Below are 229484 nucleotides of genomic sequence, written 5' to 3'. Positions count from 1 at the left end.
CCGCTTCCCAGGCGGCGCGCTTGCCGCCCCACAGGTCCAGGTCGTAGTTGAAGCCCAGCGACAGGTACTTCACCGCCGAGTAGCGGCCGCCCATTGGCGCCGGCAGCAGGCTTTCCGGAGCGCGGATGCCGGCGTAGCTGGCGGTACCCTTCACACTCGGCAGGCGGTCGGCATCCTGCGCTTGGGCGGCGGCGATGGCCTGGCGGGCGCGGGCGCTGGCGATATCCAGGTCTGGCGTGCCGCGCAGGGCTTCGTCGATCAGGCTATCCAATTGCGGGTCGCCCAGGCTGGCCCACCAGCGCTGGCTGGGCCAGGCCGCGGGGGACAGCGGAACGCCTGCGAGGGTCGTCCCCGCCTTCAGGCTGGCGGGTTCGGTGGCCTGGCCGCTGGGCAACAGCCCGGACGAGCTGACGCAGCCCGCGAGGCTCAGCACGGCGCCGAGCATGCAGGCCGGCAGACGAGCGATGTGCAAGGGCGTCATGTTCTGCTCTCCGGCGACGGGGCGCCGCCGTGGGCTTGCAGGATCTTGTCGAGCAGGCTGGTCAGGGTGTGCAGCTCCTCGCGGGTCAGGTGGCCGACCAGTTCGTTCATCGCCGCAACGACAATCTGTGGCGCCAGGTCGTTCACGGCGTGGCCGGCCTCGCTCAGGTGCAGGCGCACGCTGCGGCGGTCGTGCTGGCAGGGCTGGCGGACCAGCAGGTCCTTGCGTGCGAGCCGGTCGAGCATCCGCGTCATCGAGCCGCTGTCGATGGACAGCTCACGGCACAACTCGGCTGGGGTATTGGCGCGGTCGTGGCCGATGAAGAACAGCACCTTGAACTGGGCGGCGGTGATGTCCAGGTGCGCCAGGTGCTTGTCCAGCAGCCGATCCTTGAGGAGCGCGCTGGCTCCCAGCAGGTGGCCGATGGAACCCTTGAAGGGAAAATCCGCAACGTCGTAGTGATTCATGACAAGACTAATAGCTGTCTAGGCAGAGAAGTTTTTCGAAATATTACTTCTTAGGCAGCAATTGACAAGGTTTGATTGTCTTTATGAGGGAACAATCAATTCCAATAATCGTGATTGGTTTGCCTGGAGCAACAGGTTCTATCTGGAGTGAGCATGAAAACCGAGGGCTTTATGCACAATGGCCTGCATTGGGTCGTAGGAATCGAATATGCCCGCTGCGGCTCATTGCGACTTCTTCTAACAGGCTGTTTTAAAAGGAATTAATGAGACGCCCGGATAATGCTCAGGGAGCCTTGCCCCTGTCTGGGCTCGGCGTGAGCGCGATTTTTCTCGTGGATTTCAACAGAGTTATCCACAGTGGCTGTGGATGGACTCCTGGAACGCCCGTCTCAGAAGCGTTCCGCAAGCAGAAGCAGATTGCGAGGCGTCATGTTCGGGCTACAGAAGCTGCCGAGCGTGACCTCATAACCACGTTCCTGGAGAAAGAGCGCGCGATCGAGGAGCAGCCACAGTTCCATCGGGCGGCGAAACAGCCCGCGCACCAGCTCCTGGTTGCGCACTACGGCCAGACGCTTCCAGCCTTGTGTCTCCAGGGCCTGCCAATCACGCTCGGCGGGTGCCGGCAGGCCTTTCAGTGCGGCCAGGTCGCGGCAGTAGTCGGCGAACGATTTGTCGAGCCACGTCGGCGAGACCGAGGGTACCGAGAGGTAGTCGTCGATGCCCCGTAGATCCCGTTGCAGCACGTCGAACGCCAGGCGGCGCGCCATCGAGTTGTCGCGCTGCCGGCGTACACGGGCGCCGGCAGTGACGGTTTCGGCCTGCGCCAGGCGCAGGTCGTCTCGCGACAACCGCAGTCCGGAGCCTTGCGCGGCGCTGGAAAGCGCGCGGTAGTCGTCGCGGTCGATGCGGTTGTAACAGCAAGGTGCGATGGCCAGTTGACGGCAGCCGCGTTCGCTGGCCAGGTGCAGCAGCCGCACGTGCAGATCGCCGCAGGCGTGCAGGGCGACGGCGCTGTGCTCGGCTTGCAGGTGCTCGCTGGCATCGGGCGCGAGCACGTCCTGCTGGCGATGCTGGGCACGCAAGCGGAGCCGGTCACTCATGCGTTGGCCGTCGTCCACCAGGGCGGCGTCGAACTCCAGGCTGAGCAGCGGTGTTCCGTTCCGTGCCAGCAGGCGTCCCAGATGCCCCTTGCCGGCGCACCAGTCGAGCCATTGGCGTGGTGGCTGGGCGAAATTCAGGCGGCTGGCGAAGGCTTCGATCTGCTGCCACTTGCGTCCGGGGACGTCGACGGTCAGCGGGTTTGGCAGCTTGCCCAGAGGTGTCGCCGACAGTTCGCCAACGGCTGAAAGCTGGGCGGCCGTGGCGGCCAGTGCCGGGAAGGGGGCCGGGGCGTCGAGGCGTTCGGGCGTGTTGTGTAGCGCGTCGGCGTCTTCGAGGCTGCGCTTGCGCAGCCAGGCTGCCAGCTCGGGGTGGTCGCGCTCCCAGGGCAACTCCCGTTGCGTGAACGGTTTCGGTCGCCACAACGCCCGGTGCTCCAGCAGGAAACCGTCCAGTGCCTGGAAGCGCTGGAGCAGGTCGGGGCCGGTCAGGGGAGTGTCGTTGGCGTGCACGGTGTGAAGCGGGGGGAAGCCACGGGGCGCGCATTATAGCGGCCCCGTGGGCGAGCGGCGCGCCGGTCAGCGGCCCTGCATGGAGTCCACCTTCAGCCAGTGCTCCAGCAGGCGGAAGATGCGGGTCAGCAGCAGGGTGATGACCAGGTAGAACAGGCCGGCGAGGCAGAAGAACAGCATGGCCTCGTAGGTGCGGGCGATGATGGTGCGGGTCATGCCCATGATGTCGAACAGGGTCACGGTGTACACCACGGCGCTGGCCTTGAGCATGAGGATCACCTCGTTGCTGTAGGCCGGCAGGGCGATGCGCGCGGCGCGCGGCAGGATGATGTGGAACAGTGCTTGGCGACGCGACATGCCCAGCGCGCGGGCGGCTTCCACTTCACCCACCGGGATGGCGTGGATGGCGCCGCGCAGGATCTCGGCGATGTAGGCCGCAGTGTGCAGCGTCATGGTCAGCAGCGCGCACCAGTAGGGATCGCGCAGGTACGGCCAGAGCGGCCCCTTGCGTACGCTCTCGAACTGGGCGAGCCCGTAGTAGACGATGAACAGCTGCAGCAGCAGCGGGGTGCCGCGGAAGAAGAAGATGTAGGCATAGGGCATCGCGCGCACGTACCAGTGTCGCGAGGCACGGGCGATGCCCAGTGGCACCGCCAGGCACAGGCCGGCGACCACGGCGATGGCCAGCAGCTCCAGGGTCAGGGTGGCGCCCTGGAGCATCTTCGGCATCCATTTGAGGATCAGCTCGAGATCGGTCATAGCTCGTTCCTCACGAAGCCACGGCCGGCGCGGCGCTCGAGGTAGTGCAGGGCGGCCATGATGAAGACGGTCAGGCCCAGGTAGATGAAGGCCGCGGTCATGTAGAAGGTGAAGGGTTCCTTGGTCGCGTTGGAGGCGACCTGAGCCTTGCGCATGATTTCGTCGAGGGTGATCAGCGAGACCAGTGCGGTGTCCTTCAGCAGGATCAGATAGAGATTGCCCAGGCCCGGCAGTGCCACGCGCCACACCTGTGGCAGCACGATGCGCCAGAAGATGCGCGGGGCGGAAAGGCCCAGCGCCTGGCCGGCCTCACGATGACCCTTGGGGATCGCCAGCAGCGCGCCGCGAAACACCTCGGTGGCGTAGGCGCCGAAGCACAGGCCCAGGGCACAGGTACCGGCGGCGAAAGGCGACAGGGCGAGTTCGGGGTGGCCGAACAGGTCGCCGAGGGCGTTCAGGCCGCTCACGGTGCCGAAATAGATCATCAATACCCAGAGGGTCTCGGGTACGCCGCGCACCACGGTGGTGTAGAAGCCGCCGAGCATGCGCAGGAAGGTGTTCCTGGATGTCTTGGCTATCGCGCCCAGCAGGCCGAGGATCAGTCCGACGCAGACTGCGGCGAGCGAAAGCTTGAGCGTCATCCAGGTGCCGGCGATCAGCTGATCGCCAAAGCCGTGCAGGTCGAAAATCATGGGGAATCACGCCTGGGGGCACGCGCCGCCCGAGTCCGGGCGGCGCGGCACGTGCATCAGTAGATGCTGAAGGGGAAGTACTTGTCGTTGATCTTCTTGTAGGTACCGTCGTCGACGATTTCCTTCAGAGCGGCGTTCAGCTTCTCGCGCAGCGGGTCGCCCTTGCGCACGGCGATGCCGATCTGGTCGTTGTCGAACACCGGCTCGCCCTTGAACTCGAAGTCCTTGCCGGAGTCGCTCTTGAGCCAGTCGTACTGTACGAACTTGTCGGCCAGCACGCCGTCGAGGCGGCCCGAGGAGAGGTCGAGGTAGGCGTTTTCCTGGGTGTCGTACAGCTTGATGGTGACGATGTCGGACATGTTGTCCTCAAGCCAGGTGCCCGCGATGGTCGCGCGCTGGGCGCCGATCACCTTGCCCTTGAGGTACTCCTTGTCGGTCTTGAAGGCGACCGACTTGGGCGCTACGAACTGCAGCTTGTTGGTGTAGTAGGGGTTGGTGAAGTCCACCGCCTGCTTGCGTTCGTCGGTGATCGACATGGACGCGACGATGAAGTCGAACTTCTTCGCGTTCAGGGCGGGGATGATGCCGTCCCAGTCGGAGGTGACGACGTCGCACTCGGTTTTCATCTTGGCGCACAGGGCCTTGGCGATGTCGATGTCGAAGCCGATGACCTGGCCGCTGGCGTCGATGCCGTTGAAGGGCGGGTAGGCGCCTTCGGTGCCGATGCGCAGTTTCTCCGCGGCGATGGCATTGCCCCCAATTGCCAGGGTGGCCGCGACAGCCAGAAGGATCTTCTTATAGTTTTTCATGCAGTGATGCTCCGTTAGCGGTGGCTGGACATGAATTGTTTACAGCGTGCCGATTGCGGGTTGTCAAATACCTGCTGCGGCGGTCCCTGCTCTTCTACCAGGCCCTGGTGGAGGAACACCACCTCACTGGATACCTGGCGGGCAAAGTTCATTTCATGGGTCACCAGCAGCATGGTGCGACCCTCATCGGCGAGCGCGCGGATAACGTTAAGCACTTCCTGGACCATTTCCGGGTCCAGTGCGGACGTTGGCTCGTCGAAGAGGATGACCTTGGGCTGCATCGCCAGGGTGCGGGCGATGGCGGCGCGCTGCTGCTGGCCACCGGAAAGCTGCGCGGGGAAGCTGTGGCGCTTGTCGGAGATGCCGACCTTGGCCAGCAGGGCCTCGGCGATCTCGGTGGCTTCGGCGCGGGTCTTGCCCAGCACACGGCGCGGCGCCTCGATGATGTTGTCGAGGATGCTCATGTGTGGCCAGAGGTTGAAGTTCTGGAAGACGAAGCCCAGTTCGCTGCGCAGGCGATTGATCTGCTTGCCGTCGGCGGCCACCAGCGATCCGTCCTTGATCTTCTTCAGCTTGAGCTCTTCGCCGGCAACCAGGATCTGGCCCTGGTGCGGGTTCTCCAGCAGGTTGATGCAGCGCAGGAAGGTGGATTTACCGGAACCGGAGGAGCCGAGGATGGAAATGACGTCGCCGTCACGGGCAGTCAGGGAAATGCCTTTGAGCACTTCCAGGTCACCGTAACGCTTGTGCAGGTTACGGATTTCCAGTGCGGGTATGGCCTCGGCCATAGGGGGCTCCTCTATTGTTATTAGGACGCTCTCGCAGTGGGGATACTGCAGAATCGGGGCCATCCTGGCGAGGGGCAAGCTAACACGCGTCCCAGGGTGCGCCAAGCGCCCATCTGTCGCTGGTCCCCGGGATAGTGGCAAGTTGTCGCATTGCCACAGTGTGTTGTCGCCTGGGCTGAACTAGCGGCTCAGGTCGGGGGATTGCGTTGCGGGGGGGGCGCGATAGTGCCAGCTTCCGTGGATGGGGGAAAGACCGGCGGCCCGGGCGGCCGCCGGCTTCGCTCACTGCATCAGTTGGCGCAGTTGGGGTGCCGGATCTTCAACGGCATCGGCGGGTACCGCGTCACCCTGGGATTCCGCCGGCTGGCTGGCCATCAGGTTCGGGTGCCCGGAGAGGCGAGGGATCGGCAGCGCCTCGCGGTCGGCCAGGCCGGCAGCCCCCGGCTCGCTGGCGTTGACCGGGGATTTGCGCGGCTCGGTCATGACGTGGAAGTCAGTGATCTCGATGATGCCCTTGCCTTCGGCCAGCAGGTGGAAGGAGAACGCCTTGAGCACTTTCTCGTTGTCGAAGGAGAAGGACACCGCCAGCGGCTGGTTGCGTTTGACCAGTGGGAACTCCGGTATCGGGATCGGCACCGGCTGCTCGAACGAGCGGGTCTTGAGCTGAATGCGCGCGCCCTTGCTGTCCATCTGGACCGCGCGGATCTTCAGGCTCACCGTGGTGTGCGAGTTGGCCGGGAACTCCAGGTACTGCGCACCGATCAGGTTGTCGGTGTACTCGTTGGTGACCTGCGGCTTCAGGCGAATGCGCTCACGGGTGGCGAACTGGTACTCGCGGGACGACTGGGCGTTGACCACCGACTGGTCGAGGATGTCGGCGCGGGCGGTCATCAGGCGGGCGTCGCGGCCACTGAAGCGGCCCTCGAACTTGGCGCTGTTGGCGATGAAACCGTCACTCTTGTAGCGCCGACAGGCCTGTTGGAAATCGCACTCGACGAAGGTGCCCTTGCCATCGTGGTAGCGCTGCATGCCGTTGGTGAAGGAGACCATTTCCCGGCCGGTCTGGTACTCGCGGAACAGCGAGCGGCCGGCGATATCCTGCGGCGCCTTGATGGCGAAGTAGTCGAGGATCGACGACTCCAGGTCCACGTGACCATAGACGCCGGCCTTTACCGGCGGCAGCGCGGCCTGTTCCGGTGCGAGCACCAGGTTCAGGCCCCACGCCGAAGCGAGGCGCACGTTATCGATACCGTGGGACTCGTCGGAGGTGACGATCACCAGGGTGTCCTTCAGCACGCCCTTCTCTTCCAGTCCCTTGAGGAAGGCATCCACGGCGTCGTCCAGGTAGGCAATGGCGGCCTGGCGCGGCGTCGGGTACTTCGCGAGGTATTCCGGCGTGGCCGAGTAGGGCTGGTGGGTGCCGACGGTCAGCAGGGTGAGCATCCACGGCTGCTTCTTCTGGCGCAGTTGGCCGACGTAGTCCAGCGCGCCTTCGAAGAAGGCCTTGTCGTCCATGCCCCAGGCAAACTCCAGGTAGGGCTTCTTCTTGAACCAGTCGCGGCCGAGGGTCTTGTCGAAGCCCATAGCCGGCATCACCTTGTCCTTGGCCATGAAGCGCAGCCCGGCGCCCTGCAGGAAGTGGGTGCTGAAGCCGGCCTGGTGCATCTGCGATGGCAGGCACTCGGCGGCGCGGGTCGGGTTGCCCAGCAGTTCGACGCCCTTGGGCGTGCCGTTGTCCAGCTTGCTGTAGTCGCCACAGAGCATGGCGTAGAGGCCGCGGATGGTCTGGTGGCTGTGCACCACGTAATCCGGGGTGGTCATCGCCCGTTCGGCCCAGGTGCTGAGCTTGGGCATCATCGCTTCTTCGTAGCTGCTGCTCAGGGCGGCGCGGTTGGTGGCGACATAGGCGCCCGGAATCCCTTCCATCGCGATGATCAGCACGTTCTTCGCCTGGCCACGGCCGGACAGCAGCGGGGTGCCGCTCAGATCGTGCTGGGTCAGGCCGGTGACGTTCGGGACGGCCTCCGGCAGATCGCGGTCGCGCCAGTCCTGATAGGCCATCTCGCCGCTGGTGATGGCGCGGGATGCCAATTGGTGCGGCAGGTTGAACTGCTTCCACATTTCCGCGTCGCTGGGCTGGAAGTACTGCACGCCGAAGTGGCCGGCCAGCAGCGCGGCCGGCAGCGCATAGGCGTAGCGCGGCAGCGGCTGCTCGCGGCGGCGCCAGAGCAGGGCGCAAAGCAGGATGCCGGCGCCGATGGCGATGGCCAGGTGCTGGTGATTGAGGCCGCCGCCTTCGGTGGAATTGGCGACGAAGGTCGGGTCGGTGAGGAAGTGCAGGTCTTCCGGTGCGGGCATGCGGCCCACGGCGCTGACCAGTTCGGCGGTGCCGATGACCGACAGGGCCCAGACCAGCATCACCGGAATCGCGATGAACAGGCGGCGGTTGTGCAGCGCCACCACGAGCAGTGTGCCGAGCGCGAGGTCGGACAGGTAGCCCAGCGGGGTGCCCCAGCCAAGGCTGTGGCGGCCGATCAGGGGGACCAGCAGGAAAAGGACTGACAGGGTGACCAGGTTGCCCCGTGAATTCCACCAGCGAATGAATGCGCGCACAGTGACTCCGCTACGAAACGTCGAATCCCGGAGGGTATCTCACTCAAATGGTGAAAATCGCCCGGACGGTCATGATTCTGAAAGATCGGTGTGCTACGTGCCAGTAGACACTGTAGTTAGGCAAACATTCGATACGAATCGCGGGAGCGTGCCGGGGCGGGGGAGTGACTTGTGCGGAAGGAAATGAAAAAGCCCCTGAAATCTCGCGATTTCAGGGGCTTTTCGGAAGGCTTGGTGCCCAGGGACGGAATCGAAGTGTCGGCTACAGACTGCGTAGATGCTGAGACTTTTGTTTTTTGGTTTGTGATCTACTCACAATTCTACTCACATTTGTGTAAGTGACAGCAGGCTTGGCTCGCACCTTTAGCGGATGACGCTAGCGATTCCGTAGTGGCAAAATGAGGTCAAATGACATGGAGGTCGTCATGAAAACCATCATTGGCTTAGCGGTTGCGATCATCGTCGCCATCTGTGTCTACACACAAATCACTATCTTTGTTGTGCTGCCAATCGGCGCCGTTCCTGAGGGGCGAACCGTCATCATCCTTCGGTTGAACAAGACGAACTGAATAGCCCCTAGTTTCGTAGACACCTCCAAGCCTCATAATGAGGCCCGTTAGGAGGTGCCATGAGCAACCAGCGTTACCCCGAAGAATTCAAAATCGAAGCGGTCAAGCAAGTGACCGAGCGCGGCCTCCCCGTGGCCGAGGTGGCAGCGCGGCTGGGCATGTCGGTGCATAGCCTGTATGCCTGGATCAAGCGCTACGGCAAGCCCCAGGAACAACGGCAGCAGGAAGACGATCAGCAGGCCGAACTGCGTCGTCTGCGCGCCGAACTCAAGCGGGTGACCGAAGAGCGAGACATCCTAAAAAAGGCCGCCGCGTACTTTGCCAAGGAGTCCGGCTGAAGTACGCCTTCATCAGCAAGCTGTCGGTGGAGTACCCGGTACGGCGTCTCTGCCAGACCCTCAAGGTGCATCCCAGCGGTTACTACGCCTGGCTGGCCGAGCCGAAATCCGTACGCACCAAGGAAGATCAGCGCCTGCTCGGATTGATCAAGCATGCCTGGCTGGAAAGCGGTGGGGTCTACGGCTACCGCAAGATCCACGACGACCTGCGTGAACTGGGGGAGTCCTGTGGCCGGCACCGCGTGGCTCGCCTGATGCGGGGAGAGGGGCTGCGCTCGCAGACCGGTTATCGTCGGCGTCCCGGCTATTACGGTGGCAGACCGACGGTGGCCTCGCCCAATCGCCTGGAGCGGCAGTTCAACGTCAGTGAACCGAACAAGGTCTGGGTCACCGACATCACCTACATCCGCACCTATGAGGGTTGGTTGTACTTGGCGGTGGTGCTGGATCTGTTTTCACGCCAGGTGATTGGCTGGTCGATGAAACCACGGATGTGCAGCGACCTGGCCATCGATGCGTTGCTGATGGCGGTGTGGCGGCGCAAGCCCAAGCAGGAAGTGATGATCCACTCCGACCAGGGCAGCCAGTTCAGCAGCTCGGACTGGCAGAGTTTCCTCAAGGCCAACAATCTCATCAGCAGCATGAGTCGACGCGGCAACTGTCACGACAACGCGGTGGCAGAAAGCTTTTTCCAGTTGCTGAAGCGCGAACGCATCCGACGGAAAACCTACGGCACTCGCGAAGAAGCTCGCAGTGATGTGTTCGATTACATCGAGATGTTTTATAACCCCAAACGCCGGCACAGCAGCGCTATGCAGCTATCGCCAGTGGAGTTTGAAAAGCGCTATTTCCAGAGCTTGGAGAGTGTCTAGGAAAGCCGGGGCGATTCACAGGCTCCCCCGTTGGCGTACTCAAGAAGCTAGCCAGCAGCAAGTCGTTCATCGCTAGCGTTACCCCATACAACGAGAGCCCGGTAACTGCGATTTTTGACTCCTCAGGTGCTGACGCGGCATTCGCAGACATCAGGAAAGGCTGCAAATGGTAAGCACAGCACCTTATTTCAATCCAAGATGACAAGGAGGTCGCCATGCGCGCGATTCGTTTCACTGCTACTGCACTCGCAATGAGCGCCATGCTGGACGGCTGCACCACCCGCGTCGCAGATCTCACGGTTGCAAGCAGCAAGAACGTGAACATGAACTCAGGGCAATTCAGCGAGGGGCGCCGGGTGTCCGGCAGCGACAGCATCCCCGTGATCATTATTCCGCTTGGACAGCCCAACATCAAAGAAGCTATCGACCGCGCTATCGAGAAGGACCAATGCGCCGTCGGCCTCTCGAACGTCGTGATCGACCAGGAATTTTTCGCCTTCCTGTTTGGCATGGTCCAGTTCACGGCCGAAGGCAACCTGATCATCGACAACGGTAAGCCTGGCTGCGGCGGCTATGTGCAGACACGATCAGCGCCGCCACAAGCATACGCTCAGCCGACCTACGCCCCATCCAAGGAGCAGCAGATTCAGCAGCTCCAGCAGCGTAACCTGCCCTACGACCAGTACCAGCAGGAGTACCGGAGGATCATGGGTAACTGATTCATCACTGGAGATTGGCCTATGTCGACCTTTGCACTGATCGTTGCATCGTTCCTTGATCCGATTGCCTGGGTGATCGGTATCGTGATTGGCCTGATTTTCAAGAAGGCCTGGCTTGCCGCCCTGATCTCAGCGGTGGCGGTATTCGGCGTGTCTCTTTTCCTGCTTCGTAACCCCAGTGACGACGCGCTCATCATGAAGCTCGTCAGTGGAGCGGTCATGGGGTTGGCGGGCTGGAAGCTCCGAAAATTGCTCTCTCCGCTGGCAAAGGCGAAGGGCGATAGTTAAGGAGGATCATGGGGCAGTAGGACCTGGCCCATCGTCTGATAAACGTTGCCTAAGCTACTGCATGGAAAGCAAAATCAACCTAAAGAATCTAGGAATCAAGGAGGGGGCAATGAAGCATTCAGAATCACCAAGCCGCCTCATAGGGGTGGGGATCTACACACCTTACGAAGCGTCGCTTTACACCGGGATACCAGCTAAAGACATTCGCAGATGGATGTTTGGATACAAGTCGGATGGTGTAGAGCTGCCAGGCCTCTGGGCGCCAGAGCTTAGTTTTACTGAGGAGAGACTGCTTGGTTTCCATGACCTGCTGGAAATCCGTTTTGTTCATGCCTTCCGCCGGCATGGCGTAAGCCTTCAGGCGATTAGGGCTGCATCCCGCCAAGCGCGTGAGCTATTCCACCAAGCCTACCCCTTCACCTGTAGGAGATTCCAGACAGACGGGAGGAGCATTTTTGCGACCGTCCTGGATGAGACAGGCGATGAGACGATCCTGGATTTGGCAAAGCGCCAGTTGGTATTCAAGCAGGTGATTGGACCGTCACTTTACGAAGGTATCGACTATGCCGAGGAGGGCAAGGCCCAGCGCTGGTATCCGGTAAAACGGAGCAAGGCTGTGGTGCTTGATCCGCAGATAAACTTTGGAAAGCCGACACTAAACTCAGTAGGAATCGATACGTCGTCCATCTACCAAGCCTATTTGGCGGAAGGCGAGAACATCCGACGCGTCGCGGCACTATACGAGATAAAGCCCGCAGCAGTGGAAGCTGCGGTCGCCTATGAGCATGGACTAGCCGCTTGAATTTCCTTATCGACAACAACCTTCCTCCAGCTCTTGCTAGGGCTCTCAACGAGCTCTGCAAGGCTGATGGTCATGCGGTAGTCCCTTTGCGGGACAAATTCCCCATGAGCACACCAGACGTACACTGGATCGCCGCGCTTGCCGCGGAAGGGGGGTGGGCTGTCATATCGCAGGACAAGTTCACGAAAGGGGATGTCGAGCGGAGAGCTTTCCGTGAAAGCGGCATACCGATTTTCTGCCTTGCGAAACAGTGGGGCCAAGAGGACTACTGGAAGAAAGCACATAATCTGGTTCGTTGGTGGCCAGCAATCCTTAAACAATCATCACTCATTAGTGGTGGCGCGGCCTTCAAGGTCAGCTGGCGATTTACTGAGCCTGGGAAGTTCGAGCAGATCAGAATATGAGCCCCGCACTGCGGGGCTTTTCGTTTCTCAGCTAGAAGGATCGTGGCGCAGCAATGCTAGCCTGGAAATCGTTCAGCCGGCGCTTGAGCTCTTTGCGTAACTCGTCAGACTCGATGTCGTCGAGCCCAGCCGACCCATAGCTTCTGATGCGTGAGCCGACCCATCAGGATTCGGTGATACTCCCGATCAGCAACGGTCGCGAATTTCCCAGCATTCTGATGGCGTAGCAATGCATCACGTCGCCTCTGATCTTCTGCTGCGCGCTCCTCGGGGGATAGGTTGGCTAGATTCCAGGTCATCCTCGCACCTCTCGACCAACTGGTACGATGTTAGGCGTCGTTCAGCCTTTCGATATTGTGTTCCCAACCTTCCTGATCATCAGGATCAAGAGGGTTGTTCAGCTCTTCCTCTTCGGCTGCCGCCTCTTCCTCCAAGCGTGCGGCGAGCTCTTCAGCTTTTTTATCTTCCTCACTCAGAGGGAGAGTCTTTGCGTCGTAAGAGATGGTGGTGCTGGAATCTACTGGCTTGATCATCTTGTCATCCTTGGTCGTTAGATCGAGACAATCTTATAAATCGTTTCCTGGGTGCTCTCAAGGGATGTGGCAGAGGAGGAGAATAGGCTGAAGGGTGCCCGTTGAGCTTTGCTCTAATGGCATTAGTGAAGCGGGGTCGGGTAGCCCTCTTGAGGTAAGCGTCATGAATGAAGCCACTACGGTCGATCGATTAATGCGCCTCGAAGAGGTGCTCCATACAACCGGGCTTGGACGGAACACTGTTTATCGTCGGATGCGTGAAGGGATATTCCCAAGGCAAGTCAGGCTCGGGCCAAATTCAGTCGCTTGGCGCCAATCAGACATCGCCAGGTGGGTAGAAAGTCCGTCCACCTATTCGACTGCGCTAGAAGGGGGCGAGGGCGATGGAAATACATGATGCGGGTGCGATCGCTGACGTGCTTCGTGAGATACACACCCAAATCATCAGGATTGCAGATGGAGTGCAACGACTTGCTGAACTGTTAGACGAGCCAGGCCAGCGCAGATGCATCGCGTCTCGGTTCTTGTCTGAGGAGCAATTCGCCAAATTACTCGGCACCAGCGTCGCTTCACTTCGAACGCGCCGCTTCCGCAAACAGATTCCTGAGAGTATCTGGGTTAAGGACGGTAGGAGGACGCTATACAGCGTCGAGGCCTATGAGCAGTGGGTCCAGACACAGCTGCAAAGCCGGCTAAATTCCGTTCCCAGCCAGCAGCAGAAGACCAGAAGGGGTAAACGATTGGCTAAGCCCAGCTCAGTAAAACGGCCATTCCCCTTGCTGGTTTAACCCCTTTCCGGGAGACAAATTGCACAGCGGATTCGGAATCCGTTGTGCCTCACGGCTGAGACTGTTGGCCTGAGCGAAGTTGAAGCTGTGGCTCTCGCTTCTTCTCAGTTGATTTCCCGCCAAGGCGCGTCTCGACTACCTGGCGCAGCACCTTTGGACGACCATCACCGCCTACCACGAAAGGGAAATTATTCTGCTTCAGCCAGCGGGCTTGGGCGGATGGCTTCTGGTAACCAGACAGGTCCGCGACCTCCTCAGTAGTAAGCAAAAAGCTGCCTTCCATATGCGATTCCTCGGTGTCCGGCTGGTATATCGGTATAGCTAGACCGGCAAGGTTAAGTTAACGAACTCAAATGCCGCTCAAGCCCAGGTGCTGCGCGGTTTTCAGACTGGTCGTCAATCCCATTTGCTGATTAACGAGTCTGAAAGGGAGATTTAATCTGCGGGTGAGAGGGGGCGTGGTTTCCAGTCGAAAGGGGTATGGAATATCCGAATACCCCCCCGGTGCCTGGCTGGTGCTGCGGGAAAATTGTTGCGGTTAGTGGTCGATCGACGGCGCGACGGTTTCCCTACCGAGTGCCTGGAAGTATTGGCCTATCCCCTCACCCGACAGGCTAGCCGTCGACGCCGATCGTACGCTTTCTGGTTTGACCGAGATCGCTGGTGGTCTTCTTCGCATGGCACCCATCAGGGCCTGAGCAAAGCACCTGGCAGTTGTCGTCGGTGTCCGCACCACCCTGGAACAGCGGTAGTTTGTGGTCGAGTTCAAAGCCGTCAGGGAAGGCGCAGAGCCTTCCACAGTGGGCGCAGCATGGATCCTTCGACCACACGCGCAGGTGCCTCTCCTGGAGCTTCCTGCCGGTCATCCTGCGCTCCCTGGGGCTGGGCACCGATTGGAGCTGACGGCCTGTAGCTTCCTGCAGGCGCGGCTTGATAGTTTGCAGTCTGGCCATCACAGGTCCCCCAAGCGGCGCCTGTCCAATTGCTCGCGCATCCATTGGCTAATGCTGTCTTCACCGGGAACTCTTGCCTCGCGATGGAGGAAGTTAACGTCGTCCTTGTCGGCGGCGATGATTCTCATAAAGCCACCTGGCGGAACAACGGAGAAGACTCGAGTCCCGCTTGCGACGCGCACTTCAATTTCGAGCGGGCCAGGGTTGTTGTTGGTATCCCAGCGGCAACCTGTGAGCGTGCAACGTCGCGCAATTCTCGGGCCTTGGCGAGCGTGACGGCGGGGTAGGGCCCCAGGCTGATCATTTTCGGCTTGCCAGCAAAGCGGTAGCGGAAGCGCCAGAGCTTGCTGCTGGTAGTGGTGATTTCGAGGCTCAGGCCCAGGGTGTCGGAGAGGCGGTAGAGCTTCTCGCGGGGCTTGGCTGTGCGGACTGTGGAGTCTGTGAGAGGCACGGCATTCCTCTGGAAGCCACTCCGGGCGCTAATTTAGCGATCCGGTGTGAGTAGAAAGTGAGGACCGAACTGCGTCTACTCACAAAAATTTGGGCTTACAAGGGAACGGTAGGGACCGGTAGAAACAAAAAAACCGGCTCAAGAGCCGGTTTCTCTGTGTTGCCGAGCATCGTAGGGACTGCTTGACACCTATGTTTGGTGCCCAGGGACGGAATCGAACCGCCGACACGGGGATTTTCAATCCCCTGCTCTACCAACTGAGCTACCTGGGCAACGTGGCGCGCATTAAAAGGGTTTTCGGAAGGGGTGTCAAGCGTGCCGCGAAAAAATTTTTCAAATAATACCGAAACTTACGCGCTGGGCGGGACGTAGCCCTCGGCCTGCGCGTATTCCTCGCCGGACAGGAACTTGTCCATCTCGGCGGTGAGGAACTTGCGGTCCTCGGCGTTCATCATGTTCAGGCGGCGCTCGTTGATCAGCATGGTCTGGTGCTTCTGCCATTCGTCCCAGGCTTTCTTCGAGACGTGCTCGTAGATGTCCTGGCCCTTGGCTCCGGGATAGGGCGCGCGATCGAGGCCGGGCAGCTCTTCTTTGTATTTGCGGCACATCACCAGTCGGGTCATGACATTTCTCCTGCGTTCAACACGTCGGCGGCTCGTTTGAGCAGCTTCTTCACCGGAGCGGCAAGGCCGAGTCGCGGTGGGGTGGCGAGGTTATACCAGAGCCAGTCGGCCTCGGCCACGGCGGGGGCTGCGTCCTCGACGCGCACCAGCCAGGGCTCGATGGCCAGCTGGAAGTGGCTGAAGGTGTGGGTCAGGCCGGGCAGTTCGCGGCGCTCGCCCAGGCGCAGGGCGTGGCGCTGGGCCAGGGGGGCGAGGGCGGCCAGGTCGTCCAGTTCGGGGAAGCTCCACAGCCCGCCCCAGAGACCGGTCGACGGACGGCGGTAGAGCAGGATGTCGCCCTCGCGGTTGGCCAGGATCGGCATCAGCGTACGCTTGCGTGGCAGTTCCTTGCGCGGCTTGGGTACCGGAAAGGCGCTCTCGCGGCCCAGCAGGTGCGCACGGCAGCCCTCGCGCAGCGGGCAGAGCAGGCAGCTCGGCTTGCTGCGGGTGCAGAGGGTGGCGCCCAGGTCCATCATCGCCTGGGTGTAGTGGTTGGCCCGTTCGTGCGGTGTGAAGCGCTCGGCGGCGTCCCACAGTTGCTTGGCCACCTTGGGCTCGCCCGGATAGCCGTCGCAGGCCAGGTAGCGCGCCAGCACGCGCTTGACGTTGCCGTCGAGAATCGGCGCGCGCAGGTTCATGGAGATGCTGGCAATGGCGCCGGCGGTGGAGCGGCCGATGCCGGGCAGCTCGGTGAGTTGCTCGACGTCGCGGGGAAATTCGCCGCCGTGCCGTTCCATCACCACCTTGGCGGTCTTGTGCAGGTTGCGCGCACGGGTGTAGTAGCCCAGCCCGGTCCACAGGTGCAGGACTTCGTCTTCCGGCGCGGTGGCGAGGTCCGCCACCGTCGGCAGCGCGGTCATGAAGCGGTCGTAGTAACCCATCACGGTGCTGACCTGGGTCTGCTGCAGCATGATTTCCGAGACCCACACCCGATAGGGGGTGATGTTCTGCTGCCAGGGCAGGTCATGGCGGCCGTGGCGGTCGAACCAGTCGAGCACCGCCGAGTTGAAGCGTTCCGGGGTCATTTCTTCTTGAACAGCCCTTTGAGTGCGTCTTTGAGTTCGGGACTGACCTTGTCGCCGAGCTTTTCTTCGAGTTTCTGGTTCAGCCGGTCCCCGGCCAGTTGCGCGGCGATCTTGCCGAGGCCGTCGCGATCCAGGCGACAGGCCTTGGCGCCCAGTTCCAGCGGGCCGCGGCAGCGCAGCGGCCATTCGATGCCGACGTAGCGCTTGTTCACTTCGCAGGCCGGATCGGGCATGTCGCTCTTGTCGCCCTCGATGATCACGCCGACGCGGTAGTCCATGCCCAGCACGCGCAGGTCGATATCGCCGTTGCCCTTGACGGTGAGGCCGGGAATGCTCGCCTTGAGGTCCGGGTTGCTGGCCACGCCGTTGCGGAAGGTCAGGTTGCCCTGCAGTTCGCGGAACGGTGTGTCCTTGCCGCCGTGCGCCGAGCTGAGGCTCTTGCGGTTGAGGGTGGCGATGCCCTGGCACAGCTGCTGTTCCAGGTTGGCGTTGAGCAGCACGCCCTGGGTCAGGACGAAGCGCGCGGTGCCGTTGAGGTTGTCGATCCAGGCCTTCTGGCTGGCGCCCTGGGTGGTGATGTCGGCGTCCAGGTCCAGCAGGCCCTTGAGCGGCGGCTTCTGGCCCTGGGATTCGAGCAGGAGGTCCACCGGGACATCGCTGATGTGCTTCTGCGCCTTGAGCAGGGGCACGTCCTGGCGCACGTCGAGGCTGGCGCTGGCGTTGAACTTGCCGTCATAGAGTTCGCCGCGCATGTCGTCGAGGTTGAGCAGGCCGCCTTGGCCACGCAGCTTGAGGCTGGCGTTCTCGATGGGCAGCTTGTCGAGGGTTAGCTGGCCGAGCTGGAGGGCGACGTCCAGGTCGAGAGTGCGCAGGCGCGCGACCGGCAGCATGGGCGCGTCGCTCCAGGCCTGCTGGGTCGGCGCGTTGGGTAGCGGGGTGTCGCCCTGGATGGCGTTGCTGGTGGTGGCCTCGACTTCGGCCTTGCGCGCGGCGCTGGTGGCTTCCTGGGCCTTGGCGGCCTTGCCCGGCAGGTAGCGGTCGAGGTCCAGGCGGTCGCCGTTCAATTGGGCGCGGATGGCCTGCTTGCTGAAATCGGCGATGCCGAGAGTGCCGCTGAAGTTGCTGTCGTCGAGTTTCAGCTTGATGTCGCCCAGGCTCAGGCTGTTGCGGGTGCCGGCAACGCGGGTGGCCAGTTCCAGCTTGGTCAGGGTGGTGGCGTCGGCCATCTCCGGCAGGGGCTGGCCGATGCCGCCGAGGAATTCGCGCAGGTTGAACGGGGCCAGCGACAGGCCGCCATCGAACTTGGGTTCCTTGTCCAGCTCGCGGGCCTTGATCTCGCCGAGGGCGCGCAATTGGTTGACGGTGACCTTCAGGCCGTTCCACTCGGCGACCTGGGCGGCCTGGTCGAGCACCAGTTGGCCCTGGGCGCTGTAGTTGGCGGTCTTGCCCTGGAGGGGATCGCCGGAGATTTCGCCGGACAGCTTGGCGTCTTCCAGCTGGTAGCGCTTGAGTGCGCGGTCGAAGCGCAGGTTGCCGGTCAGTTCGGTGCGGGCGCGGATCACCGGCTGGTTGCTGCCCAGGTAGGCGCTGAGCTTGAGCGGGATGTTGCTGCCCTCGCGGATGGCGCCGGTGGTCAGCTCGATGCCTTCGACCGTGTAGTTCTTGCCGCTCTGCGCGTCGGCGTAGTCGATGCGCGCGTTCTTCACCGTCAGGCTGTCGATGTCGAGCTTCATCGGCTGACGCGCTTCGGCGGCGGGCTTGGCCGGTTCGCTGGGCGCGGGGGCTGGTTGCGAGCCGACGGGGGCGCCGTCGGCCGGCTGGATGGGCTTGCCGATGTTTTCCCAGTTGCCGGCGCCGTTCTTGTCGCGGTTCAGGCTCAGGTTGAGGCCTTCGACGCGGATATCGCTCATCTGCAGTTCCTTGCGCAGCAGCGGCAGCACGCGCACGGACATGCCCAGCAGTTGCACGTCGGCGAACGGCTGGTTGGGCGCCTGCAGGGTGGCGACGCTGGTGTCGTGCAACTCCAGGCCCAGCCAGGGGAACAGGCTCCAGCCAATGTCGCCCTTGAGGTTCAGCTCGACGTTGGCCTTGTCGCGGGCCAGTTGGCGGATTTCGTCCTTGTAGTCGTTCGGATCGAAGAAGTGGGTCAGCACGAAGCCTGCGGCGACGAGGAGTAGCAGCAGGACCAGGACAACGATGCCGAGGATTTTGCCGAACGCTTTCATGACGGGTCCTTGTTCAGGCGGCGGGTGGAGTAGCGGGGAAGTATATCAATGACGCACCTGCGGCTCAGGCGGAGGAGAAAGGCGCAGGATCTGCCAGGTTTGAACGGAGCGTTGGCGCGCGGTTCCCCCGCACGTCGGTTCCTGCCGAGCTGCTCGTGGAATGCGCGCCTGGGGCTCAGGCCGGTTGCAGCGTCAGGCCCAGGTGTTCGGCGAAGGCGGCAGCGTCCGGCTGGTCGGCCGGCGCGCTCAGGCGCAGCGCGGCGCCTTGCAGGATGGCCAGGCGCTGGGCTTCCTCCAGCAGCCGCCGGGCCACGCCCCGTCCACGGGTGACGCGGCGTACGCACAGGCGCGACAGGCGCCAGTTGTCCGCATCGCGCTCGACCCAGGCGGCCCCCAGCAGGCGATCGTTGAAGCGTCCGGCCAGCAGTCGGCCCTCGCGCAGGCCCTGCTCCACCAGCGCCTCGGCATTGGCGAAGGGCAGCAGCAGCCAGTCTGGCGCATCGGCGTAGATCTTCAGCAGGTCCTGGCGGTCCTGGTCGCTGGGTTGGGTCAGGTGCTGGACGATGACGGGCATGGGCGATTCCTCGGTGACGGCCCGGCAGTGTAGGGAAAACCTGCGGTGATCGGCCAGCGCCGACCACCGCCCATAGCCGCGCAGCGCCCGGCGCGCCTATAATGCCGGCCCTTCTTATAATTACGTGCAGTGTTAGCTGTGGAGCTGGTGATGGCCGAACGCAAGGCATCCGTCGCGCGCGACACCCTGGAAACCCAGATCAAGGTTTCCATCGACCTGGATGGGACGGGCAAGGCCCGCTTCGATACCGGGGTTCCCTTCCTCGAGCACATGATGGACCAGATCGCCCGCCACGGTCTGATCGACCTGGACATCGAGTGCAAGGGCGACCTGCACATCGACGACCACCATACCGTCGAGGACATCGGCATCACCCTCGGCCAGGCCTTCGCCAAGGCCATCGGCGACAAGAAGGGCATCCGCCGCTACGGTCACGCCTACGTGCCGCTGGACGAGGCGCTGTCGCGCGTGGTCATCGACTTTTCCGGCCGCCCCGGCCTGCAGATGCATGTGCCGTTCACCCGCGCCAGCGTCGGCGGCTTCGATGTCGACCTGTTCATGGAGTTCTTCCAGGGCTTCGTCAACCACGCCAACGTGACCCTGCACATCGACAACCTGCGCGGGCACAACACCCACCACCAGATCGAGACGGTGTTCAAGGCCTTCGGCCGCGCGCTGCGCATGGCCATCGAGCTGGACGAGCGCATGGCCGGGCAGATGCCGTCCACCAAAGGGTGCCTGTAATGCAGACCGTGGCCGTCATCGACTACGGCATGGGCAACCTGCACTCGGTGTCCAAGGCGCTGGAGCGCGTGGGCGCCGGCCGCGTGCTGGTGACCAGCGATGCCAACGTGATCCGCGAGGCGGATCGCGTGGTGTTTCCCGGTGTCGGTGCAATCCGCGACTGCATGGCCGAGATCAAGCGCCTGGGCTTCGACAGCCTGGTGCGCGAAGTCAGCCAGGACCGTCCCTTCCTCGGCATCTGCGTCGGCATGCAGGCGTTGCTGGAGCGCAGCGAGGAGAACGACGGCGTCGACTGCATCGGCCTGTTCCCCGGCCAGGTGCGCTTCTTCGGCAAGGACCTGCACGAAGACGGCGAGCACCTGAAGGTGCCGCACATGGGCTGGAACGAAGTGACGCAGAGCGTCGACCACCCGCTGTGGCACGATATCCCCAACAACGCGCGCTTCTACTTCGTGCACAGCTATTACATCCAGGCCGGTAACCCGCGCCAGGTGGTCGGCCGCGGCCATTACGGCGTCGATTTCGCCGCCGCGCTGGCCGACGGTTCGCGTTTCGCCGTGCAGTTCCACCCGGAGAAGAGCCACACCCACGGCCTGCAACTGCTGCAGAACTTCGCCGCCTGGGACGGGCGCTGGTAAGTCATGGCCCGCCAGAAAGACAAGCCGGCGATCCTCGAACTCGACGGCGCCCAGCGCCAGAGCGCGGCGCGGGCGATCCAGCGCTTCCTCGAGGATCGCTTCGAGCTGGATGTCGGCTCCTTCGAGGCCGAAGAGGCGCTGGATTTCTTCATGCGCGAGTTCGGCCCGCTGTTCTACAACAAGGCGATCTTCGACGTGCAATCTCACCTGAAAGACCGGTTCGAGAGCATCGAAAGCGACTTGTGGGCGCTCGAAAAGAGCTGACCCGACCCCATTCATCTTTGGATTCGAGCAGGTTCAACCCATGCTGATCATCCCCGCAATCGATCTGAAAGACGGCGCCTGCGTGCGCCTGCGCCAAGGCCTGATGGAAGACGCCACCGTGTTCTCCGACGACCCGGTGTCCATGGCCGCCAAGTGGGTGGAGGGTGGCTGCCGTCGCCTGCACCTGGTGGACCTGAACGGCGCCTTCGAAGGCAAGCCGGTCAACGGTGAAGTGGTCACCGCCATCGCCAAGCGCTACCCGAACCTGCCGATCCAGATCGGCGGCGGCATCCGCTCGCTGGAAACCATCGAGCACTATGTTCGCGCCGGCGTCAGCTACGTGATCATCGGCACCAAGGCGGTCAAGCAGCCGGAATTCGTCGCCGAAGCCTGCAAGGCCTTCCCAGGCAAGGTCATCGTCGGCCTGGACGCGAAGGACGGCTTCGTCGCCACCGACGGCTGGGCCGAGGTGAGCGAAGTGCAGGTGATCGACCTGGCCAAGCGCTTCGAAGCCGACGGCGTGTCCGCCATCGTCTACACCGACATCTCCAAGGACGGCATGATGCAGGGCTGCAACGTCGAAGCCACCGCCGCCCTGGCCAACGCCACGCGCATCCCGGTGATCGCTTCGGGCGGCATCCACAACCTGGGTGACATCCAGAAGCTGCTGGACGCCCGCACCCCCGGTATCGTTGGCGCCATCACCGGCCGCGCGATCTACGAAGGCACCCTGGACGTCGCCGAGGCCCAGGCGCTGTGCGACAGCTTCAAGGGCTGATCTGAACGTAGGGTGGGTTAGCCGCGCAGCGGCGTAACCCACCGATGGAGTCATCCGTTGGCGCGACGATGGGTATCGCTGCGCTCAACCCATCCTACGGGTACCTAGTTATGGCTTTGGCAAAACGCATCATCCCCTGCCTCGACGTGGACAACGGCCGCGTGGTGAAGGGCGTCAAGTTCGAGAACATCCGCGACGCCGGCGACCCGGTGGAAATCGCCCGTCGCTACGACGAGCAGGGTGCGGACGAAATCACCTTCCTCGACATCACCGCCAGCGTCGATGGCCGCGACACCACCCTGCATACCGTCGAGCGCATGGCCAGCCAGGTGTTCATCCCGCTGACCGTGGGCGGCGGCGTGAGGACGGTGCAGGACATCCGCAACCTGCTCAACGCCGGTGCGGACAAGGTCTCGATCAACACCGCCGCGGTGTTCACCCCGGAGTTCGTCGGCGAGGCCGCCGCGCGCTTCGGTTCGCAGTGCATCGTCGTCGCCATCGACGCCAAGAAAGTGTCGGCGCCGGGCGAAACCCCGCGCTGGGAAATCTTCACCCACGGCGGCCGCAAGCCCACCGGGCTGGACGCGGTGGAATGGGCGAAGAAGATGGAAGGCCTGGGCGCCGGGGAAATCCTGCTGACCAGCATGGACCAGGATGGCGTGAAGAACGGCTACGACCTGGGCGTGACCCGCGCCATCAGCGAGGCGGTGAACGTGCCGGTGATCGCCTCCGGCGGTGTCGGCAACCTGCAGCACCTGGCCGACGGCATCCTTGAGGGCAAAGCCGACGCGGTGCTGGCCGCCAGCATCTTCCACTTCGGCGAGTACAGCGTGCCGGAAGCCAAGGCCTATCTGGCCAGTCGTGGCATCGTCGTCCGCTGATTCTCCTCCGGGCCGGTTTTCTCCCGGCCCACGATCCCTGCTCGCTGGATGCCGCCGGTCGAGGTGATGGCGTTTAGGTGCGTGATTGCCATCCATGTAGGGTTTATTGGCGTCAATTCTCCGAGTAAGCTCAGCGCCTTCTCAGAATTTTCACACTCAGGAAGACCCAGATGCTGAAGCGCATTCTGCTCGCATGGATTGGCTGCGGCCTGCTGCTGGCCAGCGCGGCAAAGGCGGAAACCGACGGCTCGGGCTACAGCATGGTGCTGCTGACCGAGAACTTCCCGCCCTACAACATGGCCATCAACGGCAAGAACTTCGCCCAGGAAGACAACATCGACGGCATCGCCGTCGACATCGTCAAGGAGATGTTCAAGCGTGCCGGCGTCCAGTACAGCCTGACCCTGCGCTTCCCCTGGGACCGTATCTACAAGCTGGCGCTGGAGAAGCCCGGCTACGGGGTGTTCGTTACCGCGCGGCTGCCCGAGCGCGAGAGCCAGTTCAAGTGGGTCGGCCCCATCGGCCCGGACGACTGGGTGCTGCTGGCCAAGGGCGACAGCCCCATCAGCCTGAACAATCTGGAAGAAGCCAGGAAGTATCGTGTCGGCGCCTACAAGGGCGACGCGATGGCCGAGTACCTGGCCAAGCACGGCTTCGAGCCGGTGCTGGCGCTGCGTGACCAGGAGAACGCCGGCAAGCTGCGGGAAGGCGAGATCGACCTGTGGGCGAGCGGCGACCCGGCGGGCCGCTACCTGGCCAAGCAGGTCGGCGTCACCGGCCTGAAGACCGTATTGCGCTTCAACAGCGACCAGCTGTTCCTCGCGCTGAACCGCGAGACCCCGGATGCCGTGGTGCAGAAGCTGCAGTCGGCGCTGGACAAGATGCGCGCCGAAGGCTTCGTCGACGACGTGCTCAACAGTTACCTGTAAACCCTGAGGCCGGCCATCCGCCGGCCTTCGTGTTTGGCGCCGACATCCCTCGGCGCCGGTTTTGCCACGGAAGGCAGACGAGCGAAGTATTCCGTCCCCCCTGCAGGGATGCCGCAAGCCCAATAACGATAACCAAGCGAGCGGTATGACCATGCTGAAAGTCCTGATCAAGACCCTGACCCTGGGTCTGTTGCTGGGGGCCGCCACGGCCCGCGCCGAGTTGCCCGCCGATTACAAGATGGTGCTGCTCACGGAGAACTTCCCGCCGTTCAACATGGCGGTGGATGACAAGAACTTCGCCCGCGACGACGGCATCGACGGCATCAGTGCCGACATCGTCCGCGAGATGTTCAAGCGCGCCGGCATCCAGTACAGCCTGAGCCTGCGCTTCCCCTGGGACCGCCTGTACAAGCTGACCCTCGACAAGCCCGACTACGGACTGTTCTCCACCACCTACACCCCCGAGCGGGTACCGCTGTTCAAGTGGGTCGGCCCGATTGCCAAGACCAGTTGGGTCCTGCTCGCGCCGCCGGGCAGCTCGATCAAGGTCAAGGACCTCAAGGACGCCGCCAAGTACAAGCTCGGCGCCTACAAGAACGATGCCGTCAGCCAGAACCTGGAGAGCCAGGGCATTCCGGTGCTCAACGCGCTGCGCGACCAGGAGAACGTGAAGAAGCTGAGCACCGGCGAGATCGACCTGTGGGCCACCACCGACCCGGTGGGCCGCTACCTGGCCAAGCAGGAAGGCGTGTCCGGCCTGCAGACCGTGCTGCGCTTCAACGAGGCCCAGCTGTACCTGGCGATCAACAAGGACACCCCGGACGAGGTGGTGGCGAAGCTGCAGAAGGCGCTGGACGACATGCGCGCCGATGGCTTCATCGAGCAGGCGACCAATAACTATCTGTAAGCCTGCAGTCCGGGCGCCCAGGCCTGACTGCTCTTGGTAGGAGCGAGCTTGCTCGCGAACCGCTCTCGGAAACTCTGGTGCCGGGGCTGTTCGCGAGCAGGCTCGCTCCCACGAAATGCCCGCGTCTAGCGGTAAATTCCGTTCTGCCCATGCCCCTGCATGGCGCGGTTGGCGCGCTCGCCGATCAGCAGCGTCGGTTGCACCAGCTCGAAGCCCTGTGCCTTGAGGCCGGGCAGCACCCGCCTGAGCACCGCCAGGGTCGCCGGCTTCGGATGGCCGATCATCACCACCGTACCCTGTCTGCGTGCCAGTTTCAGGCCCCGCTCCATCTGCTCCATCACCGCCGCTTCGCTCGGGTCATCGTCTAGGAATACATCCCGCGACAGGCTCGCCAGGCCGATCTTCTGGGCTTCGGCGGCGGCCACGGTGGCGGCGCTGGTGCGGCTGTCGAGCAGGAACAGATGGCGGCGCTGCAGCTCCCCGGCGAGCCAGGCCATCGCCGGTCGGTCGGCGGTCATGCGGCTGCCTTCGTGGTTGTTCAGGCCCTGGGCGCAGGGCACCTTCGCCAATGCGGCATCGAGACGGCGAGCGCGCTCCTCCTGGCTCAGCTCCGGCCGCCAGGCGAACTCGCCGCCCGCCGGGTCCATTGGCATGTGCAGCATCACGGTGCGGCCGAGCCGGTGCGCTTCGCGGGCCAGTTCGGCGGCGTGGGGCGTGTCGGGGATGATCGCCAGGGCGATGGCGGGGGAGAGGTCGAGCACCTGGCGGTCGCGCGCCAGGTTCTGCCCGAGGTCATCGATGACGATACTGACCAGCGGTTCGACGGCGTCCGGCGGCGGCGTTGCCACCGCCGGTTGGCACAGCAGGGCGCCAAGGCTCAGGCCGAGCAGCCGCCGGGCCCAGCGCATCGGTCAGTTGTTGCCGCGGCTGACGCTGAGTCCTTTCAGCAGGCTGAGGGCTTGGCTGAGCTGGTAGTCGCTGTCCTGCGGGCGATCCACCGGCGCCTTGCCGGCGGCCGTGGGGCGATCCTTGCCGCCGTTGCCGTTGGCCAGGTGGCCCTGCAGGTCGGCTTCCTTGAAGCCGTCGAACTCGTTCTTCTCGCGGGTCACCTTGGCGCGTTCCACCTCGATGTCCGGGGTGATGCCCTGGGCCTGGATCGAGCGGCCGTTGGGGGTGTAGTAGAGCGCGGTGGTGAGCTTCAGGGCGCGATCGTTGTTCAGCGGCAGCACGGTCTGCACCGAGCCTTTGCCGAAGCTGTCGGTGCCCATCAGGATGGCGCGCTTCTGGTCCTGCAGGGCGCCGGCGACGATCTCCGCCGCCGAAGCGCTGCCGCCGTTGATCAGCACCACCAGCGGTACGCCGTCGCTCGGGTCGGACGGATCGGCCGAGAAGCGCAGCTCGGAGTTCGGGATGCGGCCCTTGGTGTAGACGATCAGGCCCTTGGTGAGGAAGGCGTCGGCCACTTCCACCGCCGACTGCAGCACGCCGCCGGGGTTGTTGCGCAGGTCGAGGACCACGCCTTTGAGCCTGCCGTTGTTTTCCTTGCGCAGGCTGGTCAGCGCCTTGACGGTTTCCTCGCCGGTGTTGACCTGGAACTGGGTGATGCGCAGGTAGCCGAAGCCTGGCTCGAGCATCTGGTTGCGCACGCTCTTGACCTTGATGATGGCGCGTTTGAGCTCGACGTCGAACGGCTTGCCGCCGCCGCGCACGATGGTCAGGGTGATCGGCGAGCCGGGCTTGCCGCGCATGCTGTCCACTGCTTCGTTCATCGACTGGCCCTTGGTTGGCTTGCCGTCGATCTTGACGATCAGGTCGCCCGGCTGGATGCCGGCGTTGGCCGCGGGGGTGTCGTCGATCGGCGAGATCACCTTGACGAAGCCGTCTTCGCTGCCGACCTCGATGCCCAGGCCACCGAACTCGCCGCTGGTGCTTTCCTGCAACTCGGCGAATTCTTCCGGGCCCAGGTAGGCAGAGTGCGGGTCGAGGTTGCTGAGCATGCCCTTGATGGCGTTCTCCAGCAGGGTCTTGTCGTCCACCGGCTCGACGTAGGCGGCCTTCACCCGGTCCAGGACCTCGGCGAAGGTGCGCAGCTCATCGAGCGGCAGCGGAGCCTCCTTGCCGTTGGTCGCGGGCGCGGCAGCCGGGGCGTCGGCGGCCTGTGCCGCACCGACGCCGAGCAGCAGGGCCAGGGCCAGGGTGGTGAGACGGAAAGCTTGCGACATGTTTGGGGCTCCTAAGGCGTGCTCGCCGCTTATCCCTGCGTGCGACACCAGGTAGTGGGGTCCGCCGGGCGGCCCTGATGGCGAATGGCAAAGTATACCGCCGGGGTGCTCTGCCCACCGCTGGCCCCTACGGTTGCGATGGGGTCGCCTGCTTTGACGGTGTCGCCGGCGTCCTTCAGAAGGCTTTGATTATGCCCATAAAGGCTGAGGTAGCCACCACCGTGGTCGAGAATGACCAGCAGGCCGGCACCGCGCAGCCAGTCGGCGAACACCACGCGGCCGCCGTGCACGGCGCGTACCGTGCTGCCGGCCTGGGCGCCGATCAGCACGCCGTCCCAGGTGGCGCGGGGATCGTCGCCGCGCGGGCTGCCGAAGCGCGCCAGCACGCGGCCGTTGACCGGCCAGGGCAGTTTGCCGCGCGCGGCGCCAAAGGCACCGCCGAAGCCTGCGCCGCTGGACACCAGCGGGCCGCTGTAGTCGGCGCGGGGCTTGCTCGGGGTGGCGGGTTTTTCGCCGCGTTCGGCCAGCCCGCGTTCGCGTTTTGCGCGCTCACGCTCGGCGGCCAGGGCGCGCTGGCGCGCTTCCTCGGCTTCGCGGGCCTGGCGGGCCAGGGTTTCTTCGATGGTCTTGAGAACCTTGTTCAACTCGGCCTGGCTCTGCTCGCGGTCCTTGAGCTTGCGGTCGCCGCTCCGGTAGTCGCTGTTGAGCTTGGCCAGGGTTTCCTGGCGCGCCTTGCGGGCATCGGCCAGTTCCTGGCGGCGTGATTCCAGCGCGCTCTGCTGTTCGACCTGCTGGTTCTTCTGCGCGGTGATGTCCTGCTCGACGCTGCTGAGCTGGCTCAAGGTTTCGTTGAAGGCGCTGAGCTGCTCCAGGCGGGCCTTGTTGATGTACTCGTAGTAGGTGAGGGTGCGGCTGAATTTCTCGGGGTGTTCCTGGTTCAGCAGCAGCTTGAGGTATTCCTCGCGGCCGCTCTGGTAGGCGGCGCGGGCCTGGATGGCGATCAGTCGCTGCTGTTCAAGGCGCGCGCCCTGGAGTTTTTTTTTCTCCCCATCGAGGCGCTGCAGCTCTTCCTCGTTCTTCTTCAGCTCATCCTGGATCTGCTGGATCTGCTTCTCCAGGTCGCCCATCTGGGTTTCGGTGGACTTGAGCTGCTTCTGCACCCCGGACTTCTCGTCCTGGATGTTCTTCAGGTTCTTTTTCAGCTCGGTGATGTCTTTCTGCGTCTGTTCCAACTGGCGTTGGGTGTCGGCGCGTTCGTCGGCGCCGGCCCCAAGTGGGCTCAGGAGGCAGATCAGCAGCAGCGGGAGGAGGGCACGGGGCATTGGGCGGCGGGCACCTGGATTCTGGACGGGCCTAGTATGCCCGTGGCGGGCGTTAAAAAAAACGCCCCAAGACCGCGTGGTCCGGGGCGTTTCCTCTGACCGGCGGGAGCTGGCTCACGTTCCCGTCAAATCGACACCTTACAGCAGGGTGACGATCGACTTGCCGGTCATCTCCTTGGGCTGTTCCAGACCCATCAGGGTCAGCAGGGTCGGCGCCACGTCGGCCAGCACGCCGCCCTCGCGGATGCTCAGCTTGCGCTTGCCGACATAGACGAACGGCACCGGTTCGCAGGTGTGCGCGGTGTGCGCCTGGCCGGTCATGACGTCTTCCATCTGCTCGACGTTGCCGTGGTCGGCGGTGATCAGGGCTTCGCCGCCGACCTTGTCCAGCGCCTCGACGATCCGACCGACGCAGGTATCCAGGCACTCGACGGCCTTCACCGCGGCTTCGAACACGCCGGTGTGGCCGACCATGTCGCCGTTGGCGTAGTTGACGATGATCACGTCGAAACGCTGGTTCTCGATGGCGTCGACGATCCTGTCGGTGACTTCCGGCGCGCTCATCTCCGGCTGCACGTCATAGGTGGCGACCTTGGGCGAAGGGATGAGGATGCGTTCTTCGCCTTCGAACGGCTCTTCGCGGCCGCCGGAGAAGAAGAAGGTCACGTGGGCGTATTTCTCTGTCTCGGCGATGCGCAGCTGGGTCTTGCCGTTCCTGGCCAGGTACTCGCCCAGGACGTTGTCCAGGGATTCGGGCTTGAACGCGCTGGGCGCCGGGATGCCGGCCGCGTACTGGGTGAGCATCACGTACTCGGCCAGCTTCAGCTCGCGCTGGCGCGGGAACTCCTTGAAGCCCGGCTCGACGAAGGCGCGCGACAGCTCGCGGGCGCGGTCGGCGCGGAAGTTCATGAAGATCACGGCGTCGCCGTCTTCCACGCGCACCTGTGCGCCGATGCGGGTGGCCTTGACGAACTCGTCGCTCTCGCCGCGCTCATAGGCGGCGTTCAGCGCGCCCACGGCGGTGTCGGCGGTGTAGTCGGCGGCGCCTTCGGTGATCAGGTTGTAGGCGGCTTCGACGCGGTCCCAGCGGTTGTCGCGGTCCATTGCGAAGTAGCGGCCGATGATGCTGGCGGTGCGGCCCTTGCCGATGCGGGCGAAGGCGTCGTCGAGCAGCTTCAGCGATGGCTCGGCGCTCCTGGGCGGGGTGTCGCGGCCATCGAGGAAGGCGTGCAGGTAGATGTTCTGCGCGCCGCGCTGGGCGGTCAGTTCGGCCATGGCGACCAGGTGGTCCTGGTGGCTGTGTACGCCGCCGTCGGAGAGCAGGCCGAGGATGTGCACCGCCTTGCCGGCGCCGACGGCCTTGTCGACGGCGCCGGTCAGCACCGGGTTCTGGAAGAACTCGCCGTCGCGGATGGCCTTGGTGACGCGGGTGAAGTCCTGGTAGACGACACGGCCGGCGCCCAGGTTCATGTGGCCTACCTCGGAATTGCCCATCTGGCCGTCGGGCAGGCCGACGTCCATGCCCGAGCCGGAGATCAGGCCGTTCGGCTGGCTGGCCAGCAGGCGGTCCCAGTTGGGCTTCCTGGCGGCGTAGATGGCGTTGTATTCCGGGCTATCGCTATGGCCGAAGCCGTCCAGAATGATCAGGACCAGCGGTTTGGGCGTTGCAGTCATAGGTACGGCTCTTTCCGAGAATAGGGGTCAGAAAAGGACCGACATTTTACCGATTGGTGCCGACAGACGCCATGATCCGCAGGGTTCAGCCGTCAGATACGCGCGTGTATACTGGCCGGCATTTTTACGTCTGGATGTCCTGTGCCATGTCCTCGTTCCTCCCTCGTCTGATCGAATTTGCCACCAACCACTACCTGCTGGTGGGTGCCCTGGTCGTACTGCTGGTGCTGCTGGCCCTGCATGAAATGCGCAAGGGCGGCCGTGCCTTGTCGACCCGCGAGCTGACCGCTCTGGTGAACGCCGAGCAGGCCGTGGTCCTCGATATCCGCCCGACCAAGGAGTTCTCCGCCGGCCACATCGTCGATGCGCTGAATATCCCGGCGGACAAACTGAACGCGCGCCTTTCCGAGCTGGACAAACACAAGGCCAAGACCATCATCGTGGTCGACGGCATGGGCCAGCACGCGGGCACCTGGTGCAGCGTGCTGCAGAAGGCCGGTTTCACCGCTGCCAAGCTGTCCGGCGGCATCGGCAGCTGGCGTGGCGACAACCTGCCCCTGGTGAAGTGAGATGCCGTCGATCTTGATCTACACCAGTGCGTGGTGCCCTTATTGCATCCGCGCCAAGGCCCTGCTGGACCGCAAGGGCGTCGCCTACCAGGAGATCTCGGTGGACGGCAAGCCGGGCGTGCGCGCCGAGATGGCCAGCAAGGCGGGCCGCACCTCGGTGCCACAGATCTGGATCGACGCAACCCACGTCGGCGGCTGCGACGATCTCTACGCGCTGGAACGCGCGGGCAAGCTGGATACGCTGCTCACGGCGTGATCCCCAATCCTGAAACGATGCACAAGAAGGTCTCGAAATGACTGAACAAGCCAACGGCGCCGCCGAGCAAGACAGCAATCCGCAGTTCTCGCTGCAGCGCATCTATATCCGCGACATCTCCTTCGAAGCGCCCAAGGCTCCGGAAATCTTCCGTCAGGAGTGGCAGCCGAGCATTTCGATGGACCTCAACACCCGTCAGAAGCAACTGGACGGCGACTTCTACGAAGTGGTCCTGACCGTTTCGGTGACCGTGAAGAACGGCGAAGAAACCGCCTTCATCGCCGAAGTGCAGCAGGCCGGTATCTTCCTGATCAAGGGCCTGGACGCTTCCAGCATGAGCCACACCCTTGGCGCCTTCTGCCCGAACATCCTCTTCCCCTACGCCCGCGAAACCCTCGACAGCCTGGTGGTGCGCGGCTCCTTCCCGGCGCTGATGCTGTCCCCGGTGAACTTCGATGCGCTGTACGCGCAGGAAATCGCCCGCATGCAGGCTTCCGGCGAGATCCCGGCCCAGTAAGCACTGACGCCGCACGACAAAGGCGCCTACGGGCGCCTTTTTCTTTGTCTGGCGCTTTGTTTGGTCAATTTTTGATCGTTCTCGCGCATGCCATGTGCCCCTTCGGTTCCGCGCATTTATCCACAGACTGTTCCCGCAGTTGCTCAGGAATGCTGTGAGTAAGCCTCATGCTCTTCGTAGGAGCGAGCTTGCTCGCGAACCGCTTTTCCAAGTGCCTGCGGACACCGGCTGTTCGCGAGCAAGCTCGCTCCTACAGGAAAAGCGCAGCCGCGCGGCGTTCAAGTTTGGTGCGTGCGCACTAGAGGGGCGCAGGCGGGTGGCGGTCTGCAGCCTCGGTATTGGCCGCTCCGCTGTGTGCTCACGGGCTCTTGGAAATCCGCCGGAAGCCCCGTCGTTACTGGCTTTCAGGCGGTCAGCCGAGGTGCTGTCCGACACAAGGGGCCATCTTGGCACGCCCTCTGCAATACCCCTGACAACAGCGATTTCAGGGGCCTCGGTACAGGCAGGCTGGGGAACCCCTCTTTTACACCCCGTGAATGCGCCGCTAGAAGCAGCGGCCGTCGCAACCGGTTTGGGGGTCCTGGTACAGGCAGGCCGGGTAAGCCCCCCTTTTATGCCAGCGGCCGTCCCGGTGGAGGGCCTGCATCCCGCTTCGGGGCCCCGGACCAGGCCGGCCGGGGACACCCCGCTTTCATTCCGGGCGTGCCCTGACCTTCAGGTGCCATTGGCCGTCCGCTTCGGCGCTGTCCCAACTGCCTTGCAGGCGCCGGGTCGACAGCAGGGTCAGCAGCACGGTGTTCCCCTGCGCCTCCACTTGCCAGCGCACCGGCGCGTCGCCGATCCGCAGCTGTCCTTGCCGGGGGTTGCCTCGGGCTTCAATCCGCAGCGCCAGGGCGCCTTCCAGATGGCCGGCGTGTACCGTCGGTTGCGCGTTCAGCGTGATGAGCAGGCCATCCGCCGCCGGCGCGATGGCGAGAATCTCCGCAGGCCCTTCGGCTGGCGAATCCACCAGGCGGCCGATCATCAGGCCGACGAGCAGGCCCAGCACGCACAGCGAAAGCATCACCTTCAGCCACGGCCTGGGCCGCATTTGCGCCTGTGCGGGGGTAGAATGCCCGCCGTTCTCAGGCTCGGAGCGCTGCATGTTCCACGTGATCCTTTTTCAACCGGAAATCCCCCCCAACACCGGCAACATTATCAGGCTGTGCGCCAATGCGGGTTGCAGCCTGCACCTGATCGAGCCGCTGGGCTTCGAGCTGGACGACAAGCGCCTGCGCCGCGCCGGGCTGGATTACCACGAGTACGCCAGCGTGCGCCGCTACGCGAGCCTGGAGGAATGCCTGGAGCAACTGGGCCATCCACGTGTGTTCGCCTTCACCACCAAGGGCTCGCAGCCGTTCCACGAGGTGGCGTACGAGCGTGGCGACGCATTCCTGTTCGGCCCGGAGAGCCGCGGCCTGCCGGAAGAGGTGCGCGAAGCGCTGCCGCCGAAACAGCGCGTGCGCCTGCCGATGCGCCCTGGCTGCCGCAGCCTGAACCTGTCCAACACCGTGGCGGTGGCGGTCTATGAGGCCTGGCGTCAGAACGGCTTCGGCATGGACTGAGCGTTTTTCGATCGATCCGCGCAAAGCCGCGCGGGGCGGGGAGTGCAGCGGCTTGCCCCAAGCTTATCCACAAGCGGGCGCACAGCGGATGTGGGCAAGACGAGAATTCCTGCACAGAAACCACGCAAACCCGCAGACCGCGCGTGCTCTGGGCTGTAGCACGTTCCTTCCCCGTTCCGTGCACAGTGTTATCCACAGGTTTTGGGGATGGATGTTGCGGGCGTGTGACTGCACCGACCTGCTTTCTGTAGGAGCGAGCTTGCTCGCGAACGTGCTAGCCGGCAACACCAGTGCTGAGGCGGTTCGCGAGCAAGCTCGCTCCTACAAGGGCGGCACGTACCTGGCCGCCATCACGGCGCATAGCCCGTTGCGGGTTATGCGCCCTAGGGGAGCCTTGAATAGAAAAAGGGGCCTTGCGGCCCCTTTCCCATCGCAGGACCTCAGTCCTCGCCATCCTCGTCCGGGCCGTCGATCTTCATGCCCAGTTCCTTGATCTTGCGGGTCAGGGTATTGCGCCCCCAGCCCAGCAGCACGGCGGCATCGCGGCGGCGGCCGGCGGTGTGCTTGAGGGCGGTCTCGATCATGATCCGCTCGAAGGCCGGCACGGCGATGTCCAGCAGGCTGGATTGGCCGCGCCCCAGTGCCTGGTCGGCCCAATGGCGCAAGGCCTGCTCCCAGTTGGCGGCGGGCGGGCTGTCCTGTGGCTGGGTCAGCAGTTCCGGCGGCAGGTCGTCGATGTGCACCTCACGACCGGACGCCATGACGGTGATCCAGCGGCAGGTGTTCTCCAACTGGCGCACGTTGCCCGGCCAGCCGAGGTTCCTCAGGTATTCCTCGGTTTCCGGCTTGAGCAGCTTGGGCTCCACCGCCAGCTCCTGCGCCGCGCGGGAGAGGAAGTGCCGGGCCAGCGCGGGGATGTCCTCGCGGCGATCGGCCAGGCGCGGGATGTGTACGCGGATGACGTTGAGGCGGTGGAACAGGTCCTCGCGGAACTTGCCCTCGCGCACCAGGTTTTCCAGGTTCTGGTGCGTTGCGGCGATGATCCGCACGTCCACCTTCACCGGGGTGTGGCCACCCACGCGGTAGAACTCGCCGTCGGCCAGCACACGCAGCAGGCGGGTCTGGGTGTCGGCCGGCATGTCGCCGATCTCGTCGAGGAACAGCGAGCCGCCGTCGGCCTGCTCGAAGCGGCCGCGGCGCTGGTTGGCCGCGCCGGTGAAGGCGCCTTTCTCGTGGCCGAACAGCTCGGACTCCATCAGGTCCTTGGGGATCGCCGCCATGTTCAACGCGATGAACGGCGAGGTTGCGCGCGGGCTGTGGCGGTGCAGGGCGTGGGCGACCAGCTCCTTGCCGGTACCCGACTCGCCGTTGATCAGCACGGTGATGTTGGAGTGGGAGAGGCGACCGATGGCGCGGAACACCTCCTGCATGGCCGGCGCCTCGCCGATGATCTCCGGGGTGCGCGCCTGGTTGGCCGGTGCTTCCAGGCCCTGCTGCTCCTGGGCGTGCTGGTTGGCGCGCTTGACCAGGGAGACGGCTTCGTCGACGTCGAAGGGCTTGGGCAGGTACTCGAAGGCGCCGCCCTGGTAGGAGGCCACGGCGCTGTCCAGGTCGGAATGCGCGGTCATGATGATCACCGGCAGGCGCGGGTGCAGTTCGCGGATCTGCGCCAGCAGGTCCAGGCCGCTGGCGCCGGGCATGCGGATGTCGGAGATGATCACGTCCGGGTGCTGGCGGCCGAGGCGGCTCATCACGCTGTCGGCGCTGTCGAAGCTGAGCGTGGTCATGCCTTCCTGTTGCAGGGCCTTTTCCAGTACCCAGCGGATGGAGCGGTCGTCGTCGACGATCCAGACAGTCTCTGATCGGCTCATGGTCAATGGACTCCTTGTTCCAGGGGCAGGAACAGACTGAATACGGTGTGGCCCGGATGGCTGTCGCATTCGATCAAGCCCTGGTGCTGGCTGATGATGTTCTGGGTAATGGCGAGGCCAAGGCCGGTGCCGTCGGCGCGGCCGCTGACCATGGGATAGAAGATGGTGTCCTGCAGTTCGGCCGGGATGCCGGGGCCGTTGTCGATGATCTCCACCTTGCACACCAGGCGATGGCGCGTGTGGCCGATGGTGAACTGACGCAGGGTGCGGGTGCGCAGGGTGATGCGCCCCAGCTTGAGTTCGTTCTGCGCTGAAATCGCCTGCATGGCGTTGCGCACGATGTTGAGCACCGCCTGGATCATCTGCTCACGGTCGATCAGCAGGTCGGGAATGCTCGGGTCGTAGTCGCGCACCAGCGGGATGCTGCCCTGGGTCTCGGCCTCCACCAGGCTGCAGACGCGTTCCAGCACCTCGTGGACGTTGGTCACCGAGAGCTGCGGCAGCTTGTTCGAGCCGAGCATGCGGTCCACCAGGTTCCGCAGGCGGTCGGCCTCTTCGATGATGACGTTGGTGTAGTCCTTGAGCGACTCGTCCGGCAGCTCGCGGGACAGCAACTGCGCTGCGCCGCGAATGCCGCCCAGCGGGTTCTTGATCTCGTGGGCCAGGCCGCGCACCAGCAGCTTGGTGGTTTCCTGCTTGGACAGTTGCGCCTCTTCCTTGGTGATCCGCAGCAGCCGGTCACGCGGGTGGACTTCCAGCAGCAGCAGGGTGTCGCGGCGGTCGAGGATCGGCGTCACCGCGTAGTCCACGGTGATGCTCTGACCGGTCAGCGAGGTCAGGCTCGCTTCGCGCTTGGTGAAGGGGTGCGCCTCTTCCACCGCCTGGCGCAGCGAGTGCAGCGCCTCGGGCGATTCGGTGAACAGTTCGCTGATGAACTGGCCGTGGCTGCGCTGCCCGCTGACCGCCAGGAGCATTTCCGCCGCCGGGTTCATGTACTCCAGGCGCAGCTCGGCGTTGAGCAGGATCACCGCCGTGGTGAGGTTGTCGAGCAACAGGCGGAGCTGGGTTTCTGTAGGCATGGCGTAAGGAATGTCCCAAGACTGTGCGGGAAAATGCAAAAAGCAAACCAGGCCCTCAAAGGTCGCGTATTTCGGCGCCTGGGGCTGATTTGTGGTGCGCAGGCGGGCAATCGGGCCGAAGGAAGTGACCTGAAATGGGGAGAGTATAGAAAGTGGTGCAGGCCAATGCACCGATATGGTGCGTTTGTGCCGGGTCGCACGCCGCCGTCAGCGACTGGCGGCGCTGAGCTGGCGGGTGGTATCCGGGACCGCTGAATCGGCCACCGAGACGCGGAACATGTGGAAGGGCTGATTGGGCGTCTGCTCGATGGTGCGGCCGAGGGTGTCGATGATTTCCACCGACAGCTGGTGGGTGCCGCGATCGATGTTGCTCAGCGGGAACACCGGGCTGCGGCCGGGTTCGCCCACCGGCTTGCCGTCGAGCAGCAGGCGGTACAGGTGGCCGGGCAGCAGGGCCGGGTCGCTGGTGGCGGAGACGATCAGCGCACCGTCATTGGCCCGCACGGTGGCATCGGGCTCCGGCACGAGGATGCGCAGCAACTGGTAGGCGGGCGGCCCCGGCGGCAATGCCGGCGTGGCCGGCGCGTAGAGCGGCGGTGGCATCCGCACGCCGTTGGGCAGGTTCGGCATGGCGTTGGGTGGTGCGAGCTGCAGCTTCTGCGCGTTGCCGCGCGGCGGCTGGTCGGTGAAGACGCGGTTGCCGTCCTTGTCGATGTAGGTGTAGACCTCGGCGCTGGCCGACAGGCAGCAGAGCGCCGACAACAGGAGTATCACCAGATGGCGCATGTTCAGTTGCCCGGCCTGGGGCGGACGTGGGGGCGCGCCGGGCTGTTGGTGCTGATGCGCTGCAGGGTGAAACTCACCGGCGGGCTGCTCTGGATCACCTGGCTGCCCTGCAGGACCTGGACGGCGAGGGTGTGATCGCCGCGGTCGATGCTTTCCAGGCCGATGCTGGTGGAGCGGGTCGGGGCGCCGTAAGGCTGGCCGTCGAGCAGCAGCTGCAACTGGTGATCGGCCGCCAGGGCCGGCTGCACCACGACGTCGACGACGAAGGTGCCGTTGTTGACGCGCAGGGCTTCGTCGGTGGGCAGGTTGCTCAGCGCGAGGATGGCATAGGCGCTCTGCGATTCGGCGGTGCCGCTCTCTTCGCCGGTGTTCACCGGTACCTGCGGGGTGACGGTGTTGGTGGGTGGCAACTGCACCGGCTGCGCGCCGACGTTGCTCGGCGGCTGGTTGGTGAACACCGTCTTGCCGTTGGCGTCGGTGTACTTGTAGATCTGCGCACTGGCTGGCAACGCGGCGGCGAGCAGCAGGGCGGTGAGGATCAGGCGCATGGGCGATCTCCGGATGGTCGTGCAAAGCCTTGCATTGCCGACGACGGCTGGCAAGTTGCCTATTGTGATTCAGCATGGCAGCTCACAGTGTGCGCTGCCGCTCGCCGATGGACCTTTCATGCGGCACCGCAGTCCATTGCCGGTTCGCGTCCTCTGTATGATGCCTGCGAGCGTTCCTATATCTGCCTTGGGGTGTGCCTGTGACCGACCTGCTCCGTTCCTGTTTCCGTCAGTGCCTGCTGCTGTGCTGCCTGAGTGCCGGCCTGCTGCTTGCCGGCCCCGCGCTGGCGGCACTGCCGGGCCCGTTGGCCGGCGTGACGGGAGGCAGCGAGCAGATCAGCGAGGCGCAGTTGCAGCAGTCGCTGGACCAGGTGATCAAGACGCTGGAGAACGACCAGCAGCGGGCCGACCTGCTGAAGAAGCTCAAGCAACTGCGCGATGCGAGCAAGAAAAGCGCGGACGAGCAGGGCGGCGTGCTGGGGTTGATCGGCGACACCCTGGGCAGCCTGGAGAAACAGTTCGAAGGTGCCAACAGCCCTGTGTTGCGCTGGAGCGCCTTGTTCAGCCAGGCCCGCGAGGAGTTGGGGGCGCGCATCCCTTCCTGGCAGGAATGGTCGGGCATGCTCTTCGACTTCGCCCTGGTGATCCTGCTCTGGGCCTGCGTGGCCCTGGGGTTGCGCTGGGTGGCGCGGCGCATGCAGGATCGCTTCGGCCTCGCCGGCGAGCTCCCCCAGCACCCCAAGACCCGCGACCTGTTGCTGTTCGCCCTGCGCAAGCTCGGCCCCTGGCTGGTGGCGTTCCTGATCACCGTCTACCTGTCGGTGGTACTGCCCAGTTCCCTGGGCAAGCTGCTGGCGATGGTGATGGCTTACGTGCTGGTGTGCGGCACACTGTTCTCCGCGTTGTGCGTGATCTCCCTGTCGCTGCTCAGCGGCCCGCATCGCATGCGCGCGCTGGATATCCTGCGGCGCCGCGCCTTCCGCCCGTTGTGGCTGATCGGCAGCCTGGCCTCGCTGGGCGAGGTGATGCACGACCCGCGCGTGATCGAAAGCCTCGGCCAGAGCATCGCCCTCTGCGTCGGCTCGCTGGCGAACATCTTCGCGGCACTGTCCACTGCGCTGTTCGTCCTGCAGTTCCGCCGGCCGGTCGCCCACCTGATCCGCAACCAGCCGCTGGAGCGCCGCATCAAGCGCCGTGGCCTGCATGACCTGGTCGAACTGGTGGGGTCGTTGTGGTTCCTGCCGATACTGGTACTGGTGGGCATCTCCCTGTTCGCCACCGTGGTCACCGCCGGCGACAGCACCTATGCCCTGCGCCGTGCCCTGCTGTGCGCGCTGATCGCGGTGCTGGCGATGACCGTCAACGGCCTGATCCGCCGCGCCCACCTGCGTTCCTCGCGCCACGGCAGCCGCCGCAGTGCGCCCTATGTCGAGCAACTGCAGAACTTCGCCTACACCCTGCTGCACATCGCCAACCTGCTGGTGTTCCTGGAGATCGGCCTGCGCGTCTGGGGCATGTCGCTGATCCGCTTCACCGAGGGCGACGGGGCGGCCATCAGCATGAAGCTGATCAGCTTCGGCACCACCCTGCTGGTGGCCTGGCTGGTGTGGATCCTGGCCGACACGGCGATCCAGCACAGCCTCGGCCTGGGCGGCAAGAACCGCAGCAATACCCGCGCGCTGACCATGCTGCCGTTGATCCGCAACGTGCTGTTCGTGACCATCGCGGTGATCGCGCTGATCGTCGCCCTGGCCAACATGGGCATGAACGTCACCCCGCTGCTGGCGGGCGCGGGCGTGATCGGCCTGGCCATCGGCTTCGGCGCGCAATCGCTGGTGGCGGACCTGATCACCGGCCTGTTCATCATCATCGAGGACTCGCTGTCCATCGACGACTACGTGGATGTCGGCGGCCACCTCGGCACCGTCGAGGGCCTGACCATCCGTACCGTGCGCCTGCGTGACCTGGACGGCGTGGTGCACACCATCCCCTTCAGCGAGATCAAGAGCATCAAGAACTACTCGCGGGAGTTCGGCTACGCGATGTTCCGCTGGCCGGTGCCGGCCAGCATGCCGATCGACGATGCGGTGGCGCTGGTCCATGAGGTCACTCGCGACCTGCGTGGCGACCGCACCATCAGCCGCGCCATGTGGTCGGCCCTAGAAATGCAGGGTGTGGAGAGTTTCGACAACGGCCAGGCGATCCTCCGCTTCCGCCTGAAGACCGCGCCGATCCGCCAGTGGGAAGTGCAGCGCGCCTTCAACCTGCGCCTGCGCCAGAAGCTGGACAAGGCGGGCCTCGAACTGTCGATGCCGCGGCTGAATGTGCAGCTCTCGCGGATGCGCACCTCGCAGCGCGAGGACGACGAGGAGCAGGGCGTGCCAGTAGACGGCGGGATCTGATTCCGCTTCGCGGCGCTGCTCTTCGTAGGAGCGAGCTTGCTCGCGAACGGATTACCCGACGGCACCGGTGCTGGGTCGGTTCGCGAGCAAGCTCGCTCCTACAAAATATCGGGTGCCAGCTTTCCTGAGTCCATAAAAAAGGCCTCCCGAAGGAGGCCTTAATGCTGACGCTATTTATATAGGTATTCGTGGATCAGACGCTGTAGTACAGGTCGTATTCCAGCGGGTGCACGAAGGTGCGCACCTTGATCTCTTCTTCCGACTTCAGCTCGATGTAGGCATCGATGAACTCGTCGGTGAACACGCCGCCCTTGGTCAGGAACGCACGGCCCTTGTCGAGTTCTTCCAGCGCCTCTTTCAGGCTGCCGCAAACCTGCGGGATTTCCTTCGCCTCTTCCGGCGGCAGGTCGTACAGGTTCTTGTCGGCGGCATCGCCGGGGTGAATCTTGTTCTGGATGCCGTCCAGGCCGGCCATCAGCAGCGCGGCGAAGCACAGGTACGGGTTGGCAGCCGGGTCCGGGAAGCGCGCTTCGATGCGGCGGGCTTTCGGGCTGGACACGTACGGAATACGGATCGAGGCGGAACGGTTACGGGCGGAGTAGGCCAGCATGACCGGGGCTTCGAAGCCCGGAACCAGACGCTTGTAGGAGTTGGTGGCCGGGTTGGTGAAGCCGTTCAGGGCCTTGCCGTGCTTGATGATGCCGCCGATGAAGTACAGGGCGGTCTCGGACAGGCCGGCATAACCTTCACCGGCGAAGGTGTTCTTGCCGTCTTTCGAGATGGACATGTGCACGTGCATGCCCGAGCCGTTGTCGCCGTACAGCGGCTTCGGCATGAAGGTCACGGTCTTGCCGTAGGCGTCGGCAACGTTGTGGATGCAGTACTTCAGGGTCTGGACTTCGTCGGCCTTCTTCACCAGGGTGTTGAACTGCACGCCGATTTCGTTCTGGCCGGCAGTCGCCACTTCGTGGTGGTGAACTTCGATGACCAGGCCCATTTCTTCCATGGCATTACACATGGCGGTACGGATTTCGTGGTCGTGGTCGACCGGCGGTACCGGGAAGTAGCCGCCTTTCACGCCCGGACGGTGGCCCTTGTTGCCGCTTTCGATGTCGGCGTCGGTGTTCCAGGAAGCCTGCTCGGAGTAGATCTTGAACATCGAGCCGGAGATGTCGGACTTGAACTTCACTTCGTCGAAGATGAAGAACTCCGGCTCCGGGCCGACGAATACGGTGTCACCGATACCGGTGGACTTCAGGTATTCCTCGGCGCGCTTGGCGATGTTGCGCGGGTCGCGCTCGTAGCCCTGCATGGTGCTCGGCTCAATGATGTCGCAGACCAGGATCAGGGTCGGCTCTTCGGTGAACGGGTCGAGCACGGCGGTGCTGTCGTCCGGCAGCAGGATCATGTCGGAGGCTTCGATGCCCTTCCAGCCTTCGATGGAGGAGCCGTCGAACATCTTGCCGGCTTCGAAGAAGTCATCGTCCAGCGCGTCGCGGGCCGGCATGGTGACGTGTTGCTGCTTGCCTTTGGTATCGGTGAAGCGCAGGTCAACCCACTTCACGTCATGATCTTTGATCAGTTGTTGCGACTTGTACGACATGCTGTCCTCCAGGAGGGATTAGAGCTGGGAACTTCTGTGCCCCAGGATCGGGTGATGCCGGCCGGAATACTCCGTCAGGGCAACCTGCCTCACAAGGGAGCAAGTTGCGTGCCAGTGCCCGTAATCGTGCAGAACCGCTGATTTGCGGGGCTTCGGCGAGTGCGACCAGGAATTACCGGGTAATTGTGCACCGTTTTAGTGCTTCATTGTGGTGCGTCAGTCCATTTTGGTGCGCCCAAAAGAAAGTCTCCGATTTCTGCTCAAGTCTTGAGCAATTTCGGATATAATCTTGCCCCTTTTTTTCCGTCCCATTGCAATCGCCCGGTCCGCATGAAACTCATCGTCAAGGTCTTCCAGGAAATCACCATCAAGAGCCGGCCGGTGCGCAAGCGCTTCATCCGCCAGCTGGCGAAGAACATTCGCACGGTGCTCCGCGACCTCGATCCCGAGCTGCTGGTGGAAGGCGAGTGGGACAACCTGGACGTCGAGACCAAGGTCACCGACCCCAAGGTCCTGCGCGAGATGATCGAGCGCCTGAGCTGCACGCCGGGCATCGGCCACTTCCTGGAAGTGCACGAATACCCGCTGGGCGACTTCGACGACATTCTGGAGAAGTGCAAGCTGCACTTCGCCGACAAGCTGCCGGGCAAGATCTTCTCCATGCGCTGCAAGCGCGCCGGCAAGCACCCGTTCACCTCCATCGACGTCGAGCGTTACGTCGGCGGTGGCCTGCGCCAGCAGTGCGGCGCTGCGGGCGTGTCGCTGAAGAACCCGGAAGTGCAGGTACGGGTGGAAATCCGCTACGACCGCCTGTACGTGATCCATGCCCAGCACGAAGGCCTCGGCGGCTACCCGCTGGGCGCGCTGGAGCAGGTGCTGGTGCTGATGTCCGGCGGCTTCGACTCCACCGTGGCGGCCTACCAGATGATGCGCCGCGGCATGATCAGCCACTTCGTGTTCTTCAACCTCGGCGGCCGCGCCCACGAACTGGGCGTGATGGAAGTCGCGCACTACCTGTGGGAGAAGTACGGCCGTTCCCAGCGCGTGCTGTTCGTCAGCGTGCCCTTCGAGGAAGTGGTCGGCGAGATTCTCACCAAGGTCGACGACAGCTACATGGGCGTGACCCTCAAGCGCATGATGCTGCGCGCCGCCAGCCGCGTGGCCGAGCGCCTGGAGCTGAACGCCCTGGTGACCGGCGAGGCGATCTCCCAGGTGTCCAGCCAGACCCTGCCGAACCTCTCGGTGATCGACCGGGTGACCGATACCCTGGTGCTGCGTCCGCTGATCGTCAGCCACAAGCAGGACATCATCGACACCGCGACCCGGATCGGCACCGCCGAGTTCGCCAAGCACATGCCCGAATACTGCGGCGTGATCTCGGTGAACCCGACCACCCAGGCCAAGCCTTACCGCGTCGACCACGAAGAAACCAAGTTCGACATGGCCGTGCTCGACCGCGCCCTGGAGCGCTCCACCCAGATGACCGTCGACCGCGTGATCGACGAACTGGGCAAGGACCTGCCGGTGGAAATGGTCGACGAAGTGCTGCCGGGCCAGATCGTGGTGGACATCCGTCACCCGGATGCCCAGGAAGATGAACCGCTGGCGCTCGAAGGCATCGAAGTGCTGCCTATGCCGTTCTACGCGATCAACAGCAAGTTCAAGGAACTGGATCCCAACCGCCAGTACCTCCTGTACTGCGACAAGGGCGTGATGAGTCGCCTGCACGCCCACCACCTGGTCAACGAAGGGCACACCAATGTGCGTGTTTACCGTCCGCAATAAAGGCGCGGACCAACGCCGCCAGCCCGGACTGTTCGGCGGCAGTATCCGCCACCGACCTCCCGACACATTCGGTGCGTAGGCTCACGCCCTGACCTTTTGCACCGCCGCGCCAAGGCCCGGCCCCCGCTGCCGAAAACGGCAGCCGAAGATTCACTATCGAGACTGACACTGTGATCGAAAAACTGCGCAACATCGCCATCATCGCCCACGTCGACCATGGCAAGACCACCCTCGTAGACAAGCTCCTGCGCCTGTCCGGCACCCTCGACCGCAAAGAAGCGGAAAACGAGCGCGTGATGGACTCCAACGACCAGGAAAAAGAGCGTGGCATCACCATCCTGGCGAAGAACACCGCGCTGAAGTGGAACGACTACAGCATCAACATCGTCGACACCCCCGGCCACGCCGACTTCGGCGGTGAAGTAGAGCGCGTGATGTCCATGGTGGACTCCGTGCTGCTGGTGGTCGACGCCCAGGACGGCCCCATGCCGCAGACCCGCTTCGTGACCCAGAAGGCCTTCAAGGCCGGCCTGCGTCCGATCGTCGTGGTGAACAAGATCGACCGTCCGGGCGCGCGTCCTGACTGGGTCATCGACCAGATCTTCGACCTGTTCGACAACCTCGGCGCCACCGACGAGCAGCTGGACTTCCCGATCGTCTACGCCAGTGCCCTGAACGGCATCGCCGGCATGGACCACGAGAAGATGGACGACAACATGGACGCGCTGTTCCAGGCGATCATCGACCACGTCCCGGCGCCGAAAGTCGACGTCGACGGCCCGTTCCAGATGCAGATTTCCCAGCTGGACTACAACAGCTTCCTCGGCGTGATCGGCATCGGCCGTATCGCCCGCGGCAAGGTCAAGACCAACACCCCGGTCGTGGCCATCAGCGACGACGGCACCAAGCGCAACGGCCGCATCCTGAAGATCATGGGTCACTCGGGCCTGCAGCGCATCGAAGTCGCCGAAGCCGAAGCCGGTGACATCGTCTGCGTGTCCGGCATGGACGAGCTGTTCATCTCCGACACCCTGTGCGACCCGCAGAACGTCGAAGCCCGCCCGCCGCTGACCGTCGACCAGCCGACCGTGAGCATGACCTTCCAGGTCAACGACTCGCCGTTCGCCGGCAAGGAAGGCAAGTTCGTCACCAGCCGCAACATCAAGGACCGTCTGGACAAGGAACTGCTGCACAACGTGGCCCTGCGCGTCGAGCAAGGCGATTCCCCGGAGAAGTTCAAGGTCTCCGGCCGTGGTGAGCTGCACCTGTCGGTTCTGATCGAAACCATGCGCCGTGAAGGCTTCGAGCTGGCCGTGGGCCGCCCGGAAGTGGTGATCATCGAGAAGGATGGCGAGAAGCAGGAGCCCTACGAGAACGTCACCATCGACATCGAAGAGCAGAACCAGGGCTCGGTGATGGAGCAGATGGGCCTGCGCAAGGGCGATCTGACCAACATGATCCCCGACGGCAAGGGCCGCGTGCGCCTGGAATACACCATTCCGGCGCGTGGCCTGATCGGCTTCCGTAACAACTTCCTGACCCTGACCTCGGGCACCGGCATCCTGACCTCGACCTTCAGCCACTACGGCCCGATCAAGGCCGGCGAAGTGACCAACCGTCAGAACGGCGTACTGGTCTCCATGGCCACCGGCACTGCGCTGACCTACTCGCTGGAAACCCTGCAAAGCCGGGGCAAGCTGTTCCTCGGCCCAGGCGACGAGATCTACGAAGGCCAGCTGGCCGGCATCAACAGCCGCGACAACGACCTGGTGATCAACCCCACCAAAGGCAAGAAGCTCGATAACATGCGCGCTTCGGGCAAGGACGAAGTCATCGCCCTGGTTCCGCCGATCCGCTTCACCCTGGAGCAGGCGCTGGAATTCATCGCCGATGACGAGCTGGTGGAAGTGACGCCGAAGTCGATCCGTCTGCGCAAGAAGCTGCTGAACGAGAACGACCGCAAGCGCTACGAGCGCGCCAAGGTCTGATTCGACCAGAAGTGAGAAAAAGCCGGGCTTATGCCCGGCTTTTTTGTGCCCTGCCGCCAACAACTGGCACCCTGTAGGCGCGAGCTTGCTCGCGAACGGATTGCCCTGCAGCGCCGGCGCCACGCGGTTCGCGAGCAGGCTAGCTCCTGCGAACAGTCGTTTCCCGCCGGGAGGAGTTCCCCTTCGCGTGGCCGCAAGGCGGTGTCGCGACGTCTGATGTCGTGAAGCTGTGAGTTCGTGGACGCAGGCCAGGGAGTCCGGGCCGATATACTCAGCTTTCCGGACGTTGCCGTCCGGCTTGGGATGGATTCGCACAGAACTTCAAGGATTCGAACACATGCAATGGATTTTCATGCTGGTCGGCCTGGTCATCGGCACCGCCGCGGGCGAGTCGGTCACTGGGGCGGTGCTGGGCGCGGTGTTCGGCTTGGCGCTGGGGCAGGCCTTCGCGTTGCAGGGCCTGAAGCGGGAGAACGCCAGCCTTCGCGGTGAGCTGAAGGTCTTCGGCGAACGCTTCGATCACGGCACCCAAGCTCTCTATGAACGGTTGTTGCAGGTAGAGCGCCGCGCCGCCGAGCAGGCGCCGCCGACCGGCGGCGAGTACGTCGCGCCGGAAGTGCCGGTTGCGCCGGCCGAGCCCGAGGTCGAGGCGCCGGTCGGCGAGCCCGTTGCCACCGAACTGGACTGGAGCATCGAACTGCCCGCCGACGAGCTGGCGCCGGCTCCGGCCGCTGCCGCGCGGATGGATGCACCCATCGAGTGGTCGGACCTGGTCCTGGAGCCGCTGGAGAAGCCCACTGCCCAGGCCCGCGTCGAAGAGGCGGCAGCACAATCGGAAGTCCCTCCCGCCGCGCCTCCGGTGCCGCCACCCCCCCCTGTCCCGCCGCTGCTCGACCGCGCCCTCGGCGCCGCCCGCGACTGGCTCCTGGGCGGCAACACCGTGCTGCGCGTCGGCGTGGTGCTGCTGTTCCTCGGCCTGGCCTTCCTGCTGCGTTACGCCACCGAAGGCATGACCCTGCCGCCGCAAGGGCCCTACATCGGCACTGCCGCCGCCGCGCTGGCGTTGCTGGGCCTGGGCTGGTGGCTGCGTCATCGACGCCCGGCCTATGCGCTGGTCCTGCAGGGTACCGGCATTGCCGTGCTCTACCTGACGGTGTTCGCCGGCATCAAGTTGTACCCGGCGATGAACCACGGCGAGGTGCTGATCGATCCGCAGGCCGGCTTCGCGCTGCTGGTGGCGGTCACCCTGTTCTCGGCGATCCTGGCGATCCTCCAGGACGCTCTGGGCCTCGCCGCAGCCGCCGCGCTGGGTGGCTTCGCCGCGCCGATCCTGGCGTCCACCGGCGGCGGCAACCACGTCGCGCTGTTCAGCTACTTTGCGTTGCTCAACGCCGGTATCTTCGCCATCGCCTGGTTCAAGGCCTGGCGGATGCTCAACCTGATCGGTTTCTTCGGCACCTTCGGCATCGGCCTGGCCTGGGGGCTGCGTGCGTACCGGCCTGACCTGTTCGCCACGACCGAGCCGTTCCTGGTCCTGTTCTTCCTCACCTACGTCGCCATCGGCCTGCTGTTCGCCCGCCGCCGCCTGCGCGAGGCTGCCGGCGCGCCGCAGGACGACACCCGCGAAGCGCTGCTGCGCTGGTCGGCGCGACAGACCGACTATGTCGATGGCACCGTGCTGTTCGGCACGCCGCTGGTGGGCTTCGGCCTGCAGTACGGGATCATCCAGCACCTGGAGTTCGGCGCGGCGTTCAGTGCGCTGGCGCTGGGGCTGTTCTACATGGTTCTCGCGCGTTTGCTGGCCGGGCGCACCACCGGTCGCGTGCTGTTGCTGGTAGAGACCTGCCTGGCGCTGGGCGTGGTGTTCGGCACCCTGGCGATCCCGCTGGGCCTGGACGCACGCTGGACCTCCGCCGCCTGGGCCGTGGAAGGCGCCGGCATCTACTGGCTGGGCCTGCGCCAGCAGCGGCCGCTGGCGCGCATCTTCGCGCTGTTGCTGCAGGCCGGTGCGGCGCTGGCGTTCCTCGCCGACCTGCGTTCCGACCCGCTGTCGCTGCACCTGCTGGAAGGCGCGCCGCTGGGCGCGCTGATGCTCGGCGTGGCGCTGCTGTTCAGCTTCTGGAACCTGCGCAATGCCGATCCGCAGACGTTGCGCCACTGGGAACCGAACGTACGTCCGGCGCTGGCGACTCTCGGGCTGGCCTTCCTCTACCTGATCGCGCCGCTGTGCCTGGGGGCCGACGGTACCGCGATGGTCTGGGCCGTTGCGGGGCTGGCCACGTTGTTCGCCGGCCTGCGCCTGCGTTCGCGCACCTTCCTGGCCTGCGCCTTTGCGGTGCAACTGCTGGGTGGGGCGATCTTCCTCCTGCACCTGCGGGGGGCCGAGGCAGGCGGTGGCGTACTGGGTTCCGGTTGGCGCGGCCTGGTGGCCGCCTCGTTGATCGGTCTGGCGCTGATCGCCGGGATGCTGATCGCCGCCCGCGACTCTCTGGTGCGCGATGACCGCCGGCTGATGCTGGGGTTGAGCGTGGTCCTGCTGCTGGGGCTGGCCTTCATCAACCTTGCGGTGCTGTTCGTGCTGCCGTGGCAGACCGCTGCCGCTGTCTGGGCCGGCAGTGGATTGCTGATCCTCTGGCTGAGCCTGCAATTGCAGCAGCGCGCGGCCTTCGTCTTCGGCCTGGGGTTGCAGGTGATCGGCGCCGGCGCCTTCCTGTTCAGCGGTCCGGCTCTGTTCGGCGACCTGCCCGGCGAGGGCCTGAAGCCGTTGGCGCACATGGGCTTCTGGACTCCGGTGGTGCTGGCGCTGGCCGCATTGGTCGGCGCCTGGCGCCTGCACCGGGCCAGCGAGCGCGAGCGTCGTCTGGCGTTGGCTGGATTGGGTCTGGAGCAACTGTCGCAACTGCTGCTGGTCTGGGGCGCCGGCTGGTGGGCGCTGACCGCGCTGTGGGAGATCGCCCGCTTCGTGCCCGCTGAGAGGCGTGAACACGTGGCCCTGCTGGTGGCTGCGATCAGCATCGGCCTCGGTTCGCTGCTGGCGCGCCGCGAGCAATGGCGCGCGCTGGCGCTGCTGTGCCTGTCGCTGGTGCCGCTGTCGCTGGTGGCGCTGGCCAGTGCCTGGAACCTGCAATATCACCCGCTGGCGGCGCTGGGCTGGCTCGGCTGGGTGGCGGTGTTCGCGGTGCACTTCTTCACGCTGCGCCGACTCGATGCATTGCTGCCGCGCCGTGTCGCGCAGGTAGCCCATGTGCTGGGCTGCTGGCTGATCCTTGGCGTGCTGGCGCTGGAGCTGCGCTACCTGTTCTTCGCCCTGGCCGAGCATTACAACGCCTGGCGCTGGCTGGGCTGGGCGCTGGTGCCGAGTCTCTACCTGATCCTCATGGGCGGCGTCGCGCGCCTGCCCTGGCCGGTGGCGGCCTTCGAGCGCGAGTACCGGGCGATTGCCGCCGTGCCGGTGGCCGTGGCGTTGCTCGGCTGGTTCTGGCTGGTCAACCTGTTCAGCGACGGTTCGGCGGAGCCTCTACCCTACCTGCCGCTGCTCAACCCGCTGGAGCTGGGCATGCTGATCGTGCTGGTGGCGGTGCTCCAGTGGACGCGCCTGGGCCTACCGCAGTTGGGCGTGGCCGAATCTACCCTGCGCCTGCCGGTGCAGGCGGTGCTGGGGGCCTCGCTGTTCGCCCTGCTGACTCTGATGGTCTGCCGTGCCGCGCACCACTGGGGCGGCGTACCGTTCGACGCCTTCGCCCTGCGCGAGTCGATGCTGGTGCAGGCGGGGCTGTCCATCGTCTGGGCACTGATCGCGCTGGGCCTGATGATCGCCGGGCACCTGCGTGGCCGCCGTGATTTCTGGCTGGTCGGCGCGGCGCTGCTGGTGGTCGTGGTGGTCAAGCTGTTCCTCGTCGACCGCGCCAGCGGCGGCAGCCTGGAACGCATCATTTCCTTCATCGGCGTCGGCGTGCTGATGCTGATCGTCGGCTACTTCGCGCCGTTGCCGCCGCGCCGGCCGACGCCTGAACCGCAACGGGAGCAACCCTCCGCATGAAGCTGAAAACCTTCCTCCTGCTCGTCGGCGCGTGCCTGGCCGGCACCGCCGTTGGCGCCGTACCGACTCCGGCCGACTTCGCCAACCGGGTGCCGCTGGAGGTGGCCGGCAAAGGGCCCTGGTACCGCCTGCAATTGCCGATCGAGGTGCTGTTCGGCGCCCGCCACGGCGATCTGCGCGACCTGCGCATCTTCAATGCCGAGGGCGAGGCGCTGCCCTACAGCCTGCGCACCGGTGCCGCCAGCGAGAAGCATGTGCGCAGCGAGGTGCAGGCGCGCATCTTCCCTCTGCGCGGTGCTTCCGGCAGCGCGGCCGGCGACAACCTGAAGATCGTCCGCAGCACCACCGGCACCATCCTCGAAATCACCCCGAACGCGCCTGCCCAGGACAAGACCCAGGTACTGCGCGGCTGGCTGCTGGAAACCGGTTCCGGCGATTTGCCGCTGGACCGCCTGCAGCTGGACTGGGCGGCGGACAGCGATGGCTTCCAACGCCTGCGCATCGAGGCCAGCGACGACCTGGAGCACTGGCGTTCCCTGGGTGAAGGGCAACTGGCGCGGCTGGATTTCAACGGCCAGCGCATCGAGCAGAACGACATCGCGCTATCCGGCGAGACGGCGCGCTACCTGCGCCTGTGGTGGGAGTCGCCGCAGCAGGCCGCGCAACTGGCCGGCGCCGTCCTGAGCGGCAGTCGCAACAGCACCGGACCGGTGCCCATGCTGTGGTCCGCGCCGCTGGCCGCCAAGGCCGACGCCGAGGGCGCGTTCAACTGGAGCCTGCCGCTGGCGCTGCCGGTGGAGCGCGTGCGGATTCCGCTGGAGCGGGCCAATACCTTGGCACCGGTGGTGCTCTCCGGTCGCCGCGATGGCGCCGTGCAGTGGGCGCCGCTGGCGCGTGGCGTGCTCTACCGGTTGCCGGGGGAGGGCGGCGAGATCACCCAGGAGGAACTGGAACTGCCCGGCGGAGCGGTCAGCCAACTGCGCCTGCAACTGGATGCCCGTGGTGGCGGCCTGGGCGGCTCGACGGCAAACCTGAGCATCGGTATCCGCGCGACCGAAGTGGTCTTCCTCGCCCGTGGCGGCGAGCCCTATCAACTGGCGGTCGGCAGCGCATCGGCCACCGACGGCAGCCTGCCGCTGGCCACCCTGGTGCCGGGCTTCGATCCCAGGCGTCTGTCCGTCATGGGCGACGCGCACCTGAAGGGCGCTCTGCAGCCCCAGGCGTCCGTGACGCAGAGCGCACCGCCGAACGCTGACGGCCGTTGGAAACGCTATGGCCTGTGGGCCGTGCTGCTGGCCGGGGTCGTCCTGCTCGGGCTGATGGCGCTGAGCCTGTTGCGCAGCAGTCGCCCGCAAAACTGAGCAAGGTTCACGGAGATAGCCGCGAGATAGGGGGCCGCCGGGGAAAACTCTGCTACTGTGATGGCGTTCTGTCCGCCCAATAAAAACAAGCACGGAGTAGCAGGATGATCAGACAGGCGCTCACCCCGTTGGCGGCTGCCTGCGTATTGGCGATTGCCTCGCAGGCCTCGGCAGCCCCTTCCCCCTATTCGACCCTGGTGGTGTTCGGCGACAGCCTCAGCGACGCGGGCCAGTTCCCCGACGCCGGCGGCCCGCCCGGCGCCTCCACGCGCTTCACCAACCGCACCGGTCCGACCTATCTGGAAGGCAGCGGCGAAGCCTTCGGACCGACCGCGCCGATGATCCTCGGCGGCAAGCTGGGCGTCTCTTCCGCCGACCTCAACCCCTCGACCTCGCTGGTCAGCGGCACCCAGGACGGCAACAACTGGGCGGTAGGCGGCTACCGTACCGACCAGATCTACGACTCCATCACCGCGCCGGATGGCTCGGTGGTCAGCGCCGGGGGCGATACCCGTACGCGCGACGGCTATCTGGTCGGGCGCCGGGCCGATCCGAATGCGCTCTACTACCTCACCGGTGGCGGCAACGACTTCCTCCAGGGGCGGATTCTCGACGCCGCGAGCGCCGGCGCCGCAGCCGGGCGCCTGGTGGACAGCGTCGAGGCCCTGCACCAGGCCGGCGCGCGCTACATCATGGTCTGGCTGCTGCCTGACCTGGGGCTGACGCCCGCTACCAACGGCACGTCCCTGCAACCCTTCGGCACCGAGCTCAGCGGTATCTTCAACCAGCAGCTGGCGGCCCAACTGGCGGCGACTTCTGCGAACGTCATCCCGCTGAACATCCCGCTGATGTTCCAGGAAGTGCTCGCCGATCCCGGTGCCTTCGGCCTGGCGACCGGCACGAACCTGGTGGGCACCTGCTTCAGCGGCAACGGCTGCCCGGAAAACCCGCTCTACGGCCGCCACGGCGCGACCCCCGACCCGACCAAGCTGATCTTCAACGACGGCGTGCACCCGACCATCGCCGGCCAGCGCCTGATCGCCGACTACGCCTACTCGGTGCTCTCCGCCCCGTGGGAAGCGACCATGCTGCCGGAGATGGCCCTGGGCACCTACAACGCCTACCAGGACCAGTTGCGCAGCCAATGGCTGGCGGACTGGGAAAACTGGCAGGGCACCGGGCAGTGGCGCGGCTTCGTCACCGGTGGCGCCCAGCACCTGGACTACGACGACCAGGACAGCGCGGCCGACGGCGACGGCTACGGCGCCAACCTGACCCTGGGTACCAGCTACCGTCTCGATGACGCCTGGCGCGTCGGCGGTTCGCTGGGCTTCTACCGGCAGAAGCTGGAACTGGGCTCGGACGACTCCGACTACAAGCTCAACAGTTACCTGGGCAGCCTGTTCGTGCAGTTCCAGCAGAACCGTTGGTGGGCCGACGCTTCGGTGACCGGCGGCAAGCTCGACTTTGATGATGCCAACCGCAAGTTCTCCATCATCGACCACGAGGTCGAGGAGAAGGCCGATACCGACGGCAGCCTGCTGGCCTTCAGCGGCCGACTGGGCTACGACATCGCCCAGGGTGGCGAGAACTGGCACCTGTCGCCCTTCGTCAGCGCCGACTGGGCGCGGGTGAAAGTGGACGGCTACGAAGAGGACAGCGGCCGCTCCACCGCGCTGGCCTATGACGAGCAGAACCGCTACTCCCGTCGCCTCGGCGCCGGCCTGCAGGGCAAGCTGGACCTGTCGCAGGACACCCAGCTGTTCGGCGAGGTCGCGGTGGAGCGCGAGTATGCCGACGACACTCGGAACATCGGCATGAACTTCACCAGTTTGCCGGCGAACGGCTTCACCCTGCAGGGCTACACCCCGCAGAGCCACCTGCAGCGCGCCACCCTCGGCTTCGCCCAGAAGCTGACCCCGGAGCTGTCGCTGCGCGGCGGCTACAGTGCGCACCGCAGCAGCGATGACCTGGCCCAGGGCGTGAGCCTGGCGCTGAGCCTGGACTTCTGATCGCCTGAAGTGAACGGCGCGGGGTGACGGGCGGATTCGGCCGTCACCCCGCTTTCTTTCCAGTGGACCGCTCGCCGCGCGGCCGAAGGTCGCGGGGCTGATCGACTTTGGGGAACTGCCCGTGCGCGGCGGGCTCCAAGCATTCGGCGAGCCTCTGCGCAAGGAGGCATCGCGGTCGTTTCCACGCTAGAATGCGCCCTGATTTTTTCCATCTTCTCCCCTGGAGTCTTCCATGTCCCGCGTTACCCTGAGCCGCTACCTGATCGAGCAGACCCGCAGTCACAATACCCCGGCCGACCTGCGTCACCTCGTGGAAGTGGTGGCCCGCGCGTGCAAGGAGATCAGCCACGCCGTGTCCAAGGGCGCGCTGGGTGGCGTGCTCGGCAGCATGGAAACCGAGAACGTGCAGGGTGAGGTGCAGAAGAAGCTCGACGTGCTGTCCAACGAAATCCTCCTGGAAGCCAACGAGTGGGCCGGTAACCTGGCCGGCATGGCCTCCGAGGAAATGGACCACCCCTACCAGATTCCGGGCAAATACCCGAAAGGCGCCTACCTGCTGGTCTTCGACCCGCTGGACGGCTCCTCCAACATCGACGTCAACGTCTCGGTCGGCACCATCTTCTCCGTGCTGCGCTGCCCGCAGGAATACCTGAGCCAGAACGACAGCCTGCGCGAGGAAGCCTTCCTCCAGCCGGGCACCACCCAGGTCGCCGCCGGCTACGCCATCTACGGCCCGCAGACCATGCTGATCCTGACCCTGGGCAACGGCGTCAAGGGCTTCACCCTGGATCGCGAGCTGGGCAGCTTCGTGATGACCCACGACAACATCACCGTGCCCACCAGCACCGCCGAATTCGCCATCAACATGTCCAACCAGCGCCACTGGGAAGTCCCGGTGCAGCGCTACGTCAGCGAACTGCTGGCCGGCAAGGAAGGCCCGCTGGGCAAGAACTACAACATGCGCTGGATTGCCTCCATGGTGGCCGACGTGCACCGCATCCTGACCCGTGGTGGTGTGTTCATGTACCCGCGCGACTCCCGCGAGCCGGAGAAGCCCGGCAAGCTGCGCCTGATGTACGAAGCCAACCCGATGTCGTTCATCATCGAGCAGGCCGGCGGCGCCGCCACCAACGGCCGCCAGCGCATCCTCGAGATCCAGCCCGACAGCCTGCACCAGCGCGTTGCGGTGTTCCTGGGGTCGAAGGAAGAAGTCGAGCGCGCCACCGCCTACCACAAGGAAGGCTGATGCTCCGGGAGGCCCCCTGGCAGGCGTTGCTGGACTGGTGGTTCGGCAGCGCGCTGGATGCCGTCGAGGTGTCCGCGCAGCGTAACGCCCTGTGGTTTGGCAAGAGCGTCTGTCAGGATGTGGACTCCGACAACCGTTTCGGCGGCCTGGTGCGCCAGGCCCTGGACGGCGGCTTGCAGGAGTGGGAGCGCGAGCCGCAAAGCTGGCTGGCGCTGATCCTGCTGCTCGACCAGTTGCCGCGCATGATCTTCCGCGATACCTCGCGCGCCTACGCCGGCGACGCCCGCGCCCAGCGACTGGTGCGCCAGGGGCTGGAAGCCGGCTTCGACCGCAAGCTGCCGCGCATCGAGCGGGTATTCGCCTATATCGTACTGGAACACGCCGAGGACCTGGCCAGCCAGGACGAGGCGGTGCGCCTGTACGAAGAGTTGCAGGCCGAATCCGGCGCCGGCGAGAAGGTGCTGTTCGCCGGCTTTCTCGCCTATGCGCGCAAGCACCAGGCGGTGATCGCCCGCTTCGGCCGCTTCCCTCACCGCAACGCCATCCTCGGACGCCCGTCCAGCAGCGAAGAAACGCAGTTCCTCACGGAACCCGGCTCACGTTTCTGACTCCAACACGGCGGCCGATCCGGCCGTCCTGTGCCAAGCTTGTTGGCCTGCCCCTACACAATGGAGTTGTCGATGTCCTTCCGCCGCCTCGCGCTCGTCGCGTTCTGTGTCGTCCTGGCTGCTTGCAGCAAGATCAACCAGGAAAACTATTCCAAGATCAAAACCGGCATGACCAAGGCTGAAGTCGAAGGCCTGCTCGGCAAGCCGACCGAGTGTTCCGGCGCGCTGGGTGTGTCCAGCTGCACCTGGGGCGACGACAAGGCCTTCATCAGCATCCAGTATGCCGGCGACAAGGTGCTGCTGTTCTCCGCCCAGGGCCTGAAGTAAGGCGAGTCGGAACGGGCGACAGGGTCGGATGCGACCGTTGCTTCCGTGCACCCTGAAAAAACGCCCCGAGGGGCGTTTTTTCATGGGCGATGCGGGGGGATCGAGGCGCGACTGGTTCGGTGCCGAGCGGTTCGCGAGCAAGCTCGCTCCTACGAAGAGCGCTACGACGTTTCCCTGTAGGAGCGAGCTTGCTCGCGAACCGCATCTGCAGGAGCGTAGGGCGTAAACGTTCGGCGCTTGGTCCCTGGCCCCCGAACTCGGCACCGGGTCCGCCGGCGGGCGAGTTGAAACGGCGTACCACCGCGAACGGTTGTATGCCCTTGCGGTCAGTTCAGCAGCGTGCGCAGCACATCGGCGAACTCGCGGGCGCTCTGCTCTTCGAGCGGGTGCTTGCCGTCACGCACGCGCCACTGGCCGGCGACCATCACGTCGCGTACCTGGCGGTCACCGCCGGCGAACAGCCAGCGATTGAGGATGGCGTCGCCACGGGCGGTCTGCAGGTAGGGATCGCCGCCATCGAGCACCAGCAGGTCGGCGCGCTTGCCGACGGCCAGTTCACCGGTGGGCTGCCCGAGGGCCTGGGCGCCGCCGGCGAGGGCGCCGTCGAACAGGGTGCGGCCGACCATCGGCTGGTTGGCGCCATACAGACGATTGCGGCGCTGGTCGCGCAGGCGCTGGCCGTATTCCAGCCAGCGCAGCTCCTCGACCACGCTCAGGGAGACGTGGCTGTCCGAGCCGATGCCGAAGCGACCGCCCTGGGCGAGGTAGTCCACCGCCGGGAAAATGCCGTCGCCCAGGTTCGCCTCGGTGGTCAGGCACAACCCGGCCACCGAGCCGCTGCGCGCCATCGCCGTCACTTCGTCGGCCTCGGCGTGGGTGGCGTGAACCAGGCACCAGCGCGCGTCCACCGCGACGTTCTCGTACAGCCACTGCAGCGGACGGCGGCCGCTCCAGGCCAGGCAGTCGTCGACTTCCTTCTGCTGCTCGGCGATGTGGATGTGCACCGGGCAATCGCTGGCATCGGCGCCCAGCACCTCGGTGATCTGCTGCGGCGTGACGGCGCGCAGGGAGTGGAAGCACAGACCCAGCCCCTGCTGCGGCTGGTTCGACAGGTGCGCGCGCAGGCCGTCGATCAGTTTCAGGTAGCTGTCGGTGCTGTTGATGAAGCGGCGCTGGCCTTCGCTCGGCGCCTGGCCGCCGAAGCCGGCGTGGGAGTAGAGCACCGGCAGCAGGGTCAGGCCGATGCCGGTGTCGCGCGCCGCCTGGCTGACGCGCAGGGCCAGCTCCGCCGGGTTGGCGTAGGGCGTGCCGTCGGCGTCGTGGTGCACGTAGTGGAATTCGGCGACGCCGGTGTACCCGGCCTTGAGCATTTCGATATAGAGCTGGCGGGCGATCGTCTCGACCTGTTCAGGCGACAGACGGCCGACCAGGCGGTACATCAGGTCGCGCCAGGTCCAGAAGCTGTCGTTGGGGTTGCCGGCGACTTCCGCCAGGCCTGCCATCGCGCGCTGGAAGGCGTGGGAGTGCAGGTTCGGCATGCCGGCGAGCAGCGGCCCGGCCACGCGCTCGGCGCCTTCGGCGCTGGCGTCCGGGGTGATCGCGGTGAACAGGCCGTCGGCATCGATCTCGAAGCGGACATTGCGTGCCCAGCCGGAGGGCAGCAGGGCGGATTCGGCGAACAGGACGGACATGCGCGGGCCTCGCAGGCTTCTTCGAATTTGTATATACATATACAGACGTTTGCCGAGGCCGTAAACTGCAAGGCAACCCGGCGGTCGTCGAAGGACTTGTATGCACCGGTCGAATCCGGTACATGCCGGAGGCAGATCCAGTCCTCGCCCATCGTCGCCACGACAAGGAGTTTCCCGTGCCCGCATCGCCCACGCCTACCCCGCCCGCCGAGGGTTCGTCGCTCGCCGCGCAGATGGGGGAAATTCCCGCGCCGCTGTATGCCCGCGTCAAGCAACTGATCATCCAGCAGATCCAGTCCGGGACCTGGCCGCCGCACCACCGCGTGCCGTCCGAGGCGGAGCTGGTCGACGAGCTGGGCGTCAGCCGCATGACCATCAACCGCGCGCTGCGCGAGCTGACCGCCGACGGCCTGCTGGTGCGCATGCAGGGCGTGGGCACCTTCGTCGCCGAGCCCAAGGGCCAGTCGGCGCTGTTCCAGGTGCAGAACATCGCCGAGGAAATCACCGCCCGCGGGCACAAGCATCATTGCGTGGTGGTCAGCCTGGTCGAGGAACTGGCTACCGCCGAGCGTGCGCTGGCGCTGGACGTGCGCGAGGGGCAACGCATCTTCCACTCGATCATCGTGCACTACGAGAACGACATCCCGGTGCAGATCGAGGACCGCTACGTCAACGCCGCCGTGGCGCCAGACTACATGAAGCAGGATTTCACCGGGCAGACGCCGTTCGCCTACCTCACGCAAGTGGCGCCGCTGAGCGAGGGCGAACACGTGGTCGAAGCGGTGCTGCCCAGCCCCGAGGAATGCAAGCTGCTGTCCGTCGACCGCCACGAGCCGTGCCTGTTGATCCGCCGGCGGACCTGGTCGGGACGCAATACCGTGACCAGCTCGCGTCTGCTCTATCCGGGCTCGCGCTACCGCCTGGAAGGACGTTTCAGTTCATGACCGATGTGAAGCTGCTGCGCGCCGCCGACTACCCGGCGATGCCCTGGAAGAACGGCGCGGGCACCACCCGCGAGATCGTCCGCGATGCCGGCGACGGCCTGGAAGGCTTCGGCTGGCGCGTGTCCATCGCCGACGTCGGCGCGCCGGGGCCATTCTCCGCGTTCACCGGCTATCAGCGCGTCATCAGCGTGCTGGAAGGCGAGGGCATGCGGCTGAAGGTGGATGGCGCCGACTCCCGCGACCTGCGTGCGCTCGATGCCTTCGCCTTCGATGGCGCCAGCGCGGTGGACTGCACGCTGCTGGGCGGCGCGATCCGCGACTTCAACCTGATCTATTCACCGGCTCGCTACCGTGCGCGTCTGCAATGGCTGAAGCTGAATGGCTCCGCCCACTTTTTCAGCAGCGCTTCGACCGTGCTGCTGTTCAGCGCGGGCGAGGGTATCCATGCCAGCTTCAACGGTGTGGCCGGCGGGGTGCTGGGCCTGCATGACACGCTGATAGCCGAGGGCGACGGCACGCTGCAGGAGTGGCGGCTGACGGTGGTGGGGCGTGCGGATATCTGCGTGATCGAACTCGAAGCACGCTGAGCCAAAAGGGCGCCGGGAGGCGCCCTTTGCTTTTGCAGGATGGCGTGGAGCGAAGCGATACCCATCAATCGCTGCGCTCCAACTGTAGGGCGGATAAAGCGGAACGCTTTATCCGCCGTCATCACCGAGCGGCGGATAACGCCATAGGCGTTATGCGCCCTATGTCGTGGTTACGAGTACAACCGCGAATAAGCGATCCACCGGCTCATCACCCCATCCTCCACCCACGCTCGCGCAGCGGCGATATCCGGGGCGAAGTAGCGGTCCTGGTCATAGTGCGGCACCTGGCTGCGGATCAGCGTGCGCACTTCCTGCAACTGCGGCGAGCTTTGCAGCGGCGCGTGGAAGTCCACACCTTGCGCGGCGGCGAGCAGTTCGATGGCGACCACTCCGGCGCTGTTGCCGGCCATGTCCAGCAGACGGCGGGCGGCGAAGGTGGCCATCGACACGTGGTCCTCCTGGTTGGCCGAGGTCGGCAGGCTGTCCACCGAAGCCGGATGCGCGAGGGTCTTGTTCTCCGAGGCCAGGGCCGCCGAGGTGACCTGGGCGATCATGAAGCCGGAGTTCAGTCCGCCTTCCTTGACCAGGAAGGCCGGCAGGCCGGACATGGCCGGGTCCACCAACTGGGCGATGCGCCGTTCGGACAGCGCGCCGATCTCCGCGATCACCAGGGCCAGCACGTCGGAGGCCATCGCTACGGGTTCCGCATGGAAGTTGCCGCCGGAGAGCACGTCGCCATCGGCGCTGAACACCAGCGGGTTGTCGGAGACGGCGTTGGCCTCGCGCAGGAACACCCCGGCGGCGAAGCGCAGGTGATCCAGGCAGGCGCCCATCACCTGCGGCTGGCAGCGCAGGGAGTACGGGTCCTGCACGCGCTTGCAGTCGATGTGCGACTGGTTGATCGGGCTGTCGTGCAGCAGTTCGCGGTATAGCGCGGCGACCGCGATCTGTCCTGGCTGGCCACGCACTGCCTGGATGCGCGCATCGAAGGGTACGAACGAGCCCTTCAGCGCTTCCACCGTCAGGCTGCCGGCGACCACCGCCGAGATGAACAGCTTCTCCGCCGCGAACAACCCGCGCAGGGCCAGCGCGGTGGACACCTGGGTGCCGTTGATCAGCGCCAGGCCTTCCTTGGGCCCCAGTACCAGCGGTTCGGCGCCGGCGATGGCGAGGCCTTCGGTGGCTTCGAGGATGCGCCCTTCATGGCGTACCTGGCCAACGCCCAGCAGGGTCGAGGACAGGTGCGCCAGCGGCGCGAGGTCGCCCGAAGCACCCACCGAGCCCTGCGACGGAATGCACGGATAGACCCGCGCCTGGTAGAGCTTGAGCAGCGTCTCGATCACCGGCATGCCGACGCCGGAGAAGCCGCGCGCCAGGGAGCCGATCTTCAGCGCCATGATCAGCGCCACGCTGGCGTCGTCCAGCAGCGGGCCGGTACCGGTGCAGTGGGAGAGGATCAGGTTGCGCTGCAGGGTGGCGAGCTGGTCTTCGGCGATGGAGGTGCGCGCCAGCAGGCCGAAGCCGGTGTTGATACCGTAGACGGTGCGCTGGTCGGCGATGATCTGGCTGACCGTCTGCGCGCTGCGCAGGATGGTCTCGCGGCACTCGTCGGCAAGCTGCAGGGTGGGCTGGTGCTGATGGATGGCGCGCAGCTGGTCGAGGTCGAACTGGCCGGGCGTCAGGAGCAGGGTGTCGGACATGTCAGCTTCCTGGAGTCGGTGAAGTGTTACTGTGGTCGTATCCTGTATATACAGGTATAGCAATCGCCGTGCCATGCGTTCCGGGCCTGCGTTGGTGTTGGTTGGTGCAGGGTGCGGGCGCTCTCCAGGCAAGTGAATGTCACCGCCGGTGGCATTGCCAGGCCGATGCTCGCGAACTGTCGCGAGTCCGCGGTTGGCTGGGTGCTGAAGGCGGCGACGGGGTTCGAGGCGATTCCGCCATCGCTACCCTTCATTGGGTTGCCGGTGAATCTGACCCCGCATCATCGTGATGGGCTGGCCCCTACTGCCCTGAAACGAACTGCCTGGGAGGTGCGGGTCCGCTGGCGAACCCCATTGCGCGGACTTCCTTCGCTTTCCAGTGCTTGTCTATACAACCTGCGTTCCTTCGTAACGAGCGGTGTTACCGAATGCTACGAAAAGGTGCAGGGCAGCCCGTTTCTGGGGCATGACTCTGAAGGCAGGTAATGGCTGTGCGCTGCTCAATCGTGTGCTTCATTCAAATTAAATTCATATAAATCAGTAGGTTATTAAAATACTCGAAGCTCTCCAGAAGTCCCTGGACCGGGTTGGCCTCTCCTTTGCTTATACTTGTACATACAAGCATAGACATGATGGTGGCGAACCCCTCGGCACCGTCGAACGAACCGCCAGGCCGCCCCCACGGCCTCCGACCCGAGCAAGCGAAGGAGCCTTCCGTGACCAAATTCCGCGACGTCGAAATCCGTGCCCCGCGCGGCACCCAACGCAGCGCCAAGAGCTGGCTGACCGAAGCGCCGCTGCGCATGCTGATGAACAACCTCGACCCGGAAGTCGCCGAGAACCCGAAGGAACTGGTGGTGTACGGCGGCATCGGCCGCGCCGCGCGCAACTGGGAGTGCTACGACAAGATCGTCGAGACCCTCAAGGAACTGAATGACGACGAAACCCTGCTGGTGCAGTCCGGCAAGCCGGTCGGCGTGTTCAAGACCCACACCAACGCCCCGCGCGTGCTGATCGCCAATTCCAACCTGGTGCCGCACTGGGCCAACTGGGAACACTTCAACGAACTGGATGCCAAGGGCCTGGCCATGTACGGCCAGATGACCGCCGGCTCGTGGATCTACATCGGCAGCCAGGGCATCGTCCAGGGCACCTATGAAACCTTCGTCGAGGCCGGCCGCCAGCACTACGACGGCAACCTCAAGGGCCGCTGGGTGCTTACCGCCGGCCTGGGCGGCATGGGCGGCGCCCAGCCGCTGGCCGCGACCCTGGCCGGCGCCTGCTCGCTGAACATCGAGTGCCAGCAGAGCCGCATCGACTTCCGCCTCGCCAGCCGTTACGTCGACGAGCAGGCCAAGGACCTCGACGACGCCCTGGCGCGCATCGCCCGGTACACCGCCGAAGGCAAGGCCATCTCCATCGCGCTGCTGGGCAACGCCGCGGAAATCCTCCCGGAACTGCTCAAGCGCGGCGTGCGCCCGGACATGGTCACCGACCAGACCTCCGCCCACGACCCGCTCAATGGTTACCTGCCGGCCGGCTGGACCTGGGAGCAGTACCGCGACCGCGCGCAGACCGAGCCGGCTGCCGTGGTCAAGGCCGCCAAGCAGTCCATGGCCGTGCACGTCAAAGCCATGCTGGAATTCCAGAAGCAGGGCGTGCCGACCTTCGACTACGGCAACAACATCCGCCAGATGGCCAAGGAAGAGGGCGTGGCCAACGCCTTCGACTTCCCCGGCTTCGTCCCGGCCTACATCCGCCCGCTGTTCTGCCGTGGCGTCGGTCCGTTCCGCTGGGCCGCGCTGTCGGGCGATGCCGAGGACATCTACAGGACAGACGCCAAGGTCAAGGAGCTGATCCCCGACGACGCCCACCTGCACAATTGGCTGGACATGGCCAAGGAGCGCATCAGCTTCCAGGGCCTGCCGGCGCGTATCTGCTGGGTCGGCCTGGGCCAGCGCGCCAAGCTCGGCCTGGCGTTCAACGAGATGGTCCGCAGCGGCGAGCTGAAGGCCCCTATCGTGATCGGCCGCGACCACCTGGACTCCGGCTCGGTGTCCAGCCCGAACCGCGAGACCGAAGCCATGCGCGACGGCTCCGACGCCGTGTCCGACTGGCCGCTGCTCAACGCCCTGCTGAACACCGCCAGCGGCGCGACCTGGGTCTCGCTGCACCACGGCGGCGGGGTGGGCATGGGCTTCTCCCAGCACTCGGGGATGGTGATCGTCTGCGACGGCACCGACGAAGCGGCGGCGCGCATCGCCCGCGTGCTGACCAACGACCCGGGCACCGGCGTGATGCGCCATGCCGACGCCGGCTACCAGATCGCCATCGACTGCGCCAGGGAGCAGGGCCTGAACCTGCCGATGATCACCGGCAAGTAATCTCGCAGTCGCCAGTCAGGACCAGGGAGAGGGCCGCCGCACGGCGTGGTGCGGCGGCCCGGTCCGTAAAGCAGTACATCGACAGACAAGAATTCCCTTCGGGAGAACAATAACGATGTCCCAGGCCAGTGACAGCTCCAAACCCCTGATCGAAGTGCGTTCGATCGACTACATCCCCGAGGCCGAGCGCCACGGCAAGCTCTACAGCCAGTTCACCCTGTGGCTGGGTGCCAACCTGCAGATCACCGCCATCGTCACCGGCGCCCTGGCCGTGGTGCTGGGCGGCGACGTGTTCTGGTCGCTGATCGGCCTGCTGATCGGCCAGTTGCTGGGCGGTGGCGTGATGGCGCTGCACGCCGCGCAGGGGCCGAAGCTCGGCCTGCCGCAGATGATCTCCAGCCGCGTGCAGTTCGGCGTCTACGGCGCGGCCATCCCGATCGTGCTGGTGTGCCTGATGTACCTGGGCTTCACCGCCACCGGCACCGTGCTGTCCGGCCAGGCCCTGGGCCAGCTGTTCGGCGTCAGCGACAGCGTCGGCATCCTGATGTTCGCCAGCGTCATCGTGCTGGTGACCGTGCTCGGCTACCGGGTGATCCACGTGATCGGCCGCATCGCCAGCGTCATCGGGGTGATCGCCTTCATCTACCTGTTCAGCCGTCTGATGAGCCAGACCGACGTCAGCGCGCTGCTGCAGATTCGCCACTTCAGCTGGAGCAGCTTCCTGCTCGCGGTGTCCCTGGCCGCCTCCTGGCAGATCGCCTTCGGCCCCTATGTCGCCGACTACTCGCGCTACCTGCCGAGCAAGACTTCCTCGGTGAAGACCTTCCTCGCCGTGGGCGCAGGTTCGGTGATCGGCGCGCAGGTGGCGATGATCTTCGGCGTGTTCGCCGCGGCCGGCGCCAACGGCCAGTTCGCCGGCCATGAAGTGGCCTACATCGTCGGCCTGAGCGGCAGCGGCGCCGTCGCCGCGCTGCTCTACTTCAGCATCGCCTTCGGCAAGATCACCATCTCGACGCTGAACTCCTACGGCAGCTTCATGTGCATCGCCACGGTGATCAGCGGCTTCCGTGGCCACCTGGAAGTGAGCCGCGTGCAGCGGCTGCTCTTCGTGCTTGTCATTGTCGGCGCCGCGACCCTGATCGCGCTGCTCGGCCAGCATTCGTTCCTCGGCGCGTTCAAGTCCTTCATCCTCTTCCTGCTGGCCTTCTTCACCCCGTGGAGTGCGGTCAACCTGGTCGATTACTACTGCATCACCCGCGAGCACTACGACGTGCCGGCGCTGGCCGATCCCGATGGCCGCTATGGCCGCTGGAACATCCCCGGCATCAGCGTCTACGTGATCGGCGTGTTGGTGCAGCTGCCCTTCATCTCCACCAAGTTCTTCACCGGCCCGCTGGTGGACGCCCTGGGTGGCGTGGATATTTCCTGGATCATCGGCCTCGTGGTTCCGGCCGTTCTCTATTACCTGGTCGCCCGCCGCGTCACGCGGGCAGTACCGGACCGGCTGATCCTGCCGGCCCGCACCTGAACAGACCGGCCCGGCCGTGCGGCCACGAGCACGCGCGGCCCTTGCACTGCCCAACCTCATTCACGTTTAGGAGCATCAGATGAACAACACCAAGAAGACGCTGCTGGGCCTGTTCCTGTCCGCCGGTCTGCTCGGCGGCACCATGACCACGGCCCAGGCCGCCGGCTGGTGCGAGAGCGGCAAGCCGGTGAAATTCGCCGGGCTGAACTGGGAGAGCGGCATGCTGCTCACCGACCTCATGCAGATCATCCTGAAGAACGGCTACGGCTGCGAAACCGACAGCCTGCCGGGCAACTCCATCACCATGGAGCAGGCGCTGGCGAACAACGACATCCAGATCTTCAGCGAGGAATGGATCGGCCGCAGCGACGCCTGGAACAAGGCCGCCGCCGCCAACAAGGTGGTCGGCGTGGGCGCGCCCATCGTCGGCGCCACCGAGGGCTGGTACGTGCCGCGCTTCGTGATCGAGGGCGACAAGGCGCGCAACATCGAAGCCAAGGCGCCGAACCTGAAGGCTGTCACCGACCTTGCGCAATACTCCGAGGTGTTCCGCGATCCGGAAGAGCCGGGCAAGGGCCGCTTCTACAACTGCCCGGCCGGCTGGACCTGCGAGCTGGAAAACTCCGAGATGCTGAAGAAGTACGGCCTCGAGGACAAGTACACCAACTTCCGCCCCGGCACCGGCCCGGCCCTGGATGCCGCCGTGCTGTCGAGCTACAAGCGCAAGGAGCCTATCCTCTTCTACTACTGGTCGCCGACGCCCCTGATGGGCCAGGCCGACCTGGTGAAGCTGGATGAGCCGGGCGTGAACAAGGACGTGAAGATCCAGGTCGGCCTGTCCAAGGCCTTCCACGACCAGGCCCCGGAACTGGTGGCGGTGCTGGAGAAGATCAACCTGCCGATCGACCTGCTGAACCAGAACCTGGCGAAGATGGCCAAGGAGAAACTCAGCTCCGAGCAACTGGCCAAGGCCTTCCTCAAGGAGCACCCGGAAGTGTGGACCTCCTGGGTCAGCGAGGACGCCGCGAAGAAGGTCCAGGCCGCGCTCTGAGCGCCTGTGCCCTGATCGTCGCGAGCGACGGCCAGGCAAGGCGAAAGATGGCGAGGACGCGGAGTTTACACACAGTAAATGAGCAGTCCGAGCCGGCTTTCAACGCCGCCTGGCCGAGCGCAGCAGATCAGGGACAGGTGCTCAAGCCGCCGAATCCGGGGAGGCCCCGCCTCCCCGGTGATGCCCACTCCTGACGAGTACGTGCCATGTTTCCCGAACGCTTCACTTTCTCCATCGCCGACTGGGTCAACGGTTGGGTCGATGCCCTGGTCACCAACTACGGCGACGTGTTCCGCCACATCTCCGACACCCTGCTGTGGGCCATCGTCAACCTGGAGAGCGTGCTGCGCGCCACGCCCTGGTGGCTGATGCTGGCCATCGTCGGCGGCATCGCCTGGCACGCCACCCGGCGCATCCTGCCCACGGCGGTGATCGTCGGCCTGCTGTTCCTGGTGGGGGCGGTCGGGCTGTGGGACAAGCTGATGCAGACCCTCGCGCTGATGATGGTCGCCACCCTCATCTCGGTGCTGATCGGCATTCCGCTGGGCATCGTCGCCGCGCGCAGCGACCGCTTCCGCGCCGTGCTGCTGCCGCTGCTGGACATCATGCAGACCATGCCCAGCTTCGTGTACCTGATCCCGGTGCTGATGCTGTTCGGCCTGGGCAAGGTGCCGGCGATCTTCGCCACCGTGATCTACGCAGCTCCCCCGCTGATCCGCCTCACCGACCTGGGCATCCGCCAGGTCGACCGCGAGGTGATGGAAGCCATCACCGCCTTCGGCGCCAACCGCCGCCAGCAACTGTTCGGCGTGCAACTGCCGCTGGCGCTGCCGAGCATCATGGCCGGCATCAACCAGACCACCATGATGGCCCTGTCGATGGTGGTCATCGCCTCGATGATCGGCGCCCGCGGCCTGGGCGAGGACGTGCTGGTGGGCATCCAGACCCTCAACGTCGGCAAGGGCCTGGAAGCCGGTCTGGCCATCGTCATCCTCGCCGTGGTCATCGACCGCATCACCCAGGCTTACGGCCGCTCGCGCCACACAGAGGCCAGCAAATGAGCAAGATCCAGGTCAAGAACGTCTACAAGATCTTCGGCGCCAAGGCCGACGCCGCGCTGGCGATGATCCGCCAGGGCAAGAGCAAGGCCGAGGTGCTGGCCGCCACCGATTGCGTGGTCGGCGTCAACGATCTTTCGCTGTCCATCGAGGCGGGGGAAATCTTCGTCATCATGGGCCTGTCCGGTTCCGGCAAGTCGACCCTGGTGCGCCACTTCAACCGCCTGATCGACCCCACCAGCGGGCAGATTCTGGTGGATGGCGAGGACGTCCTCGCCTACGACGCCGCCGCGCTGGAGAACTTCCGCCGGCGCAAGATCAGCATGGTGTTCCAGAGCTTCGGCCTGCTGCCGCACAAGAGCGTGCTCGACAACGTCGCCTACGGCCTGAAGATCCGTGGCGAGAGCAAGGCGCTGTGCCAGGAACGCGCGCTGCACTGGATCGCCACCGTGGGCCTTGCGGGCTACGAGAAGTCCTACCCGCACCAGCTCTCCGGCGGCATGCGCCAGCGCGTTGGCCTGGCCCGCGCACTGGCCGCCGACACCGACATCATCCTCATGGACGAAGCCTTCAGCGCCCTCGATCCGCTGATCCGCGCGGACATGCAGGACCAACTGCTGGAGCTGCAGAAGACCCTGCACAAGACCATCGTCTTCATCACCCACGACCTCGATGAAGCCGTGCGCATCGGCAACCGCATCGCCATCCTCAAGGACGGCCAGTTGATCCAGGTGGGCGCGCCCGCCGACATCCTGCACAAGCCCGCCGACGAGTACGTCGACCGCTTCGTCCAGCGCCGCGTCGCCGCGCTGTAACGCCATTCGCCGGCGGGGAAGCAGCTTCCCCGCCTACAGGAGTTCCGCATGTCGTCCTCTTCCACCCTCACCTTCGGCAACGGCCCGCTGCGCTGGCAGGACCTGGTCGCGGTGGCGCGCCACGGCGCGCGCCTGCAACTGTCGACGGCGGCCTGGGCGCGCATCGACAACGCCCACGGTATCGTCGAGCGCATCGTCAGCCGGGGTGAGCGGGCCTATGGCATCAGCACCGGGCTGGGCGCGCTGTGCAACGTGGTGCTGCAGGGCGAGCAACTGGCGCAGCTGTCGCGCAACACCCTGCTCAGCCATGCCTGCGGCGTGGGCGAGCCGCTGAAGGACGAGCAGACCCGCGCCATCATCGCCGCTGCCATCGGCAACTACAGCCACGGCAAGTCCGGCCTGCACCGTCGCGTGGTGGAAGCGCTGCTGGCGCTGCTCAACCACGGTATCACCCCGCGCGTGCCGTCTCAGGGCTCGGTGGGTTACCTGACACACATGGCCCACGTTGGCGTGGCGCTGCTGGGTATCGGTGAGGTGAGCTATCGCGGCGAAGTCGTTCCCGCTGCCCGCGCCCTGGCCGCCGAAGGCCTGGAGCCGGTGCAGCTGGGCGCCAAGGACGGGCTCTGCCTGGTCAACGGTACGCCGTGCATGACCGGGCTGAGCTGTCTCGCCCTCGACGAGGCGACCCGCCTCGCGCAGTGGGCCGACGTGATCGGCGCCATGAGCTTCGAAGCCCTGCGCGGGCAGATCGACGCGTTCGACGCGGAGATCATCGCGCTCAAGCCGCACCCCGGCATGCAGAAGGTCGGCGCCAACCTGCGCGCGCTGCTCGAAGGCAGCGAAGTGATCGCCTCGAACCGCGGCATCCGCACCCAGGACGCCCTGAGCATCCGCTCCATGCCGCAGATCCACGGCGCCTGTCGCGACCAGTTGGAGCACGCTGCGAAGCAGATCGAGACCGAGCTCAACTCCGCCACCGACAACCCGCTGGTGCTGGGCACGCCGGACGACTACCGCGTGGTGTCGCAGGCCAATCCCCACGGCGAATCCGTGGCCATGGCCGCCGACCTGCTGGCGATCGCCGTGGCCGAGCTGGGTGGGGTTTCCGAGCGTCGCCTGGATCGTCTGGTCAACCCATTGCTCAGCGGCCTGCCGGCCTTCCTGGTGAGCCAGCCGGGGGTCAACTCCGGGATGATGATCGCCCAGTACGTCGCCGCTTCCCTGGCCGGCGAGAACCGCCAGTTGGCGCAGCCGGCGGTGGTGGACAACTTCGTCACCTCCGGCCTGCAGGAAGACCACCTGAGCCTGGGCACCAGCGCCGCGCTCAAGCTCGGCCGCGCCCTGGACAACAGCCGGCGTATCCTCGCCATCGAATACCTGCTGGCCGCCCAGGCCTTCGAATTCCTCAAGCCGCAGCGCTTCGGCAGCGGCACCGACTGCGCCTGGAGTCTGCTGCGCGAACAGGTGCCGGCCTATGACAGCGACCGCTGGCTGGCGCCGGACATCGACCGCACCGCCCAGCTGCTGGCCAACCCGACGACGCTGCACCGCGTCGGCGCGAGCATCGGGAGACTGCAATGAAACACCTCTGGCAGCACTGCCACGCGGCGACCATGAAGGACGGCCGCTACGCGATCATCGAGGACGCCGCGATCCTCACCGAAGGCGAGCGCATCACCTGGATCGGCCCGCGCGCCGAGTTGCCCGAGCAGCCTCGGCAAAGTACCGATCTGGGCGGCGCCTGGGTCACCCCCGGCTTCATCGACTGCCATACCCACCTGGTGTTCGGTGGCGACCGCAGCGGCGAGTTCGAGCAGCGCCTGAACGGCGTCAGCTATGCCGAGATCGCCGCGGCCGGCGGCGGTATCGCCAGCACCGTGCGCGCCACCCGCGAGGCCAGCGAGGACGAGTTGCTGGCCAGCGCCATCAAGCGCGCCCGCCCGCTGCTGGCCGATGGCGTGACCGTGCTGGAGGTGAAGTCCGGCTACGGCCTGGACCTGGACAGCGAGCGGCGCATGCTGCGCGTGGCCCGCCGCCTGGAGCAGGAGCTGCCGGTGACGGTGCGCACCACCTGCCTGTCCGCCCACGCCCTGCCGCCGGACTACGCCGGCCGCGCCGACGAGTACATCGAGCAGGTCTGCAATCACATCCTCCCGGCGCTGGCCGAAGAGGGGCTGGTGGACGCGGTGGACGCCTTCTGCGAGCACCTGGCGTTCTCCCCGGCGCAGGTCGAGCGAGTGTTCCAGGCTGCCCAGCGGCTGGGCCTGCCGGTGAAGCTGCATGCCGAGCAACTGTCCTCGCTGCATGGCTCCAGCCTCGCCGCGCGTTACGGCGCGCTGTCCGCCGACCACTTGGAATTCATGGACGAGAGCGACGCCATCGCCATGGCCGAAGCGGGCACGGTTGCCGTGCTGCTGCCGGGCGCCTTCTTCGTCCTGCGCGAAACCCAGTTGCCGCCGATGGACGCCCTGCGCAAGCACGGCGTGGCCATCGCCATCGCCAGCGATCTCAACCCCGGCACCTCGCCGGCGCTGTCCCTGCGCCTGATGCTGAACATGGCCTGCACCGCCTTCCGCCTGACCCCGGAAGAAGCCCTGGCCGGCGTCACCCTCAATGCCGCGCGGGCGCTGGGCATGGCCGACAGCCACGGCAGCCTGGAAGCGGGCAAGGTCGCCGACTTCATCGCCTGGGACATCCAGCGCCCCGCCGAACTCGCCTACTGGCTCGGCGGCGACCTGCCCAAGCGCGTCATTCGTCACGGCCAAGAGCTGTGAAGTCGCTTTTCGTAGGAGCGAGCTTGCTCGCGAACAGCCCGAGAACCAGAGCGTTCGCGAGCAATAACGATGGCGTCCCCCTCGCTCCTACAGGCAATGCATACGTCTCGCCCGTATTGGAGATATCACCCCATGGATAACGTACTGACCTTCAAGCGCGGCCGCGTGCCGCTGCTGATCAGCATGCCGCACCCCGGTACCCGCCTGACCCCGGCCGTGGAAAACGGCCTGGTGGACGAGGCCCGCGAGCTGGCCGACACCGACTGGCACATCCCGCGGCTCTACGCCTTCGCCGAAGAGCTGGGCGCCAGCACCCTGGCCGCCGGCTACTCGCGCTACGTCATCGACCTCAACCGCCCGGCCGACGACAAGCCGCTGTACAGCACCGCCACCACCGGCCTCTACCCGGACACCCTGTTCGACGGCCGCCCGCTGTTCAAGGACGGCCAGACGCCGTCGGCCGAGGAGCGCGCGCGTTACCTCGCCGAAGTCTGGACGCCGTACCACCAGACCCTGGCCGACGAGCTGGCGCGGCTGAAGGCCGAGTTCGGCTACGCGCTGCTGTGGGATGCCCACTCGATCGCCTCGGTGATCCCGCACCTGTTCGACGGCAAGCTGCCGGACTTCAACATCGGTACCAACAGCGGCGCGAGCTGCGATGCGCAGCTGGCCGAGCGCCTGGTCGCGGTGTGCGCCGAGGCCCCGGCCTACCGGCACATCCTCAACGGCCGCTTCAAGGGCGGGCACATCACCCGCCACTACGGCCAGCCGCAGGACAACGTACACGCGGTGCAGCTGGAGCTCGCGCAGTGCAACTACATGGGTGAACGCGCGCCCTTCGGTTATCGCGAAGATCTGGCGGCGCCCACCGCACAGGTACTCCGACGCATGCTGGAAACCTTCATCGCCTGGGGCCGCGAGCGCTACGGCCGCTGAGTTTTACGCAGCTTCCTGTTGCGCCGGGACTGTCGGTGCGGCGCCGTCGGACCACGCATCCCGGCGGCGCTTCCCCGGTGCGGCAGGGAGCTGTCTTTTCATTCGAAACGGTGCTGTGCCAGTTGCTTCTCGGCGTGCCGCACCAGCATCTCCAGCAGCAACGCCTGGGTGTGCGGCGGTGTTTCGTCGTTGCGGGTCAGGGCGTAGAGCGTCACCTTCACCGGTGGCGACAGCGGGCGCCGCGCGGTGAGCTGTTCATCGGCGCCCAGCGCGGTGAAGGGATCGACCAGCGCCAATCCGGTTCCGGCTTCCACCAGCGTGCGCGCCAGCGCATATGTCTGCACCGCGATGCGCACGCGTGGCGGCGGTTCGACGTTCGCCAGATGGCCTTCCAGGCGTGCGGACAGCGGGTCGGAAGTCGAGAGCCCGATCATGGGTTCGCCGGCCAGTTCGTCCAGCGTCAGCGGCTGGCCCAGACGCTCTTCCGGCCAATGTCCGTGCGGCGCCAGGGCTACCAGCGGGCCGCTGGCGATGGGTTGTACGCGCAGGCCGGGATGGTCGGTCTGCTGCAGGGTCAGGGCGAGGTCGAGCTCGCGCATCAGCAGGTTCTGGAGCAGCTCGCGGGAGTGCTGGGTGGCCAGTTCGCAACTGCTCTGCGGGTAGCGGTCGGTCCACTCGCGGATCACCGGCGGCAGCAGCGACAGCGCCATCGCCGGCGTGGCGCCGACGCGCAGGCGGTTCTCCGGCTGGCGGCGCAGGCTTTGCGCCAGGCGCCGCACGCCCTGCAGGCTCTCGGTCACCTTCGCCACTTCGCGCTCCAGTTCCAGCGCCTCGGGCGTTGGCTGCAGCTTGCCGCGCACGCGCAGGAACAGCGGGAAGCCCAGTTGCTGCTCGGCGTGCTGCAGCACCTTGGTCACCGCCGGCTGGGAGACGTGCAGCAATTGTGCGGCTCCGCTGACCGAACCGGTCTCGCGGATGGCCTGGAACACTTCGATATGGCGCAGGCGCATGGGGGGCTCCGGGATCGCGTGTATAACCCAAGGTTATGGATTGCTCATCTTTATTCATTGTCCGCCGCCTGTCATCCGGACCTAAGGTCGAGGCCTGGAATCTCTGGGTGGTGGAGTGGCAATGGCACAGCGGGTTTGCATCATCGGCGCGGGCGTGGTCGGACTGGCGACCGCCCATGCGCTGGTTCAGGAAGGATTCGAGGTGACCCTGCTGGAAGCGCGGGACCAGGCCGGGCTGGAAACCAGCTTCGCCAACGGCGGCCAGTTGTCCTACCGCTATGTGGCGCCGCTGGCCGATGCCGGCGTGCCGCAGCAGGCGCTGGGCTGGTTGCTGCGCGGGGACTCGCCGCTGCGCCTGCGCCCGCGCCTGGACCCGGCGCAATGGCGCTGGCTGATGGCGTTCACGGCGGCCTGCCGGCGCTCGGTCAACCAGGTCAATGCGAAACACCTGCTCCGCCTCGCCCTGTTCAGCCAGGCCACGCTGGCACGATGGCGCGAAGACGGGCTGGACGGCTTCGACTGGCGGCGCAACGGCAAGCTGGTGGCCTTCCGCGCTGAGGGCAGCTTCCGCAGCGCGCGGCAGAACCTTTCCGATCCCGCCGCGCAGTTCGTGCTCTCGGCTCGGCAGTGCCGCGAACTGGACCCGGCGTTGGAGCGCGCGCCCTTCGTCGGCGGCATCCATACGCCGAGCGAGGAGGTCGCCGACTGTTTCCTGTTCTGCCGGCGGCTGGCCGAGCGGCTCCAGGCGTCCGGCCATTGTCGCATCGTCTATGGCCATCCGGCTTCTCGGCTGATCCTGCGTAACGGCGCCGTGGCGGGCGTGAAGGCGGGCGGGGTGGCTGGTGTGGAGAGCTTCGAGGCCGACCACGTCGTGCTCGCCGCGGGCTATCGCAGCGCCGCGCTGCTGCCGGGCGGGCCGCGCCTGCCGCTCTATCCGCTCAAGGGCTACAGCCTGACCGCGCCGATCCGCGCCGGAGACCGTGCGCCGGACGTGAGCCTCACCGACTACGACCGCAAGGTGGTCTATGCGCGCCTCGGTGAACAACTGCGCATTGCCGCGATGGTCGATATCGTCGGCTTCGATCCGCGTCTGGAGCCCAAGCGCCTGGCGCTGATCCGCCAGCAGGCGATGGACACCCTGCCCGATGCTTGCGACTACGGCGCCGCCATCGAATGGGCCGGCATGCGCCCGGCCACGCCCACCGGCGTGCCGCTGGTGGGTGCCTGCGGGCCGCGCGGCCTGTGGCTCAACCTCGGTCACGGCGCTTTGGGGTTCACCCTGGCCAGTGGCAGCGGACAACTGATTGCCGAACAGATCGCCGGACGCCGCCCCGCTATCGATACCCAAGGACTGACACCGGAGCGCCTGGCCGGGTGATTTCTCTCTCGATTTGGAGACACGACATGCAACTGACCCGCATCGCCACCAATGAACGCCTCTCCGGCGCTATGGTCTTCGGCGCGCTGGTGTTCCTCTCCGGGCAGGTGCCCGGCCAGGCCACCGACATCCAGGGCCAGACCCGCGAGGTGCTGGCGAAGATCGACGCGCTGCTGGACGAGGCTGGCACCGACAAGGCGAACATTCTCAGCGCAACCCTCTACCTGAAGGACATCGCCGCCGATTTCGAGGCCATGAACGGCGTCTGGTCGGCCTGGCTGCCCGCAGGCTGCGCGCCGACCCGCACCACCGTGCAGGCGCTGCTCGCGCGGCCGCAGGTGTTGGTGGAAATCACGGTGATCGCCGCGCGGCCCTGAACAGAACCTCGATACGACTCACAACAACAAGAGAGGCACGCAATCCATGAAACGACTTGCACTGGGAATGCTGGCGGCGTCCAGCCTGGTCTGCGCGCTGGCGCAGGCCAACGAGGCGCTGGACGGCACGCTGAAGAAAGTGGCTGATCGCGGCACGATAACCCTGGGTTATCGCGATGCCTCGGTGCCGTTCTCCTATCTCGGCGACAACAGCGGCCAGCCGATGGGGTACTCGGTGGAGCTGGCCGGCAAGGTGGTCGAGCGCGTGAAGCAGAAGCTGAACCAGCCGGACCTGAAGGTGAAGTACAACCTGGTGACCTCGCAGACGCGCATCCCGCTGGTGCAGAACGGCACCGTGGACCTGGAGTGCGGCTCCACCGGCGTCACCGCCGAGCGCCTGAAGCAGGTCGCCTTCTCCTACGGCTTCATCTACGTGAAGGGCCAGTTGCTGACCGCCAAGGACAGCGGCATCCAGGGCTTCGACGACCTCAAGGGCAAGAACGTGGTGACCACCGCCGGCACCACCAACGAGCGCTACCTCAAGGCCTACAACGCCGAGCACAAGCTGGACATGAACGTGGTCAGCGCCAAGGACCACGGCGAAGCCTTCCTCATGCTGCAGTCCGGCCGCGCGGTGGCCTTCTACATGGACGATGCGCTGCTCTACGGCGAGAAGGCCAAGGCGCGCGACCCGCACCATTGGGTGGTGGTGGGCGAGCCGCAGTCGCGGGAAATCTACGCCTGCATGGTGCGCAAGGACGACCCGCAGTTCCTTGCCCTGGTCAACCAGACCCTGGCCGACCTGTACGCCTCGGGCGAGATCAAGGGCATCTATCGGCGCTGGTTCGAGCAGCCGATCCCGCCGAAGAACCTCAACCTGGAGTTTCCGATGACCGCCGAGCTGCAGGCGATCATCGCCAAGCCCACCAGCGAACCGGTGCAGTAGCGCCGTCAGCGTTGCAGGCCGAGGTGGCGGATTACCGGCTGCGCCTCGGCCAGACGTTCCCAGACGTCGTCGAGCAATTCGGCGGGGTAGTAGGAGGGCAGGCGCGGCAGTTCCTGGCGCGGCACCCAGGCGACCTCGCGGATATCGAATTCGTCGCCGCCCAGGCCGCGCAGGTTGTCCAGGCTGACCCGACCATCCCAGGCGTCCACGCGGTAGAACAGCTCCATGTGGAAGCGCCCGGCCAGCGGTTCGGCGAACTCGCGGACATAGACCAGCGGGCCGACGTCCACGGCGAGGCCGGTTTCCTCGAAGCATTCGCGGCGCACCGTGTCGCGGGTGGATTCGTCCTTGTTCGACTCGAAACCGCCGCCCGGCGGGATCCAGTACTCCTCGCCGGCCACCTCGTGGCGCACCAGCAGGATGTGTTCCTCGCGTACCAGCAGGCCGGCGGCGCGAATGCGGTGTTGCAGGGGGGAAGTCATTGCCAGTCGAGCCTCGCCAGTTTCCACTCGGAGCCGTCGCGCCACCATTCCAGTTTCACAGCGTAGTGCGCGGCGCTGTCGGGGATCAGATTCTCGGCGCCGGTGAGGGCGACCTGGGCGGTGGTCTGGCCGCGGCCGGAGTAGGTCGGGTCGAGCTGGCTGTCGCTGGAGAGGACGATCACCTTGATCTGCTGGTGGCGCAGGAACATCAGTGTCATGGTGCGCCGCGCCCAGTCGCGGTCGAACTCGCCGTTGGCGCGGAAGTCGCCATGCAGCTGTTCCATTACCGCCCCGCTATGCTTGGCTTCCAGGTTGTCCTGCAATTGCTTGACGGCGGCATCGAGTTGCGCGCGGGGATCGTCCCGTCCGCAGCCCGTCAACAGGAAGCCCAGCAGCAACAGGGAAAGAAACAACTTCCGTGGCATGGCGCACCAACTCCTTTATGGGTTTTTCTCCGGCCCGAGTATCATGCCCGACACCTTGGAGGGCTGGTGAGTTGAACGGGGTCGCGCGCTGCGGCAACGCGACTACCCGCAAGTCACCAACAGGCCATAGGATGGTTACTGGTCCGGGAGCGACCGTACGCACTGACCCAGGAGCGCGCCATGCAATCTTTGTATCCGGAAATCAAGCCTTACGCTCGCCACGAGCTGGCCGTCGAAGCGCCGCACGTCCTCTATGTGGATGAAAGCGGCACGCCCGACGGCTTGCCGGTGTTGTTCATTCATGGCGGCCCGGGTTCCGGTTGCGATGCCATGTCGCGACGCTTCTTCGATCCCAACCTGTACCGCATCGTCACCTTCGACCAGCGCGGCTGCGGCCGCTCCACGCCTTACGCGAGTCTGGAGAACAATACTACCTGGCACCTGGTGCAGGACATCGAGCGCATCCGCGAGCACCTGGGCATCGACAAGTGGGTGCTGTTCGGCGGCTCCTGGGGCTCGACGCTGTCGCTGGCCTATGCCCAGGCCCATCCCGAGCGCGTGCTGGCGCTGATCGTGCGCGGCATCTTCCTGTGCCGCCCGCAGGAAATCCGCTGGTTCTACCAGGAAGGCGCGAGCCGCCTGTTCCCCGATTACTGGGAGGACTACCTGGCTCCGATCCCGGCGGACGAGCAGGACGACCTGGTGAGCGCCTTCCATCGCCGCCTGACCGGGCCCGACCAGATCGCCCAGATGCACGCCGCCCGCGCCTGGTCCACCTGGGAGGGGCGCACCGCCACGCTGCGGCCGAACCCGGCGGTGGTCGATCGCTTCTCCGACCCGCATCGCGCGCTGTCCATCGCCCGCATCGAGAACCACTACTTCGTCAACGGCGGCTTCCTGGAGACGGATCAACTGCTGCGCGACATGCACAAGATCGCCCATCTGCCGGGTGTCATCGTGCATGGCCGCTACGACGTGGTCTGCCCGCTGGACAACGCCTGGGCGCTGCACAAGGCCTGGCCCAACAGCGAACTGCAGATCGTTCGCGACGCCGGTCATGCGGCCAGCGAGCCGGGCATCACCGACGCGCTGGTGCGTGCGACCAACGAAATCGGCCGCCGTCTGCTGAACCTCCCGCCGGAGGCTGAATGAAGGGGTTGATCCAGCGGGTACGCGGTGCCCGTGTCGAAGTCGAGGGCGAAGTAGTCGGCGCCATCGATCACGGCCTGCTGGTCCTGGTGGGGGTCGAGCCGCAGGACAGCGAGGACTCGGTGAACCGTTTATTGCACAAGCTGCTTAACTATCGAGTGTTTGGCGACGATGAAGGTAAAATGAACCTTTCATTGAGCGATGTCGGTGGCGGCCTGTTGCTGGTTTCGCAGTTCACCCTGGCCGCGGATACCCGCAAGGGGCTGCGGCCGAGCTTTTCCAGCGCGGCGCCTCCCGAAAGGGGCGCCGCGTTGTTCGATCTACTCGTGGAGCAGGCGCGAGCCCGTCATTCCCTGGTTGCCACGGGGCGTTTCGGCGCCAACATGCAGGTTCACCTGGTCAATGACGGGCCGGTGACCTTTCTTCTGGAGGCTTGAACGCGCGGCAGCTTGTCATAACGCCGTGGGATGATGGTTAGGGCATATGCACTTAGAACAATGGGACACCGGGAGCCTTCAGTACCCGTCGAAAAAAACGGGGAATCATTCAGGCTCACCGGGGTCGGAACTCAATCGTCGGCATTTTGGCATCGCTTTTGCCGGCCTTATTAGCTTTATGTTCACGGACGAGGGGGACTCGTGATTTTCCGTTCCGTTCAACAACCTCTTAGCTTCCTGCGCGTACTGGTCGGCTCCGCCCTCATGGCGTTGAGCATCGGCCAGGCATGGGCTTTCAATCTCGATGACGTGGCCGAGAAGGCCAAGGCGCTGGCGGGCGAAAAGTACAGCGCACCCACCAGCAACCTGCCATCGGAATTCAGCGAAATGAAATTCGCCGATTACCAGCAGATCCGCTTCCGCAACGAGAAGGCTTACTGGGCTGGTGAGAAGACGCCCTTCAAGATCAGCTTCTACCATCAGGGCATGCATTTCGACACGCCGGTGAAGATCAACGAAGTCACCACCACCAGCGTCAAGGAGATCAAGTACGATCCCTCGCGTTTCGACTTCGGTTCGCTGAAGTTCGACGCCAATGCCACCAAGGACCTGGGCTACGCCGGCTTCCGCATCCTCTATCCGATCAACAGCCCGGACAAGCAGGACGAGATCGCCACCTTCCTGGGTGCCAGCTACTTCCGCATCATCGGCAAGGACCAGTGGTGGGGGCTCTCCGCCCGTGGCCTGGCGCTGGACACCGCGCTGCCGTCCGGCGAGGAGTTCCCGCGCTTCCGCGAGTTCTGGATCGAGCATCCCAAGCCCGCCGACAAGCACCTGGTGATCTTCGCCCTGCTGGATTCGCCGCGCGCCACCGGCGCCTATCGCTTCATCGTCCGTCCGGGCAATGACACCGTGGTCGACGTGAAGGCCCGCGTATTTCTGCGCGACAAGGTTTCCAAGCTGGGCCTGGCGCCGCTGACCAGCATGTTCCTGTTCGGCTCCAACCAGCCGTCCGGCGAGCACAACTTCCGTCCCGAACTGCACGATTCCACCGGCCTGCAGATCCATGCCGGCAACGACGAGTGGATCTGGCGCCCGCTGAACAACCCGAAACACCTGTCGGTCAGCGCCTACAGCGTCGAGAATCCGCGTGGCTTCGGTCTGCTGCAGCGTGGCCGCGAATTCTCCCGCTACGAAGACCTCGACGACCGCTATGACCTGCGTCCGTCCGCCTGGGTCGAGCCGCAGGGCGATTGGGGCAAGGGCACCATCGAGCTGGTGGAGATCCCGACCCCGGACGAGACCAACGACAACATCGTCGCCTTCTGGAATCCCGAGAAGCGCCCGGAGAACGGCGAGCCGCTGGACTTCGCCTACCGCATGCGCTGGACCAAGGACGAAGACGCCCTGCACGACCCGAAAAACGCCTGGGTCATGCAGACCCTGCGCTCGGTCGGTGACGTGAAGCAGAAGAACCTGATCCGTCAGCCGGACGGCAGCGTCGCCCTGGTCGTCGACTTCGTCGGCCCGACCCTGCGCGCGCTGGCCGGCGATGCGCCGGTGAGCACCCAGGTGAGCACGGATGACAACGCCGAGGTGAAGGAGAACAACCTGCGCTACAACCCGGTGACCCAGGGCTGGCGTCTGACCCTGCGGATCAAGGTCAAGGATCCGAAGAAGCCGACGGAAATGCGTGCCGCGCTGGTGAATGGCGGCCAGAGCATTTCCGAAACCTGGAGCTACCAGCTGCCTGCCGATGAATAACTCCACCGCTACCACCGCGCCGGTGGCCGACTACCTCGCGCACCTGCCGCTTTCGGCGGTGGAGCGTGAGCGTCTGGCCCGGGCCGGTTCCTTCAGCGAGCTGCACGAGCAGCTCGCTGGCGATTCCCAGGGCGAAGATGTCGCGCTGGCCTCGGTCGGCGCGCGCCTGCGCCACGGCTACGGCCAGGAGCTGGACGATGCCCGGATGCTGGGCATGGACGATAATGGCCGCACCTACCTCAAGGCCGCGCCGCCGATCCAGCGTACCAAGGTCATCCCCGAGCCCTGGCGCACCAACCCGATCATGCGCGGCTGGCGCCGCCTGACCGGCCGCAGCAACCCGTCCAGGCCCGCCCGTGACCTGCCCAAGGCGCGCTGGCAGCGGGTCGGCTCGCTGCGCCGGTTCATCCTGGTCCTGCTCATGCTCGGCCAGACCAGCGTGGCCACCTACTACATGAAAGGCATCCTGCCCTACCAGGGCTGGGCCTTCGTCGACCTCGAAGAGATCAATCGCCAGACCTGGCTGCAGACCCTGGAACAGGTGCTGCCCTACCTCATCCAGTTCGGCGTGCTGACGCTGTTCGCCATCCTCTTCTGTTGGGTTTCCGCCGGCTTCTGGACTGCCCTGATGGGCTTCTGGGAGCTGCTCACCGGTCGTGATCGCTATCGCATCTCCGGTAGCAGCGCCGGCAGCGAGCCGATCGCCGCCGATGCGCGCACCGCGATCGTCATGCCGATCTGCAACGAGGACGTGCCGCGGGTCTTCGCCGGCCTGCGCGCGACCTACGAATCGGTGGCCGCCAGCGGCGAGCTGGACCGCTTCGACTTCTTCGTGCTCAGCGACACCAACCAGCCGGACATCGCGGTGGCCGAGGAAAAGGCCTGGATCGAACTGTGCAACGAGGCCAAGGGCTTCGGCCGCATCTTCTACCGCCGCCGCCGGCGCCGGGTGAAGCGCAAGAGCGGCAACATCGACGACTTCTGCCGTCGCTGGGGCGGCCAGTACAAGTACATGGTCGTCATGGACGCCGACAGCGTGATGAGCGGCGACTGCCTGACCAAGCTGGTGCGCCTGATGGAGGCCAACCCCGAGGCTGGCATCATCCAGACCGCGCCCAAGGCGTCGGGCATGGACACCCTCTACGCGCGCATGCAGCAGTTCGCCACCCGCGTCTACGGTCCGCTGTTCACCGCCGGCCTGCACTTCTGGCAGTTGGGCGAATCCCACTACTGGGGCCACAACGCGATCATCCGGGTGAAACCCTTCATCGAGCACTGCGCCCTGGCGCCGCTGCCGGGCAAGGGTTCCTTCGCCGGGGCGATCCTCTCCCACGACTTCGTCGAAGCCGCGCTGATGCGCCGCGCCGGCTGGGGCGTGTGGATCGCCTACGACCTGGAAGGCAGCTACGAGGAATTGCCGCCCAACCTGCTGGACGAGCTCAAGCGCGATCGCCGCTGGTGCCACGGCAACCTGATGAACTTCCGCCTGTTCCTGGTCAAGGGCATGCACCCGGTGCACCGCGCGGTGTTCCTCACCGGCGTGATGTCCTACCTGTCGGCGCCGCTGTGGTTCTTCTTCCTGGTGCTGTCCACCGCGTTGCTGGCGGTGCACCAGCTGATGGAACCGCAGTACTTCCTGGAGCCACGCCAGCTGTTCCCGATCTGGCCGCAGTGGCACCCGGAGAAGGCCATCGCCCTGTTCTCCACCACCCTGACCCTGCTGTTCCTGCCCAAGCTGCTCAGCGTCATGCTGATCTGGGCCAAGGGCGCCAAGGGCTACGGCGGCGTGATCAAGGTGACCCTGAGCATGCTCCTGGAGATGTTCTTCTCGGTGCTGCTCGCCCCGGTGCGCATGCTCTTCCACACCCGCTTCGTGCTGGCCGCGTTCCTCGGCTGGGAAGCCCAGTGGAAGTCGCCGCAACGCGACGACGACGACACCCCGTGGAGCGAGGCGATCCGTCGCCACGGCCTGCAGACCCTGCTGGGCCTGTGCTGGGCGCTGCTGGTGGCCTGGCTGAACCCGCGCTTCCTGTGGTGGCTGTCGCCCATCGTCGGCGCCCTGATGCTGTCGATCCCGGTCTCGGTGATCAGCAGCCGGGTCAGGCTGGGCCTGGCCTCGCGCGACGAGAAGCTGTTCCTCATCCCCGAGGAATACGACACCCCGCGCGAGCTGCGTGCCACCGACGAGTACACCTACCAGAACCGCTGGCAGGCGCTGAAGGACGGCTTCGTCCGTGCCGCCGTGGATCCGGTGCTCAACGCCCTGGCCTGCGCAATGGGCACGGCCCGTCATGGCAAGGCCGGATCCATCGAGGCGATGCGCGCCGAGCGCGTGCAGACGGCGCTGGACTCCAGCCCCGAGCAACTGAATGGCGGCCTGCGCCTGGCGCTGCTGAGCGACCCGGTGGCGCTGTCGCGCCTGCACCTGGCGCTCTGGCAGGGCAACAAGGAGGCGTGGATCGGCCAATGGCAGCAATCGCTGCGGGCCGACAGCCATGCGCCCTCCGTACCGCTGGCGCCGGTGGCCGAACAGGCGCCGATGCCGCTGCCTGCCGCGCAGTCCTGACGCCTGTTCGCCCTCGTCCCGGCGTGGACGAGGGCGACTGGCGAGTTTCCCTGTTTTCCCGGTGCGGCGCTGCTGGTACCCTGCGCCAGCTATCCAGAAAAGATTGAGATATCCGGCGCATGGGGTAGGCTTCGCACCCTTCCGCTGCGCGGCATACCGTCTGGCTTGCCGCGAGGCGGGTGCGACTCGATTTCTGGGAACAACAAGAAGACCTTTCACTTGCTTGGGAGTATGGGGATGAAAAAGTACCTGGCATCGCTGGTCATGGGCGTTTGCGCCCTGGTGGGCGTGGCTTCGGCACAGGCCGGCGCCATCGATGAAGCGGCCAAGCGCGGCACCTTGCGCGTGGGCATGGACCCGACCTACATGCCGTTCGAGATGACCAACAAGCGCGGTCAGATCGTCGGCTTCGAAGTGGACCTGCTCAAGGCGATGGCCAAGGCCATGAACGTCAAGCTGGAGCTGGTTTCCACCGCCTACGACGGCATCATCCCGGCCCTGCTCACCGACAAGTTCGACATGATCGGCTCGGGCATGACCCTGACCCAGGAACGCAACCTGCGCCTGAACTTCTCCGATCCCTTCATCGTGGTCGGCCAGACCCTGCTGATCCGCAAGGAGCTCGAAGGCACCATCAAGTCCTACAAGGACCTGAACGATGCCAAATACCGCATCACCTCCAAGATCGGCACCACCGGCGAGTTCGTCGCCAAGAAGCAGCTGTCCAAGGCCCAGTACCACGGCTTCGACAACGAGCCCGAAGCGGTCATGGACGTGGTCAACGGCAAGGCCGACGCCTTCATCTACGACTCGCCGTACAACGTCGTGGCCGTCAGCAAGTTCGGCGCCGGCAAGCTGGTGTACCTGGACCAGCCGTTCACCTACGAACCGCTGGCCTTCGGCCTGAAGAAGGGTGATTACGACTCGATCAACTTCATCAACAACTTCCTCAAGCAGATCCACGAAGACGGCACCTACGATCGTCTGCACGACAAGTGGTTCAAGAGCACCGACTGGCTCAAGGACATGGAGTAATCCACGTCCGACGCAGGTTTTCCCGACGCGCAGGCCCCGGCCTGCGCGTTCGCATTTTCACGGTAGAGATTCGTGGCTAGAACGAAACGCGCAACCTGGCCCTGGCACGGGCTGACCGGGCTGATCATCCTGCTGATCGGCCTGGCCCTCTGGTATTCCACTTCGCTGATTTCCTACGAGTGGCGCTGGAATCGCGTCCCGCAGTACTTCGCCTACCAGGCCGAAGAGCCGCAGCGCGCGGAGAGCATCTCGCGGGTGGAGAAGATCGAGGACCAGGGCGGCAGCGCCCGCGTCACCCTGGTGGACGAGGACGGCAAGCAGCAGGTGCTGACCGTCGCCGCCGACAGCCTGCAGTTCTCCGAGAACGACGATGTCGCCGAAGGCGATGTGGTCGGCTCGACCCGCCACTGGGCCGCCGGCCCGCTGGCCTGGGGTCTGTGGACCACCTTGTGGATCTCCTTCGTCTCCGGTGCGTTCGGCCTGGTCATCGGCCTGTTCACCGGTCTCTGCCGCCTGTCGAAGAACCCGACCCTGCATGATCTCTCGACCCTCTACGTCGAGCTGGTGCGCGGCACGCCGCTACTGGTGCAGATCTTCATCTTCTACTTCTTCATCGGCACCGTGCTGAACCTGTCCCGCGAGTTCGCTGGTGTGGCGGCGCTGGCGCTGTTCACCGGCGCCTACGTCGCCGAGATCGTCCGCGCCGGCGTGCAATCCATCGCCCGTGGCCAGGACGAAGCCGCGCGCTCCCTGGGCCTGAACGCCGCGCAGTCGATGCGCCACGTGATCCTGCCGCAGGCCTTCAAGCGCGTGCTGCCGCCGCTGGCCGGGCAGTTCATCAGCCTGGTGAAGGACACCTCGCTGGTCTCGGTGATCGCCATCACCGAGCTGACCAAGAGCGGCCGCGAGGCGATCACCACCTCGTTCTCCACCTTCGAGATCTGGTTCTGCGTTGCCGCGCTCTATCTCGTGATCAACCTGCCGCTGTCGCATATTGCGGGGCGCCTGGAGCGGAGGCTCGGCCAAAGTGATTGAAGTCCGTAACCTGACCAAGGTCTTCGACACCCGCGGGCAGGTCGTGCGCGCGGTGGATGACGTCAGCACCGGCGTGGCCAAGGGCGAAGTGGTGGTGGTGATCGGGCCGTCCGGCTCGGGCAAGTCCACCTTCCTGCGCTGCCTTAACGGCCTGGAAGAGTTCGACTCCGGCTCGGTGAGCATCGACGGCGTCGACCTCGCCAATCCGAAGACCGACATCAACGCCTACCGCCGCGAAGTCGGCATGGTGTTCCAGCATTTCAACCTGTTCCCGCACATGACTGTGCTGGAGAACCTGTGCCTGGCGCAGAAAGTCGTGCGCAAGCGCGGCAAGGCCGAGCGCGAGGCCAAGGCCAAGGCGTTGCTGGAGAAGGTCGGCATCGGTCAGAAGGCCAACGAATACCCGTCGCGCCTCTCCGGCGGCCAGCAGCAGCGCGTGGCGATTGCCCGTGCGCTGTGCATGGAGCCGAAGGTGATGCTGTTCGACGAACCCACCTCGGCGCTCGACCCGGAAATGGTCGGCGAAGTGCTGGATGTGATGAAGACCCTGGCCGTGGAAGGCATGACGATGGTCTGCGTGACCCACGAGATGGGCTTCGCCCGTGAAGTGGCGGATCGCGTGCTGTTCTTCGACCACGGCAAGCTGCTGGAAGACGCCGCACCGGCGGAGTTCTTCGCCCAGCCGAAGGATGCGCGCGCGCAGAGCTTTCTGCGGCAGGTGCTGTGAGGCTTCTGTCTCGGTGAAGAAGCCGCCTTCGGGCGGCTTTTTTGTGCCTGCCCGCTGGCGGAGGATCGGCTCTTGTAGGAGCGAGCTTGCTCGCGAACTAGCCCCCGCTGCGAAGTTGTTCGCGAGCAAGAACTAGGCGTCCCCTCGCTCCTACGAAAAGCAATGACGACGCGACGGCGGCGTTGTGTGCCATCGAGCGGGCAAAAAGAAACCGCCCCGGAGGGCGGTTTCTTCTACAGCATCACTCGCGATTGCGGGTCAGCAGCGCCGGACGCTCGGTCTTGCGGCGCGGTTCCAGTTCTTCCAACTGCTCGGCGGTAGGGAAGCGGTCGGTGCGGAGCAGGTCGCGCTTGTTGATCACCACCGGCTGACGGGTCGGCTTGGCGGCGCCGTATTCGCTCGGCTCGCGCAGCGGGGCATCGTTCATGCGCGAGGCCGGTGCCTTGCCGCCGCGCTTGCGCTGGCCCTGCTTGCCCTGGCTGCCACCCTGGCCCTGGCCGCGAGCGCCGCCGGGCTTCTTGGCAGCCTTGCCCTGGCCTTGCCCCTGCCCCTGGCCACGGTTCTGGCTTTGGCCCTGACCCTGACCGCCGCCCTGACCACGGCTGCGCTGCTGTTGGCCTTGCCCCTGGCTCTGTCCTTGGCCTTGGCCTTGGCCGCTACGGCGACGCTGGCCGCGCGGTTGGTCCTTGTCCGGGAACGGGCTGACGTAGTCGGCGCGATTGCCGAAGTTGTCGAAATCGTCGTCGAGGAACTCTTCCGGATCGCGATCCGGATCGACCTTCGGTGCGCGCGCCTGCTGCTTGGGCTGTTGCTGCTGGCGGCCCTGGCTCTGTTGGCGCGGTTGGGCGTTGGCATTGGGCTGGGCATCGCCGCCCTGGCCATCACCTTTCTTCTTGCCCCGGCCGCCACGGCGGCGGCGCTTGCCGGCCGGCTTGTCGCCTTCGGCGGCTTCGACTGCGGCAGGAGCGGCGTTGTGTTGCTCTTCGGCCTGCGGCTGCTGGGGTTTGTCCCTGGTGCGCTCCTTGCGCTCGCCCCGCTTGGCCTTGTCCTTGCGCGGCTGGCGCTGCGGCGCCTCCTTCGGCTCGGGCTGCTGGACTTCCGGCAGCACGGCGTCAGGGTCGAAGCCCTGCATGTCGCCGTCGGGGATGCGCTGCTTGGTCAGGCGTTCGATGGCCTTGAGCAGCTTGTCCTCGTCCGGAGCCACCAGCGAGATGGCTTCACCGCTACGCCCGGCGCGGCCGGTACGACCGATGCGGTGGACGTAGTCTTCCTCGACGTTGGGCAGTTCATAGTTGACCACGTGGGGCAACTGGTCGATGTCCAGGCCGCGGGCGGCGATGTCGGTGGCGACCAGGATGCGCACGTCGTTGGCCTTGAAGTCGGCCAGGGCCTTGGTGCGCGCGTTCTGGCTCTTGTTGCCGTGGATCGCGGCGGCCGGCAGGCCGTGCTTGGAGAGGTACTCGGCGAGGCGGTTGGCGCCGTGCTTGGTGCGGGTGAACACCAGCACCTGTTCCCAGGCGCCCACGGTCACCAGGTGCGCCAGCAGGACGCGCTTCTGTACGGCGGGGATGCGGAACACGCGCTGTTCGATGCGTTCGACGGTGGTGTTCGGCGGGGTGACCTCGATGCGCTCCGGGTTGTGCAGGAGCTTGTTGGTGAGGTCGATGATGTCTTTCGAGAAGGTCGCCGAGAACAGCAGGTTCTGGCGCTTGGCCGGCAGCTTGGCGAGGACCTTCTTGACGTCGTGGATGAAGCCCATGTCGAGCATGCGGTCGGCTTCGTCGAGGACGAGGATTTCCACGCGGGACAGGTCGACGCTGCCCTGACCGATCAGATCGAGCAGGCGGCCGGGGCAGGCGACCAGGACATCGACGCCCTTGGACATGGCCTGGACCTGGGGATTCATGCCGACGCCGCCGAAGATGCAGGCGCTTTTCAGGGGCAGGTCGCGGGCGTAGACCTTGAAGCTGTCATGCACCTGGGCGGCCAGTTCGCGAGTCGGGGTCAGTACCAGCACGCGCGCCTGGCGCGGGCCGTGGCGGTGTTCGCGGTCGGGGTGGCCTTCGGGAAACAGGCGCTCGAGCACCGGGAGGGCGAAGCCGCCGGTCTTGCCGGTGCCGGTCTGGGCGGCAACCATCAGGTCGCGGCCCTGGAGCACGGCGGGGATGGCGCGTTCCTGGACGGGGGTGGGGCGCGCGTAGCCGGCGGCTTCAACGGCGCCAGCCAGGGCCTCGGAGAGACCGAGGGAGGAAAAGGACATGCGGGGTTCCTGTAGGCCGGCGACCTGCCGGCTCAAGGGCGCGTGATTTCAAGCTCGGGGCGAGCGCTCAGCCGGTGGCTGGAAGCACCCCGTCCACGATACGCCGGCGTTGCGCTGGCCGGGATCGCGGACGGTAAGCCCGGAGCAATGATCCTCAGCGGGGGAGCTTGAGGTTGTTCCAGAGCGCCAGGCTGGGTTCAGCCTGGTTCAGGGTGTAGAAATGCAGACCGGGTGCGCCGCCTTCGAGGAGGCGTTCGCACATTTCGGTGATGACCTGCTCACCAAAGGCCTGGATGCTGGCGATGTCGTCGCCGTAGGCTTCCAGCTGCTTGCGAATCCAGCGGGGGATTTCCGCGCCACAGGCGTCGGAGAAGCGGGCCAGTTTGGTGTAGTTGGTGATCGGCATGATACCCGGTACGACCGGAATGCTGACACCGAGTTTCTCCGCACGCTCGACAAAATGGAAGTAGCTGTCGGCGTTGAAGAAGTATTGTGTGATGGCAGAGTCGGCGCCGGCTTTGACCTTGCGCACGAAATTCGCCAGATCATCCTCGAAATTACGCGCCTGCGGGTGAACTTCCGGATAGGCGGCAACTTCGATGTGGAAGTGATCGCCGGTTTCGGCGCGGATGAATTCCACCAGTTCGTTGGCGTAGCGCAGCTCGCCGCTGGCCATGCCCATGCCCGAGGGCAGGTCGCCGCGCAGGGCGACGATGCGGCGGATGCCGGCGTCCTTGTAGTGGGCGAGCAGGGCGCGCAGTTCGGCCTTGGTGTCGCCGACGCAGGACAGGTGCGGGGCGGTGGGTACCTGCACGTCGCCGTCGAGCTGCAGCACGGTGGTCAGGGTGCGGTCGCGGGTCGAGCCGCCGGCTCCGTAGGTGCAGGAGAAAAAGTCGGGCTTGTACGTGGCCAGCTGGCGCGCGGTGGCCAGCAGTTTTTCATGGCCGGCTTCGGTCTTGGCGGGGAAGAACTCGAAGCTGAAACGGCGTTCTTGGGACATAGGAGAAGGTTCTCTTCTCAGCTTCAAGCTGCAAGCTCCAAGCTGCAAGCAGGAGCGACCTGGCTTGCAGCTTGCGGCTTATCGCTTGCAGCTGCTGTTAGTAACGGTAGGTGTCCGGCTTGAACGGGCCTTCCACGGTCACGCCGATGTAATCGGCCTGCTGCTTGGTCAGCTGGGTGACGACGCCACCGAAGCCCTTGACCATCTCCAGGGCGACTTCCTCGTCGAGCTTCTTGGGCAGTACTTCGACGGTCAGGCGCTGGGCTTTCTTCTCGGCGGAGAGGTCGGCGTACTTCTGCTCGAACAGGAAGATCTGCGCCAGCACCTGGTTGGCGAAGGAGCCGTCCATGATGCGGCTTGGGTGGCCGGTGGCGTTGCCCAGGTTCACCAGGCGGCCTTCGGCCAGCAGGATCAGGTAGTCGTCGTTGGCCGGATCGAAGTCGCCGGCGCCGGTGCGGTGGATCTTGTGCACCTGCGGCTTGACCTCTTCCCAGGCCCAGTTCTTGCGCATGAAGGCGGTGTCGATCTCGTTGTCGAAGTGACCGATGTTGCACACCACGGCGCGCTTCTTCAGCGCTTTCAGCATGCCGGCGTCGCAGACGTTGACGTTGCCGGTGGTGGTGACGATCAGGTCGATCCTGCCCAGCAGGGCGGCGTCAACGCTGGCTTCGGTGCCGTCGTTCAGGCCGTTCTTGTACGGGGAGACCAGCTCGAAGCCGTCCATGCAGGCCTGCATGGCGCAGATCGGGTCGACTTCGGAAACCTTCACGATCATGCCTTCCTGGCGCAGGGACTGGGCGGAGCCCTTGCCCACGTCGCCGTAGCCGATCACCAGGGCCTGCTTGCCCGACAGCAGGTGGTCGGTGCCGCGCTTGATGGCGTCGTTCAGGCTGTGACGGCAGCCGTACTTGTTGTCGTTCTTGCTCTTGGTCACGGCGTCGTTGACGTTGATCGCCGGGACTTTCAGGGTGCCGGCCTTGAGCATGTCGAGCAGGCGGTGCACGCCGGTGGTGGTCTCTTCGGTGACGCCGTGGATGCGCTCGAGCATCTGCGGGTATTTCTTGTGCAGGATCTCGGTCAGGTCACCGCCGTCGTCCAGCACCATGTTGGCGTCCCACGGCTGGCCATCTTTCAGGATGGTCTGCTCGATGCACCACTCGTACTCCTGCTCGGTCTCGCCCTTCCAGGCGAAGACCGGGATACCGGCGGCGGCGATGGCGGCGGCGGCCTGGTCCTGGGTGGAGAAGATGTTGCAGGACGACCAGCGCACTTCGGCGCCCAGCGCGGTGAGGGTCTCGATCAGCACGCCGGTCTGGATGGTCATGTGGATGCAGCCGAGGATCTTCGCGCCTTTCAGCGGCTGGCTGGCGGCGTACTTGCAGCGCAGGCCCATCAGAGCCGGCATTTCGGACTCGGCGATGATCAGCTCGCGACGGCCCCAGGCGGCCAGGGAAATGTCGGCGACTTTGAAGTCGGTGAAACCGGCAGGCGTCATGACAGCGCTCATGAAGAGTTCTCCATTCGTTTGTGTGCGAATGGGCGCCGTTGGTGCGTTGACAGGGCGGGGAAACGGCCCTGTGAGCGCGCTCCGTTCGAGCCTGACAGGTGGAGCCTGATTCGGATCTGCTCGGGCGGCGCAGAAAAAACTCTGCGGCCTACAAGATCCGAAACAGGCGCTAGCCTGCTGCAGCGCCCCTCGAACGGAAGGCGGGAGCGGCCGGACGGCCGCTTGAAGGGGCGATTATAGCGGCGTCGGCGGGATCGCCCAAGCCTGGCGTTGGCCATTGATCTGCTAGGAAGGGGAACTGCTCGATCCCACACACCGGCGGACGCTCCTGCGCCCGAGCACAGATCGTACGCGGCCACAAACCTGCAGGAGCCAGATTGCTCGCGAAGCTCCTTTCGCCAGCAAGCTGGCTCCTGCAGGGATCGGCGTCGGGGGAAACAAAAAAATACGCCACGGGGCCGTGACTACCCGTGGCGCAAGAACCGGCCTTGGGAAAGCCGGGCTGATCGTTCGCAAGGGGGCGAACAGTCTGTCAGATCACTTTGCTTTCCCGCAGTTTCACTTGCGCGGCACCGTCGAGCCCGAGCACGCCTTCGAGAATTTCCGCCGTGTGCTGGCCGAGGGTCGGCGGGGCGTTGCGGTATTCAACCGGCGTTTCGGACAGGCGGATCGGGCTGGCCACCTGCGGCACGCTGCCGGCCAGCGGATGCGGCAGGTCCACGCGCAACTGGCGGGCGATCACCTGCGGGTCGGCGAAGACCTGCGACAGGTCGTTGATCGGGCCGCACGGCACGCTGGCGCGCTCGAGGATCTCGATCCATTCGGCGGTGGTGCGCATCACCGTGGACTGGCGGATCAGCGGGATCAGCACGTCGCGGTTGGCGACCCGCGCCTTGTTGGTGGCGAAGCGCTCGTCGTCGGCCCACTCGGGGTGGCCGGCCAGTTCGGCGAACTTGCGGAACTGCCCGTCGTTGCCGACGGTGAGGATGAAGTCGCCATCCGCGGTCGGGAAGTCCTGGTACGGCACGATGTTCGGGTGCGCGTTGCCCAGCCGGCGCGGCGGGATGCCGGTGGTCAGGTAGTTCAGGGTCTGGTTGGCCAGGCAGGCGACCTGTACGTCGAGCAGGGCCATGTCGATGTGCTGGCCGATGCCGCTGACGTCGCGATGGGCGAGGGCGGCGAGCACGGCGGTGGAGGAGTACAGGCCGGTGAGGATGTCGGTCAGCGCCACGCCGACCTTCACCGGACCCGCGCCTTCCTCATGCTCGGAGCGGCCGGTGACGCTCATCAGGCCGCCGAGGGCCTGGATCATGAAGTCGTAGCCCGGGCGCTTGGCGTAGGGCCCGCTCTGGCCGAAGCCGGTGATCGAGCAGTAGATCAGCTTCGGGTTGATCTGCTTCAGCGATTCGTAATCCAGACCATAGGCCTTGAGGCCGCCGACCTTGAAGTTTTCCAGCACCACGTCGGATTTCGCCGCCAGTTCGCGGACGATGCGTTGGCCTTCCGGCTGGGTGAAGTCGACGGTGACGGACTTCTTGTTGCGGTTGGCCGACAGGAAGTAGGCCGCCTCGCTGGTGTCGCGCCCGTCGGCGTCCTTGAGGAACGGCGGGCCCCAGTGGCGGGTGTCGTCGCCGAGTTCCGGGCGCTCGATCTTGATCACCTCGGCGCCGAGGTCGGCGAGGATCTGCCCGGCCCAGGGGCCGGCGAGTACGCGGGAGAGGTCGAGGACGCGGATATGGGAAAGGGCACCGGACATCGCGGGATTCCTTTGCTGGGTGACGAGCACTTTGTAGGAGCGAGCTTGCTCGCGAAGCCGGTGATTCACCGATCGCCAGCAAGCTGGCTCCTACAGGCGGGGCATTGGCTTTAGAAGAACGCCTGGATGCCGGTCTGGGCGCGGCCGAGAATCAGCGCGTGGACGTCGTGAGTACCTTCATAGGTGTTCACCACTTCCAGGTTGACCAGGTGGCGGGCCACGCCGAACTCGTCGGAGATGCCGTTGCCGCCCAGCATGTCGCGGGCCATGCGGGCGATGTCCAGGGCCTTGCCGCAGCTGTTGCGCTTCATGATCGAGGTGATTTCGACGGCGGCGGTGCCTTCGTCCTTCATCCGGCCCAGGCGCAGGCAGCCTTGCAGGGCGAGGGTGATCTCGGTCTGCATGTCGGCCAGCTTCTTCTGGATCAGCTGGTTGGCGGCCAGCGGGCGGCCGAACTGCTTGCGGTCCAGGGTGTACTGGCGAGCGGTGTGCCAGCAGGCTTCGGCGGCACCCAGGGCGCCCCAGGAGATGCCGTAGCGGGCGGAGTTCAGGCAGGTGAACGGGCCACGCAGCCCGCGCACTTCGGGGAAGGCGTTCTCTTCGGGGACGAACACGTTGTCCATCACGATCTCGCCGGTGATGGAGGCGCGCAGGCCGACCTTGCCGTGGATCGCCGGTGCGGACAGGCCTTCCCAGCCCTTCTCGAGGACGAAGCCGCGGATCTGGCCTTCGTCATCCTTGGCCCAGACCACGAAGACGTCGGCGATCGGGCTGTTGGTGATCCACATCTTGTTGCCGGTCAGGCGGTAGCCGCCGTCGACCTTGCGGGCGCGGGTGATCAGCGAGCCCGGATCGGAGCCGTGGTTCGGCTCGGTCAGGCCGAAGCAGCCGATATATTCGCCGCTGGCCAGTTTCGGCAGGTATTTCTGCTTGGTGGCTTCGTTGCCGAACTCGTTGATCGGCACCATCACCAGGGAGGACTGCACGCTCATCATGGAGCGGTAGCCGGAGTCGACACGCTCGACTTCACGGGCGATCAGGCCGTAGCACACATAGTTCAGGCCGCTGCCGCCGTATTCGGTGGGGATGGTCGCGCCGAGCAGGCCGGTCTCGCCCATCTCGCGGAAGATCGCCGGGTCGGTCTGCTCGTGGCGGAAGGCTTCCAGCACGCGGGTGGCCAGCTTGTCCTGGGCGAACTGGTAGGCGCTGTCGCGCACCATGCGCTCTTCTTCGGTGAGTTGCTGATCCAGCAGCAGCGGATCTTCCCAGTTGAAGCTTGCTTTGGTGGCCATTGGAGAACCTCGAACAGACAATGAAGGACCCGACAAGTCTAGGCGGGTGCGGTGTGGGCCATCCTAGTCAGCCGTCGGGAAGCCGGGCAACCGACTAATTCGCACGCTGTTGTGCTATTTTGTCACTCCGTAATTGCATGATTGATGTGCTGCTCCACGCTTATGCCTATGTTTAAGGCATTCGCAGCGAATCCTGTGCATCACGATATTCCGAAGAGGCATTCGATGCGACGCAAGATTCCGACCACCGCGGCGTTGGTCGCCTTCGAATCCGCCGCCCGCCACGAGAGTTTCACCAAGGCTGCCGACGAGCTGTCGCTGACCCAGAGCGCCATTTGCCGGCAGATCGCCGCGCTGGAGGAGTTCCTCGGTGTCGAGCTGTTCCGCCGCTCGCGGCGCGGGGTGAAGCTGACCGAGGCGGGGCTCAACTACAGCCGCCGCGTCGCCCAGCGCCTGGATGCCGTGGAGCGCGACACCCTGGCGGTGATGGGTCAGCAGGGCGGCGGTACGCTGGAACTGGCGGTGGTGCCGACCTTCGCCACCCAGTGGCTGCTGCCGCGGCTGAAGGACTTCAAGCGCCTGCACCCGGAAATCACGGTCAACCTGACCAACCGCACCCGGCCCTTCCTCTTCGCCGACACCGAGTTCGACGCCGCGCTGTATTTCGGCGATGGCGCGTGGTCCGGTACGGTGGCCAACTTCCTCATGCACGAGAACCCGGTGCCGGTGTGCAGCCCGGAGCTGCTGGGTGGGCGCATGGCGCTGTCGGCGGCGCAGATCGCCGAGTTGCCGCTGATGCAGCAGACCACCCGGCCCTACGCCTGGCGCCAGTGGTTCGGGTCGCTGGGCATGAGCGTGGCGCACGACATGAGCGGCACCCGCTACGAGCTGTTCTCCATGCTCGCCCAGGCGGCGATGCATGGCATGGGCGTGGCGCTGATCCCGCCGATGCTGATCCAGCACGAGCTGGCCGATGGAAGACTGATCGTGCCGATGCAACATGCCTATTTGAGCGAAAATGCCTATTACCTGATGATTCCCGAGCGCAAGGTGGAATCGGCGACCCTGGGCGCTTTCCGCGACTGGCTGGTCGACGAGGCGGCCAGGTACCGAGCCGAAGCCGGCCTCGGCTGAACATCTGCTGCGCGTCGGCATAACTGCGTTGGAAACAGTCTCGAGCGCGAGTCCGATGAAAATGCTCATTTACAGAACGTAAACTCCGCTTTTTCAGCCTGTTTGATTCGCTGGCGCTCACCCTTCGGGCCAGCCTTCGGCTGTTACTCCCGCTGGTCGTTGCGCCTTGTTCTGCTCTAGCTCGCAAGATGTTGAAGAGGCTCTGAGTCATGGCAAGGTGCCTGGCGCCGGCCGGGTCCAGACTTGCATAGTCGGCGGGGCTTCCCCGTCATCGCGCCCACAAGGTGCAACCTCCAAGGAGTTCACATGAATTTCCACACCCGCAAATGGGTAAAACCCGAAGACCTCAACCCGAACGGCACCCTGTTCGGCGGTAGCCTTCTGAAGTGGATCGACGAAGAAGCGGCGATCTACGCCATCGTCCAGTTGGGCAACCAGCGCGTGGTCACCAAGTTCATCTCCGAGATCAACTTCGTCAGTTCCGCACGCCAGGGCGACATCATCGAACTGGGCATCACCGCCACCGAGTTCGGCCGCACCTCGATCACCCTGACCTGCGAAGTGCGCAACAAGATCACCCGCAAGAGCATCCTCACGGTGGACAAGATGGTCTTCGTCAACATCGGTCCAGACGGACAGCCGGCGCCCCACGGCCGTACCGAGATCAAGTACATCAAGGACCAGTTCAAGGACGACGCCATTCCGCAGCCCTGAGCGGTTCCGGCATCTTTCCCTGCGGGCCCGGAGCGCGGCGAAAACCTTTGCATTTGCGTCGATACGATGTGAGCCTGTGCCCGCCCACGGCGGGCCCGGGCCGACGCAGCCTCCCCGCCGCTCCAGCAGGACCTGTATCTGCAAAACAATGACCGGGGAGAGACCATGCACACCACCTTCGCCTCCGCGCTGCGCCACCTGGCCGTGGCCACCTGCGCCAGCCTGTTGCTGGCCGGCGCCGCGCACGCCGCGCCGATCAAGGCCGACACCAAGCCCGAGGCCGGCACCTTCAAGATGGGCATGCAGCCCTGGCTGGGCTACGGCCAGTGGTATGTCGCCGAGCAGACCGGCGCCTTCAAGGCCAACGGCCTGGAGCAGGTCGAGCTGGTCAACTTCACCGAAGACAAGGACATGAACGCCGCCCTGGCCAGCGGCCAGATCGACGGTGGCAACCTCGCCACCCATACCGCGATGGCAATGGTCGCCGCCGGCCTGCCGGTGAAGATCGTCCTGCTGCTGGACCAGAGCACCAGCGCCGATGCGCTGATCGTCGATCCGTCGATCAAGACCCTGGCCGACCTCAAGGGCAAGCAGGTCGCCTACGAAGAAGGCACCACCAGCGACATCCTCCTGCACAGCGCCCTGCGCAAGGCCGGCCTGACCATCGCCGACGTGCAGCCGGTGCCGATGCCCGCCGCCAACGCCGGCAGCGCGTTGATTGCAGGGCAAGTCCCGGCCGCCGTGACCTACGAGCCTTACCTGTCCGCCGCCAAGCAGCAGAACCCCAAGGTCAACCTGCTGTACAAGGGCTCGGATGATCCGGGCATCATCAGCGACGTGTTCGTGGTGCGCGATGAGGTCCTGAAGGAGCGTCCCGGCCAGGTGCTGGCGCTGATCAAGAGCTGGGAAGCCGGTCTTGCGCACTACAACGAGAAGGGCGCCGAAGGCCGCGCCGCCATCGCCAAGGGCGTGGGCGCCGACGAGTCCGAGCTGACCAGTGCCTTCGACGGCGTGCACTTCTACTCGGTGAAGGAAAACCAGGCCGAGCTGAAGGGCGCCTTCCAGAAGGGTTCCTTCGAGCACATCCAGAAGGCCGCCAGCGAAGCCGGCATCCTCCAGCAGCCGGTCACCCCGGCGCAGGCCATCGACGCGCGCTTCGTCGAGGCGCTCTGATCCTCTGAAACACCCTGCGCGCCGGCCCTGAGCCGGCGCGCGTCTTTCTCCGTTCGACGAGCCCGACATGAAAGCCCGCAAATCCAACCCGCTGTTCACCATCGGCAAGCCGATCGCGCAGCGCCACTTCCTGCTCATCGGCGGCGCCGTGTTCGTCCTGCTGGCGCTGCTCTGGTGGCTGGCCGGCGCCAGCGGCGCGGTGCCGAAGATCTTCCTGCCGGCGCCCGGCGACGTCTGGGCGCGCATGCTCAAGCTGGCCGCCGACGGCACCCTGTGGTCGGACCTGAAGGTCAGCGTGTACCGCATCGCCGTGGCCTTCCTGGTGTCCTCGGCGATGTCCATCGTGATCGGCGTGTTCGCCGGCTGCTACGGCTTCTGGAAGGCCGCCACCGAGCCGCTGGTGGACTTCGTGCGCTACATGCCGGTGGTCGCCTTCGTCCCGCTGACCATCCTCTGGGCCGGTACCAGTGACTTCCAGAAATTCCTCATCATCTGGATCGGCACCTTCTTCCAGCAGGTGCTGATGGTGATGGACGCCATCAAGCGGGTGCCGGCGGATTTCGTCGGCCTCGGCCGCACCCTCGGCATGCCGGACCGCCGCATCCTCCTGAGGATCGTCCTGCCCAGCGCGCTGCCGGGTATCTGGGACGCCCTGCGGATCAGCCTCGGCTGGGCCTGGACCTGGCTGGTGCTGGCCGAACTGGTGGCCGCCACCTCCGGCCTGGGCTACCGCATCACCGTGTCCCAGCGCTTCTTCCAGACCGACACCATCATCGGCTACATCCTTCTGCTGGGCTTCCTCGGGCTGGTCACCGACCAGGCCATGCGCGCCGGCGAGAAGGTCCTGTTCCGCTACAACCGGAGGCGCAGCTGATGGCGACCCTGGAAATCTCCGGCCTGAACAAGAGCTTCGCGGTCGGCAAGGAGCGCCGCGAGGTGCTGCGCACGATCGACCTGACCCTGGCGGACAACGAGTTCGTCTCCATCGTCGGCACCTCGGGCTGCGGCAAGAGCACGCTGCTGTCCATCGCCGCCGGCCTGGAGGAGTTCGACAGCGGCAGCGTGAAGGTGGACGGCGTGCCGATCGCAGGCCCCGGCCTGGACCGTGGCGTGGTGTTCCAGTCCTACACCCTGCTGCCGTGGCTCACCGCGCGGCAGAACGTCGAGTTCGCCCTGAAGGCGGCCGGCCTGTCCCGCGCGCAGTGCCGCGAGATCGCCGACGAGCACCTGGCGCTGGTGAAGCTGACGAAGTTCGCCGAGGCCTATCCGAACGAGTTGTCCGGCGGCATGAAGCAGCGCGTGGCGATTGCCCGTGCGCTGTCCTACCGGCCGAAGATCCTGCTGATGGACGAGCCCTTCGGTGCGTTGGATGCGATGACCCGCCACCAGATGCAGGAGTTGCTCACGCGCATCTGGGAAACCCACCGGCTGACGGTGATGTTCGTCACCCATGACGTGGAAGAGGCGGTTTATCTGTCCGACCGCATCGTGGTGATGGGCCTGGGCCCTGGGCGGATCAAGACCACCTTCGACGTGAAGCTCGGTCGTCCGCGCCACGAGGACATGGCCGCCAGCGCCGAGTTCATCGACCTGCAGCGCCAGGTGCTGCGTTCGATCCGCGAGGAAGAACAGGGCGTCGCCGCCCTGTAATTCTCAAGCGTGCATGGGCTTACCAGCGGCCGGAGGCACCGCCGCCGCCGCTGGAGCCACCGCCGCCACGGAAGCCACCGCCTCCGCCGCCCCCACGCCCACCGCCGCCACGGCCGATCGAGCTGATGATCATCAGCAGCAGTTGCAGTACGCCCGAGGTCAGCCACATCGGCGGCAGGAAGAAGATGTACAGCACCAGCGGAATCGAGAAGGAACCGATCATCTGTTGCTGCAGGGCTTCGGGGTTGGCTTCGCTGAACAGCAGTACCGCCGAGGCGACGCCGCCGACCAGCGCGCTGCACAGCAGGTAGCGGCCCATGCTGCGCTGGCGCAGCCACTGCACCGGGAACAGCAGGCAGAGCAGCGGCACACCGATCAGCAGGGCGAGCAGGCCGAGCAGGCGCGCGGGCGGGATTTCCCCGGCGGCGCTGGCGTTACGGTTGGAGTAGGCGTCGCTGTAGCCCGTCACCGGGCCCGTCTGCGGCAACTGGTCCGCTGCGCTCTCATCGGGTTCGGCAGGGGCCGCCGCTGGCGGTTCAATCAGCGCGACCAGGCTGTCCACGCCGGCCTGGATGCCGCCGGCGAAGTCGCCGGTCTTGAAGTGCGGGACTATGGTGTCGCGGATGATGCGCCCGGCCTGCACGTCGGTGATGGTGCCTTCCAGGCCGTAGCCGACTTCGATGCGCAGCGTGCGGTCGTTCTTGGCGACCACCAGCAGCACGCCGTCGTCCACGCCCTTGCGGCCCAGCTTCCACTGTTCGAAGGCGCGGACCGCGTAGTCCTCGATGCTGTCCTCGCCGGTGCTGGGGATCAGCAGCACGGCGATTTGCGCGCCCTTGCGTTGCTCCAGGCCGGCGAGCTGGCTCTCCAGCTGTGCGCGCTGGCCCGCGTCGAGGGTCTGGGTGAGGTCGGTGACGCGGGCGCTGAGTGGCGGGATGGCGACCGGCGCCGCCTGCAGCACGGTCGCCCAGCACAGCAGCAGGGCGGCCAGCAGCCAGCGCGGCAGGGTCATTGCGCGGGCTGCGCCGGCGCGTTGCCGAAGTCCACTTTAGGCGCGGTGGAGATGGCGGCTTCGTTCTCCACGCTGAAGTTGGCCTTGGGCTGGTAGCCGAAGATCTTCGCAGTGATCACCTGGGGGAACTGGCGAATCATCACGTTGTACTCCTGCACGGCCTTCACGTAGCGGCCACGGGCGACGGTGATGCGGTTCTCGGTGCCTTCGAGCTGGGTCAGCAGGTCCTTGAACAGGCCGTCGGCCTTGAGCTGCGGGTAGTTCTCGGTGACCACCAGCAGGCGCGAGAGCGCCGAGCTGAGTTCGCCCTGGGCTTGCTGGAAGCGCTTCACGGCGGCCTCGTCGCCGAGCTGGTCGGCGTTGAGCGTGGTGCTGCCAACCTTGGCGCGGGCCTCGGTCACCTGGGTCAGTACGGTGGCTTCATGGGAGGCGTAGCCCTTTACGGTGCTGACCAGGTTGGGAATCAGGTCCGCGCGACGCTGGTACTGGTTGAGCACTTCGGACCAGGCGGCCTTCACCTGTTCGTCGCCGGCCTGCATGGCGTTGTAGCCGCAGCCGGAAAGAAGGGAGACGAGGATGTAAGCAGTCAGGAATTTGAACAGGCGTGGCATGGCAGGTGCTCGTGCTGGCGAAAAGCCCCAGTCTAGGCCAGTTCCGGCTGAAGAGTCAGATGGAAATGTCCGAAACAGCTGGCGCTTGCCGGCCACGGGGTCGCTCGGGGTAGAATCGAGCTGGTCTATACCAGGAGTTCGTTTTCGTGCTCGCCACTACCCTGGTGCTGCTGGCCGCCCTGCTGCACGCCACCTGGAACACCCTCGTCAAATTCAGCAATGACCGCCTGCTGGTGGTGGCCTGCATGGACATGGTCGGCTTGATCGCCGGACTGGCCCTGCTGCCCTGGATCGAGATTCCGCCCGCCGAGGTCTGGCCCTGGCTGCTGGCTGCCGTGTCGCTGCAGTTGGTCTACCGGGTGCTGCTGATCCAGGCCTACAAGGTCGGCGACCTCGGGCTGGTCTATCCGCTGATGCGCGGACTGTCGCCGCTGGTGGTGCTGGCGCTGACCCTGTACTTCGGCGGCGAGCACCTGACCGACAAGCAGATCCTCGGCATCCTGCTGATTCCCGTCGGCATGCTGTTCCTGCTCAAGGGCGGCGGTGGCGCGCGGCTGCCGTGGATTGCCTATCCCGTCGTGCTGCTGATGGGGCTGTGCATCGGCAGCTACACCTGGACCGACGGCAACGCGCTGAAGCTCTGGCCCAAGCCGCTGGACTACCTGGTCTGGCTGTCGCTGCTGTCCGGTCTGCCATTCCCGCTGGTGGCGCTGGTCGGGCGAACGCGGGCCTTCGCCAGGTTCTGGATCAACGACTGGAAGCTCGGCCTGAGCGTCGGCTTCTGCGTGCTGCTCAGCTACGGGCTGGTGCTCTGGGCCATGCAACTGGGTTCCATCGCCGAGGCTGCCGCGTTGCGCGAAACCAGCGTGCTGCTGGTGGTGCTGTTCGGCATGCGCTTCCTCAAGGAGCCCTTTGGCCTGCCGCGCCTGGCGGCGTGCAGTCTGGTGCTGGCGGGCATGCTGGTGATGAAGCTGTGAGGATTGGCCCGCGCTACGGGGCGTATCGCCCAGCCGGTCAAGGACGCGGCGTGGGACGATGACCTAAGCTGCGTGCTTTCTCCCCCGACGAGACATTTGCCATGCCCATTGCCTTCTGGTGCGTCCTGATCGCGATCTTCCTGCCCTACGTCGGTACCAGCCTCGCCAAGTTCACCGGTGGCGGCTTCGGCCCCCGGCAGAACCACGACCCGCGCACCTTCCTCGCCACCCTGGAGGGCTACCGCAAGCGCGCCAACGCCTTCCAGATGAACAGCTTCGAGGTCACCCCGGCCTTCGCCGCGGCGGTGATCATCGCCTACCTGGTGAACAACGCCGAGCCTGCCACCATCGACCGCCTGGCCATTGCCTGGGTCACCAGCCGTCTGCTCTACCTGATCTTCTACGTCGCCGATCTGGCGCTGCTGCGCTCGCTGGTGTGGTTCCTCGGCATGGGCCTGATCATCGCGATCTTCGTCGTTTCGGCCTGACCTGGGTGCGCCTGAACGGCGGCTGAACGAAAGGTACGCGGCTGCGGCGGATGGCCGCAGTCGCTCCGGCGTGGTCTGGATCATTCGGACATCGGGGCGGATAATCCGGCGCTTCCGTGTTTGGCCGTCCTACAAGAGTCCCCCATGAAGTTGAAGACCCTGCTCGTTCTGCTGCTCGCTGGCGCGGCGCTCGCCGGTTGCCATCGCCTGGATCCCAACTCGCCGGAGTACAAGCGTCAGGCGGTGTTCAAGGAGATGCTCAAGACCAGCGAGGACATGGGCGGCATGCTGCGCGGGCGGATTCCCTTCGACGCGGACAAGTTCCGTGCGAATTCGACCAAGCTCGGCGAGCTGGCCGACAAGCCCTGGCAGTATTTCCCCACCACCCAGCCGCCGGCGGACAAGGTGGAAAGCGACGACACCCGCGCCAAGGCCGAAATCTGGCAGCGCCAGCTGGAGTTCCAGGCCGACGCCAAGACCTTCGAGCAGGCCGTCCGTGCCCTCGGCGACAATACCCGCAACGCCGCGCCGACGCCCGAGGGCGTACGCAAGGACTTCGCCGCGGTGGAAGACGCCTGCGAAGCCTGCCACAAGAAATTCCGCGCACTCTGACGCGGCATTTCCCGTAGGAGCAGCTGTCTTCTACCGGGTTAATCCCCGCCTGCGCTTCCCTCACCCCGTCCTCTCCCTCAGGGGTGAGGGACCTTTGACCTTGTAGGAGCGAGCTTGCTCGCGAACCACCTCGCAACGCGAGCAAGCTCGTTCCTACCCGTATTGGTTCACTCCTCCAGTTCGCGCTTGGCCTGCTCCAGCTCCGCGCGTGCTTCGGCCAGCTTGTTCTTGCGCGTGTCGACCTTCTCGGCGTTGCCCTGGTTCAGGGCCTTGCGCAAGTCCTTCTCGCGTTGGGCGACTTCCTTCTCGGCCTCCAGCACGCGCTGCTTGCGTTCCTGCGTCAGGCTGCCATCGGTGCAGTAGGTCTTCACCTTTTCCAGGGCTGTCTGCAGACCGGCGACCCGGTTGCGGTTGCCCTGGGCCTTGGCTTCTTCGAGCTGGCGCTCGATAGCGTCCTGCTTGGCGGCACAGCCGGTCAGCGGCCTGGGCGCCTCGCCGGCGAGCAGTGGCGAGGCACAGCCGAGAGCGAGAAGGGCGGCCATCAGAGCAGAGCTTCGGAACATTTTCGGAATCCTTGGTTACCAAACACTAAGACGTTCGCATGCGACGGCTAGAGTGTGTCATGGAGTGGCGTCGCGAGGGATGTCCTGGAACATGGCCGACGTTCACGAAGCCCGCAAGGCGGGCGAGGAGAGGCGGGATGGGTATGGCGATTCGCGTCGTGCAGGGACTCATCGGGTTGCTTGTGCTGGCACTGCTGGTCGGGGCCTGGTGGTACCTGCCGGGAGAGTTGCGGCAACGCCCCGCGCTGGGGGGAACCAGCGAGGATTCCTCGATCCGCGTAGGCGAACGGCGCCGCAGCTACGTGCTCTATGCGCCGCGCCAGCTCGCCGAGCGCCCGGCATTGCTGGTGGTGCTGCACGGCTCCCGGAGCAACGGCGAGCGGATGCGCCGCGACAGCGGCTATCGCTTCGATGCGCTGGCGGACCGCGACGGTTTCCTGGTGCTCTACCCCGATGGGGTCGAGGGGCACTGGAACGATTGCCGAAAAGCCGCGGCCTACAGCGCGCGGCGCCTGAATATCGATGACGTCGGCTTCCTCTCGATCATGATCGAGCGCCTGCAGCGCGCGCGCGGGGTCGATCCCGCGCGCGTCTTCGTCGTCGGCTACTCCAATGGCGGGCAGATGGCGCTGCGCATGGCGGCCGAGGCCGCCGACAAGGTCGACGGCGTGGCCGCGATTGCCGCCAGCCTGCCGAGTGCGGACAACGATGCCTGTCGGCCCGCGCAGCAGCCCAAGGCGACCTTGCTGATGAATGGCACGCGTGACCCGATCAATCCCTACGCCGGCGGCGTGGTGACGCTGTTCGGCTTCGGCAACCGGGGCAGGGTGCTGTCGGCGGAGGAATCCGCGCTGGCGCTGGCGCGCCGCAATGGCCAGAGCGGTGAGCCCAGCCGGGACCGGTTGACCTCGATCGGGCCGGTCTGGACGGAGCGGCAACGCTGGAACGCCGCCGGCTCGGCGCCGGTGGAGCTGGTGACGGTGCACGGCGGCGGACATCTGCTGTCGCAGTCGGTGTATCGCCCGCCGCGTCTGTTCGGGCGGGCTGACCCGGAGCTGGATGGTCCGGCGGAGATCTGGCGGTTCTTCAGCGAACTGCCGCACTGAGAGTCAGAGGTCGATCACCCAGCAGGGATCGAAGCCGCTGTCCTCCCCCGGATAGGCGCCGGGATTGGCCACGACCCGGGCATTGCCGATGCGGTAGTCCTGGCGCTCGTGGACATGCCCATGCACCCACAGGTCGCAACGCTCCACCAGGGATTCGAGGTTCGAGGCGAAGGCCGGCGACAGGCTGTCGCCGACGTAGGGCTCGGGAATCGAGCGTCCGCAGGGCGCGTGATGGGTGACCACCACGGTGCGGCCGGCAAAGGGCTGCGCCAGTTTCGCCGCCAGCCATTCGCAGGAGGCTTCGCAAAGGTCCCGGCTCATTTCCGGGGTAAAGGGCTGGGTGAAGTAATCCACGCAGCGGAAGTCCGGCATCAGCAGCAGCGCCTGCTCCACGGCAAGCTGCGCCCCACGTTCGCCATAGAGCTGGAAGTCGGTCCACAGGGTGGCGCCGAGCACGCGCACATCGCCGAGGACCACGGCATCGTTTTCCAGGAAATGGATATCCAGCGCGCGCGCCAGGTTGCGCATGGCCTGGGTCAGTTCCGGCAGGTCGGAGTGGTAGAACTCGTGGTTGCCGGCGACGTAGACGATCTCCGTCTCGGGAAATGCCTCGCGGGCCCAGTGCAGCCCCTGCAGGTGCTCATGGATATCGCCGGCGAGGATCACCAGGTCGGCGGCCGCCTCGGGCAGTTCGCGGCCGCCGGGGAAGTGTTCGTGGTGGAGGTCGGAGAGGATACGCAGGCGCATGGTCGGTCACGGGGTATCGGTGAGGTGTTCATTCTGCGCGCGGCGTGTCGCTATTGCCCAGTCCTTGACCTGGGTCATGGCATGGCCGGCCAGGCAGAAATTGTCCTGCCAAATTAAGGGATGATTCAGAGGAATCCTTCAGTTTCCGCCTGGAAAAGCAGTCTGGGAGGACCCCATGAAACTCATCTGGATCATCCTGGCCGCCGTCGCGGCGGCCTTCGGCCTGGCCCTGTTCCTCGACCCTCCGTCCACCCTGGACATCTGGGTCATCCGCAAGCAGGCGATTCTCTTCACAGGCGTCGCGGCATTCGCCCTGATGTCGCTGATCATGCTGCTGGCGGTGCGCCCGGCCTGGCTGGAGCGGCCGCTGGACGGGCTGGACCGCATGTACCAGGCGCACAAGTGGGCGGGTATTCTCGCCATCGTGCTGGGGCTTGCGCACTACCTGATGGAGCTGGGCGGGCCGTTGCTGGCGAAGTTCATCGCCAAGCCGGCCAAGGGGCCACGGGTGGAGACCTTCCTCGACGTCTTCCGCGGTTCGGCCAAGGACCTGGGCGAATGGTCCGCCTGGCTGCTGGCGGTGATGCTGGTGATCACGCTCTGGCAGCGTTTCCCCTACCGCCTGTGGCGCTACGTGCACAAAACCCTCGCGGTGGTCTATCTGGTGCTGGCCTTCCACGGCGTGGTGCTGGCGCCGGCGGGTTACTGGTCGCAGCCGATCGGTTGGCTGGTGGCGCTCTGTGCGCTCGTGGGCAGCGTCTGCGCGGCCTGGTCCCTGAGCGGGCGGATCGGCCGCAAGCACACCCATGAGGGTGTCGTGGTGGCGGTCGAGCGTCCCGGCGAACGCATGCTCGAGGTCACCTGCAAGCTGAAGGGGCGCTGGCGGCATCGCGCCGGGCAGTTCGCCTTCCTGACCTGCGATCGGCTGGAAGGGCAGCATCCCTTCACCCTGTCCTGCGCCGACCGGGGCAATGGCGAGGTGCGCTTCAGCATCAAGGCGCTGGGGGACTACACGCAGCGCCTGCAGGACAGTCTGCGGGTCGGCGACCCGGTGAGCGTGGAGGGGCCCTATGGTCGCTTCGATTTCCGCCGCGACAAGGGCGGGCGCCAGGTGTGGATCGCCGGCGGGATCGGCATCACACCGTTCCTGGCCTGGCTCGAGTCCCTGCAGGAGCGGTGCGACGACTGCCCCGAGGTGACGCTGCTGTACTGTGTGCGTTCCCCTTCCGACGCCATCTACGCGGGGCGTTTGCGCGAGTTGTGCGCGAAGCTGCCACGCATTGACCTGCGCGTGCATTACAGCGAAAGCGAAGGCTATTTGCAGGCCGCCGACCTCGAACTGCAACCCGGACCGCAAGGCCGCTGGCCGAGCGTCTGGTTCTGCGGCCCGCAGGGCTTGGCCGAGCTGCTGCGGCGCGACCTGCGCCGCCAGGGCATGCCGCGCAACCGCTTCCACCAGGAAGCCTTCCAGATGCGCTGAGGCACCTGGTGGCCTGTGTGGCTAATTCGGCACTCGAACTTCAATTGCCGAATTAACCGTACAGGCCACTAGAAACCGGCGATGCCGACGTCGTGCAGTTGCTGTTGCAGCTGCACGACGTCCGTTGTGTGGAAGAACCGCTCCAGTTGTACGCCGCGAACCGTGCCGATCCCAGGGCGGGCCTGCCATTGCTCCGCACTGCGTTGGGCCAGGGCGGCCCAGTCTTCGTCGGGCGGCAGGGCGTCGGCGGAGGGGACGCCGAGGGCGCGCAGCCAGGTCGCGAAGGGCCGCTGGCGCGCCAGTTGGAACTGTCGGTGCAGGTTCGCCGCACTGCGCTCGCCCAGGCCGGGTACCGCGAGCAATTGCCCGGGTGTCAGGAGTAGCCAGTCGAGCAGCCCCGCCAGCAGCCCGGCCTCGTCGAGCTGCCGCCAGGTCCCCGGTCCCACTCCGGAGAGTGCGAGCCCTCCCTTGCCGCTCAGCCACTCCAGCCGGGCAAGGAACTGCTGCCGGCAATCGGGCGTTGCGTGCCAGCAGGTCAGGGCGCTGTACTGCCCGTCCAGCGGTGCGGCAACGTCGGCGCGCGTGGGCGAGCGCCAGACCACGCCGTCCAGGCGCGGGATGGTCAGGCCGGCGAGGGTGACGGCGACCTGGTCGCCGGGACGGACGTCGAGGTTGCGCCAGCGCTTCAGGGAACCGCTGCTGACGCGCTGGATACTGCGTCCGTCCAGTTCCACCGGCGCCAGGTGCAGCACCGGCGTGACCCGACCACTGCGTCCGACCTTGAACTCCACCCGGCGAACTTCGGCCAACGCCTGTTGATACGGGTACTTCCAGGCCACCGCCCAGCCCGGTGCCTGTGCGCTCCAGCTGCGGCCCGGAGGGCGGTGGCCCTGACGAATGACGATGCCGTCGCTGGCGAAGGGCAGCGGCTGCTTGTACCAGCGTTCGCGCCAGGCTTCGATCTCGGCGAATCCGCTGACGGGCTCCGTCCGCTCGGCGCTGTCGGAAAAGCCCAATTGCCGCAGACGCTGCTGGCGCGCCGGCATGTCCAGAGGACCGTCGGGAAGCTCCCAGACGAACAGGCCGATCCGCTCGCCCTCGTTGCCGAGCGACTTGCGCGCCATCAGCCCGGCAACCTTGCCGCGCGCCCCCAGGCCGCCCTGGCGGGCCTGCACGTGGTCCGGCAGGCGCCAGTACAACTCGCCCTGCAGCACCAGCCGGCCGTGTTCACCGGGTAACTGCCGGGGAATCGCGGGCACCTGCCGGGCATTGGCCGTCCAGTCCTGTCCCGTGAGGCCATCGCCACGGCTGATCGCCTGGTGCAGCCGCCCCTCCTGGTAGACCAGGGTGACCGCAACGCCATCGACCTTGGGCTGCACCCAGAGGTCGCTGCGGTTCGTCAGCCAGGCGCGTACGGCGGCGGCATTGGGGAGCTTGTCGAGCCCGGTGTGGGCGACCGGGTGGCGGACGTCGCCGGCGCTGCTGGCCAGGGGCGCATCCGTGGCTGTGGGGATTTGTGGATGACAGGACTGCCACTGCCGCAGCCGCTCGCGGGCCTGGTCGTACAGCTCGTCCGCGACAGGAGAGGTCCCCTGCCGGTGGTAGGCGTCGTCCCACTGCGCCAGTTGGGCTTGCAGGGCATGTATCTCGTCGCGTGTCCGTTCGGTACAGGCGTAGGTGGCAAGCGGCGGGCAAAGCAGTAGGGCGAGGATCAGGCGTGGCATGGCGAGCGTCCGTGCTGCGGGGGAGTCCGTCAGCCTAGAAGCGGCTCGTGGTGGGCGACGCCGAGGTGGGCGCGGATTATTCGGCGTGGTGTGTCGGACGCTGGAAATGAGCTCGCCCGCGGGTGCAGGGCTTTTCAGACGTTGGGGGTTGGCGCCAACCGGCGTCTTGTGTCGTGCCGTGCGCTTCGCGAGCAAGCTCGCTTACAGGAAAACGCCAGATTGCGTTTCGCAGGAGCGGACTCCGTCCGCGATAGGCCTCCCAGCAGAAACGAAAAAGCCCCGCCGAGGCGTAATGCTGTTCACTTAAGCATTTAGTGGACAATCGCGAGCTCCGATAAACCGATACCAGGTGCTCTGGTATCGGTTTTTTGTTCCTTTTTCAGAGCCACAGAGGGAACAACCCATTCAAAATCTCCGCTTGAGGCGACCTGCGGAGCAAAGAAACGCCGCGATCCTGGCAAAGGAGTCGCGGCGTTTTTCTTAAGTGAACAGCATTACCGCCGAGGCGGGACTTTTCCTGCTACCGGACCTTACAGGCCGGCGGCGTCACGCAGGGCGGCGGCCTTGTCGGTGCGCTCCCAGGTGAAGGCGGTGAAGGTGTCCTCGCCGTAGGTCATTTCGAACGGGTTGCGACCGAAGTGGCCGTAGGCCGCGGTCGGCTGGTACATCGGGTGCAGCAGGTCAAGCATCGTGGTGATCGCGTACGGACGCAGGTCGAAGTGCTCGCGGACCAGCTGGACGATCTTCTCGTCGCTGATCTTGCCGGTACCGAAGGTGTTGACCGAGATGGAGGTCGGCTGGGCCACGCCGATGGCGTAGGACACCTGGATCTCGCAACGCTCGGCCAGGCCGGCGGCAACGATGTTCTTGGCCACGTAGCGACCGGCGTAGGCAGCGGAACGGTCGACCTTGGACGGGTCCTTGCCGGAGAACGCGCCGCCGCCGTGACGGGCCATGCCGCCGTAGGAGTCGACGATGATCTTGCGGCCGGTCAGGCCGCAGTCGCCCACCGGGCCGCCGATCACGAAGTTGCCGGTCGGGTTGATGTGGAACTGGGTGTCCTTGTGCAGCAGCTCGGCCGGCAGCACGTGCTTGATGATCAGCTCCATCACGCCTTCGCGCAGGTCCTTGTAGCTGACCTCCGGGTTGTGCTGGGTGGACAGGACGATGGCGTCGATGCCGACGACCTTGCCGCCTTCGTAGCGGCAGGTGACCTGGGATTTCGCATCCGGGCGCAGCCACGGCAGCAGGCCGGACTTGCGGGCTTCGGCCTGGCGCTCCACCAGCCGGTGGGAGAAGCAGATCGGCGCGGGCATCAGCACGTCGGTTTCGTTGCTGGCGTAGCCGAACATCAGGCCCTGGTCGCCGGCGCCCTGGTCTTCCGGCTTGGCGCGGTCGACGCCCTGGTTGATGTCCACCGACTGCTTGCCGATGATGTTCAGCACGCCGCAGGTGGCGCCGTCGAAGCCGACTTCGGAGCTGTTGTAGCCGATGTCGATGATGACCTTGCGCACCAGCTCTTCCAGGTCGACCCAGGCGGAGGTGGTGACTTCGCCGGCGATGATCGCCACACCGGTCTTCACCAGGGTTTCGCAGGCCACGCGGGCGTACTTGTCCTTGGCGATGATGGCGTCGAGCACCGCATCGGAAATCTGGTCCGCGATCTTGTCCGGATGGCCTTCGGAGACGGATTCAGAGGTGAAGATCGAGTATTCGCTCATCTAACGGTTCCTATCATTTACCGGTGGGTGAGGACGCTTCGCGAATCCGGTTTGGCGAAGTGCCGTACCTGGATCTGAAAGCCATTACGTAAACCAATGTACAAACTTTCGCCGGGCGCGAGCCCCGCGGAATCGGCCCAACGGGCCAGGTCGTCCTGTTCGAACCCCAGCCAGAGATCGCCACAGGCCTCCCTGGCCCAACTCTGGTCGTGGCTGCAGAGCTCCGTCACCAGCAGGCTGCCACCGGGTTTCACCAGGTTCGCCAGCTGTTTCAGCGCTTCCGCCGGCGCCGCGAAATGATGCAGCACCATGTTCAGCACCACGCAGTCCGCCGCGTCGTCGGCGTCCTGCAGGGCATCGGCCAGCCGCAGCCGGACGTTGTTCAAACCTTCGCTGGCGCAACGCTGCCGCGCCATGTCGAGCATCGCCTCGCTGTTGTCCAGCGCGGTGACCTCATTGAAGCGCCGGGCCAGCTCGGGGATGAATCCGCCGTCGCCGGGACCGACTTCCAGCGCCGTGGCACCGGGGGCGAAGCTCAGCGCGTCGAGCAGCGCCAGTACGCTTTCGCGGTATTGCGGAAGGCCCGCGATCAGGTCCTGCGTGGCCTGGAACTTCTCCGCGCTGCGGGCGAAGTAGTCGCGGCTCACGGCGGCGCGCTGGGCGTGCACGCTGACAATGCGCTCGCTGACATCCTCCGGCAGCTCCAGGCCGTCGACCTCTTCGAGCAGCGCGCCGTGCAGCGTGCCGCCAAGGCTCTCGGCCTGGGGCAGGGCGCGGCGATAGAAGATCGCGTTGCCTTCGCGGCGGGTGGCCACCAGGCCGGCCTGGGCCAGCACCTTCAAGTGGTGGCTCATGCCCGACTGGCGGGTGCCGAAGATATGCGCCAGTTCCAGCACGCCGAACGAGTCGTTGGTCAGGGCGCGCAGCACGTTCAGCCGCAGCGGATCGCCGCCGGCCTTGCACAGGGCGGCCAGCTGGTCGCAGTCGTCGTGGCGGATTTCGGGCAGGCGCAGGCTCATAGGTCGCGCAGTCTAGTCGTGGCTTGCAGGGTGGGGCAATAGCTGTATCAAAAAGTTTTGATATTGACGGATGAGCGGTTTTTGATCAGTTGCCCGGCCCGCTCGGATGCTCTGCATCAGGCTTCTGCCGATCTGTCATTGCCCCACGGGGCCCGGCTGGGCGAAAATACCGGCCTTTTTTCATTCCCTTCGAAGTTTCGAAGCAGCCCCCGCAGGAGATTCAGCGATGCCCAGCCGTCGTGAGCGAGCCAATGCCATCCGCGCACTGAGCATGGACGCCGTGCAGAAAGCCAACAGCGGCCATCCAGGCGCCCCGATGGGCATGGCGGATATCGCCGAAGTGCTCTGGCGCGACTACCTCAAGCACAACCCGGGCAACCCGCAATGGGCCGATCGCGACCGCTTCGTGCTGTCCAACGGCCACGGCTCGATGCTGATCTACTCGCTGCTGCACCTCACCGGCTACGACGTCACCGTCGATGACCTGAAGAATTTCCGTCAGCTCAACTCGCGCACCCCGGGCCACCCGGAATACGGCTACACCGCTGGCGTCGAGACCACCACCGGCCCGCTGGGCCAGGGCATCGCCAACGCCGTGGGCATGGCGCTGGCCGAGAAGGTGCTGGGCGCGCAGTTCAACCGCGACGGTCATGCCATCGTCGACCACTACACCTACGCCTTCCTGGGCGACGGCTGCATGATGGAGGGCATCTCCCACGAGGTGGCTTCGCTGGCCGGCACCCTGCGCCTGAACAAGCTGGTCGCCTTCTACGACGACAACGGCATCTCCATCGACGGCGAAGTCGAAGGCTGGTTCACCGACGACACCCCCAAGCGCTTCGAAGCCTACGGCTGGCAGGTGATCCGCAATGTCGACGGGCATGACGCCGACGAGATCAAGACCGCCATCGAAACCGCCCGCAAGAGCGACGCCCCGACCCTGATCTGCTGCAAGACCGTGATCGGCTTCGGTTCGCCGAACAAGCAGGGCAAGGAAGAGTGCCACGGCGCTCCGCTGGGCAACGACGAAATCGCCGCCACCCGCGCCGCGCTGGGCTGGAACCACGGTCCCTTCGAAGTCCCGGCCGAGATCTACGCCGAGTGGAGCGCCAAGGAAGCCGGCGCCAGCCACGAGAGCGAATGGAACCAGCGCTTCGCCGCCTACCAGGCCGCGCACCCGGAACTGGCTGCCGAGTTCCTGCGCCGTGTCGCCGGCGAGCTGCCGGCCGACTTCGCCGAGAAGGCCGCGGCCTATGTCGCCGACGTTGCCACCAAGGGTGAGACCATCGCCAGCCGCAAGGCCAGCCAGAACGCGCTGAACGCCTTCGGCCCGCTGCTGCCGGAGTTTCTCGGCGGCTCGGCCGACCTGGCCGGCTCCAACCTGACCCTGTGGAAGGGCTGCAAGGGCGTGAGCGCCGCCGACGCCAGCGGCAACTACATGTTCTACGGTGTGCGCGAGTTCGGCATGAGCGCCATCATGAACGGCGTCGCCCTGCACGGCGGCTTCATTCCCTACGGCGCGACCTTCCTGATCTTCATGGAATACGCCCGCAACGCGGTGCGCATGTCCGCCCTGATGAAGCAGCGCGTGCTGTACGTGTTCACCCACGACTCCATCGGTCTGGGCGAAGACGGCCCGACCCACCAGCCGATCGAGCAACTGGCCAGCCTGCGCCTGACCCCGAACCTGGACACCTGGCGCCCGGCCGATGCCGTGGAATCCGCGGTGGCCTGGAAGTACGCCATCGAGCGCGCCGACGGTCCGTCCGCTCTGGTGTTCTCCCGCCAGAACCTGCCGCACCAGCCCCGCGACGCCGGCCAGCTGGCGGATGTCGCCCGTGGTGGCTACGTGCTCAAGGACTGCGACGGCGAGCCGGAACTGATCCTGATCGCCACCGGCTCCGAAGTCGGCCTGGCCGTGCAGGCCTTCGACAAGCTCAGCGCCGAAGGTCGCAAGGTGCGCGTGGTTTCCATGCCGTCCACCAGCGTCTTCGACCAGCAGGACGCCGGCTACAAGCAGGCCGTACTGCCGGTGCAGGTCGGTGCGCGCATCGCCATCGAAGCCGCCCACGCCGACTACTGGTACAAGTACGTGGGTCTGGAAGGCCGCGTGATCGGCATGACCACCTTCGGCGAATCGGCCCCGGCCGCCGCCCTCTTCGAGCACTTCGGCTTCACCGTCGAAAACCTGCTGGAAGTGGCTGCCGAGCTGCTCGACGCCTGATCCGGCTCTTGTAGGAGCGAGCTTGCTCGCGAAGGGTTTTGCTCGGTTCGCGAGCAAGCTCGCTCCTACGAAGATCGACAAGGGATAACAATGTCCAAGCGCCCTTACCGAGTTGCCCTCAACGGCTACGGCCGCATCGGCCGCTGTGTGTTCCGTGCCCTGCACGAGCGCCGCGCGAAGGCTGATTTCTCCATCGTCGCGCTGAACGACCTGGCCGACCTCGCCAGCCTGGAATACCTGACCCGCTTCGACTCCACCCACGGCCGCTTCCCCGGCGAAGTGAGCGTGGCCGACGGCTGCCTGCACGTCGGCGGCGATTGCGTGAAGGTGTTCCGCGAGGCGACGCCCGAAGCCATCGACTGGCGCGCGCTGGACGTTGACCTGGTGCTGGAGTGCTCCGGCGTCTACCACACCCGTGCCGATGGCGAACGCTTCCTGGCCGCCGGTGCGCCGCGCGTGCTGTTCTCCCAGCCGATGGCCAGCGAGACGGACATCGATGCCACCGTGGTCTTCGGCATCAACCAGCAGGGCCTGGCCGGCGCCGAGAGGCTGGTCTCCAACGCCTCCTGCACCACCAACTGCAGCGTGCCGCTGCTCAAGCTGCTGAACGAGGCCGTGGGCATCGAGTACGTCTCGATCACCACCATCCACTCGGCGATGAACGACCAGCCGGTGATCGACGCCTATCACCACGAAGACCTGCGCCGCACGCGCTCGGCCTTCCAGTCGGTGATCCCGGTGTCCACGGGGCTGGCGCGGGGCATCGAGCGCCTGCTGCCGGAACTCGCCGGGCGAATCCAGGCCAAAGCCATTCGGGTGCCGACGGTGAACGTCTCGGCGCTGGACATCACCCTGCAGGTCTCCCGCGACACGTCCGCCGAGGAGATCAACCGCGTGCTGCGCCAGGCCGCCACCGAAGGCCCGCTGAAAGGTCTGCTGGCGTATACCGAATTGCCCCACGCCAGCTGCGATTTCAACCACGACCCGCACTCGGCCATCGTCGATGGCAGCCAGACCCGCGTTTCCGGCCCCCGGCTGGTGAACGTGCTGGCCTGGTTCGACAACGAGTGGGGGTTCGCCAACCGCATGCTCGACACCGCAGGGCATTTCCTGCGGGTCGCCGCTACCGAACGTTAATCAAACAGCCCCAACAGGACTGACTGTCATGACCGTGTTGAAGATGACCGACCTCGACCTCCAAGGTAAGCGCGTGCTGATCCGCGAAGACCTCAACGTTCCGGTGAAGGACGGTGTGGTCAAGAGCGACGCGCGCATCCTGGCCTCGCTGCCGACCATCAAGCTGGCCCTGGAGAAGGGCGCGGCGGTGATGGTCTGCTCGCACCTGGGCCGCCCGACCGAGGGCGAGTTCTCCGCGGAGAACAGCCTGCAGCCGGTCGCCGACTACCTGTCCAAGGCCCTGGGCCGCACCGTGCCGCTGGTCAAGGACTACCTGGGCGGCGTCGACGTGAAGCCGGGTGAAGTCGTGCTGTTCGAGAACGTGCGCTTCAACAAGGGCGAGAAGAAGAACGCCGACGAACTGGCCCAGCAATACGCCGCCTTGTGCGACGTGTTCGTCATGGACGCCTTCGGCACCGCCCACCGGGCCGAGGGTTCGACCCACGGCGTGGCCAGGTTCGCCAAGGTTGCCGCGGCCGGCCCGCTGCTGGCCGCCGAGCTGGAAGCCCTGGGCAAGGCCCTGGGCAACCCGGCGCGCCCGATGGCCGCCATCGTTGCCGGCTCCAAGGTGTCCACCAAGCTCGACGTGCTCAACAGCCTGGCGCTGATCTGCGACCAACTGATCGTCGGCGGCGGCATCGCCAACACCTTCCTCGCTGCGGCGGGCCACAAGGTCGGCAAGTCGCTGTACGAAGCCGACCTGGTCGATACCGCCAAGGCCATCGCCGCCAAGGTCAGCGTGCCGCTGCCGGTGGATGTCGTGGTTGCCAAGGAATTCGCCGAGACTGCCGTCGCCACCGTCAAGGACATCGCTGACGTGGCCGACGACGACATGATCCTGGACATCGGTCCGAAGACCGCCGCCCAGTTCGCCGAGCTGCTCAAGACCTCCAAGACCATCCTGTGGAACGGCCCGGTCGGCGTGTTCGAGTTCGACCAGTTCGGCGAAGGCACCAAAACCCTGGCCAAGGCCATCGCCGAAGGCTCCGCCTTCAGCATCGCCGGTGGTGGCGACACCCTGGCTGCCATCGACAAGTATGGCATCGGCGAGCAGATCTCCTACATTTCCACCGGTGGCGGCGCCTTCCTCGAGTTCGTCGAGGGCAAGGTCCTGCCGGCCGTCGAAGTGCTGGAGCAGCGCGCCAAGGCCTGAGGCATTCGCCGACGAGAGCGGCGACGCTTCGTCGGTGCGCTCCCATCCGTACAGCGCCGCCCTCGTCTGATCGTGGGCGGCGCTGGCGCTCCAGCACTGGGGCGGGCAAGCTGGCGTATTGGATACTCGGCGGGGATGCCGCCTCAAGGGGGAGTTGCCCGATGCTGCGTTATGTTGTCCCGGCCCTCGCACTGTCACTGCTGGCGGGATGTTCGAGCCATTCGTCCGGTGGCGCCGGCGGCAAGGCGTCCGGCTGGAGTCGCTGGACCTGCGACAGCCAGGCTGAAGTCATCTGGCGTTACGTGGATGCCAGCAGGTCGGTGGTCGACCTTCGCCTGGGTGAGGATGACGTGGTTCATCACCTGGAGGAGGAACCCGGCGGATCCGGCGCTTTCTATAGTGACGGACTGGTCGGATTCAGCATTACCGGCGAGCAGGGATTGATCTACTGGGTCGAGAGCAACGATCTCATCGGCCGAGGTTGCAAGGCGCGCTGACGCGCCGACTGTCCGGCCACGGCCTGGGCACTTGAACACCGCCTGCCCCTGGGGCAGGCTTTTGAACAACTGAACGAGCCCGACTTCTGGGAGAAGCAAAAATCATGGCACTCATCAGCATGCGCCAAATGCTGGATCACGCCGCCGAGTTCGGCTATGGCGTTCCGGCCTTCAACGTCAACAACCTCGAGCAGATGCGCGCCATCATGGAAGCGGCCGACAAGACCGATTCTCCGGTGATCGTGCAGGCCTCCGCCGGTGCTCGCAAATACGCCGGTGCGCCCTTCCTGCGCCACCTGATCCTCGCGGCCATCGAAGAATTCCCGCACATCCCGGTGTGCATGCACCAGGACCACGGCACCAGCCCTGACGTCTGCCAGCGCTCCATCCAGCTGGGCTTCAGCTCGGTGATGATGGACGGCTCGCTGAAGGAAGACGGCAAGACCCCGGCCGACTACGAGTACAACGTCCGCGTGACCCAGCAGACCGTTGCCTTCGCCCACGCCTGCGGCGTGTCCGTGGAAGGTGAGCTGGGCTGCCTGGGCTCCCTGGAAACCGGCATGGCCGGCGAGGAAGACGGCGTTGGCGCGGAAGGCGTGCTGGACCACAGCCAGTTGCTGACCGACCCGGAAGAAGCCGCCGACTTCGTCAAGCAGACCCAGGTCGACGCCCTGGCCATCGCCATCGGCACCAGCCACGGCGCCTACAAGTTCACCAAGCCGCCGACCGGCGACATCCTCGCCATCGACCGCATCAAGGCGATCCATGCGCGCATTCCGGGTACCCACCTGGTGATGCACGGTTCGTCCTCCGTCCCGCAGGACTGGCTGGCGATCATCAACGAGTTCGGCGGCGAGATCCCGGAAACCTACGGCGTGCCGGTCGAGGAAATCGTCGAAGGCATCAAGTACGGCGTGCGCAAGGTCAACATCGACACCGACCTGCGCCTGGCCTCCACTGGCGCCATCCGTCGCTTCCTGGCGAAGAACCCCAGCGAGTTTGACCCGCGCAAATACTTCGCCAAGACCGTCGAAGCCATGCGCGATGTCTGCATCGCCCGCTACGAAGCCTTCGGCACCGCCGGCCACGCCTCCAAGATCAAGCCGATCTCCCTGGAAGGCATGTTCCAGCGTTACGCCAAGGGTGAGCTGGAAGCGAAGATCAACTGATTCCGGCCCGCTTCCGAAGAGCCCCGCCCCGCGGGGCTCTTTCGTATTTGCCAGAAGGAGATTGATGGCATGTCGATGCTGCGTGCCGGGCTTGCCGCTCTGTCGCTGGTGCTGCTGGCCGGTTGTTCGCTGCTTCCCCCCGGGGCCTCGGCGCCACCGCCGAAGCCGCCGGTAAACCTGCCGGTGGATGCGCAGAACTGCCTGACCCATGAAGAGTGCACGCTGAAGACCTCGCGTACCCTGCTGTTCGTCTTCGACTATGCCGAAGCGGGTGCCGCCCTGGTGGAGAACGAGAACCGCGTGCTCAGTACGCCGGACAAGGCGCCGAAGAAGGGCTGGCCGGCGATCCGTATCCAACTGGCCGCCCCGGATGGCGGCCGCTTCGAGTTCACCGGCGAATGCCGGCAGAAGCGCTGCCGTATCAAGGAATCGAGGCTGCTCAGCTGCTACCGTAGTTACCTGGATGGCAAGAGCAAACTCGACGGCAAGGCCTGCCGGTTCCTCTGAGCGCTGGTGCTCGGGTCGGACGGGCTCTGGAGGCACGATGACGGATGTACATGGCAGTGCGCGGGATGGCTATGCCCGTGAAGCGAAAGCCTATGCCCACGGGCGTCCGGACTATCCGGATGAGCTGTTGGGCTGGCTGGGCGAGGCCCTGGAGATCGCTCCCGGCAAGGCGGTGGCCGATCTCGGTGCGGGGACTGGGAAGTTCACCGCCTTGCTGCTGCGCACGGGGGCGCAGGTCACGGCGATCGAGCCGGTGGCGGCGATGCGTGAGCAATTGAGCGCGACCCTGCCGGCGGTGAAGGCGCTCAACGGTACCGCCCAGGCGATCCCCCTGGAGACGGGGAGCCTGGATGCGCTGACCTGCGCCCAGGCTTTCCACTGGTTCGCGGACGAGCGGTCGCTGGCCGAGATCCATCGGGTGCTGCGCCCGGGCGGTCATCTCGGTCTGGTCTGGAACGTCCGTGACGAGCGGGTCGACTGGGTGGCCGAGGTGGCCCGCATCGTCGAACGCTACGAGGGCAGTACGCCGCGCTTCCACACCGGCGAATGGCGACGCGCCTTTGCAGGCGCGCGATTCGCGCCGTTGCGCCTGCGCGAGTTCAACTACCAGCACATCGGCCCGCCGGAACAGGTGATCGTTTCGCGTGTCCTGTCGGTCAGCTTCATCGCCGCGTTGCCGGATGAGCAGAAACAACGGGTGGCCGAGCAACTGCGAGAGCTGATTGCCAGCCATCCGGCATTGAAAGATTGCGCGGAGGTCGCGTTCCCGTACCGCACCGAAGCCTATAGCACCTGCGCGCTGGATTGAGTGGTGAATGAGGTAGACTGGCGGTCGAACGTCCCGTCAGTCGCCTCGCCCATGCAACCGCTCCGTTATCTCCAGGCCTACCCGCAGCAGCTTCAGGACCAGGTGCGCCAGCTCATCGAGCAGGACCGTCTCGCCCAGTACCTGGAGCGTCGCTATCCCGGTCGCCATGACGTGCAGAGTGACAAGGCGCTCTACAGCTATGCGATGGACCTCAAGCAGCAGTTCATGCGCACCGCGCCGGCGGTGGACAAGGTGCTCTACGACAACAAGCTGGACGTGGTGCAGCGCGCCCTCGGCCTGAACACGGCGATCTCGCGGGTGCAGGGCGGCAAGCTCAAGGCGAAGAAGGAAATCCGTGTCGCCTCGCTGTTCAAGGATGCGGCTCCCGAGTTCCTGCAGATGATCGTGGTCCACGAACTCGCGCACCTGAAGGAGCGTGACCACGGCAAGGCCTTCTATCAGCTCTGCGAGCACATGCTGCCGGGCTACCACCAACTGGAGTTCGACCTGCGCGTCTACCTGACCTGGCGCGATCTGCCTCAGTAGTACAGTCGCATCAGGTAGAACAGGCCAAGGCCCCAGGGCAGCAGCAGTAGCAGGCCGAGACAGCGCAAGGCTGTCCGTACTCCGCCTTCCCGCCTGGCGAGCCATCCGATGCCGGCCAGCAGAAGGGCATATCCCGTCAGTCCCGCCAGTACCAGCCGGAATTGCTCCGGTGTGGGGGAGCTGGGCTCGAGCGCGGGATGGGTGAGGCGCCAGATGCAGAGCGCCCCGGCGGGCAGCAGCAGAAGGATTGCGGTGAATGCGCGAGCGGGCAGGCGGAGCAGGCAGGCGATGAGCAGGCCGGAAAGTCCCGCGCAGGCGATCAGCGTGGCGAGCAACTGGTCGAGGTAGACGAGGTCAGGTGCGGGGGCGAGGACGCGGGGTGTGGCCAGCAGGCGCAGTAACGGCGCACCGAGCGACAGTGCGATCAGGCAGAACAGCCAGCCAGACAGTTTGCGTAGCATCCGGGCGTCCTGATGACGTTGCCGCGGGAAGCCCCTGACGCGCCGGATGGGGTCGGTCGTCCGGGGCTGTTCACCGCCGCAAACGGCAGATTAATCAATGATTTGGCGAAATGCCATGATTTATTCGGGAAACATTCCGTTCGATGCAAAAGCCCCTCTTGCGAGGGGCCTGTGCCTGCCTGTCAGAACAGGTCGATCGGGGCTTCTTCTTCCGCCGGCATACCGCTTCCCGGCGCGCTTCCCGGTGCCAGTTCGCTCATCGAAGGCGGCGTATCCTCGTTCTTGAACAGTTCGAAATAGGCGCCCGGCGTGCCTGGCGCCGCTGCGCGGCCAGTCACCGGATCGATGCGCAGGCTGACCATGCCGGCGGGCTCGGGCAGCAGGTGCGAGGGCTTGTCCTTCAGGGCGGCGCCCATGTAGCGCATCCAGATCGGCAGGGCCACGTTACCGCCGTACTCGCTGCGGCCGAGGCTTTCCGGCTGGTCGAAACCGACCCAGACGGTGGTCATGTAGTCGGCGTTGTAGCCGGAGAACCAGGCGTCCTTGGACTCGTTGGTGGTACCGGTCTTGCCGGCCAGGTCGTCGCGCTTGAGCGCCAGGGCGCGACGGCCGGTGCCGCGCTTGATCACGTCCTGCAGCATGCTGGTCATGATGTAGGCGGTGCGCGAGTCGATGATGCGCTCGGCGGCGGCCGGCTCGATGGTGGTCTTGGCCAGGCTCGGGTCGTCGTTGCCCAGTTCGTTGGTGCCGGTGGGCTGTGCCTGTTCGACCTGTGCCTCGTCATTCGTCACGCGGGGCGGGTTGGCCTGGTAGATGATCTGGCCGTCGCGGCTTTCGATGCGCTCGATCACATAGGGCGAAATCTTGAAGCCACCGTTGGCGAAGGTGCTCCAGGCGGTGGCGATCTCCAGCGGCGTCAGGGTCGCGGTGCCGAGGGCCATCGACAGGTTCGGCGGCAGTTCGTCCTTGTTGAAACCGAAGCGGCTGATGTAGTTGCGCGCGCGTTCGACGCCCAGCCCCTGGAGGATGCGGATCGACACCATGTTGCGCGACTTGTACAACGCCTCGCGCATCGGGATCGGGCCGAGGAAGGTGTTGGTGTCGTTCTTCGGTCGCCAGACCTTGTCCAGGTACTCATCGTAGAACACCACGGGGGCGTCGTTGATCAGCGAGGCGGCGGTGAAACCGTTGTCCAGCGCGGCGCTGTAGATGAACGGCTTGAAGCTGGAACCGGGCTGGCGCTTGGCCTGGGTCGCGCGGTTGTAGTTGCTCTGCTCGAAGGAGAAACCACCGACCAGCGCCATGATCGCGCCGTCCTGCGGGTTCAGGGAAACCAGCGCGCTTTGTGCGGCGGGCACCTGGCTCAGGCGCAGCGAGCCGTCGTCGCGGCGTTGCACACGGATCACGTCGCCGGGCTGGACCACGTCGCTTGGCTGGCGAGGCATCGGCCCCATGCTGTTGTTGCTGAGGTAGGGGCGCGCCCATTTCATGCCGTCCCAGGCGAGTGCTTCTTCCTTGCCGTCGCGGGTCATCACCAGGGCGCCGCTCTTCTCCACCTGGATGACGATGGCCGGCTCCAGGCCGCCGAGCGGGCGTTGCTGGGCGATCGCCTGGCGCCAGGCATCGCGGGTCTTGCCGGGCAGGCGGGTCTCCGGGCCACGGTAGCCGTGACGCTGGTCGTAATCCTGCAGGCCGTCGCGCAGTGCGTTGTTGGCGTCCTCCTGCAGATCGCTGCGCACGGTGGTATAGACGCGGTAGCCCTCGGTGTAGGCATCGCCGCCGAAGCGGCCGACCAGCTCGGCGCGCGCCATCTCGGCGATGTAAGGGGCGGTCAGCTCCGGGCTTTGTACGTGATAGGACGCCGCGATGGGTTCCTTGACCGCGGCTTCGTAGCGAGGCTGGTCGATGAAGCCCAGCTTGAGCATGCGCTCGAGGATCCAGTTGCGGCGTTCCAGGCTGCGGGCGGGGTTGGCCAGCGGGTTGTAGCGCGACGGCGCCTTGGGCAGACCGGCGATCATCGCCATCTGGGCCAGGCTCAAGTCTTTGATCGATTTGCCGTAATAGACCTGGGCGGCGGCTTCTACACCGTAAGCGCGGTTGCCCAGATAAATCTTGTTGACGTACAGCTCGAGGATCTCGTCCTTGGTCAGCGAGCGCTCGATCTGAAGTGCCAGCAAGATCTCGTTGATCTTCCGGGAGAAGCTGCGTTCGTTGGTGAGGAAGTAGTTCTTCGCCACCTGCATGGTGATGGTGCTGCCGCCCGTCTGGATATGTCCCGTCTTCAATAATTGCGCGGCAGCACGCATCAGGCTCTTGACGTCCACGCCATAATGATTGGCGAAGTTGTCATCCTCGGCCGATAACAGTGCGTGGGTGAAGTCTTGGGGGATTTCAGCAAAGCGAATCGGCGTACGGCGCATCTCGCCAAACTCTGCTATCAATCTGTTATCACTGCTGTACACGCGCAACGGCATCTGCAAACGCACGTTGCGCAAGGCCTCCACGGACGGGAGGTTTGGGCTGAGGTAGAGGTAGGCGCCGCTGAAACTGAGCAGCAATCCACAGATTATGGTGACGCAGGTCCACCACAGAAACTTCAGCAGGCGCATTGGAAGGTCTTGGATTTCCAGAGAAAAGAAAGAGTTAAGCGGATGGCGCGGTAAAAAGGGAAAAGCTGATCACATTATAAGCAGTTTTTTTCCCGGTGAGCCATTTGCGCGGGTGTCAAGTCTGGTATCTAATGTGAAAAAACATAAATCGTCCGTAAGTCTCGGATGCTGATAGGAAATCAGTCGTGCTAGGGCTCTTCAATAAGAAAGCGAACACGCTGCTGGGGATAGACATCAGTTCGACTTCGGTCAAACTCCTCGAATTGAGCCGCTCTGGAGGCCGCTACAAGGTAGAGGCCTATGCCGTCGAGCCGCTCCCGCCCAATGCAGTGGTAGAAAAGAACATCGCTGAGCTGGAGGGTGTCGGCCAGGCGTTGTCACGCGTGATCGCCAAGGCGCGAACCGGCGTGAAGACGGCTGCTGTCGCTGTTGCCGGCTCTGCGGTCATTACCAAGACCATCGAGATGGATGGCGGTCTCTCGGAAGACGAGCTGGAGAACCAGCTCAAGATCGAGGCCGACCAGTACATCCCCTATCCGCTCGAAGAAGTCGCGATCGACTTCGAAGTGCAGGGAGTTTCCGCACGAAACGCCGAGCGCGTCGATGTACTCCTGGCCGCCTGCCGAAAGGAAAACGTTGAAGTGCGCGAGGCGGCCCTGGCGCTGGCCGGCGTGACGGCCAAGGTCGTCGATGTCGAAGCCTACGCGCTGGAAAGAGCGTTCAGTCTGCTCGGAGATCAGTTGGGCGGCAATGCCGACGAGCTCACAGTTGCGGTCGTCGACATCGGCGCCACCATGACCACGCTGAGCGTGCTGCACCACGGACGCACTATCTATACCCGCGAGCAATTGTTCGGCGGACGCCAGCTCACCGAGGAGATTCAGCGCCGCTACGGTTTGTCCGTGGAGGAAGCTGGTCTTGCCAAGAAGCAGGGTGGTCTTCCGGATGACTACGACAGCGAAGTTTTGCAACCGTTCAAAGATGCCGTCGTTCAGCAGGTATCTCGTTCGCTGCAGTTCTTCTTCGCGGCCGGGCAGTTCAACGACGTGGATTACATCCTGCTGGCGGGCGGAACGGCTTCGATCCCGGACCTGGACCGGCTGATCCAGCAGAAGATCGGTACTCCGACACTCGTGGCCAACCCGTTCACCGACATGGTGCTGAGCGGAAAGGTCAATGCGGGGGCGCTGGCCAGTGACGCGCCGGCGCTGATGATTGCCTGCGGTCTGGCGATGAGGAGTTTCGACTGATGACTCGCATCAACCTACTGCCGTGGCGGGAGCAACTGCGCGAAGAGCGCAGGCAACGGTTCCTGGTGACCCTGGGCGGCGTGCTGTTGCTGTCTGCCGGCCTGGTGTTCCTGGGCGACCAGTACCTGAGTTCGACTATCGAGAACCAGAACGCCCGCAACGATTTCCTGCGCAAGGAAATCGCTGTGCTCGATGCGCGAATCAAGGAAATCAGCGAACTGAAGGCTCGCCGCCAGCAGTTGCTGGAGCGCATGAAGATCATTCAGGACCTTCAGGGCAACCGTCCGATCATTGGTCGTGTGTTCGACCAGTTGGTGCGCACGTTGCCCGATGGCGTCTTTTTCACCGACCTGAAGATGACCGGGAAGTCCATCTCCATCGCGGGGGCGGCCGAGTCGAATAACCGGGTCTCCAACCTGATGCGCAACCTGGATGCCTCCGAGTGGCTGATGGCGCCGAACCTGACGGAAGTGAAGGCGGTGACCCAGGGAGGGCTGGATCAGGCGAACCTCTTCCAGCTGACGGTTCAGCAGACTCAACCCGGGGCGGATGAGGCGGAGCAGAAGAACGTTGCGCAAGGAGCCAAGAAATGAGTCTGGCCAGTTCCCTCGAGAGCTTGCGCAAGATCGACATCAACGATCTTGACCTGAACAACCTCGGCTCCTGGCCGGCGGCCGTCAAGGTCATCGCCTGCATCCTGCTGATGGCCGTGGTGCTCGCGCTTGGCTACAACTTCCATCTGAAGGACATGCAGGACCAGTTGGACCGGCAGCGTGCGGAGGAGGAAACGCTCAAGCAGCAGTTCTCTGCCAAGGCCTTCCAGGCGGCGAACCTGGATGCCTACAAGGTTCAGATGAAGGAAATGGAGGAGTCCTTCGGCGCCTTGCTGCGGCAACTGCCCAGCGATACCGAGGTGCCGGGGCTGCTCGAGGACATCACCCGCACCGGTCTGGGAAGCGGGCTCGAGTTCGAAGAGATCAAGCTGCTGCCGGAAGTGACCCAGCAGTTCTATATCGAGCTGCCCATCCAGATCAGCGTCGTCGGCGGCTATCACGACCTGGCGACCTTCGTCAGCGGCGTGTCCAGTCTTCCGCGGATCGTTACCTTGCACGATTTCGAGATCAAACCTGCCAGCGCCGACAGCACGTCCAGGCTGAGGATGAGCATCCTGGCCAAGACCTATCGTTACAACGACAAGGGCGTGAAGGTCGATGCCCCGAAAAAAACGGGAGCCAAGAAATGAGGGGGCGCCTGATCATTTGCGGTTTTCTGCTCCTGAGTCTGAACGGGTGCGGCGCGGGAGGCGATTTCAGCGATCTGCAAGCCTATATGGATGAGGTGCGTGCGCGTCCCAAGGGGGCTATCGAGCCGCTGCCCAAGTTCCAGCCGTATGAAGCGTTCACTTATAGCGCCTCGGCGCTGCGTAGCCCGTTCCAGCCACCGGTCAAGATCGATCTGGCGGTGAAACAGAAGGGCAACAAGGTGGTCAAGCCGGACGAAACCCGGGTCAAGCAGTTCCTCGAGGGCTTCAATATAGAAACCTTCGAAATGGTGGGGACCTTGTCCAGGGAGAGCCAGATGTTCGCGCTCGTGAAAGGTGCAGGAGGGGTGCACCGGGTACGAATCGGCGACTACCTGGGACGCAACGACGGCAAGATCGTTGCGATCAGCGAAGGCAAGATCGACGTGATTGAAATCGTTCCTGATGGTGAGGGCGGCTGGCTCGAACGTCCGCGCAGTCTGACTCTCAAGGAACGTTCATAAGGGCGGGGATGAACATGGATAACAAACAGCAGTCTGCACGACGGATTCAGACGATGAACAGAACACTTTCCCGCCTGAGCATCTCCTTGCTCGCGGCTGTCTTTGCGCCGGCTTTGCTGGCCGCCAACCTGCAGAGCGTCGATGTGGCGGCGCTGCCGGGTGATCGGGTCGAGCTGAAGCTGGGCTTTGACGGGCCGGTGGCCGCTCCGCGCGGCTACACCATCGAGCAGCCGGCGCGCATCGCGCTGGACCTGCCGGGCGTGCAGAACAAGCTGGGCAGCAAGAACCGGGAGCTGGGTGTGGGCAATGCCCGCAGCCTGACGGTGGTCGAGGCCAAGGATCGCACCCGCCTGATCGTCAACCTGAGCACGCTGGTGCCTTACACCACCCGGTCGGATGGTTCGAACCTGTACGTCGTGGTGGGCGGAAGCGGTGCTTCCAGCACGGTCGCCTCGGCGGCGCCGGTATCTTCGGCGATCGCCAAGCCGGCCCAGCCCAAGCCGTATATTCCCGCAGGCAAGGCGATTCGCAATATCGACTTCCAGCGCGGCGAGCAGGGTGAAGGCAATGTCGTGATCGACCTGTCCGATCCGACGCTCAGCCCGGACATCCAGGAGCAGGGTGGCAAGATTCGCCTGGACTTCCCGCGCACCCAGTTGCCGGACAATCTGCGGGTACGCCTGGATGTGAAGGACTTCGCCACGCCGGTGCAGTTCGTCAATGCTTCGACTTCGGGTGACAAGGCCAGTATTTCCATCGAGCCGACCGGCCTGTACGACTACCTGGTCTATCAGACCGACAATCGGATGACCGTCAGCATCAAGCCGATGACGATGGACGATGCCGAGAAGCGCAAGAAGGATACCTTCGCTTATACCGGCGAGAAGCTGTCGCTGAACTTCCAGGACATCGACGTGCGCTCGGTGCTGCAACTGATCGCTGACTTCACCGACCTGAACCTGGTCGCTTCCGATACGGTTCAGGGCAACATCACCCTGCGCTTGCAGAACGTGCCCTGGGATCAGGCGCTGGACCTGGTGCTCAAGACCAAGGGCCTGGACAAGCGCAAGGTGGGCAACGTCCTGCTGGTTGCCCCGGCGGAGGAGATCGCGGCGCGCGAGCGCCAGGAGCTCGAAGCCCAGAAGCAGATTTCCGAGCTGGCTCCCCTGCGGCGCGAGCTGATCCAGGTGAACTACGCCAAGGCGTCCGACATCGCCAAGCTGTTCCAGTCGGTAACGGGTGTGGGCGGCGCTCCGGGCGCTCCGGCGGCGGGTGCGGATACTCGTGGCTCGATCACCGTCGACGATCGGACCAACGCGATCATCGCCTACCAGACCCAGGATCGCCTGGATGAGCTGCGTCGTATCGTTGCCCAGCTGGATATCCCGGTGCGCCAGGTGATGATCGAGGCGCGTATCGTTGAAGCCGCCGTGGACTACAGCAAGGCCTTGGGCGTTCGCTGGGGTGGCGCGTTCAGAGGGGGGAACTGGGATTTCTACGGCAAGGACGGTGCGCGTGGAATCTCCGATGATGGGGTAGTTGGTTTCCCGACGACTGATACGATTGGAAACTTCAAGCTGGACGAAGGCAGCACTCCTGTTCCATTCGTCGATATGGGGGTTGCCGAGAGCACCTCGGGTATCGGTATCGGCTTCCTGAGCGATCACGCCATGCTTGACCTGCAGCTTTCCGCTATGGAGAAGAGCGGCAACGGTGAAGTGGTTTCCCAGCCGAAGGTCGTCACCTCCGACAAGGAAACCGCGAAGATCCTCAAGGGCTCGGAGATTCCCTACCAGGAAGCCAGTTCCAGCGGCGCGACCTCGGTGTCCTTCAAGGAAGCTGCACTGGCGCTGGAGGTGACGCCGCAGATCACTCCGGACAATCGCATCCTCATGGAAGTGAAGGTCAACAAGGACGAGCCGGACTACGCCAACCGGCTGAACGGTGTGCCGCCGATCAAGAAGAACGAAGTCAATGCCAAGGTGCTGGTCAACGATGGCGAAACCATCGTGATCGGTGGTGTGTTCTCCAACACCCAGACCAAGGCTGTGGACAAGGTTCCGTTCCTGGGTGACGTGCCCTTCATTGGCCGGCTGTTCCGCCGCGACTCGATAACCGACAGCAAGAACGAGCTCTTGGTTTTCATTACTCCGCGGATTATGAATAATCAGGCCTTTGCAGTCGGCCGTTGATCAATGTCGTGTCCAATTTGATTCTGGTAGGCCCGATGGGAGCTGGGAAAAGCACCATCGGGCGTCTTCTCGCCAAAGAGCTTCACCTCGTTTTCAAAGATTCGGATAAAGAGATCGAGCAGCGCTGCGGAGCCAACATCCCCTGGATATTCGATGTCGAGGGCGAGGCGGGTTTCCGTGAGCGTGAGCAGGCGATGCTCGCCGAGCTGTGCGACGAAGGCGGCATGGTCATCGCCACCGGCGGTGGCGCGGTCATGCGCGACGCCAATCGCCTGATCCTCAAGGCCGGCGGCAAGGTGATCTACCTGCATGCCTCGGTCGAGCAGCAGATTTCCCGCACGGCGCGCGACAAGAATCGCCCGCTGCTGCAGAAGCCCAATCCGGAGCAGATCCTCCGTGACCTCATGCAGATGCGCGATCCGCTGTACCGCGAAATCGCCGACGTGATCATCGAAACCGACGAGCGGCCACCGCGCCTCGTGGTTCTGGAGATTCTGGAGCGTTTGCGTGAGTTGGAGCGCCATTAACGGCGCTGCAATCTGCGGTATCCTAGTCCCCTTTCTTGCCTGGGGGTTTCATGCGCACACTCAACGTCGATCTGGCCGATCGCAGCTACCCGATCTACATCGGCGAGGGGCTGCTGGATGATCCGCGCTACTTCGAACCGCACATTCGCGGCCGTCAGGTAGCCATCGTCACCAATGAAACCATCGCGCCGCTGTACCTGGATCGACTGCAGAAGACCCTGGCCGGCTACCAGGTCACCACGGTCGTGCTCCCCGACGGCGAGGCCTACAAGCAGTGGGAAACCCTGCAACTGATCTTCGATGGCCTGCTGACCGCGCGCCATGACCGCAAGACCACCCTGATCGCCCTCGGCGGCGGCGTCATCGGCGACATGACCGGTTTCGCGGCAGCCTGCTACCAGCGTGGCGTCGACTTCATCCAGGTGCCGACCACGCTGCTGTCCCAGGTGGACTCGTCGGTCGGAGGCAAGACCGGCATCAACCACCCGCTGGGCAAGAACATGGTCGGGGCCTTCTATCAGCCCCGGGCGGTGGTCATCGATACCACCACCCTGCGCACCCTGCCGCCGCGCGAGCTGTCCGCCGGGCTGGCGGAAGTCATCAAGTACGGTTTCATCTGCGACGAGCCGTTCCTGACCTGGCTGGAAGCGCATGTGGATGACCTGCTGGCGCTGGAGCCCAGCGCGCTCACCGAGGCGATCGAGCGCTCCTGCGCCGCCAAGGCCCGCGTGGTCGGCGCCGACGAGAAGGAAACCGGTGTCCGCGCGACCCTCAATCTGGGCCACACCTTCGGTCATGCCATCGAGACCCACATGGGCTATGGCGTCTGGCTGCACGGCGAAGCCGTGGGGGCGGGAACCGTGATGGCACTGGAGATGTCGCATCGGCTGGGATGGCTGACAAATGCCGAGCGCGATCGCGGCATTCGCCTGCTCGCCAAGGCGAAGCTGCCGGTCGTCCCGCCGCAGGAAATGAATGCCGAGCATTTTCTTGAGCACATGGCCGTCGACAAGAAAGTGCTCGATGGACGTTTGCGTCTGGTCTTGCTCCAAGGGCTGGGGGCTGCGGTCGTGACCGCCGAATTCCCCCGTGAGATTCTGGAAGAAACGCTGCGCACTGACTACCAGGCACTGGTCGGTCAGGCAGGAGAGCATTGAGGTCCCATGTCCAGTTTGCATGCCGATGAGGCCTTTCTGGCCCACTACCAGTTCAGTCATGACCCGTTCGCACCGCGGGTTCCCGGCTTCAAGTTCTTCCCTGCGCAGCGCAAGCCTGTGCTGGGGCAACTGCACCACCTGGCGCGCTACAGTCACCTGCTGCTGGCCGTAACCGGCCCGCTGGGCAGCGGCAAGACGCTGCTGCGCCAGGCATTGGTGGCCAGCACCAACAAGGATGCGGTGTCCAGCGTGGTGATCTCCGGTCGCACGGTGGCCGACGAGGCGACCCTGTTGCGCCAGTTGGCGCAGGGCCTGGGCATTACCCAGACCAGCCTCGAAGCCATCCTGGCCAAGGTTGCCCAACTGGCGATCACCGGGCAGGACGTCTATCTGCTGGTGGACGATGCCGAGCAACTGCGCGATGACGCCCTGGAAGTGCTGCTGCTCCTGGCTGCCGGCAACACCGAGGCGCGCCTGCATGTCTTCCTGTTCGGCGAGCCGGCGCTGCTGTCGCGCCTGGACGTGCTGTCCGAAGGCGAGGAGCGTTTCCACGCCATCGAGTTGCAGCCCTACAGCGAAGAAGAGACGCGCGAGTACCTGGCGCAGCGCCTGGAAGGCGCCGGGCAGGGCATCGAGCTGATCTCCGCCGACTTGCTGGCCGACATCCACGAACAGTCCGGCGGCTGGCCGGGAGCGATCAACCAGACGGCCCGCGACGCCATGATCGAGGCGATGCTGGCTGACCGTGGCGGCGCCCGCAAGGCCGCTGGCCCCGGCTTCAAGCTGCCGAAGAAGCACCTGGCGATCCTTGGCGTGGTCGCCATCGGCGTGATCGCCGCCTGGTTCATGCAGGGCAAGACCAGCAAGCCGGACGCTCCGAGCACCGCCGCGCAAACCTCCTCGCAATTGCCGCTCAACGGTGCCGCCCCGCAGCCAGACGCCCAGGGCGCCGGTCCCTCGGTCGAATTCGCCGGTTCCAACCAACCGTTGCCGCTGCCACTGGTGGGTGAAAGCCAGCCGGTGATTCGCGAGCCGTTGGCCCAGGCCGGCGGGCAGGAAGATGCCGACGAAGGCGGTCTGCCGTCCGCGGCAATTCCTCCGACCGTGACCAGCACCGCGCCGCCGGTGACGCCGCTGGCCAACAACGGCCCGACGCCACTGAATCCGGTGCCGCCGGCGTCGACCCAGCAGCAGGCCGCCGCGCCGCAACCGGCTCCGACGCCCGCGCCGCGTCCGGAACCGGTCAAGCCCACCGCCTCCGCCAAGCCCGTCCAGGCCGCCAAGCCGGCAGCCAGCAAGCCGGCAACCACCGTCGCCAGCGCCAAGCCGGCCACGGCAAGCAAGCCTGCCGCATCCCGCGGTAGCGCCGGTAGCAGTAGCTGGTACCAGTCCCAGGCCGGATCGCGCTACTCCGTGCAGGTGCTGGGCACCGGCTCGGAAGCCAGCGCCAAGGCCTTCATCAGCCAGCAGGGCGGCGGCGAGTACCGCTACTTCCGCAAGAACCTGCAGGGCAAGCCGTTCTACGTCGTGACCTACGGCAGCTTTGCCGATCGGGCTTCGGCGCAGGCCGCGATCAAGAAGTTGCCGGCGAAGATCCAGGCCTCCAAGCCCTGGTCGCGCACCTTCTCCAGCATCCAGCAGGAGATCGCTGGCGCACGCTGAAAACCCGCGACGTCGCAAAAATGAAAATGCCGAAACCCGCTTCTGCGGGTTTCGGCATTTTTCTTTCAGAAATGCGACATCGGATTTCGATGGTGCGTCACAAAAATTAGTGACGTCGCTTTCGCCATGTGTACAATGACCTCCCTTTGCCTATCGGAAACTTGCCGCTTGAGCGAGTAGACAGGCGAAGTGCTTGAAGATGGGTCTGCTGACGTTGAGTCATGGCCAGGGCGGAACCGCCGCCGCGTAGGGTAAGACGCGGCAAACAACGCGGTTTGCGTCATTCCAGGTGAACCAGGGGCTGAGCGGCACTGCACGAAGAGGCAGCCCGCGCCTTTGGAGTGCGCGGGAAACGGCCAGCCTGAGCGAACAGGGCGCGGCAATGCGGCGCATGGCGAAACGTCAACAGCCCCTGGAAATTTAAAAAGTTTTGCCGGTGAGAGTTCCCTATGAAAGCAGGTCTGTACCATCCTGAGACGTTCAAGGATAACTGCGGATTCGGTCTGATCGCCCATATGACGGGCGAGGCAAGCCACGAACTTCTGCAAACCGCCATCGAAGCACTGACCTGCATGACCCACCGAGGTGGGATCAACGCGGACGGAAAAACCGGGGACGGCTGTGGGCTGCTGATCCAGAAGCCCGACCAGTTCCTGCGTGCCGTGGCCAAGGAGTCCTTTGGCGTCGAGCTGCCCGGCCAATATGCCGTGGGCATGGTGTTCTTCAACCAGGACCCGGTGAAAGCCGAAGCCGCCCGCGCGAACATGAATCGCGAGATCGAGCGCGCCGGCCTTACGCTGGTCGGCTGGCGCAAGGTGCCGATCGATACCAGCGTCCTGGGTCGCCTGGCGCTGGAGCGCCTGCCGCAGATCGAGCAGGTGTTCATCGGCGGTGAAGGCCTGTCCGACCAGGAATTCGCGGTCAAGCTGTTCAGCTCCCGTCGCCGCTCCTCCGTGGCCAACGCCGAGGACGCCGACCACTACATCTGCAGCTTCTCGCACAAGACCATCATCTATAAGGGCCTGATGATGCCGGCGGACCTCGCCGCCTTCTATCCGGACCTCTCCGACGAGCGCCTGAAGACCGCCATCTGCGTCTTCCACCAACGCTTCTCGACCAACACCCTGCCGAAATGGCCGCTGGCCCAGCCGTTCCGCCTGCTGGCGCACAACGGCGAGATCAACACCATCACCGGCAACCGCAACTGGGCCCAGGCCCGTCGCGCCAAGTTCGCCAACGAGTGGATGCCGGACCTGGACGAGCTCGGCCCGCTGGTCAACCGCGTGGGTTCGGACTCCTCCAGCATGGACAACATGCTTGAGCTGATGGTCACTGGCGGCATGGACATGTTCCGTGGCCTGCGCATGATCATTCCGCCGGCCTGGCAGAACGTCGAGACCATGGACGCCGACCTGCGCGCGTTCTACGAATTCAACTCGCTGCACATGGAGCCGTGGGACGGCCCCGCCGGCGTCGTGCTGACCGACGGCCGCTACGCCGTCTGCCTGCTCGACCGCAACGGCCTGCGTCCCTCGCGCTGGGTGACCACCAAGAACGGCTACATCACCCTCGCCTCGGAAATCGGCGTGTGGGACTACAAGCCAGAGGACGTCATCGCCAAGGGCCGCGTCGGTCCGGGCCAGATCCTCGCGGTGGACACCGAGACCGGCCAGTTGCTGCAGACCGAGGACATCGATAACCGTCTGAAGTCGCGCCACCCGTACAAGCAGTGGCTGCGCCAGAGCGCGCTGCGCATCCAGGCCACCCTGGACGACGACCAGGGCGTGGCCAGCTACGACGGCGACCAGCTCAAGCAATACATGAAGATGTTCCAGGTCACCTTCGAGGAGCGTGACCAGGTGCTGCGCCCGCTCGCCGAGCAGGGCCAGGAAGCGGTCGGCTCGATGGGCGACGACACCCCGATGGCGGTGCTGTCCAAGCGCATCCGCTCGCCCTACGACTACTTCCGCCAGGTCTTCGCGCAGGTCACCAACCCGCCGATCGACCCGCTGCGCGAAGCGATCGTGATGTCCCTGGAAACCTGCTTAGGGATAGAGCAGAACATCTTCGAAGAGTCCCCGCACCACGCCAACCAGGCGATCCTGACCACCCCGGTGATCTCCCCGGCCAAGTGGCGGACCCTGATGAACCTGGAGCGTCCGGGCTTCGACCTGCACCACATCGATCTGAACTACGACGAGTCCGTCGGCCTCGAGGCGGCCGTGCGCAACATCGCCGACCAGGCCGAGGAAGCCGTGCGCGCCGGCAAGGTGCTGCTGGTGCTGTCCGACCGTCACATCGCCCCCGGCAAGCTGCCGGTGCATGCGGCCCTGGCCGTCGGCGCCGTGCACCATCGCCTGGTGCAGACCGGTCTGCGCTGCGATTCCAACATCCTGGTGGAAACCGCCACCGCCCGTGACCCGCACCACTTCGCGGTGCTGGTGGGCTTCGGTGCGTCCGCGGTCTACCCGTTCCTCGCCTACGAGGTGCTGGCCGACCTGATCCGCACCGGCGAAGTGCTGGGCGACCTCTACGAGGTCTTCAAGTACTACCGCAAGGGCATCTCCAAGGGGATGCTGAAGATCCTCTCGAAGATGGGCATCTCCACCATCGCCTCCTACCGTGGCGCCCAGCTGTTCGAAGCCATCGGCCTGTCCGACGAAGTCACCGGCCTGTGCTTCCCGGGCACCCCGAGCCGTATCCAGGGCGCGCGCTTCCTCGATATCGAGAACGAGCAGAAGCTGCTGGCCAATGAAGCCTGGAACAACCGCAAGGCGATCCAGCAGGGTGGCCTGCTGAAGTTCGTCTACGGCGGCGAGTACCACGCCTACAACCCGGACGTGGTCAACACCCTGCAGGCCGCCGTGCAGCAGGGCGACTACGCCAGGTTCAAGGAATACACCGCGCTGGTCGACCAGCGTCCGGTCTCGATGCTGCGCGACCTGCTCAAGGTGAAAACCGTCGAGCAGCCGCTGAGCCTGGACGAGATCGAGCCGCTGGAGTCCATCTTCAAACGCTTCGACGCCGCCGGTATCTCCCTCGGCGCGCTGTCGCCGGAGGCCCATGAAGCGCTGGCCGAGGCCATGAACCGCCTGGGCGGCCGCTCCAACTCCGGTGAGGGTGGCGAAGACCCGGCGCGCTACGGCACGCTGAAAAGCTCGAAGATCAAGCAGGTGGCCACCGGCCGCTTCGGTGTGACCCCGGAATACCTGGTCAACGCCGAAGTCCTGCAGATCAAGGTGGCCCAGGGCGCCAAGCCCGGCGAGGGCGGCCAGCTGCCCGGCGGCAAGGTCAACGGCCTGATCGCCCGCCTGCGCTACGCGGTGCCCGGCGTGACCCTGATCTCGCCGCCGCCGCACCACGACATCTACTCCATCGAAGACCTCGCCCAGCTGATCTTCGACCTCAAGCAGGTCAACCCGCAGGCGCTGGTCTCGGTGAAGCTGGTCTCCGAGCCGGGCGTGGGCACCATCGCCGCCGGCGTGGCCAAGGCCTATGCCGACCTGATCACCATCTCCGGCTATGACGGCGGTACCGGCGCCTCGCCGATCACCTCCATCAAGTACGCCGGTTCCCCGTGGGAGCTGGGCCTCGCCGAGGCGCACCAGACCCTGCGCGGCAACGACCTGCGCGGCAAGGTCCGGGTACAGACCGACGGCGGCCTGAAGACCGGCCTGGACGTCATCAAGGCGGCCATCCTCGGCGCCGAGAGCTTCGGCTTCGGCACCGCGCCGATGATCGCCCTGGGCTGCAAGTACCTGCGCATCTGCCACCTGAACAACTGCGCCACCGGCGTCGCCACCCAGAACGACAAGCTGCGCAAGGACCATTTCATCGGCACCGTGGACATGGTGGTGAACTTCTTCACCTTCATCGCCAGCGAAACCCGTGAGTGGCTGGCCAAGCTCGGCGTGCGCAGCCTGGAAGAACTGATCGGCCGCACCGACCTGCTGGAAATCCTGCCGGGCGAGACGCCCAAGCAGGGCAACCTCGACCTCACGCCGCTGCTGGGCAGCGACCTGATCCCGGCCGAGAAGCCGCAGTTCTGCGAAGTCGAGAAGAACCCGCCGTTCGACCAGGGCCTGCTGGCCGAGAAGATGATCGAGCTGTCGCGTGCCGCCATCGAAGGCGCCAAGGGCGGCGAATACGAACTGGATATCTGCAACTGCGACCGTTCCATCGGCGCGCGGATTTCCGGCGAGATCGCCAAGGTCCACGGCAACCAGGGCATGGCCAAGTCGCCGATCACCTTCCGCTTCAAGGGCACCGCGGGGCAGAGCTTCGGCGTGTGGAACGCCGGCGGCCTGCACCTGTACCTGGAAGGCGACGCCAACGACTACGTGGGCAAGGGCATGACCGGCGGCAAGCTGGTCGTCACCCCGCCCAAGGGCAGCCCGTTCAAGTCGCAGGAGTCGGCCATCGTCGGCAACACCTGCCTGTACGGCGCCACCGGCGGCAAGCTGTTCGCCGCCGGCACCGCGGGCGAGCGTTTCGGCGTGCGCAACTCCGGCGCCCACGCCGTGGTGGAAGGCACCGGTGACCACTGCTGCGAATACATGACCGGCGGCTTCATCTGCGTACTGGGCAAGACCGGCTACAACTTCGGCTCCGGCATGACCGGCGGCTTCGCTTATGTCCTCGACATGGACAACACCTTCGTCGACCGCGTGAACCATGAGCTGGTGGAAATCCAGCGGATCAGCGGCGAAGCGATGGAAGCCCAGCGCAACCATCTGCGCAAGGTGCTGGTCGAGTACGTGGCGGAAACGGCGAGCGAGTGGGGCGCACATCTGCTGGAGAACCTCGACGACTACCTGCGTCGGTTCTGGCTGGTGAAACCGAAGGCCGCAAGCCTGGGTTCCCTGCTGACCAGCACTCGTGCCAACCCGCAATAAGCGCCTGAAGTTTGATGAGGTCTGAAAATGTCTGAACGTCTTAACAATGACTTCCAGTTCATCGAAGTCGGGCGCAAGGATCCGAAGAAGAAGCTTCTTCGCCAGCGCAAGCGCGAGTTCGTGGAAATCTACGACCTGTTCAAGCCGCAGCAGGCGGCTGACCAGGCCCACCGTTGCCTGGGCTGCGGTAACCCTTACTGCGAGTGGAAGTGCCCGGTACACAACTTCATCCCCAACTGGTTGAAGCTGGTTTCCGAAGGCAACATCCTCGCCGCCGCCGAGCTGTCCCACCAGACCAACACCCTGCCGGAAGTCTGCGGCCGGGTGTGCCCGCAGGACCGCCTGTGCGAAGGCGCCTGCACCCTCAACGACGGCTTCGGCGCGGTCACCATCGGCTCGGTGGAGAAGTACATCACCGACACCGCCTTCGCCATGGGCTGGCGCCCGGACATGTCCAAGGTCAAACCCACCGGCAAGCGCGTCGCCGTGATCGGTGCGGGCCCGGCGGGCCTTGGCTGCGCCGACGTACTGGTGCGCAACGGCGTGACCCCGGTGGTGTTCGACAGGAACCCGGAAATCGGCGGCCTGCTGACCTTCGGCATCCCCGAGTTCAAGCTGGAGAAGCAGGTGCTCTCGCGCCGTCGCGAAGTCTTCACCGGCATGGGCATCGAGTTCCGCCTGAACACCGAGATCGGCAAGGATGTCACCCTGGAGCAACTGCTCGATGAGTACGATGCCGTGTTCATGGGCATGGGCACCTACACCTACATGAAAGGCGGCTTCCCCGGCGAGGACCTGCCCGGCGTGCACGATGCGCTGGACTTCCTGATCGCCAACGTGAACCGCAACCTGGGCTTCGAGAAGTCGCCGGAAGACTTCGTCGACATGAAGGGCAAGCGCGTCGTGGTACTGGGCGGTGGCGACACCGCGATGGACTGCAACCGCACCTCCATTCGCCAGGGCGCCAAGAGCGTGACCTGCGCCTACCGCCGTGACGAAGAGAACATGCCCGGCTCGCGCAAAGAGGTGAAGAACGCCAAGGAAGAAGGCGTGAAATTCCTCTTCAACCGCCAGCCCATCGCCATCGTCGGCGAGGACAAGGTGGAAGGCGTGAAGGTGGTCGAGACCCGTCTCGGCGAACCGGACGCCCGTGGCCGTCGCAGCCCCGAGCCGATCCCGGGTTCCGAGGAGATCATTCCGGCGGAAGCCGTGCTGATCGCCTTCGGCTTCCGCCCGAGCCCGGCTCCGTGGTTCGACCAGCACCAGGTGGAAATCGACAGCCAGGGCCGCGTCATCGCCCCGGCCGCCGCGCAGTTCAAGCACCAGACCAGCAACCCGAAGATCTTCGCCGGTGGCGACATGGTCCGCGGTTCCGACCTGGTGGTGACCGCGATCTTCGAGGGCCGTACCGCCGCCGAAGGCATCCTCGACTACCTCGGCGTCTAAGCCTGGATATGTAGGAGCGAGCTTGCTCGCGAACCCTGAGCCCACAGCGGGGCCTTGTTCGCGAGCAAGCTCGCTCCTACAAAGAACTAAAACCACTGCGGCAGAATGCCGCGATGGACAAAAGGCACGGCACCCGCCGTGCCTTTTCTTTTGGGCTTTGCGAAAATACCCGCACTTTTTTGCCGGATGCCGTTATGACTGCCTTGAAGAACGATCGCTTCCTCCGCGCCCTGCTCAAGCAGCCCGTCGATGTCACCCCCGTCTGGATGATGCGCCAGGCCGGCCGCTACCTGCCGGAATACCGCGCGACCCGCGCCAAGGCCGGTGACTTCATGAGCCTGTGCATGAACCCGCAGCTGGCCTGCGAGGTGACCCTGCAGCCGCTGGACCGTTACCCGCAGCTGGACGCGGCGATCCTCTTCTCCGACATCCTCACCATCCCCGACGCCATGGGCCAGGGCCTGTTCTTCGAGACCGGCGAAGGCCCGCGTTTCAAGAAGGTCGTGACCACCCAGGCCGACATCGATGCCCTGCCGATCCCCGATCCGGAGAAGGACCTGGGTTACGTGATGGACGCCGTGCGCACCATCCGCCGCGAACTGAACGGTCGCGTGCCGCTGATCGGTTTCTCCGGCAGTCCCTGGACCCTGGCCACCTACATGGTCGAAGGCGGCTCCAGCCGCGACTTCCGCAAGACCAAGGCGATGCTCTACGACAATCCGCAGGCCATGCACGCGCTGCTGGACAAGCTGGCGCAGTCGGTCACCAGCTACCTGAACGGCCAGATCCTGGCGGGCGCCCAGGCGGTGCAGATCTTCGACTCGTGGGGCGGCAGCCTATCGGCGGCGGCGTACCAGGAGTTCTCCCTGGCCTACATGCAGAAGATCGTCGACGGCCTGATCCGCGAACACGAAGGGCGCCGTGTGCCGGTGATCCTCTTCACCAAGGGCGGCGGGCTGTGGCTGGAATCGATGGCCGACACTGGCGCCGAGGCCCTCGGCCTGGACTGGACCTGCGATATCGGCAGCGCCCGTGCCCGCGTCGGCGACAAGGTCGCCCTGCAAGGCAACATGGACCCGTCGGTGCTCTACGCCAAGCCGGAAGCCATCCGTGCCGAGGTGGCACGCATCCTCGGCGCCTTCGGTAATGGCGATGGCCACGTGTTCAACCTCGGTCATGGCATTACCCCTGAAGTCGACCCGGCCCATGCCGGCGCCTTCTTCGAGGCGGTGCACGAACTGTCGGCACGGTATCACTGAGCCTGACGTTTCACTGAAAAGCCCCGCATCCGCGGGGCTTTTTTGTATCCGCCAGCGAGCTCCCTGTAGGAGCGGGCCATGCCCGCGACCGGCCAGCAGGGCCGGTGCTTTCTGTTGCTCTGGTGTTGCAGGTTTGCTGCGTTGGCTTGGGAGTTTCTGCGCCGCTTCGGCGTGCGCGTGGACTCTGAGTTTCGCCCCCTCGGGCGAGTTACTTTGGCAAACGCCCCAAAGTAACCAAAGGTCTTGCCCCGGACATCCGGTTTTTCGCTTGGGGCGAAAAATACCCTCGTTGAAGCGGAGTTTCAGGGGCACGCTGCGAAGGGCCATCCCTGGCCCATCGCAGCTCTCGCGACATCCATGTCGCTCAACCCCTGAAACTCCGCTTCAACGAGGCCTCCTGAACGGGGCATTCGGCGTGCGCGGATATTTCTCTGGCAGACCTTAAGAGCCAGAGCGGAGCATCGGCTCTTCGTAGGACCGAGGGGGACGCCCAGTCCTTGCTCGCGAACCGCACGGCACGGTGCTCCACGACGCAATGAAAAAAGCCCCGCTCTGCAGCGGGGCTCATTCCCTCAAAGAGCCTCAAGCCCCATCAGAGTGCATCACGCAGCGTCGCCCACCAGCCCGGCGGCGCGCTGGGACTTGCGGCGGTTGGACACCAGCAGGCCGGAGCAGACCACCACGACGGTCAGCAGGGTGGTGGCGACCACTTCCATGCGGTGGTCCGGACGGATCAGCATGATCACCAGGGCGCCGACGATGAACAGGATCACCGCCCACGTCAGCCACGGGAACAGCCACATCTTCAGCTTCAACTGGTGGCCCTGGGCGAGCAGCTTCTTGCGCATGCGCAGCTGCGACAGGGCGATCACCAGGTACACCAGCAGAGCGATGGCGCCGGAGCTGGCCAGCAGGAAGTTGAACACTTCGGCCGGGGCCAGGTAGTTGGCGAAGGTGCAGAGGAAGGCCATGGCGGTGGACAGCAGCACGGCGTAGACCGGGGTGCGGCTGGCGCTGGTCACCTGGGCGATCTTCGGTGCGTCGCCACGCTTGCTCAGGGAGTACATCATGCGCGAGGCGGTGTAGAGCGCCGAGTTCAGGCAACTGGTCACCGAGACCAGCACGATGATGTCGACGATCAGCTTGGCATACGGGATGTGCAGGTGTTCCAGCACGGTCTGGTAGGAGCCCATGCTCACCAGGCGCGGGTCGTTCCACGGTACCAGGCAGACCACGATCAGGATCGATAGCAGGTAGAACAGCGCGATACGCCAGATCACCGAGTTGGTGGCGCGGGTGATCTGCTGCTCCGGGTCCTTGGACTCGGTGGCGGCGATGGTGACGATTTCCGAGCCCATGAAGGAGAACATGGTGGTCAGCAGCGCGGCGAGCACGGCGCCCCAGCCCTTGGGCAGGAAGCCTTCGCTGGTCAGGTGGCCGATGCCGGAGACTTCGCTGTTGGGCGAGAAGCCGAAGATGGCGGCGCAGCCCAGCACCAGGAAGGCGATGATCGAGACGACCTTGATCAGCGCCAGCCAGAATTCGAACTCACCGTAGTTCTTCACGCTGAACAGGTTGGTCACGGTCAGCGCGGAGGTGATCACGAAGGCCAGGATCCAGATCGGTGCGCCGGGGAACCAGGCGTGGATGATCGCGGCGGCGGCGTTGGCTTCCAGCGGGATCACCAGGACCCAGAACCACCAGTACAGCCAGCCGATGGTGAAACCGGCCCAGTGGCCGATGGCGCGATCGGCGTAGGTGGAGAAGGAGCCGCTGTCCGGCTGCGCGACGGCCATTTCGGCCAGCATGCGCATCACCAGCACCACCAGCAGGCCGGCGATCAGATAGGAAACCATGACGGCCGGGCCGGCCTCGGCGATGGCGTGGCCGGAACCGACGAACAGGCCCGCGCCAATGGCACCGGCGATCGAAAGCATCGTGACGTGACGATTTTGCAGGCCCTGGGAGAGCCCGGAAGAGGGGGTGCTGCTCATGCTTTACCTACAACTACGGAGGGAATTGCGTACTGCGGGAGTCGAGGTCCGTTTCAGGATTCCAACAAGTCGTTCGACATAATGAACGCAAGGATCGCGCCACATTCTGTTACGACTTAAGTCGTAGGTTGGGAATTTATCCCACAACGCCCGCCTGGCAGGCGCTGTCGGATCTGAGATAAATGTCTTTGTACGACCGTTCCATGTCGTTTTTAGGCATGCAGATTATCTTGTGTGTAGAAACTACCCAGCCTTGTTGAGCGCAGGCAGGTCGCGCGGTAACACTGGCAGGCGCGCCAGGTGCAGGGCCACCAGCAGGCCGATGCCCAGCAGGCTGGCGATGAACAGGCCCACGCCGTTCCAGCCGTACTGGTGCCAGAACAGGCCGCCAGCGGTGCCGGCGACGCTGGAGCCGGTGTAGTAGCAGAACAGGTACAGCGACGACGCCTGGCCCTTGGCCTTCAGGGCACGACGGCCGATCCAGCTGCTGGCCACCGAATGCGCGCCGAAGAAGCCGAAGGTGAACACCAGCAGGCCGACCAGTACCAGGGCCAGCGGTTGCAACAGGGTGACCAGCACGCCGCCGAGCATCAGCGCGATCATCGCCCAGAGCACCTTGCGCCGGCCCAGGCGATCCGCCAGGGAGCCGACCCACGCCGAGCTGTAGATGCCCGACAGGTAGACCACCGACAGCACGCCGACCAGTGCCTGGCTCAAGTGATACGGATCGGCCAGCAGACGGTAGCCGATGTAATTGAACAGGGTGACGAAGGCGCCCATCAGCAGGAAGCCCACGAGGAACAGCCAGGGCAGGCCGGCATCACGGAGATGGCCGCGGAAGCCTTCGGCCAACTGGCGCGGTCTGAGCGGCGCCGGGCGGAAGTTCCTCGACTCGGGGAGGATGCGCCAGAACAGCAACGCTGCGGCCAGGGCGAGCACACCCAGCGTGGCCAGCGCCACATGCCAGTTCACGTAGTCCACCAGCACGCCGCTGATCAGCCGGCCGCTCATGCCACCGATGGCGTTGCCGCCGATGTACAGCCCCATGGACAGGCCGATGTGCTGCGGGTGGATTTCCTCGGCGAGGTAGGTCATCCCCACCGCCGCCAGGCCGCTGAGAGCCAGGCCGAGCAGCGCGCGCATCAGCAGGACGCCGTGCCAGGTCGGCATCACCGCGCTGCCGAGGGTGAACAGGGCGGCGAGGATCAGCGAGGCGACCATGATCGACTTGCGCCCGATGGCGTCGGAGATCGGCCCGGTGACCAACAGGCCGAACGCCATGGTGATGGTCGAGATCGACAGCACCAGGCTGCTCTGCGCGGCGGTCAGGCTGAAGGCTTTGGACAGCACCGGCATCATCGGCTGCACGCAGTAGAGCAGGGCGAAGGTAGCGAAGCCGCCGGAGAACAGCGCAAGCGACGTGCGCATGAATTCCGGGGTGCCTTTCTCGATGTAGGTTTCGATCTCTTCGACGACGCGCGCCATGTCGCCGTTGGCTTCGCGCGCGCCCATCAGTAGACCAGGCGACAGGTCGGCTGGATCGTTCGCGGCCGATGGCTCTTGTACGACAGCCGGCTTGGCCGCAATGGAAGGTTCTTCCCGCAAAGCCCGCAGGGCAGGTTGACTCACGACACACCTCGGATAGGCGACAGCAGAGCGCCTGGAGTGGCGGCAAGGGCCCGCGCGGCCAGGCAAGGAGCAGGTTGGTAGTCGTTATTGGGCTTGTGTGGAAAGGATAAGGAGCGGGCTTTATTATTTCCAATATATTAATCGACACGTTTGATTCGTTTTACGAATCACTGACGGAGTCACGCTGCTTGAACAGGTTCGCGAGCAAGCTCGCTCCTGCAGTTCGGCGGCGGTGCTCCTTGTAGGAGCGAGCCTGCTCGCGAACCGCACGGCACCCAGCCGATCGCGGACAGAGTCCGCTCCTACTGAGTGCCGACACTTCAGCGAGGGCTTCATGGAACTGCGACACCTGCGTTACTTCATCGCCGTGGCCGAAGAGCTGCACTTCGGGCGCGCCGCCGAGCAACTGGGGATTTCCCAGCCGCCGCTGAGCCAGCAGATCCAGGCGCTGGAAGAAGAGATCGGTGCGCGCCTGCTGGAGCGTACCAACCGCCGCGTGGCGCTCACCGAGGCGGGGCAACTGTTCCTCGCCGAGACGCGGCTGGTGCTGCAGCAGGTCGATCGTGCGGTGCTGCTGGCGCGCCGGGCGCACCAGGGCGAACTCGGCGAACTGAAGATCGGCTTCACTGCCTCCGCCCCCTTCACCTCGACCCTTCCGCGCAGCATCCTGGCCTTCCGCCAGGCCTATCCGGATGTCCACCTGGATCTGCAGGAACTGAGCAGCGGCCAGGCCGTCCAGGCGTTGCTGGAGGAGCGTGTACAGGTTGGCCTGATCCGGCCGGTGCCGCTGCCGGAGACCCTGGAGGCGGTGGAGCTGTTCAGCGAGCCGCTGGTGGCGGTGCTGCGCGCCGACCACCCGCTGGCCGAGTCCAGCCAGGACGGCCTGGAGATCGCCGCGCTGGCAGACGAGCCTTTCGTGTTCTTCCCCCGCAACTACGGCACCGGCCTCTACGCCCAGTTGCTCGCCCTGTCGCGGCAGGCCGGCTTCAGCCCGCGCATCGCCCAGGAGGCCGGCGAGGCGATGACCATCATCGGCCTGGTGGCCGCCGGGCTGGGCGTCAGCATGCTGCCGGCCTCGTTCCGCCGTACGCGGGTGGACGGTGTGGTCTACCGCACGCTGCTCGATCCGGGGGCGACCAGCTCGGTCTGGCTGGTGCGCCGGCGCGACGAACGCTCGCCGCTGGCGCAGTCCTTCATCGACCTGCTGACCCGCGAGGTAGCCGCCTTGCGCGCGGATGGCTGAACCGTTCGACGGAGGGCTCGCCGTTGTCATGGGCATTGCATAGAATCCGGAGCACTCGAATGGCTTCCGGAGGCAGGCTCATGCGGCGCGTGGTGTTCAATCAGAAAGGTGGAGTGGGCAAGTCGAGCATCGCTTGCAACCTGGCGGCGGTCAGCGCGGCGGAGGGGTATCGCACGCTGCTGGTGGACCTGGATGCCCAGGCCAACTCGACCCACTACCTCACCGGCCTGACCGGCGAGGACCTGCCGGTGGGAATCGCCGATTTCTTCAAGCAGACCCTCGCGTCCGGCCCCTTCAGCCGCAAGGGCAAGGTCGATATCTACGAAACTCCGTTCGACAACCTGCATATCGTCACCGCGAGCCCGGAACTGGCCGACCTGCAGCCCAAGCTCGAGCAGAAGCACAAGATCAACAAGCTGCGCAAACTGCTGGACGAACTGGCCGACGACTACGATCGGATCTACCTGGATACCCCGCCGGCGCTGAACTTCTACACGGTTTCGGCTCTGATAGCCGCCGATCGCTGCCTGATTCCCTTCGATTGCGACAGTTTTTCCCGCCAGGCGCTGTACGGGCTGCTGCAGGAGATCGAGGAACTGAAGGAAGACCACAACGAAGACCTGGAAGTCGAAGGCATCGTGGTCAACCAGTTCCAGCCGCGTGCCACCCTGCCGCAGCAGTTGCTGGATGAACTGGTCGAGGAGGAACTGCCGGTGCTGCCGGTCTACCTGATGAGCTCGGTGAAGATGCGCGAGTCGCACCAGGCGTGCACTCCGCTGATCTTCCTGGAGCCGCGGCACAAGCTGACCCAGCAGTTCGTCGAGCTGCACAACCTGCTGGAAGCCTGATGTCCTGACGGTCGAGCGGCGCTTCCGGCCCGGGAGCGTGCGCAGTGCCGCCTCATTGCGAAATGAGGATGTCGCACGGTGGTCGGCGCAGGAAATAGCGGGTCGAGCTGCCGAGCATGGCCTGCTCGATGGCGCCCCGGCTGCGGCTGCCGAGGACCAGCAGGTCCGGCATCCATTCCTTCAGGGCGGTTTCCAGCGCCTGCTGGAAGTTTCCCGGTTGCACCGCACAGAGCAACTGCGGCCCTTCGGCCGGCAACTGCGTGCGCTCGTCCTGTAGCGTCTGGCGCAGCAGCGCGCGCTGGGTTTCCAGATGTTCGTCGGCGCGGTCGGTCTTGCCTGGCTGATAGGCGTTGAGCGCCAGCAGCGCGGCGTCGGTCGGCAGCAGCCGGTAACCGGCACGCCAGGCCTGGCAGGCGCACAGGGACAGGTCCAGGCCGGCCAGCGCCCTGGCGTAGGGCACGGCGGACTCGTCCACTGCCAGCAGGATCGGCGTGCGGCAATGGCGGGCGATGCGCTCCAGGGTGGTGCCGTCGAAACGCTCAAGTAGTTGCTGGTGATGCGCACCGATCAGCAGCAGGTCGGTCTTGAGCTCCTGCGCCGCCTGGGTAACGGTGGTCGCGGCGCGGCCCTGGCGGATCAGCAACTGATAGTCGGCGATGGCGTTGGCCACCGCGGCGTCGCGCAGCGCGACCTCGGCAGCCTCACGGACGGTGTCCATCATGCGGTCGGGGAAATACTCCTCGATCACATGCAGCAAGGTGACGTGCGCACCGTGCTGGCGGGCCAGTTGGGCGGCGCGGCGTACCGCGATGTCCGCTTCTACGCTGAGGTCGTGGGCGACGAGCAGGTTCCTGTACATGGTGGCTTCCCTCTGTGGCGCATCCACTGTCGCGCCACGTAGGAAATTTCACCTTGATACAAGGCAACGGCTTGTCGTCAGCGGCTGCGCAACTGATAGATGGCGTGGCTCTCGGCAACGACGGTGCCGTCTTTATCCTTGAGTTGCAGGTCGAGGACGAAGTCGGACTTGCCGTTGTGGGTCGCCTCTTCGGCGATGCGCTGGATTTCTTCCTCGCTGAGCCAGGCGTCGACGGTGATGTCGCTGGCGGCGGGGCGCAGGAAGCGCAGGCCGGCTTCCTTGACGATGGGGTAGTAGTGCCGCGCATCGAAGCTGGTCAGCATCAGGATGCCACCGGGCAGTTCCGCCACGGTGAACAAGGCGCCGGCGTACATGTTGTGGATGTGGTTCTCGTTGCCCTTGAGCGGCATGCGCAGGCGCACGTGGCCCGGCTCCAGCACTTCGGCCTTGAGGCCGGTGCGCTTGACGAAGGCGATGTGTTCTTCGGTGAGCTGACGGATGAACTCTTCGGGATAAGGCATGGGTGCGCTCCGGTTCGCCTGTTTGTCGTCTGCCCAAGGTTAGCTGCGCCGCGCGGCCTGGCAATGACCGCGCGGATTGACCGGAACGCTCAGGGGCGAGGCTTCAGATACCGTTGCGCGATAGCCAGTCCAGCAACTGTGGCAGTGGCATGGCGCCGCTCTGGCGCGCGACTTCCTGGCCGTTGCGCAGCAGGATCAGGCTGGGAATCGAGCGGATGCCCAGGCGTGTGGAGAGGTTCGGGTTGGCGTCGCTGTCCAGCTTGGCCAGGCGCACCTTGCCTGACAGGCGTGCGGCGGCCTGCTCGAACACCGGCGCGAAGGCCTTGCACGGGCCGCACCAGTCGGCCCAGACGTCCACCAGCAGCGGCAGGTCGCCCTTGGCCTGGGCGGCGAAGCTGGCTTCATTCAGCTCGAAGGGATGGTCGACGATGACCGCCGACTGGCAGCGGCCGCAGCGCGGCGCATCGCCCAGGCGCTCGGCGGGGACGCGGTTGAGACCGTTGCAGTTCGGGCAGGGGATGATCAGGGAATCGGACATGCTGGGGCTCCAGAGGCTATGAGGCCAAGGTGGAGGCTTGCTTGTGAATAATCAACTGCGAGGAGCATCCGGTTCTTCGGTCGACTGATCCGCGGGATATGCCACCCGGCATGGTTCTGGCGTCTATGGGGGCTCGCTATTCGAGTTGGATGGCTTTTGTCTCGCCCCTTCGGGCGAGTCTATTTTGGCCAATACCCCAAAAGGTCTTGCCTCATCATCCGGCCCCCGACAGGTTCCTACCCCAATGCCATACAAGCGGAGCTTGTCCGCGAAATCCAGCGCGGCGGAATTTACGCGGACAGGAAAGCACAGGTGTTTGCCGACAACCTGTAGGACCGAGGGGGACGCCCAGTCCTTGCTCGCGAACCGTCCAGAACCGATGCGGCTGGATAATTCTGTTCGCGAGCAAGCTCGCTCCTACGAAAAGCAACCGCTCACAGTCCGTAGGGCGAATAACGCGTAGCGTTATCCGCCGCGATGGGTGTCGCTTCGCTCCACGCCATCCTGCGAAAACATCCACGCTGCCGGCGCGCGCCGCTGGTCATCAGCCCTCGGAGGCCTGCAGCGACTGGGCGAGGTCGGCGAGGATGTCGTCGATGTGCTCGATGCCGATGGACAGGCGCACCATGTCGCGCGGCACGCCGGCCTTCTCCAGTTCCTCGTCGTTGAGCTGGCGGTGGGTGGTGGAGGCCGGGTGGCAGGCCAGGGACTTGGCATCGCCGATGTTGACCAGGCGCACCACCAGCTTCAGCGCGTCGATGAAGCGCGCACCGGCCTCCTGCCCACCCTTGATGCCGAAGGAGAGGATCGATGCCGGCTGGCCGCCCATGTAGCGCTGGGCCAGGGGGTGTTCAGGGTGATCCGGCAGCCCCGCGTACTTCACCCAGCTCACCTGCGGGTGCTGCTTGAGGTACTGCGCGACCTTCAGGGCGTTGTCGCAATGGCGCTCCATGCGCAGCGCCAGGGTTTCCAGGCCCTGCAGGATGAGGAAGGCGTTGAACGGGGAGAGCGCGGCGCCGGTGTTGCGCAGCGGCACCACGCGGCAGCGGCCGATGAAGGCCGCGGGGCCGAAGGCTTCGGTGTAGGTGACGCCGTGGTAGGACGCATCCGGCGTGTTGAGCAGCGGGAAGCGCGCCTTGTTCTCGGCCCAGGGGAATTTGCCGGAGTCCACGACCATGCCGCCGATGCTGGTGCCGTGGCCGCCGATGTATTTGGTCAGGGCATGGACCACGATGTCGGCGCCGTGCTCGAAGGGTCGGCAGAGGATTGGCGTGGCGACGGTATTGTCGACGATCAGCGGCACGCCGTGGCGATGCGCGGCGTCGGCCAGGGCCTGGAGGTCGACGATGTTGCCCGCCGGGTTGCCGATGGATTCGCAGAACACCGCTTTGGTGCGCTCGTCGATCAGGGCTTCGAGGGCGGTGATGTCGTCATGGGGCGCGAAGCGGGTCTGGATGCCGAAGCGCGGCAGGGTATGGGCGAACAGGTTGTAGGTGCCGCCGTAGAGCTTGGCCACCGAGACAATGTTGTCGCCGGCTTCGGCCACGGTCTGGATGGCGTAGGTGATGGCGGCCATGCCCGAGGCCACGGCCAGCGCGCCGACGCCGCCTTCCAGTGCCGCCACGCGCTCCTCCAGCACCGCGTTGGTGGGGTTCATGATGCGCGTGTAGATGTTGCCGGCGACCTTGAGGTCGAACAGGTCGGCGCCGTGCTGGGTGTCGTCGAAGGCGTAGGAGGTGGTCTGGTAGATCGGCACGGCTACGGCCTTGGTGGTCGGGTCGGGGCTGTAGCCGGCGTGGATGGCCAGGGTTTCCAGTTTCATTGTTCGAGCATCCTGTTGGCAGAAAGGCCCGAGGATGCGAGCGGCGGCCGGCTCCGGTCAATGACCGGGAGCAATGCAGGGCGGGCGCCGCTAGATCGCTTTTCGCTGAGCCGCTCAAGACGAGCAGCTGATCTCCAAGTGACGGCCCCAGTCCGGCGGGCGCCGGGTGAAGACCTCGGCGTCGGGCTGCTCTTCGAAGGGTTTGCTGAGCACTTCGTGCAGCCGCCGTACCACGCTGAAATCGCCTTGCTCGGCGGCGCTGATGGCTTCCTGGGCGAGGTAGTTGCGCAGCACGTAGAGCGGGTTGACCGCATGCATGCGGGTGCGGCGGTCTTCCTGGCTGCCGCCTTCGCGCTCGACGCGGGCGCGGTACTCGGCGGCCCAGGCGTCGAAACCGGCGAGGTCGACGAAGTCCGCGCGGACCACGGCCAGCGCCTGCTCCGGTGCCTGTTCGCCGAGGCGGCGGAAGAACAGCGAGTAGTCCACCGCACCCTTCTGCATGGTCTGCAGCAGGCGCTGTACCCGCTCCAGGTCGCCGTCTTCGGCGCGGGTGAGGCCGAGGCGGCGGCGCATCAGGTCCAGGTAGTGCGCCTGGTAGAGCGGCAGGAACAGGTCCAGCGTGGCGCGCAGGTCGTCCACTTCGACGAAGGGCGTCAGCGCCTGGCCGAGCGCGGCGAGGTTCCAGTGGGCGATGGGCACCTGGTTGCTGAAGGCATAGCGGCCGGCGTCGTCGGAGTGGTTGCAGATGTGGTTGGCATCGAAGTCGTCGAGGAAGGCATAGGGGCCGTAGTCGAAGGTGATGCCGAGGATCGACATGTTGTCGGTGTTCATCACGCCGTGGCAGAAGCCATAGGCCTGCCAGAGGGCGATCATCTCGGCGTTGCGCTCGACCACTTCGCGGAAGAACGCGAGGTAGGGTTTTTCGTCGGCCAGGCACTGCGGGTAGTAGGCGTCGAGGACGAACTCGCCGAGGGTGCGCAGGTGTTCTTCCTGCTTGGTGTAGTAGAAGTACTCGAAGTGGCCGAAGCGCACGTGGCTGGGCGCCAGGCGCAGCAGCATGGCGCCGGTTTCCTTGGTCTCGCGCCACACCGTGGTGCTGGAGCCGGTGACGCACAGGGCGCGGCTGCTGGGGATGCCGAGGGCGGCGAGGTATTCGCTGGCGAGAAACTCGCGGATCGACGAACGCAGCACCGCGCGGCCATCGCCCATGCGCGAGTAGGGCGTCTGCCCGGCGCCCTTTAGGTGCAAGTCCCAGTGCTCGCCGGCGTCGTTCACCACTTCGCCCAGCAGCAGGCCGCGGCCATCGCCCAGGCGCGGGTTGTAGGCGCCGAATTGATGGCCGGAGTAGACCATCGCCCGGGGTTCGGCGGCGTCCCACAGTTTGTGGCCGGCGAAGATTTCCGCGAACACCGGGTCGTCCGCTTCGCTCGGGGCGAGGTCGAGCAGCCTCATGGCCGAGGGGCTGGCGATGACCAGGCGCGGGTCGGCGATGGGGTCGGGCAGGACTTCGGTGGAGAAGACATCGCCCAGGCGGGCGAAGCGGTTATCGAAGGTCAGTTGGTCGAGCTTTTTCACAATCTAACTCCGGACAAGTCCGAGCATTGTGCTCGGACTTGTCCGAAGGCGTCCACCCTCAGGCCTTGTCGCTGCTGGGCTTGTCAGTGCCCTGGGGGGCGCTGATCTTCACCGGTGCGGCGGCGGGCTGCTGCTGCCCGACGATGACCTGCGCTTCCTGACCCTGGAAGTTCTTCAGGAACACGTCGACCTGGTTGAAGGCCATGTCGATGTTGTTCTCGCGGAAGGCCAGGGCGATGCGGGTGAGGGTTTCGTCCACCGCCGGGTTGCGGTCGCCCAGTTCGCGGACGTGGAAGCGCAGTTCGTAGTCGAAGGTGCTGGCGCTGATGGTGGTGAAGTACAGCACCGGCTCCGGGTCGCGCAGGACGCGCGAGTTGCTGTGGACGGCGTCGAGCATGATCTTGCGCGCCAGCGGCAGGTCGCTCTCGTAGGCCAGGCCGATCTTGATGGTCACCCGCGTCACCGTATCGCTCAGCGACCAGTTCACCAACTGGCCGGTGATGAATGTCTGGTTGGGGACGATGATTTCCTTGCGGTCGAAGTCGGTGATGGTGGTGGCGCGGATGCGGATGCGGCTGACGGTGCCGGACAGGTTGCCGATGGTCACCACGTCGCCGATCCGCACCGGGCGCTCGAAGAGGATGATCAGGCCGGAGACGAAGTTGGAGAAGATCGCCTGCAGGCCGAAGCCCAGGCCGACCGACAGTGCGGCCACCAGCCATTGCAGCTTGTCCCAGCTCACCCCGAGGGTGGACAGCGCGCTGACGATGCCGACGCCGCTGATGGTGTAGGACAGCAGGGTGGTGATGGCGTAGGCGCTGCCCTGGGCCAGGGTCAGGCGCTGCAGCACCAGCACTTCCAGCAGGCCGGGCAGGTTGCGCGCCAGGGCGACGGTCACGGCGGCGATGACCAGCGCCATGATGAAGTCGCTCAGGCTGATCGGCGTGGTGGAGGCCGCGTCGCCGGTGCCGCTGGTGTACTGGTAGAGGGTCACGTTGTCCAGGTAGGAGACCACGCTGATCAGGTCGGCCCAGACCCAGTAGAGGGTGACCACGAAGCCGATCAGCAGGCCCAGACGGATCAGGCGCATGGACTGGTCGTTGATCTGCTCGATGCCCAGGGTCGGCTCTTCCACCACTTCGGTGCCTTCGATGCCTTCCTTGGGCGTGTTCTGCCGCTTCGACAGCGCGCGCTGGTAGGCCAGGCGGCGGGCGGCGACGCCCATGCCGCGGACGAAGGTGGCTTCCACCACCATCCAGAACATCAGCAGGAACAGGGTGTCGATCAGCCGATCGGTGAGCTTGAGCGCGGTGTAGTAGTAGCCGAAGCCCACGGCCAGGAACAGCGCCACCGGCAGGGCGGTGAAGCCCAGGCCGACGATCATCTTGATCATCGACGGGCGCTCGCTGGACGGGCTGTTGAACAGCAGTTGGGCGAGCAGCCAGGTCATGGCGGCGTAGCCGAACAGCACCACGGCGATACCGATCACGTCATCGGCCAGGGAGGCCGGCGAGTGCTCGGCGACCGTGACCACCGCGACCAGCGACATCACCACCAGGCCCAGGCGGCGCATCAGCTTGCCGAGGAACAGTACCTGCGGCTGGCTCCAGTGGAAGTGCCGTTCGGCGATGCCGCCCGGACGCAGGATGCGGTGCGCGGTGTAGAACACCAGCCAGACCTGCGCCATTTCCAGCAGCGCGCTGCCCAGGGTGGCGTTCTGACCGCGGGCGTCAAGCAGCAGGGCGAGGCCGGCGATGGCCAGCGCCAGGGTGCCGGGCAACGCCAGCAGCACGGCGAGCAGCAGGGCCAGCGGGGTGTGGGCCTGGCTGTCGCGCTTGAAGTGGCCGATGTCGTCGTTCAGCGACTCCAGCTTGTCGTAGAGGAAGCGGCGCTTCCACAGCAGGCCGGCGACCAGCAGGAGCAGCGGGAGGAACAGGAACGGGCGGTCGATCAGGCCTTCGCCCAGCTCCTTCACGCCCGAGCCCCAGGGCACTTCCGACAGTTGGTGGTGCAGCAGCGTGGGCGTCATCTTGAACCAGGACAGGTCCAGCGGGCGGTTGCTGGGGATCCAGAACATCTGCTCGTCGAGGGTGTCGCGCAGGCTGTCGCTGGTTTCCTTGAGCTGTTTCTGGTTCAGCTGCAGGGTGATGGCTTCGTTGAGCAGCGCGTTCAGTTCGTGGTTGAGGCGCTCCATCAGCTCCAGGCGGGTGTCGACCAGCGTTTCCAGGTCATGGCGCAGTTGCCGGGTGACGCTTTCCTGCGGCTGCTGGGCCAGCAGGTTGTCGAGATAGACCTGGGTGTTGTTGATCTCGTCGCGCTTCTGGTTCAGCTCGAACTGGTACAGGCGCAGGTCGGCGATTTCGTCGGCCAGGTCCCGGTCGGTCTTGATCACCGGCAGGGACTGCTTCTGCTGGTAGAGGATCTTCGCCAGCAGCAGGCTGCCGCGCAGTACGTTGATCTGCTCATCGAGCGCCTGCTCGCCCTGGGTCAGGGTGTCGAGCTGCTGCTTGGCTTCCAGGTTGCGCCGGGTCAGGGTGTTGAGGCGGTCGGTGGTGCGCAGCAGATAGTCGGACAGCTTGAGGTTGGCGGCGCTTTCCTTGCTCAACAGGCTGTCGGTGCCGGCGGCCTCGGAGTCCTTGGACAGCTCGGCGACGGTCTTCTCCGACTGCTCGCGGCGCTTGTCGCTGATCATCGCCTGCAGTTCGAGGGTCTCGCGTTCCTCGCGGCCGATGCGCTCGGCGAGCAGGTCACGCTGGCTGGAGGCGAGGTCGAGCAGCAGGTTGTTGCCGGCCAGTTGCTGGCGCAGGAGCAGGTTCTGTGCGGTGAGCGCGGCCTGTTCGGCGAGCAGCTCGTCGCGGTGCTCCTCGCCTAGCGGCTTGCTGCTTTCCTTGCCGGCCTTGAGCACGCCGGCGATCTCCAGCAGGCGGGTCTGGTTCTTGCTCAGGTCGGCCTGGGCGCGTTCCGGGCGGGTCTGCGCGGTCAGGATTTCGCTCTTGGCGTCGATGATTTCCTTTTGCCAGGCGGCCAGTTGGGCAGACTGCTCGTTGAGCACCATTTCCAGCTGGGTGGCGCTGTAGCCGTTGTAGCGCTGGCTGGCGGGCTTCTCGCTGCTGCCCTTGAGGCGATTCAGGGTCTTCTGGTTCTCGCTGATCAGGCGGGACGCGTCGGCGAGCTGGCCCTTGAGTTCGGCCAGCTGCTTCTCGCTGTCGGCCTTGGCCGCCAGCAGCTTGAGAGTGTTCTCGAGGCTGGCCTTGATCGGCTTGGCGTCGGTGTCGGGCAGCTTGCGCTCGGCAAGGCCGTCGAGGCTCTGCTGCACCTGTTCGGCGCTGGGCGGAGCGTTGTCGGCGGCCAGCGCGGGCAGGCCGGTGAGCGGGCCGCCCAGGAGGACGGCGGTCAGCAGGGTACGCAGCAGGAATGACATGGTCGCGGTCAGCGGCTCGTGCGGAAAGTGGATGAGGGTAGTGCTGGCTGACCGGCGCCCGCAAGCGGGCGCCGGTGGGCGGTCAGAGGAACAGGCCCGGGCCGGGACGGCCTTCGGGGAATTTGACCCCGACCTTGCGGATCTTGTTCCCATCCAGGGCGGCGACGGTCCAGGTCAGGCCGTTCCACTCCACCTGGTCGCCGATGATCGCCTGGCCGCCGATCTCGTGGGCGATGAAGCGGCCCAGATGCTGTTCGCCGTCCACGCCTTCGAGTTTCAAGCCATAGAGCGAGGCCACGGCGGAGAGCTGGGCGTCGCCTTCGAGGACGAAGTCGCCGAAGAAGCGCGCGCTCAGACCGCGATCCGGTGCCTGGCTGAACAGCTTGCCCAGCGCGGAGAGGTCATGCTCGTGGCCGATGACGCAGAGGATGTCGTCGGCCTCGAGGATGGTACTGCCCGACGGGTGCAGCAGCTGGGTGCCACGGAACAGCGCGGCGATGCGAGTGCCCTCGGGCATCTTCAGCTCGCGCAGGGCGGCGCCGATGCACCACTTTTCCTTGCTCAGGTGGTAGACGAACAGCTCCCACTCGCTGGTCGGGTGGACTTCCAGGCCGGCGCGGGAGATCGGCGCCGGGTCCGGCGGCACGATCACCCGCAGCAGCTTGGCGGCCCAGGGCAGGCTGGTGCCCTGCACCAGCAGCGACACCAGCACGATGAAGAAGGCGACGTTGAAGAACAGTTGCGCGTTGGGCAGGCCGGCCATCAGCGGGAACACCGCGAGAATGATCGGCACCGCGCCGCGCAGGCCGACCCAGGCGATGAACGCCTTCTCGCGGCCGTGGAAGGCGCGGAACGGAATCAGGCCGACCAGCACCGACAACGGGCGGGCGAAGAGGATCATCCACAGTGCCAGGCCCAGCGCCGGCAGGGCGATGGGCAACAGGTCGTGGGGCGTGACCAGCAGGCCCAGGACCAGGAACATGCCGATCTGCGCCAGCCAGGCCATGCCATCGAGCATGTGCAGGATGCCGTGGCGCGAACGGATCGGCTGGTTGCCCAGCATCAGGCCGCACAGATAGATGGCAAGGATGCCGCTGCCGTGCACCGCATTGGCCACGGCGAAGATCAGCAGGCCGCCGCTGATCACCAGCAGCGGGTAGAGGCCGCTGGCCAGGTGGATGCGGTTGATCACCTGCAGCAGCAGCCAACCGCCGCCCAAGCCGAGCAGCGAGCCGATGCCGAACTCGCGCAGGAAATGCCAGAGGAAGCCCCAGCTCATGCCGCTTTCGCCGTGGACGAGCATGTCGATCAGGGTGACGGTGAGGAACACCGCCATCGGGTCGTTGCTGCCCGATTCGATTTCCAGGGTGGCAGTCACCCGTTCGTTGAGGCCCTTGCCGCCGAGCAGGGAGAACACCGCCGCGGCATCGGTGGAACCGACGATGGCGCCGATCAGCAGGCCTTCCATCCAGCTCAGCTTGAACAGCCAGGCGGCGGCGATGCCGGTCAACCCGGCGGTGATCAGCACCCCGGCGGTGGCCAGCGAGAGCGCGGGCCAGAGCGCCACGCGGAAACTCGCCACCCGCGTGCGCAGGCCGCCGTCGAGCAGGATCACGGCCAGCGCCAGGTTGCCGACCAGGTAGGCGATGGGGTAGTTGGAAAAGCCGATACCGCCGGGGCCATCGGTACCGGCGATCATGCCCACGGCGAGGAAGATGACCAGGATCGGGATGCCCAGTCGCGAGGACAACGAACTGACCAGGATGCTCATGCCGATCAGCACAGCAGCGATCAGGAAATAGCTGTTGATGGCCACGGCATCCAAAGTGTCGACCTCCAGGGAAGTGGGGAGTGGCGACGCTACTTGGGGGATCAGGATGCAGGCCGCATGCCAATTGATTCTAACCTGCGGATTTACAAGGCTGTCAAAGGCTAATTGCGTGGCCAGGGGTGAAGCTTTCAGCAGCCTTTCAGGTGGCTGGCGAGGCGTGCTGCGTTGGCTGCCCCGGAAGTGGGCACGGCGCGTGGCGAGCAGGCATAAAAAAGCCCCGGACGTGACCGGGGCCAGAGGGGCATGCGAGACCTAGAACCAGGAGTCCCGCATGGTTGAACAGGTGTCGTCGCGGGCTTCGAGCAGCGCCAGGTCGTGGTGGCAGGACGGCACTTCCCAGGTCAGGAAGTAGCGCGCGGCCTGCTGTTTGCCGTGATAGAAGTCCTCGTCCGCGGCATTGCCTTCGCCACTGCGGATTCGCACCAGGCCTTCCTCGGCGCGAATGGCCTGCTCCAGCCAGCGCCAGCCGATCACCGCGTGGCCGAAGACCTTCAGGTACAGCGCCGAGTTGGCCAGTCCTTGCGCCACGCGGCCCTGCATCAGGTCGCCGAGCAGGCTCAGGGTAGTCGCCGTCAGGCGCGCCATCAGTTGCTCCAGCGGCTCGCGCAGCTTGTCCAGCGACGGGTGCGCGCTGGCACGCTCGCAGCACTGGTTGATCAGGCGGGTGAGTTGCTTGAGGCCGGCGCCGTTGTTCTGCGCCAGCTTGCGGCCCAGCAGGTCCAGCGACTGGATGCCGTGGGTGCCCTCGTGGATGGGGTTCAGGCGGTTGTCGCGGTAGTACTGCTCCACCGGGTATTCGCGGGTGTAGCCGTGGCCGCCGAGGATCTGGATCGCCAGCTCGTTGGCCTTCAGGCAGAACTCCGAGGGCCAGGACTTGACGATCGGGGTGAGCAGGTCGAGCAGTTCGTGGGCCTGCTTGCGTTCTTCCTCGGTGGGCAGGGTTTCACAGTCGTCCACCAGGCGCGCGGCATACAGGCCGAGGTCGAAGGCGCCTTCGACGTAGGCTTTCTGGGTCAGCAGCATGCGCCGCACGTCGGTGTGCTCGATGATCGACACCGGCGCCGAGGTCGGGTCCTTGGCGTCCACCGGGCGGCCCTGCGGGCGTTCGCGGGCGTACTCCAGGGAATACAGGTAGCCGGCGTAGCCGAGCATGATGGCGCCCATGCCGACGCCGATGCGCGCCTCGTTCATCATCTGGAACATGTAGGCCAGGCCGTGGTGCGGCTTGCCGACCAGATAGCCGACGCACTCGCCCTTGTCACCGAAGTTCAGCGCGGTGGAGGTGGTCCCGCGCCAGCCCATCTTGTGGAACAGGCCGGCCAGGGTCACGTCGTTGCGCGCGCCGAGGGAGCCGTCTTCGTTGACTAGGAACTTGGGCACGATGAACAGGCTGATGCCCTTCACGCCGGGCGGGGCGTCCGGCAGCTTGGCCAGCACCATGTGCACGATATTGTCCGACAGCGGGTGGTCGCCGCCGGAGATGAAGATCTTGTTGCCGCGGATACGGTAGCTGCCGTCGGCGGCCGGTTCCGCGCGGGTGCGGATGTCGGCCAGGGACGAGCCGGCGTGGGGCTCGGTCAGGGCCATCGTGCCGAACCAGCGGCCTTCGATCATCGGTTGCAGGAACAGGCGCTTCTGCTCGTCGCTGCCGAAGGTCTCGATCAGGTGGCTGGCGCCCATGCTCAGCATCGGGTAGGACGAGGTGGCGATGTTGGCCGACTGGAAGTGCGCGAAGCAGGCGCGCGAGAGCAGGTGCGGCAACTGCATGCCGCCCTGTTCGAAGCTGCGCGAGGCATTCTGGAAGCCGGCCTCGTTGAAGGCGTCCACCGCCGGCTTCACCTCCGGGATCAGCACCGCGCCGCCATCGACGTACTGCGGCTCGTTCTCGTCGTTCTTGCGGTTGTGCGGGGCGAACAGCGCTTCGGCGATGCCACGGGCGGTGCCCAGGGCGGCGTCGAAGGTCTCGCGGTTGTGCTCGGCGAAGCGTTCGCGCTGGGTCAGGGCCTGCGCATCGAGCACTTCGTAGAGTTCGAAAGCGAGGTTGCGGGAGCTGAGCAGGGTCTCGGACATGGATCGACCTCCGTGGGAATCGCCGCAGTCTAGTCTGGTGAATGAAGCGCGCACAGAATCATCCACGCGCGTGATAAAGGGCTAAAACACCTCGACTACGGCTACACTGCGCGCCTTGAGGAGTCCGCCATCCATGAACTACCGCCACGCCTACCATGCCGGCAACCACGCCGACGTGCTCAAACACATCGTCCTCGCCCGCCTCTTCGCGCTGATGGCGCGCAAGGACACGCCCTTCGCCTACCTCGACAGCCACTCCGGGATCGGCCTGTACGACCTGCTGGGCGACGAAGCCAGCCGCACCGGCGAGTGGGAGTCGGGCATCGGCCGCCTGTGGGAGCGCGATGACCTGCCGGAGCTGCTGCAGGATTACCTGGAGGTGGTGCGTGCGCTCAATCCCGATGGCGGCCTGGAGTTCTACCCCGGCTCGCCGGAGCTGGCGCGCCGCCTGACCCGCCCGCAGGACCGCGTCCTGCTCAATGAGCTGCACCCGGAAGACGGCCGCCTGCTCAAGGCCAACATGGCCGGCGAGCGCCGCATCTCGGTGCACCAGGGGGACGGCTGGTTGCTGCCGCGAGCCTTCCTACCGGTGGCGGAGAAGCGCGGCGTGCTGCTGATCGATCCGCCCTTCGAGCAGCCGGACGACCTGGAACGCTGCGTGACCGCGCTGGACGAGGCCATCGGCCGCATGCGCCAGACCGTGGTTGCGATCTGGTATCCGATCAAGGACCGCCGCCAGCTCAAGCGCTTCTACCAGCGCCTGGAGAAGAGTTCGGCGCCGAAGATGCTGCGGGTCGAACTGTGCGTGCATCCGGCGGATACGGCCGATCGCCTGAACGGCTCCGGGCTGGTCATCGTCAATCCGCCGTGGCCGCTGGATGAGGAGCTGCGCGGCCTGCTGCCGTGGCTGGCGGAGACGCTGGCGCAGAGCGAAGGCAGCAGCCAGGTGGACTGGCTGATCGCCGAATGAAAAAAGCCCCGGCAGTGCCGGGGCTTTTTGTGGCGCTGGACTGATCGCGACGTCTTTATGTAGGAGCGAGCTTGCTCGCGAACCGCTTCACTGCGAGGCCAGTTCGCGAGCAAGCTCACTCCTGCAAGAGCAGGCTCAAGCCGGCAGGCAGACGCCGGTGCCGCCCAGGCCGCAATAGCCGTTGGGGTTCTTCGCCAGGTATTGCTGGTGATAGGCCTCGGCATAGTAGAACGGCGGCACCTCGCGGATTTCCGTGGTGATCTCGCCATAGCCCTTGGCGCTGAGTTCCTTCTGGAAGGCCGCGCGGCTGGCGTCGATGGCGGCCTTCTGGGCCTGGTCGAACCAGTAGATCGCCGAGCGGTACTGGGTGCCGGTGTCGTTGCCCTGGCGCATGCCCTGGGTCGGGTCGTGGGACTCCCAGAACACCTTGAGCAGCGCCTCGATGCCGGTTTCGCGCGGGTCGTACGCCACCAGCACCACTTCGCTATGGCCGGTCAGGCCGGAGCAGACTTCGTCGTAGGTCGGGTTCGGCGTGAAGCCGCCGGCGTAGCCCACGGCGGTGACCCAGACGCCCGGCTGTTGCCAGAAGCGCCGCTCGGCGCCCCAGAAGCAACCCAGGCCAACAACGATCTGCTGCACACCGGCGGGGAAGGGCGCGGTCAGCGGGCGGCCATTGACGTAATGCGCTTCCGGCACTGGCATTGGGCTTTCCCGGCCCGGCAGGGCTTGGGCGGAGCTGGGCAGTTCCAGCTTGTGGGCAAGTATTTGCGAGCGCAGGGTCATGGCATTCGTCTCCTCTGAATAGGGGCGGCAATAGACTCGGATACTCGCCGAAGATTACAGCGTTTTTTCCGTAAGCGGGGATGGTTGCGGGCCCGCCGCGGCGGAGTGCCTCAGTGCGGGCGGCAGGGGTAGCGCTGCAGGCTGGAGGGGAGGTCGTGGCTGGGAATGGGGCGGTCGAACAGGTAGCCCTGGCCGATGTCGCAGCGGTTGCGCCGCAGGAAGGCCAACTGCGCGGCCGTCTCCACGCCTTCGGCGACCACCTGCAGCTTGAGGTTGTGGGCCATGGCGATCACCGCCGAGGTGATTTCCATGTCGTCCTGGTTGTCGGGGATGTCCTTGATGAAGCTGCGATCGATCTTGATCACGTCGATGGGGAATTTCTTCAGGTAGCTCAGCGAGGAATAGCCGGTACCGAAGTCGTCCATCGCCAGGGTCAGGCCGAGGTTCTTCAGGCGCTCCAGTTGCTGGCGGGTGTCGTCGGTGGCGTCCAGCAGCAGGCTTTCGGTGAGTTCCAGCTCCAGTTGGCAGGCGGGGATGCCTTCCTCGTGGAGGATCGCGGCGATGGAGCCGACCAGGTCGGGGTCGCTGAACTGCTTGGGCGACAGGTTGATGGCGATGTGCAGTTCGCCCAGGCCCTTGGCGGCCAGCTCGCGCACCTGCCGGCAGGCCTGGCGGATCACCCACTTGCCGATGGGGATGATCAGCCCGGTTTCCTCGGCCACGCTGATGAATTGGTCCGGGCGGATCATGCCCTTCTCCGGGTGCTGCCAGCGCAGCAGCGCTTCCAGGCCCAGCAGCACGCCGCTGCGCAGGCACAACTTGGGCTGGTAGTGCACCGCCAGTTCGTCCTGCACCAGCGCGCGGCGCAGGTTGCTTTCGACGAACAGCTTGTAGCTGGCCTCGGCGGTCATCGCCTCGGTGAAGGTCTGCACCTGGTGCTTGCCGTTGGCCTTGGCCTTGTGCAGCGCGAGCCCCGCGTGCTTCATCAGGGTCTGCGGATCGTGGCCGTGTTGCGGCGCGTAGGCGATGCCGATGGAGCCGGTGATGCTGATCAGTTGGTTGTCGACGAACAGCGGCTTGTCGAGCACGTCGAGGATCTGTTCGGCGATCTGCTCGCCACGGCCGGCCACCGACTCTTCGAGCAGCACGGCGAACTCGTTGCTGGCGAAGCGCGCCAGGGTGGTGCTGTCGCTCAGGCTGCTGCGCAGTCGCCGGGCCAGGTTGGCCAGCAGTTTGTCGCCGGTCTGGTGGCCGAGGCTGTCGTTGATCCGCTTGAAGTTGTCGATGTCCACCAGCAGCAGGCCCAGCGAATGCTGGCTGCCGGCTTGCAGGCGTTCTTCCAGGGCGTTGATGAAGAAGTGCCGGTTGGCCAGGCCCGTGAGGTTGTCGCGGTAGGCGAGCTTCTCGATGTGCTGCTGGGCCAGCTTGCTCTGGGTGATGTCTTCGTAGATGCCGATGTAGTGGGTCAGCTCGCCCTTGTCGTCATGGACCTTCGACAACGACAGCTGGCCCCAGTAGGGCTCGAGGTTCTTGCGCCGGCTGCGGAACTCGCCCTGCCAGCTGTTCTGCGTGACCAGGGTGGAGCGTGCGTCGAACAGCAGCTCGCTGAGGTTGGCCAGCGCCGGCAGTTCCGGCAGGCGGCGGCCGCGTACTTCGTCGGCGCCGTACTGGGTGATGGCGGTGAAGCTCGGGTTGACGTACTCCACCAGGCTGTCGCGGTCGATCAGCAGGAAGGCGCTGGCGCTCTGCTCGACGGCGCGCTGGAACAGGTGCAGGGCGCTGGAGACGTTGCGCCGCTCGTGGTTCATCAGCACCTGGGCGTACTGGTCGGCCAGCTCGCCGGCGAAGGCGATTTCGTCGCTCTGCCACATGCGCACTTCGCCGACGTGCTCCAGGCACAGCACGCCGACCACTTCGCCGCCGATGCGGATGGTGGCGTCCAGCAGCGCGGCGACGCCCTGCTGGCGCAGGTAGCTCTTGGCCAATTCCTGCGTGCGCGGGTCCTGCAGGGCATTGTGGGCGTCGATGGCGCGGCCGCTATGGACCGCGTCGAGGTAGTGGGGGAAGCGGCTGGCGTCGATGTCCTGCGGCGTCTCGTACTGGTCGGTGTCGCGACGGTAGACGGTGACGGCTTCCAGGCGGTTGTCCGGGTGCAGGCGCCAGATGCCGGCGCGGGCCACGTCGTAGGCTTCGCAGGCGGCCTGGGCGATCAGTTGCGCGGCTTCGAGCAGCGGGTCGCTGGACAGGTAGCGGTGCCGCGCCAGGCGCACGATCAGGTTCTGCTGGGTGCGCGAGCGCACCAGGTGTTGCAGGTGTTCGTCCTGGGAGCGCTGGTACATCTCCAGGGACATCTTCAGGCGGATGTTCTGGGCTTCCAGGTCCAGCAGGCGCGGGTCCGGTTCGGCGGCCTGGGCATCGCCCTCGTCCTGCAGCAGGTAGCCGTGCAGCAGTTGCCGGCCGTGCTGCTGGAAGGCCTCGCCGACTTCCAGGATGTTCAGCGTACCGCGCGGCGAGTGCAGGCAGTAGCGCACCCGGTAGCGGCCGTCCGCGAGCAGTTGCTGCTGGACCAGTTCATGCAGCCGGTGGCGCGCCTGGGGCTCCATCAGGCTGGCATAGGGGGCGTCGAGGAGGCCGCAGAGGTCCTGGGCGGGCACGCCGATCTGGCGCTCGCAGCCCGGGTCGAGGAACAGCAGGGTCCAGCTGGGTTCGTTCAGGCGCTCGAAGCGCAACATCCCGAGCCGCGAGGGGACGGGAAGCTGCGTGACAACCTCGGCCGCCGAACGGCTGGCGGCATCGGGATGACTCTTCATGCGCGGCGGATTTCCAGGGTGCTGGACGAGGTACATGGCCTCGGCCGAGTTCGATAAGCGTTGGCAAGGTTTGCATGAGGCGCTGGGCGCTGACAAGCCACGTCTGTTATCGGCTGTTCGGTCAGGAAGTTGAGCGCTGTAGGTCCGCGGACAGAGTGCCGGCGGGTGGGCAAAAAGAAGCCCTGCCATCCGGCAGGGCTGGAGAGTACGAGCGTGGCGTGCTCGTCGAGAGGAAGGCCGGCGCGGGGCCGGCCTTTTACAACACTTGCAGCGCTTACAGGAGCAGGGTGCGGATATCACCCAGCAGGTCGGACAGGCGCTTGGTGTAGCGCGCGGCGGCCGCCCCGTTGATCACGCGGTGATCGTAGGACAGCGACAGCGGCAGCATCAGGCGCGGCTGGAAGGCCTTGCCGTCCCAGACCGGCTGCATGGTGGCCTTGCTGACACCGAGGATCGCCACTTCCGGCGCGTTGACGATCGGCGTGAAGCCGGTACCGCCAATGTGACCGAGGCTGGAGATGGTGAAGCAGGCGCCCTGCATGGCGTCGGCGGAGAGCTTCTTGGTGCGCGCTTTCTCGGCCAGTTCGGCGGCTTCGGCGGCGAGCTGCAGGAGGCTCTTCTGGTCGACGTTCTTGATCACCGGCACCAGCAGGCCGTCAGGCGTGTCCACGGCGAAGCCGATGTGCACGTACTTCTTGCGGATCAGCGCCTTGCCGCTGGGGGCCAGCGAGCTGTTGAAGTCCGGCATTTCCTTGAGCAGGTGGGCACAGGCCTTGAGCAGGATCGGCAGCACGGTCAGCTTGACGCCGGCCTTCTCCGCAACGGCTTTCTGGGCCACGCGGAAGGCTTCCATCTCGGTGATGTCGGCCGAGTCGAACTGGGTCACGTGCGGCACGTTCAGCCAGCTGCGATGCAGGTTGGCGGCGCCGACCTGCATCAGGCGGGTCATGGCCACTTCTTCCACTTCGCCGAACTTGCTGAAGTCGACTTCCGGGATCGGCGGAATGCCCGCGCCACCGGTAGCGCCAGCCGGCGCGCCGGATTTGGCGCGTTGCAGTTGTTCCTTGACGAACGCCTGCACGTCTTCCTTGAGGATACGGCCTTTCGGACCGGTGCCTTTCACTTCGGACAGCTCGACACCGAACTCGCGGGCGACCATGCGCACGGCGGGGCCGGCGTGGACCTTGGCGCCGTCGCGGCTGGGCGCGCCCACCGGAGCGGCTTCTGGCGCCTTGGCCGGAGCGGCGGCAGCAGGAGCCGGGGCAGCGGCAGGAGCAGCAGCGGCCGGAGCCGGAGCTGCAGCCGGCGCTTCGGCGGCAGCGGGGGCAGCAGCGCCGACGACCTTGAGCTTGAGAATCAGGTCGCCGGTGCCGACTTCGTCACCGATCTTGATCGACACGCTCTCCACCACGCCGGCAGCCGGCGAGGGGATTTCCATGCTGGCCTTGTCCGATTCCAGGGTGATCAGCGACTGATCGGCCTCGACCGTGTCGCCGGCTTTCACCATGACTTCGATGACGTTGGCCTTGCCGGCCGAGCCGATGTCCGGGACGTGGATGTCCTGGACGCTGGCGGCGGCGGGCGCGGCAGCCGGCGCCGGGGCAGCGGCCGGAGCCTCTGCCTTCGGTGCTTCCGGGGCCTGCGCCGGAGCTTCGGCCTTGGGCGCTTCGGCGGCGGCCGAACCACCCTCGACTTCCAGCTCGAGGATCTCGTCGCCTTCCTTCAGGGTGTCGCCCACCTTGACCTTCAGGCTCTTCACCACGCCGGCTTTCGGCGAGGGGATCTCCATGCTGGCCTTGTCGGACTCCAGGGTCAGCAGGCTCTGGTCGGCCTCGACGGTGTCGCCGACCTTGACCAGCAGTTCGATGACTTCACCCTGACCATTGCCGATGTCGGGTACACGAATCAGTTCGCTCATCGTGCCTCTCCTCAGCAGTCCAGCGGGTTACGTTTTTCGGGGTTGATGCCGAACTTGGCAATGGCTTCCGCCACGACCTTGGGTTCGATATCGCCACGATCGGCCAGGGCTTCCAGCGCGGCCAGCACCACCCAGTGGCGGTCCACTTCGAAGAAGTCGCGCAGCTTGCGGCGGCTGTCGCTGCGGCCGAAGCCGTCGGTGCCCAGCACCTTGTACTCCTTGCTCGGAACCCACTGGCGGATCTGCTCGGCGTAGAGCTTCATGTAGTCGGTGGAGGCGATCACCGGGCCCTTGCGGCCGCCCAGGCACTCTTCGACGTAGCTCTGCTTGGGCTTCTGACCCGGGTGCAGGCGGTTCCAGCGCTCGATGGCCAGGCCGTCGCGGCGCAGCTCGTTGAAGCTCGGGACCGACCAGACGTCGGCGCCGATGCCGAAGTCTTCGCGCAGGATCTTCGCGGCGGCTTCGACTTCGCGCAGGATGGTGCCCGAACCCAGCAGCTGCACGTGGTGCGCGGCGTCCTTCTTGTCTTCGTCGAGCAGGTACATGCCCTTGATGATGCCTTCTTCCGCGCCCTTGGGCATGGCCGGCTGAACGTAGTTCTCGTTCATCACGGTGATGTAATAGAAGACGTCCTGCTGCTCTTCGATCATCTGGCGCGAGCCTTCGCGGATGATCACCGCCAGCTCGTAGGCGTAGGTCGGATCGTAGGTACGGCAGTTCGGGATGGTCGCCGCCAGCAGGTGGCTGTGACCGTCTTCATGCTGCAGGCCTTCACCGTTCAGGGTGGTACGGCCGGCGGTGCCGCCGACCAGGAAGCCGTGCGCGCGGCTGTCGCCAGCGGCCCAGGCCAGGTCGCCGATACGCTGGAAGCCGAACATCGAATAGAAGATGTAGAACGGCAGCATCGGCTGGTTGTGCGTGGAGTACGAGGTACCCGCGGCGATCCAGCTGGACATGGCGCCGGCTTCGTTGATGCCTTCCTCGAGGATCTGGCCCTTCTTGTCCTCGCGGTAGAACATCACCTGGTCTTTATCCACCGGCTCGTACAGCTGGCCGACGGAGGAGTAGATACCCAACTGGCGGAACATGCCTTCCATGCCAAAGGTACGGGCTTCGTCCGGCACGATCGGGACGATGCGCGGGCCGAGCTCCTTGTCCTTGACCAACTGCGAGATGATCCGCACGAAGGCCATGGTGGTGGAGATCTCGCGGTCGCCCGAGCCATCGAGGATGGCCTTGAGGGTGTCCAGCGGGGGAACCGGGACCTGGAAGCTCTTGGCGCGGCGAACCGGCATCACGCCACCCAGCGCGGCGCGGCGCGACGCCAGGTACTTGGCCTCGGCGCTGCCTTCGTCGGGGCGGTAGAACGGCAGGTTTTCCAGGTCGGCATCCTTGATCGGGATGTCGAACTTGTCGCGGAACGACTTCAGGGACTCGACGTCGACCTTCTTGACGTTGTGCGCGATGTTCTTCGCTTCGCCCGAACCGGTGCCGTAGCCCTTGATGGTCTTGGCCAGGATGACGGTCGGCTGGCCCTTGTGGTTGACCGCCTGGTGGTAGGCCGCATAGACCTTGTAGGGGTCGTGGCCGCCACGGTTGAGTTTCCAGACTTCCTCGTCGGAGAGGTCCTTGACCATCTCCAGCAGCTCCGGACGCGCACCGAAGAAGTGCTCGCGCACGTAGGCGCCGTCCTTGGCCTTGTAGTTCTGGTACTCGCCGTCGATGACCTCGTCCATGCGCTGCTGCAGCAGGCCGGCGGTGTCCTTGGCGAACAGCGGGTCCCAGAAGCGGCCCCAGACCACCTTGTTGACGTTCCACTCGGCGCCACGGAACACGCCTTCGAGTTCCTGGATGATCTTGCCGTTGCCGCGAACCGGGCCGTCGAGGCGCTGCAGGTTGCAGTTGATGACGAAGATCAGGTTGTCCAGCTTCTCGCGCCCGGCCAGGGAGATCGCGCCCAGGGATTCGGGCTCGTCGCACTCGCCGTCGCCCATGAAGCACCAGACCTTCTGCTTGCCGGCGGGGATGAAGCCGCGGCTTTCCAGGTACTTCATGAAGCGTGCCTGGTAGATCGCCTGGATCGGGCCCAGACCCATGGAGACGGTCGGGAACTGCCAGAAGTCCGGCATCAGCCAGGGGTGCGGGTAGGAGGACAGGCCGTTGCCGTCTACTTCCTGGCGGAAGTTGTTCAACTGGTCTTCGCTGATGCGGCCTTCAAGGAAGGCGCGGGCGTAGACGCCGGGGGAGGCGTGGCCCTGGAAGAACACCAGGTCGCCGCCGTGTTCGTCGGTCGGGGCCTGGAAGAAGTAGTTGAAGCCAACGTCGTACAGGGTCGCGGAGGATGCGAAGGAGGAGATGTGGCCGCCCAGGTCCGGGTCGTGCTTGTTGGCCTTCATCACCATCGCCAGGGCATTCCAGCGCACCAGCGAGCGGATCCGGCGTTCCATGAACAGGTCGCCAGGCATGCGGGCTTCGTGGGTCACCGGAATGGTGTTGCGGTACGGCGTGGTGATCGCGTAGGGCAGTTGGGTACCGGTACGGGTAGCCAGTTCGCCCATGCGGGTCATCAGGTAATGGGCGCGTTCCTCACCTTCACGGTCCAGGACCGATTCCAGGGCGTCCAGCCATTCCTGGGTTTCGACGGGATCGAGGTCTTGCATGGCTTGCTCCAGGGCGGAAAGGCTTCCAGAATCGGAAGCCAGTAGATCGTTGCCGATAGCTGCGCCGGCCTCGTGGGCGACGCGGCGAATTCTTGGAAGTACTCCGGGGGTACGCCCGGCGGGTTGTAGTTTTACTACAAATCGCTGACAGATACACCCCTCTGCCAGAAAAAGTTAGTAGTAAAACTACAGGGGCGCGAAAAGACAGGAATGCCGGCGCCTCGCCGCCCCCCTCAGGAAAGATCATGAGCCTGCCGTCCCTGGCCGCTGTGCCGGCCACGTTGAAGCCCCTCGCCGAACGGGCGGAGCAGAATCTCCGCGCCGCCGTCTCCCAGCTTTCCCCCGAACAGATCGCCAGCTTCGAGTCCTGGCCCGACGAGCGGCATGCCGATTTCGCCCGCGTGGCGGCCGGCAGCGATTTCGTCGCCGAACAGGTGCAGCGCGATCCTGCCTTTCTATTGTCGCTGGCCGCGACCGGCGAGCTGGAGCGTGCCCTGCAGCCGGGCGAGATGCTCGTCCAGCTGGAAGCGCTGCTGCGCGAATGCGCCGACGAGGACGAGCTGGGCCGCCGCCTGCGCCGCTTCCGCCGGCGCCAGCAGATGCGCATCATCTGGCGCGACCTGACCCGGCGTAGCGACCTGGCCGGTACCTGTCGCGACCTGTCGGATCTCGCCGACGTCTGCATCGACCAGGCCTATCAATGGCTGTACGTGCGCCACTGCCAGCAGTTCGGCACGCCCATCGGCCACCGTTCCGGGCTGCCGCAGCATCTGATCGTGCTGGGCATGGGCAAGCTGGGGGCGGGTGAGTTGAACCTGTCCTCGGACATCGACCTGATCTTCGGCTACCCCGAGGGCGGCGAGACCCAGGGCGTCAAGCGCACGCTGGACAACCAGGAGTTCTTCACCCGACTGGGACAGAAGCTGATCAAGGCGCTGGACGCCATTACCGTCGACGGTTTCGCCTTCCGCGTCGACATGCGCCTGCGTCCCTACGGCTCCAGCGGTCCGCTGGTGCACAGCTTCGCCGCGCTGGAGCAGTACTACCAGGACCAGGGCCGCGACTGGGAACGCTACGCGATGATCAAGGCGCGGGTGGTCGGCGGCGACCAGGACGCCGGCCAGCGCCTGCTGGAGATGCTGCGCCCGTTCGTCTACCGCCGTTACCTGGACTTCTCCGCCATCGAGGCGCTGCGCAGCATGAAGCAGCTGATCCAGCAGGAAGTCCGGCGCAAGGGCATGAGCGAGAACATCAAGCTGGGCGCCGGCGGCATCCGCGAGGTGGAGTTCATCGCCCAGGCCTTCCAGCTGATCCACGGCGGCCGCGACCTTAGCCTGCAGCAGCGGCCGTTGCTGCGCGTGCTGGCGATTCTCGAAGGGCAGGGTTACCTGCCGCCGCAGGTGGTCGCCGAGCTGCGCGAGGGCTACGAATTCCTGCGCTACGCCGAGCACGCCCTGCAGGCCATCGCCGACCGGCAGACGCAGATGCTGCCCGAAGACGAGCTGGAGCGCATCCGCGTCGCCTTCATCATGGGCTACGCCAACTGGTCGGCTTTCCACCAGGCCATCACCCAGTGGCGCGAGCGCATCGACTGGCACTTCCACCAGGTCATCGCCGACCCGGACGAAGACGAGGACGGCAAGGTCGACACCACCATCGGTGGCGAGTGGATCCCGGTCTGGGAGGAGGCGGTGGATGAGGCGTCCGCCTGCCGGCAGTTCGCCGATGCCGGATTCACCCAGCCGGCGGCGGCCTGGAAGCGTCTGACCGACCTGCGCCACGGCGCCCAGGTGCGCGCCATGCAGCGCCTGGGTCGGGAGCGGCTGGATGCCTTCATGCCGCGCCTGTTGAACATGATCGCCGAGCGCGGCCCGGCGGATGTGCTGCTGGAGCGCGTGTTGCCGCTGATCGAGGCGGTGGCGCGGCGTTCGGCCTATCTCGTGCTGCTCACCGAGAACCCCGGCGCGCTGGAGCGCCTGCTGACGCTCTGCGCGGCCAGCCCGATGGTGGCCGAGCAGATCGCCCGCTTCCCGATCCTGCTCGATGAGCTATTGAATGAAGGGCGGCTGTTCCGCCCGCCGCAGGCCGCCGAGCTGGGCGCCGAGTTGCGCGAGCGGCTGATGCGCATCCCCGAGGACGATCTCGAACAGCAGATGGAAACCCTGCGCCACTTCAAGCTGGCCCATGCCCTGCGCGTGGTGGCCTCGGAGATCGCCGGGACCCTGCCGCTGATGAAGGTCAGCGACTACCTGACCTGGCTGGCCGAGGCGATCCTCGAGCAGGTGCTGAGCCTGACCTGGGAACAACTGGTGCAGCGCCACGGCCGTCCGGTCCGCGCCGACGGCACGCCCTGCGACCCGGACTTCATCATCATCGGCTACGGCAAGTCCGGCGGCCTGGAGCTGGGCCACGGTTCGGACCTGGACCTGGTGTTCATCCACGACGGTGATCCGCAGGGCGAGACCGACGGCGCCAAGTCCATCGATGGCGCGCAGTTCTACACGCGCCTGGGGCAGAAGATCATCCACTTCCTCACCACGCAGACGCCGTCCGGCGCGCTGTATGAGGTGGACATGCGCCTGCGCCCGAGCGGTGCCTCCGGCCTGCTGGTCAGCTCGCTGCGCGCGTTCGAGGCGTATCAGCTGGGCGAGGCCTGGACCTGGGAGCACCAGGCGCTGGTGCGCGCCCGCGTGCTGGCGGGCTGCAAGCGGGTAGCCGGGGCTTTCGAGGCGATCCGCGCGAAGGTGCTGGGCCAGCAGCGCGACCTGGCCGAGTTGCGCAGGGAAGTCAGCGAGATGCGCGCCAAGATGCGCGACAACCTCGGCACCTCCAGCACCGCCGCCGGCACCGCGCCGAATGCCTTCGAGGCCGCGTCGCCCTTCGATCTCAAGCAGGACGCCGGTGGTATCGTCGATATCGAATTTATGGTGCAATACGCGGCCCTGGCCTGGTCGTGGCAGCACCCGGAACTGGTGGAGTTCACCGACAACATCCGCATTCTGGAAGCGCTGGAGCGGGTCGGGTTGATGTCCGGCGAGGATGTCCTGCTCTTGCAGGACGCCTACAAGGCCTACCGGGCGGCGGCGCACCGATTGTCCCTGCAGAAGCAGCCGGGCGTGGTGAGCGGTGACCACTTCCATTCAGAACGCCGCATGGTGATGGCGATGTGGAAGGCCTTCGAGCTGACCTGACTCACCCGGCTTCCCCCGTAAACTCCCCTGAAGCCCTGGCGAACATGACGATGGTCGCCAGGTCGGCGGGGTTGGAACCTGAACAGGACTGGCGGGTTCTGGCACTGCGTCAGGTCACAGGGAGTGACGAAATCCGCCCGGCCGGCATGCCGGCTGGGCTAGACTGCGGGCATTCGATGCTCGGCGCCCGAGGGCGCCGCACGGCTGGACAAGATGAATGGAGTACGGGGAGGCGTGAGCCTCCCCGGTCGTTTTTCGGAAAACGCATGAGAATTCTGATCGTAGGCCCCTCCTGGGTGGGCGACATGGTGATGGCGCAGACGCTGTTCCACTGCCTGAAGCAGCGCCATCCCGACTGTGTGATCGACGTGCTGGCGCCCGACTGGAGCCGGCCGATCCTCGAACGCATGCCGCAAGTGCGCCAGGCCCTGAGCTTCCCGCTCGGCCACGGCGTGCTGGATATCGCCGCGCGCCGGCGCATCGGCAAATCCCTCAAGGGGCAATACGACCAGGCCATTCTGCTGCCGAACTCGCTGAAGTCGGCGCTGGTGCCGTACTTCGCCGGTATCCCCACGCGCACCGGCTGGAAAGGCGAGATGCGCTATGGCCTGCTCAACGACATTCGCGTGCTGGATAAAGAGCGCTACCCGCTGATGATCGAGCGTTTCATGGCGCTGGCCTATGAGCCCGGCGCCGAGCTGCCGCAGCCTTATCCACAACCGCGCCTGTCCATCGATCCGCAGAGCCGCGATGCCACGCTGGCCAAGTTCGGCCTGAGCCTGGACCGCCCGGTGCTGGCGCTGTGCCCCGGCGCCGAGTTCGGCGAGGCCAAGCGCTGGCCGGCCGAGTACTATGCCAAGGTCGCCGAGGCCAAGATCCGCGCCGGCTGGCAGGTCTGGATCTTCGGCTCGAAGAACGACCATCCCGGTGGCGAGGACATCCGCTCGCGGCTGATCCCCGGCTTGCGCGAGGAGTCGGTGAATCTGGCCGGCGAAACCGCCCTGGCCGAGGCCATCGACCTGATGTCCTGCGCCGGCGCCGTGGTCACCAACGATTCCGGCCTGATGCACGTGGCCGCCGCGCTGAACCGCCCGTTGGTGGCGGTCTACGGCTCCACATCGCCGCAGTTCACCCCGCCCCTGGCCGAGCACGTGGAAATCGTCCGCCTCGGCCTGGACTGCAGCCCCTGCTTCGACCGCGTGTGCCGCTTCGGCCACTACAACTGCCTGCGCGAGCTGCAGCCGCAGCCGGTGCTGGCCGCACTCGACCGTCTGGTCGCGGATCCGGTCGACGTGGAATGAGGGTCCTGCTGATCAAAACGTCGTCCCTGGGCGACGTCATCCATACCCTGCCGGCACTTACCGACGCCGCCCGCGCCATTCCCGGCATCCAGTTCGACTGGGTGGTCGAGGAGGGCTTCGCCGAGATTCCCGCCTGGCATCCGGCGGTGGCCCAGGTGATCCCGGTGGCGATCCGACGCTGGCGCAAGAATCTCTGGCAGACCCTCAAGAGCGGCGAGTGGAGCCGTTTCAAGCGACGCCTGAAGGAAGTCGACTACGACCTGGTGATCGATGCCCAGGGGCTGCTCAAGAGCGCCTGGCTGACCCGCTACGTACGCCGTCGCACGCCGGTTGCCGGGCTGGACCGCGAGTCCGCCCGCGAGCCGGCCGCCAGCCGCTTCTACCGTCGCACTTACCCGGTCTCCTGGGGCCAGCACGCCGTCGAGCGCGTGCGCCAGCTGTTCGCCCAGGCGCTGGACTACCCGCTGCCCGCCGGTACCGGCGACTACGGCCTGGACCGCAGCCGCCTGCTGGATTCGACGGAGAGCGAGCCCTACCTGGTGTTCCTGCATGGCACCACCTGGGTGACCAAGCACTGGCCCGAGGTCTATTGGCGCGAACTGGCCCAGCGCATGGGCGAGCGCGGCTGGTCGGTGCGCCTGCCCTGGGGCAACGACGCCGAGCGCCAGCGCGCCGAGCGACTGGCCGAGGGCTTGGAAAACGCTTCGGTGCTCCCCAGATTAAGCCTCGCAGGCATGGCCAAGGTACTGGCCGGCGCTTCCGCCTGCGTGGCGGTCGACACCGGACTCGGACACCTGGCCGCCGCCCTGGACGTGCCGACCCTCTCGCTGTTCGGTCCGACCAATCCGGGCCTGACCGGCGCCTACGGGCGTTCGCAGGTGCACCTGGCCAGCGACTGGCCCTCGTGTGCGCCCTGCCTGCAGAAGACCTGCACCTACCAGCCGACGGCCGAAGACAAGCGCCAGTTCGACCTGCGGCATGAACAGCCTCTGTGCTTCACGCGCCTGAACCCCCAGCGCGTGGCGACCCAGCTGGAGGCACTGCTGCTGGCTCCGGAGACGCTGCGATGACCCTGGCTTTCGTCCTGTATAAATATTTCCCGTTCGGCGGGTTGCAGCGCGACTTCATGCGCATCGCCCTGGAGTGCCAGCTGCGCGGCCACGCCATCCGCGTCTACACGCCGATCTGGGAGGGCGAGGTGCCGCCCGGCTTCGACGTGCGCGTGGCGCCGGTGAAGTCGCTGTTCAACCATCGCCGCAACGAGAAATTCAGCGCCTGGCTGGCCGCCGATCTCGCGCGTTCGCCGGTGGATCGGGTGATCGGCTTCAACAAGATGCCGGGCCTGGATCTGTACTACGCCGCCGATGGCTGCTTCGAGGACAAGGCGCAGACCCTGCGCAACGCCTTCTACCGTCGCTGGGGCCGCTACAAGCACTTCGCCGACTACGAGCGCGCGGTGTTCGCGCCGGAGTCCAAGACCGAGATCCTGATGATCTCCGAAGTCCAGCAGCCGCTGTTCATCAAGCACTACCGCACCCCGGAGGCGCGCTTCCACCTGCTGCCGCCGGGCATCGCCCAGGACCGGCGCGCCCCGGCCAACGCGGCCGAAATCCGCGCCGAGTTCCGCCGCGAATTCAAGCTGGCCGACGATGACCTGCTGCTGGTGCAGATCGGCTCCGGCTTCAAGACCAAGGGCCTGGACCGCAGTCTCAAGGCGCTGGCCGCGCTGCCGCGCAGCCTGCGCAAGCGCACCCGCCTGATCGCCATCGGCCAGGACGACCCCAAGCCGTTCCTGCTGCAGGTGAAGGCGCTGGGCCTGTCGGACAATGTGCAGATTCTCAAGGGCCGCAGCGACATTCCGCGCTTCCTGCTCGGCGCCGACCTGCTGATCCACCCGGCCTACAACGAGAACACCGGCACCGTGCTGCTGGAGGCCGTGGTGGCGGGGTTGCCGGTGCTGGTTACCGATGTCTGCGGCTACGCCCATTACATCGCCGAGGCCAGGGCCGGTCGGGTGGTGCCGTCGCCCTTCGAACAGGAGCGTTTCAACGATCTGCTCAAGGACATGCTGGAAGACGACGCCGCGCGCGCCGAATGGTCGCGCAACGGCCTGGCCTTCGCCGATACCGCCGACCTCTACAGCATGCCGCAGCACGCCGCCGACCTGATCCTGCGGGAGCGCGCATGAACGCTTTTGCTCTCGTAGGAGCGAGCTTGCTCGCGAACCGCCCCATGCTCGGTACCAATCCGTTCGCGAGCAATGACGATGGCGTCCCCCTCGCTCCTACAAAAGAGGACGCGCAGTGAAGCTTGATTTGCGTGAACCCTTCAAAAGCCTGTGGGCCGGCAAGGACCCCTTCGTCGAGGTCGAGCGCCTGCAGGGCAAGGTCTACCGCGAGCTGGAAGGCCGCCGTACGCTGCGCACCGAAGTCGAAGGTCGCGGCTATTTCGTCAAGATCCACCGTGGCATCGGCTGGGGCGAGATCGTCAAGAACCTGTGCAGCGCCAAACTCCCCGTGCTCGGCGCCGGCCAGGAGCAGCGCGCCCTGGAGCGCCTGCACCAGGCCGGCGTGGCGACCATGACCGCGGTGGCCTACGGCGAGCGCGGCGGCAATCCGGCCATGCAGCACTCCTTCATCATCACCGAGGAACTGGCGCCGACCACCGACCTCGAAGTCTTTTCTCTCGACTGGCTGAAAGCGCCACCCGAGCCACGCCTCAAGCGCGCGCTGATCGCCGAAGTGGCGAAGATGGTCGGCACCATGCACCGTGCCGGGGTCAACCACCGCGACTGCTATATCTGCCACTTCCTGCTGCACACCGATCGCCCGATCAGCGCCGACGACCTGCGCCTGTCGGTGATCGACCTGCACCGTGCTCAGACCCGCGCCGCCACGCCGCGCCGCTGGCGCAACAAGGATCTGGCGGCGCTGTATTTCTCCGCGCTGGACATCGGTCTGACGCACCGCGACAAGCTGCGCTTCCTGCGTGATTACTTCGGTAAGAATCTGCGTGACATCCTCCGCGACGAGGCCGCGCTGCTGGCGTGGATGGAACGCAAGGCGGCCAAGCTGTACGACCGCAAGCAACGTTATGGAGACCTGCTCTGATGGCCGGCTGGGTACTCGAAGCCGACTACCTGCATCTGGCCGCCGATTTCGGCAGCCTGGATGCCGTGTTCTCGCTGGACGGCGAGCGCATCACCAAGGACGCGATGTCCGATGTGATCCGCGTCGAGCGCGATGGCGTGCGCTATTACGTCAAACGCTACCGCAAGCCGGGCAAGGGCTTTCGCCGCTATCTGCCGCGCCCGCGGGTGAAGGCCGAATGGCAGAACCTCAAGCAGTTCGCCAAGTGGGGCATCCCGACCGCCCAGGTGGTGGCCTACGGCCTGGAGCGCGTCAACGGCGGCTTCTCCCGTGGCGCGATCATCACCCGCGAGCTGGTCGGCACCGAGGACCTGCATGCCCTGGCCAAGCAGGACGATCCGCGCCTGAAGGATCGCGCCTGGGTCGAGCACGTCATGCGCCAGTTGGCCAGCTACACGCGGACCATGCACGACCGGCACTTTACCCACAACGACCTGAAGTGGCGCAACATCCTGGTGGACGGGGAGGGCACGGTGTATTTCATCGATTGCCCGATCGGTGATTTCTGGGTCAGCTTCATGCTGCGCTACCGCATCACCAAGGACCTGGCGACCCTCGACAAGGTCGCCAAATACCACCTTTCCTACACGCAGCGCCTGCAGTTCTACCTGCTGTACCGGCGCCGCGAACGACTGAACGCCTCGGACAAGAAGCGTGTCCGGCAGATCGTCCATTTCTTCGAGGGACGCGAGTGAAGGATTTCATTGCCAGCGATGACCAGGCGCTGCTCGAACGCAACGCCCTGGCCGATTTCGACGCCTTGTGGAACCTGCAACTGGAAGCTGTCGACGAACCCAACACCGAGCGTGGCGGCTGGAGCAGCGTCTACCGCGTCGAGCTGGACGGCACCGCCTACTACCTCAAGCGCCAGAGCAATCACCTGACCCGCAGCCTGACACGGCCGCTGGGCGAGCCGACGTTCAGTCGCGAGTTCCGCAACATCCAGCGCTATCACCAGCTCGGCATTCCGTCGATGCAGGCGGCCTTCTTTGGCGCGCGGCAGGTCGGCGGCGAGCGCCGGGCGATCCTGATGACCCGCGCGCTGGAGGGCTGGCGCGACCTGGACAGCTTCCTGCAAGGCTGGCCGAAGCTGGCGTCGGAGCGGCGCCAGGCTATCCTGCGCGCCTGCGGCATGCTCGCCCGCCGCCTGCACGAAGCCGGGCAGATGCACGGCTGCTTCTACCCCAAGCACATCTTTCTGCGCGAAACCGACGATGCCTTCGAAGCGACCCTGATCGACCTGGAGAAGACCCGCCCGCTGTGGTTCGGCCAGCGCGACCGCGTGCGCGACCTCGAGCCACTGCTGCGCCGCGCGCCGGACTGGAACGAGACCGACGTGCGCAACCTGCTGGCGGCCTATCTGGGCACCTCGGCCAGTGGGCCGGAGGTGGATGACTGGTACCGCCGCCTGGGTGCCCGCCGCAAGAAGAAGGAAGGCCGCGCATGAGGTTGTCCGCCTTGCGTGACGCCGGTCGCACACCCGCGCTGCCGCTGCGTGTCGAGCTGGAGGACGGCGCCGGCAGCGCTGAGCTGCGCCTGGACAGCCTGTTGCGCGTATTGCCCGGCCAGCGCTACGTCGGTGCGGCCAATTGGCGCGGACGTCCGGTGCTGGCCAAGCTGCTGGTCGGCGGCAGGGCCGCGCGGCACTTCCAGCGTGAGCGCGAAGGCGTGCGGCTGCTCGCCGAGCAGGGGCTGACCACGCCGGCGCTGCTGGCCGACGGCCTGAAGGACGGCGAGGGTGGCTGGCTGCTCTTCGAGTTCCTCGACGATGCCCGGAGTCTCTGGGACGCCTGGCGCGCCGTGGAAGGCGAACCGCTGCTGTCCGACGGGCAGGCCGCCGTCATCGCCGAGGCCCTCACCGCCATCGCCCGGATGCACGCCAAGGGCCTGTGGCAGGAGGACCTGCACCTGGACAACCTGCTGCGCCACGCCGGCACGCTGTACCTGATCGACGGCGCCGGCATTCGCGCGGAAACCCCCGGCCAGCCGCTGTCGCGCAAGCACGTGCTGGAAAATCTCGGGGTGTTCTTCGCCCAGTTGCCAGCCAGTCTCGATCCGTATCTGGAAGAGCTGCTGATCCACTATCTACTGGCCAACGGCGAACACGCGCTGCCGCTGGAGGCTTTGCAGAAGGAAATCGCCAGGGTTCGACGCTGGCGCGTCGGCGACCTGATGAAGAAGATCGCCCGCGACTGCAGCCTGTTCAGCGTATTCAAGGGGCCGTTCGGCCTGCGCGCGGTGCGTCGCGAGGAAGAGGAGGGCCTGCAGCCGCTGCTGGACGATCCGGATTCCTACATAGATCGCGGACATGTCTACAAGACCGGCGGCGCCGCGACTGTCGCTCGCGTCGAGCTCAATGGCCGCCCGCTAGTCATCAAGCGCTACAACATCAAGAACCTGCTGCACTGGTTCAAGCGCTTCTGGCGCCCCAGCCGCGCCTGGGCCTCGTGGCGCGAGGGCAATCGCCTGGACTTCCTCGGCATCGCCACACCCAAGCCATTGGCGGTCATCGAGCGCCGCTGGCTGTGGTTGCGCGGCCCGGCCTTCCTGATTACCGATTACCTGGCGGGTCAGGATATAATCGCCCGTTTCAAACCCTACCTGGACCAACCGGAGGGGGGCGGCCTGCCGCCGGAAACAGACCTTGCAGCCCTGGACAGACTGTTCGCGGCGCTGGTGCGCGAACGCATCAGCCACGGCGACCTCAAGGGGCACAACCTGTTCTGGCAGGAGCAGGGCGAAGGCGGGCAGTGGTCCTTGATCGACCTCGATGCCATGCAGCGTCACTCGCGAGAAGCGAGCTTCGCCCGCGCCTATGCCCGTGACCGTGCGCGCTTCCTGCGCAACTGGCCAGAGGGCAGCGCACTGCACCAGCTGCTCGACGAACGTTTACCGCGGGTGCCTGGCACCCGCCCAGATGAAAGAGGCTAGACCCTGTGGCATTGACCATCCTCGGCCTGTCCGGCGCCGTAAGCCATGACCCTTCCGCCGCCCTGTACATCGACGGCAAGCTGGTCGCGGCCGTCGAAGAAGAGCGCTTCGTCCGCGACAAGCACGCGAAGAACCGCATGCCCTACGAGTCGGCCAAGTTCTGCCTGGAGCAGGCCGGGATCAAGCCGTCGGACGTTGACGTGGTGGCCATTCCCTTCGCCCCCATCAGCATCTTCGACAAGGCCCGCTGGCACTACGCCAAGCGCTACGCCTACGCGCCGGACCGCGCGCTGGACGCCATCCTGCTCGGCAACCGCCGTTACCACCGCTACTACAAGCGCATCCAGTGGTGCCTGCAGCAGCTCGGCTTCGACCTGAAGAAGACCAAGATCCAGCCGGTCGAGCACCACCTGGCCCACGCCTCCAGCGCCTACCACTGCTCGGGCTTCAAGGAGAAGACGGCGATCCTCGGGATCGACGGCAAGGGCGAGTACGCCACCACCTTCTTCGGCTACGGCGAGAACGGCAAGATCCACAAGATCAAGGAGTTCTACGATCCGGACTCCCTGGGCGGCCTGTACGGCGCGATCACCGAATACCTCGGCTTCGACATGCTCGATGGCGAGTTCAAGGTCATGGGCATGGCGCCCTACGGTGACGCCAGCAAGTACGATTTCTCCCGTCTCGCCAAGTTCGAGAATGGCGAGCTGATCATCAACACCGACTACGCCAACGTCATCGGCTTCCGTCGCTACAAGGAAAAGGGCAAGGGCTACTACTTCTCGCCCAAGCTGATCGAGTGGCTCGGTCCGAAGCGCGAAGGCGACATCGCCGACGATCCCTACATCCACTATGCCGCCAGCATCCAGGCGCTGTTCGAGAAGCTGGCGCTGGAGATGATGGATTACTACCTGGGCGACATCATCCGCGAGACCGGCAAGGTCGCCTTTGCCGGCGGTTGCGCGCTGAACGTCAAGCTCAACCAGAAGATCATCGCCCGTCCCGAGGTCAAGGAGCTGTACGTGCAGCCCGCGTCCAGCGACGCCGGCACCGCGGTCGGCGCGGCGGCCTATGTATCCTGGGAGCGCGGCGTGCCGGTCGAGAAGATGGAGCACGTCTACCTCGGTCCGGAATACAGCAACGAAGACGTCATCGCCGCCTGCGCCCGCCACGAGGCCAAGCCGGCCTGGCGCAAGATCGACAATGTGCCCGAACTGATCGCCAAGGTGCTGGTGGACGGCAACCCGGTGGCCTGGTTCCAGGGCCGCATGGAGTTCGGCCCGCGCGCCCTCGGCGGCCGCTCGATCATCGGCTGCCCGAGCGTTCCCGGCGTCGCCGACCGCATCAACGCGCAGATCAAGTTCCGCGAGCGCTGGAGGCCCTTCTGCCCGTCGATGCTGGATACCGTCGGCCCGCAGATGTTCAAGATCGACCATCCGGCGCCGTTCATGACCTTCACCTTCGAGGTCAACGAAGAGTGGAAGACCCGCGTGCCGGAAGTCGTGCATGAAGACGGCACCTCCCGCGCCCAGGTGCTCAAGCGCGAGTTCAACCCGCGCTACTACGACATGATGAAGGAGCTGGAGAAGCTCACCGGCAACGGCGTGGCGCTCAACACCTCGCTGAACCGCCGTGGCGAGCCGATGATCTGCTCGCCGACCGACGCCCTGAACATGTTCTACGGCTCGGACCTGCAATACCTGATCATGCAGGACATCCTGGTGGTCAAGGATGGCGCGGCGGCCTATGACTCGCTCGGCTGAACCGCGCGTCCTGCAGTTCTGCCACGGCTATGACGGGCCGTTCCTCGACTGCGCCCGTCAGTACGCCAGCCTGTTCGCCGGCACCGGCTACCGGGTCACCACGGTGTTCCTCACCGGGGCGCCCGATGTCGAAGTAGCTTCCGGCTGCGCCAGCGACGAGGTGCTGTTCCTCGACTACAGCTCGCGGGATATCCGCGGGCTGAAGCTCAAGGCGATCCGCGACCTGCGCGAGATCGCCCGCTCCCGCGACTTCCGCTTCTGCATCGCGCACCGCTTCAAGCCGACCTGGATCGCCATGCTCGGAACGAAACTGCCGATCATTGGCGTGCACCACGGTTTCGGCGATTTCCAGCGCCTGGGGCGCAAGCTGTTCGCGCGCATCTTCGCCGAGCGTCTGAGCCTGCTGGGCGTCTCCAACGCGGTGCGCGACGAAATCCGCGCCTGCCTGCCGGCCTGGCCGCAGGAGCGTATCGAGACGCTGTACAACCGTATCGACGTCGACGCATTGCAGGCCGAGCAGGTCGACCGCTACCCGGCGCGCCAGCACCTGGGGCTGGCGGACAACGCCTGGGTGGTCGGCAACGTCGGCCGCCTGCACCCGGACAAGGACCAGGCCACCCTGCTGCGCGGTTTCGCCCAGGCCCTGCCGCGCTTGCCGCACAACAGCCTGCTGGCGGTCCTCGGCAAGGGCCGCCTGGAGGAAGACCTCAAGGACCTGGCCCGTGAACTGGGCATCGCCGAACGCGTGCTGTTCCTTGGCCAGGTTCCCGATGCCAAGCGCTATTTCAAGGCGTTCGACGTGTTCGCCCTGAGCTCCGATCACGAGCCCTTCGGCATGGTCCTGCTGGAAGCGATGGCCGCCGGTGTGCCGCTGATCGCAACCGCGGGCGGCGGCGCCGGCGAAGTGGTCGAAGGCGTTGGCATCCTGTTCCCGCTGCGCGACGAGAAAGCCCTGGCCGAAGGCCTGGGACACATGGCGGCGCTCGACCGTGGCCAGCGCGAGGCGTGCGCGCAGCAGATGGCGCAGCGCCTGCAGACGCGCTTCTCCGATGACGCCGTGCGCCGGGAGTTCTGGAGCCTGCCGCTGGTGAAGGCGCTCATTGCCGGGCGTTGACCGTCGCCTTATCGCGTTGGAGGGATATGACGTGAGCGATTCGAAAGTCTTCCTGCTGGATTGCACATTGCGGGACGGCGGTTACTACAACAACTGGGACTTCGACGCGGATCTGGTTCGCGAGTACCTGCAGGCTGTTGCCAGCGCGGGTATCGACTATGTCGAGTTGGGCCTGCGAGGGTTTCCCCGTCACGGTTTCCGCGGCGGATACGCCTACAGCAGCGATGCCTTTCTCGCCAGCCTGCCGCTGGTGCCGGGTGTCTGCTATGGCGTGATGGTCAATGCCAGTGAGCTGGTCCAGCATGCCGAAGGGCCGCTTGCCGCTGTGGCGCTTCTGTTTGCCTGTGCGCAGGGGTCCCCGGTCGACCTGGTGCGCATTGCCAGCCATGCCCATGAGTTCGAAGCGGTATTGCCCGCTTGCCGCTGGTTGAAGCAGCAGGGTTACCGGGTCGGCATCAACCTGATGCAGATCGCCGAACAGTCCGACGAAACCATCCTGCGATTGGCGGCATCGGCGCAGCAGTTCGGGCTGGACGTGCTCTATTTCGCCGACAGCATGGGCAGCCTGTCGCCCGTCGACGTACGCGCGATCATCGCCCTGCTGCGTCGTGAATGGGACGGTCCGCTGGGGATCCACGCGCATGATAATCGCGCGCTGGCCCATGCCAACACACTCGAGGCCATCGCCGCTGGCGCGACCTGGGTCGACGGCACCGTGCTGGGCATGGGGCGCGGCCCGGGCAATGCGCGCATCGAATACCTCGCCATGCAGCACGGCAAGCGCAATCTCTCGGCGCTCCTGCAACTGGTTTCGAGGCGCTTCCAGCCGATGCAGCAGCGCTACGGCTGGGGCACCAATCCGTATTACTACCTGGCGGGAATGCATGGCATTCACCCCACCTACGTCCAGGAAATGCTGGCCGACTCGCGTTACAGCGATTCGGACCTGCTGGTCGCGATCCAGGCGTTGCGCACCAGCGGTGGCAAGAAGTACAACCCGGACACCCTTGAGGCATCGCGGCACTTCTACCACGGTGCTCCTCGGGGAGAGTGGGCCCCGCAGGAATGGCTGGCCGACCGGGAGGTACTGCTGCTCGGCAGCGGGACCGGCGTGGTCAGGCATCGCGATGCGATCGAGCATTACATCCGCAAGGCCGACCCCGTGGTGCTGGCGCTCAATACGCAGACCGACATCTCACCGGAGCTGATCCACCTGCGGGCGGCCTGCCATCCGCTACGGTTGATGGCCGATGGCGCCGAACACGTGCAGTTACCGCAGCCGCTGATCACACCGGCGAGCATGTTGCCCGAGGATGTGTTGAATTCCTTGAAGGGCAAAGCGCTTCTGGACTTTGGTTTGTCCATCGACAGGCAGGGCTTTGGTTTCCAGGCCCGGCACTGTACATTGCCGACGTCGCTGGTGGCGGCCTATGCCCTGGCGGTCGCGGCCAGCGGCAGGGCCCGGCGGGTCCTGTTGGCGGGGTTCGACGGCTATCCCGGCGAGGACCCGCGCAATGTCGAGGTCAACGATGTACTGGAGGCTTATCAGGCCCAGCACGCGGTGCCCGAACTACTTGCGGTAACACCGACCCGCTACCAGGTTCCCTGTTCTTCCATTTATGCCCTTTGAGTCATCTATGTCCGTTCAGCCCGATTACGCCGTGATCATTCCTGCTCGCTACCAGTCCAGCCGTTTGCCGGGCAAGCCGCTGGTGGAGCTGGATGGCGTGCCGATGATCGTGCGCACCTATCGACAATGCCTGAAGGCCTGTCCGGCCGAGCGGATCTACGTCGCGACCGACGATGAGCGGATTCGCCAGGTATGCGAGGCGCATTCCATCGCCGTGCTGATGACTTCCGGGGACTGCCTGACCGGTACCGACCGACTCGCCGAATGCGCGCAGCAACTGGCGGCGGACGTGTTCATCAACGTGCAGGGCGACGAGCCGGTCTTCAATCCGGACGATCTGCTGCGCGTGATCGAGGCCTGCGGCCAGTGGCCGGGCGAGGTGCTCAACGGATTCTGCGCCATCGAGCAGGAACCTCAGTTCCGCAGTACGAGCACGCCCAAGGTGGTCATGCGTCCCGATGGCCGTCTGCTCTACATGTCCCGTGCGACCATTCCCGGTACCAAGGCGGACGAGTTCGTCAAGGCCTGGCGCCAGGTCTGCCTGTACGCCTTTCCGCGTGCCGCGCTCGAAGCCTTTGCCGCCTGCACGAGCAAGACGCCGCTGGAAAGTCTGGAGGACATCGAGATCCTGCGTTTCCTGGAACTGGGCTGGGAAGTCCGGATGCTCGAGCTGTCGCAGGACTCCATCGCCGTGGACAACCCCGAAGACGTCGAGACGGCCGAGGCAGCCATTCGGGCGCGGGGGCTGTGATGCTGCGGGATCTCGCCGACTACCGCTGCCTGGTGTTCGATTGCGATGGCGTCGTGCTGGACTCCAATGCGGTGAAGACGCGGGCGTTCCACGAGGTCGCGTTGCCGTTCGGCGCTGACGCGGCGCAGGCCTTTGTCGATTATCACCAGGCCAATGGCGGCATATCCCGTTACCGCAAGTTCGAGTACTTCCTGCGGGACATCGCGGGGGCGGCGGATGCCCAGGCATTGCTTCCCGGACTTCTCGAACGGTATGCCGCCGCCGTGCGCCAGGGGTTGCTGGACTGCGCGGTGGCGCCGGGCCTGCAGGCGTTGCGGGCGCAACTGCCGGAGAGCCGCTGGCTGATCGTTTCGGGGGGTGATGAAGCCGAGCTGCGCGACGTGTTCTCCGTCCGCGGTCTGGACGGCCTGTTCGATGGTGGCATTTTCGGCAGCCCGACACCGAAGGACAGCATCCTCGCCCGCGAACTGGCCAGCGGCAATATCACCGGTCCGTCCCTGTTCCTGGGAGACAGCCGCTTCGATTACCTGTGTGCCCATGAGGCCGGGCTGGATTTCGTCTTCCTTGACGGTTGGAGCGAGTTCCACCACGCGGCCGTTTTCTTCGCCGACAAGCCTGTCGCGGTGCGCCGCGATATCCAGGCATTGCTCGGCAGCGAAGGAACCCCATGACGGCTGTGACCCTGGAGGCAGGGCCTTCCGGCGAGCGTACCTTGCACCTGCCTGGCGGGCAGGCGCGCCGTCTGCCGTCCTGGCCGGGGCTGCGCAGCAGTCGTGGCGGGGCAGTCTTCATCATCGCCTCGGGACCTTCGGTGGCTGAGTTTCCCCTGAAGGATTACGCCCATGTGCCAATGATCGCGATGAATGGCTCCATTGCCCGCTTCGAGCAGGAGGGCGTGCGCCCGTTCTTCTACCTTTGCGACGATGCCGGCGTGGCCGAAAAGAAAAGCACCGCCGTTGCCAGTGGCATTCATCTGTCGCAATGGGCGGCGCTGGGGATGGAGGCCATGAAACGGTTGTACGCAAAGGAGCCGCAGGCGCTGCTGGCGGAGAACCTTCTGCTGATGGAACGGGTCAATCGATGGGTGGATGTGCCCCAGCGTTCCGACCGCGCCTTCGCCTGGTCGGCCCGGAAGGACCCGGATTTCGTCATGAACTGGTCCTTGCTGAGCCAGGCCGCCAACCGGCTGGGTTTCAGCCGGAACTTCGGTCGGGGCTACTTCTCCGCTCGCACCATCGCCTACGTCGCCATCCAGCTGGCGTACTACCTGGGCTTCGACAAGGCGTTCTTGGTGGGCGTGGATATGAATTCGTCACTCGGGCAGTTCTATGATCCTACCGGTACCCAGGTTAAGAGCCGTCTGGACGACGATTTCGACGGGCACATCCTGCCGAATTTCAACCTGCTGGCGCGGCAGGTCATCGACTCCGGCTTCCAGGTGTTCAATCTTTCCCGCGAGAGCCGCCTCCCTGGCGAGTTGATCCCCAAGGTCAGCCTTGCTCAGGTCCATGAACTGATGACCTCGGCGGCATCGCAACCATTGTCTCCAGAGGTGGGCAAGCCGGTATGAAGGTCCTGTTCCTGGTCCAGAAAGAACAACGCGCCATCCTCGATCGCCTGTATGACGGCATCGCCGAGCATTGCGAGTGCGACCTGCGCTGGCTGACCAGCGACGAGCAGGCCAACCTGCGCCGGTATTTCCGTGAGCACGTGGATGTCTCGAAGTACGACCGTATCCTGTTCTTCCTGCGCTTCAAGAAGGAAATGCGCCAGGCCTCCTTCATCCGCAGCGTGCCGAACCTGGTGATTCTCGAGCACGATGCCTACCAGAACTACATCCCCTGCAAGTACACCGGGAAGTTCAGCGCGCATTACCGCCGTCTGCCCTGGGCGCGAGTGATCAGTTCCGGCTTCATGGTCAGCGAACGCCTGCGCCAGGAAGGCTTCGACGCGGTCTTCGTGCCCAAGGGCTACGACCAGAACCTGCTGCATGACCTGGGCCGGGAGCGAGATATCGAGCTGGCCTTCGTCGGCAGTACCGGTAGCGTCGCCTACAGCGGCCGCAAGGCGCTGCTGGATGAGCTGGGCAAGGTAGAGAACCTGTTGGTCACCAAGACCAACTCGGGGGAGGACTACCTGAATACCCTCAACCGCATTCGCTTCTTCGTCAGCGCGGATGTCGGCATGGAGGAGTACATGATCAAGAATTTCGAGGCTATGGCCTGCGGCTGTGTGCTCCTGGCCTACGACCAGGGTGAGGCGGAGACCCGCGCGCTCGGCTTGCAGGATATGCACAACGTGGTGCTGTACCGCGATGTCGCTCAGCTGCGCAGCAAGCTGCAGATGCTTCGAGAAGACCCGCAACAGGTGGCGCGGATCGCCGAAGCGGGGCGGACGCTGGCGCAGGAGGGCTTCGGCTTCGGGCAGATTGGCGCCCGGATCGTCCAGGCCATGACGCCGCCTCTGCGCGAGCGGCCGCAGCCGGGGATGCTGGAACGCCTGCGCCTGGCCCTGGGAGTCTGAACCGTGTCCAGTCCAATGGCCGTTGCCGACGGGGCTGTGGAGTACCCGCTGATTTCCGTGCTGGTGCCTTGTTACAACCGCGAATGCTACATCGAAGAGACACTGCTGAGCATTCTCGAGCAGGACTATCCGAACTTCGAGTTGATCGTGGTGGATGACGGTTCGCAGGACGCCAGCGTCGAGAAAATCCAGGCCCTGCAGCAGCGTCATGGATTCCAGTTCTATCGACAGGCCAACCAGGGTGTCAGTGCCGCGCTCAATACCGCCTTGATTCATGCCCGTGGCGAGCTGGTGGCGACGCCGGACTCCGATGACATCATGATGCCGGGGCGCCTGATGCTGCAGGCGAGCTACATGCGGGAGCATCCCGAGGTCGGTTGCCTGGGGGGGCGGGCTGTCTACATCGATGCCAATGGCAAGGTGCTGAAGGGTAAGCGGGGCCAGATGGTTCGCGGTTACGACTTCGCTGAGCTGCTGGGACATGCCATTGCCGTGGGTGCCACGGTGGCGATGTATCGCCGCGAGGCCATCGAGCGGGTCGGCCGCTATGACCCGCGGATTCGTATCCAGGATTTCCAGATGACCCTGAAGATCGCCTATCTGGGCTATCGGGTCGAAGTGCTGCCGGAGGTGGTCAGCGGTTACCGTCGCCACGAGGGCAACCTGTCGAAGACGGCCTACAAGGGTCAGCTCGAATACGACCGCATGGCCGTTGCCCCCTACCGCGACCATCCGGCCTATGCCGCGGGCATGACCTGCATCGTCAACAAGGCGCTCAAGCAATCCGTGCTCAGTGAAAAGCGCTATGCCTGGTCGCTGCTGCTGCGGCTGCCGCCCTGGCGCTGGAACCGTGTCACCTTACGGCGGATTCGCCATTTGCTGTTCAAGTTCGGCTAGGAAGACGTTTTACCGATGAAGGATGTGATTGCGCACGCATGGGGGGGCTGGTGCCCGCGTCGGACTCCGACCGGAACCAGCCAGCGGCTGGGTAGCAGGATCGCCGAGGCGATGCTCGGGGTCGGGGTGCTGTGGAGCATTGGCGGCGTGATGCTGACGCCGACCATGAAGTTCTATTTCAATATGGTCCTGCTGTTCGTCTACCTGCCCGCCCTGTGGCTGTGCATCTCCCGCCGGCAGGAAATCGGGCATCTGTTCCGGACCCACAAGGAAATGTGGCTGCTGCTGGCGCTGTTTGGCTGGGCGGTCCTGTCGCTGCTCTGGGCCAAGAGCGGCGGGCATCCGCTGGGCGTGCTCAAGCGCGTGGCCCTGTTCATGCTGCTCATTCTGGGCTGGGTGCTCTGGGGGCGCGCGGATGAGCGGCGGCTGCGCCTGGCCATGCTCTCGCTGGCGCTGGTGAGCGGTCTCTACAGCATTGCCGCCCTGATACTGACCCCGGAGTACGGTGGCGGGCGGCTGAACGGTTTTGGCGGGTTCCTCGACAACCCCAATGCGGCGGCCTATTCGATCGCCTTCGTCACCGTGATGTGCGTGCCGCTGTTGCCGCGCCGGGGTTGGCGACAACTACCCTGGATCATCCTGCTGGCTGCCTCGCTGGCCTACGTGGCACTGTGCGGTAGCCGGGGCGCCCTGCTGGCCCTGATGGTCACGGCGATCTTCAGCCTGATCCTGGTGCCCGGTCGGGTCGCCAAGTTGCTGCCACTCTTGCTGCTGCTGGGCGGTGCGACCCTGTTCGTCGTCAAGCCAGAACTGATAGCGCGGGGCGATGCCCATCGCTTTGAACTGCTGCGCAGTGCCTGGCCGTTGATTCAGGAGCACTTCTGGGCGGGGGTTGGTTTGGGGGGTGACTATTCGGTGCTCATTGGCCGCATTAGCTTCCGCAACGGGGCGCATAATTTCCTGGTACATACCGCCCTCCAGTATGGCGTACCGGCGCTGTTGGTCTTCCTGCTGCTGTGGGGGATGATCGGTCTCCACGCCTGGCGATGCCGGGCGCGGGCGCTGGGGGTGTCGGTGATGCTGCTCTGGGTGTTCTCCAGCGTGGCCATGCAGTTCGATGTCTTCAGCCTCTGGGAGCGCACGCGCGCCATGTGGCTGATGCCCTGGGGCGTCATCCTGCTGGGTCTGTGCCTGGAGCGCTGGCCGCAGGTGCGGCCGGCGGTCATGGAGCCGAACTGAGGATCCGCTTGAGTTCCGGCAAGCTCCAGCGTACCTGGCTGCGTGCGAGGTAGGCCTGCGACAGGCTGTCGGTGTTGCCTTCCAGCAGCCAGCGACGATCGTTGGCGTAGCGCAGCATATGGGCGAAGTTGCGCTTGCGCTGCGGACGGGACAGAGCACGGCGCTGTTTCTTCATGTCCGCCACATCGATCAGGCCGAGCGTGCCTTGGGGCGTTTTCACCACATTGCCCAGGTGCAATGAGCGGAAGTACACGCCCTGGTCGTGCAGCTCAGCGATCAGCGTGCCCAACTGGGCCGCCAGTCGCACATCACCCTCGCCGGCGGCGATGACCTGGCGCAGGGTGTCGCCCGGCAGTGGCCGATAGTGCACCGCATCGCGGGCGATTTCGGGAATGCGATAGACCGCGATGATCTTTGGACAGGGGACTGCCAGGCGTTGCAGTGTCTCGGTGTTATCGGCAAAGCGCTGGGCATACGGATAGAACGCCGCCGAGGAAATCAGCCGCTTGCGACGAAACAGTTTCAGGAAGTTGCCATCGGCCAGTCGCAGGACCTTGTCGCCGTGTTTGTCGGCTTCCAGCACCTGGGCGCCAGCGCGCAGCGATTCGTAGGCGGGGAGGGCGAGGTCTTGCATAACGAGGTCCTGTTCGAGAGCCGGCTATAGTAGCCCAGCCGCCGGGTAAACGAGAGCGCTGTGTTATAATCGCCGACCTTTTAAGCGTGCGACTCCTACATGTCCGGTAAAGAACCCCAGGCACCTTCGAGCCTGAAGATCTACCTCCGACTGCTCTCCTATGTGCGCCCGTACATCGGGATGTTCCTGCTCAGCATCATCGGCTTCCTGATCTTCGCGGCGACCCAGCCGATGCTGGCGGGCATCCTCAAGTATTTCGTCGACGGCCTGGCCCATCCGGACGCCAAGCTGTTCCCCAGTGCGCCGTGGCCCTGGCTGCGCGACCTGTCGCTGCTGTATGCCGTGCCGCTGCTGGTGGTGCTGATCGCGGTCTGGCAGGGGATCGGTTCGTTCCTCGGCAACTACTTCATCGCCAAGGTTTCCCTGGGGCTGGTACATGATCTGCGTATTGCGCTGTTCAACAACCTGCTGACCCTGCCCAACCGCTATTTCGACAGTAACAACTCCGGCCACCTGATCTCGCGCATCACCTTCAACGTGACGATGGTCACCGGTGCCGCCACCGATGCGATCAAGGTGGTGATCCGCGAAGGCATGACCGTGGTCTTCCTGTTCATTTCGCTGCTGTACATGAACTGGAAACTCACCCTGGTGATGCTGGCGATCCTGCCGGTCATCGCGCTGATGGTGACCAGCGCCAGCCGCAAGTTCCGCAAGCAGAGCAAGAAGATCCAGGTGGCGATGGGCGATGTCACCCATGTGTCCTCCGAGACCATCCAGGGCTACCGCGTGGTCCGCAGCTTCGGCGGCGAACCCTACGAGCGGGCCCGCTTCCTGCACGTCAGCAGCGAAAACACCAACAAGAACCTGCGCATGAACAAGACCTCGGCGATCTACACGCCGATGCTGCAATTGGTGATCTACAGCGCGATGGCGGTGCTGCTGTACCTGGTGCTGCTGCTGCGCGGCGACGCCACCGTCGGCGACCTGGTGGCGTACATCTCAATGGCCGGCCTGCTGCCCAAGCCGATCCGCCAGCTCTCCGAAGTCAGCTCGACCATCCAGAAGGGCGTGGCGGGCGCTGAAAGCATCTTCGAGCAGCTCGACGAGAAGCCCGAGGTGGACAACGGCACCGTCGAGCGCGAGCGGGTGAACGGCCGGCTGGACGTGAAGAACCTCAGCTTCACCTACCCGGGCACCGGGAAACAGGTGCTCAAGGACCTGAATTTCAGCGTCGAGCCGGGCCAGATGGTGGCGCTGGTCGGCCGCTCCGGCAGCGGCAAGTCGACCCTGGCCAACCTGATCCCGCGCTTCTACGACCACAGCGACGGGCAGATCCTGCTCGATGGCGTGGACGTCGAAGACTACAAGCTGAGCAACCTGCGCAAGCACATCTCGCTGGTGACCCAGCAGGTCAACCTGTTCAACGACAGCGTGCTGAACAACATCGCCTATGGCGATCTCGCCAGCAAACCGCGCGAGGCGGTGGAGAAGGCGGCTGATGATGCCTTCGCCCGCGAATTCATCGATCGTCTGCCCGAAGGCTTCGAGACCGAGGTCGGCGAGAACGGCGTGATGCTCTCCGGCGGCCAGCGCCAGCGCCTGGCGATTGCCCGCGCGCTGCTCAAGGACGCCCCGGTACTGATCCTCGACGAGGCCACCTCGGCGCTGGATACCGAGTCCGAGCGGCACATTCAGGCGGCCCTGGAGAAGGTGATGGAAGGCCGCACCACCCTGGTCATCGCCCACCGCCTGAGCACCATCGAGGCGGCGGACCTGATCCTGGTGATGGACCAGGGCCACATCGTCGAGCGTGGCAGCCACGACGAGCTGATCGCCCAGAACGGCTACTACGCTCGCCTGCACGCACGGCAGTTCGCCGACGACCCGGCCGAGGCCGCATCCCACGCCGAGCAGTCGGTATGAGGCCTGTGCGGAACGTCCCGACATGCTGAACCGCCTGCGCCTTTTCCGCGAACGTGGCTGGACGCCCATCGCGGCGGCTGACTATGCCGCCGCCTGGCAGACCTTCGGCGGCAGCGTCGCCACCCACCCGGACGTGGTCGAACGCCTGGCCGGCCTGGCCGGCATTCCGGTGCGCTACCTCGGCTGGTTCGAGGGCGATGAGCTGCGCGCTGCCATGCCGACCTGGGGACATAACCTGGCGCTGTCCAAGGACGTGCTCAAGCGCGAGGGCAAGAAGGCCCTGTTCGACCTGGGCAACGCCGAGATCATCCTGCCCATCGCCGAGGGCGCCCGCATCGAGCTGCGGCACAAGGTGCGCTACCTCTCCGAACTGAACCGCGAGCAGGTCAGCGACGCCCGCGAGCAGCCCGAGCAACTGGCGATGAACCGCGCGCCGGCCGACTTCTCGAAGAAATTCCGCTACAACCAGCGCCGCGAGCAGCGCCTGCTGGAAGAGGCGGGCGGCGTGCTGCAGCCCATGAGCGAGCTGAGCCCCGAGGAGCAGGCGCGCATCTATGCCGACCTGTTCCAGCGCCGCTGGGAGTTCGAAGTGCCGGGCAAGGCGCGCCTGACGGAAGTCTTCACCCTGATGCGCGAATTCATGCGCGGTTCCCTGGTGCGCCTGGACGGCGAGCCGGTGGCGATCCAGATTCTCTACCGGGCCGAAGCGCCAAAGTGGATCAGCGTCGAATACATCAACGGCGGCGTGGCCCCGGAGAACCGCGAGTTCAGCCCCGGCAGCGTGCTCAGCTTCGTCAATACGCAGGAAGCCTGGGCCGAGGCCGAAGCGCTGGGCAAGCCGCTGCGCTACTCCTTTGGTCGCGCCGACCGTGAATACAAGGATCGCTGGTGCCACCGCGTGCCGGTGTTCCAGGTCTGACTTCAGGCTCTTCGTAGGAGCGAGGGGGACGCCCAGTTCTTGCTCGCGAACCAATCCCGCTGCGGAGGTTGTTCGCGAGCAAGCTCGCTCCTACAGTTCGCGCACGGCGTCTTGGTCTGTGCGCAGGAGCGGACTCCGTCCGCGATTGGCTCTAACGGAGATCGACCATGAGCGCCCGCAAACAGCACCTGCTCAAACAGCACCGCCGCAAGAAGCGCGCGGTCCTGCTCATCGCCTTGCTGGCGCTGGTCCTGCTCGGCATCTTCGTGCCCTGGTGGAGCCTGCCGCTGGCCGTGGTCCTCGGCTGGGTGGCCCACGAGGCCTGGTTCGCCGACCACCTGTTCTACTCGCCACGCGACGACTATCGCTATGACTTCCCCGCGGGTTCCATTGCCCTGCCGGTGTCCCTTGGCGCGCATGGCCTGCACGTCGCCGAAGGCGCGCTGCCGGAGAACGAGGAAACCCTGGTGCTGGAAATCGAGGTCAAGGCCTCGCTGCTGGGACGCTGGCTCGACCCGCAGGTACTGATCGCGGGCGTCGAGGAGGACCGCCAGGACTTCGAGCGCGGTGTCAGCGGCAAGCGCTACATCAACCTGTCCGGCCAGGGTGAAGCCCTGCGTAGCGGTTGCCTGCGCATTCGTAGCCGTCATTGCCGGCTGGCGCGGCAAGGCGTGTTGCACGCCTTCCGCAACCCGGACTACGCGCAGCAGCGCCTGCTGATCGTCGCGCCCCACGCCGATGACGCCGAGCTGGCCGCCTTCGGCCAGTACAGTCGTTGCCGTGATGCCTGGATCGTCACCCTGACTCAGGGCGAGATCGAGGCCGAACACTACCAGCGCCTGGGCCTGGACAAGGCCGCCGCCGCTCGCCTGAAGGGCCGTCTGCGCACCTGGGACAGCCTCGCCGCGCCGCTCTGGGGCGGAGTACCGGCCGAGCGCTGCGTGCAACTGGGCTACTACTGCCTGCAATTGCCGGCGATGGCCGCCGAGCCGAGTCAGGCCTTTGCTTCGCGCGAGTCCGGCGAAAGCGATATCCGCAGCGTACGCGGCTTCAACCCGCTGCCGTTGCCCGGCGATCGCGACGGCGCAGCGACCTGGCTCAACCTGGTGGCTGACCTGACCACCCTGATCGAGCACATCCGTCCGGAGGTGATCCTCACCGCCCACCCGGAACTGGACCCCCACGCCGACCATGTCCACGCCACCCGCGCAACGCTGGAGGCCATCGCACACAGCAGCTGGAAGCCGCAAACCCTGCTGCTCTACGCCAACCACCTGCACGACAACGACCGCTGGCCGATGGGCCCGGCCGATGGCGGCATCGCCCTGCCACCCTGTATCGAGGCATTGCCGGCCGACCCGCTGTGGAGCCCGGTGCTGGATGCCGCGACCCGCATCGACAAGGCCCAGGCCCTGGCCCTGCAGCACGACCTGCAGACCCCGCTGTCCGGCAAGAAACGCCTGCGCCGGCTGATCCAGCGCGTGCTCGCCGGGCGTCAGTGGCCGGTCACCGGCGACGACGAATTCTTCCGCAAGGCAGTGCGTCGCCACGAGCTGTTCTGGGTGCGCAAAGTCCCGTAGAGATTGCCGTGACCGCTCGGTGCCCGGCGCAAGTCGCACTGGGCGGCTATGGTATTATCCGCGGCGATTTCGACCTGCGGAGTTCCCATGAAATTGACCATGCCCCGATTCGATCAGGCCCCCGTGCTGGTGGTAGGCGACGTGATGCTCGACCGCTACTGGCACGGCGCGACCTCGCGCATCTCGCCCGAGGCGCCGGTGCCCGTGGTGCGGGTCGAGCAGCATGAGGATCGCCCCGGTGGCGCCGCCAACGTCGCGCTGAACCTTGCCGCCCTCGGCGCCCCGGCCTTCCTGGTCGGCGTCACCGGTGTCGACGAAGCTGCCGACAGTCTGAGCGACAGCCTGCAGGCCGTCGGGGTGACCACCCGCTTCCAGCGTATCGCCGGCCAGCCGACCATCGTCAAGCTGCGGGTCATGAGCCGCCACCAGCAACTGCTGCGCGTGGACTTCGAGGAAGCCTTCCGCACCGACGCCGTGGCCCTGTCCGCCGACGTCGAGGCACTGCTGGAGCGGGTCCGCGTGCTGGTGCTGTCCGACTACGGCAAGGGCGCGCTGAAGAACCACCAGCAACTGATCCAGGCCGCCCGCCAGCGCGGCATCCCGGTGCTGGCCGATCCCAAGGGCAAGGACTTCGCCATCTACCGTGGCGCCAGCCTGATCACCCCGAACCTCTCCGAATTCGAAGCCATCGTCGGCCGCTGCCTTGATGAGGCCGAACTGGTCGCCAAGGGCCAGCAACTGATGACCGAGCTGGAACTCGGCGCTCTGCTGGTCACCCGTGGCGAGCACGGCATGACCCTGCTGCGTCCCGGCCACAACGCCCTGCACCTGCCGGCCCGCGCCCGCGAAGTGTTCGACGTCACCGGCGCCGGCGACACGGTGATTTCCACCCTGGCCGGGGCGATCGCCGCCGGTGAAGACCTGCCGCAAGCTGTGGCCCTGGCCAACCTCGCCGCCGGCATCGTCGTCGGCAAGCTCGGTACCGCCGCCATCAGCGCCCCGGAACTGCGTCGCGCCGTGCAGCGCGAGCAGGGCTCCGAGCGTGGCGTGCTGAGCCTAGACCAGCTGCTGCTGGCCATCGAGGACGCCCGCGCCCACGGCGAGAAGATCGTCTTCACCAACGGCTGCTTCGACATCCTCCACGCCGGCCACGTGACCTACCTGGAACAGGCGCGCGCCCAGGGCGACCGCCTGATCGTCGGGGTCAACGACGACGGCTCGGTGACCCGCCTGAAAGGCCCGGGCCGCCCGATCAACAGCGTCGACCGCCGCATGGCCGTGCTCGCCGGCCTCGGCGCGGTGGACTGGGTCGTCAGCTTCGCCGAAGACACCCCCGAACGCCTGCTCAGCGAAGTCCGCCCGGACGTGCTGGTGAAGGGCGGTGACTATGGCGTCGAGCAGGTGGTTGGCGCTGACATCGTCAAGGCCTACGGCGGCGAAGTCCGCGTGCTGGGCCTGGTGGAAAACAGCTCCACCACCGCCATCGTCGAGAAGATCCGCCACCAGGGCTGACTCTTCGTTCCTGCGGATTCCCCTCACCCCAGCCCTCTCCCAGGGGGAGAGGGGACCGTTCGGTGCAGGATGAAACCATGACGTCAGCCGGCACAATCTGCCCCCTCTCCCTGAGGGAGAGGGCTGGGGTGAGGGGGAAGCCCAGGCACACTCTCTCCGGTTGCCTCCGCTGCCCTCACTGACCGCTCTGCCAATCACCGGCGGCAAAGCGGTCATGGTCCCTGCAACATTTTGCAGCGCATGATCGGGGCATCCACCCTCCGCGGAGCGAGATGCCATGACCACCGACGTGCAGGGCCGCGCCCTGGCCGTGCTGAACCGTGTCGCCCAGGCCGACTGGCCGGACCGACTCAAGCTGCGCAAACCCTTCGAACGACTGCTCTACAGCGGCAGTCGCACCGGCTTCCGGCTGGCCAGCGAGCGTGCGGCCAAGCAACCCAAGACGCCGCGCAAGGCCGACCCGGACGGGCTGTTCGACCTGTCCCTGTCCGACGAGCAGCAGATGCTGGTGGAGATGCTCGAAGGCTTTGCCGCCGAGGTGCTGCGCCCGGCCGCCCACGAGGCCGATGCCAAGGCCAACCTGAGCCTGGAGCTATTGGCCCAGGCGCAGGAGCTGGGCCTGACCCACTACGGCGTCAGCGAAGTGCACGGCGGCATGGCCGGCGAGCGCACCGTGGTGAGCAACGCGCTGATCGCCGAATCCCTGGCCCGTGGCGACCTGGGCCTCGCGGCCGCGCTGCTGGTGCCGCTGTCGGCGGCCAACTGCATCCGCCGCTGGGCCTCCTCCGAGCAGCAGTCGCGCTGGCTGCCGGCGTTCGTCGGCGAGGACGCGGCACCCGTGATCGCCATCGCCGTGAACGAGCCGCAGCTGTTGGCCGACCCGCAGCGCTTGTCCACCAAAGCCCGCAAGCGCGGTACGGGTTACACGCTGTCCGGCGAGAAGTGCCTCGTGGTGCGGGGCGTGGATGCGCAGAAGCTGATCGTTGCGGCGGATGCCGGCGATGGTCCGGCGTTGTTCCTGGTGGACACCCGTGCCAAGGGCGTCGAAGTCCACGCCGAGCCGGCAATGGGCCTGAAGGCCACGGGCACGGCGCGGATCCGCTTCAAGGGCGTGAAGGTTCCGGCGGAACAGCGGCTGGCGGCGGAACGCTTCGATTATCAGACCTTCCTCGATTACACCGTGCTGGCCTGGTGTGCACTGGCCGTGGGCACCGGACAGGCTGCACTGGACTACGTGATCACCTACTGCAACGAGCGCGAGGCCTTCGGCGAGCCGATCAGCCATCGCCAGGGCGTGGCCTTCATGGTCGCGGACATCGCGGTCGAGCTGGATGCCATGCGCCTGATGGTCTGGCGCGCCTGCGCGCTGGCCGAGCGTGGCCAGGCGTTCCACCGCGAGGCTTATCTGGCGAAGCTGCTCTGCGCCGAGAAGGCGATGAAGATCGGTACCGACGCGGTGCAACTGCTCGGCGGCCACGGTTTCACCCAGGAACACCCGGCCGAGCGCTGGTACCGCGACCTGCGCGCCGTCGGCCTGATGGCTGGCGGGCTGCACCTGTAAGGAGTTTTCCATGTACCTCGAGACGCCGAAGAAATTCCGCACCCTGCAGAACCAGGCCCGCCAGGTGGCGGAGAACTACCTGCGGCCGATTTCGCGTAAGTACGACAAGGCCGAGCACGCCTACCCCAAGGAACTGGACCTGCTTGCCGCGCTGCTGGACGGCATGAACGCCGGCTCGCCGGACGCCGTGGGCGCTACCTCGGCCAGCAAGCGCAAGGCTGGCGCGGAGGAGGGCGTGAAGAACGGCGGCAACCTGTCCGCCTGCCTGGGCGTGATGGAAATGTGCTGGGGCGACACCGGCCTGCTGCTGGCCATGCCGCGCCAGGGGTTGGGCAACGCCGCCATCGCCGCGGTGGCCAACGAGGAGCAACTCAAGCGCTTCTCCGGTACCTGGGCGGCGATGGCCATCACCGAGCCGGGCTGCGGCTCGGACTCGGCGGCGATCCGCACCACCGCCACCCGCGATGGCGATCACTACGTGCTCAACGGCGAGAAGATCTTCGTCACCTCCGGCGCCCGCGCCGACGCGGTGGTGGTCTGGGCGACCCTGGACAAGAGCCTGGGGCGTGCGGCGATCAAGTCCTTCGTGGTGGAGAAAGGCACGCCGGGGATGACCGTCACCCGTCTGGAGAAGAAGCTCGGCATCAAGGCCTCGGACACCGCGTCCATCAGCTTCAGCGACTGCCGTGTGCCGGCCGCCAACCTGCTGGGCAATGCCGAGATCGACGTGCAGAAGGGCTTTGCCGGGGTGATGGAAACCTTCGACAACACCCGCCCGCTGGTGGCCGCAATGGCCATCGGCGTGGCCAGGGCGTCGCTGGATCGTACCCGCGAGCTGTTGAAGAAGGCCGGCTGTCGCTTCGACTATCGCCAGCCGCTGCTCAGCGCCAGCCACGCCGAAGCCACGTTGTATCGCCTGGAGGCCGAATGGGAAGCGGCGCGTCTGCTGACCCTGAAGGCGGCGTGGATGGCCGACAACCGTCTGCCGAACTCCAAGGAGGCCTCCATCGCCAAGGCCAAGGCCGGGCGGATGGCCAACGAGGTAACGCTGAAATGCGTCGAGCTGGCCGGTGCGCTGGGCTACGGGGAAGAGGAGTTGCTGGAGAAGTGGGCGCGGGATTCGAAGATCCTCGACATCTTCGAAGGCACCCAGCAGATCCAGCTGCTGATCGTGGCGCGGCGGCTGCTGGGCAAGAGTTCCAGTCAGCTCAAGTAAGACGGAGCGCTTTTTTGTAGGAGCGAGGGGGACGCCTGGTTATTGCTCGCGAACCGCCCAAGGCCAGCGTGGCCGGTTGATCTGGTTCGCGAGCAAGCTCGCTCCTACAGGGTTGATCCGACCATCAGCGTGGCCGGTTCAGGTCGGCGGAATCAGGCTGTGCGCCGCCCGCTGCCGGCATTGCCGGCGGCGGGCGGCCATTGCTCCATCCAGTCGCGGAAGCGGATGCGTTCCTCACGCACCAGCCAGCCATCCTGTTCGGCAAAACCCTCCGACAGCCACACGCCGCGCGTAGCGGCCTTGCGCAGTTCGCCCTTGCTCAGGGTGTAGAGCTCGCCGCTGGGCTGGCCGTGGTCCAGCGGCAACAGGTAGAGGTCCGGGCGGCGGCGGTCCAGGCGAGCCACCAGCGGGCCGCTTTCGAGTTTTTCGTCGACGTGGAACAGGCTGACGTCACGGGCGTCCTTGGGCAGCTCCATGCGCAGGTCGTAGACCAGTTGCAGCGAGGCCGTCGGCAGGTGCACGTAGGCCTGCGGGCGCTCCAGCAGGCGCAGCGCACCGGCCTGCACCGGGCGCGAGGCGCCGGACAGCGGGGTGAGGGAGAAGTGGCTGCTCTCGCGGTAGCGCAGGCAGCCCTCGTAGGGCGTCGGCAGCCAGGTGTCGCCGAAGCGCCCGCCGAGCCAGCCGTCGGCGGTTTCCACCAGGCACTCCTCGGCGACTTCCTGGATCGCGGTGAGCAGCGGTAGGTTCAGTTCGTGGGCCGGCACGTAGCCGGAGATCAGCTTGAGCACGGTGTCACCGCGGTCCAGGCGGCGTTGGCGCACCAGGATCCAGTGGTCGCGGCCCTGGAAGTTCAGGGTCAGGCGCACCGAGACGCCGAGGTTGGCCAGTTCGGTGACGAAGCGTTCGTTCTCGCCGATCTGGATGGGGCGGCGGCGCTCCAGCACCTGGGCGAAGTTCAGGGGCTTGCCGAGGGTCTGGTAGGCAAGACCTTCCGGGCTGGCTTCCACCAGCAACGGCAGGGTCTTGAAGGCGGTCGGGTCCTTGCGGGCGAGCGTACGGGGCATGGGGGCTTCCTTCTCGTACAGGGCGCCGGGTTGCGCCGGGCGTGCCCATCGGGGCGGCGCCGACGCCAACGCTGACCGTCTGCTGGAGACGGTCCGGCCGATCGATTTCGGGGGTCGCTATAGCCCGGACAGCCTGACACCGATCCTGATGTCATCGAAAATCAAAAGGATTTCCGAATTTTTCCCTGAAAGGCTGGGTGATTCCGAGGTTTTTGCGTGGGAATCACCGGCTGGCGACATTTTCTCTGACCGCGATTTTCACCGCGGAGTCTGAGCATGGCACAGGAACAGGTAATCCACATGACCGCCGATCAGCGGTCGAGGACCTCGGCGGCGATGCTCACGTTGTGCGCGAGGTGCAGCGGATTGATGGTGCCGACGATGGCGCCGGCTACACCCGGATGTCCCAGCACCAGCTCGAAGCTGGCGCGCAGCGGATCGACGCCGGGGGCGAGGGTGGCATGGCCGCTGGCCAGGGCCTTCTTGATCAGGATGCCCCGCCCGTGGGCCTGGGCGTGGTCGATCACGGCCTTTTCCGCCTGCTCCTGGAGGTTGTAGGTGACCATCGCGCAGTCGCCGCGCTCCAGGGCCAGCAGGCCGCCGTCGACGGTCTTGCCGGAGAAGCCGAAGCCGCGGATCAGCCCTTCTTCCTTCAGGCGCTCCAGGGTTGCGTAGACCTCGGTGCCGCGCAGGATGTCCAGGTCGTTGCCGTCGGAGTGCACCAGCACCAGGTCGATGTAGTCGGTCTCCAGGCGCTTGAGGCTGCGCTCCACCGAGCGACGGGTGTGCGCGGCGCTGAAGTCGAAGTGCGACTGGCCGCCGACGAACTCCTCGCCGGTCTTGCTGACGATCACCCACGCATCGCGCTGGCCGCGCAGCAGCGGGCCGAGGCGCTCCTCGCTGTGGCCATAGGCCGGCGCGGTGTCGATCAGGTTGATGCCCAGTTCGCGGGCCAGCGCGATCAGGTCGGCGGCTTCGCGGTCGTTGGGAATGCGGAAGCCTTCGGGGTATTTCACGCCCTGGTCGCGGCCCAGTTTCACGGTGCCCAGGCCCAACGGCGAGATGTTCAGGCCGGTGCTGCCCAGCGGGCGGTGCAAGTGATGCAGGGTCTTCATCCGAGCAGTTCCTCCCAGACCGGGCGGGCCAGGGCCGGGCGCGGCAGTTCGGGCAGGGCGGCGCTCGCTTGTGGGCGGATGCCGTTCTTTTCCAGGGATTCCAGCACGCGATCGGCGAAGTTCGGCGCCAGGGCCAGCTTGGTTGGCCAGCCCGCCAGCAGCGCGCCGTCTTCGGCGAGGAAGGCGCTGTCCGGGCGCAGCAGGTTGCTTTGCGCAGGTTCGGCGCGGTCCACGCGCAGGGTTGCCCAGCGAGCGGCGGAGAGGTCGACCCAGGGCACCAGCTTGTGCAGTTCGCGCTGCGCCTCGGCGATCTGCTCGGCCTCGTCGCGGGCCACGCCGCCGGCCTCGGCGATGTCGCCGCCCAGGTACCAGACCCAGTCGCCGTTGCTCAGCGGGTGGGTGGTGACGGTGACGCGCGGCTTCGGGCCGCCGCCCAGGCAGTGGGCGTACAGCGGTTTCAGGGTCGGCGCGGTGACCAGCACCATGTGCAGGGGACGACGCTGCATTTCCGGGCGCTCCAGCCCCAGTTCGCGCAGCAGCGCCTGGTTGCCGGCGCCGGCGCTGAGCACCACGCGCTGGGCGCGGATTTCGCGGCCGTCCACGCGCAGGCCGACCAACTTATCGCCTTCGCGCAGCGCTTCGATGCGCTCGCCGGCCAGCAGGCTGCCGCCGGCCAGTTCGGCGAGGCGGGCGATCAGGCTGGGTACGTCCAGCACCAGTTCGGTGAGGCGGTAGGCCTTGCCCTTGAAGGCCTTGTCCTGCAAGGCTGGCGGCAGGTCGGCACCTTTCACCTGGGCGACCCGGCTGCGCACCGCCTTGCTGGCGAAGAAGCTGGTGAGGTTGCCGGCCAGACTGCCGGGCGACCACAGGTAGTGCGCGTCGGAGAGCACGCGTACGCCGCGCAGGTCCACTTCGCCGGTGCCGGCCAGGCAGTCGCGCCACAGCGCAGGCATGTCGGCGATGGCTTCCGAGGCGCCGCTCAGCGCACCGTGCAGGGCGTATTTGGTGCCGCCGTGGATGATCCCTTGCGAGCGCATGCTCTGCACGCCGCCCAGCGCGGTGTTTTCCACCAGCACGGTGGAAAAACCGGCCCGCCGCAGGCGGGCATTGAGCCAGAGACCGGCGATGCCGCCGCCGACGATGAGGATGTCGGTGCTCAGGGATTCGGACATGAAAGCGCCTCGAGGGAAAAACGAAGGGCGCAGTATAACGCTTGAGGGCGGCGGCAAACGCCCGTTGGCTCAGGCTGCTTTTGTAGGAGCAAGCTTACTCCTACAGAATGCCGAGGGCGCCGCATCAGTGTCCGGCGGTGCCGGAGAACAGCTGGATCACCACCACCCCGCTGACGATCAGGCCCATGCCCAGCAGGGCGGGGGTGTCGAGCTTCTGCTGGTAGAGCACCAGTGCCGCGACGCTGACCAGCACGATGCCCAGGCCGGCCCAGATGGCGTAGGCGATGCCCACCGGGATGCTGCGCACCACCAGGGTGAGCATCCAGAAGGAGATCGCGTAGCCGACGATCACCAGTCCCAGCGGCAGGGGCGTGGAGAGGCCCTTGACCGACTTCAGCGACGCGGTGGCGATCACTTCGGCGACGATGGCAATGGCGAGGTAGAGATAGCCGGGCATATTCGGTCCTCCCGATAACGACGCGCTGCATGGCGCGGCGAGTGGGTTGCATTCGGTCTGGCGGCCATTCTAATCATCCGGGTGATGGGATAAAGTCATTGCCTATCTGATTTCGAGATAGGTGGCGGAGATAGCTCATGCAGTGGAACCTGGATCAGTTGCGCCTCTTCGTCAGCGTCGCCGATCAAGCGTCCTTCTCGGCGGCGGCGCGCCAGCTCAAGCGCGTGCAGTCGGCGGTGAGTTCGTCCATCGCGCTGCTGGAAAGCGACCTGGGCGTGACCCTGTTCGAGCGCAGCAGCGGCCGCCAGCCGGTGCTGACCGCCGAGGGCAGGGCGCTGCTGGATGAGGCCCGCGAGGTGCTGCGCCAGTGCGAGCGCCTGGAAAGCCGCGCGCTGGCACTGGTGCGCGGCACCGAGCCGTTGCTGCGGCTGGCGCAGGATGAGGCGATGCCCTATCAGCCGGTGCTCTCGGGGTTGCAGGCGCTGGCGCAGGAATTCCCCTCGCTGGAAGTGCAGTTGGCCAGCGGCGCCCAGGGCGACGTGGCGCGCAAGCTGCTGGAGCGCCGGGCCGATCTCGGGCTGCTGTTCCATCACGAGGGCATGCCGGAGCAGTTGGAGCGGCAGCGCCTGGGCACCATCGAGATGGTCACCGTGTGCGGCGCCGGGCATGAGCTGGCGAAGCTCGACTACGCCGATCGCCGCGAGCTGGCGCGGCACCGCCAGTTGCTGATGGCGCCGCAGGACAGCCATTACCCCGGTGGTGAGCAGATCAGCCCGCTGGTGTGGCGCGCCGACAGCTTCTACGCGATGGCGGAGTTGCTGATGCGCGACCTCGGCTGGGCCTGGCTGCCGACCCACGTGGCGCAGTACCCGGCGTATCAGCCGCTGCTGGTGGAACTGGCCAGCGACTGGACGCCGCCGCCCTTGGTGGTGGAGCTGGTCTGGCGCCGCGACGAGCCGCTGGGGCCGGCGGCGCAGTGGCTGGGCGAGTGCTTTGCCAAGCACCTTGCCTCACCGGTTTGATGCGGCCCTCTTGTTGCGGGCGGGAAATGCTCTTCGTAGGAGCGAGCTTGCTCGCGAACCGCATGGCACTGGAGTCGCCGGAAGAAAAAGTTCGCGAGCAAGCTCGCTCCTACAGAACGCTACCCCATCAGGATTGTGCGGCGTCCAGGGGTGCTAATTTGCTACTCTCCGCCGCCATGAACCGGACCCTCTATACCCTGCTGTTCCACCTGGGCCTGCCGCTGGTCGCGCTGCGCCTGTTCCTGCGTTCGCGCAAGGCGCCGGCGTATGCCCGGCGCGTCGGCGAGCGCTTCGCCCTCGACCTGCCGGCGCTCAAGCCCGGCGGCATCTGGGTGCACGCGGTGTCGGTGGGCGAGAGCATCGCCGCCGCGCCGATGATCCGCGCGCTGATGCAGCGCCACCCCGGCCTGCCGATCACCGTCACCTGCATGACGCCCACCGGCTCCGAGCGCATCCGCGCGCTGTTCGGCGACCAGGTGCAACACTGCTACCTGCCCTACGACCTGCCCTGGGCGGCGGCGCGCTTCCTCGACCGCGCGCGGCCGGTGCTGGGCGTGATCATGGAAACCGAGCTATGGCCGAACCATATCCATCAGTGCACCAAACGCGGCATTCCGGTGGCGCTGGCCAATGCGCGGTTGTCCGAACGCTCGGCGCGGGGCTACGCGCGTTTTGCCGGGCTGACCCGGCCGATGCTCGAAGAGATGAGCTGGATCGCCGTGCAGACCGAGGCCGAGGCCGAACGCTTCCGCCAGCTTGGCGCGCGTCCGGATTGCGTGAGCGTGACCGGTTCGATCAAGTTCGACCTGAGCATCGATCCCGAACTGCTGGCGCGCGCCGATGATCTTCGCGGGCAGTGGCAGGCGCAGCGGCGGCCGGTGTGGATCGCCGCCAGCACCCATGCCGGCGAGGACGAGATTGTCCTGACCGCCCATCGCCAGTTGCTGGAGAAGCATCCCGACGCGCTGTTGATCCTGGTGCCGCGCCATCCCGAGCGCTTCAACCCGATGTTCGAGCTGTGCCGCCGCGAAGGCTTCCGCACCCAGCGCCGTTCCACGGGCGAGCGGGTCGTGGCGGAGACCCAGGTGCTGCTCGGCGACACGATGGGCGAGCTGCTGTTCCTCTATGCGCTGGCGGACGTCGCCTTCGTCGGCGGCAGCCTGGTGCCCAACGGCGGGCACAACCTGCTGGAGCCGGCGGCGCTGGGCAAGCCGGTGTTGTCCGGCCCGCACCTGTTCAACTTCCTGGAAATCGCCGCACAACTGCGCGAGGTCGGTGCGTTGCGCGAAGTGGTCGATGCGCCGTCGCTGGCGGTGGCCGTGGCGGCGCTGTGGGATGAGCCGGCTATTGCTGGGCGCATGGCGGAGGCCGGGCTGGGCGTGATGAAGGCCAACCAGGGCGCGCTGGAGCGTTTGCTGGATGGCCTTGGGCGACTGATCAAGGGGTGGGTCTAGCGCCTGGAACTTGCCGGGACCTCGACTGTAGGAGCGAGCTTGCTCGCGAACCCCGCTTGGCGCCGACGTCATCCGAAGAACGTTCGCGAGCAAGCTCGCTCCTACGAAGAGCCCCCTCAGAACGTCGGCGGTGTGATCACCCAGAGCACCACGGCATCCACATCCCCCGGGTTGCCATAGCGGTGCGGCTCCTGGCTGGAGTAGCTGAAGCTGTCGCCCTCGTTGATCAGGAAGTAGCGCTCGCCCACCCACAGCTCGAAGGTGCCGCTGAGCAGGTAGCCGGCTTCCTCGCCGTCGTGGCTGTAGCTCTGCTGGCTGTAGGTGCCCGGTGGGAAGCGCGAGTGGAGGATTTCCAACTGGCGGCTGGGCTGCGGGCTGAGCAGTTCGTCGACGATGCCGTCTTCGTAATGCACGCTGGTGCGGGCGTTGCGGCGGACCACGTAGCCGGCGTCGTCGGGGTCGACCTGCACTTCGCTGGCGAAGAACCACTGGATGGTCACGCCCAGGCTGCGGGCGATGTTGAACAGGGCGGGGATCGACGGGTACGCCAGGTTGCGTTCCAGCTGGCTGATGTAGCCGGCGGTGAGGCTGCTCTGCTCGGCCAGTTCCGCCAGGGTCATGCCGCGCCGCTTGCGCAGGCCACGGATGCGGGTGCCGAGGAACTGCGCTTCGGCGTTGGCGGGGGCTTCCTGCGGGGCTTTCTGGCTCATGCGGTGGCGGTCCTGGCGATTGGCGTCGTGGGGCATTCTAAACAATGCGCCGGGCGTGTGGACCGATTGCTCTTCGTAGGAGCGAGGGGGACGCCCGGCTCTTGCTCGCGAACGTAGTCCCCGGCGACCCAGGCGCTGGGCGGTTCGCGAGCAAGCTCGCTCCTGCAAAAACGGGCTCAGATCGCCCAGCCCGCCTTGAGCCCTTCGTAGATCGCTTCTTCCGCCGTGCGCGGCGCCAGGCAGTCGCCGATGCGGCGCACCTCGGCGAGGTCGGCGATCTCGTCGGTCAGTTCGTCCACCGGCTGATGGCCCTGGCAGAGCACCAGGGTGTCGATGTTTTCCACCAGCATCGGCTCGCCGCTGGCGGTGTGTTGCAGGTAGACGGTGCTGTCGTCGACGCCGTACAGGCGGGCGTAGGTCGTGATGCCGATGCCCAGGCGGTGCAGCTCGCCGGCCATGTGGTCGCGCACGTAGAGCGGCAGGCTTTCTCCAGCGTGGGTGCCGTTCACCGCCAACTGTACCTGGTGGCCGTCGCGCACCAGGCGCTCGGCGATGCCGGGGGCGATCCAGTCGGCGCGCCAGTCGGTGACCAGCACCGAGCGGCCGATCTTCACTTCGCCGCGCAGCACCTGCCAGGCGTCCACCACCTGCAGGTTGCCGGCTTCCTCGTAGGGCGGGCGATAGGGCTTGGCACCGGTGGCGACGATCACCACGTCGGGACGCTCCCGCTCGACCAGTGCGCGGTCGACGCGGGTGTTGCGGCGCACTTCGACGCCGGCCAGCTGCATTTCGCGCTGCAGGTTGGTGGAGGCGCCGCCGAACTCCGCGCGGCGCGGCAGCAGCTGGGCGAGGTTGACCTGGCCGCCGAGCTGGCCGCTGGCTTCGCAGAGGGTGACCTCATGGCCGCGCTGCGCCGCAACGGCGGCAGCCTTCATGCCGGCCGGCCCGCCGCCGACCACCAGCACGCGCTTGCGCTGGGCGGCCATCTTGCGTTCGGCGTAGATCAGCTCGCGGCCGGTTTCCGGGTGCTGGATGCAGGAGATCGGGTAGCCACGGTGGAAGTGGCCGATGCACGCCTGGTTGCAGGCGATACAGGCGCGCACGTCTTCGACGTGGCCGCTTTCGGTCTTGCCCGGCATCTGCGGGTCGCAGATCAGCGCGCGGGTCATGCCGCAGACGTCGGCCTGGCCACGGGCGAGGATCAGCTCGGCTTCCTGCGGTTGGTTGATGCGCCCGGTGACGAACAGCGGAATCTCCAGGTTGCGCTTGAAGGTGCCGGCCTCGTTGGCCAGGTAGGCCGCTTCGATGGCCATCGGCGGGACGATGTGGATGGCGCCGCCCAGCGACGCCGAGGTGCCGGCGACGATGTGCACGTAGTCCAGTTCGTTCTGCAGGGATTTTACCGCTTGCAGCGATTCGTCCTCGGTGAGGCCTTCCGGATCGCGTTCATCGGCGGAGATGCGCAGGCCGATGATGAAGTCTTCATCGGTGGCGGCGCGCACGGCAGCGATCACTTCGCGGGTGAAGCGCAGGCGTGCGTCGAGGTCGCCGTTGTAGGCGTCGCTGCGGCGGTTCACCCGTGGGTTGAGGAACTGCGCCGGCAGGTAGCCGTGGCTGGCGACCACCTCCACCCCGTCGATGCCGGCGGCATGCAGGCGGCGCGCGGCGGCGGCGTAGCCTTCGATGATTTCGTCGATCATCGCCTGGCTCAGCTCGCGGGGCATCACCCGGAAGCGTTCGTTGGGCGAGGCGGAGGGCGCATACGCGACGGCCAGCAGGCCGTCGCTGGATTCCATGATCTCCCGCCCCGGGTGGAACACCTGGGACAGCACCACAGTGCCTTCGGCGTGGCAGGCCTCGGCGATGCGCCGATAGCCGGGGATGCAGGCGTCATCGGTGGCCATCAGTACGTGGGAGGTGTAGCGGGCGCTGTCGTGCACGCCGGCGACCTGCAGCACGATCAGGCCGACGCCGCCCTTGGCGCGGGCGGTGTGGTAGGCCACCAACTGGTCGTTGACCAGGTTGTCGGTGGGCATCGAGGTGTCGTGCCCGGTGGACATGATGCGGTTCTTCAGCGCCTTGCCGCGGATGCGCAGCGGGCTGAACAGGTGGGGAAACTGGCTCATCGGGCAACTCCGGATTCTTGTTGTTTATTCCGCACTGAACATCGACGTGCAGCCGGTCGATCAACTAGGCGTTGCGGGCCTGCCAGTCCACCGGATACAGGGCGTAGAACACCCGGGCCTGCTCGCCTTCGTAAGCCAGTGGGGTGCGTTCGGGGACCCAGATCACGTCGCCCGGCGCCGCGTCGATCACGCGGTCGGCCAGGCGCAGGCGGAAGTGGCCTTCGAGCACCACGATCAGCTCGTCGTAGAGCACCGTCCACTCGATGGAAACGCCATCGAAGCACGCCAGGCCCGCGCCCATCGTCTGGCTGTCGGTCGGGCCGATCAGGCGGCAGATGGCGGCGCGTTCGACCGGTTCGCCAGCGTAGGACTGGAACTGCAGGGCGGACTTTTGGAAGTGACGGACCTCGGACACGGGGTTTCTCCTGGAGTCGGTGAAAGGTCATCTAAGCTGTGTCTATGGAAATTTACCGTCAGTAAAAAATCAACTTGTTTTTTTAAAAGTGACTGGGTAGTTTCATTTCCAGCCCGGTCCTCCGGGCTCAACCGCGACGTGCTCCACAACAACTACAAGAGGAGAGGCGCATGAACCGTTCCGTACGGTCCCACCTCGCTTTGCGGGCTTGCCCGCAGGCCACCGGTCTACCTCTGCCCTGTCTCCCTTGCACCGTGGTTCCGGCGCGCCCGTCCAGCGAGCGCGCAGCTTCGTGCGCTGCGCCCGCGACCTCCTACGACATGGGGTATGCCCGATGACTTTCCGCAAGAACGCTTTCCGTACGAGCACGCTGCCGTCGCTGCTGCTCGCCCTCGGACTCTCCTGTGCCGTCGCCCAGGCCAGCGAGAACATGGTGGTGGTCGGCTACGGTGGCGCCGGCCAGAAGGCCCAGGATGCGGCCTTCTTCCAGCCGTTCAGCAAGCAATCCGGGGTCGGCGTGACCCAGAGCGAGTACAACGGCGAGATGGCCCGCATCAAGGTGATGGCCGACACCGGCCACGCCGACTGGGACGTGGTGCAGATCGAGGGCCCGGACCTGGCCCGTGGCTGCGACGAAGGCCTGTTCGTACCGCTCAACTGGCAGCAGATCGGTGGCAAGGACCAGTTGATCCCCAACGCCGCCAAGGACTGCGGCTCGGCGGCCCTGGTGTGGGGCGTGGCGATTGCCTACGACGCCGACAAGCTCAAGCCGGCGCCGACCTCCTGGGTCGATTTCTGGGACGTGAAGAAATTCCCCGGCAAGCGCGGCCTGCGCAAGCGCGCCATCTACAACCTGGAGTTCGCCCTGATGGCCGACGGTGTGAAGCCCGCCGACGTCTACAAGGAACTGGCCACCAAGGCCGGCGTCGATCGCGCCTTCGCCAAGCTCGACCAGATCAAGCCCTACGTACAGTGGTGGGAAGCCGGCGCGCAACCGGCGCAGTGGCTGGCCGCCGGTGACGTGGTGATGACCACCACCTACACCGGGCGCATCGCCGATGCCTTCAGGAGCGGTCGCAATCTGCAACTGGTCTGGCCGGGCAGCCTGTACGGCATGGACTACTGGGCGATCATCAAGGGCTCGCAGCACGTCGATGCGGCCAAGCGCTTCATCGCCTTCGCCAACCAGCCCGATGCCCAGGTCGACTACGTGAAGCACATTGCCTATGGTCCGACCAACAAGCAGGCCGCCGAGCGCCTGCCGTCCGACCTGGCCGACTGGGTGCCAACCTCCACGCAGAACCTGCCCCAGGGGTTGGCGATGGATGATGAATTCTGGGTCGACCACGGCGAGGAGCTGGAGGAGCGCTTCAACGCCTGGGCCGCCCAATGACCCCGGCGCCGGGGCCTTCGCGCCCCGGCGTCCTTGTCTCTGAGGAGGAAAGCACTATGACGTCGCTGCAAGCGCAGGCGCCCAGCCGCGCCACCTGTCCGGCCGAAGAATGGAAGCTGCGCGAGGAACTGGCGGCCTGCTACCGGCTGATTGCGCATTTCCGCATGAGCGATCTGATCTTCACTCACATCTCGGTGCGCATCCCCGGTCCCGAGCACCATTTCCTGATCAACCCGTACGGGCTGATGTTCGACGAAATCACCGCCTCCAGCCTGGTGAAGATCGACCTTTCCGGCCACGCGGTGGAGCCGTCGCCGTACAAGGTCAACCCGGCCGGCTTCGTCATCCACAGCGCCATTCATGGCGCCCGCGAGGACGCACAGTGCGTGCTGCACACCCATACCCGCGCCGGCTGCGCGGTGGCGGCTCAGGCCTGTGGGTTGCTGCCGCTGAACCAGATGTCGATGGAGTTCTACGGCCGACTTGGCTACCACGACTACGAAGGCATCGCCCTGTCGCTGGACGAGCAGCAGCGCCTGGTCCGCGACCTGGGCGATGAACACATCGGCCTGATGCTGCGCAACCACGGCTTGCTGACCGTGGGGCAGACCGTGCAGCAGGCGTTCCTGCGCATGTACTACCTGGAGAAGGCCTGCGACATCCAGTTGACGGCCCAGGCTGGCGGGGATCTGGTGATTCCGTCGGACGAGGTGTGCCGGCATACCGAGCAGCAGTTCAACGCCCCGGCACGGCCTCTGGGGGAGGGGGAGTTGAGCGACCCGGACGGTTACGACCTGGCCTGGGCGGCGTTGTTGCGCATGCTGGACCGGGTGTCGCCGGGGTATCGCGATTGAGTCAGGGTGAAGTTCCGGCGTTGAGCGATCGCGGATGGAGTCCGCTCCTACCCCCGCCTGGGCGTAGGAGCAACTGTCTTCTTCCGGGGTAACCCCTGCCCGTGCTTTCCCTTCACCCCAGCCCTCGGCTGACACCTTGATTGCTCCCTGCGCCGAACGGTCCCCTCTCCCGCTGGGAGAGGGTTAGGGGGAGGGCCGATCCGAGCCTGGAGCTGTCCGCGATTGGCTTCGCTTTACGCTGGACCCTCGCGCGTGCAGCACACCAGCTCTTTCATGGGGCTCAGTATTGGGAGCTGTTCTTCAGCTGAGCTTCGGCGGCCTTGGCCAGGTCCGGCGGCAGGAAGTCCTTGTCCGGGTTGTAGTCCGGCTTCAGGTAACCGCTCAGGGCCTGCAGGTCGCTCGGCGCCAGGGTGCCGGCGGTCTGCTTCAGGCGCAGGTTGTCGAGGATGTAGTCGTAGCGGGTGTTGTTGTAGTCGCGCACGGCGCTGTACAGCGAACGCTGGGCGTCCAGTACGTCGACGATGTTGCGGGTACCGACCTGGTAGCCGATCTCGGTGGCTTCCAGCGAGCTCTGGTTGGAGATGATCGCCTGGCGCCGCGCCTTGACCTGCTCCACGTCGGTGTTCACCGCGCGGTGCTGGTTGCGGGCGTCCTGCACCACCTGGCGGCGCTGGCTTTCGCGCAGTTGCTCGCTCTGGTTCAGGCGCTGGTAGGCCTCGCGGACCTGGGAACTGGTCAGGCCGCCGCTGTAGATCGGCACGTTCAACTGCAGGCCGATGCTGCTCTGGTCGACCCATTTGCCGTAGTGCGGATCACCGGGGGCGCCGGAGTTGGCGAAGCCCAGGGCGTCGTTGTCGCCTTTCTGGTATTGCGCCACGGCATCGACGGTCGGCAGGTGGCCGGCCTTGCGCTGGCGCAGGGTTTCTTCGGCGGCGTCGACCGCGTAGTTGCTGGCCTGCAACGCCAGGTTCTGCTGTACCGAGGTGTCTACCCAGGCCTTGGCGTCGTTGGGCATCGGCGCGACCACCGGCATGGAGTGCAGGATACCTTCGAGGGAGCTGTACTCGCGGTTGGTCAGGGTGACCAGGGCCTGGAAGGCATCATCCACCTGCTGTTCGGCGACCAGGCGGTTGGCGCGGGCGGTGTCGTAGCTGGCCTGGGATTCGAGCACGTCGGTCTTGTCCGACAGGCCGACGTCGAAACGTTCGTTGGACTGGTCGAGCTGGCGCTTGAAGGCCGCTTCCTCGGCCTTGCTGGCGGCCAGGTTGTCCTGGGCGCGGAGCACGCCGAAATAGGTCACGGCGCTCTGCAGGATCAGCGCCTGTTGGGTCGAGGAGAATTCCAGCTGGGCCTGTTCGCTGATGTTCTCCGCTGCCTTGAGCTGGAACCAGCGGTCGGCACGGAACAGCGGCTGGCTCAGGGTCGCCTGGACCACCTGGTTGTTGCGGTTCAGCGTCGCATTGGGCTCGTCCAGCGAGGTGCGGGTGCTGCCCACGTTGGCGCCGGCGTTGATCTGCGGCAGCAACCCGGAACGCGCCTGCGGCACGGCTTCCTTGCGGGCCAGGTAGTCGGCCTGCGCGGCGGCGAGGTCGGCGTTGTTGTCGACGGCGTCTTTATAGACGCTGATCAGGTCCGTCTTGGTCGGCAGCGAGGAGGCCGCCGGAGCGGGCTGTGCGGCCCAGGCAAAGCCTGTCGAAGCGGCCACGGCGACAGCCAGGGAGAGTCTGCGCAGCATTCGTTCGTCCTAGAAATTGATGCGAGGTGGAGCAAGGCTACGGTTGCCGCCGATGGCGGTCAAGGCGCGTTCGTATGAGCCTTCCGAGGCAGGAGTGTAGCCTCCTGTAGGCAATTGCGCGGTTTTCGGTCAGACGGCATTGGCTAATCGTTGCACACTTGATTAGACTGCGGGCGTTCTTGTCGGGGTGCCCCATGCGAAGGGCTGAGATCGGATAGTTCCGGATCCCGTTGAACCTGATCGGGTTAAGACCCGCGTAGGGAACAAGAAGTCCGCATCCCCGGCGCCTTTCCGCCCCGGCCCCAGCCCTCCAAGGGATGCGTTTCTTCGCCGCTCGGTGCGGCTCCCAGGTCCAGGTTCTCCCCCGGCAATCAACCCCAGGAGAGCCAGGATGAACACCCAGAAAAACAACGTCACCCGCCTTGAACAACTGGATCGCCAGTCGACCCAGCCCTTCCCGAATTCGAAGAAGGTCTACCTGACCGGCTCGCGCCCGGACATCCGCGTCCCCGTGCGGGAAATCTCCCTCGCCGATACCCCCACCGCCTTCGGTGGCGAGAAGAACGCCCCGGTGATGGTCTACGACACCTCCGGCCCCTACACCGACCCGGACGTGCGCATCGACCTGCGCAAGGGTCTGCCGGACGTGCGTTCGCGCTGGATCGACGAGCGCGGCGACACCGAAATCCTTCCCGGCCTGACCTCCGAGTTCGGCCAGTCGCGCCTGGCCGATGCCAGCCTCGACGCCCTGCGCTTCGCCCACGTACGCACCCCGCGCCGCGCCAAGGCCGGCGGCAACGTCACGCAGATGCACTACGCGCGCCGGGGCATCATCACGCCGGAGATGGAATACATCGCCATCCGCGAGAACATGAAACTGCAGGAAGCCCGCGCCGCCGGCCTGCTGGATGCGCAGCATCCGGGGCAGAGCTTCGGCGCCAGCATCCCGAAGGAAATCACCCCCGAGTTCGTCCGCGAGGAAGTAGCCCGCGGCCGCGCGATCATCCCGGCGAACATCAACCACATCGAACTGGAACCGATGATCATCGGCCGCAACTTCCTGGTGAAGATCAACGGCAACATCGGCAACAGCGCGCTGGGGTCCTCCATCGAGGAAGAAGTGGAGAAGCTCACCTGGGGCATCCGCTGGGGCGCCGACACGGTGATGGACCTGTCCACCGGCAAGCACATCCACGAGACCCGCGAGTGGATCCTGCGCAACAGCCCGGTGCCGATCGGCACCGTGCCGATCTACCAGGCGCTGGAGAAGGTCAACGGCGTCGCCGAGGACCTGACCTGGGAAATCTTCCGCGACACCCTGATCGAACAGGCCGAGCAGGGCGTGGACTACTTCACCATCCACGCCGGCGTGCTGCTGCGCTACGTACCGCTGACCGCCAAGCGGGTCACCGGCATCGTCTCGCGTGGCGGCTCGATCATGGCCAAATGGTGCCTGGCGCATCACAAGGAAAACTTCCTCTATACGCATTTCGAAGAGATCTGCGAAATCATGAAGGCCTACGACGTCAGCTTCTCGCTGGGCGATGGCCTGCGTCCGGGCTCGGTGGCCGACGCCAACGACGCCGCGCAGTTCGGCGAACTGGAGACCCTCGGCGAGCTGACCCGGATCGCCTGGAAACATGACGTCCAGGTGTTGATCGAAGGTCCCGGCCACGTGCCGATGCACCTGATCAAGGAGAACATGGACAAGCAGCTGGAGTGCTGCGACGAGGCGCCGTTCTACACCCTCGGCCCGCTGACCACCGATATCGCGCCGGGCTACGACCACATCACCTCCGGCATCGGCGCGGCGATGATCGGCTGGTTCGGCTGCGCCATGCTCTGCTACGTCACGCCCAAGGAGCACCTGGGCCTGCCGAACAAGGATGATGTGAAGACCGGGATCATCACCTACAAGATCGCCGCGCACGCCGCCGACCTCGCCAAGGGCCATCCGGGCGCGCAGATCCGCGACAACGCGCTGTCCAAGGCGCGCTTCGAGTTCCGCTGGGAAGACCAGTTCAACCTCGGCCTGGACCCGGACACCGCCCGCGCCTTCCACGACGAGACGCTGCCCAAGGACTCGGCCAAGGTCGCGCACTTCTGTTCCATGTGCGGGCCGAAGTTCTGCTCCATGAAGATCACCCAGGAAGTCCGCGACTACGCCAAGGAAAACGGCCTGACCGATGAGCAGAAGGCCATCGAGGCCGGCTTCCAGCAGCAGTCCGCGCGCTTCAAGGACGAGGGCTCGGTGATCTACAAGCAGGTCTGATCGCTACACCGTGGCACCCTGTAGGAGCGAGCTTGCTCGCGAATGAACCCCGCTGCGGGGCTGTTCGCGAGCAGGCTCGCTCCTACGAAGAACAAAAAGCTATTCCAACCTTCGAGCCTTGTACTCATCGTGACCACTACTGCCATCGACTATTCACCGACTTCCGCCGTGGGCAGCGCCCAGCGCGTGCTCGGCCTGCGCGACGTGTTTTCCCTGTGGTTCTCCCTCGGCATCGGCCTGATGGTGTTGCAGACCGGCGCGCTGCTGGCGCCGGGCCTGGGCCTGGCCGGCGCGCTGGGCGCGATCCTGCTCGGCACCCTGGTCGGCGTCCTGCTTCTGGCCGGCGCCGGAGTGATCGGCACCGATACCGGACTGTCCGCGATGGCCTCGCTCAAGCTCAGCCTGGGTAGCCACGGCGCGGCGTTGCCGGCCTTGCTCAACCTGCTGCAACTGGTGGGCTGGGGCGCCTTCGAGATCATCGTCATGCGTGACGCCGCCAGCCTGCTGGCGACCCGCGCCTTCGGCGAAGGCAGCGCCGGGACCCAGCCGGCGCTCTGGACCCTGGTGTTCGGCGCGCTGGCGACCCTGCTGGCGGTCAGCGGGCCGCTCGCCTTCGTGCGCCGCGTGCTGCGCCGCTGGGGCATCTGGCTGCTGATCGCCGCCTGTATCTGGCTGACCATCGACCTGTTCCAGCGCGCCGACCTGGCCTCGCTCTGGGCCAAGGCCGGCGACGGCTCGCTGTCCTTCGCCGTGGGCTTCGATATTGCCATCGCCATGCCGCTGTCCTGGCTGCCGCTGATCGCCGACTACTCGCGCTTCGGCAAGCGCGCCGAACACACCTTCGGCGGCGCCGCGCTGGGCTTCTTCATCGGCTGCTTCTGGCTGATGGGCCTGGGCGTGGCCTACACCCTGGCGTTCGCCGAGGGCAGCGACGCCAATGCGCTGCTGCTGGCGCTGGCCGGCGCCGGCATGGGTATCCCGCTGCTGCTGATCCTGCTGGACGAGTCGGAGAAGGCCTTCGCCGACATCCACTCGGCGGCGGTGTCCAGCGGCATCCTGCTGCCGCTCAAGGTCGAGCACCTGGCCCTGGCCATCGGCGTGATCTGCACCCTGATCGCCTGGTTCGCGCCGCTGGCGCAGTACCAGAACTTCCTGCTGCTGATCGGCTCGGTGTTCGCCCCGCTGTTCGGCGTGGTGCTGGTGGATCACTTCGTCCTCCGCCGCCGCGCGCCGGCCGCGATTCCCCACGGGCTGCGCTGGGGCTCGCTGCTGGCCTGGGGCGGCGGCGTGGCGGTCTATCACCTGCTGGCGAACTACCAGCCGGACCTGGGCGCGACCCTGCCGGCGCTGGTGGTGGCGGGTGTGCTGCAGTTGCTGCTGGGGCGGATCGGCGCCAAGGTGCTGGCTTCGGCGTAAGGCTGTTCGCGAGCAAGCTCGCTCCTACAAGGGCGGGCTCGGCACAGAGGCTAACCTGTAGGAGCGAGCTTGCTCGCGAAGCGACTCTTTACTGAGCCCCGCGCCCCGGGAAGTAATACGGCTTGACGATGCCGTTCAGGCGGGGATAGGGAAGCTTCAGCTCCGGATGCCCGACCGAGTGCGGCGCGATGCGGTCGATGTCGTACTTGAGCGTCAAGGCGCCGAAGGTCAGGGCGAAGTGCGGGGTGGTCTGGAACGGCCAGTCCCTGGAGAAATTCGGATCCTGTTCATCCAGCTTGTTCTGCAGGACCCACGCCTGGTGCGCCAGTCGGGCGGTCTTCCAGAATGCCTCCTCCTGGCCGGGCAGAAGAATGTCCTGCAACGTCAGCACCTTGTGCAGACGCCGGTCATAATTGATGAAAGCGCGACCCGGCTGGCCGTACTCGCCGCCGGTGAAGCGATAGCTGGACAGCTCGATGATCACCAGACCGTCATGCTGTTCGCGGATCTTGGCTTGCAGGTAGCTGCTCCAGCCAGGCTGGGCGCTGTCCAGGAAGCGCTTCTCGTAGACCTCCAGGCTGGCCGGCACGGCGCCCTCAGGGCTGCGCGCGAGCGCCAGCAACTGGCTATCGATCGCGGCGTTGAGCGCCGGCTCGTCGTCGAAGCTGAGGGTATCGAGGTTGAACAGCGGGCACTGCTCGCCCTGGCAGCCGGCCTGGAGGTGCTCGAAGGCGGTGTGACGGGCGGGCAGCGGCTCGTCGAGGCCGGGCTTGAACAGGCTCTGACAAGCCCCCAGTAACAGACAGAGGCTGCCGAGGGCAGCGAGTTTCAGAAGACGCATGGGATTCCTTGTCGTCGCGGACTTGGGCGGGTTGGACCGTCATCGCAGCCGCCGGTTCGGCGGGCAGTATGAACCAGTCGGCCGTCTGGCGGCAGAGTTCGGGCGCACGCCCGGTCAGCCCGCCGGGCGGTCCGAGAAAGAGGCTGCGCCGCCTCAAGCGGCGCGATAGGATGGCGCGAAGTTCAATCGATCAGTGAGTGGAACGGGATGTCGGACACGTTCAAACCAGGCCCCCAGGATGTCGAGATCCAGAAGCGCGAGCAGTGCTTCAAGGGCTTCTACAAGCTCGACCGGCTGCACCTGCGGCATCGCCAGTTCGCCGGTGGCATGGGGCCGGTGCTGACCCGCGAGTTGTTCGTGCGTCACGACGCCGTCTGCGTGCTGCCCTACGACCCGCAGCGCGATGAAGTGGTGCTGATCGAGCAGTTCCGCGTCGGCGCGATGGACGCCGGGGTCAATCCCTGGCTGCTGGAACTGGTTGCCGGCCTGATCGACAAGGACGAGGAGCCCGAGGAGGTCGCCCGCCGCGAAGCGGTGGAAGAGGCCGACCTGGTCCTCGGCGCGCTCTGGCCGATCAGCCAGTACCTGCCGTCGCCCGGCGGCAGCAACGAACTGGTGCACCTGTTCGTCGGCCGCTGCGACAGCAGCACGGCGGCGGGCATTCACGGCCTGGCGGAAGAGGGTGAGGATATCCGTGTGCACGTGCTGGCCTTCGAGGAGGCGCTGCAGGCCGTGCGTGACGGACGCATCAACAACGCGGCGAGCATGCTCGCCCTGCAATGGCTGGCGCTGAACCGCGCCGAGGTGCGGGGGTTATGGGTGTGAATCTGTTGCGCGAGCGCTATCGCGTCGACCTGGCGGGATTGCAGGCGACCTGCGAGGCGAATTACTTGCGCCTGATGCGCCTGTTGCCTGAGATGCGCGAGACCCGGGTCTCGCGCCGCGTGGCGCTCAGCGAAGGCGAGCGCCTGCTCGGCGTGCTGGCGCTGGACGTGGTGGAAGCCTGCCCCTATACCACCGTGCTGCAGGTGCGCCAGGAGCTGGGCCTGCCCTGGCTGCCGGCGCCCAGGCTGGAAGTGCGGGTGTACCACGACGCGCGCATGGCCGAAGTGGTCGGCGCCGAGCAAGCGCGCCGCCTGCTGGCGATTTACCCTTATCCGAACCAGGCGATGCACCAGCCGGACGAGAAGAACCAGTTGAACCTGTTCCTCGGCGAGTGGCTGAGCCATTGCCTGTCCTGCGGCCACGAGCTGGAGCCGGTGCTGCAGCGCTGATATCGTAGTGATGGCCTCGTGCCATGTATACTGCCCACTCGTCGTCCGCCGCGTATCCCTGAATGTGATCTGTGACGCTTTCCCGGTTTGCTCGGGAGCGTGGCTGTCACCATACTCATCACTCATTCGTGGACGCCCGCCTCACAGGAGAAGGCGCATTGCCTCCAGTGCCTGCATACCCCTCCGATAGCGCATCGGTCCTGTTGGTCCAGCTGTCCGACAGCCATCTGTTCGCCGAGTCCGATGGCCGTTTGCTGGGCATGGATACGGCCGACAGCCTGAATCAGGTGGTCCGCCTCGTACGTGACGAGCAGCCGGCCATCGACCTGGTGCTGGCCACCGGCGACCTGTCGCAGGATGGCAGCCTGGAGTCCTACCAGCGCTTCCGTGAGCTCACCGCGCCCATCGCTGCGCCGATCCGCTGGTTCCCCGGCAACCACGACGAACTCGACCTGATGCGCGAAGCGACGGCGGGCACCGACCTGCTGGAGCCGGTGATCGACCTGGGCGCCTGGCGTGTCATCCTGCTCGACTCCACCATTCCGGGCGCCGTGCCGGGGCAGATGAACGATGCGCAGCTCGACCTGCTCGAACGGGCCATCCAGGCCGCGCCGGACAAGCACCTGCTGATCAGTTTCCACCACCATCCGGTGCCCATCGGCAGCCAGTGGATGGACCGTATCGGGATCCACAATCCGCAGCGACTGTTCGCCGTGCTCGACCGCTACCCGAACGTTCGCTGCCTGCTCTGGGGCCATGTGCACCAGGAGATCGACCGCCTGCGCGGCGATGTGCGCCTGCTGGCTTCGCCGTCCACCTGCGTGCAGTTCACGCCGGGCAGCGAGGATTTCTGCGTCGACAGCCCCGCACCGGGTTACCGCTGGTTGCGCCTGCATCCCGATGGCTTGCTGGAAACCGGCGTCTCGCGGGTGACCGGCATCGACTTCGAGGTCGATTACAGCGTCAAGGGTTATTGAGGCCGGGCCTCGTACGAGTCGCCATCCTCGGCTCGATGCACTTGCGGCATGCCGCTTGCAGCTTGTAGCCTCCCGGCCCATGACTGCATTCCTCTACATCCACGGTTTCAACAGCTCGCCCGCTTCGCAGAAGGCGCGCCAGTTCGTGGCCGCCCTGCAGCGCCTGGGGCTGGACGCAGAGGTGCGCGTTCCGGCGCTGCACCATCATCCGCGTCAGGCTGTGGCGCAGTTGGAGTCGGTGCTGGCGGAGCTCGGCCAGCCGCTGCTGATCGGCAGCTCCCTGGGCGGCTACTACGCGACCTGCCTGGCCGAGCGTCATGGCCTGAAGGCGGTCCTGGTCAACCCGGCGGTGGCGCCGCACCGGCTGTTCGACGGCCAGCTCGGGCCGCAGACCAACTATTACAGCGGCGAGGCCTGGGAACTGACGCGCGATCACATCCAGGCCCTGGCTGAGCTGGAAGTTCCGGCGCCGACCGATGGCTCGCGCTACCAGGTGTGGCTGCAGACCGCCGACGAAACCCTCGATTACCGCGCTGCCGAGCGCTATTACCGTGCCTGTGCCCTGCGCGTCGAGGCGGGTGGCGATCACAGTTTCCAGCGCTTCGTCAGCCACCTGCCGGCGCTGCTGGCCTTCGCCGGTATACCCTCCGGCCTGTGGCGCGACGTAGACTTCTCGACCTTTGAACGAATTTCCTCTGACTAAGTAGGGACCTATGGCCCAGCAGAACGCCTATACCGCAGAAGCCATCGAAGTCCTGTCCGGCCTCGATCCGGTGCGCAAGCGCCCGGGCATGTACACCGACACCACCCGTCCCAACCACCTGGCCCAGGAAGTCATCGACAACAGCGTCGACGAAGCCCTCGCCGGCCACGCCAAGAGCGTGCAGGTGATCCTCCACGCGGACAACTCGCTGGAAGTGATCGACGACGGTCGCGGCATGCCGGTGGATATCCACCCCGAAGAGGGCGTGCCGGGTGTCGAACTGATCCTCACCAAGCTGCACGCCGGCGGCAAGTTCTCCAACAAGAACTACCAGTTCTCCGGCGGCCTGCACGGCGTGGGCATCTCGGTGGTGAACGCGCTGTCGACCCTGGTGGAAGTGCGGGTCAAGCGCGATGGCAACGAATACCGCATGACCTTCGCCGACGGCTTCAAGTCCAGCGACCTGGAAGTGGTCGGCAGCGTCGGCAAGCGCAACACCGGCACCAGCGTGCACTTCTGGCCGGACGCCAAGTACTTCGATTCGCACAAGTTCTCCGTCAGCCGCCTCAAGCACGTGCTCAAGGCCAAGGCCGTGCTCTGCCCGGGGCTGGAAGTCAGCTTCGAGGACAAGAACACCGGCGAGCGCGTCGAGTGGCACTACGAGGACGGCCTGCGTTCCTACCTGGTCGATTCCGTCGCCGAGCACCTGCGCCTGCCCGACGAGCCGTTCTGCGGCGTGCTGGCCGGCAACAAGGAAGCGGTGGACTGGGCCCTGCTGTGGCTGCCCGAGGGCGGCGAGTCGCTGCAGGAAAGCTACGTCAACCTGATTCCCACCGCCCAGGGCGGCACCCACGTCAACGGCCTGCGCCAGGGCCTGCTGGATGCGATGCGCGAGTTCTGCGAATTCCGCAACCTGCTGCCGCGCGGCGTGAAGCTGGCCCCGGAAGACGTCTGGGAGCGCATCGCCTTCGTCCTCTCGATGAAGATGCAGGAGCCGCAGTTCTCCGGCCAGACCAAGGAGCGCCTGTCCTCCCGCGAGGCCGCCGCGTTCGTCTCCGGCGTGGTCAAGGATGCCTTCAGCCTGTGGCTCAACGCCCACCCCGAACTGGGTCTGCAACTGGCCGAGCTGGCCATCAGCAACGCCGGCCGCCGCCTCAAGGCGGGCAAGAAGGTCGAGCGCAAGAAGATCACCCAGGGCCCGGCGCTGCCCGGCAAGCTGGCCGACTGCGCGGGGCAGGACCCGATGCGCGCCGAGCTGTTCCTGGTGGAGGGCGACTCCGCCGGTGGCTCGGCCAAGCAGGCGCGCGACAAGGAATTCCAGGCGATCATGCCGCTGCGCGGGAAGATCCTGAACACCTGGGAAGTGGACGGCGGCGAAGTGCTCGCCAGTCAGGAAGTGCACGACATCGCCGTGGCCATCGGTGTCGATCCGGGCGCGGCCGACCTGACCCAGCTGCGCTACGGCAAGATTTGCATCCTCGCCGACGCCGACTCCGACGGCCTGCACATCGCCACCCTGCTGTGCGCGCTGTTCGTTCGTCACTTCCGCCCGCTGGTGGAAGCCGGCCACGTCTACGTCGCCATGCCGCCGCTGTTCCGTATCGATCTGGGCAAGGAAGTCTTCTACGCCCTCGACGAGGCCGAGCGCGACGGCATCCTCGACCGCCTGGCCGCCGAAAAGCGCCGTGGCAAGCCGCAGGTCACCCGATTCAAGGGCTTGGGCGAGATGAACCCGCCGCAGCTGCGCGAAACCACCATGGATCCGAACACCCGCCGCCTGGTGCAACTGACCCTGGAAGACGCCGAAAGCACCGTGGAGATCATGGACATGCTGCTGGCCAAGAAACGCGCCGGCGACCGCAAGTCCTGGCTGGAAACCAAGGGCAACCTGGCGGACTTCGCCTGATGCGCTGGCTGCTGGCCGCCCTCGGCCTGTGCGCCGGCGTTGCCCTGGCCGATACCGTGCCCGTGGCGGTGCCGAACACGCTGCAGTTCGTCTCCGAGCACCCGGTGGACGGGATGCCCAGCGGCAATCTGTCGGGGCTGGCGAGTTGCGGCGGTGAGCTGTGGGCGGTGTCCGACCGTGACGACGACCGCATCTACCGTCTGCTGCCCGACGAGCAACCCGGCAAGACCTGGCAGGCCAGCGCCGAGCCGTTCGTGCCGCCCGGCGTGCCGGAGAGCGGGCTGTCCTGGGGCATGCGCGCGCGGGTCAGCGTGGGCAGCCTGATGCGCGGCGGTGCGATGGACTTCGAAGCCATCGGTTGCGATCAGTCGGGCAACCGTTACCTGGTCAGCGAAGGCTACGCGGCTGTCCTGCTGCTGCCGGTCGCCGGCGAGGCGTCCTGGCTGCCGTTGCCGCAGAGCCTGCTGCGCCAGGCGCGGGCCAGCGGCCTGCTGATGAGCTTCAACGCACTGTACGAAGGCCTGGCGATCAGCCCGGACGGCAAGCACCTGTGGTTGGCGGCGGAGCGTCAGCGCCGCGGCTTGCTGCGGGTGCGCAACGACAACGGCACCTGGAAGTGCGACGGCAATTGCGTGCTGCTCAGCGAGGGCGGCGTGATACAGCCGCCGCCGGAGCTGGGTAGCGACCGCCCGCTGCCCATCGATTTCTCCGACCTGGCACTGTACAAGGACAAGCTGTTCACCCTCGAGCGCCTGGCCCATCAGATCTGCCGGCGCAACGCCGATACCGGTGCGCAGGAGCAGTGCTGGTCGTTCGCCGCCGGTGCGCTGGCGCCGGAGCGGCGCTATGACCTGCCGTACGGCGTGGCCGAGGCGCTGCTGATCGACGACAAGGGCGCCTGGATCGGCCTGGACAACGGCGAGCACGCTCGCGCCGACGGTGATTCGCGGCCCTATGTACTGCGCTTCGCCGCGCCGACCGGCGGCTGGCTCGGTGGCAAATGAGCGACGCGGTGCCGGGGCGGCGGATCGGCAAGATCATGATGTTCCTCGCCTGGGGCGCGGGCATCCTGCTCGCCACCCGCTATTTCGGCGCCTGGGAAGATCGCCAGCACAACCCGAACCCGCAACCGCGGTCGGTCAAGGGCAACGGCTACGTGGAGGTGCGCCTGCTCGGCAATCGCGCCGGCCACTATGTGGTGGACGGGAGGATCAACGGTACGCCGGTGACCTTCATGCTCGACACCGGCGCCACCCAGGTCGCCATCCCGCAACCGCTGGCCCGACGCCTGGGGCTGCCGTTGGGGGCGCCGATCGCCCTGAATACCGCCAACGGTCGCAGCGAGGGCTGGCGTACGCGCCTGTCTTCGCTGCAGCTTGGCGACATCCGCTTGAACGACGTGTCCGCGCTGATCGCGCCGGGCATGGAAGGCGACGGGGTGCTGCTCGGCATGAGCGCCCTCAAGCAACTCGATTTCACCCAGCAGGACGGCACCCTGGTGCTGCGCCAGCGATCTACACCGTGAGGCACGCATGAGCGAAACCCTCGATCTGAGTCTGGAGGGCGTGGAGCGCCGGTCACTGGCCGACTTCACCGAACAGGCTTACCTGAACTATTCCATGTACGTGATCATGGACCGCGCCCTGCCGCACATCGGCGACGGCCTGAAGCCCGTGCAGCGGCGCATCGTCTACGCCATGAGCGAACTGGGCCTGGACGCGGACGCCAAGCACAAGAAGTCGGCGCGGACCGTCGGCGACGTGCTGGGCAAGTACCATCCGCATGGCGATTCGGCCTGCTACGAAGCGATGGTGCTGATGGCCCAGCCGTTCTCCTACCGCTACCCGCTGGTGGATGGCCAGGGCAACTGGGGTGCGCCGGACGATCCCAAGTCCTTCGCCGCCATGCGTTACACCGAGGCCCGGCTGTCGCGCTACGCCGAGACCCTGCTGTCCGAACTGGGCCAGGGCACCGCGGACTGGGTGCCGAACTTCGACGGTACGATGAACGAACCGGCGGTGCTGCCGGCGCGGCTGCCGAACCTGCTGCTCAACGGCACCACCGGTATCGCCGTGGGCATGGCCACCGACATTCCGCCGCACAACCTGCGCGAAGTGGCCGCTGCCTGCATCCGCCTGCTGGATGAGCCGCAAGCGACCATCGTCGACCTGATGGAACATGTACAGGGCCCGGACTTCCCCACCGAAGCGGAAATCATCACCCCGCGCGCCGACCTGCAGAAGATCTACGAAACCGGCCGTGGCTCGGTGCGCATGCGCGCCGTATACCGCGTCGAGGACGGCGATATCGTGGTCACCGCGCTGCCGCACCAGGTCTCCGGGGCCAAGGTGCTGGAGCAGATCGCAGGGCAGATGCAGGCCAAGAAGCTGCCGATGGTGGCCGACCTGCGCGACGAGTCGGACCACGAGAACCCGACCCGCATCGTCATCATTCCGCGCTCCAACCGCGTGGACGCCGAAGAGCTGATGACCCACCTGTTCGCCACCACCGACCTGGAAAGCTCGTACCGGGTGAACATGAACGTCATCGGCCTGGACGGCAAACCCCAGGTCAAGGACCTGCGCCAGGTGCTGAGCGAGTGGCTGACCTACCGCACCGACACCGTGCGCCGCCGCCTGCAGTTCCGCCTGGACAAGGTCGAGAAGCGCCTGCACCTGTTGGAAGGCTTGCTGGTCGCCTTCCTCAACCTCGACGAAGTCATCCACATCATCCGTACCGAGGACCAGCCCAAGCCGGTCCTGATGCAGCGCTTCGAGCTCTCCGAACTGCAGGCCGACTACATCCTCGACACTCGCCTGCGTCAGCTGGCGCGCCTGGAAGAGATGAAGATCCGCGGCGAGCAGGACGAACTGGCCAAGGAGCGCGCCAAGCTGCTGGCGATCCTGGGTTCCAATGCCAAGCTGCGCAAACTGGTGCGCGACGAGCTGATCGCCGACGCCGAAACCTACGGTGACGACCGCCGTTCGCCCATCGTCGCCCGCGCCGAAGCCCGCGCCCTGTCGGAAACCGAGCTGATGCCCACCGAGCCGGTGACCGTGGTGCTGTCCGAGAAGGGCTGGGTGCGCTGCGCCAAGGGCCACGACATCGATGCCACCGGCCTGTCGTACAAGGCCGGCGACGGCTTCAAGGCGGCCGCGCCGGGCCGTTCCAACCAGTACGCGGTGTTCATCGACTCCACGGGCCGCAGCTACTCGCTGGCCGCCCACAGCCTGCCGTCGGCCCGTGGCCAGGGCGAGCCGTTGACGGGCCGTCTGACGCCGCCGCCGGGCGCTACCTTCGACCGCGTGCTGTTGCCCGAAGACAGTGCGCTGTACGTGCTGGCCTCCGACGCCGGCTACGGCTTCGTTGCCAAGGGCGAGGACATGCAGGCCAAGAACAAGGCCGGCAAGGCGCTGCTCAGCCTGCCCAACGGCGCGCAGGTCATGGCGCCCAGGCCGGTGAATGATCTGGAACAGGACTGGATCGCCGCCGTCACCACCGAAGGCAGGCTGTTGCTGTTCAAGGTGTCCGACCTGCCGCAACTGGCCAAGGGCAAGGGCAACAAGATCATCAGCGTGCCGGGCGACCGCGTGGCCAGTCGGGAAGAGTACCTGACGGACCTTGCCGTTCTTCCGACGGGCGCGACCCTGGTGCTGCAGGCGGGCAAGCGGACGCTCTCCCTCAAGGGTGACGACCTGGAGCACTACAAGGGCGAAAGGGGCCGTCGAGGCAATAAATTGCCACGCGGTTTCCAGCGAGTGGACAGTCTGCTGGTAGAATCGCTGTCTCAGGATTGAAACGCGGCTCGATACATTCTGCCTCTGGAGCTATGGCGTCGGTTGAGGGATGATAGATCCTTTTGGCAGCCGGCGCCGTGGCGCGTTGCCTGAAGTTACTTGAAATGTTGAAAGTAGCGCCGATATTCGGCGAATGACGGTGATTCACGATGAGCGCTCTGCGCGTCCTGGCATGTCTTTCTCTCGTCAGCCTCCTCGGGTTGGCGGGCTGCACAGTGAATCGACCGACCCAGCTGTATCAACTGGATGCAGGTGCCGCGTCGGTTCCGACCCGCGACAATGGTGTCGCTGTGCTCCTTGGCCCGGTTTCCCTGGCCGATTATCTGAAACGCGAGACGATGGTTCAGCGTCAGGCTGACGGTATTCTCAACCTGTCCACCGACGCCCGTTGGGCGGGCAGTCTGGAAACCAATGTCAGCCAGCAACTGCTGCGCCTGTTGTCGAGCCAGCTCGACAGTACGCGTCTGGCCCTGTTCCCGGAGAAACCTGGCTTCACGCCGCAGGTGCAGGTCATGCTGACCATCAGCCGCCTGGATTCCGGCCCAAAGGAGCCGGCGGTGCTGGAGGCGCGCTGGCGCCTGCTCGACCAGAAGGGCGCGCTACGCGATAGCCGGGTGTTCCGCGAAGAAGAGGAGCATTCGGGCAGCATCCAGGACCAGGTCCGGGCCCAGGGTGATCTGCTGCGCAAGTTGTCGGTCCAACTGGCCAAGGACGTTCGCCCGGTTGCCGCCGCGCTGTCCGAGCAGCCGGCCACGCCGACACGCAAGCCGTCGGTCGCCAACAGCGAGCAGTCCAAGCCCAAGGACGAGGGGCCGAAAATCCCGCTGGTGGTGCCGATCCGCACCGATGTCGAGGTTTACCGCTTCTGACTCCGGCGCCCCGGAAACCTGGTTTCCGGGCGTGTTTCATGCGGCCTGCCGGGCTCCCGGCAGGCCTCGCCCAGCTTGACATCTTCTTGACGCCCTGCGTGATATCAAGGGCGCCGTTTGCAGGTCATGACCGCACGGAGCTCCTTCCGTAGCGCGCCTGCGAGGGGCCTGGCGTGTCGTCGTCACTTCCGCTTTCTCTTTCCGGTCAGGCGGGTGCTGCCTTGACCCGGCAGGCGCTGTGCGTCGCCCTGGCGGCGCTCGTGCTGTTTCTGCTGGGTGCGCAGGGCGCGTCGGTGGTGGGGTTCGACTCGCGTTTCGTGCTGTTCGCCAAGGAAATGCTGCGACATGGGCCGGGTTTCTTCCCGACCACCTATGGCGAGCCTTATCCGGACTATCCGGGGGCCTCGACCTTCCTGATCTACCTGGCATCGTTGCCGCTGGGCCGCGTCAATCTCTTCAGCGCCTGGCTGCCGACGGCCCTGGCCTCCGCCGCCAGCGTCGGGCTGACCTATCGCCTGGTCGCGCCGCTCTCTCGGCAGTGGGCCCTGCTCAGCGTGGCGATGCTGTTGCTCACGGCGACTTTCCTCAGCGAAACCCGGGCGGTGTCGGTCGATCTGCAGGTCGCGGCACTGGGGATGCTGGCGTTCTTCTTCGCGATGCGCGCCGAACGTTACCCCCCTCGTGGATTGCTGGCGCGTCTGCTGCCGTTGCTGCTCGCCGGTTTCGTACTGCGCGGTCCGCTGGGGCTGGTGGTGCCGGCCGGTATGGCCTGCAGCCCGTTGTTGCTGGATCGCCGCTGGCGTTGTCTGCTGGTTTTTTCCCTGGGGGCGCTGCTGCTCCTGGCGGGCTGCGGCGTCCTGTTGCTGGCGCTGGCGCGATTGACCGGAGGCGAGCCTTTTGCCTGGGAGGTACTGCGGATGCAGGTCACGGGCCGGCTGGATGGCAGTGCCGGTGCCAGCGATGCGCTGTATTACTTCCGCGGTTCGCTGGGCAACTATGCCCTGGCGTTTCCGCTGGCGGTGCCGGCCGTCGCGCTGCTGTGGCGACGCAAGAGCGATCCGGCGTCGCGGCTGGTCGTCGCCTGCGTCCTGGCGGCACTGGTGGTGATGGTTGGCCTGTCGGTGCCGCAGGCGAAGAAGGCTCGCTACATCCTGGCGATGGCGCCGCTGGCGGCGATCGTCGCGACTTATCCGTTCTACGTTGGCGACCGGCGTTTGGCCGTGTTTCTGCGCCGTCTGATCCAGGCGCTCTGGCTGGTGCTTCCGCTGCTCGTTCTGCTGGGGGTATGGCTGGGCTGGCGGCGCTATCCGCAGGTATTGCAGGCACTCGGCTGGCGCGTCTGGCTGTGCGTTGGCGGTCTGGTCGTTCTGCAGTTGTTCTCGCTGTCCCGGCTGTTCCAGCGCGATCGGCGCGCGGAACTGATCGCGCTCGGCGCGGTGCTGGCGTTGTGGGGTGGCTACCTGCTGGTGGTCGAGCCGGCGGAGCGGCGCTTGTACGACAGCCGTGAGTTCTCCCTGGCGGTGGATGCCGCGGTGGCCGGGGCCCCGGCGCCGCTGGTGCTCTATGGCATGGGACGCGACGCACGGGCGATCAAGTTCATGGTCAATCTCGATCGCGACATGCAGCCGCTGTTCGCGGGCAGTCCCGAGCAGCTCGCCGCGTCGGCGGGGCCGTACTACCTGATGCTGGACGAGCAGCGCGCCGCCCAACTGAGGGCTGCCTATCCGGCCCTGGAGGCGCCATTGCTCTGCGGCCGCTTCGACAATGACCGCTATTGCCTGCTGCGTGTGAGCAACCCCAGCATGTTCGGTTCCGTACGATGAGGTTTCTGTTGTCCGTCCTGGGGCTTGGTCTGCTGCTGTGCGGCTGCCAGGGGGCTGACCGCCATGAGCAGATCGCTCACGATCAGGCGTTGTTTCGCCAGCACCCGATGCCGCCGTTGCGGGTGACCGCAGTGCCGGGGAGCTTCGTCCTGCCGCTGCTGCCGGATACGCAGTTCTACGCCGAGAACAATCACCGCGAGTTGCGTCTGTTCCGTAGCGATGAGCGTTACGCGGGGTTGCCCTACGAGCCGGCGCTGGCCTTCTTCGCCCAGACGTCGTGGCTGACGAAGAATGCCGAGGCCCTGCAGGTGCCGATGGTGGTGCATCTGGGCGATGTGGTGCAGAACGCCGGCACCCTGAGCCAGTGGCAGGTCGCCAGCGGCGCGATGCGGGTGCTGGAGGAGGGTGGCGTGCCTTACAGCATCATGAGCGGCGACCGGGACATTCATGGCGCCACCACGCCCGATGACCAGCGTTCGTTCCGCGACCGTTTCAAGGACCATTTCGGCCCGCAACGCGCCGCCTGGCAAAGCACCTACGGCGGCAGCGACCCGCTCGGCCTGAGCCAGTACCACCTGTTCCGCCGGTACGGCCAGTCCTTCCTCCTGTTGGCGCTGGACTGGAGTCCGTCGACGGCCACGCTGGCCTGGGCGCAGCAGGTCATCGACGCGCATCCGCACGTCCCGGTGATCCTCGCGTCGCACAATATTCTGTACCGCAAGGCCGGCGAGCAGCCGCAGCTGTCCCGCGAGGGCAGCGACAGCGGGCCCCTGCTCTGGCAGCAGTTGATCCGCCGTAACGATCAGATATTCCTGACCCTCAGTGCGCACGTCGAAGGCTCGGCCCATGCGCGCATGCTCAACGACCGGGGGCATAGCGTGGACATGGTGATGGTGGACTACCAGGACGAGTACCTGGGCGGCAACGGGTTGCTGCAGTTGCTGGAGCTGGACTTGCGGCGCAATCGTATCGATGCCTTGTCGTTGTCACCCTGGGTACTGTGGAAGCGGCAGTTCTACCCGAAGGCGTTCAAGGGCTGCACCTCGGAGCAGGACCTGCGCGGTTGCGACCAATTGCTGCCGGCACCTTCGGCTGGCTGGGATAACCGCTTCCACATCGCCCTGGATTTCCGTGCGCGCTTCGCCGGCTTCCAGGGCTACACCGCGCAGTTGCCCGAGGGCGCGGCGGAGGGGGCGTCGCTGTTGCAGCAAGTCCGGACGCAGCTCGAGTCAGCCGCGCAGTCGCAGCAGGCGGCGCAGCGCGATGCCGCCAAGGGCAATGGCCACGCAGGGTATCCAGACCCAACGCGCCTCTGACAGCAGTACCTGCGCACCGCGCGGGCTCAGGAAGCGCGACAGGCCAATCGGCGAAACCTCGATGGGGTGCAGCGGCAGGAAGTAGCGCCGGTCGCTCCAGGGCCAGAACCAGGCCACTCCCAACCCGCCGTCGGTCATGGCATCGAGCAGGCTGTGGGAGGCGGTCGCCAGGGCGATCCACAGGCCGGCCTTCAGCGGGCCGCAGCCGAGCCTGCGGCAACAGGCGGCGCCGAGCAGGCCGAGCAGGGCGGCAAACAGCAGTGAGTGACTGAAGCCGCGATGCCCCAGCGCGTCCTGATAGGCGATGCCGAGCTTGAAGGCGATGACGTCGAAGTCGGGCAGGCAGGCGGCGAACAGGCCGGCCAGCAGCAGGCGTGGCGGGATCACCCGTGAACCGAGCGCCAGTCCCGCGGCCAGCACGGGCAGGGGATGGGTGATCAGGGTGGTCATGGCGTCCGTTCCAAGGGGCCTGGCGGCCCCGACATCATGTGGTACGCAGAGCGCGCATGCGCGAGAGCTGGCGTTCCAGCATCGAGGGGTAGGGTTCCTTCAGCCATTCCACGCAGCAGGCGTTTTCCGGGCTGGCGATGGGACGGATGCGTGCCCGTTCGCGGACTTTCTCGTCATCGCCGATGGTTTTCTCCACCAGCAGCAGGTTGCGGCTGTGCTGGCTGAGGGCGAGGGCGTCCTGTGCCGCCGACTCCTGCAGCAGTTCGGCCTGTTCGAGGTCGGCGACATCCTCGCCCAGGGTCATGCCCAGTTGCAGTTGCAGGGTGATGCCGCTGTCGGCCACCTCGATCTGCAGGGCGTGGCCCAGGGCGCGCATCAGCTCGCCGCAGCACAGGGCGTTGGTGAGGTACTCGTCGTCCTGGTCGCGGCTGTGGAAGAGGATCAGGCTGCCGCCATCGCTGAGCGTGTACAGCGTGCCCTTGTACAGGCGCGCAGCCTGTTCCAGGCAGTCGCGGTAGCGTTCCAGCAGGTCGACCAGGCGGGCGCGCGGCAGGCGACGCAGCTGTTCCTGGGCGCCGAGCTGAACGGCCAGGACGGCACTGGTGCCGCTGGACAGCGGTTCGGGCTCCGGCTCCGGTTCGAGCTCGGGCTCTTCGTCCGTGGCGGCAGGCTCTTCGGCGAGTGTCGCGGGTTCTTCTTCGGGGAAGTCGTCGCTGTCGTCCGTGCGGCGGGGCGCGGGTGCCGGCAGTTCGTCCTCGGAGAAGATGTTCTCGTCAAATTCGTGTTCGTCCGGGCCGGTCGCGGCGTCCAGGGTCGCTTTCGGGCGGGCGACAGGTGCGACGATCACCGGCTCGGGCGCCGGCGGCTTTTCCGGCACCAGGCGCGATTGCAGTTGGCGGGCTAGGTCGCCGATCTCGTTCTGCAGGCCGGCGCCGGGAGCGGGATCGTCCGGGTCGCGCAGCCAGACGCGCAGTTGCAGCAGCGGCGTGGAGATCTGCCGGCCCAGGCGCAGGCTGAGGGTCAGGGTCAGCAGCAGCAGGATCAGGCTGATCAGCCCCATGCTCTGCAGGCTGACGGTCATCGGCTGCTCGAACTGGTGCATGTCCAGGCTGATGCGCAGGTGACCGGCGATCACTTCCTGGAAGGTGATGGGGGTGGAATACAGACCTTCGGTGTCGCCCAGCAGACCCTGCTTGGGGCGCGTGCCAGACTCGGCGAGGATGCGGTTGTCCACGCTGTAGATCGCCGCGTGGGCCACCAGCGGGTTCTTGGTCAGGTTGTTGAGCAGCACGTTGAGGCTGAGGATGTCGTTGGACACCAGCAACTCGGTGGCGGACGAGGCCGTCTGGGTGGTCAGGCTCTGACCCAGGGCGTCGGCCTGCTGCTGCATGGCTTGTTTGAACTGCATGCCCATGACCCAGGCGTAGATCACCAGGGCGGCGGCCACCAGCATCAGGCTGTGGATGGCGATTCGCAACGCGATCGGCACCCGGCGCTGACGCAGCGCGTGGAAGAGCAGCAGGAAGAAATTGTCGGGCTTGACGGAGGTGGGCCGGGTCACAGCGGGCTCGGTCTTCAGTAGGGCAGATGCGGGGCAGTATAACGAGGCCCTCCGGAGGGGCAAAGCGCCGCAGGCCTTGTCAATACGACCGAAGCCGGGATGAGCGGGGGAAGAACTGCTCAATCCGATCGGCGGCGGTGCCCGCCAACCGGGCGTATGCGGCGTAAAGCAGGTAGAATGTCGGCCTTTTTTACATGGCGGAGACAGCGCCTTGCGCGAGATCGTCCTGATCAACATCACCGGGGAAGACCGCCCCGGCCTCACCGCGGCCATTACCGGCGTCCTGGCGCAGGGTGGCGTGAACATCCTCGATATCGGCCAGGCGGTGATCCACGACACCCTGTCCTTCGGCATCCTGGTGGAAATCCCGGATAACGAGCGAGCCTCGTCGGTGCTCAAGGAGGTGCTGTTCACGGCCTACAAGCTCGACCAGCAGGTGCGCTTCACGCCGGTGTCCGAAGACGATTACCGCCAGTGGGTCGGTGGCCAGGGCAAGCCCCGCCAGATCGTGACCCTGCTGACTCGCCGGGTGACCGCCGAGCAATTGCAGCGCGTCAGCTCGATCACTGCCAAGTACGGCCTGAACATCGACCAGATCGACCGCCTGTCCGGACGGATGCCGCTGGACATGCCGGCGGACCAGGGCAAGGGCTGCATCGAGTTCTCGGTACGCGGCGAACCGGACGACCCGGTCGCGCTGCGCGCCGAGTTTCTCAGCGTGGCCCAGGAGCTGAACGTCGACATCGCCTTCCAGCAGGACTCGGTGTTCCGCCGCAACCGCCGCCTGGCGGTGTTCGACATGGATTCGACGCTGATCGAGGCCGAGGTCATCGACGAACTGGCCAAGGCCGCCGGCGTGGGCGACAAGGTGTCGGAGATCACCGAGCGCGCCATGCGCGGCGAACTGGACTTCCGCGCCAGCTTCAAGGAGCGCCTGGCGCTGCTCAAGGGGCTGTCCGAGGACGTGCTGGAAGAGATCGGCGCTTCGCTGCGCCTGACCGAAGGCGCCGAAACGCTGTTCGCCGAGCTCAAGCGTCTGGGCTACAAGACCGCGATCCTCTCCGGCGGCTTCAGCTACTTCGCCAAGCAGCTGCAGGCCAAGCTGGGCATCGACTACGTGTTCGCCAACGAACTGCAGATCGTCGATGGCAAGCTGACCGGCGTGGCCATCGAGCCGATCGTCGACGCCCAGCGCAAGGCCGACCTGCTGCGCGAGCTGGCGGCGAAGGAAGGTTTGCAGCTGGAGCAGACCATCGCCGTGGGCGACGGCGCCAACGACCTGCCGATGCTCGGCCTGGCCGGCCTGGGCGTGGCTTTCCGCGCCAAGCCGCTGGTCAAGCAGTCGGCCAAGCAGGCGATTTCCACTCTCGGGCTGGATGGCATTCTTTACCTGCTCGGTTTCCGTGATCGCGAAGGGGTAGACGGCCGCTGATCGATCCGGCTGTCTACGCAAGGCATGAAAAAGCCGCCCATTGGGCGGCTTTTTCATGCCTGAGCGAATGGCTACTCGTCCGAGGCGAAATCGTAGTCCATCGCCTGGCTCGGTCCTTGCAGGTAGTGGCCCTGGATGTAGTTGGCGCCGGCCTGCCAGAGCGTCGCCAGGGCGCTGGCGGTTTCCACCATCGGCACGATGGTCAGCTTGGCCTGGGCGTGGAGGCTGGCCATCAGGGTCTTGAGGTTCTCCTGGTTCTCCGCCTTGCCCAACTCCTGCACGTAGGAGCCATCGACCTTCACGAAATCGACGTTCATGTGCTTGAGCGTGTTGAACGGGTTCAGCGCGCAGCCGAACTGGCACAGCGCGATCTGGCAGTGCAGCTCGGCGAGCCCCTGGCTGAGCACCTTCGCCTGCTTGAGGTAGCTGATCGCGTCCGGTTCGCTGATCTGGATGATCAGGGCGTCGGCGGGCAGACGCGATGCCTTCAGCGCCACGTTCAGCCAGGGCAGCAGCTCGGCATCCTGCAGGCTGGAGCTGGAAAGGTGCACGAACAGCTTGGTGTCGTGGCCCTTGGCGCGGTGTTCGGAGAGCAGCTTGATCGAGTTGAGCAGGACCCAGCGGTCGATCTTCTCGGCCAGGCCACCCGCCTTGGCGGCGGCGAGGAAGTCCGCCGGCGGTACTTCCTCGCCCTGCGGATTGAGCAGGCGCAGCAGCACTTCGTAATGCTCGTGGGTGTCGCCGCGCAGGCTGATGATCGGCTGGAACAGCAGGCGGAAGCTGTTCTGCTCCAGGGCCTGGCGGATGATCGCCAGGGTGTCGCCGCGGTTGGCGGCGGCGGCCAGTTCATCGGCCGGATCGTAGAGCTTCAGGCCGTTGCCTTCGCTCTGGGCGATTTCGTCGGCGCTGCGATGGGCGCGTTCGATGACGTCCTGCGCGCGAGTGGTCTTTTCGTCCAGCCCGGCGACGCCGATGGACAGGGTGACCTGGGCGGTGCGACCGTGGATGTCGAACAGGTGGCCTTCGATCTTCTTCAGCAGGCTGGCGAACAGCGCCCGGGTCTGGTCGGGACTGTGCCCCGGCAGCAGCACGGCGAACACGTCGTCGCTGAAGCGGGCCAGCTGGGCCTCCTGCGGGAAGTGGGCGCGCAGCAGGTTGCCGAGGTCGGCGAGCAGTAGGTCGATGCTGGCGACGCCGAGGTTGAGCTGCAGCGTCTGGGCGCGGTCGAGCAGCATGTAGGCGAAGCTGGCCGGCTGGCTGGCGGTCACCGCGCGCTCCACGGCGCTGTCCATCAGGTCGAGGAAGTGGCCACGGTTGTACAGGCCGGTGACCAGGTCCTGGCTGCTGACCTCGCGCAGTTTTTCTTCGAGCTGGGCGTTGCCGGTCTGGGCGCGGATCACCACCTGGATGCAGGGTTCGCCGTCGTAGGTGGCCGGGGAGAAGCTCATGCGTGCGCTGAAGGCCTGGCCGTCCACCTTGATTCCACTGCAGGCCAGGTCGGCGTTGTCTTCCGTTCTCTCTTTGGTATTGGGGTAACCCTTGAGAAAGTCCTTGAAGGTCGCCTGGTCGCTGCCGGCGATCAGGTCGATCATCGGCAGGCCTTCCAGTTCCTCCGCGTCGTCGTAACCGAACAGGTCGACGTAGGCGCGGTTGGCGTAGATGTGCATGCCGTCATGCACGTAGGTGATGGCGTCCACCGAGCTGTCCAGCAGCAGTTGGCAGCGCTTTTCCGCCTCGCGCAGGGCGACTTCGGCGGCGCGGCGGGCGCGGCGCTCCTCGAGGTTGGCCAGCTCGCGGTTGGCGACCAGGATCAGGCGCTCGTCCTCGCCTTGCGGCAGGGCGTCCTGGGCGCCGAGGGCGAGGGCTTCGGTCACCGCGTCGGAGTCGTTGCCGGCGATCAGCTGGATGAACGGGATGTCCTTGGCCTGGCGGCGAATGCCGCTCAGGGCATCGCTGGGCGCCATTGCGCTGCTGTCAGGGGCGGCGATCAGCAGATCCCAGCCCTGGGGAAGGATTTCCAGGAGGTCTTCACTGGACGTGATGCGGTGGACGCGGGTGGCGCGCCCGGCGTTGCGGAACAGGCTGACCAGGCGCTCGGCTTCGTTCTGTGAGTCTTCCAGGATCAGTAGTCGGACGGTCTTCTTTTCATTGGCCATGAGTAAGGCTGCTTATACCGCGCTGGACGGCAGCAAATGGGCGATGAATGGGGATTGGCCGGAATCTACAGCGACTTCCAGAGCGAGTCAAAGTCTTCCTCCCCGCGGGTGCCTGGTGCTGTGACCGGCTTATCGTTCGTTGCAGCGATGGCGTCGTGCGCCCGGTATTCGAACTGGGTGAAGCTGCCGGTCGCGGTGACCTTGCGGGTGAGCGTGGCGCGCCGCTCCTCGCCCGCCAGGTTGATCTGCACGCGGTTGCCTTCCTGGAAGGGCAGGCGCGGGGTGATCACGGTCGCCGGCCGCGAGATCGCGGAGATTTCCGGCAGCAGCAGCGCACGCAGGTAGTGGCTGCCCTGTTCGGTCTTGCGCAACAACTGCAGGCCGCAGGGCTGGGCGAGCGGCGCGATCAGCTCGATGCCCATCTGGGTGCCGCCGCCGCGTACCTGACGGATCCAGCGCACCACGGCGATGCTCCAGCTGTGATCCGGGGTGTCCTGGATGCCCAGCAGTTCGCCGGCCTGCAGTTGGCTGGGAATGTCCTTTGGCCAGGTCAGGCAGTAGCCGCCCGGGCTGTGGTTGACGATGGGCAGGGCGAAGACCGGGTAGTCCTCGCTGGGCAGGTCGGGAGCGGCGCGGGTGCTGTCGACAGGCCTGCTGGGGGTGTACTCGATTTCCTCCAGCGACATGCCGGGCTGCCAGTCCTTGACCTGTCGGGCGTCGAAGGCCGTGGACCAGGCGTCCTGGGCATCGGCCTTGAAGGCCGGGGCCAGGTGTTGCGGCTGGGTCCTGAGCACGTCGGTGAAGTTCCGCCGGCCG

The 229484-nt window shown here is 65.7% G+C and carries 192 protein-coding genes, 1 tRNA gene, 2 pseudogenes and 2 riboswitches (2 of these 197 running past the window's edge); of the genes and pseudogenes, 120 read left to right on the top strand and 75 right to left on the bottom strand.

Translation table 11 applies throughout. The annotated features are described in order from the left end of the window. From H681_RS23290 to H681_RS23255, 8 genes are all read right to left on the bottom strand, one after another. Positions 1-481 carry the start of an efflux transporter outer membrane subunit gene (locus tag H681_RS23290; RefSeq protein ID WP_015479352.1) on the bottom strand. The gene continues 1001 nt to the left of window position 1, outside the view, so the window shows 481 of its 1482 coding nt (coding positions 1-481); its start codon is at positions 479-481; its stop codon lies beyond the left edge, outside the window. Further along, complete coding sequence (locus H681_RS23285; protein ID WP_015479351.1) at positions 478-948, bottom strand: MarR family winged helix-turn-helix transcriptional regulator; 471 nt, start codon at positions 946-948, stop codon at positions 478-480. The genes H681_RS23290 and H681_RS23285 overlap by 4 nt, the downstream gene beginning before the upstream one ends. A gap of 389 nt (positions 949-1337) precedes the next feature. Next, a complete protein-coding gene (locus H681_RS23280; RefSeq protein WP_015479350.1) occupies positions 1338-2558 on the bottom strand; it encodes a methyltransferase in 1221 nt (406 codons plus the stop codon). 66 nt (positions 2559-2624) lie between these two features. Next, positions 2625-3317, bottom strand: coding sequence for an ABC transporter permease (locus H681_RS23275; protein ID WP_015479349.1), 693 nt, complete (start codon positions 3315-3317; stop codon positions 2625-2627). Then, positions 3314-4009, bottom strand: a complete 696-nt coding sequence (locus tag H681_RS23270) for an ABC transporter permease (protein ID WP_015479348.1) — start codon at positions 4007-4009, stop codon at positions 3314-3316. The genes H681_RS23275 and H681_RS23270 overlap by 4 nt, the downstream gene beginning before the upstream one ends. Positions 4010-4065: 56 nt before the next feature. After that, complete coding sequence (locus tag H681_RS23265) at positions 4066-4818, bottom strand: ABC transporter substrate-binding protein (RefSeq protein ID WP_015479347.1); 753 nt, start codon at positions 4816-4818, stop codon at positions 4066-4068. Between the two features lie 14 nt (positions 4819-4832). Continuing rightward, positions 4833-5606 carry an ABC transporter ATP-binding protein gene (locus H681_RS23260; RefSeq protein WP_015479346.1) on the bottom strand — a complete coding sequence of 258 codons (774 nt, stop codon included), beginning with the start codon at positions 5604-5606 and terminating at the stop codon, positions 4833-4835. 282 nt (positions 5607-5888) lie between these two features. Then, positions 5889-8219: an LTA synthase family protein gene (locus tag H681_RS23255; protein WP_015479345.1), complete on the bottom strand. Its 2331-nt coding sequence runs from the start codon at positions 8217-8219 to the stop codon at positions 5889-5891. Between the two features lie 425 nt (positions 8220-8644). Between H681_RS23255 and H681_RS26495 the strand changes: the two genes are divergently transcribed. The 6 genes from H681_RS26495 to H681_RS23225 all read left to right on the top strand — a co-directional run bounded on the left by H681_RS26495 (position 8645) and on the right by H681_RS23225 (position 12211). Then, positions 8645-8788, top strand: a complete 144-nt coding sequence (locus tag H681_RS26495; RefSeq protein WP_157883351.1) for a hypothetical protein — start codon at positions 8645-8647, stop codon at positions 8786-8788. Between the two features lie 59 nt (positions 8789-8847). After that, a protein-coding gene (locus H681_RS23245; RefSeq protein ID WP_086009549.1) for an IS3 family transposase occupies positions 8848-9998 on the top strand; the annotation gives its coding sequence in 2 pieces (ribosomal slippage) (positions 8848-9091 and positions 9091-9998; 1152 coding nt in all). Between the two features lie 215 nt (positions 9999-10213). Further along, positions 10214-10717, top strand: coding sequence for a hypothetical protein (locus tag H681_RS23240; RefSeq protein WP_015479344.1), 504 nt, complete (start codon positions 10214-10216; stop codon positions 10715-10717). A gap of 21 nt (positions 10718-10738) precedes the next feature. Further along, a complete protein-coding gene (locus H681_RS23235; protein WP_015479343.1) occupies positions 10739-11005 on the top strand; it encodes a hypothetical protein in 267 nt (88 codons plus the stop codon). Positions 11006-11219: 214 nt separating this feature from the next. After that, positions 11220-11807 (top strand): DUF433 domain-containing protein, encoded by a 588-nt coding sequence (locus H681_RS23230; RefSeq protein ID WP_236620559.1) that lies wholly within the window; start codon positions 11220-11222, stop codon positions 11805-11807. Further along, a complete protein-coding gene (locus H681_RS23225) occupies positions 11804-12211 on the top strand; it encodes a hypothetical protein (protein ID WP_015479341.1) in 408 nt (135 codons plus the stop codon). The genes H681_RS23230 and H681_RS23225 overlap by 4 nt, the downstream gene beginning before the upstream one ends. 329 nt (positions 12212-12540) lie before the next feature. Here the strand turns inward: H681_RS23225 and H681_RS23220 are convergent, their stop codons facing one another. Further along, entirely contained in the window at positions 12541-12744 is a 204-nt protein-coding gene (locus tag H681_RS23220; RefSeq protein WP_041712239.1) for a hypothetical protein, read from the bottom strand. Between the two features lie 163 nt (positions 12745-12907). Between H681_RS23220 and H681_RS26120 the strand changes: the two genes are divergently transcribed. Beyond that, positions 12908-13141 carry a helix-turn-helix transcriptional regulator gene (locus H681_RS26120; protein ID WP_015479339.1) on the top strand — a complete coding sequence of 78 codons (234 nt, stop codon included), beginning with the start codon at positions 12908-12910 and terminating at the stop codon, positions 13139-13141. Positions 13142-13581: 440 nt separating this feature from the next. Here the strand turns inward: H681_RS26120 and H681_RS23210 are convergent, their stop codons facing one another. From H681_RS23210 to H681_RS23175, 9 genes and pseudogenes are all read right to left on the bottom strand, one after another. Beyond that, positions 13582-13815: a DUF4224 domain-containing protein gene (locus tag H681_RS23210; protein WP_015479337.1), complete on the bottom strand. Its 234-nt coding sequence runs from the start codon at positions 13813-13815 to the stop codon at positions 13582-13584. A gap of 331 nt (positions 13816-14146) precedes the next feature. Further along, positions 14147-14398: an HNH endonuclease gene (locus tag H681_RS23205; RefSeq protein ID WP_236620557.1), complete on the bottom strand. Its 252-nt coding sequence runs from the start codon at positions 14396-14398 to the stop codon at positions 14147-14149. An 86-nt stretch (positions 14399-14484) separates the two neighbouring features. Then, positions 14485-14613 (bottom strand): hypothetical protein, encoded by a 129-nt coding sequence (locus H681_RS27080; RefSeq protein WP_269078259.1) that lies wholly within the window; start codon positions 14611-14613, stop codon positions 14485-14487. 106 nt (positions 14614-14719) lie between these two features. Then, positions 14720-14936, bottom strand: a pseudogene (locus H681_RS23200) (Arm DNA-binding domain-containing protein); the annotation flags it as partial. Positions 14937-15132: 196 nt separating this feature from the next. After that, positions 15133-15208: transfer RNA gene (locus tag H681_RS23195), tRNA-Phe, on the bottom strand. Positions 15209-15286: 78 nt separating this feature from the next. Beyond that, the gene (locus tag H681_RS23190) at positions 15287-15559 is read right to left on the bottom strand and encodes an oxidative damage protection protein (protein ID WP_015479334.1); all 273 of its coding nucleotides are present in this window, start codon (positions 15557-15559) and stop codon (positions 15287-15289) included. Next, positions 15556-16623, bottom strand: coding sequence for an A/G-specific adenine glycosylase (gene mutY / locus H681_RS23185; RefSeq protein ID WP_015479333.1), 1068 nt, complete (start codon positions 16621-16623; stop codon positions 15556-15558). Before mutY ends, H681_RS23190 begins: the two co-directional genes overlap by 4 nt. After that, positions 16620-18848, bottom strand: a complete 2229-nt coding sequence (locus tag H681_RS23180) for an AsmA family protein (protein WP_015479332.1) — start codon at positions 18846-18848, stop codon at positions 16620-16622. The genes mutY and H681_RS23180 overlap by 4 nt, the downstream gene beginning before the upstream one ends. A gap of 175 nt (positions 18849-19023) precedes the next feature. Beyond that, positions 19024-19422, bottom strand: a complete 399-nt coding sequence (locus tag H681_RS23175; protein WP_015479331.1) for an acetyl-CoA sensor PanZ family protein — start codon at positions 19420-19422, stop codon at positions 19024-19026. Positions 19423-19572: 150 nt separating this feature from the next. Here H681_RS23175 and hisB point away from each other — a divergent pair, with 150 nt between their 5' ends. The 7 genes from hisB (at position 19573) to H681_RS23140 (ending at position 24563) form a co-directional block, all read left to right on the top strand. Then, complete coding sequence (gene hisB, locus H681_RS23170; RefSeq protein ID WP_015479330.1) at positions 19573-20166, top strand: imidazoleglycerol-phosphate dehydratase HisB; 594 nt, start codon at positions 19573-19575, stop codon at positions 20164-20166. After that, positions 20166-20804 (top strand): imidazole glycerol phosphate synthase subunit HisH, encoded by a 639-nt coding sequence (gene hisH / locus H681_RS23165; protein ID WP_015479329.1) that lies wholly within the window; start codon positions 20166-20168, stop codon positions 20802-20804. The genes hisB and hisH overlap by 1 nt, the downstream gene beginning before the upstream one ends. A 3-nt stretch (positions 20805-20807) precedes the next feature. Beyond that, on the top strand, positions 20808-21068 hold the full coding sequence (locus H681_RS23160) for a DUF2164 domain-containing protein (protein WP_015479328.1): 261 nt from the start codon (positions 20808-20810) through the stop codon (positions 21066-21068). 40 nt (positions 21069-21108) lie between these two features. Then, positions 21109-21846 (top strand): 1-(5-phosphoribosyl)-5-[(5-phosphoribosylamino)methylideneamino]imidazole-4-carboxamide isomerase, encoded by a 738-nt coding sequence (gene hisA / locus H681_RS23155; protein WP_015479327.1) that lies wholly within the window; start codon positions 21109-21111, stop codon positions 21844-21846. A 110-nt stretch (positions 21847-21956) separates the two neighbouring features. Further along, positions 21957-22727, top strand: a complete 771-nt coding sequence (gene hisF, locus H681_RS23150) for an imidazole glycerol phosphate synthase subunit HisF (RefSeq protein WP_015479326.1) — start codon at positions 21957-21959, stop codon at positions 22725-22727. Between the two features lie 170 nt (positions 22728-22897). After that, positions 22898-23656 (top strand): substrate-binding periplasmic protein, encoded by a 759-nt coding sequence (locus tag H681_RS23145; protein WP_015479325.1) that lies wholly within the window; start codon positions 22898-22900, stop codon positions 23654-23656. 151 nt (positions 23657-23807) lie between these two features. After that, complete coding sequence (locus H681_RS23140) at positions 23808-24563, top strand: substrate-binding periplasmic protein (protein WP_015479324.1); 756 nt, start codon at positions 23808-23810, stop codon at positions 24561-24563. Positions 24564-24688: 125 nt separating this feature from the next. Here the strand turns inward: H681_RS23140 and H681_RS23135 are convergent, their stop codons facing one another. The 4 genes from H681_RS23135 to gpmI all read right to left on the bottom strand — a co-directional run bounded on the left by H681_RS23135 (position 24689) and on the right by gpmI (position 29781). After that, complete coding sequence (locus H681_RS23135) at positions 24689-25471, bottom strand: divergent polysaccharide deacetylase family protein (RefSeq protein WP_015479323.1); 783 nt, start codon at positions 25469-25471, stop codon at positions 24689-24691. A gap of 3 nt (positions 25472-25474) precedes the next feature. Beyond that, positions 25475-26785: a S41 family peptidase gene (locus H681_RS23130; RefSeq protein ID WP_015479322.1), complete on the bottom strand. Its 1311-nt coding sequence runs from the start codon at positions 26783-26785 to the stop codon at positions 25475-25477. A gap of 29 nt (positions 26786-26814) precedes the next feature. Beyond that, positions 26815-28107: a murein hydrolase activator EnvC family protein gene (locus H681_RS23125; protein WP_015479321.1), complete on the bottom strand. Its 1293-nt coding sequence runs from the start codon at positions 28105-28107 to the stop codon at positions 26815-26817. A gap of 138 nt (positions 28108-28245) precedes the next feature. Continuing rightward, the gene (gpmI, locus tag H681_RS23120) at positions 28246-29781 is read right to left on the bottom strand and encodes a 2,3-bisphosphoglycerate-independent phosphoglycerate mutase (RefSeq protein WP_015479320.1); all 1536 of its coding nucleotides are present in this window, start codon (positions 29779-29781) and stop codon (positions 28246-28248) included. A 146-nt stretch (positions 29782-29927) separates the two neighbouring features. Between gpmI and H681_RS23115 the strand changes: the two genes are divergently transcribed. Genes H681_RS23115 through secB form a run of 3 tightly spaced genes read left to right on the top strand, consistent with a single transcriptional unit; the run spans position 29928 to position 31123 of the window. Beyond that, positions 29928-30350, top strand: a complete 423-nt coding sequence (locus H681_RS23115) for a rhodanese-like domain-containing protein (RefSeq protein ID WP_015479319.1) — start codon at positions 29928-29930, stop codon at positions 30348-30350. Between the two features lies 1 nt (position 30351). After that, complete coding sequence (grxC, locus tag H681_RS23110) at positions 30352-30606, top strand: glutaredoxin 3 (RefSeq protein WP_015479318.1); 255 nt, start codon at positions 30352-30354, stop codon at positions 30604-30606. Between the two features lie 37 nt (positions 30607-30643). Beyond that, a complete protein-coding gene (gene secB, locus H681_RS23105) occupies positions 30644-31123 on the top strand; it encodes a protein-export chaperone SecB (protein ID WP_015479317.1) in 480 nt (159 codons plus the stop codon). Between the two features lie 691 nt (positions 31124-31814). Here secB and H681_RS23100 read toward each other — a convergent pair. Then, positions 31815-32267 carry a hypothetical protein gene (locus H681_RS23100; RefSeq protein ID WP_041712236.1) on the bottom strand — a complete coding sequence of 151 codons (453 nt, stop codon included), beginning with the start codon at positions 32265-32267 and terminating at the stop codon, positions 31815-31817. On the opposite strand from H681_RS23100, the gene trmL reads away from it, so the two are divergent. Continuing rightward, entirely contained in the window at positions 32266-32727 is a 462-nt protein-coding gene (gene trmL, locus H681_RS23095) for a tRNA (uridine(34)/cytosine(34)/5-carboxymethylaminomethyluridine(34)-2'-O)-methyltransferase TrmL (protein WP_015479315.1), read from the top strand. The genes H681_RS23100 and trmL overlap by 2 nt on opposite strands. A gap of 440 nt (positions 32728-33167) precedes the next feature. Here trmL and ntrC read toward each other — a convergent pair whose 3' ends face one another. The 4 genes from ntrC to H681_RS23075 all read right to left on the bottom strand — a co-directional run bounded on the left by ntrC (position 33168) and on the right by H681_RS23075 (position 37011). Then, positions 33168-34598, bottom strand: coding sequence for a two-component system response regulator NtrC (ntrC, locus tag H681_RS23090; protein ID WP_015479314.1), 1431 nt, complete (start codon positions 34596-34598; stop codon positions 33168-33170). Between the two features lie 2 nt (positions 34599-34600). Further along, positions 34601-35677 (bottom strand): nitrogen regulation protein NR(II), encoded by a 1077-nt coding sequence (glnL, locus tag H681_RS23085; RefSeq protein ID WP_015479313.1) that lies wholly within the window; start codon positions 35675-35677, stop codon positions 34601-34603. A 207-nt stretch (positions 35678-35884) separates the two neighbouring features. Further along, positions 35885-36463, bottom strand: coding sequence for a DUF4124 domain-containing protein (locus H681_RS23080; protein ID WP_015479312.1), 579 nt, complete (start codon positions 36461-36463; stop codon positions 35885-35887). A gap of 2 nt (positions 36464-36465) precedes the next feature. Further along, a complete protein-coding gene (locus H681_RS23075; protein ID WP_015479311.1) occupies positions 36466-37011 on the bottom strand; it encodes a DUF4124 domain-containing protein in 546 nt (181 codons plus the stop codon). A 194-nt stretch (positions 37012-37205) separates the two neighbouring features. Here H681_RS23075 and H681_RS23070 point away from each other — a divergent pair, with 194 nt between their 5' ends. After that, positions 37206-39413: a mechanosensitive ion channel family protein gene (locus tag H681_RS23070; RefSeq protein WP_041712234.1), complete on the top strand. Its 2208-nt coding sequence runs from the start codon at positions 37206-37208 to the stop codon at positions 39411-39413. 193 nt (positions 39414-39606) lie between these two features. On the opposite strand, the gene glnA is transcribed toward H681_RS23070, so the two are convergent. Beyond that, positions 39607-41016 (bottom strand): glutamate--ammonia ligase, encoded by a 1410-nt coding sequence (glnA, locus tag H681_RS23065; RefSeq protein ID WP_015479309.1) that lies wholly within the window; start codon positions 41014-41016, stop codon positions 39607-39609. 330 nt (positions 41017-41346) lie between these two features. Here glnA and thiI point away from each other — a divergent pair, with 330 nt between their 5' ends. The 8 genes from thiI to bamE all read left to right on the top strand — a co-directional run bounded on the left by thiI (position 41347) and on the right by bamE (position 54382). Beyond that, a complete protein-coding gene (gene thiI / locus H681_RS23060; RefSeq protein ID WP_015479308.1) occupies positions 41347-42801 on the top strand; it encodes a tRNA uracil 4-sulfurtransferase ThiI in 1455 nt (484 codons plus the stop codon). 170 nt (positions 42802-42971) lie between these two features. Next, positions 42972-44789 carry a translational GTPase TypA gene (typA, locus tag H681_RS23055; protein WP_015479307.1) on the top strand — a complete coding sequence of 606 codons (1818 nt, stop codon included), beginning with the start codon at positions 42972-42974 and terminating at the stop codon, positions 44787-44789. Positions 44790-45126: 337 nt separating this feature from the next. Then, positions 45127-48828, top strand: coding sequence for a DUF2339 domain-containing protein (locus H681_RS23050; RefSeq protein WP_015479306.1), 3702 nt, complete (start codon positions 45127-45129; stop codon positions 48826-48828). Further along, positions 48825-50189 (top strand): DUF3999 domain-containing protein, encoded by a 1365-nt coding sequence (locus H681_RS23045; protein WP_015479305.1) that lies wholly within the window; start codon positions 48825-48827, stop codon positions 50187-50189. Before H681_RS23050 ends, H681_RS23045 begins: the two co-directional genes overlap by 4 nt. A gap of 104 nt (positions 50190-50293) precedes the next feature. Beyond that, on the top strand, positions 50294-52201 hold the full coding sequence (gene estP / locus H681_RS23040) for an esterase EstP (protein WP_015479304.1): 1908 nt from the start codon (positions 50294-50296) through the stop codon (positions 52199-52201). Between the two features lie 232 nt (positions 52202-52433). Then, a complete protein-coding gene (locus H681_RS23035) occupies positions 52434-53447 on the top strand; it encodes a class 1 fructose-bisphosphatase (RefSeq protein ID WP_015479303.1) in 1014 nt (337 codons plus the stop codon). Beyond that, positions 53447-54055 (top strand): DUF924 family protein, encoded by a 609-nt coding sequence (locus tag H681_RS23030; protein ID WP_015479302.1) that lies wholly within the window; start codon positions 53447-53449, stop codon positions 54053-54055. The genes H681_RS23035 and H681_RS23030 overlap by 1 nt, the downstream gene beginning before the upstream one ends. Positions 54056-54127: 72 nt before the next feature. After that, entirely contained in the window at positions 54128-54382 is a 255-nt protein-coding gene (gene bamE, locus H681_RS23025) for an outer membrane protein assembly factor BamE domain-containing protein (RefSeq protein ID WP_015479301.1), read from the top strand. A gap of 326 nt (positions 54383-54708) precedes the next feature. On the opposite strand, the gene H681_RS23020 is transcribed toward bamE, so the two are convergent. Next, positions 54709-56073 carry a formimidoylglutamate deiminase gene (locus tag H681_RS23020; protein ID WP_015479300.1) on the bottom strand — a complete coding sequence of 455 codons (1365 nt, stop codon included), beginning with the start codon at positions 56071-56073 and terminating at the stop codon, positions 54709-54711. A gap of 233 nt (positions 56074-56306) precedes the next feature. Between H681_RS23020 and hutC the strand changes: the two genes are divergently transcribed. Together hutC and H681_RS23010 are read left to right on the top strand one after the other, a co-directional pair. Continuing rightward, positions 56307-57017, top strand: coding sequence for a histidine utilization repressor (gene hutC, locus H681_RS23015; protein ID WP_015479299.1), 711 nt, complete (start codon positions 56307-56309; stop codon positions 57015-57017). Then, a complete protein-coding gene (locus H681_RS23010; RefSeq protein ID WP_015479298.1) occupies positions 57014-57604 on the top strand; it encodes a HutD/Ves family protein in 591 nt (196 codons plus the stop codon). The genes hutC and H681_RS23010 overlap by 4 nt, the downstream gene beginning before the upstream one ends. Before the next feature lie 170 nt (positions 57605-57774). Here H681_RS23010 and hutH (H681_RS23005) read toward each other — a convergent pair whose 3' ends face one another. Then, on the bottom strand, positions 57775-59304 hold the full coding sequence (gene hutH / locus H681_RS23005; protein WP_015479297.1) for a histidine ammonia-lyase: 1530 nt from the start codon (positions 59302-59304) through the stop codon (positions 57775-57777). A gap of 716 nt (positions 59305-60020) precedes the next feature. On the opposite strand from hutH (H681_RS23005), the gene hutU reads away from it, so the two are divergent. The 8 genes from hutU to hutG all read left to right on the top strand — a co-directional run bounded on the left by hutU (position 60021) and on the right by hutG (position 69850). After that, entirely contained in the window at positions 60021-61688 is a 1668-nt protein-coding gene (hutU, locus tag H681_RS23000; RefSeq protein WP_015479296.1) for a urocanate hydratase, read from the top strand. Between the two features lie 115 nt (positions 61689-61803). Further along, positions 61804-63216: a purine-cytosine permease family protein gene (locus tag H681_RS22995; RefSeq protein WP_015479295.1), complete on the top strand. Its 1413-nt coding sequence runs from the start codon at positions 61804-61806 to the stop codon at positions 63214-63216. 142 nt (positions 63217-63358) lie between these two features. Then, a complete protein-coding gene (locus tag H681_RS22990) occupies positions 63359-64267 on the top strand; it encodes an ABC transporter substrate-binding protein (protein WP_442961267.1) in 909 nt (302 codons plus the stop codon). Between the two features lie 206 nt (positions 64268-64473). Then, on the top strand, positions 64474-65328 hold the full coding sequence (locus H681_RS22985; protein ID WP_015479293.1) for an ABC transporter permease: 855 nt from the start codon (positions 64474-64476) through the stop codon (positions 65326-65328). Continuing rightward, entirely contained in the window at positions 65325-66140 is an 816-nt protein-coding gene (locus tag H681_RS22980; protein ID WP_015479292.1) for a quaternary amine ABC transporter ATP-binding protein, read from the top strand. The genes H681_RS22985 and H681_RS22980 overlap by 4 nt, the downstream gene beginning before the upstream one ends. Before the next feature lie 48 nt (positions 66141-66188). Then, positions 66189-67721: a histidine ammonia-lyase gene (gene hutH / locus H681_RS22975; RefSeq protein WP_015479291.1), complete on the top strand. Its 1533-nt coding sequence runs from the start codon at positions 66189-66191 to the stop codon at positions 67719-67721. Beyond that, positions 67718-68914: an imidazolonepropionase gene (gene hutI / locus H681_RS22970; RefSeq protein WP_015479290.1), complete on the top strand. Its 1197-nt coding sequence runs from the start codon at positions 67718-67720 to the stop codon at positions 68912-68914. The genes hutH (H681_RS22975) and hutI overlap by 4 nt, the downstream gene beginning before the upstream one ends. A 132-nt stretch (positions 68915-69046) precedes the next feature. Further along, a complete protein-coding gene (gene hutG, locus H681_RS22965) occupies positions 69047-69850 on the top strand; it encodes an N-formylglutamate deformylase (RefSeq protein WP_015479289.1) in 804 nt (267 codons plus the stop codon). Positions 69851-69948: 98 nt separating this feature from the next. Here hutG and H681_RS22960 read toward each other — a convergent pair. After that, a pseudogene (locus H681_RS22960) lies at positions 69949-70918 on the bottom strand (LysR family transcriptional regulator). A gap of 63 nt (positions 70919-70981) precedes the next feature. On the opposite strand from H681_RS22960, the gene H681_RS22955 reads away from it, so the two are divergent. From H681_RS22955 to H681_RS22945, 3 genes are read left to right on the top strand one after another with little or no spacing between them, the layout of a single operon-like run. Beyond that, positions 70982-72238, top strand: coding sequence for a D-amino acid dehydrogenase (locus H681_RS22955; protein ID WP_015479287.1), 1257 nt, complete (start codon positions 70982-70984; stop codon positions 72236-72238). 26 nt (positions 72239-72264) lie between these two features. Continuing rightward, complete coding sequence (locus H681_RS22950; RefSeq protein ID WP_015479286.1) at positions 72265-72615, top strand: RidA family protein; 351 nt, start codon at positions 72265-72267, stop codon at positions 72613-72615. A 46-nt stretch (positions 72616-72661) separates the two neighbouring features. Further along, positions 72662-73561, top strand: a complete 900-nt coding sequence (locus H681_RS22945) for a transporter substrate-binding domain-containing protein (protein WP_041712229.1) — start codon at positions 72662-72664, stop codon at positions 73559-73561. Between the two features lie 5 nt (positions 73562-73566). On the opposite strand, the gene H681_RS22940 is transcribed toward H681_RS22945, so the two are convergent. Both H681_RS22940 and H681_RS22935 read right to left on the bottom strand, forming a co-directional pair. Further along, entirely contained in the window at positions 73567-74043 is a 477-nt protein-coding gene (locus H681_RS22940; RefSeq protein WP_015479284.1) for an NUDIX domain-containing protein, read from the bottom strand. Further along, positions 74040-74468 (bottom strand): hypothetical protein, encoded by a 429-nt coding sequence (locus H681_RS22935; RefSeq protein WP_015479283.1) that lies wholly within the window; start codon positions 74466-74468, stop codon positions 74040-74042. The genes H681_RS22940 and H681_RS22935 overlap by 4 nt, the downstream gene beginning before the upstream one ends. A 180-nt stretch (positions 74469-74648) precedes the next feature. Here H681_RS22935 and pip point away from each other — a divergent pair, with 180 nt between their 5' ends. The 7 genes from pip to H681_RS22900 all read left to right on the top strand — a co-directional run bounded on the left by pip (position 74649) and on the right by H681_RS22900 (position 83181). Next, positions 74649-75620 (top strand): prolyl aminopeptidase, encoded by a 972-nt coding sequence (gene pip, locus H681_RS22930; protein WP_015479282.1) that lies wholly within the window; start codon positions 74649-74651, stop codon positions 75618-75620. Further along, entirely contained in the window at positions 75617-76054 is a 438-nt protein-coding gene (gene dtd, locus H681_RS22925; RefSeq protein WP_015479281.1) for a D-aminoacyl-tRNA deacylase, read from the top strand. The genes pip and dtd overlap by 4 nt, the downstream gene beginning before the upstream one ends. 201 nt (positions 76055-76255) lie before the next feature. Further along, positions 76256-77818: a glucan biosynthesis protein G gene (locus H681_RS22920; RefSeq protein WP_015479280.1), complete on the top strand. Its 1563-nt coding sequence runs from the start codon at positions 76256-76258 to the stop codon at positions 77816-77818. Then, complete coding sequence (gene mdoH, locus H681_RS22915; RefSeq protein WP_015479279.1) at positions 77811-80384, top strand: glucans biosynthesis glucosyltransferase MdoH; 2574 nt, start codon at positions 77811-77813, stop codon at positions 80382-80384. Before H681_RS22920 ends, mdoH begins: the two co-directional genes overlap by 8 nt. Positions 80385-80621: 237 nt before the next feature. Further along, positions 80622-81419 carry a transporter substrate-binding domain-containing protein gene (locus H681_RS22910; RefSeq protein ID WP_015479278.1) on the top strand — a complete coding sequence of 266 codons (798 nt, stop codon included), beginning with the start codon at positions 80622-80624 and terminating at the stop codon, positions 81417-81419. A 72-nt stretch (positions 81420-81491) separates the two neighbouring features. Next, entirely contained in the window at positions 81492-82454 is a 963-nt protein-coding gene (locus tag H681_RS22905) for an amino acid ABC transporter permease (protein ID WP_015479277.1), read from the top strand. Continuing rightward, positions 82447-83181 (top strand): amino acid ABC transporter ATP-binding protein, encoded by a 735-nt coding sequence (locus H681_RS22900; protein WP_015479276.1) that lies wholly within the window; start codon positions 82447-82449, stop codon positions 83179-83181. Before H681_RS22905 ends, H681_RS22900 begins: the two co-directional genes overlap by 8 nt. 241 nt (positions 83182-83422) lie before the next feature. Here the strand turns inward: H681_RS22900 and H681_RS22895 are convergent, their stop codons facing one another. The 5 genes from H681_RS22895 to H681_RS22875 all read right to left on the bottom strand — a co-directional run bounded on the left by H681_RS22895 (position 83423) and on the right by H681_RS22875 (position 90996). Further along, complete coding sequence (locus H681_RS22895; protein ID WP_015479275.1) at positions 83423-85441, bottom strand: DEAD/DEAH box helicase; 2019 nt, start codon at positions 85439-85441, stop codon at positions 83423-83425. 154 nt (positions 85442-85595) lie between these two features. Beyond that, the gene (metF, locus tag H681_RS22890; RefSeq protein ID WP_015479274.1) at positions 85596-86441 is read right to left on the bottom strand and encodes a methylenetetrahydrofolate reductase [NAD(P)H]; all 846 of its coding nucleotides are present in this window, start codon (positions 86439-86441) and stop codon (positions 85596-85598) included. A gap of 97 nt (positions 86442-86538) precedes the next feature. Beyond that, positions 86539-87948 (bottom strand): adenosylhomocysteinase, encoded by a 1410-nt coding sequence (gene ahcY / locus H681_RS22885; RefSeq protein WP_015479273.1) that lies wholly within the window; start codon positions 87946-87948, stop codon positions 86539-86541. Between the two features lie 23 nt (positions 87949-87971). Continuing rightward, positions 87972-88145: riboswitch (S-adenosyl-L-homocysteine riboswitch) on the bottom strand. Positions 88146-88480: 335 nt separating this feature from the next. Next, a complete protein-coding gene (locus tag H681_RS22880) occupies positions 88481-89704 on the bottom strand; it encodes a CaiB/BaiF CoA transferase family protein (RefSeq protein WP_015479272.1) in 1224 nt (407 codons plus the stop codon). Between the two features lie 110 nt (positions 89705-89814). Next, the gene (locus H681_RS22875; protein ID WP_015479271.1) at positions 89815-90996 is read right to left on the bottom strand and encodes an acyl-CoA dehydrogenase; all 1182 of its coding nucleotides are present in this window, start codon (positions 90994-90996) and stop codon (positions 89815-89817) included. 225 nt (positions 90997-91221) lie between these two features. On the opposite strand from H681_RS22875, the gene gcvA reads away from it, so the two are divergent. The 5 genes from gcvA to H681_RS22850 all read left to right on the top strand — a co-directional run bounded on the left by gcvA (position 91222) and on the right by H681_RS22850 (position 95667). Then, complete coding sequence (gcvA, locus tag H681_RS22870; RefSeq protein ID WP_015479270.1) at positions 91222-92130, top strand: transcriptional regulator GcvA; 909 nt, start codon at positions 91222-91224, stop codon at positions 92128-92130. Between the two features lie 306 nt (positions 92131-92436). After that, positions 92437-92844 (top strand): acyl-CoA thioesterase, encoded by a 408-nt coding sequence (locus H681_RS22865; RefSeq protein WP_015479269.1) that lies wholly within the window; start codon positions 92437-92439, stop codon positions 92842-92844. Positions 92845-93009: 165 nt separating this feature from the next. Then, positions 93010-94017 carry an ABC transporter substrate-binding protein gene (locus H681_RS22860; protein WP_015479268.1) on the top strand — a complete coding sequence of 336 codons (1008 nt, stop codon included), beginning with the start codon at positions 93010-93012 and terminating at the stop codon, positions 94015-94017. A 67-nt stretch (positions 94018-94084) separates the two neighbouring features. Continuing rightward, positions 94085-94891 (top strand): ABC transporter permease, encoded by an 807-nt coding sequence (locus H681_RS22855; protein WP_015479267.1) that lies wholly within the window; start codon positions 94085-94087, stop codon positions 94889-94891. Continuing rightward, positions 94891-95667 (top strand): ABC transporter ATP-binding protein, encoded by a 777-nt coding sequence (locus H681_RS22850; protein WP_015479266.1) that lies wholly within the window; start codon positions 94891-94893, stop codon positions 95665-95667. The genes H681_RS22855 and H681_RS22850 overlap by 1 nt, the downstream gene beginning before the upstream one ends. A 19-nt stretch (positions 95668-95686) precedes the next feature. Here H681_RS22850 and H681_RS22845 read toward each other — a convergent pair whose 3' ends face one another. Then, positions 95687-96679 (bottom strand): TPM domain-containing protein, encoded by a 993-nt coding sequence (locus tag H681_RS22845; RefSeq protein ID WP_015479265.1) that lies wholly within the window; start codon positions 96677-96679, stop codon positions 95687-95689. Beyond that, positions 96676-97290: a LemA family protein gene (locus H681_RS22840; protein ID WP_015479264.1), complete on the bottom strand. Its 615-nt coding sequence runs from the start codon at positions 97288-97290 to the stop codon at positions 96676-96678. Before H681_RS22840 ends, H681_RS22845 begins: the two co-directional genes overlap by 4 nt. A 146-nt stretch (positions 97291-97436) precedes the next feature. On the opposite strand from H681_RS22840, the gene H681_RS22835 reads away from it, so the two are divergent. From H681_RS22835 to H681_RS22825, 3 genes are all read left to right on the top strand, one after another. Next, on the top strand, positions 97437-98267 hold the full coding sequence (locus H681_RS22835; RefSeq protein ID WP_015479263.1) for an EamA family transporter: 831 nt from the start codon (positions 97437-97439) through the stop codon (positions 98265-98267). A gap of 101 nt (positions 98268-98368) precedes the next feature. Next, the gene (locus H681_RS22830; protein ID WP_015479262.1) at positions 98369-98755 is read left to right on the top strand and encodes an MAPEG family protein; all 387 of its coding nucleotides are present in this window, start codon (positions 98369-98371) and stop codon (positions 98753-98755) included. A 144-nt stretch (positions 98756-98899) separates the two neighbouring features. Further along, complete coding sequence (locus H681_RS22825) at positions 98900-99367, top strand: c-type cytochrome (RefSeq protein WP_015479261.1); 468 nt, start codon at positions 98900-98902, stop codon at positions 99365-99367. Positions 99368-99534: 167 nt separating this feature from the next. Here the strand turns inward: H681_RS22825 and H681_RS22820 are convergent, their stop codons facing one another. Continuing rightward, positions 99535-99909 (bottom strand): DUF1090 domain-containing protein, encoded by a 375-nt coding sequence (locus tag H681_RS22820; protein ID WP_015479260.1) that lies wholly within the window; start codon positions 99907-99909, stop codon positions 99535-99537. A 158-nt stretch (positions 99910-100067) separates the two neighbouring features. On the opposite strand from H681_RS22820, the gene H681_RS22815 reads away from it, so the two are divergent. Continuing rightward, positions 100068-101036 carry an alpha/beta hydrolase family esterase gene (locus tag H681_RS22815; protein ID WP_015479259.1) on the top strand — a complete coding sequence of 323 codons (969 nt, stop codon included), beginning with the start codon at positions 100068-100070 and terminating at the stop codon, positions 101034-101036. Positions 101037-101039: 3 nt separating this feature from the next. Here the strand turns inward: H681_RS22815 and H681_RS22810 are convergent, their stop codons facing one another. Then, positions 101040-101783, bottom strand: a complete 744-nt coding sequence (locus H681_RS22810; protein WP_015479258.1) for a metallophosphoesterase family protein — start codon at positions 101781-101783, stop codon at positions 101040-101042. A gap of 175 nt (positions 101784-101958) precedes the next feature. Here H681_RS22810 and H681_RS22805 point away from each other — a divergent pair, with 175 nt between their 5' ends. Further along, positions 101959-103263 (top strand): ferredoxin reductase family protein, encoded by a 1305-nt coding sequence (locus H681_RS22805; protein WP_015479257.1) that lies wholly within the window; start codon positions 101959-101961, stop codon positions 103261-103263. 68 nt (positions 103264-103331) lie between these two features. Here the strand turns inward: H681_RS22805 and ligB are convergent, their stop codons facing one another. From ligB to H681_RS22790, 3 genes are all read right to left on the bottom strand, one after another. After that, complete coding sequence (gene ligB / locus H681_RS22800) at positions 103332-104987, bottom strand: NAD-dependent DNA ligase LigB (protein WP_015479256.1); 1656 nt, start codon at positions 104985-104987, stop codon at positions 103332-103334. Between the two features lie 530 nt (positions 104988-105517). After that, a complete protein-coding gene (metK, locus tag H681_RS22795) occupies positions 105518-106708 on the bottom strand; it encodes a methionine adenosyltransferase (protein ID WP_015479255.1) in 1191 nt (396 codons plus the stop codon). 17 nt (positions 106709-106725) lie between these two features. Then, a complete protein-coding gene (locus H681_RS22790; protein WP_015479254.1) occupies positions 106726-107727 on the bottom strand; it encodes an ArsR/SmtB family transcription factor in 1002 nt (333 codons plus the stop codon). 226 nt (positions 107728-107953) lie between these two features. Between H681_RS22790 and tkt the strand changes: the two genes are divergently transcribed. The 8 genes from tkt (at position 107954) to H681_RS22750 (ending at position 115807) form a co-directional block, all read left to right on the top strand. Continuing rightward, positions 107954-109951: a transketolase gene (gene tkt / locus H681_RS22785; RefSeq protein WP_015479253.1), complete on the top strand. Its 1998-nt coding sequence runs from the start codon at positions 107954-107956 to the stop codon at positions 109949-109951. A gap of 90 nt (positions 109952-110041) precedes the next feature. Then, positions 110042-111088 carry an erythrose-4-phosphate dehydrogenase gene (gene epd, locus H681_RS22780; RefSeq protein WP_015479252.1) on the top strand — a complete coding sequence of 349 codons (1047 nt, stop codon included), beginning with the start codon at positions 110042-110044 and terminating at the stop codon, positions 111086-111088. A gap of 28 nt (positions 111089-111116) precedes the next feature. Next, positions 111117-112280 (top strand): phosphoglycerate kinase, encoded by a 1164-nt coding sequence (locus H681_RS22775; RefSeq protein WP_015479251.1) that lies wholly within the window; start codon positions 111117-111119, stop codon positions 112278-112280. Positions 112281-112441: 161 nt separating this feature from the next. After that, positions 112442-112777 carry an MliC family protein gene (locus H681_RS22770; RefSeq protein ID WP_015479250.1) on the top strand — a complete coding sequence of 112 codons (336 nt, stop codon included), beginning with the start codon at positions 112442-112444 and terminating at the stop codon, positions 112775-112777. Between the two features lie 104 nt (positions 112778-112881). Beyond that, on the top strand, positions 112882-113946 hold the full coding sequence (fba, locus tag H681_RS22765) for a class II fructose-bisphosphate aldolase (protein ID WP_015479249.1): 1065 nt from the start codon (positions 112882-112884) through the stop codon (positions 113944-113946). A gap of 69 nt (positions 113947-114015) precedes the next feature. Further along, a complete protein-coding gene (locus H681_RS22760; RefSeq protein WP_015479248.1) occupies positions 114016-114453 on the top strand; it encodes a hypothetical protein in 438 nt (145 codons plus the stop codon). Positions 114454-114490: 37 nt separating this feature from the next. After that, positions 114491-115261, top strand: coding sequence for a class I SAM-dependent methyltransferase (locus H681_RS22755; protein WP_015479247.1), 771 nt, complete (start codon positions 114491-114493; stop codon positions 115259-115261). Between the two features lie 51 nt (positions 115262-115312). After that, the gene (locus tag H681_RS22750; RefSeq protein WP_015479246.1) at positions 115313-115807 is read left to right on the top strand and encodes a YgjP-like metallopeptidase domain-containing protein; all 495 of its coding nucleotides are present in this window, start codon (positions 115313-115315) and stop codon (positions 115805-115807) included. Here the strand turns inward: H681_RS22750 and H681_RS22745 are convergent. Both H681_RS22745 and H681_RS22740 read right to left on the bottom strand, forming a co-directional pair. Next, the gene (locus H681_RS22745) at positions 115801-116268 is read right to left on the bottom strand and encodes a hypothetical protein (protein WP_015479245.1); all 468 of its coding nucleotides are present in this window, start codon (positions 116266-116268) and stop codon (positions 115801-115803) included. The two genes, H681_RS22750 and H681_RS22745, sit on opposite strands and share 7 nt — an antisense overlap. Before the next feature lie 182 nt (positions 116269-116450). After that, positions 116451-118877, bottom strand: a complete 2427-nt coding sequence (locus H681_RS22740) for a penicillin-binding protein 1A (RefSeq protein WP_015479244.1) — start codon at positions 118875-118877, stop codon at positions 116451-116453. A 185-nt stretch (positions 118878-119062) separates the two neighbouring features. On the opposite strand from H681_RS22740, the gene H681_RS22735 reads away from it, so the two are divergent. The 11 genes from H681_RS22735 to hemE all read left to right on the top strand — a co-directional run bounded on the left by H681_RS22735 (position 119063) and on the right by hemE (position 135029). Then, positions 119063-120127, top strand: coding sequence for a pilus assembly protein PilM (locus H681_RS22735; protein WP_015479243.1), 1065 nt, complete (start codon positions 119063-119065; stop codon positions 120125-120127). Then, positions 120127-120720, top strand: coding sequence for a type 4a pilus biogenesis protein PilN (pilN, locus tag H681_RS22730; protein WP_015479242.1), 594 nt, complete (start codon positions 120127-120129; stop codon positions 120718-120720). The genes H681_RS22735 and pilN overlap by 1 nt, the downstream gene beginning before the upstream one ends. Then, positions 120717-121370 carry a type 4a pilus biogenesis protein PilO gene (gene pilO, locus H681_RS22725; RefSeq protein ID WP_015479241.1) on the top strand — a complete coding sequence of 218 codons (654 nt, stop codon included), beginning with the start codon at positions 120717-120719 and terminating at the stop codon, positions 121368-121370. The genes pilN and pilO overlap by 4 nt, the downstream gene beginning before the upstream one ends. Further along, positions 121367-121891 carry a type 4a pilus biogenesis lipoprotein PilP gene (gene pilP / locus H681_RS22720; protein WP_015479240.1) on the top strand — a complete coding sequence of 175 codons (525 nt, stop codon included), beginning with the start codon at positions 121367-121369 and terminating at the stop codon, positions 121889-121891. Before pilO ends, pilP begins: the two co-directional genes overlap by 4 nt. 53 nt (positions 121892-121944) lie before the next feature. Beyond that, complete coding sequence (pilQ, locus tag H681_RS22715) at positions 121945-124083, top strand: type IV pilus secretin PilQ (RefSeq protein ID WP_015479239.1); 2139 nt, start codon at positions 121945-121947, stop codon at positions 124081-124083. A 35-nt stretch (positions 124084-124118) separates the two neighbouring features. Then, entirely contained in the window at positions 124119-124610 is a 492-nt protein-coding gene (aroK, locus tag H681_RS22710) for a shikimate kinase AroK (protein WP_041712225.1), read from the top strand. 50 nt (positions 124611-124660) lie between these two features. After that, complete coding sequence (gene aroB, locus H681_RS22705) at positions 124661-125767, top strand: 3-dehydroquinate synthase (protein ID WP_015479237.1); 1107 nt, start codon at positions 124661-124663, stop codon at positions 125765-125767. A 6-nt stretch (positions 125768-125773) separates the two neighbouring features. After that, the gene (locus H681_RS22700) at positions 125774-127429 is read left to right on the top strand and encodes an AAA family ATPase (protein ID WP_015479236.1); all 1656 of its coding nucleotides are present in this window, start codon (positions 125774-125776) and stop codon (positions 127427-127429) included. A 449-nt stretch (positions 127430-127878) separates the two neighbouring features. Further along, complete coding sequence (gene gltB / locus H681_RS22695) at positions 127879-132324, top strand: glutamate synthase large subunit (RefSeq protein WP_015479235.1); 4446 nt, start codon at positions 127879-127881, stop codon at positions 132322-132324. Positions 132325-132351: 27 nt separating this feature from the next. Then, positions 132352-133770, top strand: coding sequence for an FAD-dependent oxidoreductase (locus H681_RS22690; RefSeq protein ID WP_015479234.1), 1419 nt, complete (start codon positions 132352-132354; stop codon positions 133768-133770). 194 nt (positions 133771-133964) lie between these two features. Then, positions 133965-135029, top strand: a complete 1065-nt coding sequence (gene hemE, locus H681_RS22685) for a uroporphyrinogen decarboxylase (RefSeq protein ID WP_015479233.1) — start codon at positions 133965-133967, stop codon at positions 135027-135029. Between the two features lie 602 nt (positions 135030-135631). Here hemE and gabP read toward each other — a convergent pair. Both gabP and H681_RS22675 read right to left on the bottom strand, forming a co-directional pair. Next, positions 135632-137023, bottom strand: coding sequence for a GABA permease (gene gabP / locus H681_RS22680; RefSeq protein WP_041712223.1), 1392 nt, complete (start codon positions 137021-137023; stop codon positions 135632-135634). Positions 137024-137266: 243 nt separating this feature from the next. Then, positions 137267-138535 carry an MFS transporter gene (locus tag H681_RS22675; protein WP_015479231.1) on the bottom strand — a complete coding sequence of 423 codons (1269 nt, stop codon included), beginning with the start codon at positions 138533-138535 and terminating at the stop codon, positions 137267-137269. Positions 138536-138986: 451 nt separating this feature from the next. Between H681_RS22675 and H681_RS22670 the strand changes: the two genes are divergently transcribed. Continuing rightward, complete coding sequence (locus tag H681_RS22670; protein ID WP_015479230.1) at positions 138987-139895, top strand: LysR family transcriptional regulator; 909 nt, start codon at positions 138987-138989, stop codon at positions 139893-139895. A gap of 80 nt (positions 139896-139975) precedes the next feature. Beyond that, on the top strand, positions 139976-140743 hold the full coding sequence (locus H681_RS22665; protein WP_015479229.1) for a ParA family protein: 768 nt from the start codon (positions 139976-139978) through the stop codon (positions 140741-140743). A 52-nt stretch (positions 140744-140795) separates the two neighbouring features. Here H681_RS22665 and H681_RS22660 read toward each other — a convergent pair whose 3' ends face one another. The 8 genes from H681_RS22660 to H681_RS22625 form a co-directional block, all read right to left on the bottom strand. Beyond that, complete coding sequence (locus H681_RS22660; protein WP_015479228.1) at positions 140796-141602, bottom strand: universal stress protein; 807 nt, start codon at positions 141600-141602, stop codon at positions 140796-140798. Between the two features lie 77 nt (positions 141603-141679). Then, complete coding sequence (locus tag H681_RS22655) at positions 141680-142123, bottom strand: YiiD C-terminal domain-containing protein (protein WP_015479227.1); 444 nt, start codon at positions 142121-142123, stop codon at positions 141680-141682. A gap of 103 nt (positions 142124-142226) precedes the next feature. Then, a complete protein-coding gene (gene trxC, locus H681_RS22650; protein WP_015479226.1) occupies positions 142227-142661 on the bottom strand; it encodes a thioredoxin TrxC in 435 nt (144 codons plus the stop codon). Between the two features lie 544 nt (positions 142662-143205). Beyond that, complete coding sequence (locus tag H681_RS22645) at positions 143206-144483, bottom strand: bifunctional O-acetylhomoserine aminocarboxypropyltransferase/cysteine synthase (RefSeq protein WP_015479225.1); 1278 nt, start codon at positions 144481-144483, stop codon at positions 143206-143208. 114 nt (positions 144484-144597) lie between these two features. Beyond that, a complete protein-coding gene (gene selO, locus H681_RS22640; RefSeq protein ID WP_015479224.1) occupies positions 144598-146058 on the bottom strand; it encodes a protein adenylyltransferase SelO in 1461 nt (486 codons plus the stop codon). A 58-nt stretch (positions 146059-146116) separates the two neighbouring features. Beyond that, positions 146117-149479 carry a mechanosensitive channel MscK gene (mscK, locus tag H681_RS22635; protein ID WP_015479223.1) on the bottom strand — a complete coding sequence of 1121 codons (3363 nt, stop codon included), beginning with the start codon at positions 149477-149479 and terminating at the stop codon, positions 146117-146119. A gap of 82 nt (positions 149480-149561) precedes the next feature. Next, complete coding sequence (locus tag H681_RS22630) at positions 149562-151304, bottom strand: potassium/proton antiporter (RefSeq protein WP_015479222.1); 1743 nt, start codon at positions 151302-151304, stop codon at positions 149562-149564. 258 nt (positions 151305-151562) lie between these two features. Then, on the bottom strand, positions 151563-153380 hold the full coding sequence (locus H681_RS22625; RefSeq protein ID WP_015479221.1) for an acyl-CoA dehydrogenase: 1818 nt from the start codon (positions 153378-153380) through the stop codon (positions 151563-151565). A 133-nt stretch (positions 153381-153513) separates the two neighbouring features. Here H681_RS22625 and H681_RS22620 point away from each other — a divergent pair, with 133 nt between their 5' ends. After that, positions 153514-154350, top strand: coding sequence for a 23S rRNA (adenine(2030)-N(6))-methyltransferase RlmJ (locus tag H681_RS22620; protein ID WP_015479220.1), 837 nt, complete (start codon positions 153514-153516; stop codon positions 154348-154350). Positions 154351-154485: 135 nt separating this feature from the next. Here H681_RS22620 and msrA read toward each other — a convergent pair whose 3' ends face one another. From msrA to aceE, 4 genes are all read right to left on the bottom strand, one after another. Continuing rightward, positions 154486-155133, bottom strand: coding sequence for a peptide-methionine (S)-S-oxide reductase MsrA (gene msrA / locus H681_RS22615; RefSeq protein ID WP_015479219.1), 648 nt, complete (start codon positions 155131-155133; stop codon positions 154486-154488). 110 nt (positions 155134-155243) lie between these two features. Beyond that, a complete protein-coding gene (locus H681_RS22610; RefSeq protein WP_015479218.1) occupies positions 155244-157943 on the bottom strand; it encodes a putative bifunctional diguanylate cyclase/phosphodiesterase in 2700 nt (899 codons plus the stop codon). Positions 157944-158217: 274 nt separating this feature from the next. Then, on the bottom strand, positions 158218-159861 hold the full coding sequence (gene aceF, locus H681_RS22605; protein ID WP_015479217.1) for a dihydrolipoyllysine-residue acetyltransferase: 1644 nt from the start codon (positions 159859-159861) through the stop codon (positions 158218-158220). 11 nt (positions 159862-159872) lie between these two features. After that, positions 159873-162521 carry a pyruvate dehydrogenase (acetyl-transferring), homodimeric type gene (aceE, locus tag H681_RS22600; protein WP_015479216.1) on the bottom strand — a complete coding sequence of 883 codons (2649 nt, stop codon included), beginning with the start codon at positions 162519-162521 and terminating at the stop codon, positions 159873-159875. A gap of 245 nt (positions 162522-162766) precedes the next feature. On the opposite strand from aceE, the gene glnE reads away from it, so the two are divergent. The 17 genes from glnE (at position 162767) to H681_RS22515 (ending at position 183010) form a co-directional block, all read left to right on the top strand. Next, entirely contained in the window at positions 162767-165712 is a 2946-nt protein-coding gene (gene glnE, locus H681_RS22595) for a bifunctional [glutamate--ammonia ligase]-adenylyl-L-tyrosine phosphorylase/[glutamate--ammonia-ligase] adenylyltransferase (RefSeq protein WP_015479215.1), read from the top strand. A gap of 266 nt (positions 165713-165978) precedes the next feature. Beyond that, positions 165979-167013, top strand: a complete 1035-nt coding sequence (waaF, locus tag H681_RS22590) for a lipopolysaccharide heptosyltransferase II (RefSeq protein WP_015479214.1) — start codon at positions 165979-165981, stop codon at positions 167011-167013. Further along, complete coding sequence (waaC, locus tag H681_RS22585) at positions 167010-168083, top strand: lipopolysaccharide heptosyltransferase I (protein WP_015479213.1); 1074 nt, start codon at positions 167010-167012, stop codon at positions 168081-168083. Before waaF ends, waaC begins: the two co-directional genes overlap by 4 nt. Beyond that, positions 168080-169201, top strand: coding sequence for a glycosyltransferase family 4 protein (locus H681_RS22580; protein ID WP_015479212.1), 1122 nt, complete (start codon positions 168080-168082; stop codon positions 169199-169201). Before waaC ends, H681_RS22580 begins: the two co-directional genes overlap by 4 nt. A 115-nt stretch (positions 169202-169316) precedes the next feature. Beyond that, positions 169317-170123: a lipopolysaccharide core heptose(I) kinase RfaP gene (gene rfaP / locus H681_RS22575; protein WP_015479211.1), complete on the top strand. Its 807-nt coding sequence runs from the start codon at positions 169317-169319 to the stop codon at positions 170121-170123. Next, on the top strand, positions 170123-170857 hold the full coding sequence (locus tag H681_RS22570; RefSeq protein WP_015479210.1) for a lipopolysaccharide kinase InaA family protein: 735 nt from the start codon (positions 170123-170125) through the stop codon (positions 170855-170857). Before rfaP ends, H681_RS22570 begins: the two co-directional genes overlap by 1 nt. Beyond that, positions 170854-171609 carry a lipopolysaccharide kinase InaA family protein gene (locus H681_RS22565; protein ID WP_015479209.1) on the top strand — a complete coding sequence of 252 codons (756 nt, stop codon included), beginning with the start codon at positions 170854-170856 and terminating at the stop codon, positions 171607-171609. Before H681_RS22570 ends, H681_RS22565 begins: the two co-directional genes overlap by 4 nt. Continuing rightward, on the top strand, positions 171606-173093 hold the full coding sequence (locus tag H681_RS22560) for a lipopolysaccharide kinase InaA family protein (protein WP_015479208.1): 1488 nt from the start codon (positions 171606-171608) through the stop codon (positions 173091-173093). Before H681_RS22565 ends, H681_RS22560 begins: the two co-directional genes overlap by 4 nt. Before the next feature lie 5 nt (positions 173094-173098). After that, complete coding sequence (locus H681_RS22555; protein WP_015479207.1) at positions 173099-174856, top strand: carbamoyltransferase family protein; 1758 nt, start codon at positions 173099-173101, stop codon at positions 174854-174856. Next, on the top strand, positions 174840-175970 hold the full coding sequence (locus H681_RS22550) for a glycosyltransferase (RefSeq protein ID WP_015479206.1): 1131 nt from the start codon (positions 174840-174842) through the stop codon (positions 175968-175970). The genes H681_RS22555 and H681_RS22550 overlap by 17 nt, the downstream gene beginning before the upstream one ends. Positions 175971-176001: 31 nt before the next feature. After that, positions 176002-177600, top strand: coding sequence for an aldolase catalytic domain-containing protein (locus tag H681_RS22545; protein WP_015479205.1), 1599 nt, complete (start codon positions 176002-176004; stop codon positions 177598-177600). Between the two features lie 7 nt (positions 177601-177607). Continuing rightward, entirely contained in the window at positions 177608-178351 is a 744-nt protein-coding gene (locus H681_RS22540; RefSeq protein WP_015479204.1) for a 3-deoxy-manno-octulosonate cytidylyltransferase, read from the top strand. Next, positions 178351-179022, top strand: coding sequence for an HAD family hydrolase (locus H681_RS22535; protein WP_015479203.1), 672 nt, complete (start codon positions 178351-178353; stop codon positions 179020-179022). The genes H681_RS22540 and H681_RS22535 overlap by 1 nt, the downstream gene beginning before the upstream one ends. Continuing rightward, complete coding sequence (locus H681_RS22530; RefSeq protein WP_041712220.1) at positions 179019-179921, top strand: LPS biosynthesis protein; 903 nt, start codon at positions 179019-179021, stop codon at positions 179919-179921. Before H681_RS22535 ends, H681_RS22530 begins: the two co-directional genes overlap by 4 nt. Further along, entirely contained in the window at positions 179918-180874 is a 957-nt protein-coding gene (locus H681_RS22525) for a glycosyltransferase family protein (RefSeq protein WP_015479201.1), read from the top strand. The genes H681_RS22530 and H681_RS22525 overlap by 4 nt, the downstream gene beginning before the upstream one ends. Before the next feature lie 15 nt (positions 180875-180889). Beyond that, on the top strand, positions 180890-181771 hold the full coding sequence (locus H681_RS22520) for a glycosyltransferase family 2 protein (RefSeq protein WP_015479200.1): 882 nt from the start codon (positions 180890-180892) through the stop codon (positions 181769-181771). A gap of 15 nt (positions 181772-181786) precedes the next feature. Further along, a complete protein-coding gene (locus tag H681_RS22515) occupies positions 181787-183010 on the top strand; it encodes an O-antigen ligase family protein (RefSeq protein WP_236620498.1) in 1224 nt (407 codons plus the stop codon). On the opposite strand, the gene H681_RS22510 is transcribed toward H681_RS22515, so the two are convergent. Continuing rightward, positions 182994-183644: a lipopolysaccharide kinase InaA family protein gene (locus tag H681_RS22510; protein WP_015479198.1), complete on the bottom strand. Its 651-nt coding sequence runs from the start codon at positions 183642-183644 to the stop codon at positions 182994-182996. The two genes, H681_RS22515 and H681_RS22510, sit on opposite strands and share 17 nt — an antisense overlap. Before the next feature lie 99 nt (positions 183645-183743). Here H681_RS22510 and msbA point away from each other — a divergent pair, with 99 nt between their 5' ends. The 6 genes from msbA (at position 183744) to H681_RS22480 (ending at position 192358) form a co-directional block, all read left to right on the top strand. Continuing rightward, the gene (gene msbA / locus H681_RS22505; protein ID WP_015479197.1) at positions 183744-185570 is read left to right on the top strand and encodes a lipid A export permease/ATP-binding protein MsbA; all 1827 of its coding nucleotides are present in this window, start codon (positions 183744-183746) and stop codon (positions 185568-185570) included. Positions 185571-185592: 22 nt separating this feature from the next. After that, complete coding sequence (locus H681_RS22500) at positions 185593-186489, top strand: GNAT family N-acetyltransferase (RefSeq protein ID WP_015479196.1); 897 nt, start codon at positions 185593-185595, stop codon at positions 186487-186489. A gap of 167 nt (positions 186490-186656) precedes the next feature. Further along, positions 186657-188069: a PIG-L deacetylase family protein gene (locus tag H681_RS22495; RefSeq protein WP_015479195.1), complete on the top strand. Its 1413-nt coding sequence runs from the start codon at positions 186657-186659 to the stop codon at positions 188067-188069. A gap of 87 nt (positions 188070-188156) precedes the next feature. Continuing rightward, positions 188157-189581 carry a bifunctional D-glycero-beta-D-manno-heptose-7-phosphate kinase/D-glycero-beta-D-manno-heptose 1-phosphate adenylyltransferase HldE gene (gene hldE / locus H681_RS22490; protein ID WP_015479194.1) on the top strand — a complete coding sequence of 475 codons (1425 nt, stop codon included), beginning with the start codon at positions 188157-188159 and terminating at the stop codon, positions 189579-189581. Between the two features lie 277 nt (positions 189582-189858). Continuing rightward, positions 189859-191142, top strand: coding sequence for an acyl-CoA dehydrogenase family protein (locus H681_RS22485; RefSeq protein WP_015479193.1), 1284 nt, complete (start codon positions 189859-189861; stop codon positions 191140-191142). Positions 191143-191152: 10 nt separating this feature from the next. Further along, complete coding sequence (locus H681_RS22480; RefSeq protein WP_015479192.1) at positions 191153-192358, top strand: acyl-CoA dehydrogenase family protein; 1206 nt, start codon at positions 191153-191155, stop codon at positions 192356-192358. A gap of 152 nt (positions 192359-192510) precedes the next feature. Here H681_RS22480 and H681_RS22475 read toward each other — a convergent pair whose 3' ends face one another. The 4 genes from H681_RS22475 to H681_RS22455 form a co-directional block, all read right to left on the bottom strand. Continuing rightward, entirely contained in the window at positions 192511-193422 is a 912-nt protein-coding gene (locus H681_RS22475; RefSeq protein ID WP_015479191.1) for a hypothetical protein, read from the bottom strand. 311 nt (positions 193423-193733) lie between these two features. Further along, the gene (locus tag H681_RS22465; RefSeq protein ID WP_015479189.1) at positions 193734-194537 is read right to left on the bottom strand and encodes an aldo/keto reductase; all 804 of its coding nucleotides are present in this window, start codon (positions 194535-194537) and stop codon (positions 193734-193736) included. Then, a complete protein-coding gene (locus tag H681_RS22460; RefSeq protein WP_015479188.1) occupies positions 194534-195709 on the bottom strand; it encodes an NAD(P)/FAD-dependent oxidoreductase in 1176 nt (391 codons plus the stop codon). Before H681_RS22460 ends, H681_RS22465 begins: the two co-directional genes overlap by 4 nt. A gap of 124 nt (positions 195710-195833) precedes the next feature. Beyond that, on the bottom strand, positions 195834-196166 hold the full coding sequence (locus H681_RS22455; protein ID WP_015479187.1) for a DMT family transporter: 333 nt from the start codon (positions 196164-196166) through the stop codon (positions 195834-195836). Positions 196167-196303: 137 nt separating this feature from the next. Here H681_RS22455 and H681_RS22450 point away from each other — a divergent pair, with 137 nt between their 5' ends. Both H681_RS22450 and waaA read left to right on the top strand, forming a co-directional pair. After that, on the top strand, positions 196304-197188 hold the full coding sequence (locus H681_RS22450) for a LysR family transcriptional regulator (RefSeq protein ID WP_015479186.1): 885 nt from the start codon (positions 196304-196306) through the stop codon (positions 197186-197188). A gap of 176 nt (positions 197189-197364) precedes the next feature. Beyond that, entirely contained in the window at positions 197365-198642 is a 1278-nt protein-coding gene (gene waaA / locus H681_RS22445; protein ID WP_015479185.1) for a lipid IV(A) 3-deoxy-D-manno-octulosonic acid transferase, read from the top strand. 116 nt (positions 198643-198758) lie between these two features. On the opposite strand, the gene H681_RS22440 is transcribed toward waaA, so the two are convergent. The 3 genes from H681_RS22440 to H681_RS22430 form a co-directional block, all read right to left on the bottom strand. Continuing rightward, on the bottom strand, positions 198759-199352 hold the full coding sequence (locus H681_RS22440) for a helix-turn-helix domain-containing protein (protein WP_015479184.1): 594 nt from the start codon (positions 199350-199352) through the stop codon (positions 198759-198761). Positions 199353-199528: 176 nt separating this feature from the next. Then, a complete protein-coding gene (locus H681_RS22435; RefSeq protein WP_015479183.1) occupies positions 199529-201478 on the bottom strand; it encodes an oxidoreductase in 1950 nt (649 codons plus the stop codon). 64 nt (positions 201479-201542) lie between these two features. Next, positions 201543-201893 (bottom strand): AraC family ligand binding domain-containing protein, encoded by a 351-nt coding sequence (locus H681_RS22430; protein ID WP_015479182.1) that lies wholly within the window; start codon positions 201891-201893, stop codon positions 201543-201545. Positions 201894-202227: 334 nt separating this feature from the next. Here H681_RS22430 and H681_RS22425 point away from each other — a divergent pair, with 334 nt between their 5' ends. Together H681_RS22425 and H681_RS22420 are read left to right on the top strand one after the other, a co-directional pair. Continuing rightward, the gene (locus H681_RS22425) at positions 202228-203286 is read left to right on the top strand and encodes an ABC transporter substrate-binding protein (RefSeq protein ID WP_015479181.1); all 1059 of its coding nucleotides are present in this window, start codon (positions 202228-202230) and stop codon (positions 203284-203286) included. Between the two features lie 56 nt (positions 203287-203342). Then, complete coding sequence (locus H681_RS22420) at positions 203343-204140, top strand: class II aldolase/adducin family protein (RefSeq protein ID WP_015479180.1); 798 nt, start codon at positions 203343-203345, stop codon at positions 204138-204140. A 280-nt stretch (positions 204141-204420) separates the two neighbouring features. Here the strand turns inward: H681_RS22420 and H681_RS22415 are convergent, their stop codons facing one another. Further along, positions 204421-205875, bottom strand: coding sequence for a TolC family outer membrane protein (locus H681_RS22415; protein WP_015479179.1), 1455 nt, complete (start codon positions 205873-205875; stop codon positions 204421-204423). Between the two features lie 173 nt (positions 205876-206048). Next, positions 206049-206155, top strand: a riboswitch (TPP riboswitch). Positions 206156-206266: 111 nt separating this feature from the next. Here H681_RS22415 and thiC point away from each other — a divergent pair. Together thiC and cytX are read left to right on the top strand one after the other, a co-directional pair. Further along, a complete protein-coding gene (thiC, locus tag H681_RS22410; RefSeq protein WP_015479178.1) occupies positions 206267-208147 on the top strand; it encodes a phosphomethylpyrimidine synthase ThiC in 1881 nt (626 codons plus the stop codon). Positions 208148-208276: 129 nt separating this feature from the next. After that, the gene (cytX, locus tag H681_RS22405; protein ID WP_041712218.1) at positions 208277-209563 is read left to right on the top strand and encodes a putative hydroxymethylpyrimidine transporter CytX; all 1287 of its coding nucleotides are present in this window, start codon (positions 208277-208279) and stop codon (positions 209561-209563) included. Between the two features lie 88 nt (positions 209564-209651). Here the strand turns inward: cytX and H681_RS22400 are convergent, their stop codons facing one another. Beyond that, entirely contained in the window at positions 209652-210404 is a 753-nt protein-coding gene (locus H681_RS22400; RefSeq protein WP_015479176.1) for an RsiV family protein, read from the bottom strand. Between the two features lie 207 nt (positions 210405-210611). Between H681_RS22400 and H681_RS22395 the strand changes: the two genes are divergently transcribed. The 11 genes from H681_RS22395 to H681_RS22345 all read left to right on the top strand — a co-directional run bounded on the left by H681_RS22395 (position 210612) and on the right by H681_RS22345 (position 223069). Beyond that, positions 210612-211229 (top strand): NUDIX domain-containing protein, encoded by a 618-nt coding sequence (locus tag H681_RS22395; RefSeq protein WP_015479175.1) that lies wholly within the window; start codon positions 210612-210614, stop codon positions 211227-211229. Beyond that, a complete protein-coding gene (locus H681_RS22390) occupies positions 211220-211678 on the top strand; it encodes a DUF1249 domain-containing protein (protein ID WP_015479174.1) in 459 nt (152 codons plus the stop codon). Before H681_RS22395 ends, H681_RS22390 begins: the two co-directional genes overlap by 10 nt. Before the next feature lie 158 nt (positions 211679-211836). Next, entirely contained in the window at positions 211837-212655 is an 819-nt protein-coding gene (gene cpdA, locus H681_RS22385) for a 3',5'-cyclic-AMP phosphodiesterase (protein ID WP_015479173.1), read from the top strand. 79 nt (positions 212656-212734) lie between these two features. Next, positions 212735-213358 carry a YqiA/YcfP family alpha/beta fold hydrolase gene (locus H681_RS22380; protein WP_015479172.1) on the top strand — a complete coding sequence of 208 codons (624 nt, stop codon included), beginning with the start codon at positions 212735-212737 and terminating at the stop codon, positions 213356-213358. 10 nt (positions 213359-213368) lie between these two features. Next, positions 213369-215264 (top strand): DNA topoisomerase IV subunit B, encoded by a 1896-nt coding sequence (parE, locus tag H681_RS22375; RefSeq protein WP_015479171.1) that lies wholly within the window; start codon positions 213369-213371, stop codon positions 215262-215264. Next, positions 215264-216268, top strand: coding sequence for an esterase-like activity of phytase family protein (locus tag H681_RS22370; RefSeq protein ID WP_015479170.1), 1005 nt, complete (start codon positions 215264-215266; stop codon positions 216266-216268). Before parE ends, H681_RS22370 begins: the two co-directional genes overlap by 1 nt. Beyond that, on the top strand, positions 216265-216789 hold the full coding sequence (locus tag H681_RS22365) for a retropepsin-like aspartic protease family protein (RefSeq protein ID WP_015479169.1): 525 nt from the start codon (positions 216265-216267) through the stop codon (positions 216787-216789). Before H681_RS22370 ends, H681_RS22365 begins: the two co-directional genes overlap by 4 nt. 7 nt (positions 216790-216796) lie before the next feature. Next, positions 216797-219061 (top strand): DNA topoisomerase IV subunit A, encoded by a 2265-nt coding sequence (gene parC, locus H681_RS22360; RefSeq protein ID WP_015479168.1) that lies wholly within the window; start codon positions 216797-216799, stop codon positions 219059-219061. Between the two features lie 149 nt (positions 219062-219210). Further along, positions 219211-219930, top strand: a complete 720-nt coding sequence (locus H681_RS22355) for a PqiC family protein (protein ID WP_041712217.1) — start codon at positions 219211-219213, stop codon at positions 219928-219930. A 221-nt stretch (positions 219931-220151) separates the two neighbouring features. Beyond that, the gene (locus H681_RS22350; RefSeq protein ID WP_015479166.1) at positions 220152-221753 is read left to right on the top strand and encodes an ArnT family glycosyltransferase; all 1602 of its coding nucleotides are present in this window, start codon (positions 220152-220154) and stop codon (positions 221751-221753) included. After that, entirely contained in the window at positions 221750-223069 is a 1320-nt protein-coding gene (locus tag H681_RS22345; RefSeq protein ID WP_041712216.1) for a calcineurin, read from the top strand. The genes H681_RS22350 and H681_RS22345 overlap by 4 nt, the downstream gene beginning before the upstream one ends. Here the strand turns inward: H681_RS22345 and H681_RS22340 are convergent. Together H681_RS22340 and H681_RS22335 are read right to left on the bottom strand one after the other, a co-directional pair. Further along, positions 222983-223519 (bottom strand): metal-dependent hydrolase, encoded by a 537-nt coding sequence (locus H681_RS22340; RefSeq protein ID WP_015479164.1) that lies wholly within the window; start codon positions 223517-223519, stop codon positions 222983-222985. The two genes, H681_RS22345 and H681_RS22340, sit on opposite strands and share 87 nt — an antisense overlap. 34 nt (positions 223520-223553) lie before the next feature. Beyond that, entirely contained in the window at positions 223554-225080 is a 1527-nt protein-coding gene (locus tag H681_RS22335) for an AhpA/YtjB family protein (protein ID WP_015479163.1), read from the bottom strand. Positions 225081-225291: 211 nt separating this feature from the next. Between H681_RS22335 and serB the strand changes: the two genes are divergently transcribed. After that, positions 225292-226512, top strand: a complete 1221-nt coding sequence (gene serB / locus H681_RS22330) for a phosphoserine phosphatase SerB (protein WP_015479162.1) — start codon at positions 225292-225294, stop codon at positions 226510-226512. 71 nt (positions 226513-226583) lie between these two features. On the opposite strand, the gene H681_RS22325 is transcribed toward serB, so the two are convergent. Together H681_RS22325 and H681_RS22320 are read right to left on the bottom strand one after the other, a co-directional pair. Continuing rightward, positions 226584-228668 carry an EAL domain-containing response regulator gene (locus H681_RS22325; protein WP_015479161.1) on the bottom strand — a complete coding sequence of 695 codons (2085 nt, stop codon included), beginning with the start codon at positions 228666-228668 and terminating at the stop codon, positions 226584-226586. 65 nt (positions 228669-228733) lie between these two features. Then, positions 228734-229484: the final stretch of a hypothetical protein gene (locus H681_RS22320; protein WP_015479160.1), read on the bottom strand. It continues 1043 nt past the right edge of the window; the window shows 751 of its 1794 coding nt (coding positions 1044-1794); the start codon falls outside the window, past its right edge; it ends in the stop codon at positions 228734-228736.

Origin of the sequence: Pseudomonas sp. ATCC 13867 (assembly GCF_000349845.1) — a bacterium.
Taxonomy (GTDB): domain Bacteria; phylum Pseudomonadota; class Gammaproteobacteria; order Pseudomonadales; family Pseudomonadaceae; genus Pseudomonas.
The sequence above is the reverse complement of the archived record's forward strand: the minus strand, read 5'-3'. Positions and strand labels throughout refer to the sequence as shown.

Excerpts from the sequence above, each read along its gene's own strand:
- H681_RS22610 (WP_015479218.1), bottom strand. The coding sequence starts at position 157,943 with ATGAAGAGTCATCCCGATGCCGCCAGCCGTTCGGCGGCCGAGGTTGTC.
- msrA (WP_015479219.1), bottom strand. The coding sequence starts at position 155,133 with ATGACCCTGCGCTCGCAAATACTTGCCCACAAGCTGGAACTGCCCAGC.
- ligB (WP_015479256.1), bottom strand. The coding sequence starts at position 104,987 with ATGCCACGCCTGATCCTCGCCCTACTGCTTTGCCCGCCGCTTGCCACC.
- H681_RS23270 (WP_015479348.1), bottom strand. The coding sequence starts at position 4,009 with ATGATTTTCGACCTGCACGGCTTTGGCGATCAGCTGATCGCCGGCACC.
- H681_RS23035 (WP_015479303.1), top strand. The coding sequence starts at position 52,434 with ATGTCCCGCGTTACCCTGAGCCGCTACCTGATCGAGCAGACCCGCAGT.
- fba (WP_015479249.1), top strand. The coding sequence starts at position 112,882 with ATGGCACTCATCAGCATGCGCCAAATGCTGGATCACGCCGCCGAGTTC.
- H681_RS23205 (WP_236620557.1), bottom strand. The coding sequence starts at position 14,398 with ATGACCGGCAGGAAGCTCCAGGAGAGGCACCTGCGCGTGTGGTCGAAG.
- H681_RS26120 (WP_015479339.1), top strand. The coding sequence starts at position 12,908 with ATGAATGAAGCCACTACGGTCGATCGATTAATGCGCCTCGAAGAGGTG.
- aroK (WP_041712225.1), top strand. The coding sequence starts at position 124,119 with ATGGGAGCTGGGAAAAGCACCATCGGGCGTCTTCTCGCCAAAGAGCTT.
- H681_RS26495 (WP_157883351.1), top strand. The coding sequence starts at position 8,645 with ATGAAAACCATCATTGGCTTAGCGGTTGCGATCATCGTCGCCATCTGT.
- H681_RS22880 (WP_015479272.1), bottom strand. The coding sequence starts at position 89,704 with ATGTCCGGTGCCCTTTCCCATATCCGCGTCCTCGACCTCTCCCGCGTA.
- H681_RS23260 (WP_015479346.1), bottom strand. The coding sequence starts at position 5,606 with ATGGCCGAGGCCATACCCGCACTGGAAATCCGTAACCTGCACAAGCGT.
- H681_RS23020 (WP_015479300.1), bottom strand. The coding sequence starts at position 56,073 with ATGTCCGTCCTGTTCGCCGAATCCGCCCTGCTGCCCTCCGGCTGGGCA.
- H681_RS22670 (WP_015479230.1), top strand. The coding sequence starts at position 138,987 with ATGGAACTGCGACACCTGCGTTACTTCATCGCCGTGGCCGAAGAGCTG.
- H681_RS22945 (WP_041712229.1), top strand. The coding sequence starts at position 72,662 with ATGAAACGACTTGCACTGGGAATGCTGGCGGCGTCCAGCCTGGTCTGC.
- H681_RS22485 (WP_015479193.1), top strand. The coding sequence starts at position 189,859 with ATGACCACCGACGTGCAGGGCCGCGCCCTGGCCGTGCTGAACCGTGTC.
- mdoH (WP_015479279.1), top strand. The coding sequence starts at position 77,811 with ATGAATAACTCCACCGCTACCACCGCGCCGGTGGCCGACTACCTCGCG.
- hisF (WP_015479326.1), top strand. The coding sequence starts at position 21,957 with ATGGCTTTGGCAAAACGCATCATCCCCTGCCTCGACGTGGACAACGGC.
- H681_RS23125 (WP_015479321.1), bottom strand. The coding sequence starts at position 28,107 with ATGCCCCGTGCCCTCCTCCCGCTGCTGCTGATCTGCCTCCTGAGCCCA.
- ntrC (WP_015479314.1), bottom strand. The coding sequence starts at position 34,598 with ATGAGCCGATCAGAGACTGTCTGGATCGTCGACGACGACCGCTCCATC.
- H681_RS22950 (WP_015479286.1), top strand. The coding sequence starts at position 72,265 with ATGCAACTGACCCGCATCGCCACCAATGAACGCCTCTCCGGCGCTATG.
- H681_RS22745 (WP_015479245.1), bottom strand. The coding sequence starts at position 116,268 with ATGCTACGCAAACTGTCTGGCTGGCTGTTCTGCCTGATCGCACTGTCG.
- parC (WP_015479168.1), top strand. The coding sequence starts at position 216,797 with ATGAGCGAAACCCTCGATCTGAGTCTGGAGGGCGTGGAGCGCCGGTCA.
- hisH (WP_015479329.1), top strand. The coding sequence starts at position 20,166 with ATGCAGACCGTGGCCGTCATCGACTACGGCATGGGCAACCTGCACTCG.
- ahcY (WP_015479273.1), bottom strand. The coding sequence starts at position 87,948 with ATGAGCGCTGTCATGACGCCTGCCGGTTTCACCGACTTCAAAGTCGCC.
- H681_RS22755 (WP_015479247.1), top strand. The coding sequence starts at position 114,491 with ATGACGGATGTACATGGCAGTGCGCGGGATGGCTATGCCCGTGAAGCG.
- glnE (WP_015479215.1), top strand. The coding sequence starts at position 162,767 with ATGAGCCTGCCGTCCCTGGCCGCTGTGCCGGCCACGTTGAAGCCCCTC.
- H681_RS22465 (WP_015479189.1), bottom strand. The coding sequence starts at position 194,537 with ATGAAGACCCTGCATCACTTGCACCGCCCGCTGGGCAGCACCGGCCTG.
- grxC (WP_015479318.1), top strand. The coding sequence starts at position 30,352 with ATGCCGTCGATCTTGATCTACACCAGTGCGTGGTGCCCTTATTGCATC.
- H681_RS23075 (WP_015479311.1), bottom strand. The coding sequence starts at position 37,011 with ATGCGCCTGATCCTCACCGCCCTGCTGCTCGCCGCCGCGTTGCCAGCC.
- H681_RS22700 (WP_015479236.1), top strand. The coding sequence starts at position 125,774 with ATGTCCAGTTTGCATGCCGATGAGGCCTTTCTGGCCCACTACCAGTTC.
- H681_RS22570 (WP_015479210.1), top strand. The coding sequence starts at position 170,123 with ATGGCCGGCTGGGTACTCGAAGCCGACTACCTGCATCTGGCCGCCGAT.
- H681_RS22810 (WP_015479258.1), bottom strand. The coding sequence starts at position 101,783 with ATGCGCCTGCGTATCCTCTCCGACCTCCACCACGAACACTTCCCCGGC.
- H681_RS22515 (WP_236620498.1), top strand. The coding sequence starts at position 181,787 with ATGAAGGATGTGATTGCGCACGCATGGGGGGGCTGGTGCCCGCGTCGG.
- H681_RS23175 (WP_015479331.1), bottom strand. The coding sequence starts at position 19,422 with ATGCCCGTCATCGTCCAGCACCTGACCCAACCCAGCGACCAGGACCGC.
- H681_RS22665 (WP_015479229.1), top strand. The coding sequence starts at position 139,976 with ATGCGGCGCGTGGTGTTCAATCAGAAAGGTGGAGTGGGCAAGTCGAGC.
- H681_RS22865 (WP_015479269.1), top strand. The coding sequence starts at position 92,437 with ATGAATTTCCACACCCGCAAATGGGTAAAACCCGAAGACCTCAACCCG.
- waaA (WP_015479185.1), top strand. The coding sequence starts at position 197,365 with ATGAACCGGACCCTCTATACCCTGCTGTTCCACCTGGGCCTGCCGCTG.
- gabP (WP_041712223.1), bottom strand. The coding sequence starts at position 137,023 with ATGAGCAGCACCCCCTCTTCCGGGCTCTCCCAGGGCCTGCAAAATCGT.
- H681_RS22805 (WP_015479257.1), top strand. The coding sequence starts at position 101,959 with ATGAAACTCATCTGGATCATCCTGGCCGCCGTCGCGGCGGCCTTCGGC.
- trxC (WP_015479226.1), bottom strand. The coding sequence starts at position 142,661 with ATGTCCGATTCCCTGATCATCCCCTGCCCGAACTGCAACGGTCTCAAC.
- H681_RS22740 (WP_015479244.1), bottom strand. The coding sequence starts at position 118,877 with ATGCGCCTGCTGAAGTTTCTGTGGTGGACCTGCGTCACCATAATCTGT.
- H681_RS23045 (WP_015479305.1), top strand. The coding sequence starts at position 48,825 with ATGAAGCTGAAAACCTTCCTCCTGCTCGTCGGCGCGTGCCTGGCCGGC.
- waaC (WP_015479213.1), top strand. The coding sequence starts at position 167,010 with ATGAGGGTCCTGCTGATCAAAACGTCGTCCCTGGGCGACGTCATCCAT.
- H681_RS23230 (WP_236620559.1), top strand. The coding sequence starts at position 11,220 with ATGTTTGGATACAAGTCGGATGGTGTAGAGCTGCCAGGCCTCTGGGCG.
- H681_RS22365 (WP_015479169.1), top strand. The coding sequence starts at position 216,265 with ATGAGCGACGCGGTGCCGGGGCGGCGGATCGGCAAGATCATGATGTTC.
- hutG (WP_015479289.1), top strand. The coding sequence starts at position 69,047 with ATGGATAACGTACTGACCTTCAAGCGCGGCCGCGTGCCGCTGCTGATC.
- H681_RS22440 (WP_015479184.1), bottom strand. The coding sequence starts at position 199,352 with ATGAGCCAGAAAGCCCCGCAGGAAGCCCCCGCCAACGCCGAAGCGCAG.
- waaF (WP_015479214.1), top strand. The coding sequence starts at position 165,979 with ATGAGAATTCTGATCGTAGGCCCCTCCTGGGTGGGCGACATGGTGATG.
- H681_RS22580 (WP_015479212.1), top strand. The coding sequence starts at position 168,080 with ATGACCCTGGCTTTCGTCCTGTATAAATATTTCCCGTTCGGCGGGTTG.
- aceE (WP_015479216.1), bottom strand. The coding sequence starts at position 162,521 with ATGCAAGACCTCGATCCCGTCGAAACCCAGGAATGGCTGGACGCCCTG.
- H681_RS22845 (WP_015479265.1), bottom strand. The coding sequence starts at position 96,679 with ATGACCCTGCCGCGCTGGCTGCTGGCCGCCCTGCTGCTGTGCTGGGCG.
- metF (WP_015479274.1), bottom strand. The coding sequence starts at position 86,441 with ATGTCCCAAGAACGCCGTTTCAGCTTCGAGTTCTTCCCCGCCAAGACC.
- H681_RS22815 (WP_015479259.1), top strand. The coding sequence starts at position 100,068 with ATGGGTATGGCGATTCGCGTCGTGCAGGGACTCATCGGGTTGCTTGTG.
- H681_RS23140 (WP_015479324.1), top strand. The coding sequence starts at position 23,808 with ATGCTGAAAGTCCTGATCAAGACCCTGACCCTGGGTCTGTTGCTGGGG.
- H681_RS22675 (WP_015479231.1), bottom strand. The coding sequence starts at position 138,535 with ATGGGCGCGCGCGAAGCCAACGGCGACATGGCGCGCGTCGTCGAAGAG.
- parE (WP_015479171.1), top strand. The coding sequence starts at position 213,369 with ATGGCCCAGCAGAACGCCTATACCGCAGAAGCCATCGAAGTCCTGTCC.
- H681_RS22760 (WP_015479248.1), top strand. The coding sequence starts at position 114,016 with ATGTCGATGCTGCGTGCCGGGCTTGCCGCTCTGTCGCTGGTGCTGCTG.
- gpmI (WP_015479320.1), bottom strand. The coding sequence starts at position 29,781 with ATGACTGCAACGCCCAAACCGCTGGTCCTGATCATTCTGGACGGCTTC.
- H681_RS22770 (WP_015479250.1), top strand. The coding sequence starts at position 112,442 with ATGCTGCGTTATGTTGTCCCGGCCCTCGCACTGTCACTGCTGGCGGGA.
- H681_RS22425 (WP_015479181.1), top strand. The coding sequence starts at position 202,228 with ATGACTTTCCGCAAGAACGCTTTCCGTACGAGCACGCTGCCGTCGCTG.
- hldE (WP_015479194.1), top strand. The coding sequence starts at position 188,157 with ATGAAATTGACCATGCCCCGATTCGATCAGGCCCCCGTGCTGGTGGTA.
- H681_RS22395 (WP_015479175.1), top strand. The coding sequence starts at position 210,612 with ATGTCGGACACGTTCAAACCAGGCCCCCAGGATGTCGAGATCCAGAAG.
- H681_RS22940 (WP_015479284.1), bottom strand. The coding sequence starts at position 74,043 with ATGACTTCCCCCCTGCAACACCGCATTCGCGCCGCCGGCCTGCTGGTA.
- gcvA (WP_015479270.1), top strand. The coding sequence starts at position 91,222 with ATGCGACGCAAGATTCCGACCACCGCGGCGTTGGTCGCCTTCGAATCC.
- hisA (WP_015479327.1), top strand. The coding sequence starts at position 21,109 with ATGCTGATCATCCCCGCAATCGATCTGAAAGACGGCGCCTGCGTGCGC.
- H681_RS22820 (WP_015479260.1), bottom strand. The coding sequence starts at position 99,909 with ATGGCCGCCCTTCTCGCTCTCGGCTGTGCCTCGCCACTGCTCGCCGGC.
- H681_RS22450 (WP_015479186.1), top strand. The coding sequence starts at position 196,304 with ATGCAGTGGAACCTGGATCAGTTGCGCCTCTTCGTCAGCGTCGCCGAT.
- H681_RS22775 (WP_015479251.1), top strand. The coding sequence starts at position 111,117 with ATGACCGTGTTGAAGATGACCGACCTCGACCTCCAAGGTAAGCGCGTG.
- H681_RS22955 (WP_015479287.1), top strand. The coding sequence starts at position 70,982 with ATGGCACAGCGGGTTTGCATCATCGGCGCGGGCGTGGTCGGACTGGCG.
- H681_RS22400 (WP_015479176.1), bottom strand. The coding sequence starts at position 210,404 with ATGCGTCTTCTGAAACTCGCTGCCCTCGGCAGCCTCTGTCTGTTACTG.
- H681_RS22540 (WP_015479204.1), top strand. The coding sequence starts at position 177,608 with ATGTCCGTTCAGCCCGATTACGCCGTGATCATTCCTGCTCGCTACCAG.
- pilP (WP_015479240.1), top strand. The coding sequence starts at position 121,367 with ATGAGGGGGCGCCTGATCATTTGCGGTTTTCTGCTCCTGAGTCTGAAC.
- H681_RS23210 (WP_015479337.1), bottom strand. The coding sequence starts at position 13,815 with ATGGAAGGCAGCTTTTTGCTTACTACTGAGGAGGTCGCGGACCTGTCT.
- H681_RS22990 (WP_442961267.1), top strand. The coding sequence starts at position 63,359 with ATGACCACGGCCCAGGCCGCCGGCTGGTGCGAGAGCGGCAAGCCGGTG.
- H681_RS22420 (WP_015479180.1), top strand. The coding sequence starts at position 203,343 with ATGACGTCGCTGCAAGCGCAGGCGCCCAGCCGCGCCACCTGTCCGGCC.
- msbA (WP_015479197.1), top strand. The coding sequence starts at position 183,744 with ATGTCCGGTAAAGAACCCCAGGCACCTTCGAGCCTGAAGATCTACCTC.
- H681_RS22510 (WP_015479198.1), bottom strand. The coding sequence starts at position 183,644 with ATGCAAGACCTCGCCCTCCCCGCCTACGAATCGCTGCGCGCTGGCGCC.
- H681_RS22455 (WP_015479187.1), bottom strand. The coding sequence starts at position 196,166 with ATGCCCGGCTATCTCTACCTCGCCATTGCCATCGTCGCCGAAGTGATC.
- H681_RS22370 (WP_015479170.1), top strand. The coding sequence starts at position 215,264 with ATGCGCTGGCTGCTGGCCGCCCTCGGCCTGTGCGCCGGCGTTGCCCTG.
- H681_RS23115 (WP_015479319.1), top strand. The coding sequence starts at position 29,928 with ATGTCCTCGTTCCTCCCTCGTCTGATCGAATTTGCCACCAACCACTAC.
- H681_RS22535 (WP_015479203.1), top strand. The coding sequence starts at position 178,351 with ATGCTGCGGGATCTCGCCGACTACCGCTGCCTGGTGTTCGATTGCGAT.
- hutC (WP_015479299.1), top strand. The coding sequence starts at position 56,307 with ATGGGGGAAATTCCCGCGCCGCTGTATGCCCGCGTCAAGCAACTGATC.
- H681_RS22460 (WP_015479188.1), bottom strand. The coding sequence starts at position 195,709 with ATGTCCGAATCCCTGAGCACCGACATCCTCATCGTCGGCGGCGGCATC.
- thiI (WP_015479308.1), top strand. The coding sequence starts at position 41,347 with ATGAAACTCATCGTCAAGGTCTTCCAGGAAATCACCATCAAGAGCCGG.
- H681_RS23220 (WP_041712239.1), bottom strand. The coding sequence starts at position 12,744 with ATGATCAAGCCAGTAGATTCCAGCACCACCATCTCTTACGACGCAAAG.
- H681_RS23180 (WP_015479332.1), bottom strand. The coding sequence starts at position 18,848 with ATGAAAGCGTTCGGCAAAATCCTCGGCATCGTTGTCCTGGTCCTGCTG.
- H681_RS23135 (WP_015479323.1), bottom strand. The coding sequence starts at position 25,471 with ATGCGCTGGGCCCGGCGGCTGCTCGGCCTGAGCCTTGGCGCCCTGCTG.
- H681_RS23100 (WP_041712236.1), bottom strand. The coding sequence starts at position 32,267 with ATGCAGCGCTCCGAGCCTGAGAACGGCGGGCATTCTACCCCCGCACAG.
- H681_RS22435 (WP_015479183.1), bottom strand. The coding sequence starts at position 201,478 with ATGAGCCAGTTTCCCCACCTGTTCAGCCCGCTGCGCATCCGCGGCAAG.
- H681_RS22875 (WP_015479271.1), bottom strand. The coding sequence starts at position 90,996 with ATGGCCACCAAAGCAAGCTTCAACTGGGAAGATCCGCTGCTGCTGGAT.
- H681_RS22520 (WP_015479200.1), top strand. The coding sequence starts at position 180,890 with ATGGCCGTTGCCGACGGGGCTGTGGAGTACCCGCTGATTTCCGTGCTG.
- pilQ (WP_015479239.1), top strand. The coding sequence starts at position 121,945 with ATGAACAGAACACTTTCCCGCCTGAGCATCTCCTTGCTCGCGGCTGTC.
- H681_RS22415 (WP_015479179.1), bottom strand. The coding sequence starts at position 205,875 with ATGCTGCGCAGACTCTCCCTGGCTGTCGCCGTGGCCGCTTCGACAGGC.
- H681_RS22850 (WP_015479266.1), top strand. The coding sequence starts at position 94,891 with ATGGCGACCCTGGAAATCTCCGGCCTGAACAAGAGCTTCGCGGTCGGC.
- H681_RS22830 (WP_015479262.1), top strand. The coding sequence starts at position 98,369 with ATGCCCATTGCCTTCTGGTGCGTCCTGATCGCGATCTTCCTGCCCTAC.
- H681_RS22935 (WP_015479283.1), bottom strand. The coding sequence starts at position 74,468 with ATGCCACGGAAGTTGTTTCTTTCCCTGTTGCTGCTGGGCTTCCTGTTG.
- H681_RS22380 (WP_015479172.1), top strand. The coding sequence starts at position 212,735 with ATGACTGCATTCCTCTACATCCACGGTTTCAACAGCTCGCCCGCTTCG.
- H681_RS22855 (WP_015479267.1), top strand. The coding sequence starts at position 94,085 with ATGAAAGCCCGCAAATCCAACCCGCTGTTCACCATCGGCAAGCCGATC.
- H681_RS23265 (WP_015479347.1), bottom strand. The coding sequence starts at position 4,818 with ATGAAAAACTATAAGAAGATCCTTCTGGCTGTCGCGGCCACCCTGGCA.
- thiC (WP_015479178.1), top strand. The coding sequence starts at position 206,267 with ATGAACACCCAGAAAAACAACGTCACCCGCCTTGAACAACTGGATCGC.
- H681_RS23275 (WP_015479349.1), bottom strand. The coding sequence starts at position 3,317 with ATGACCGATCTCGAGCTGATCCTCAAATGGATGCCGAAGATGCTCCAG.
- H681_RS22995 (WP_015479295.1), top strand. The coding sequence starts at position 61,804 with ATGTCCCAGGCCAGTGACAGCTCCAAACCCCTGATCGAAGTGCGTTCG.
- H681_RS22910 (WP_015479278.1), top strand. The coding sequence starts at position 80,622 with ATGAAAAAGTACCTGGCATCGCTGGTCATGGGCGTTTGCGCCCTGGTG.
- H681_RS22660 (WP_015479228.1), bottom strand. The coding sequence starts at position 141,602 with ATGTACAGGAACCTGCTCGTCGCCCACGACCTCAGCGTAGAAGCGGAC.
- H681_RS23010 (WP_015479298.1), top strand. The coding sequence starts at position 57,014 with ATGACCGATGTGAAGCTGCTGCGCGCCGCCGACTACCCGGCGATGCCC.
- tkt (WP_015479253.1), top strand. The coding sequence starts at position 107,954 with ATGCCCAGCCGTCGTGAGCGAGCCAATGCCATCCGCGCACTGAGCATG.
- pip (WP_015479282.1), top strand. The coding sequence starts at position 74,649 with ATGCAATCTTTGTATCCGGAAATCAAGCCTTACGCTCGCCACGAGCTG.
- H681_RS27080 (WP_269078259.1), bottom strand. The coding sequence starts at position 14,613 with ATGAGAATCATCGCCGCCGACAAGGACGACGTTAACTTCCTCCATCGC.
- metK (WP_015479255.1), bottom strand. The coding sequence starts at position 106,708 with ATGAGCGAATACTCGATCTTCACCTCTGAATCCGTCTCCGAAGGCCAT.
- H681_RS23130 (WP_015479322.1), bottom strand. The coding sequence starts at position 26,785 with ATGTCGCAAGCTTTCCGTCTCACCACCCTGGCCCTGGCCCTGCTGCTC.
- H681_RS22560 (WP_015479208.1), top strand. The coding sequence starts at position 171,606 with ATGAGGTTGTCCGCCTTGCGTGACGCCGGTCGCACACCCGCGCTGCCG.
- H681_RS22860 (WP_015479268.1), top strand. The coding sequence starts at position 93,010 with ATGCACACCACCTTCGCCTCCGCGCTGCGCCACCTGGCCGTGGCCACC.
- H681_RS22620 (WP_015479220.1), top strand. The coding sequence starts at position 153,514 with ATGAACTACCGCCACGCCTACCATGCCGGCAACCACGCCGACGTGCTC.
- bamE (WP_015479301.1), top strand. The coding sequence starts at position 54,128 with ATGTCCTTCCGCCGCCTCGCGCTCGTCGCGTTCTGTGTCGTCCTGGCT.
- H681_RS22495 (WP_015479195.1), top strand. The coding sequence starts at position 186,657 with ATGAGCGCCCGCAAACAGCACCTGCTCAAACAGCACCGCCGCAAGAAG.
- secB (WP_015479317.1), top strand. The coding sequence starts at position 30,644 with ATGACTGAACAAGCCAACGGCGCCGCCGAGCAAGACAGCAATCCGCAG.
- H681_RS22355 (WP_041712217.1), top strand. The coding sequence starts at position 219,211 with ATGAGCGCTCTGCGCGTCCTGGCATGTCTTTCTCTCGTCAGCCTCCTC.
- H681_RS22790 (WP_015479254.1), bottom strand. The coding sequence starts at position 107,727 with ATGAGCCTGCGCCTGCCCGAAATCCGCCACGACGACTGCGACCAGCTG.
- H681_RS22750 (WP_015479246.1), top strand. The coding sequence starts at position 115,313 with ATGCAACCGCTCCGTTATCTCCAGGCCTACCCGCAGCAGCTTCAGGAC.
- mutY (WP_015479333.1), bottom strand. The coding sequence starts at position 16,623 with ATGACCCCGGAACGCTTCAACTCGGCGGTGCTCGACTGGTTCGACCGC.
- H681_RS22345 (WP_041712216.1), top strand. The coding sequence starts at position 221,750 with ATGAGGTTTCTGTTGTCCGTCCTGGGGCTTGGTCTGCTGCTGTGCGGC.
- hutI (WP_015479290.1), top strand. The coding sequence starts at position 67,718 with ATGAAACACCTCTGGCAGCACTGCCACGCGGCGACCATGAAGGACGGC.
- H681_RS22525 (WP_015479201.1), top strand. The coding sequence starts at position 179,918 with ATGAAGGTCCTGTTCCTGGTCCAGAAAGAACAACGCGCCATCCTCGAT.
- gltB (WP_015479235.1), top strand. The coding sequence starts at position 127,879 with ATGAAAGCAGGTCTGTACCATCCTGAGACGTTCAAGGATAACTGCGGA.
- aceF (WP_015479217.1), bottom strand. The coding sequence starts at position 159,861 with ATGAGCGAACTGATTCGTGTACCCGACATCGGCAATGGTCAGGGTGAA.
- dtd (WP_015479281.1), top strand. The coding sequence starts at position 75,617 with ATGAAGGGGTTGATCCAGCGGGTACGCGGTGCCCGTGTCGAAGTCGAG.
- H681_RS22985 (WP_015479293.1), top strand. The coding sequence starts at position 64,474 with ATGTTTCCCGAACGCTTCACTTTCTCCATCGCCGACTGGGTCAACGGT.
- H681_RS23190 (WP_015479334.1), bottom strand. The coding sequence starts at position 15,559 with ATGACCCGACTGGTGATGTGCCGCAAATACAAAGAAGAGCTGCCCGGC.
- hutH (WP_015479291.1), top strand. The coding sequence starts at position 66,189 with ATGTCGTCCTCTTCCACCCTCACCTTCGGCAACGGCCCGCTGCGCTGG.
- glnA (WP_015479309.1), bottom strand. The coding sequence starts at position 41,016 with ATGTCGTACAAGTCGCAACAACTGATCAAAGATCATGACGTGAAGTGG.
- H681_RS22655 (WP_015479227.1), bottom strand. The coding sequence starts at position 142,123 with ATGCCTTATCCCGAAGAGTTCATCCGTCAGCTCACCGAAGAACACATC.
- H681_RS22980 (WP_015479292.1), top strand. The coding sequence starts at position 65,325 with ATGAGCAAGATCCAGGTCAAGAACGTCTACAAGATCTTCGGCGCCAAG.
- hutH (WP_015479297.1), bottom strand. The coding sequence starts at position 59,304 with ATGTCCGACACCCTGCTCCTGACGCCCGGCCAGTTCGACCTCGACCAG.
- pilN (WP_015479242.1), top strand. The coding sequence starts at position 120,127 with ATGACTCGCATCAACCTACTGCCGTGGCGGGAGCAACTGCGCGAAGAG.
- H681_RS22690 (WP_015479234.1), top strand. The coding sequence starts at position 132,352 with ATGTCTGAACGTCTTAACAATGACTTCCAGTTCATCGAAGTCGGGCGC.
- H681_RS23160 (WP_015479328.1), top strand. The coding sequence starts at position 20,808 with ATGGCCCGCCAGAAAGACAAGCCGGCGATCCTCGAACTCGACGGCGCC.
- glnL (WP_015479313.1), bottom strand. The coding sequence starts at position 35,677 with ATGCCTACAGAAACCCAGCTCCGCCTGTTGCTCGACAACCTCACCACG.
- hemE (WP_015479233.1), top strand. The coding sequence starts at position 133,965 with ATGACTGCCTTGAAGAACGATCGCTTCCTCCGCGCCCTGCTCAAGCAG.
- H681_RS22475 (WP_015479191.1), bottom strand. The coding sequence starts at position 193,422 with ATGCCCCGTACGCTCGCCCGCAAGGACCCGACCGCCTTCAAGACCCTG.
- H681_RS22390 (WP_015479174.1), top strand. The coding sequence starts at position 211,220 with ATGGGTGTGAATCTGTTGCGCGAGCGCTATCGCGTCGACCTGGCGGGA.
- H681_RS22645 (WP_015479225.1), bottom strand. The coding sequence starts at position 144,483 with ATGAAACTGGAAACCCTGGCCATCCACGCCGGCTACAGCCCCGACCCG.
- H681_RS23080 (WP_015479312.1), bottom strand. The coding sequence starts at position 36,463 with ATGCGCCATCTGGTGATACTCCTGTTGTCGGCGCTCTGCTGCCTGTCG.
- hisB (WP_015479330.1), top strand. The coding sequence starts at position 19,573 with ATGGCCGAACGCAAGGCATCCGTCGCGCGCGACACCCTGGAAACCCAG.
- mscK (WP_015479223.1), bottom strand. The coding sequence starts at position 149,479 with ATGTCATTCCTGCTGCGTACCCTGCTGACCGCCGTCCTCCTGGGCGGC.
- H681_RS22500 (WP_015479196.1), top strand. The coding sequence starts at position 185,593 with ATGCTGAACCGCCTGCGCCTTTTCCGCGAACGTGGCTGGACGCCCATC.
- pilO (WP_015479241.1), top strand. The coding sequence starts at position 120,717 with ATGAGTCTGGCCAGTTCCCTCGAGAGCTTGCGCAAGATCGACATCAAC.
- H681_RS22840 (WP_015479264.1), bottom strand. The coding sequence starts at position 97,290 with ATGCCACGCCTGTTCAAATTCCTGACTGCTTACATCCTCGTCTCCCTT.
- H681_RS22895 (WP_015479275.1), bottom strand. The coding sequence starts at position 85,441 with ATGTCCTTTTCCTCCCTCGGTCTCTCCGAGGCCCTGGCTGGCGCCGTT.
- H681_RS23050 (WP_015479306.1), top strand. The coding sequence starts at position 45,127 with ATGCAATGGATTTTCATGCTGGTCGGCCTGGTCATCGGCACCGCCGCG.
- epd (WP_015479252.1), top strand. The coding sequence starts at position 110,042 with ATGTCCAAGCGCCCTTACCGAGTTGCCCTCAACGGCTACGGCCGCATC.
- H681_RS22340 (WP_015479164.1), bottom strand. The coding sequence starts at position 223,519 with ATGACCACCCTGATCACCCATCCCCTGCCCGTGCTGGCCGCGGGACTG.
- H681_RS23030 (WP_015479302.1), top strand. The coding sequence starts at position 53,447 with ATGCTCCGGGAGGCCCCCTGGCAGGCGTTGCTGGACTGGTGGTTCGGC.
- trmL (WP_015479315.1), top strand. The coding sequence starts at position 32,266 with ATGTTCCACGTGATCCTTTTTCAACCGGAAATCCCCCCCAACACCGGC.
- H681_RS22530 (WP_041712220.1), top strand. The coding sequence starts at position 179,019 with ATGACGGCTGTGACCCTGGAGGCAGGGCCTTCCGGCGAGCGTACCTTG.
- H681_RS23240 (WP_015479344.1), top strand. The coding sequence starts at position 10,214 with ATGCGCGCGATTCGTTTCACTGCTACTGCACTCGCAATGAGCGCCATG.
- H681_RS23145 (WP_015479325.1), top strand. The coding sequence starts at position 22,898 with ATGCTGAAGCGCATTCTGCTCGCATGGATTGGCTGCGGCCTGCTGCTG.
- H681_RS23285 (WP_015479351.1), bottom strand. The coding sequence starts at position 948 with ATGAATCACTACGACGTTGCGGATTTTCCCTTCAAGGGTTCCATCGGC.
- estP (WP_015479304.1), top strand. The coding sequence starts at position 50,294 with ATGATCAGACAGGCGCTCACCCCGTTGGCGGCTGCCTGCGTATTGGCG.
- H681_RS22825 (WP_015479261.1), top strand. The coding sequence starts at position 98,900 with ATGAAGTTGAAGACCCTGCTCGTTCTGCTGCTCGCTGGCGCGGCGCTC.
- H681_RS22625 (WP_015479221.1), bottom strand. The coding sequence starts at position 153,380 with ATGTCCGAGACCCTGCTCAGCTCCCGCAACCTCGCTTTCGAACTCTAC.
- aroB (WP_015479237.1), top strand. The coding sequence starts at position 124,661 with ATGCGCACACTCAACGTCGATCTGGCCGATCGCAGCTACCCGATCTAC.
- H681_RS23235 (WP_015479343.1), top strand. The coding sequence starts at position 10,739 with ATGTCGACCTTTGCACTGATCGTTGCATCGTTCCTTGATCCGATTGCC.
- H681_RS22480 (WP_015479192.1), top strand. The coding sequence starts at position 191,153 with ATGTACCTCGAGACGCCGAAGAAATTCCGCACCCTGCAGAACCAGGCC.
- H681_RS22550 (WP_015479206.1), top strand. The coding sequence starts at position 174,840 with ATGACTCGCTCGGCTGAACCGCGCGTCCTGCAGTTCTGCCACGGCTAT.
- H681_RS22325 (WP_015479161.1), bottom strand. The coding sequence starts at position 228,668 with ATGGCCAATGAAAAGAAGACCGTCCGACTACTGATCCTGGAAGACTCA.